The following is a 230,686-nucleotide window of genomic DNA, read 5'->3' on the forward strand; positions in this document are numbered from 1 at the left end:
AATGATGAAAAAGGGATGCCAATCCCAGGAGCAACTATTTTAATTAAGGGGTCGACAACTGCTACTTCCTCGGATTTTGATGGAAAATTTGAAATTAAGGCTCCTTCCAATGGTGTCTTGGTAATCAGTTTTGTGGGCTATTCAACATTAAATGTGCAAATAAGCGGGAGAACGCAAATAACAGCACTATTAAATCCGGAATCGCAAAACTTGAACGAGGTTGTTGTAGTTGGATACGGAACCCAAAAGAAGATGTTAACTACTGGTGCAAGTCTTAGCCTGAAAGGAAAAGATATTGCCGCATTGAAAACAGGTTCAGCTATGGAAGCGCTTCAAGGGATTGCTCCAGGGGTTAGTGTTACACGAAACAGCGGTGCTCCGGGCGCAGGAACAAAGGTTACGATCCGTGGATTAGGAACGGTAGGAAATTCTAATCCATTGTATATTGTTGATGGTGTGTCTGTAGATAATATTGATTATTTAAGCCCATCAGATATTGGTTCTATTTCTGTATTAAAAGATGCGGCTTCTGCGGCTATTTATGGTTCTAGAGCAGCTAATGGTGTTGTTTTGGTTACTACTGTAAAAGGAGTTAAAGACCGTCCAGCGAAGATTAGCTACGATTATTTCTTTGGTATTCAAAACATATACAAAAATTTGGATCCATTGAACGCTCAGGAATATATGTATATTATGGATGAAGGAATGGTTAATGATGGTTTAGCGCCAAAAGACTGGCATGGTATAATTACCAATAATTCTTGGCTAAATACTAATTATCCGGGAACAGGCGGACAGCCAGGAACAGGTACACAATACGGTGAAGAAATTTGGAATAAGCTTCAAAATGGTTGGGAAGGAACCAATTGGATTAATGAAATGACTAAGAAAGATGCTCCTGTGGTAAGCCATGCTTTAAATATTACAGGCGGAAGTCAGGATGTTACCTATTCTATGGGTATTTCTTATTATGATCAAGACGGTGTTTTGGGTGGAAACATTATTGATGCTGGGTATAAAAGGTTAACAGCAAGGATGAATACTGATATCATTTTGAAGAAAAACAGCAGTCATAATATTATTACTGTGGGAGAAAATTTTACTTATACTAATACACAAAATAGAGCTGTAGCAACTGGAAATATTTATTACAATGATTTGCACAATGGACTAGTGCAAAATCCTTTAATGCCAGCTTATTGGCAAACATCGATAGACAAGAATATCAGTGAATTTGGTTTCTCTCCAACTTTGGATGGATTGTCTACAGGTCAAACTAATCCTTTGGCTGTTATGTATTATCGTAATAATTACAACTATGGTAAAGGAAATAGTATTACTGGAAATGTGTATGCAGAAATTGAACCTCTTAAAGATTTGAAATTTAAATCAGTTTTTGGTATTACATCTTGGTTTGGACATAGCAGATCAATGAATCCAACTTATCATCTGGGAGTGTTATACAATGATAATGTTGATGGTGCTTCACAAGGAGAATACATGGGCGCAAGCACGACTTGGACTAATACACTTACCTACAATAAGAGCATAGGTGACCATAATATTACAGGTTTAATCGGGACTGAATTAATTAGAGATGATTTAAATGATCAAGTAGGCGGTTCTAGAAATGGGTTGCTTTTTCCAGGTGATCCAAAATATGCTTACATCAACAATACAAAAAGTGCAGCAACGATAGGGGATATTAGCAACTATGGTGCTGATTATGCCGCGGGAGGCGGTGCTACACAGTCTTTTATGGCAAGAGTACAATATGATTATAAAGAGAAATATTTATTATCAGCTATTTTGCGTGCTGATGGTTCATCTAATTTCGGAGATAATTATAGATGGGGTTATTTTCCATCGGTTTCTGCTGGATGGGTATTAACTAAAGAGGATTTTATGTCTGGTACTTCAGGATTTTTAGATTTTGCCAAACTAAGAGCGAGTTGGGGACAAAATGGAAACCAAAGAATACCTAACTTCATTTACTCCTCTCAAATAGCGTATGCATTTCCAGGTTATTTCTTTGGAGATACCAAACCAGTATCTGGAACTACATCATATCCTCAAAAAGTTGTTAATCCAAATGTTAAATGGGAAGCTTCAGAGCAATTGGATTTTGGATTAGATGCACAGCTTTTTAATTCAAAATTGGGATTAACTTTGGATTGGTATAACAAAACGACCAAGGATTGGTTGGTTGAGGCCCCTATTTTGGGTACTTTTGGTGCAGGACCGCCATATATTAATGGAGGAGAAATTGAAAATAAAGGATTTGAAATTTCGGTTAGCTGGAATGATAAAATAGGTGATTTTAAATACGGTATAACTCTTAGCGGAGCTCAAAATAAAAATACAGTTACCTACATAGCTAATACTGACGGAATAATTCATGGACCAAGTAATGTGTTATCACAAGGAACATCAGAAGTTTCGAGAGTGCAAGTGGGACAGCCTATTGGTTATTTTTATGGTTTTAAAACTGCAGGAATTTTGCAAAATCAAGACGAAGTTGATGCTTATGCAGGTCCTGATGGAAAACCTTACTTTAATGATCAGCGTCCTGGAGATGTTCGATTTGTCGATTTAAATAATGATGGAGTTATTGATGAAAAAGATAAAACGTATCTAGGTAAACCAAATCCTGATTTTGAATTAGGTTTGCAGTTGAATTTTGAATACAAAGGAGTATATTTAAATTCAACATTAGCTGGAAAATTTGGTATGCAGGTAATGCAATCTTATAGATCATTTGCAGATAATCCTGCTCAAAATTACACATCGGATATTTTTGATCGCTGGCATGGTGAAGGAACTTCAAATACAATGCCTAGATTGAGTTCAGTATCTAACAGAAATACTAATTTTGTTTCGGATATTTATATGCATGATGCTGATTATTTGAGAATTAACAACTTGACAATTGGTTATAATTTTAATGAAATATTGTCTAATGTTAAATTTATTTCTAATCTAAAAATGTATATGGCTGTTAATAACCTTTACACTTTTACTAATTATAAAGGAATGGATCCAGAGGTTCGTTTTGGACATGATGCAGGCTGGGCTTCTGGAATTGACCTTGGTTTATACCCACAGGCAAGAACAGTAATGTTTGGAATGAGTGTTGACTTTTAATTAAAAAAACTTTGAAAATGAAAAAATTAAAATATTTTATAGCTGTTTCAATAATTTTTGTTGCAACTAGCTGTACGGATTACTTGGATACAGAAAATATTTATGGAAAAAGCTTAGAAACTTATTATAAGACTCCAACCGATATTACTGAAGCAATGTCTGGTGTTTATAATGCTATCTATACCAATAGTCCTAATAGTGAAGAGTCTATTGCGGCTAATCTAATGGATAATATGATGCTAGGCGGAGGAGGACCTGATGATAAGGCGGCTAAATGGACTGATGCTTTTGAAGATCCTACAGAGGATACTTATCGTGATATGTGGGTTCAATCTTATAATGGTATAGCAAGAGCCAATGCGATTATTGAAAATACTGCCACGGCTGATTTTTCTAAATATTTCGCCAGTAAAGCAGAAGCAGAAGAGTTTAAACAAAATGCAATTGGAGAAGCTACCTTTATGAGAGCCTTTTTCTATTTCCGATTGGCTAAGTTTTTTGGAGGTGTTCCTTTGATTGTAAAGGTAAGTGACCCTAAAGATGTTGCGAGAGCTACTTATACAGAAACATTTGCACAAATTGCGACTGACTTAAAAACAGCTATAACGATGTTACCAGCAAAGCCTTTTCCCAGCATTCCTACAGCTGATTATGGGCATGCCAATAAATGGGTTGCTGAGGCTTATATGGCACGTGTTTATTTAATGTACACTGGTTATATGACCAATATTGAAAAAAAGGCTACAAATGATTTACCAACAGTAGGCGGTGCAAGTTTGACCGCTGCCGATGTTGCTGGTTACTTAAACGATTGTATGAGTAAAAGCGGTTATGCTTTAGCTTCAGATTTCAGAAATATTTGGCCTTATTCTAATGTAAATAAGAGTGCAGGAACAAATGTATTACCATGGGCCGCTGCAAATAACTTAGCTTGGATAGGTCAAGATGGTTCTCACCCAACTTTTGGCACAGGAAATTATGAAACTATGTTTGTACAACGATTTTCATTTGGGGATTGGGGCTGGACAAATGGTCAATCATATACTAATAGATACGCTTTATTTACCTCACTGCGTGGCAATTCTTTAAGACCTTTTGGAGAAGGATGGGGATGGTGTACGGTAAACCCAAAAATATTTAATGATTGGGCTGATACTGATCCAAGAAAATTAGGTTCTATACTACAAGTAGGAAAAGCAGAGCAAGGTACTGATGGATATGCCTCAGATAAAGGAGATCATGAAACAGGTTTATTTAACAAAAAGTATACTTCTTTGCAGCATTTCGTTCCAGGCACAACTACTGTTAAAGGAATGTTTGTCCAAATGTATGCTTGGTCTAATGCAGATATGCAGTTAATGCATGCTCAGGATTTTATTTTCATGCGCTATGCTGATGTATTACTTATGCACTCTGAAATTACGGGTACTGCAACTGGTTTAAATGCAGTAAGAGCAAGAGCAGGATTAGGAGCCGTTGGTTATTCTCTAGCAGCTTTGAAAGAAGAACGTTTACACGAACTTGCTTTTGAAGGTTTGCACTGGTTTGATTTAGTGCGTTGGGGAGATGTTGATACAGCTTTTAGTGGCTCTTTTCCAGTAAGAAATTCTGGCAGTAATGGAACTTATACGTTAAAGTATAGACCTGAGACTAAAGGATTGGCGCCAATTCCAGAAACAGAAGTAAGATTGTCAAGTGGAGTTTATAATCAAAATCCGGGGTGGTAAAATTGATAACGATAAATAATTATAACTATGAAAATTAATAAAATAACATATCTCATTATTGCTTCGTTAATGCTAGTTTTTTCAGCTTGCGAACCAATTGTAGAGGAAGAACATTTAGAAAATTCGACAAATGTTGAGGGAGTTAAATTAGTAGCAACCCAAAGTACAACAGGCGGTAATGAAATTACTATTGAAATGGTAACTCCTGGTATTACAGGGTATTGGGATTATAATTTAGGAAAAGCTCTAACCAATAAAATAAAGTTTATTTATCCTATTCCGGGAAAAGCAACATTTACTTATACGGGTACTTTAGGAGCAGAGTTTTTTACCAAAACAATAAATGTTCAGGTAGATAAACTGGATCACGCACTGGATCAGGATTGGTATGACTTGGTTAGTACAAACACAGCAACTGGTAAAACCTGGGTTTTTGACAATACTGGCAGCGGTTCATTGTGGTGGTTTATGTCGCCTCCAGGCAGTGCAGATGGGGCCATGTCTGTTTGGTGGAATGCAGGTGATTGTTGTGGTCCTAGTGATGCAAATGGAAAAATGCATTTTGATTTAGCTGGCGCAGCAAATTATACTCACTATGAAACTAAAACGGGGACAGGTGTTAAAGGTAGTTTTGTCTTGGACGTAGCGAATAAAAAACTGATTGTTAAAGGTACAACTATGTTAGGATCCGCTGCGGGGAATAAAGATGGTGTATATACTATTGTAACGCTTACTACAGATAAAATGGTTCTCTATTTAAGTAATAGTGAAACCTACGGTACTGGCTGGACATTTGTATTCAGACCAGAATAATCTGAATTAGTTTATTTTCGAAAAAGGAAGATAAAAAAAGCTTCCTTTTTCGATTTTAAAATTTTTAAAATACAGCTATTATTATATGATGATTTAAAAAAATGGATAACTGCTTTTTTGTTCTCAAATTATATTTTTAAATATAAGCCATAAGACTTTAAAGTTTTTTAAATCTTATTGTCATATTAAAATCTAAATCTTGATTCCTTACTTTTTACAATGAAAAAAAATATTACAATAATATTGATGGTGTTAAATTGCTTGGTCTGTCTTTCCTGCAGTAAAAACTCAGATGATTCAACAGATTTAGTAAGCATTACAGGACCAGCAAATTTAAATGTTACTGCAGCTATAGCAGGAATTACAACTGAAAAGCCAAATGGAGATGGAAGCGGAAATGTGAATTTTACCATAAATGCAACTAATGCCACATCTTATAAAATTGATTTTGGGAATGGTGAAATAAAAACAGTGAAAGAGGGCAGCTTCAATTATAGTTATTCAAATCCTGGAACACAAACGTATACTATTCGCGCATTTGCTTATAATCTAAATAAAGAAATTAGTACTATCATTCCAGTGACTCTATTTGTTGCATCAAAAACTATTTGGTCTGATGAATTCAATGTTGACGGTGCACCAAATAGTACTTATTGGGGGTACGATTTAGGAGCAGGTGGCTGGGGCAATAATGAAGAGGAGTATTATACCAATAGGCCAGAAAATATAATAATTAAAGATGGCGTTTTGAAAATTAAGACAATTAAAGAAAATTATCAAGGCAGCAAGTATACGTCTGCTAGGATTTTAACAAAAGATAAATTTTCATTCAAATACGGAAAAATTGAATTTAAAGCTAAACTTCCTATAGGTGGGGGAACTTGGCCGGCACTTTGGACGTTGGGAAATAATATAAGTACAGCTGGCTGGCCTGCATGTGGAGAAATGGATGTAATGGAACATGTTTATAATCAATTGAATAAAATTCATGGGACATTCCATTATCCTGGGCACTCAGGAGGCAGTGGCACTACAGCATCTAAAATCATTGCAAATGCTACCACTGAATTTCATATTTATTCGATGGATTGGAGAGCAGATTCGATTAAAATATATGTAGATAATGAAAAAATTATAGAATTTCCCAATACGAATGCTACACCATTCAATCAGGACTTTTTTATAATTATTAATTGTGCAATTGGCGGCAATTTTGGCGGAGCAATTGCACCTGATTTTACTTCTTCAACTTTTGAAATTGATTATGTAAGGGTTTATAATTAATGTTTAGTTAAGTTAAGTTAGTAGTTTGTGTTTGTTCTTCAGTAAAGGTTTTTATTTGGTTAGTTAATGAAAACCTTTGCGAAGAATGAAACAATCAGTATTAAAACAAAAAAGCAGTTTGTTATTGCAGTTCTAAATTTTTATTTCCTAATTTATTTATAGAGAGCGTTTTGAAGCTCGCATAATAATAGCATTTTAAGTATTTAAAATGGCTAATGGGGAATTATTTCTGTATACAAACGTAATAAGTGAAGAAATTTTATTTGAGCAATAAATGAAAATGTTTGAGATTTTTGAGATTTAAATTTTAAAAAACAGCATAAGAAAAATGAAAAAAAATAGTTTAAAAATTTTCTGTCTCCTGTTAGCGTTTAATTGTTTTTCGCAACAAAATAAAACTAGTATTGGTAAAACAATTCAAGTATTTACAACTGCAGAAAATTCAAATAATCGTTTATCTTCTTCTGCAAATATAGTTTTTGAAGCCAAATCTCAGCCAGTTGAAACAGAAATTTCTGTAGTGGTGGAACCTAATATTAAATTTCAAAAATTTATGGGTATAGGCGGAGCTATTACTGATGCAAGCGCTGAAGTTTTTGCGCAGTTATCCAAAGAGAAACAGCAGGAAATTTTAAACGCTTATTATACCTCGGATAAAGGAATTGGCTATACATTATTGAGAACAAGCATTCACAGTTCTGATTTTGGAAGCGGAAGTTATACCTATATCAAAGAAGGAGACAAAGATTTAAAAACATTTTCCATAGGACCGGATCGAAAGTACCGCATTCCAATGATAAAAAGAGCTATCACAACGGCTGGAGGAAAATTACTTACTTATGTAGCTCCTTGGAGTCCGCCAGCTTTTATGAAAAGCACAAACAATATGCTTAAAGGAGGAGTGTTATTGCCCGAATATGACCAAGTATGGGCAAATTATTATGCCAAGTTTATCAAGGCCTATGAAAAAGAGGGCATTCCTATTTGGGGAACTTCAACCCAAAATGAGCCACTAGCAACGCAGACATGGGAATCCTGTTTGTATACTGCAGAGGCTGAAAGAGACTTTATAAAAAATTATTTAGGCCCAACATTAAAAAAAGAAGGGTTGGGAGATAAAAAAATTATTGCTTGGGATCACAATCGTGATTTAATGTTTCAAAGAGCCAATGTAATTTATTCAGATCCTGAAGCTTCAAAATATGTTTGGGGAATGGGTTTTCATTGGTATGAAACTTGGACTGGTGCTGAACAAAATCTTAATAACGTTGCTAAAGTTCACGAAGCTTATCCAGATAAAAAAATAATGTTTACCGAAGGATGCATTGAAAAATTTGATGCTGCAAAATACCAATTTTGGCCAAATGCAGAACGCTATGGAATTGCCATGATTAACGATTTTAATAATGGCGCAACAGCTTGGACGGATTGGAATATCTTATTAGACCAGCACGGCGGACCCAATCATGTTGGTAACTTTTGTTTTGCCCCAATACATGCAGACACAAGTACAGGAGAATTAATATACACTCCTTCATACTATTACATTGGCCATTTTTCAAAGTTCATAAAACCAAATGCCCAAAGAGTAAGTTCGGCAGTAAGCAGAACAACTTTGTCTAGCACTTCATTCATTAATACAGACGGGAAAGTAGTAACAGTTGTCATGAATGCAACTGATGCTGCTATTGATTATAGTTTATATGTGCATAATTCAAATGCTAAATTGCAGATTCCTGCACATGGAATTCAAACATTGGTATATTAATCGAATAAAAATAGAAGGTTTAGCATCTTCTGAAAAGTAATAAAAATGAAAAAGAAAGTTTTATTTATTTGCGCTTTGTCTTTTTACAGCGTATCGTGGTCGCAGACATCAAATGTTCAATTAGCCGAAATTAATTCTAAGGTTTCTGAATTGATTTCAAAAATGACTTTGGAGGAGAAAGTGGGTCAAATGACACAAATTACCGTTACGATATTTGAAAAAGAAGGCAAGAAAGGAATATTAGATCTGGAAAAATTAAAAGACGGAATTCAAGCCCACCATATTGGTTCGATATTGAATGTGCCGAATCCAGGCGCGCCAACTTTGCAAAAATGGCAGGAAACCATGAACACCATAACAAACGAAGCCAATAAATCTAGACTCAAAATTCCTATTTTATATGGTATTGATGCCATTCATGGAGCAAGTTATACGGCAGGAGCGACTTTGTTTCCACAGCAAATTGGTTTAGCGGCTACTTTTAATACTGATTTGGTAAAGAGAGGAGCACAAATTTCGGCTTATGAAACCAGAGCTTCTTCAATTCCTTGGGTTTTTTCGCCCGATTTAGATTTTCCTAGAAATCCCGCTTGGTCAAGAATGTGGGAATCTTTTGGAGAAGATGCGTATTTGTCATCTCAAATGGCTACGGCATTGGTTGATGGTTTTGAAGGAGATAATAATGTTGGTTCTAAATATAGTGTAGCGGCTTGTATGAAACATTACATTGGCTACGGAAGCACAACAACTGGGAAAGACAGAACGCCAAGTATTATTCCGGAACGTATTTTGAGACAATATGATTTGACCATTTATCAGGCAGCGATCAAAGCTGGCGCAAAAAGCGTGATGGTAAGTTCTGGAGAAATTAATGGAACTCCTGTGCATGCGAGCAAACATATCATTACCGATATTCTTAAAAACGAATTAGGATTTACGGGTGTAGTACTAACAGATTGGCAGGATATCATTTATTTGCACACTCGTCACAAAGTGGCAGAAACCAATAGAGATGCTGTGCGTATGGCTGTTTTGGCGGGAATTGATATGAGCATGGTTCCTGAGGATTATTCATTTTACACTGATTTAATAGATTTGGTTCAAAAAGGAGAAGTGCCAATGTCACGTATTGATGATGCGGTTTCTCGTATTTTAAAAATGAAATTCGAAATGAATCTGTTCCAAAATACAATTGCTAATTTAAAAGACTATCCAAAATTTGGTTCTGCTGAACATATTGAAGAAGCTTATAAAACTGCTGCTGAATCCATTACATTGCTAAAAAATAACAATGCAGTTTTGCCTTTAGATAAAAATGAAAAAATTTTAGTAACAGGAGCAACTGCCAACAGTATGAAATACTTGAACGGAGGCTGGTCTTACACTTGGCAAGGCGAAAATTCAGATACGTATGCAGCGGATAAATTTACCATTTTAGAAGCTTTCCAAAATAAATTAGGCAAAGAAAATGTATTGTACACAAAAGGAACCGAGTTGGGAACTGAAAATGATGCAGAAATTCAGAAAGCAGTAGATTTAGCCAAAAATGCTTCTAAAATTGTGTTGTGTCTGGGTGAAAAAAATTATACAGAAACACCAGGAAATATCAACGATTTATACATGAGTAAATCTCAAGTTAAGTTAGCATTGGCTTTAGCGAAATTGAACAAGCCTATTGTTTTGGTTTTAAACGAAGGAAGACCAAGGCTGATCAGCGATTTTGCAGATCAAATGAGTGCGATTTTACAATGTTACTTGCCAGGTAACGAGGGAGCAAGGGCTTTGGTTGATATTCTTTACGGTGATGTAAACCCAAGCGGAAGATTGCCTTATAATTACCCAAAATATCCAAATTCATTAGAAAAATACAATAGAAAATATACTGAAAGCATTGCTGAGGATGAACAGAATGACGATGCAAAATACGAAAAAAGCTATTCGCCGCAATTTGAATTCGGTTCAGGGTTGTCTTATACGACTTTTAATTATTCGAACTTAAAAATTGATAAAACTGAAATTTCAAGTTCTGATGAGGTAAATGTTTCGGTTACTGTTACAAACGTTGGAGACAAAGCTGGTAAAGAAACTGTTTTATTATACCTGACGGATAATTATGCGAGTATAACACCAGAATTTAAATCATTAAAAAGATTTCAAAAAATCAGCTTAGCTCCAAATGAATCAAAAACAGTGACTTTTACTTTGAATCAAAAAGATCTGCAGTTTGTAGATAATGATTTGAAATGGGTTTCAGAAAAAGGAACATTCACTGTTCGAATTGCCGATTTGAATCAAGATTTTTTATTGAAATAAGGAATAGCAAAAGCTGAAAATCTCAAAACAGAGAAACCATTAATTATCGCTTAATTTAAGGTTAAGCGATAATTTTCAATATAAAAATATGGTATTTTCCTGAGCGTTTAGCAGATGTTATGTTAGGGTTATCTAATTAATAATTTGGTCTGATTTTTTTCAATTTTAGAAGTTCATGTGTATAAATTGCATAAATTTATTTGATGAAATAAATCCCTAATAATTGAGAAAATGTTTGGAAAAAATATTGCTTTGCTAGTTTGTTTTGGTTTGATGAGCCATTTTTTGAATGCACAGACTTTAAAAATAATGACTTATAATATCCGTCTGGATGTTGCTTCGGATGGAGAAAATGACTGGACACATCGGAAAGATTTTTTTACTGGACAGCTTCAGTTTTATGCTCCGGATGTTTTTGGAGTTCAAGAGGCAAAACCAAATCAGGTATTGGATATCGCGGTGGCACTTCCGCAATACGGTTATGTAGGAATAGGAAGAGAAGGAATTGGAAAAGGAGAATCTTCGAATATTTTTTATGCTAAAGAAAAGTTTAAAGTATTAGAATCCAGTACTTTTTGGTTATCCGAAACACCGGATGTAATTTCAATGGGTTGGGATGCAGCCTGCAACAGAGTTTGTACGTATGCACTTTTAAAAAATGTGCAGAATAATAAGCTGATTTGGGTTTTTAATACTCATTTGGATCACATGGGCGAACAAGCCAGAACCAAAGGATTAGAATTGATTTTGTCAAGAATCGAAAAATTAAACAGCAAGAAGTATCCCGTGATTTTAATGGGAGATTTTAATTCGGAACCCGAGGCGGAGCGGATAATTGCTTTGAAAAACAGAATGAATGATTCCAGAACGATTTCGAAAGAAAAGCCTTTTGGGCCCTATGGAACTTTTAATGATTTTAAATACAATGAAGCAACTTCACTTTTGATAGATTACATTTTTTTATCCAAAGGTAAAGCTGTTACAGTTAATAAATATGCTGTTTTATCGGATGCTAAGGACTTGAAATATCCATCGGATCATTTTCCTGTTTTTGTCGAAATTAATTATGAATGAAGGTGTTTTGTTTAAGATAGAAAAAACAAAATAGCGAAGTGTCTTATCTGAGCATTAAAATTTCTGCATTAATTTAAGAGGCTGTTTCATGTGTGAGACAGCCCTTTTTTTTCTATTTTATACTCATAAAATACCCAATTAAATTTTCTTTCTGATTTAATTCCAGTTTTTTTCTTAATCGGTATCTGGCCAAATCTACTCCTCCTGTTGATATATTCATGAATTCAGCAATTTCTTTGGTAGACATATTCATTAATAAATAAGTAGCCAGATCCATTTCTCTCGGAGTAATGGAAGGGTGTTTTTCCTTTAATTTTTTCAGAAAATCGAAATGAACATTTTTTAGGTGTTTTTCAAGATCCTTCCAGCTTTTGTCGGTAGTGACTTCCTTGATGATACTTTTGTTTAGTTTGGTAAATTGAGTCTTTGCCGCTTCGTCAAACGAACTCGTGTTGATATCTCTCAGCCTTTGAATAATTCCGTTTAATATTTTATTTTTCTTTACTACCTGTAGCGTGTTGTTTACCAGCTCCTTGTCTTTGGATAATATCTTTATCTGTAATTTGTCATTTTCGAGTTTTTCAATTTCTTTTTCTAATTCATATTGTTCCAGCCTGATTTTAGTTTCTTTTTCTAAGTATAATCTTCGCTGTTCTAGCGTTTCAACATATTTATTTTTTCTTATTTTCATTCTTATGCGGAATCGGATGTAATAAACTAAACCAGTGGTCAGTAGTAAGTAAAAAAAGTAGGCTAATGAATGTCTGTACCATGGCGGGAATACTCTGAATTCAATTGAGGTTTCGTCCGATTGAATCCTAAAGCTGTTTCGTGCTTTTACTTTCATTTTATAATTACCTTCTTTTAAATTGGTATATTCTTTTATGGTGTTGTTAGACCAATCACTCCAATTTTCATCAAAGCCTTCCAGCTGATAGGAGAATTCAATGTTTTCTAGATTTTCGTATGAAGGGGATGAAAATGTAAACTTCACTTGATTTGAAGAATAAGGGAGTTCATATTTTTCAATTTTATCCTGCTTGTTTCCCAGATAAATGGTGTCACCGGGAAATGTAAAGCTTCTTATATGAGCAATGGGTTTTAATACAGATTTGGTTTCAATAGATGCATCATAATGTGCCAAACCATCTGTTAAGCCTATAAAAGTGTTTTTGGAATCAATAGTATTTATGGACATATAATTAGCTACTAATTTTCCGGTTAAGTTTGAAAACGGAGTTATGACATGTTTGTATTTACCGTTGCCTGCTTTTATAAGCGCTCCCATTGATTCGTTAAAGTTGTACCAAAGATTTCCATTAGTGTCTTCTGTCAGTTTTTTGATTTTTGGAATTGACTTGAAGATATTGGTCATTAGAACATTTTCTGTAAATGTGCCTTGTGTTCTTGAATACGTGTAAAAAATATTATTAGATTGAAAAAAAACTTTATTATTTATTTTTTGAAGACTTCCAGTACCAGAATTTTGTTCAGAAAATTGAGTAAAGGTTTTAACGGTGCTGGCTTTTCTTAAATCCTTATTCAGGACAATCTGATGTATGTATTGGTCTTTTTTTAACCACAAATAATCTTTATCAATTTCAAATGAATTGGATGATTTGTCGATGCCTTCTATTTTATTTCTGAATTTTATTCCTGAACCTGTCTTTTCAAAAACAGAAAACCCATTGTAATTTGCCCCTATAAAAAAGTTAGGATTATTAGGTATTGATTTAAACCCAAAGTATCCTTTGGGATCTAGATTTTTAATCATTTTTCCATTCTGTATAAGTAAAGCTCCTTTGTTGCTGGCACATATCAACTCGCCATTTATTATCTGAACATTCCATGCTTGGGTAGTAGTTCCTTCAATAAGCTTAAAAGAACCTTCTTTAAAATCGGTATCCCAAGGATGGTAAAAAACACCTTGATTGGTTGCAACATATAAATTGCCTTTATGCACAACAGAAGAATAAACGGTGCCTAAATTATAGCTGAATCCAAAATAAGTTAAAAAGGAGTTTTCGTTTACGTATGCAATTCCATTATCTAATCCCAGCCATAGATTATTGCTTTTGTCTATAAATGAAGTAAGAACCGTATTGTTTTGAAGCCCTTTGCTGCGGTCGATATGCTGTATAATATTTCCGTTTAGATCACAAATGATAATACCGTCAAGAACCGAGTTGATTACAACGTATTTGTTTTTATAAAGAATGCATCCTAGAGAACCATTCTTTTTTATAAAGGTATTGGCCTCTGTATTCCATGGAAGTGCCTGATTGTTTTTTATTATAAAAAGCCCTTTGTCTAAAGTTGCTGTTAAGATCCTATTCTTTTCTAATTCGATCATGCCCCAAACTTCAGAATTATTCAAAGCGTTTAGTCCTTTAAGATAATTCAGTCTGCCATTTTTATATTCTAAAATTCCGGATGAGATGTCCTGAATGTACAATCTGGAATTGGTCAGAAAAGAGAATTGAAATCTTTTTGGGGCATTTATGATTTTAACTTTATTGTTCTTGTAGATATAGATGTGGTCGAATGACTGAAAAATTACCTCATCTTTATAAAGGTGTATTTTCCAGATAAAGTCAATTATGCCTAATGTTTTTTTATCTAATGAATTGGAAATAGAAAAGTATTCGAGTTTTCCTTTTGAATTGGCTTTAAAATAACCAAACTCATTATAGCAGCCTACATATATTTTTCCGGATGAATCTACTTTTAAACATTTGATTGCATCAGAGTTTTTGGCTTTGTATGTATTCCACTTCGATCCGTCAAATTGCAAAAGACCGTCATTGTTTCCAAAATAGAGATTGCCATTTTTATCTTGGTCAATATTCCAGTTTTGTGTTCCTCCCTTGTAGTCTGTTCTGCTGTAATTTTTAATAAAGGGAAGGCCAATTTTTTTTACCTGTCCAAAAAACAGTATAGGCATGTTAAGTAAAATAAACAGTAAAAAATGTCTAGTCAATTTCATGTATGGTTCTTTTTTATTATTTGGAATTGTATATAATTTGATGTTATTATCTGAAGTATGATAAAGTGCCTTTTAGATGTCTTTTGTGCTGAATTTCACGGCTATTTTGCAGATTTTGAGCTAAAGTATCTAATTTATAGTAATTGTAATGATTTTTTTTAATTAATATTTTTTTAAGTAATGTTTTTTTGTTTTTAAAATATTCATAATCATGTAATTATATTTTTTTTGATAATATTTTGTAATACTGGTTTAGTGTGACTGATGTGATTTTGTAGTGATTATTAATTCTGAAATTAGGATTTTTAGATATACTATTGCATCAAATAACTAAATAATTAACCAAAATAATTAGAAAAATGAAATTATTAAAAGCATTTATTTTTTGTGTTTTGTCAGTCTTATTCTCAGTTTATGGGTATGCGCAGGAAGCATCCATTAACGGAAAAGTGATTGACGAGACGGGGATGCCAATTCCAGGGGCAACCATAGTTTTAAAAGGAACATCATCATCGGTAGCAACAGATTTTGATGGTAAATTCCAAATTAAAGCTCCTAAGAATGGAGTTTTGACAATCAGTTTTATAGGCTATAAAACTGTTGAGACTGCTATTAACGGTCAAACATCAGTGCAGGTAAAAATGTATGCTGCATCACAAGATTTAAATGAAGTTGTGGTAGTAGGATATGGTACCCAAAAGAAAAGCGTGACAACAGGTGCGATTTCAAGCGTAAGAGCCAGAGATCTGGAAAAAGTTCCAAATGGACGTATTGAACAAGCATTGCAGGGTAGAGTATCTGGAGTTACAATAGCCGCCAGTTCTGGTCAGCCGGGTTCTGCATCAACAATCCGTATTAGAGGTATAACTACTTTTGGCGAAGGAGGAAATGATCCGCTTTGGGTCGTAGATGGTGTGGTTGTAGATGCTGGAGGCATTGGTTACCTTAATCAATCGGATATTGAGTCTATGGAGGTTCTTAAAGATGCGGCTTCTGCTGCAATTTATGGAACTCGTGCTGCAACAGGCGTAATTCTTGTTACTACCAAAAAAGGAAAATCTGGAAAAATCACTGTTAATTACAATGGATTTGCCGGAGTTTCATCGCCTGCAAAAAAATTAGATTTATTAAACTCTACTCAATATGCGACTTTATTAAATGAGAAATCAGTTGCTGGGGGCGGAGCATTAATCTTTTCAGATCCTGCCGCATTAGGTAAGGGAACTGATTGGCAAAAAGCTATTTTCAACACAAGCGCTTTTCGTTATTCACATGAATTGAGTATTAGCGGAGGAAGCGATGTTTCAAACTTCTATGCTTCTTTTGGAGTTCAAGACCAAGAAGGGATTGTTTCTACTGAGATTTCAAATTATAACAAGAAGAGTTTCCGTTTGAATTCGACTCACAAAATATCCAAAGTATTCACTTTCGGACAGACTTTTGGTTTTACAAGACAAAAAAATGTTGGTATCGGTAATACCAATAGCGAATTTGGAGGCCCGCTAAGCTCTGCAATTAATTTAGATCCGACAACTCCAATTATTGAGACAGATCCAGTTTTGGCTAATTCAGCTCCATATAGCACAAATCCTGTAATCAGAGATGCAAACGGTAATCCTTACGGAATTTCCAGCTTAGTTGGTCAGGAGATGACTAATCCATTAGCGTATACTCAAACAAGACTGGGAGGTTACGGCTGGTCTGATGATTTAGTTGGAAATGCTTATTTGGAGGCAGCTGTTTCAAAACACTTCAAATTCAGAACAACATTTGGAGGTAAAATGGCGTATTGGGGGAGTCAGGGATTTACTCCAGTTTTTTATCTGAGTGCTACTTCGAACGTGCTTAAAAATAATTACGGACAAAGCGAAAACAGCAGTTTTGCATGGAATGTCGAAAATATTGCTACTTATTCCAATTCTTTTGGGGATAATAATTTAACTGTTTTATTAGGTCAAGGGGCTTATGTTGAGAATATTGGAGGTGGTTCAAGCGCCACAATGTATGGTTTGCCTATTACCAGCTATCAGGATGCTTCTTTTAACTTTGATATTCCTCAGGCAGATAGAAGCAGCGGTACTTATGATATGACGGAGCATAAATTAACCTCTTTATTTTCCCGTGTTAATTATGATTTTAAAGAAAAGTATTTATTAACCGGTATTATTCGCCGTGATGGATCTTCCCGTTTTGGAGCCAATCATAAATTTGGTGTTTTTCCTTCTTTTAATTTAGGATGGGTAGTTTCAAAAGAAGAGTTTTGGAAAGAGAATGAGGTAATTAATACTTTAAAAATTAGAGGAGGTTATGGTGTTGTTGGAAATGATGCTATTCCAAACTTTAGATACCTTTCTTTAGTAGAAGGCGGTTATAACTATTCTTTCGGTAATACAGGTGCAATCACTACCGGTTATGCAAACCTTACTTTGGATAATCCAGATTTGAGATGGGAAGAAACTTCTCAGGCAAACATTGGGTTTGAATCAAAATTTTTCAATGATCTAAGCCTTACCGTAGATGCTTATAATAAAAAAACTACAGGTATTTTACGTCCAATAAACATTCCGGGTTATGTTGGGGTTGTTTCAAATCCAACTGGAAATGTTGCTGATATGGAAAACAGAGGTATTGAGTTTGAGTTAGGATACAGAAAACAATTGGGCGATTTTAATTTTTCAGCAAGTGCAAATTTAGCTTATTTAGAAAATGAAGTAACCTATGTAGCTTCTGATTCAAATTATATTACTGGAGATGCGTCTTTCCAATCTATGGGAGCAGTAACCAGAACTCAAGTAGGTCAATCGTATAATTCATTCTATGGATTAAAAACAGCTGGAATTTTTCAAAATCAAGCAGAAGTTGATGCTTATAAAAATACTTCAGGCGGTTTAATCCAGCCAAATGCACGTCCGGGAGATTTCCGTTGGATTGATACTGACGGCAATGGATCTATCAATGACGATGACAAACAGTTCTTAGGAAGCAATATCCCGAAATACACATTTGGCTTTACATTAAACTTGGATTATAAAAACTTTGATTTTATGGCATTTGCTCAAGGAGCATCAGGAAATAAAATTTTCCAAGGTTTAAGAAGATTAGATATCGGAAACGCAAATTATCAAACTGAAGCTTTGGGACGCTGGACTGGTGAAGGAACATCTAATGATTATCCAAGACTAACATCTAATGATACTAATGGAAACTTTGGTAAGATGTCAGATTTCTACTTGGAAAATGGAGATTATTTACGTTTAAAAATAGTTCAATTTGGTTATTCATTACCAGCAAATGTAGTTTCTCAAATAGGAGCAAGTAAAGTCCGCTTTTACTTAACAGGTGAGAACTTGTTCACTTTGACTAAATATACTGGATATGATCCGGAAATTGGCGGAGGTGTATTTGGAATAGACAAAGGAGTTTATCCACAGGCAAGAACATTCATGTTTGGAGCTAATCTACAATTTTAATAAAATTAAAGAATTATGAAAACGATAAAATATAAATACTTTTTTATAGCAATAGCAATGATTTCTTTAGGGTCTTGCTCTGAAGATTTTGTGGAGGTAACACCAAAAGGATCTTTTCTTTCGGATAATTATTATTCAAATGAAGGACAGGCTACAGCCGCACTTGTTGGGGTTTATGATCCGATCAGAAAAAATTCGGGCGGTTTTGAAAATATAATCGCAATGATGAATGCAGGATCTGATGATTTCTATGCAGGCGGAGGCGGTGCTACAGACGGAGATGGAATTCAAAATTTTTCGAAGCATTCCCTTTCTTCAACCAGCATTCCAGGCAGTTTTTGGAATGACCATTATCAAGGAATTTTCAGAGCCAATACATTACTTGTAAAATTGCCGGATGTTGATATGTCCGATGCTTTAAAAGCTAGATTTACGGCTGAGTCAAAAGCTTTGCGTGCGATTTATTATTTCAATTTGGTGCGTATGTTTAAGAACATTCCATTATTGTTACAACCGCTGACTGCTACGAATATGTATGATGCAGAACAGGCAGCTCCTGAAGCGGTTTATGCTCAAATTGAAAAAGATCTGACTGAAGCAATTCCTTCTTTGCCTGCATCAGTTCCTGCCAGTACTGAATCTGGCCGTCTTACAAAAGGTGCTGCTCAGGCTATGCTTGGAAAAGTATATTTATTTGAAGGTAAAAAAACGGAAGCGGCAGCGGTTTTGGCTCAGGTAAACGGTACTCCGGGTGCAGCGAATCAATATGGAAATAAATTATTGACCAATTTTAATGATTTATGGGTTGTTTCGAATAAGTTCAACACAGAATCGCTTATTGAAGAGTCTCATACAAGTGCAGGAAATTCTGATTGGGGATTTTGGGGTTCAGGTCGAGATGAAGGAAATTCATTGAATGTAATGGTAGGACCTAGAAGTTATTCAAAACCAGCTGCATCACCAGCTCCAGATTTACCGTCAGGATGGAGTTTTAATATTATAACACAAGATTTATATGATGCGCTTAAACCAGATCCAAGATTCGGAGCTACAATATTAGATGTTAAGGCATTGAAAGCTGCAGGTGAAGCAGATTATATAGGAGGATATCAGGATACAGGCTATTTCTTAAATAAATTCCTTCCTCGTAAAACTGATGTTCGTACTGGCGGCGGTGCAGCCGAATTAAATTACAAGCAAAATACATATATCATAAGACTTGCCGATACTTATTTAATGGAAGCAGAAGCATTAGGTTCTGGAACCAGAGCGCAAGCATTGCTTGATGCTGTGAGAGCAAGAGTTGGTCTGCCTTCCGTTCCGGTTACGCTTCAAGCTATCAAAAAAGAAAGAAGAATGGAATTTGCAGGTGAAGGACTTAGATTCTTTGACTTAGTAAGATGGGGAGATGCTGCTGCTGTTTTAGCCAATAGAGGTTTTAATGCAGGTGTAGATGAAATTTTCCCTATCCCAACCAGAGAACTTCAAGGTACTAAATTGAAACAAAACCCGGGCTATAATTAAAAGCTGAGGTTGGTTCAAAATCCAAATTATTAATATTAAAAACACACATATTATGAATATAAAAGTAATATTGAACAGATACATTTATCTAATGTTGTCTATTATAACATTAAGTTCATTAGGAAGCTGCCAGTCTGAAGATATCGGAGACAATGGATTGTCAGATGTGAATGTAGATCCCTCTTTTACAGTTACAGCTGTAGACGGTTCTGCTAATAAATTTATTTTGACTGCTCAGACAAAAGATGTACTGGGTTCCAAATGGGACATGGGTGATGGAGCAGGAATGGCTGCTGGTAAAATGACAGAAACTGTTTTTCTTCCTGATGCCGGGACTTATACCATTACACATGGTGCTATTGGCCGAGGAGGAATTGTAAAAACTGCAACTAAACAGATTGTTGTAGCTGCTCCGGATCCAGTGGCAGGAAATATCCTTAAAGGAGGAAGATTAACTAATAGCGATGACTGGTCTAAATGGACAGTTACAAATCCAGCTTCTAGCGCCAGTATTGTTTTTGGAAGCGGTTGGGCTACTTTGACAGCAAGCGGTTGGGCAGGTAACGGAATATATCAGGCAATTAGTGTTGTAGCAGGAAAAAAATACGTAATCGATATGGTTACTTCTTCAACAACAGGCTGCAGTAATACTTGGTTAGAAGTGTATTGCGGATATTCTGCGCCAGTAACAGGAACTGATTATTCCGAAGGAGGAAAATTAAGAGCTTTAAGTACTTGGGACGGTTGTGCTACAGCAGCTTTTTCAGGGAAAATTTCAGTTGTGGGCTGTAAGCCAGAAAACAATTTAGGAATCTTCACAGCTACTAAGACAGGTACAGCTTATCTAGTAATAAGAGGTGGTGGCGAAGATATGAAGGCTGGTATTAAAATTCAAAATATTGAAATGAGACCGTCTTTGTAATTGTTTTAATTAAAGAAATTAATTAGTAGTTAGTTAGGTTGAGTTGGTAGAATGGCTCATTCTCTATGATTATGGGCCATTTTTTAAGTGGAATGTTTTAACGAATAGTAAAAAAATGAAAAAATATCTTTCTAGAATTAATTTAGTTATTGTGCTGAACTGCTTTCTGTTTATTTCCTGCAGCGGTTCAAATTCAGACGAGCCGGCAGCTGAAAATAAAGCACCAGAAAACTTAAAAGTTACAGCCACAATTGTTGGGGCTTCAGTGCAAAATCCAAATGGAGATGGAACCGGTGTGGTAAATTTTACTTTATCGGCAGCAAATGCAACATCATATAAAATTACTCTTGGAAATGGAGAAACAAAGGAAGTGACAAACGGCAGTTTTTCGTACACTTATACGGCATCGGGTGCTAATACTTATGTGTTATATGTGTCTGCTTATAATGCTGGAAAATTTGTCAGCACCTCACTCTCTATTACCGTTTTGGTAGAATCCAAGTTAATTTGGTCTGATGAATTTAATACTGATGGCGCACCAGATGCTTCCAAATGGACTTTCCAAATTTGGGATCCTGGGAATGTTAACAGCGAACTTCAGTCGTATACCAATCGTCCTGAAAACACAATTGTTCAAGGCGGTGTTTTGAAAATAAAAGCCATCAGAGAAAAATACGGAAAGGGAGACTTCACTTCTGGAAGATTAGAATCCAATGGAAAATTTGATTTTACTTATGGCAAAATAGTGATTAGAGCAAAACTGCCTACTGGAGTTGGAACTTGGCCTGCAGTTTGGATGCTGGGCAGTAATATTGGCAGTGTTGGATGGCCTGCATGCGGCGAAGTTGATATTTTAGAATCAGTTGGAAAAGAGATGAATGTCAATCATTCATCGTTGCACTCTCCTGGGCGTTCAGGAGCTACTCCAGATACAGGAACTATAAACGTACCAAATGATAATACCGAATTCCATATTTATACCGCAGATTGGAGAGCAGGCTATATAAAGTTTTATGTAGATGACAAGCTGTATTACACTTTTGTAAATTCAGATAAATTCCCTTTCAACAAAAACTTTTATCTAATTGTCAATTTTGCTATGGGGGGAGTTTGGGGAGGTCCTGTAGATCCAAATTTTACATCTTCAACTTTTGAGGTGGATTATATTAGAGTGTATAACTAAGGAACAATTATCTCCAACGGTTGAAACCTTTGTCTATAGTTAAAGCCTAGATTTTTTTTGAATGATGGCAAAAAAGCCCAATCTTTCCTTTTAGCCCCGATTGCAGTGGAAATCCTTATGGCCCGGGGTTCGGGACATAAGATTGTAACGGAAAGCGGGACGATACTTGCTGAAAAAGCCCAATCTTTCTGCTCCAAAAATTAATAATTAGCCTTCAGGTTATCAAGAATAGAAAATTAAATAACAATAATTCAGAGTCCAAAACAGATCATTATCCAGTTTTTGTCGAATTAATTACAAATAAATAATGAAAAAAATACATCAATTAGGCCAGCTGTTTTTCATAATAGCTTTTTCAGCAATACACATCAGCTGTTCCTCTTCGAATGATGGAGGCGGTTCACCAGATCCAATTCCTACGACACCTCCAGTAGCAAAAAATGAAGTTGATTTTTGGCTTACGACAGGAAATCAATCAGCACTTTTGAAAAAACAGACAAGTGTTTTAGCTTTTGGGAACAAGGCAAATATTTATCCAAGTATTGAAATTAATGAGACTCAAAAGTATCAGACTATTGATGGCTTTGGATTTACATTGACTGGCGGAAGTGCACAAGTGATTAATCAATTGACTGCGCAGAAAAAGAAAGACTTATTGCAGGAATTGTTTGGTTCAGGCGATAATTCTATTGGATTGAGCTATTTGAGAATCAGTATCGGAGCTTCCGATTTGAATGCTGCTCCTTTTACTTATGACGATATGCCAACAGGACAGACAGATATTAGTCTGGCTAATTTTAGTCTGGCTCCTGATATGACCGATTTGATTCCGCTGCTGAAAGAAATTCTGGCGATTAATCCTAATATCAAAATAATGGGTTCTCCTTGGTCTGCACCGCTTTGGATGAAAGACAATAATAATTTTGTCGGCGGGAGTTTACAGCCTAAATATTATGAAGTATATGCTCAGTATTTTGTAAAATTCATTCAAAAAATGAAAGCTGAAGGAATTGTAATTGATGCAGTTACTCCACAAAACGAGCCTTTACACGGGGGTAACAATCCGAGTATGGTAATGACTGCTCTGCAGCAGGCCGATTTTATAAAAAATAATTTGGGCCCGGCATTTAAATCTGCCAATATTGTTACAAAGATTATTTCTTATGATCATAATTGCGATAACCCCCAATATCCGATTACGATTTTAAAAGATGCCGCAGCTTACCCTTTTGTAACTGGTTCAGCATTTCATTTGTACGGAGGTGATATCAGCGCACTTTCTACCGTTCATGATGCATTCCCGGATAAAGATGTTTATTTTACGGAGCAGTATACTTCATCTACAGGCGCATTTGACGGAGATTTAAAATGGCAGACTAAAAATGTAATTATCGGATCAATGCGCAATTGGAGTAAAAACGCACTGCAGTGGAATCTTGCCAATGACGGTTCTTTTGGTCCTCATACAGATGGAGGATGTACAACCTGTAAAGGAGCAATAACAATAAACAGCAGTGAATCATTGAGCCGTAATGTCGGGTATTATGCAGCAGCTCATGCGTCCAAGTTTGTGCCTGCGGGTTCTGTTAGAATTGGAAGTGCTGTTGTAGGCAATCTGCATAATGTTGCTTTCAAAACTCCTGAAGGGAAAAAAGTATTACTGGTTGTAAATGATGGAAATGCTACCGAATTATTTAATGTTAAATACAACGGAAAATGGATTACTACTTCACTGGAAGGGGGAGCTGTAGGAACCTATATTTGGCAATAGGGTATCAAAAAAACAAAAAATGATCACCTTACAGATTATAAAAAAATAACGGCCGCCGTATTAGTACAGGCTTACGACTCTGCCTAATGCAATACAGACTTTGGTGTACTAATTTTAAATCGGCTTAACCTCTTTTTCCTAATTTTGATAACATTCAAATTTATAGTTAATAATGATAAAAAAAATAATAGTATTTTCTTTTTTGTGTTTTGTCACTGCTTCATTTGGGCAGGGTTTTTTGCATAGGGACGGACAAAATATTGTGGACGGAAATGGTAAAAATGTAGTTTTGCGCGGTTTAGGTTTAGGCGGCTGGATGGTACAGGAAGGATATATGATTCAAACAGGTGCTTTTGCCGGATCACAATATAAAATCAAGCAAAAAATTACTGATCTGATTGGTAAGGAAGCTACCGAAGAATTCTATAAAGCATACAAAACTAACGGAATCACAAAGAGAGATATTGACTCTTTGGCAGCATGGGGATTTAACTCCATCCGTTTGCCAATGCATTACAATTTATACACTCCAGCAATCGAAAACGAAAAAAATGGCCAAATTATTTGGTTAGAGGAAGGTTTTAAAATGACCGATGATTTAGTAAAATGGTGTGCTGCCAATAAAATATATTTAATCTTAGACTTGCACGCTGCTCCTGGAGGCCAAGGGAAAGATGCTGCAATATCAGACTACGATGATTCAAAACCATCACTCTGGGAGAGTACTGCAAATCAAGATAAAATGGTGGCGCTTTGGGAAAAATTAGCCCAGCGTTATAAAGACAATCCGTGGATAGGAGGTTATGATATTATCAATGAACCCAACTGGAATTTTACTGGAACTAATCAAAACGGCTGTGATGAAACATCAAACGCTCCTTTGAGAGCGCTGCAGCTTAGAATCACAAAAGCTATTAGAACTATTGATGACAATCATTTAATTATCATTGAAGGAAATTGCTGGGGAAATAATTACAGCGGAATATTCCCGCTTTGGGATGAAAATATGGCGCTGAGTTTTCATAAATATTGGAATAACAATGATACAGCTTCTATTCAGACTATGCTAAATTACAGAACACAATATAATGTGCCAATTTGGTTGGGCGAAAGCGGAGAAAATTCTAATGTGTGGTTTGAAGAAGCCATTTCATTAATGGAATCCAATAACATAGGCTGGGCTTTCTGGCCAATAAAAAAAATTGAAAATTTAGCAGGAGTAACTTCGGTTACAAAACCAGCAGGCTACGATAAAATATTAGAGTATTGGAAAAATGGAGGCGAAAAACCAAATTCTGATTTTGCAAAAAAAGTACTAATGCAAACGGCTGCCAATTATAAAATAGACCATCTTACTATAAGACATGATGTGATTGATGCCATGTTTAGACAAGTACAAACCAATGATACCAAAAAATATAAAAACCATCAGCTTCCAGGAAGAGTATATGCGACCGAGTATGATTTAGGTCAAAACGGTTATGCTTATTCGGATAAAGATATTGCCAATTATGACGGAACTAAATTTACGCAATGGAATAAAGGTGGAAAAATGAGAAACGATGGGGTTGATATTGAATCCTGTACAGATAAAGAAACCAACGGTTTTCAAGTCTCTTTCATTGAAGATAAAGAATGGCTGCAGTTTACTGTTGATGTAAAAAAAGAAGCAAACTTTGATGTTGAAGTTCGATATTCAAGCGAAAAAGCAGGTGGAAAAATATATTTGGAACAAGATGGCAATAGAATTTCTGAATCAATAAATCTTCCCATTTCGGGAGGATTAACGACTTGGAAAACAGTTACAATTAAAAATGTTACCCTCAAGCAGGGCGTAAATAAAATTCGTGTTAACTTTGAAGGTGGGAATTTTAATCTTAATTTTCTGGAATTTAAAAAGCACTAAAACTAAAATAGTGCATTTCAATTGAATATAAAATTTGTAAAATGAAAAAAACAGCTACACTACTATTAGTATTCGTTTCTTTTTTTGCTTTTTCACAGCAGCAAACCATAGATCAAAAAGTTGAAGCCTTATTGAAGAAAATGACTTTGGAAGAAAAAATCGGGCAGATGAACCAATACACAGGTGACAATACTGTTACGGGGCCAATTACCATTAATGTTAATAAACAAAGCGAAATCAAAAAAGGCTTAATTGGTTCGATGCTGAATATCATGGGTACAAAATACACAAGACAGTACCAAGATTTAGCAATGCAGTCGCGTTTGAAAATTCCGTTGTTATTTGGTTTGGATGTAATTCATGGCTACAAAACTACATTTCCAATTCCACTAGCCGAAGCGGCAAGCTGGGATTTGTCTGCGATTGAACTTTCAGCCAGAATTGCTGCTACCGAAGCCGCTGCTTCTGGAATTCACTGGACATTTGCTCCAATGGTTGATATTTCTCGTGACCCGCGTTGGGGCAGAGTGATGGAAGGTGCTGGAGAAGATACCTATTTAGGATCCAAAATTGCGTATGCAAGAGTTAAAGGATTTCAAGGAAATTTAGGCGATGTAAATTCGGTTATGGCATGCGTAAAACATTTTGCCGCTTATGGAGCAGCAATTGGCGGACGCGATTACAACTCGGTTGACATGAGTAACAGAATGCTTTGGGAAACGTATTTGCCTCCTTACAAATCGGCACTAGATGCGGGAGCGGCTACTTTTATGAATTCGTTCAACGATCTAAACGGAATACCAGCCACAGGAAACAGTTATTTATTGAGAGACATCCTGAAAGGCAAATGGAATTTTCAGGGTTTTGTAGTTTCCGATTGGGGCTCTATTGGTGAAATGGTGAATCACGGTTACGTAAAAGACAATAAAGAAGCTGCTCTTGCATCCATAACCGCAGGAAGTGACATGGATATGGAAAGCAATGCCTATCGCTATAATTTGGAGCAATTGGTAAAAGAAAACAAAGTTCCTGTAGCTTTAATCGATGACGCTGTAAAAAGAATTTTGCGCAAGAAATTCGAAATGGGATTGTTTGATGATCCCTATAAATTCTGCAGTCCGGAAAGGGAACAAGCAGCATTAAATAATCCGGAACATACCAAAGCGGCAAGAGCGATGGCTGCAAAAAGTATTGTCCTGCTGAAAAACGAAAGAGATGTTCTGCCACTTTCGAAAGGGCTAAAAACAATTGCATTTATTGGACCAATGGTAAAATCGAAAAGAGACAATCACGGATTTTGGGCTGTAGATGTAAAAGATGTTGATTCGACTTATATCGTTTCACAATGGGAAGGCTTGGAGAATAAAGTAGGCAAAAGAACCAAAATTTTATATGCCAAAGGCTGTGGTGTTGAAGACAAAAGCAAAGAAGGTTTTGCAGATGCGCTGCATGTTGCCAGCCAAGCTAAGGTTATTATTTTGAGTATTGGAGAAAATTTCAATAAAAGCGGGGAAGCCAAAAGCAAAAGCAATCTGCAGTTGCCAGGCGTTCAGGAGGAACTGATTAAGGAGCTTCAAAAAACTGGGAAGCCAATCGTTATTTTGATTAATGCGGGAAGACCGCTTGTTTTTAATTGGATTGCCGATAATATGCCAACCATTGTCTACACGTGGTGGCTGGGATCAGAAGCTGGAAATGCCATTGCCGATGTGCTTTTTGGCGATTATAATCCATCAGGAAAACTGCCAATGACTTTCCCTAGAACCGAAGGGCAGATTCCAATTTACTACAACCATTTCAATACAGGAAGGCCTTCTGTCAATGAAGATAAAAATTACAAATCGGCTTACATCGATTTGCCAACGACACCTAAATTTCCATTTGGATACGGATTAAGCTATACCACTTTTGAATATTCAAATTTGAAATTGTCCAAAAAAGCAATAAAAAATAATGAAACAATTACCGTTTCCGTAAACATAACCAATACAGGAAGTGTGAAAGGGGAGGAAGTGGTTCAATTGTATTTGAGAGACAGAGTAGGTTCTGTAGTTCGCCCGATAATCGAGCTGAAAGATTTTCAGAAAATCATATTGAATCGCGGAGAAACAAAAACAATTCAGTTTACAATTGACAATCAAAAATTGTCGTTTTACAACAACGCATTAGAGTTTGTTTCAGAACCTGGCGATTTTGATTTAATGATTGGTTCCTCCTCGGCCGATATCCGTTTGAAAGACAGTTTTGAATTGGTGAAATAAACCTGCTTTATTTTGATATAGAAAAGCGATACCATTATTTAGGATGGTATCGCTTTTTTTGTGAAAGGAATAAGGAGCATAAATTTCCGTTTCTTCATCAGCATCACTCCTGCTGTCCGCTGTATTCCCGTCTCGTCCAAAAAGACGAGACGGGAGATGTCGCTTCCATCAGGGCTAGTTTACGGGTTTAGTTTTTCATAATAAATTTTAAAAAGAGACATACGCACTGCAACCAAGCAACTCTCGCTGGTGCTCGTTTGCAACGAGTACCTACTTAAATTAGAGAACAGATTGTAGCGTTTGCAACGCGGGTTGCTAAAAACTGAAGCTGTTACATTAGCGAGAGATTCTAAAACCTTCATTGTAATCTTTTTATATGAGTTGCGTTGCAAACGCTTTATTTAAGTTCATGGAGTAAGTAGGTACTCGTTGCAAACGAGCACCAGAGGACGCTGTGTGATGATTTGTAATAAAAATATTAATTATATATTTGTTGTAATACGTTACATATTAGCGACTATAATATTCAAAATTGAGTGGATTTTATCTATTTTGTAGCGGAGTATGTATAAATTGGGGTTAATGTTATCACAGAAATAAAACACAGACTATGAATGAACTTGAACAATTTTATGAAAAACTAAATAAAAGTGATTACGATCATCGCTCAAGTCACGATATAAATTCTGAATTACAAAAAATTTCAACTATACTAAACGAAAAAAAAGATTATAAAACTCTAGAAATTTCAGAATTAGAGAGACAAGCTTTTTCAATTACAAAATCTTTCAACAAAGTTGAGGATTCCGACAAAGGAACTATTAATGGATTGAGTTGGAAAATGTCAGGAACTCAAACTTTTGAGGATGGTTCAACTGGATCATTATATTGGCCTGACGTAAGAAACTTAAAGAATGATGATTTTCAATATTTCGAAAATAGATATAAGACCTGTGAAAATTTGTATGCTAAAACAGAATTCGGTCTTTTAATGTATTTTGGAACTCAAACAGCATACTCAAAACATATTGATTTTAAAAAATCTCTTTTTAAAGACCTTTTTGATTTAAGTCAATATTATTTAAACAAAGCTAAAAAGCCAGATGATAAAAACCATTACATATTAGACTATTATACCACTTTTAAAAATGCATTTTTAATCGCTTATAAATCCAAATTAATAGAGGAACTCGAGCAAATAGTAAAATCAGTTTCTGAAACACATAATGGATGGGATATAAGAATGGATGGCACACTTCGTGTACTAATTGATTTGTCTAGTTTAACATCTGAATATTTTAAAGTTTTCAAAGATAAAGTTGATTATAATAAAATTTTACTTAAAAATAAACAAGGAGCGGAAGAAATAGAAAAAAATCATATATGGGGTGCAATTTATGTAACTAATGCTAATATTGAAATCGCTAAAAAAACAAATAAACAGATTGATAGCTTTTTAGAATACAAAGCCGAACTTTATCTTAAACTTTCTGATGATGCCGAGAAAGGTGGAAATATGGCAGCTGTTACTTTTACTGAAAATGCTTTAAGAATTTATCAACAAGTAAAAAATAAAGAAAGAGTAACAGAAGTTGAAAAAAAATACTCAGAACAAAGAGGGAAGTTTAAATTAGCTACAATTCGGCAGGATTTTCCAAAAGAACATACAGATAAAATAACCCAAAATATTAAAGAAACTGTATCTGCAGTAAATGAAAATGATATTATTCACTATCTCATAATAACACCTTGGTATAATAAAATTGAGAGCATTAAATTAATGGCGAATGACACTAAAAAAAGAAGTCTTTTAAAGTCATTATTTAGCTCTTCCATTTTGGATAAATACGGTAATACTATAGATACTTTTAATACTGAAGAAGAAAAAGATGCCTTCAATTTTTGGCAGTCATATGGTTATAATTTTCAAATTGGAACTCAAACGATGTACCAATTTTTTATAGAAGCATTTAAAGCTGGAAAAATAAGTTACAATTCAATTTTAATGTATTTAGAACAGACCTGGTTTAATGAACCCATAATAAGAAATTATAATGGAGAAGCATTTGGGATACTTCCAATCGATTTGATAAAACCCGGTATAAAAAGAATGTTTATAGAACTAGATTCTTTCTATGCTGACAATGATTATGAATTAGACTATGTGACTATTGTTGATAGCTTGGTCTTAAAGATTGAAACCCTAATCAGAAATTTTTGTGAAAAAATCGGAATAGCTACTTTTAAAACGAGGCAAAAAGGCAATGACAAATTGGTAATGGAGAAATTATTAGATGATTTACTTGCCGATGTTAAAAGTTCAGATATTAATCATACTGGTTTTGATGAAGAAGACAGGATTTTTATCAAATATGTTTTATCTGAAAAAGCTGGATTAAATTTAAGAAACCAAGTAGCTCATGGATTAATGGATATAAACGAATATTCTTTGGATAACATTATTGTAATATTGTCTATAATACTTAAAATCAGTAAATATTCATTTACTAAAAAATAAAATATTGAGTACACAAAACACTACCGCCCATCGTTTGACAACATAGCGGGTTTAGGCTTAATTTAAAGTTGGTTCTGTACTTGAAAGATTAGTGTTTAATTGAAATTTGTGCTTTATTTAGTTGGCACATCGCCAAACGACAATCCTTTCAGTTACCTCTAAAAGCGTAACGTAAACCAAAAAATAATAACTGAATTATGACTTTAGAATTTAGAGAAGTAACAGCTCCCAATCTTTAATTTGATGGAACAAGATAAAACGCCACAAAATATAAATGACCTTGTAAGCGAAATTGGAGAACGAATGATTTTGTTCAAATTGTATTCAACCATTTACAAAAAAGAGTATTTGGAAATTTTTAAAAATTATTCGGAATCAGGTTATGACATAGGAATTAGAAATACTAAGAACAACAGTAAAGTAAAGATTGAAGTTAAAACAAGACAACATTTAGTTACGACAACTGCCGAGAGAAGTAAAAACACTTGCCATTTTACTTTGACTGAAAACGAATGGAAATGTGCAGATTTTTTAATCGGTTATTGGATTGACTACAACGACTTTTTTATTGTGCCAACATCGAAATTGACAAAAACAAGCAGCGGAAAGAAAACCCTTTATAAACTTGTCTTTTCAAGGCTTAAGAAAAAAAGTATGGATGCGAATATTTATTCAGAAAGCTGTACTCCTTTTTTAAATGATTGGGCAACAATTTTAAAATTTGTAGACACCGACAGCCTGAAAAATGACAGCCATTAACATATGCCAGACTGGCGTTCGTTTGAAAAAAATACCTACTTAAATCAGAAGTTTAATTATATCGTTTGCAACGCAATTGTGGACAGTTCATCTTTCATAAAAACATTTTAAATCCCCTAATTAATGGTTCTTATACCATCCTTAGCATTAATTCATCCCAAGAAACTTTTTAGTATTAATTGAATTAATGATGAAAGAATCACTATTGATTTTTTGGAAGTCTAATGGTTTTGCTTCATTTGTAACATTACTTTCAATAATTAATTCCAGTTCGGCTATTTCATCAGATATTGTTCTTTCAATGCAAAGCGGATAGATTTTATCAGAAGCCGTATTCTCTGTAATTAAATCAGATTGAGCAATTATTTCACGCATTGATTCTTCATATTCCATAAAATCTAAATCATCAGAAACTGAAGCCTCAATGATTTTATTGCCTTCGGTAATAGTTTCTTCTATTGTTTTTGGATTATAAGCAATTACAGTTTCAGGATTGAATATAGCAGTTTCTTCGGCTAAAAAAGGTTTTTCAAATTTTCCTGTCACATCGTTTTGTATTTCTGCACTATCGTCAGATTGAATAATGCTCTCAAATGAATGGTATGGTAAGTTAACTGTGTTTTTTGCATTAGAAATAGTTGAAAATGATATTAACGCAACTCCTAAGATTAAAACTGAATTTTTCATGATTAATGGTTTTTTGATTGATTGATTGATTGATTGATTGATTGATTTTTTTTTAATGAGACACCATTATAAATGATGTCTCATTTATTTTTTTACTATTTATTGTTTTAAAAGCGCTATAGCTTCATTAGCATTCGATAACTCAGCATATTTTAATGCAGTAAATCCGTTTTCATCTTTTGCATAACGGATAGCTCCTTTTGCTAATAGAAGTTTAATAATTTCGGTTTGGTTGTAACGGGAAGCTACCATCAAAGGAGTCATTCCGTTTGATACTTCATTTACATCGGCACCATATTCTATAAACTTTTTGACAATGTTTACATCTCCTTTGCTGATAGCAATGCTCAGTGGAGAAGCTGTTTCAGAGGAATTAACTTCATGTAAAGTATTCGAAAATGAATACAGATTTGATGCTGATAAAGTACTTGTTGCAGTGATTAAAGCAACTCCTAAATAAATGATTGATTTTTTCATAATAATTAATTTTTTGATTGATGATTGATTAAATAATTTGGATCATATAATAATATCCTATGCAAATATATATCTTTAAAAAGGTATTGTGTATCACATAGTACTTTAAATTAACTTTTAATTAACAAATTTAATTATTTTATTGACTTTGTGGGTTAATATAAAAGAAGGGTATGATTGTAGAAATAGTAAGAACCTGAACAAGATTGTTATTTGCATCAACGTTCTAAACCGTAGACTATATTAAATCTTGGATTAGTTTTTATTGAATGATGGCAAAAAAGCAAAATCTCTCCTTTTAGCCCCGATTGAAGTAAAAATCCTTATAAGCCGGGGTTCGGCTTATAAGATTGTAACGGAAAGCGGGACGATATTTGTTGAAAATGCCCAGTCTTTCTGCTCCAAAAAATAATTATCGCCTTCAGCTGATATAAAAAAAGCGATACCATTATGTAGGATGGTATCGCTTTTTTGTAAATGCATAATAACTTTTATTTCATCAATAATTTTACATTATTGTTTAGATCTTCACCTGTAATATTTAATATGTAAACACCGGGTAAATTCTTTTTTGTCAAATGAATTTTGAAATTTCCTTTACTGTTGCCATTGCTTTCCAGTACTTCTTTAAGGATAATAGTTCCTGTTCCATCCATTAAAGTGGCTGTTATGTTTGGCGAGTTGTAAGAAGGAATGTTAATATTTATCTGTTCTTTTACAGGATTTGGATGTATGACAATTTCATTTGTCGTTATTCTGAAGCCCCATGTATCTCCTGTTGTTGTCCCATAATCATTTGAAGCGTCCACTCTCCAATAGTAATACACTCTAGAATTTAAAGCTGTCGGCAGTTGGTATGATGGATTTTCCGAATAAGAAACATCAGATAGTTTGCTTAGGTTTTCTGGGTCGGTACCAAAGTAAACACTATAATTTGTTGCATCAGTATTACTTTCCCAAGCTAAATTAAAGTTTTGGGTAGGCAGTTCTAAGAAATAAGTTCCATTTGCAGGATTAGGATTAATCGCTTTTATTGGAGCTGGAGCCGCTTCTGTAGTTGCTTCAAATATTTCGCTGTAATTCGAAGAATCGGTTTTGTTAGTTGCTTTTAATCGATAATAGTATTTAGTGCTATGAACTACATCGGTATCTGTATAAGCAGTTGTATTGGCTGCAAGTTCTGCTATTTGATTAAAAGAAGAACCGTCTAATGAGCGTTCTAATATAAAATTAGCTTCGTTATTTGAATTGTCAATCCAATTTAAAATTGCTGTAGTCGAAGCTAATGGTGTAGCTGTTGTGTGGCTTTCGAAAGTTAAATTCGATGGAGCATTGATAACTGTTGTGTTATATATCGCTGTAATTTCTGAAGCAGATAAAGCGTAGTTAAATATTTTTAACTCATCTAATTTTCCTTTGTAAGGAGCAGGAGTAGTGTTTGCATACAGCTCAAGTGTTCCAATATTACCAATTACTAAATCAGTTGGTTCACCAATACCCACAGCTGTTCCAGTTGCATCAGCCTTCTCACCAGTTAAAACACCATTAGTATATATTCTCAATTTTGCTGCAGTAACATCTCTCATAATAACTACATGTACCCAATTTCCATTAAAATAACTAGTTGCTGCTAATGTTGAATTAAGTTCTGTTTTAGTTTTATCATCGTCTATAGCAAATCGGAATTGATTACTTTTAATTTCTATATTAAATCTTCTTCCTGTTGCACCTGTTGTGGCATTTTTTGTCATCGAGCCTTTGCACAATATATAAGAACTCAAAGTTGAACCTGCGGGTATTAAGCTAGCATCTGCCTTCATCCAAAATGAAACAGTAAAAGAACTTTTGTCAAATAAGAGGTTTTCTTGATGCGGAATGCTTACCATAAGCTTGTTTGGTAATAATGTTCCAAAATCTATTGCATTATTTGCTTTTCCAGATACTCTAACAGCAGCATTATCAAAAGCAGCATCTAATCGGCCATTATTAGTATAACTTGAAATATCCGCAATTTGATCTCCATCTCCTGCGGTTTCCTTAAATGGCCAATGACCGACAAGTTCTGGATTTAGCGCGCGAAAATTCCATAAATCGCCAGTCACAACTCCTTTAGCATTAGAAGCATCAATTCTCCAATAATACGTTGTTGCTGGACTTAAACCAGTAAGTGAATAGGTTGGAGCCACAACATAAGCTACATCGCCTAATTTTGTCAAGCTGTCAGGATTTGTTCCAAAATAAACAGAATAAGTTGTTGTATTTGAACTGCCTGTCCATTTTAAAGCTAGAGCACCATTTAGCAGTTCTACGGCATTCAGTCCTGTTGCAGGTGCTGGAGTAGCTGCTTTTGTAGGAGCCGAAGGAATTGCTGGCGTAGTAATAGAATTTACATCACTGTAACTCGAAGATTCAGTGGCAGTTTTAGCTTTTATGCGATAATAATATTTAGTGTTAGTGATTAAATTTGCATCGGTATAAGTAACTGTATTTGCTGCTGTCTGCGAAATTTCGGTAAAAGAAAATCCATCTGTTGAACGCTCAATTACAAAATTAGTTTCGTTATTTGAATTGTTTGTCCAATTTAAAATCACTTTGCTTGAGGGAGTTGGTATTTCAACTGAACTTGCATTGAAAGTAATCGAAGTTGGGGGGATAATAAAATCCGGAGGTGTTTGATTTGTTAAACCATTAATGTACACTTCAATATTCAAATAGGGTACCTGTGTTGTGCTTACTGCCAAAGCATCGGCACTGTTTTTATTCAGCCCGTTTGCATCTTCCCAAGCATCTGGCATACCATCATTATCGGTATCCAAAGGAGCTGGAGCTCCATAAACATGTCCTGCTCCACCGTTTGTAAAACCAAACTTTGATGTTAAATCGGTTTGAACATAAACATAGGTTGCGGTTGTTCCTTTAGACATCAAATCGGAAATCATTAAATTCTCTACCTGATCGCGTCTCGGGTACGATGCTCCTACATTTGACACAACTTTATTATAAGCGTCTTGAGCCGTTAAGGGTGTATTTTTCATTGGATAATCATAAGGAGCTGACAGGATCGTTGCTATATCTCCAGTAGGATATCCCGTTAAATCTTGAGGAACTAAAGTACCGTCTAATACCCCATTTTTATTATTGTCAAAATAGTTGCCCGCACCATATAAAGAAAAATTATCATTTCCTCTGTTAAAAGGCGTAGTAACTGAAGCATTTGTATTTGGTCCTCCAATAAAATAATTATTAATAATATTTACATCTGAGTTTCCTGCAGAATCTCCTCCCATGATGTATGCGTCTCCAGATTCAGCATGCCCATAAGTATTTCCATAGTTCCCCCAATTATAAACCACGTTGTTTACAAACTCGTTAATTCCCTTTATTTTATTGTTACGAGTTTTGTTGCAGATATATAAATTTCCAATTAAACTTATTTTACCACCCACAGGAGGCTGCATCAATCCTCCCGCAGAGTGATTGTGACGGTGTAATCCTTGGCCAATAATAGAATTCTGAATCGTTATGTTATCAGGACTTGTGCCTTTGCTATCCCAGTTAATAGAAAACACTTCATCTGTACCCCAGGTAAAAGACATGTGGTCAAAAATCATGTTTGCGCCATTTGCAATACCTGACGCGTCTTGCCCTTGGGTTGTAGTTCCATACCGAATACGGAGATATCGGGCTATAGTATTATTTGAACCTGTAAATGTAACCTTTGCACCTAGAAGAACAATTCCTTCCCCAGTAGCCGTTTGTCCAGCAATGGTGGTGTTTTTTGCCACTACAATTTGAGATAGTGTGTTGATTATCCCTCCAACCTTAAATATTACAAATCGGCCTTCTTGACTAACTGCATCGCGAAATGAGCCCGCTCCGCTGTCATTTAAATTGGTCACAAAATAAATTTGAGGATTAGCAGCTCCTCTTGCTCCGGTTGTATACCTGCCAAATCCCGTAGCTTCAGGGAAGGCTAATGTTTGGGAATTTAAATTCCCGAAACTTAATGCAAGTCCGCAGATCAGCAGGGCTTTTGGAACTTGTCTAAAAAGTAAAGTTTTTAATTTCATAATGTAATTTGGTTTGATAATTAAGGTTAATTGTCTCAAAGCTATTTATTTAACATTTTATTAGTGTCCTGCTGTATCCTGTTATTTATTAGTAAATTATTTATAAATCCGTCTATCTTTTTGGGCTCACTCTATTTTTGGAGAGTCTCTTGTTGTCTGTATGAACTAGTCTGCAGACCATTTTTTGCAGAATTTAAAGAAGCTTTCAATAAAATAGGGTTGCAAAATCCTTTCTGTTTCAATTCGAAAAAAGTAGTTTTGCACTACTAATCTTTTGTTTTATAGAGAGAAGACAATATCAAGTTAAATAAAATGGAAGTGGAAAAAGTGGAAAATGAAAAAGCAAGCTGGGCTTTTTGTCCCGAATGTCAGGGACGCGGTAAAAAAAGTCAAAGGCTCAGCAAGAAAGTGAGACTCCGCTACCAGATGGAACTCGATCAATTTGAAAAAATGAAAGAAGGGACAGCTCCCGTTCGTCCTAAGGCTCATTTATCTTTATGTTTGAGCTGTTCCGGATCTGGGCTGATTCCTTCTGCCAGCTTTCCTGTAGCGGATAAAGAAAACTACCCACACGTTGCTATTATTGGCGGTGGAATAGGAGGTGTGGCTCTGGCTGTGGCTTGTTTACACCGCGGGATTCCTTTTACACTTTATGAACGGGATAACAACTTCGAAGCTCGATCTCAAGGCTACGGACTTACTTTGCAGCAAGCCAGTAAAGCGATCGAGGGGCTGGGTATTTTTTCGTTAGAAGAAGGAGTGATTTCAACAAGACATCTGGTTCATACTACAGAAGGAAAAGTAATCGGTGAATGGGGCGTCAGAAAGTGGATACCGACAGCTGCGAAAACTTCTCAGAAACGTTCAAATGTTCATATCGCACGGCAGTCTTTACGCTTAGCGCTGCTGGAACAGCTCGGCGGACATGATGTGGTACAATGGGGATACCAGTTAATAGATTTTAAGGATTCTAAGGATGAAGGTGTTGATTTAAGCTTTCAAGTAGATGGAGAGATAAAGAGCGCCAAGGCAGATCTTGTGGTTGGAGCCGATGGTATTCGCAGTTCGGTGCGGAGGTTGCTCATTGGTGATGATATTACCCCTTTGCGTTATCTGGGTTGTATTGTAATATTGGGTATTTGTCCTTTGAGTGCTATCGAAGGGGTTAACAGTTCATTGCTGGACTCCGCTACTGTATTTCAAACCGCCAATGGTAATGAGCGGATTTATATAATGCCTTATACATCCAACTCGGTGATGTGGCAGCTTAGTTTCCCTATGCCCGAAGAAGAGGCTAAGGCGTTAAGTGCTCAAGGACCTCAAGCACTCAAGGAAGAAGCTTGCCGAAGAACTCAATGGCACGATCCTATTCCTCAGATTTTAGAGGCGACCCTGATAGCTCAGATTTCTGGTTATCCTGTGTATGACCGGGAATTACTCAAATCAGAATTATTGGCAAAAGGTAAACAAGTGACTTTGATCGGAGATGCGGCTCACCCAATGAGTCCATTCAAAGGACAGGGGGCAAATCAGGCATTGCTGGATGCGCTCTCGCTCGCTCGGGGGATTACGAGAGGATGCAGACCTTTATCTCAATGGAGAAAAGCTGGACTGAGGGAAAGAGTATTAACTGAGTTTGAGTCAGAAATGTTAGCACGCTCTGCTGTCAAAGTGAAAGATTCTGCAGAGGCAGCGCAGTTCTTGCATTCCGAAATTGTGCTTCATGAGGGCGATGAGCCGAGAGGGCGGTGTTTGAAGAGAAAAGAGGAATAACAAGGTTTAGATATAACTTAATAGTTTGTTACGTTTATTGACTAAATAACCATTTTCAAAAATTATTCTATGTAATTGCTTTCATATCAAAATGTATTGCTTTACTTTTTATTTAAGATCATCTTCTTTTAAATCACTTATTGCGTTAATCTGATCAAGTATATTAGTTTGATTTGGCGAAATGTGGTTTTTGGTCTCTGGAATGTTTTCTTTTTTAAATAATAATGTCAAAGCATTATGAAGTTTTAATAATACGTCTTTGTCTTCTTTATCAATATCTACAGCAGTATTGAAATCAAATATGTAATTATTTGAATTTCGTACTTCAATTTTTATTGTTTTAGGCGTGATTTTAAATTTTACTATATCCATTCTTAGAGGAATATTATTAGTTTTTGTAAAAAAAAGACAAAAAAAAACTTCCCAATTTCTTGAGAAGTTTTGTGGGCGATGAGGGGTTCGAACCCCCGACCCCCTCGGTGTAAACGAGGTGCTCTGAACCAGCTGAGCTAATCGCCCTATTTTACTAGGTTGCTATCATTTTGTGATTGCGAGTGCAAATATAAGCTAGTTTTTCGCTTATGCAAAACATTTTCAAATAAATTTTGCTTTTTATTTTGGAAAAATATTCAGTTTACTGGTATTTAGTGTTTTAAAAAGTAAAAAAATCCAATAAAAATGATTTTAATTCGGAAAGTGGATGCTAAGAGACTAAGTTGCTAAGATTCTAAGCTGGAAAAATTGATAAATAACCAGCAAAAGCCTCGGATTTTCATTGAATTTTTTGAGCAAGAGATAAAAAATCTGTGCAAATCCGACTGATAAGTATAATCTGTGGGTATTATTTCATTGGAGTTAATCCTTTTTGCTGTTTTTGGCTTCAATCCAGCGTGCCATGTATTTTGTGCTGGTTAAAGTGTGGTGCTGCAGCAATGCTCCGAAGAAATTGTTCAAACGATGCTGTGGTAAATTAGAAAGCAAAAATTGTATTTGGTCTGCAAAATCATTCTCAAACAATCCTTTCGAATACCGTTGATTAATAATGACGATTCCGTTTTGCTGTGCTGCTGTCCAAAGTTTTTTATCTCGGTACAATTCTACGGCCGTTGCTGTAAATTTGTTTACATCATCAGTTACAAATCCATTCCATGGCAGATTTCCATGCATCGATTCGGCACCGATGGTGGTTGTAATACTCGGCGTTCCGCATTGCATGGCTTCGATCAGCTTTCCTTTTATGCCTGCTCCAAAGCGCAAAGGAGCTAAAACAATTCTCGCTTTTTGCACTACTTCGTTGGCATCAGCTGTACGTCCTTTGATGTGGAAACCTTCTTTGGGCTGGTGTAGCTGCATTACTTTTTGTGATGGATAAGCGCCATAAATATGAAGTTCAATTTCGGGTAATTGTTTTCTTAGTAACGGCCAAATGGTTTCTTTCAGATACTGAACGGCGTTCCAATTGGGTTCATGAAGAAAGTTTCCAATAAAAATAAAATCATTTCTTTCCTCAAAAGCATGGAGCTTTTCAAAAGCAGTTTCCGTAAGCGGTTCTAATAAAAAAGGCAAATAATACAGTAATTTTTTGTCTATTTTAAAAGTGGCTTTCAATAATTCCATTTCAAACTCAGAAATCATTAAGGAAAGGTCGCATCTCAGAATACTGGCGATTTCCCTCTTGGCAACTTCTTCTTTTAAAGTGTCCGCAATTGTGAAATCGCGATGTGCCTTGAATGCTTTTTGCCTTGCCAGTCGCAAACAATGCAAGTCTTCGGTGTCTAATATTCGTAAAGCATCAGGGCAATTTTCGGTAACGCGCCACCCAAATTGCTCTTCAATCATGAACCGGTCAAATAAAACAACAGCAGGATTCAGTTCTTTGACAAAAACATCAAAACTGGAGCAATTTAATGCAATTGATTTTTTATCGATATTCAGTGAGGCTAAATCAGCCATAAAATCACTATCCATAGCCGGACTGGCAAATGTTATGCTAAATCCTTGTTGTCGGAACTGTTTAATCAATTGCAGCATTCGGCCTCCTGCCGCCGAAGAATTGGGTTCTGGCCAAACAAAACCAATGATTAAAAGCTTTTGAATTGAATTCATGATATTGAGATAATGGTGCAAAATAATGCAATTTAAGCGGTTAAAGCATCATTTTTAAAGGGAAATCAACAGGAAAAACACTAATTTTGCAGGATTAAATCATTTGACATGCTTGGATTGAAATTAGTTACTGACCCGCGTTGGGTAAATATAGTAGAGAGTAATATTGAAGAAATATTGACCGATCACGCTTGGTGCGAACAAAAAGCGGCTTCGAACGCTATTAGTTTGATTACGTACAATTCGGAGTTGGAGGAACTGGTAACCGAATTATTGGTTATTGCGAAAGAGGAATTGGATCATCTGCAGTTGGTTCATAATTTAATAAAAAGCAGAGGATTAACATTGGGAAGAGAACGCAAAGACCATTACGTAAATGAGCTTTATAAATTCATGAAAAAAGACGGCAGCCGTAAAGATGCTTTGGTTGATCGATTACTGTTTTCTGCAATGATAGAAGCCAGAAGCTGTGAACGGTTCAAAGTGTTGTCAGAGAATATAAAAGACCAGGAATTAGCTAAGTTTTATCGTGATTTAATGATTTCTGAAGCAGGACATTATACCACTTTCCTTGGCTTTGCCAGAAAATATGTAGACAATTTTGATGTCGATAAGCGTTGGCAGGAATGGATTGAGTTTGAAACTTCGATTATTGTAAATTACGGTAAAAACGAAACTGTTCATGGTTAATATTCCGTAAACTGCTTATTTTTAAATTTTCATTTTATTAATTCATTTATCAAACACATGCCGGCGACCAATTATAAAACAATTTTTCTTAAAATTTTAAAATATACAGGCATAACGCTTGCGGTTTTACTGGCACTGATGTTTACCACGCCTTTAATTTTTTCGGATAAAATAAAAGAACAAGTAAAGAAAACGGCCAATGAAAAATTAAACGGAGAACTGAATTATACTGATGCGCATGTTTCTTTTTTTGCGCATTTCCCTTCCTTAACTTTGACTTTAACTGATTTTAAACTCAACGGATCAGCTCCTTTTCAAAATGAAAAATTAGTTACTGCGGATGAGATTGCTTTTGGAATTAACTTAAGCAGTTTGGTTTTTGGAGAAAGTATAAAAATTGATCAAATTTTCCTTTCAAATTCATTAATTAATGTAAAAGTCAATAAAAAAGGGGAGGCAAATTATAATGTGTATATCGCCGATAAAACTACTGCTCCAAAAGAAGAAGAAAAATCAAAAACGGGATTAAAATTAGAGGAAATCGAAATTAATAACAGTAAAATTATTTACGACGATCAATCTACCAATGTCCACATAGATGCAATAGGTTTCAATTATTTGGGTAATGGAGATTTGAGCGAAGCAATTTTTGCGTTGCATTCGAAAGCAAAAATCGAAAAGCTGAATGTCATTTATGAAAATGAACCTTACTTGATGAATAAAAAAGTGGATGGGGATTTGATTACCAAAATAAACACCAATTCACTGTCTTTTGTATTTGAACAAAATGATCTTTTTATAAACAAACTATTAGTCGATTTTACTGGGAAATTCGATTTTTTGAAAGATGGATACGATATTGATTTCAAATTAAAATCAAACAAAAGCAATCTAAATGATCTTTTTACTGCTTTTCCGCCCAAGTATATTACGTGGCTCAAAGACACAGAGTTAAAAGGTAATGTAGATTTGTTGCTTACTGTTAAAGGAAAATACATTGCTTCGCAAAACATAGGGCCTGATTTAAGTCTGGATTTTAAATTAAAAGATGGATTTGTGAATTATAAAAAGAGCGCTTTTCCAGTTTCTGATTTTAATATGAATATTGCTGTCAAAGTGCCTTCGCTGAATCCGGAACTTTTACTGCTGGATGCGAAAAGTCTTTCTTTAAACATAGAAAAAAATTACCTCAAGACACAATTGAAAATGAATGGAATGACTACGCCGGATGTTGATTTGGTATTGAATTCCAATATTGATTTAGAAAAATTAAATCACGCACTCGGAATTCCGGATATTGAATTGAAAGGAATGCTTGTGAGCGATTTGAAAGCCAAAGGGAAATATGACCAAAAGCAAAGACTTTTTCCAAAAACAAACGGAAAACTGGATTTGAAAAACGGATTTGTAAAAACCCAATATTACCCAAATCCAATTACTGATATCAATATTGTATCCACGATAACGAATCAAAAAGGGACTTATGATGATCTTTCAGTAGTGCTGAAACCTGCTGGTTTTACTTTTGAAGGACAGCCTTTTTCGGTAAAAGCTAATTTGAAAAATTTTGATGACCTGAATTATGATATTAAAGCCAAAGGAACTTTAAATATCAGCAAAATATATAAAGTTTTCTCCCGAAAAGGATTAGATGTCGATGGTTTCATCAAAGCCGATCTGGAATTGAAAGGAATTCAAAGCTATGCTGAAAAAGGAGATTACAGTAAGTTACAAAATAAAGGAACTCTTGAACTTAGAAACATCAATATTCAAACGGAATATTTGCCTAAATCACTGTTGATAAAAGAAGGAATCTTCAGGTTCAATCAAGACAAAATGTCGTTTAATACCTTTTTTGCTTCTTATGGACAATCTGATTTTAAGCTGAATGGTTATTTGAAGAATGTGTTTAATTTTATGTCTTCCAAAAATGGGATTTTAAGAGGATCGTTTACTTTAAACTCAAAATACATTAATGTTGATGAGTTTATGTCCAGTACTCCAGTCGTTCCCGCAACTGCGGAAACTAAGGTAGCTAGTACTACTGCACAAAAGACAGGTGTGATTCTTATTCCGTCTAACCTTGATCTGCAGTTTTATGCTACAGCGCACAAAATCAATTATCAGGGATTGATACTGCAGGATGGAAAAGGGGCGGTAAAAACCAAAAACGGAAAAATAGTAATGCAGAATACCGGCTTCAATTTAATTGGCTGTAATGTGGCCATGAATGCCGCTTATCAAGGAATGACTCCCGAAAAAGCAGTCTTTGAATATGAAATTAAAGCCAATGATTTTGATATAAAACGAGCTTACAAAGAAGTTAAGATGTTTAAGGAAATGGCAAGCGCCGCCGAAAATGCTGAAGGAATTGTATCGCTCGATTACAAAATAAAAGGAAGGTTAAATCAAGAAATGATGCCAGTTTATCCATCATTAATTGGCGGAGGCGTACTGTCCATAAAAGACGTGAAAGTGAAAGGTATGAAAATGTTTAATGCAGTGAGCAGTTCTACGGATTATGAATCGATAAAAAATCCGGAATTGTCCAAAGTAGCTATCAAGTCAACAGTAAAAAACAATATCGTTACCATTGAAAGGTTTAAATTTAAGTATGCAGGTTTCAGACCTCGAATTGAAGGAACATCAAGCCTTGACGGTAAACTGAATATCAAAATGAGGTTGGGATTACCTCCGTTTGGGATTATTGGAATTCCCCTGACTGTTACAGGAACTAAGGACAAACCAAAAGTAAAAATGGGCAGTAAAGGAGAGGATATTGAGGAAACTCAAGATACTGAATAAGAAATAATTGTTTTGTTCAATCAGAACAAAGTATAAATAAAACAGCACAAACCGCATTAATGACATTGTCAAAGCAGTTTGTGCTGTTTGCTTTTTTATTTGGAAACTCCTGGTAAATTGTGATAAATATAATCTCCATGAACACCTGTGAATGCTAATTTTAACTGATCAAAAAAAGCTTTGCTGTCGGTTTCGTTCGGCCATGCAGTTTTTACTAATTCATCTTGTTTTTGGCCTGATTTTTCTATGTCGGCGAAAGAGTCATAAAAATAGGCTTCCATAAAATCCCTGCTGTCCGATCCCCACGAGTGGCGAAATGGATAATATCCCTTGATGAAAGGGTCTTTCAGGGTAACTTTTTCATTGTATTCCTTCATGCCTTTTCCTTTGCCGGACATTGACATTTGCGATTTTCGGATGTAAACAATCATGGGTTCTTTGGTGATAGCTTTGAATTCTTTCATACCAATCGTTTCGATGGAGGAATAAATTTCGTCTGAGTGTATTGGAACATAATAGCTGTTTTGTTTGTCAAAAAAAGCGGTTCGTGCTTTTTCATCAGGCCAAGCTTTTTTGGCAAGCTCGTCTGAGAGTTCGCCAGCTTTTTCAATGTCTTCCCAAGTTTTGAAAACATTGACCAAAATCACTTCAGAGCTATTTTCGGTGTAATAATGGGTCAGAATTTCCGAGCCGATTATTAAATCATTTTTGCTCGTTACTTTGTCAAAGTACTCTTGTTCCGTTGCCTTCCAATCTTTAGCATCCGTATTTAAATTTCTGTGTAGGGTAGTAAAAGTAATAAATACAGGTTTGGGGGGATCTTGTGCATGAATATTCATACTGAACAGGAATGTTAAAATTAACATTCTCAACGAAAAAAAAGCGTTCTTTCTCATAATAAGACTAAAATTAAATTATTAATTAACACAAAACTCTTATAAATTTAGTAAATTGTTAATCAGGTAGTTATGAAATTTTAATTTTTTTTCAGAGAAAAAGAAAAGTATTTTTAAAACTCTTTATTTAACGGTAATTCAGCCACGACAAAAGTGCTTCCGCCTATATAAATAAAGTCTTCTTTTGTAGAATTATTCTGAGCCTTGCTGTAAGCTTCTGTTACAGAACTATATGTGTTTCCGTTCAGTGCAAACTGCTGTGCTTTTTCTTGTAACATAGCAGCATCAAGTCCCCGCGGAATATTCGGTCTGCAAAAATAATAAGTTGCGTTTTTTGGAAATAAAGGCAAAACTTCACCGAGTTCTTTGTCATTGACAACTCCCAGCACAATATGCAGGTTTTCAAAAGTTTCTTTTTGTATCTGTTTCAAAACAATTTCGAGACCGTTTTTGTTGTGAGCTGTGTCACAGATTACTTTTGGGTTTTCTCCCAATTGTTGCCATCTTCCCAGTAATCCTGTGTTTTTTACTACCTTGAGTAATCCCAATTGAATGTTTTTATCGCTTACTTTAAAATTGGTTTGCTCGTTTAAAATTTTGAAAGTTTGAATAACCGTTTTTTTATTGTGTTCCTGATAATCTCCAATTAAATCTGAAGGGTATGTTTCCGAAATCAAATCAGAAGCAAAATAAATTTCGGCTTTATTTTCTTTGGCTTTCGCTAAAAAAACAGGCTGTGTTTCAGGAATATATTCGCCAATAACAACGGGAATTTTGGGTTTAATGATTCCCGCTTTTTCGGTTGCAATAGATTCCAGAGTGTTGCCCAGAAACTGAACATGATCAATGCCAATATTAGTAATTACAGATACTAATGGTGTGATAATATTGGTGGCATCCAGTCTTCCTCCCAGTCCCACTTCGATAATAGCAATATCTATTTTTTCTTTTGCAAAATAATCAAAGGCTAATCCAACAGACATTTCAAAGAAACTCATGTCATTGGCTTCAAAAAAAGTTTTGTGCGTATTTATGAATTCACATACAAAATCTTCTGAGATTTCGGTACCGTTAATTTTGATTCGCTCCCGAAAATCTTTTAAATGCGGAGAAGTATAAAGCCCTACTTTGTATCCCGCTTCCTGAAGGACAGAGGCCAGCATGTGTGAAGTAGAACCTTTGCCATTAGTTCCTGCAACGTGGACACAGTTTAACTTTTCATGGGGATTATCAAGATGTTCCGCTAGTAAATGGATGTTGGTTAAATCTTTTTTATAAGCCGAAGCCCCTTGCAGTTGATACATTGGAAGCTGGTTAAACATCCAGTTTGTGGTTTCTTGATAATTCATTAATTTTTGATAAAAATAGTTGTGGATTGAAATATTTTTTGCTTTTTTTAGTTTAATATTACAGTGAAAATAGATCAGTTAATGTTTTTTGGTTTCTTAATGCAAAATTGAAATATTTTTTAGAATTAATGATTATAAACCCAGAATAAAATATGTTTAGTCTCATACAATTACAAGCTGATACTCTTGCCACTGCTGCGTCTAATGTTGTTATCGAAAAAGTGGCAACCAATAATGAAATCTCCGTTTTAGGATTCATTCTAAAAGGAGGATTTTTTTTAATCCCAATTGCGATATTGTTATTTTATACCTTTTATTTGATTATAGAACGCTATTTGTTTATCAATAAAAAAGCAAAAGTAGATCCGCTTTTAATGCGTGATGTGAGAGATCATCTTACCGCCGGAAATTTTGATTTGGCGCGTTCCATCACCGAAAGAACCAATACGGCTTCAGGAAACGTGATTAAAGAAGGAATTACATTGATTGGTCGTCCCATTGCCGAAATCGAATCCAATATGGATCGTGCCGCCGATATCGAAATCGCCGAAATGGAACAGCATCTTGGACAATTGGGACTTATTGCCGGTATTGCACCAACACTTGGATTCATCGGAACGATTTCTGGAGTAATTAAGATTTTCTATAGCATCTCGGTAACCGAAAATATTAGTATCGGTAATATCTCTGGAGGTTTGTATGAAAAAATGATCAGCAGCGGATCTGGGTTAATCGTAGGGATTATTGCTTACAGTGCCTACCATTTACTAAATGGGAAGATTGATAATTATGCTTTGAAAGTACAAAAGCAGATATTAGAATTCGTCAATATTATTCAAAAAGCATAAGTCATGTCTATCAAAAGAAAAAGAAGATTTCACGCTGAGGTCGCCACTTCGTCCTTGAGTGATATTATGTTTTTTTTGTTGCTGTTTTTCTTGATAATCTCCACTTTGGCCAACCCGAATGTGATTAAAATGACGCTGCCAAAGTCAAAGACCAACGAGAAAACCAACAAACAATACATCAGTTTATCGGTTACCGAAGACAAGAAATTCTACATCGACAAACAGCCCGTTGCTTTCGAAGAGCTCGAAGCTACTTTGATGTCCAAAATAAACACTCAAAAAGACCAAACGGTTGTTGTTAGGATTCCGTTCAATCTGCAGGTTCAGGATTTGGTCGATGTATTGCAGATAGGAGTGAAGAACAACTTAAAATTTGTCATCGCCACGAGTCCGAAGTAAAATTATAAAAATCAGTTGGGCGTGACCACAATAAAAAATGAGGCTGCTTTAGATTATCTAGAGTCGCCCCATTTTTTATTGCGGTCGGGCTATCCATGCTACTTCGGTAGCTAGCTTCTATCCCTCACGCAAATTGCCGAAACATGACATGTTTAGTTTATCCTAACAGGTTTTTTTAACCTGTTAGGTATCATTTTCGACTATTCTTAAAGAAGATTTTAATACCTAACAGGTCTTGAAGGCTTGTTAGGAAGTAAAACTACACAAACTGAGTCATTGGGAGGAACTACGCAAACTCACTCCGTCTATCCATCACCATAATTAATAATCCAAAAAAAGCAAAAGCGTAACATTTTCAAAAAGAGTATACTAATAAATTTAAGAATTAACTTAAAGGTATATTTTATGAAAAACATTTCAAGGCGGTCTTTTGTTAATAAATTTGGTTTAGGTGTTGGAGCAACTGTTGTTATGACAGCACTTCCTTCATACATAACACAATCAGAAAAGTTCCAGAAGCCATATACAGGGAAGGAGTTAAATATAGCGCTCTGCGGTTTAGGAAATTACGCAGCTATGTTGGCGTCAGGAATTGAAGCTTCCGAATATTGCAATTTAGCGGGTATAGTAACCGGGTCACCTGAGAAAGCTGTAAAATGGAAAAAACAATACAATATCCCAGAAAAGAACATTTATAATTATCAAAATTTCGACGAAATAGTCAATAACAAAGATATAGATTTAGTGTACGTTGTTTTGCCAAATGGCCTGCACAAAGATTTTGTAATTCGTTCAGCAAAAGCAGGAAAACATGTAATTACAGAAAAGCCAATGGCGATTTCTGTTGCCGATTGTGAAGAAATGATAAAAGCCTGTAATGATAATAATGTTCAATTGGCTATTGGTTATCGCCTGCATTACGAGCCAACACATTTGGAAATTAAAAGATTGGGACAAGAAAAAGTTTTTGGTCAAGTACGATTTATAGAAACATCGCTTGGCTATAAAACCTATGATACTCTTGATAAAAAAACAATCGTTGATAAAAACAGCCAAAGTGAATGGAGGCTAAACAAGAAATTATCAGGCGGTGGCCCTTTAATGGATTTAGGAATTTATTGCATTCAGGTGAGCCGTTATGTTTTAGGCGAAGAGCCAATAGCTATTACGGCACAATTCGGTACGGTGAATGATAAAAACAGGTTTTCTGAGACTGAGGAAAGCATATCTTGGCAAATGGAATTTCCGAGTGGTGCAGTTTCAAACTGCAATACTTCATGCGGCTACAACATTGATAGGTTTTACGCAACTGCCGACGAGGGTAGCTTTGAATTAAGTCCAGCATTGAGTTATGGACCCTATAAAGGTAAAACATCTGAGAAGGAATTGAAATTTCCTGAAATAAAACAGCAAAAAACACAAATGGATGAAATTTGTAAAGTATTGTTAGAAAATAAAAAATTACCCAATCATATCACAGGCGAAGAAGGATTAAAGGATATGAAAATTATTAATGCAGTTTATAAATCAGCGAAGACAGGAAAGAAAGTTTTCTTAACCTAGAAGATAAAAAGTTTTTTGCGTAAACTGAGTAATTCCTGCCAGAACACGAATGATTTGTGTTTAGATTTTAGGAAAATAACCTTCTGGAAATTTAAACCCGTAAACTAGCCCCGATGGAAGTGGCATCTCCCGATTTAGAAAAACAAGGCTTTTTTGCCGTAGTTTTTGTTAATCGGGAATATAACGGACAGCGGGACAACTGCTGATGAAAGACGAAAAAGTCCTGCTCCTAATTCAGATTGAAGTTGTAAATAATCTTGCCTATTTGTTTTACGGGAGCGTCAGAGCTGGCATCCCATTTGGTGTTCATGGCTGCAATTCGGGCTTGGTCGAGCAGGCATTTTGCGGTGTTGGTTGTGCCTTTTATACCCGCAACGGCATTCATGGTATTTCCGTTTCTGTCAACAGAAACTTCGACAACCACTTTCCCAGATTCGTTGCAAGTGTATTTGGGAGCTGGCTTGGAGAGCGCTTTTCGGTTTCCGAGAGAATAGCCGGAACCGCCTCCTGCACCACCGCCAGAGCCACCACCGCTACCTGGGCCGTAACCGCTGCCATTGCCAATACCGTTGCCAGTTCCATTTCCGCCACCGGTTCCTCCGCCAGAACCGCCTGTGCCATAATAGCCGGTTGCGGTTAAACTTCCATTGGATTTTCCTTTGTTGCCGGCGGTTTTATCATTGCCGTCACCGCCTTTGTTAGAGCCTTTTAGGATGCTCGCCAAGGCGTCATTGGTAGAATTGGAAACTTTAGGTTTAACGACTTCGGGTTTCGGAGTTTCTTTGACAACAACTTCGGTTTTTTTAGGCTTTTCTTTTTGAGGAATAACTACGCTTTCTTCGGTGGCATTCTCTTGAGATAAAATGGCTTCGTCGGGAGTGCTTTTGGCTGGCGCTTGTTTCACATGGTTTTGAACATTCAAGACTTTGCTTTGCGTGTTTTTCCCAGATCCTAAATCGCTGTCTCCAAAGTTTAAGGTAACTCCACCGCCACCACCGCCACCAGCAAGTGCTACGTTGTTTTCGGGATTATATGGAGGCCAGAATCGGATGAAAAATAACAGCAGCAATAAGGATGCATAAATGAGTATGGATAGGACTAATGATTTCTTTTGATCGTTGGAAAGTGTAGAACTCATTGCGGAAATTGAATTAAAAAAGTATACTTATAAAAACGTTGAAAAGTACTAAAAATTGTCAAGAATAAAAAATGAGCGAAGTGTTAAAGGTGTAAATAGAACAGGGCGAAAGAAAAAAAACTTCTTTTAATGTGTTTTAAATAAACTGTCTGCGTTCAATCAGGATACTCAAAAAAAAAGACTTTCTTAAATTTGTGAGTCTATCATAAATAAGACCTATTAAAAACCAATTTTATTTTAAATAAACCATAACCACTACTGATGAAGCGAATAAAACAATTTTTAATTTTAGCACTTTTTCTTTTTTCGTTTATTAAAATTACTGCTGCAAACCCAAATGCACCTTTTAATCTGCGCAGTTTTGACAAACAAAATCCTATTGGCACAAATGATAAACCTTATTTTGGATGGTATGTAAGTGATGCTGACGCAAACGAAATACAATCGGCTTATCAAATAATTGTTTCCTCCAGTCTAGTCAATCTTAAAGCCAACAAAGGCGATATCTGGGATAGCAATAAGACCAGTTCCAGAAAACAAAATTATGTTTATTTAGAAAAAAAGGCTCTGAAATCAATAACTACTTATTATTGGAAAGTTCGCTGTTGGGACAAAGATGGAAATGTGAGTTCGTATTCGAATCCCGCTAGTTTTACAACGGGTTTATTAACCAATAAAGATTGGGCAACAGCACAATGGATTAAAAGAGATTCCAAGGACAACGACGATTTTACTTATTTCAGGAAAAAAGCAAATCTTCCTAACAAGACCATCAAAAAAGCAATCGTATATCTTTCCGCTTGTCATAGTTATGAATTATATGTGAACGGGCAATTTGTTGGAAAAGGATTCAATAATCACTACCCGCAATACAGCTATTATAACGCTTGGGATGTTACCGCTTTATTAAATAAAAATGCCGAAAATCTGCTAGCGTGCCTTACGCACTGGTATGGAGGCGGTCAAGGACGCGCAACAGGAAGCCGTGGCATGATTCTAAAAACTATTATCGAATATAACGATGGTACGCAAACCGTTATTGGTTCTGACAAATCTTGGAAACAATCGCAAGCAACGCAATGGCTTCTAGGACAGCCACAACGAAATGGGGAAGGTGTCGGGAGAGTAGAATCTGTTGACAGCCGCAAAAATATTGCTAATTGGAATACGGCAAAACTAGACGACTCCAAATGGAACAGTGCCACCGAAATAGGTTCTCAGCCTGTTGCTCCATGGACAGGCACTTTAAGATCCGACTTAACTCGAGTTGTTGAAAAAGAAATCAAGTCTAAAACAATACAAAATTTAGGAAATGGCAAATATGTTATTGATTTAGGCAAAATATATGCTGGCAGTTTTAAAATAATTTTTAAGGAGCGCTTTCCAGGAGATACCATCAAAATGTCAGGTGGATTTGCTCTAAATGATGATGGAACTGTTTCGCTTAAATTCAACCAATCTACCAATTTAAGCTTTAAATATATTCCGAATGGAAATAATTCTGTTTTTAATCCTAATGTTTATTTTGGAATGCGTTATCTGCAAGTTGACAATGCGCCAAACGAGCTGAATCAAAATAACGTTAGTTTTATCAGCCGTCATTTCGAATTAGATCCTTCCCGATCTTCATTTGAAACATCGAATGAAATGCTGAATAAAACTTGGGAGTTAATGGCGCATACGCTAATTCTTGGTGCACAAGAAGATTTTGTTGACACGCCCACAAGAGAAAAAGGAGCTTTTTTATTAGACAGCTGGTCACAGGCAGTTCCTTGCATGAGCGTGATGTATGATCGAACGATGAATATGCGTGCGCTGAACGAATTTTTAGAATCCCAAGACCAATATTGGCCTGACGGACGATTGAATGCAGTATATCCAAATGTTGACGGCGGAAGAGATATCCCCGATTTTACGCAAGCTTACCTAGTATGGGTTTGGGATTATTACACCCAAACAGCTAATATTGAATTCTTAAAATCCAATTATTCCCGTTTGAAAAAAATTGCCGATTATGTTGACACTTATAAAAATGACAGCACTGGATTAATCCATCAGCTAAAAGGAGGAAAAGGACCTTATGAATTTGGAATTATAGATTGGCCGGCAACCATGCGTTATGGATACGACATGACTGCTGATTCAAGAACGGTTATTGACGCTTATGCTTTTGAAGATTTCAATATTCTCTCAAAAATTGCCGAAGCCATAGGTAATTCTGCAGATAAAACACTTTATATAAATAAAGCCGAAGCCATCAAAAAAGCAATTAACTCCCAGCTTATCAATCAAGAAGGCGTATATATTGACGGAATACACAATGATAAAAATGTGAGCACTCATGTTTCGCAACACGCTAACATTCTTCCTTTTGCTTTGAATATTGTGCCGGAAGCAAATAAAAAACAAGTTATTGAAGAAATTAAAAAACAAAAAATGAATATCGGAATGGTATGCCTGCGTTGGTTGCCGGAATCACTTGGTCTAGCTGACGAAGGAAATCATCTTATCGATTTATATACTAATCCTGAATGGGAAGGCTGGGCAAAAACCATTAGCCAGGGAGGAACCGCAACTTGGGAATCCTGGGATGCGAATACAACCAATCAAAGCATGTCGCATCCATGGGGAGCGGTAGGATTGCTAGCCATGCAAAATTACATTTTAGGAATAAAAGCATTAAGCCCGCAACATGAGAAAATCCAAATTAAACCATTATGGTTTGGAGAGAAACTAACTTATGCCAAAGGAACTTATCCAACTGATAAAGGCGATATCAAAGTAGATTGGAACTATATAAACAATAAGTATAGTTTAAAAATCACTGTTCCTGATAATTGTACCGCAAAAGTGTACCTGCCAAAATGTGGAAAAACAGGAATTGCAATTAAATTTGATAAAAAAGAAGTGGTGGCGACCGAGGAAGGAAACTATCTGTATTTGGACAACATTGGGTCTGGAGAACATTATTTTGAGAGATAATTTATATGAATAAGCAAATTACATCAGCTTTATTGCTATTCTTTTTGGGAATTTCTATAACAGGAATTGCACAGAAGAAAGAAAAAATAAATGCTATTTATTCTGGTATTCCTTGGCATGACAATAAAGGGAATGTGGTAAGTGCTCATGGTGCAGGACTTATAAAAGACAACAATAAATACTATCTTTTTGGCGAATACAAAAGCGACTCAACTATTGATTTTACAGGTTTTAGCTGTTATTCTTCCTCTGATTTATACAACTGGAAATTTGAAAAAATTGCCCTTCCTGTTCAAGAATCAGGAAAATTAGGACCCAACCGCATTGGCGAAAGGCCAAAAGTGATGAAATGCCCTAAAACCGGCGAGTATATTATGTACATGCACACAGACGATCTAAAATATAAAGATCAATGTTTAGGCTACGCGACCTCTAAGACTATTAATGGAGTTTATACATTTCAAGGTGCTTTACTGTTTAATGGAGAGCCGATCAAAAAATGGGACATGGGCATTTTTCAAGATACAGATGGGAGCGGTTATGTTATAGCGCACTCTGGAAATTTGTACAAACTTAGCGATGATTATAAAAGTGTAACCGAACAAATTGTTAAAGATATGACCAAGCATTGTGAGGCGCCAGTTATTTTCAAAAAAGACAATATCTATTTTTGGTTAGGCTCTGGTCTGACTTCTTGGGAACGAAATGATAATTATTATTTTACTGCAGCTTCTTTAAAAGGCCCATGGAAATCACATGAGAATTTCGCACCCAAAGATTCATTAACTTGGAATTCACAATCAACATTTGTGCTTCCTATAGTTGGCACAAAAGATACTACTTATTTATTTGGAGGAGATCGTTGGGCTTTTCCACGTCAAAAAGCGGCAGCAACTTATGTATGGCAGCCTTTAGTTGTAAAAGGCGATTCGATTTCTTTACCTGATTATAAGGAAAATTGGCAAATCAATACCACAACTGGAGAATGGTCTAATCTAACTTTGAAGGGTACAATCATCCGAAATTCAGATACTGGAAAAATAAAATATTCTGATAATTGGAAAACGGAATCAGTAATAACAGATTCTTTCTTAGACAGTAGTTCTAATGTCAAGGGAGCTTTTTTTTCGGTGAATTTTAATGGTTCCCAGATTGGACTCTACGGGGTTGCTCGTCCAAATGGAGGATACGCTCAAGTTGAAATTAAGGACCATAACGGTAAAACAATTCAATCGAATCTAATTGAAATGTATTGTAAACACCCCGAATCCTCCCTAAAATATTTAAGTCCAATTTTAAAAAAAGGCGATTATAAACTTATTGTAACTGTTGTGGGAGAACATGGCAATTGGTATAAAAAGGACGGAACAGGATTTGGCAGCACTGGGAATTTTGTTTCTGTAGATAAAATAATAGTTAAATAAAAAAACGAATCAAAATAGATTAAAAACCTAATTTGATTCGTTTTGAACGAAGCATAAACTAGGTTACACTAATTGTTTCAGAGCAATTTCAAAAGCAGTTGCACTGATATTTGTTTTAGATGAATTCAAAGAATGCGTTTTTTCAATAGCATTTTTTATGATTTCAGAAGTGTCATGAAAAATGGCTTCGTCTGTCATTTGCACTTTCTTTTCCATGAAATAGGCAAAAACTCTAGCCATACCACAATTGGAAATAAAATCAGGAATCAAGCTCACTTTATGGTCTACTTCTTCCATAATGGAACCAAAGAAAATTTCCTTATCGGCAAATGGAACGTTGGCGCCACACGAAATCACTTCCAGTCCATTAGCAATTAAACTGTCTATTTGATTTTGTGTAACCAGTCTTGAAGCGGCACAAGGAGTGAATATTTCGGCACCGATAGTCCATATCTTTTGATTGATTTCTTCAAAAGGAATCATGTTTTCGGCTACTAATTTGTTTCCGTCTTTGGCAAGGAATAATGCTTTTATTTCTTCAAAAGTAAAACCTTCTTCATTAATTAATCCGCCGTCTCGGTCAATAATCCCGATGATTTTGGCTCCCATTTCGGCTAGATAGAAAGCAGCGGCCGATCCTACATTTCCAAAACCCTGAACAATGGCTTTCTTCCCTTTTACAGAACGACCATAAATATCATAGAAATGACGTACAGCTTCGGCAACACCATAACCAGTAATCATGTCTGCTATCGTATATTTTCGGGTAACATCTGGTGAGAATCTCGGGTTTTCTATTACTTTAATTACTCCTTGTCGTAATTGCCCGATTCTATTGATTTTGTCGGCTTCGGTAGGTTTAAAGTGTCCATTGAAAACACCTTCCTGCGGATGCCAAACACCGCATTCTTCGGTCATTGGGATTACTTCGTGAATTTCATCTACATTCAAATCACCCCCAGTCCCGTAATAGCTTTTTAATAAAGGAGAAACGGCTTTGTACCAGCGTTGTAAAACCCCTTTTTTGCGGGGATCATTAGGGTCAAAATTTATTCCAGATTTTGCCCCGCCAATTGCTGGGCCAGAAACCGAAAATTTAACTTCCATGGTTTTTGCCAAAGACAAAACCTCATTCATGTCAAGTCCTTTTCTCATACGTGTTCCTCCGCCTGCAGCCCCTCCCCGAAGAGAGTTTATGACTGTCCAGCCTTCGGCTTCGGTTTCGGAATCTTTCCAGTTGAAAATGATTTCAGGAGCTTTATTTTCAAATTTCTTTAACAAATCTTTCATATTGTTGTGATATGTTTATTTTTGACAAATATATAAAAGGTTTTATGAGAAATATGTATCCGGTAGATTTTTTTTGTATTTGAGTATTTTGCATAAAAAAAGTGCTTTTCTATTTTTTGAATAGATTGAAAAGCACTTTTGTATTCAGGATAATTTTGAATTAATAATATAAAATGAATATTCTTTTTTTAATTAAAATGAGCATAACTTCATTGGTATTGGCAACCAACTTCAATCGATGCTCATTTTGTTATTGTGGTATTAATGGTGTTTCAGGAATAATGATACTTAATATTAGATGCCTAATAAACTGTTTTTTAACTCTTCATCGACTGGTTTGTCACCTAACCATATACCGAAAAATACTTTTTTGAAATCAAATCCGGGAACTTTTCCTTTCAGCTCACTATTTTTTACAACCCAAACTGAAGAGTCTGCTGGATTATAAGTTAATTCAAAAACATCTCCTCTCTTGATTTCATCAGCCAAGTAGCTTTTCAATAATTCCATTTTTGGTTTTAAAGCATCCAAATTTTCACCAGCCGATTTTTCGAATCCTGCATGTAATGCTCTGGTTAATTTACCAGATGAAACTAAAGCTGAGGTAATTTCAATCCGAATGGACATTTCCACATTATCATTAATAATTTCTTTTGCATTTTGAGATAATTGGTTCAAATATAAGGCTTGTATATAAACTTCTACCCACATTTTAGATCTTGATCCTGCACCATTTAGCTGTAAAATTTTGTTTTCAAATTTCATTGTTCTAGGAATAGTTACTCCTTCAAACACGATTTGTTTTTGGGCTTGAACTTCAGAGAATAGGGCAGTAATAACTAACATTATTACTAACAGTATTTTTTTCATAGTTAGGCGTATTTTTGCAATTTTGTGCAAAATTAGTGCTAAATAGTTAGAAACTACATGCCAAATCGATGTTATTTTGTTAATTGTTCAAATTACAACGTTGTAGTTGGTTATTTTCTTATAAAAATGCAATCATCTAGTAAATAATCACTTACGTGCAAAGAAGGAAAATGTCTTTAATTGTATTTCGCAATCGGGAAAGAATTAAAATGTTATTGTGATTTTTTGAAGATTGCACAAATTTTTTTCGCTTTTAAGGAGTATAAACAGCTCCAGAACTATGATCATATTTAGCGCCGGTTACGCTTTGAAGCGCATTAACTTCTTCCCGAATTTTTAAAACGCCCAGTAAGGCAAAAATTAATGCTTCTTTGAATTCCAGAATTTTTTTCGAAGGAATAATAACATTCATTTCAGGCAGGTAAAATTGAATTCTTTCGATTAGAAAATCATTATAGGCACCTCCGCCAGTGGTGAGCATACTTCCTTTTTTCTTTGGCAAAGCCAATGCTATTTGGATTGCTATATGTTCAGTGTATGTGTGTAATTTATCTTCGATGGAAATGGGATACTTTTCAATTATTGGTAAAAGAGTTTCTTTCACAAATTCGAATCCCAATGATTTTGGATGCTTTTTTTGGTAAAAATCCAAAGAGTTCAGTTCGTTTAATAAATCAGTATTACAATTGCCGGTTTTAGAAATTTTGCCCTTGTCATCATAATCCAAACCCAATTGATTGGCATAAAAATTAAGAACGGTATTTACGGCCGAAATGTCAAATGCAATTCGGGTATTGTTTTCTTCAAAAGAGACATTCGAAAAACCGCCTAAATTCATGCAGTAATCATATTCTGCAAATAGGATACGGTCGCCGATGGGAACTAATGGCGCACCTTGCCCCCCTAATTGAACATCTTGTACCCTGAAATCGCAAACTATTTTTTGCTGCGTCAATTTGGAAATCTCAGGTAAATTACCAATTTGAAGCGTAAAGCCGTTTTGTGGCTGATGTAAAATAGTATGCCCATGTGAACAAACTGCATCTAGATTTTCAAGAGCACGTCTGTTTATAAAATTTGTAATGATTGAGGCGAGTAACTTTGTATAATTTTTATTTAACTCGATTAGTTGATTTTCGGTATAATCGACAGCAGTTTTTAAGATGCTGATCCAATTAGAATCGTAAGAAATGGTTTCGCATTCTAAAATTTCAAATGACCATTTATTATTTTTTATTACAAATTGAATATGAGCCAAATCGACTCCATCCAGCGAAGTTCCTGACATCACTCCGATAACGTTATAGTAATCTTTTTTCATAGGCCAAATTTACGATTCAAAATTGAAAATTTCATAATTAAAAATTACCTTTGAAAACATTTTTTAAACAAAAACCACACTTTATTTTATATTATTATGGATTTTAATCTAACCGAAGAACAATTAATGATACAACAAGCAGCGCGGGATTTTGCTCAAACTGAATTGTTGGAAGGGGTAATCGAAAGAGATGAACACTCCAAATTTCCTACTGAGCAAGTTAAAAAAATGGCTGAACTTGGGTTTCTGGGGATGATGGTTGATCCAAAATATGGAGGTTCTGGATTGGACAGCGTTTCTTATGTTTTGGCGATTTCAGAAATTGCTAAAATTGATGCTTCGGCAGCAGTTATCATGTCAGTAAATAATTCTTTGGTTTGTGCAGGATTAGAAAAATATTGTAACGAAGAACAGAAGATGAAATATCTTGTTCCGCTTGCCAAAGGAGAGGTAATTGGAGCATTTTGCCTGTCTGAACCAGAAGCAGGATCAGATGCAACTTCACAAAAAACAACAGCGATTGATAAAGGAGATCATTATTTGTTAAATGGAACCAAAAACTGGATTACCAATGGTGGAACAGCGTCAACTTATATTGTAATCGCCCAAACGGATATTGAAAAAGGACACAAAGGAATCAATGCTTTTATTGTCGAAAAAGGATGGGCTGGATTTGACATTGGACCAAAAGAAAAGAAAATGGGTATTCGTGGTTCCGACACGCATTCTTTATTATTTAATGATGTAAAAGTGCCTAAAGAAAATAGAATTGGTGCCGATGGTTTTGGATTTAATTTTGCCATGGCGGTCTTAAACGGGGGACGCATTGGTATTGCTTCGCAGGCTTTGGGAATCGCAACAGGTGCCTATGAATTGGCTTTGAAATATTCGCAAGTGCGTAAATCTTTTGGAAAAGAAATTTTCAAACACCAAGCAATAGCTTTTAAATTGGCTGATATGGCGACTCAGATTTCGGCGGCCAGATTGTTGTGCTATAATGCGGCTTACCAAAAAGATGCCGGAATGGACATTTCGCAATCGGGAGCAATGGCCAAATTATTTGCTTCTCAAACCGCGATGGATACCACTATCGAAGCCGTACAAATTCACGGCGGAAACGGTTATGTAGCCGAGTATCATGTGGAACGCATGATGCGCGACGCCAAAATCACACAGATTTATGAAGGAACTTCCGAAATTCAACGTATTGTAATTTCAAGAACCCTTATTGCATAGTTTTTTTAAACGCAGCATATAAATCCAAACCTGAATTTCGAGTTTGGATTTTTTATTTAAAGGACATGCTTTTTAAATCGACTTTGTTTATTTTTACACTAATTAGAATACATTCATAAATAGTTATGTACGACGAATTGAAATATTGGTACCTTCGGGATCACAAATTATTTTGGACATTGAGTATGTCACAAATCAAGCAGTTGTGTATTATCACGGGTTTTAAAAAAGCCAAAAAAGGAGATGTTATCTATTTCTCTTCTTCAGATGTGCCTCGGGTTTTTCTACTAAAAAAAGGAAATATTAAAATTGTTGCTGTCGATGAAGACGGAAATGAAACCATCAAAGACATTATCCAAAAAGGCGATTTGTTTGGTGAATTGACATTAGAGAATGATGTTAATTCCAATGAATACGCAAAAGCATTGACGGATGAAATCATTATCTGCAGTTTTTTATTATCCGATTTTGAAAATTTATTGCTTCAAAATCCTAGTTTGGCTTTGTCTTATACCAAGTTTGTAGGGTTGAAAATGAAACGCATTAAAAATAGTTATGCTAATTTGATTTCGAAAGATGCTAAAACCCGGCTGTATCAATTCCTAAAAGATTGGGCCGAGAGAGAAGGGAAACTTACCGAAAATAGAGTTGTTCTTGAAAATTATCTAACTCAGAATGATATAGCTCAAATTATTTGTACTTCCAGACAAACTACTACGCAATTGCTAAATGAAATGGAGGCAAATGGATTATTGTATTATAATAGGAAAGAAATTATTATTGAGGACATTACTAAATTATAGTTTTTGAAGAGGGAAAATCGTCCATCACCTTGCGTTTATTGTCCATTTTATAACTTTTAAAGCTGTCGCATCTTTGTAATGTCAATAAAGACAAGCAATTTTAAAATTAAATAAAATGACTACTACAACATTTTCAGTTCCAACAAGATCAGAAGTTTCAGAAAACAACCAAGTAATTTTTGACAACCTGCAAAAAGCTTTAGGATTTGTACCTAATTTATATGCTACAATTGGATATTCAAAAAATGGATTAGAGCGATTTTTAGCTTATCAAAATGCTAAAACTACTTTATCCAATAAAGAAAAAGAAGCAGTAAATTTAATCGTAAGTCAAGTTAACAACTGTACATATTGCCAAAGTGCCCACACCGTTATTGGGAAAATGAATGGTTTTACAGATGAGCAATTATTGGATATCCGAAGAGGAAAAGCTACTGATCCAAAATTGAATGCATTGGTTCAATTGGCCGCAGAAATTACTAAAACTAGAGGAAACGCTAATTCTGATTTAGTTGATGCTTTTTTTGTTCAAGGTTATACTAATGAAAATCTAATTGATTTGATGCTTTTAATAAGTGATAAAACTGCAATGAACTATTTGCATAATTTAACACAAGTGCCAGTTGATTTTCCTTTGGCACCAGCTTTATAATTGTAATTTGTGTTCAAAAAGGTTAGATCAAGATGATAAAGAAACATTAATCAAAAGCCCCAAAAAAATAAATTTTGGGGCTTTTGTGTGTTTTAATTATTGGTAGAGTTTGACTCTACCGACATTAAATTGAGATAGTAGCATTAAAATGGTAATTTTACTGAATTAGAAATTAGTTAACTCTAATCGTGACAATTCTATTTGCAGGGAAAATTGTCCATCATCTTACGGTTTTTATCCATTTTATTTTTGAGTTTCATATCGCAACTTTGTACCGAATTAAAACAATACAACTATGACAACGGAAAATAATCTTAGCTCCATTACAAATTTAGAATACAAAGCCTACTTTCAAAAAGGAATAAATTACAATGAATACAAGGAACACATGGCAGATGATTTGGCTGCTAATTCTGATGTCAAAATAAAAGAATACATTAGCATGAATCAGCATCGTATGCATCGTGTGGAAAAAACATATGTTGTTTCAAATAAATTAATGAAAGAAGTACAACTTTTAAAAAACAAGACCTATTGGTTGGTTTTAACTGAACATTGGTGTGGTGATGCTTCGCAGATATTACCAGCATTGCATAAAATAGAGGCAGAGAGCGAAGGGAAAATTGAAATGAAATTAGTTTATAGAGATCAGAATTTGGAATTAATGGATCAGTATTTAACCAATAACGGTCGGTCAATTCCAAAATTAATTCAATTGGATTCTAATTATAATGTAACTGGTATTTGGGGGCCAAGACCGGAATTTGCGCAAAATTTAGTTAAGGTGTTAAAGTCCGATCCAACAACGGCAGACACCTACGCAAATCAGCTTCATTTGTGGTATGCAAAAGACAGACAGAAATCTTTAGAAATTGAAATATCGGAACTTTTAGCGCAATCTGCTTTATTGCAAATAGGCGCTTTATCTTAATTTAAAATTTTAATTATCATGGAACAAAGACATCCACTTCCTCCATTTAATATGGAAACTGCTTTGCAAAAAGTACAATTGGCCGAAGATGCTTGGAATAGCAAAGACCCGGAGCGAATCGCTTTGGCATACACTGTAGATACCGAATGGCGCAACAGAACCGAATTTATTAACGGGCGTGAAGCTGTTAAAGAATTTTTAAAAGGGAAATGGGGAAAAGAACTCGACTATAAACTCAAAAAAGAATTGTGGGGTTTTCGTGAAAACCGAATGGCGGTTCGTTTTGAATATGAATATCGAAATGCGGCTGGACAATGGTTTCGCGCTTACGGAAATGAAAATTGGGAGTTTGATGAAAATGGTTTGATGCGCAAGCGTTTTGCCAGTATCAATGATTTGCCAATAGACGAAAAAGACAGAAAATTTAAATAATTTCTCATGGCTAAAAATTTTGCAGAAATAGCATTTTCGAATGCTGTCAAAGCACTACAAGAAAAGCATGGTAGTCGAAAAGGGTATGAACGAATGGAAAAATTCAATATCATTGACGGTTTATCCGAAAATGAAATGGGTTTTATAAGCAATCGGGATAATTTCTATTTGGCATCCATTGGCGAAAAAAACTTTCCGTACATTCAGCATCGAGGCGGTCCCAAAGGTTTTGTGAAAGTCTTAGATACAAACACTATTGGTTTTATCGATTTTTCAGGAAACAAACAGTACATATCTGTTGGGAATTTTGCGACCAACAATAATGTAGCGCTAATTATGATGGATTATCCGGGAAGAGCGAGACTGAAAATTTTTGCCAAAGCCGAAATTATTGAACTCAAGGACAATCCAGAATTACTGTCTAAACTCGATTTAGATGAGTATCAGTTTCGTTCAGAACGGATGATGCTTTTTCATATTGAAGCTTTTGACTGGAATTGTCCTCAGCACATCACACAACGTTTTACTGAGGAAGAAATACAAATAGCTTTTGAACCGCAGCTTCAATACATTTCAAAGTTAGAAAAAGAAATAGAAAATCTTAAAAACAGACTAAAAGAATCTGGTTTAAACTAAATTTGTTTATAAAAATAGCATAGTATGATAGATCAATCCACGTTTACTTTAGTCAATCCACAAAACGGAAATTTGGCTTTCAAACTTTTTTCTTTTGAAAGCATTTCTTGTTTTGATCATATTCAACGATTGAATTACTATTCCCTAATTTGGATTCAAAAAGGAAAAGGTAAAGTAAAAGTAGATTTTTCAGAATATGATTTTTCAGAAAATCAATTACTGGCTTTTGCACCCTATCAGCCTTTTATGTTATCCTCTGATGATGCCATAGAAGGGAAAGTAATTCATTTTCATCCTGATTTTTTCTGCATTATGAAACACCATGATGAAGTAGCTTGCAATGGGGTTTTGTTCAATAATATTTATGAACCTCCGTATGTGTTGATTGATGAAGCGGCTAGAGCTACATTCAATATGGTTTTGGAACAAATGAAGATTGAAATGCAAAATCCTGCGTTAGCACAATATGAATTATTAATATCCTATTTGAAAATTTTTCTCATTACCGCCTCTCGATTAAAAAAAGAACAGCAGCCAAAAGAACTTGTACCAATAGAAGAAAATACAGCGCCATTTATTCTTCAAAATTTAAAAAATTTCATTGAACAGAATTTCAAAACCAAACATTCTGCCAGTGATTATGCCGATTTACTGAATATTTCTCCAAAGGCTTTAGCAAAAATTACCAAAAATCACTTCAATAAAACGTTGACCAATTTAATTGCAGAACGCATTATTATCGAAGCCAAAAGGGAATTGTACTTAACGAATAAACCCGTAAAAGAAATTGCCTATGAACTCGGTTATGATGACGAGCATTATTTTAGTCGTTTCTTTAAAACCAATGCTGAAGTTTCTCCACAAACTTATCGTGAAACCGTTGGTTTTGCTAAAGCAGTGATTTGATTTACAGAAATTTTGCTTCCAATGTAAACTATCCGACATTTAGCCTTTTTTTACTGCTTTATATTTGTAATGTCAAAATCAATAAAAAAAGCTACCATGAAAAGAGTAATTGTACTGCTGTTGGCTGTCTTTGCATTCTCAGTAACATTTGCGCAAAGTTCTGTCCAAAAACTATCCGAATATAATTTAGAAAAAAGAGTTGCCATTCAAGGCTATGATCCTGTTGCATATTTTAAACAAGGTAAAGCTATAAAAGGCAAAAAGGAATTAATCGCTGCCTATGAAGGTGTGATTTATCAATTTTCTTCAGTGTCAAACAAAGAACTCTTTACAAAAAATGCTTCAGCCTATGAGCCACAATACGGAGGTTGGTGTGCCTATGCGATGGGAAGTTCCAGTGAGAAAGTCGAAATCAATCCTGAAACTTTCAAAATTATAGACGGTAAATTGTATCTGTTTTATAATGCCTATTTCAACAATACCTTAAAAAGCTGGAATAAGGATGAAGCTGGTTTAAAAGCAAAAGCAGATGCTAATTGGAAAAAATTCATAAAATAAGAAATCATGAATAAATCAATACTAATTTGGATAGTTCGGCTAACGGCAGCAGTTATTTTATTGCAGACACTGTATTTTAAATTCACTGGAGCCGAAGAAAGCGTCTATATTTTCTCGACATTAGGAATGGAGCCTTACGGAAGAATTGGATCTGGAGTGGACGAGTTAATCGCTGCCATTTTAATCCTGATTCCCAGAACAACTTTGTTAGGTGCTTTGATAGGTGCTGGGGTCATGCTTGGCGCTATTTTCTCGCATCTTTTTGTATTGGGAATCGAAGTAAAAAATGACGGCGGAGAGTTATTTGCTTTAGCAATAATTACCTTTCTTTGTTGTGTTGCATTGATTTATTGGGATAAAAGTAAAATTATAAACCTCTTAAAATTGAAACTGTAATATGCTAATTCCATCTGTAAATAGTAGTCTGAACGAATTAATTGAATTGCTTCGTCAATTGTCCGAAGAGGAATATTCAAAAGCTTGTTTTGAATTGAGTGGTTCCAGCATAGGCGAACATACGCGGCATATCGTTGAAATGTTTCAGTGCTTAGTTCGAAATTATGATTCCGCAATCGTGAATTACGATAAACGAGATCGTAATAAATTGATAGAAACAAATACCAGTTTTGCGGTGCAAATGATTTTAGATATTAAAAACAGTATTTTGAAGGAAAATAAAAATCTAGAATTGCACCAAAACATTGACGGTAAATCGGTTAATATTCAAAGCAATTATTACCGAGAATTATTATATAATTTAGAACATTGCATTCATCATCAGGCATTAATTAAAGTCGCGATTTTGAAATGTGAAAGCGTAGCTGTTGATGATAATTTTGGAGTGGCTCGTTCTACAATCGAATACAGAAAACAATGTGTACAGTAAGTTTTGTTTGTTCCAATGATAAAATTATCATTACTTCCAATCGTGATGAAAAAATAATCCGACCAAATGCGATTCCGCCCAAAAACTATACTCTGAACGGGAAAAATATTATTTATCCAAAAGATTCCAAAGCAGGTGGGACTTGGTATGTGGTGGACGAAAACGGAACCGTTTTGGTCTTGCTCAATGGAGCCGATGAAAAACATGAAGTACAATTACACTATCGAAAAAGCCGTGGTTTGATTGTGCTTGAGATGATTAGTAGCGCTTCTCCAAAGCAATTTTGGGATGAAATTGATTTAAAAAATATAGAACCTTTTACCTTAGTTTTGTTTCAGGAAAAACAGCTTTTTCAATTGCGCTGGAATGGAGCCGAAAAATTAGCTTTAGATTTAGAGACTGATAAAAATTATGTTTGGTCTTCGTCAACTTTGTATTCCAAAGAGATTCGGGAACAACGGGCGAGTTGGTTTTACACGTTTTTGGATCTAAATCCCGAAATTACAGAAGAGAAAATGCTTCATTTTCATCGGTATACCGAAGCTGATAACAATCAACATGGTTTGGTAATTAATCGTAATAATGAATTGAAAACATTAAGTATTACCCAATCGTTTATTGAGAAAAATAAGGTAACCATGAATTATTTGGACCTGATTGCCGAAAAAGAATATTCTAAAACGTTTATTTCCATTTAATAAAGCTTAATAAATAATTACAATATTGAAACTATTCATTCATAAATTGACCCACTGGGAATACTGGCCTTTTCAAATCGTTTATATTCCGATTTATTTTCTATGGGCGTATTATTCGATTAAGGCAAAATCTATTTTTTTCTTCAATGCTTCCAATCCAACTATTAAAAATGGTGGTTTTATGATGGAGAGTAAAAAGCAGATTTATAATTTGATTCCTCAAAATTATTATCCCAAAACCGAATTGGTGAAAGCCAGAACTTCTGTTGAAGACATTAATAAAGTATTAGAAGATGCAGGAATTAAATATCCTTTTATTGCCAAGCCCGATATTGGTCTTCGAGGTTCTGCCGTTAAAAAAATAGAAACTCCAGGTGATTTAAAACAGTATTCCGAAAGAGCTCATTTTGATTTCATTGTACAGGATTTGATTCCGTATGAAAATGAAATTGGTGTTTTTTACGTACGTTATCCAAACGAAAAGGAGGGGAGAATTACGGGAATAGTTGCCAAGGAATTTCTAATCATAACCGGAAATGGAGTAGCAACTATTGAAGAATTAATAAAAGAAAATCCCAGATATGAACTGCAGTTAAAAGCACTTAAACAAGAATACGAAACTAAATTGCAAAAGGTTTTACCTTTGGGCGAAAAAATGAATCTCGTGCCTTATGGGAATCATGCTCGTGGAGCCAAATTTATAGACGGAAGTCATTTGATAACACCAAAACTTACTTCAATTTTCAATGAAATGTGTATGCAGATTCCCGGTTTTCATTTTGGAAGATTGGATATTATGTATGATACTTTTGAAGGATTGGAACAAGGAAAAAAATTCTCGGTTGTAGAACTGAATGGTGCTGCGAGTGAACCAACACATATTTATGATCCTAAACATTCTTTATTATTCGCATGGAAAGAATTGGCGAGACACATTACCTACATGTATGAAATTAGTGTAGCGAATCATCAAAAGGGCTTCCCATATTTAGCGCACAAAGCAGGAATGAAAGAATATCGTTTGCATCAAATGCAGAATATGAAAATTGTAAATTTTCAATAAATGAAGGTCTTCAAAAACATAATGGCGGGATTCATCGTGAGCTTTGTAGGTTCCCTGCCTCTGGGTTATTTAAATATTATTGGAGTTGAGGTTTTTTCTCAACTTGGAATGGATTCTCTGGTTTCTTATTTGCTGGGAATAATTGTTGTTGAAGCTGTTGTAATTTATTTTACAGTTATTTTCTCAAACCAATTAGCAGAAAATAAAAAATTAATGAAGAGCATTGATTTTTTTGCGGTATTTTTTCTTTTATTATTGGCCTATTTATTTTATGCTAATTCGGATCAAACTAACGAAAAGCATAATTATTTATCAGGCTATGTTCAATATTCTCCTTTTTTAATCGGAATGGTATTGTGTGGTTTGAATTTTCTTCAAATCCCTTTTTGGATGGCTTGGAATTTGTATTTAATCAATGCTAAATACATAACACTATCCAAAAAATTTAAATTCCATTACATTTTTGGGACTTTAGTAGGGACTTTTTGGGGAATGTTGGCAGTAATCGTTTTGTTGGATTCGTTGTCTCAAAAAATATTAGATTATTCAAAATGGATTATTCCAATTGTTATTCCTCTGTTTTTTGTAGTCTTGGCTTTCTTCCAAACTTTCAAAGTTTATAAAAAGTATTTGAAGAAAACTATTCGATAGAAGGTTGATTCATGTCGTATGCCAAAATAAAATAGTTGTTATTGTTGAATTGAAAATCGCCTATAACAGACCATTTTAGTTTTTTAATATGTGCTTTTTGTGAAGGAATATTGGTTTTATTGATGAAAGTAATGCTTACTGGAAACCTTTTCAAAAGATGGATTCTCATAAAGTCAAAGAAAGGATTGATTAACCCTTTGCCTCTGTATTTTTTGTCAATGCAAATTGGTCCGTATTGAAAAGTATTAGTGTCGGTCATTTTAAAATTTTTGAAAACAAGTCCAGGAAGCATTGGAGTCATGTGATTAAAAATTGCCCACTGGCTAAAATATTGCCAGCTGGCGGCAAAGATATAAGCGATAGTTTTGCCATTGTCTTTGGCAATAAACAAACCTTCTTGAAGAATCACCTCCTGCAGCTGCTCAACAGTAAAAGGAGTCGTTACAAATCCTGAAGCTTTTTCTTCTTCAGTCATGTTGGATACCAAATAAATGTTTTGCAATGCAATTACGCCTTCAATGTCAGTGCTTTTTGCTGTTTCAAATCCAATATTCTCAATCATTACTATAAATTATCGATTGTTTTTTTGCAAAAATAGGTAAAAGGAGGATGTGATTTTTTAAGTATGCAATGAATATGATTTTTGAAATTTAAAAGCATAGTTTTTTAACTGTTTTGACTATTTTTGCTCCATGAAACCAGTTGGGATTTTAAAATAAAATATAAACGAAAAATGGTTATACCATTTTCTGTTAAAAAACAAATATTATTCTCGAATGAAAAACATTATTATTACAGGAACAAGCAGGGGAATAGGTTTTGAACTGGCTTTGAAGTTTGCCAATGCAGGCCATCAGGTATTGGCCTTATCGAGAAAAGCTCATCAAGAATTGCTTTCTCATAAAAATATAACTTTTCTTTCTGTTGATTTGTCCAATGAAACAGAATTACAGCAAGTGACAGAATTTTTGGCAGCTACTTGGCAACAAATTGATGCCATTGTTCATAATGCAGGGAGTTTATTATTAAGACCTTTTTCTGAAACGACGCAGCATGATTTCGAAAACATCTACAAAGTCAATGTTTTTGGAGTGGCCAATTTAACCCGTATTTGTTTGCCTTATTTGCAAAAAGGCAGTCACGTAGTGACTATTAGTTCTATGGGAGGCGTGCAGGGAAGCTTGAAGTTTGCAGGATTGGCGGCATACAGTTCCAGTAAAGGTGCCGTAATTACTTTATCTGAGTTATTGGCAGAAGAATATAAAGAAGAAGGAATTTCTTTTAATGTTTTGGCCTTAGGTTCAGTTCAGACTGAAATGCTGCAGGAAGCATTCCCGGGATATCAAGCGCCACTTTCAGCAAGTGAAATGGCCAATTATATTTATGATTTTACTCTTACCGGAAATAAATATTTTAACGGTAAAGTATTGCCAGTTTCATCAACTAACCCATAAGAGTTATAAATTATGAATTATAAGTTATGAGTGAAAGCATTGTCAAGAATAAGAGTTTTGAGTTAGCCATAAGTGGTGTTAATTTTTATAAATATTTGGTTTCCGAAAAGAAAGAATTTGTAATGGGCAAACAATTTTTGCGCTCTGTAACTTCTGTGGGAGCAAATGTTCGTGAAGCGGTAAATGCTCAAAGCAAAGCCGATTTTATTCATAAATTATCTATCTCACAAAAAGAATGTGATGAAACTATGTATTGGCTTGAACTTCTAAAACAAACAGATTACATTTCTGAAAATGAGTTTAATTCAATTCATCAACAGAGTAATGAGGTTTTGAAAATCATTAGAAGCATAATAATCACTTCAAAGAAAAACTTATAACTCATAATTTATAATTCATAACTTTACCTTGAGCGAAACACTTTCAAAATACCTTCCAGAACACGCTGTCAAACCTGTTTTTGAATTAATTGTAGCGAATCAAGTTCATCTCAAAATTGTCAATGAGAGACAGACACGTCATGGCGATTACCGAAAAGGTTTGAGCGGGAAACATGAAATCACGGTTAATTCAAGTCTTAATAAGTATAAGTTTTTAATTACGCTGATTCATGAAATCTCACATTTGGTGGCGTTTGAAAAATTTGGGCGACATATTAAGCCACATGGAGATGAATGGAAGTATTCTTTTCAAAAGATGATGGTGCCGTTTATTCGGCCAGAGATTTTCCCAAATCATTTGTTGCCTTTGATAGCGAGACATTTTAAGAATCCATCAGCAAGCAGTGATACAGATGCTACGTTAGCACTCGCTTTAAAACAATATGATAAACCAAATGATAAAAATTATATCTTTGAAATCCCTTATGGAAGTGTTTTTAGAATTTCAAATGGGAAGATTTTTAAGAAAATAGCAATACGAACCAAGCGATACGAATGTTTGGAAATAAGCTCTGGACGCTTATATTTATTTAATCCAAATGCAGAAGTAGAGTTACTATCCAGTTAAAATGGTTCTACGGAATGATTATTAAAAAAAATAAAATGAATAAAAATTATTACGCAATATTAATGGCAGGCGGCATCGGTTCGCGATTTTGGCCAGTAAGCACAAAAGAGTTCCCAAAACAGTTTCATGACATGCTGGGTTCTGGAGAGACTTTAATTCAGAAAACATTTAGCCGATTATCACAAATCATTCCGAAAGAGAATATTTTGATTTTGACGCATGAGAGTTATAATGATTTGATTTTGGAACAATTACCGATGGTGAAGCAGGAGCAAATTGTTTTGGAACCAGCAATGAGAAATACAGCACCTTGTATTTTGTATGCCTCGTTAAAAATTAAAAAATTGAACCCAAATGCAGTGATGGTTGTCGCTCCAAGTGATCACTGGATAGAAGATGAAATGCAGTTTGTAGCCAATTTGCAGCGTTCTTTTGATCTGTGCGAAAGAGAAGAATCTCTGATGACTTTAGGGATTTTGCCAACAGCTCCCAATACGGGTTATGGATATATTGAATTTGATAAATTAGATAGCCGCTCGATAAAAAAAGTTGTTCAATTTCGAGAAAAACCAGATTCTAAAACTGCTAGACGATTTATACAAAGCAGAAATTATTTGTGGAATGCAGGTATTTTTATGTGGAGCGTTAAATCTATTTTGAAAGCTTTTGAAGAATTTCAGCCAGAAATGTATGCTCATTTTATGAAAGGCTTTGAAGTATATAATTCAGAGAATGAACATGCTTTTATACAAGAGAACTATCCAAAAGCAGAAAATATTTCTATAGATTATGCTATTATGGAAAATGCTCAAAATGTCTATGTGCTTCCTGCAACTTTTGACTGGAATGATTTAGGAACATGGGGTTCACTGCATGAAAAACTGCCAAAAGACGATAATAATAATGCGGTGGTAAATGCGAATGTATTATTGCAGAATTCTTCTAATAATATTATCAGAACGGCTTTAGGAAAACAAGTGATTGTTGATGGATTGGATGATTATATTATTGTTGATAAGGATTCGGTTTTATTGATTTATCCAAAAAGTAAAGAACAGGAAATAAAAGGAATTGTTTCTCAGCTGAAATAATTTTGGAATATAAAAAAAGGCAACAATTTTGTAAAAATAATTGTTGCCTTTTTTATGTTTTGCGCCCGAATGAACTTAATGTCTTATACTTATGGTGTTTACTCTTTTAAATAAGCTTCTCTTACTTTTTTAAACAATTCTGAAGAATACACAAATTCTACAATGGCTTCATTGTTGGTTCTGAAAATTTCTTCTTTGCTTCCCTGCCATGCTTTAACTCCATTTTTTAGAAATAAAATATTATCGCCGATTTCCATCACAGAGTTCATATCATGCGTATTTACAACTGTTGTGATATTGTATTCAACGGTTATTTCTTTGATAAGATTATCAATTAAAATTGCTGTATTTGGGTCTAATCCTGAATTGGGTTCATCGCAAAATAAATACTTAGGATTGTTTACGATGGCTCTGGCAATGGCAACTCTTTTTTGCATTCCTCCCGAAATTTCCGAAGGTAATTTTTTATGAGCGCCCACAAGATTTACTCTTTCTAAAACAAAATCAACTCGTTTTTTAATTTTTAATTTACTGTCGTTAGTGAACATTCTTAAAGGAAAAGCGACATTTTCGGCAACAGTCATGCTGTCAAAAAGTGCACTTCCTTGAAAAAGCATTCCTATTTCAGTACGAAGGTCTCTTTTTTCATCGGAGCTAAGCTCAGAATAAATACGGCCGTCAAAAGAAATAGTACCTACTTCTGGAGTATGGATTCCTAATAATGATTTTAATAAAACAGTTTTACCGGATCCGCTTTGCCCAATAATCAAATTTGTTTTACCCGCCTCAAAAACACTGGAAACTCCTTTTAGAATCTTGACACCGTCAAACGATTTTTCTAGGTTTTTTATTTCTATCATTTTGTTAAGAGTAATTGGGTAATAACGTAATTCAGTAAAATAATAGTAACCGATGTCCATACAAATGAAACAGTACTGGCTTTACCAACCTCAAGAGCGCCGCCTTTCATATAATAGCCGTGAAAGGAAGGAATCGTTGCTAACAGCATTCCAAAAATAAAAGTTTTGGTAAAGGAGTATATAACGTGAAACGGAATGAAATCTCTTTGAATACCTTCAATAAAATCAACATTAGCACCAAAACCGCCGTAAACGGTAGCAATATAACCGCCTGCGATGCCCAGAAACATTCCAATTCCAATAAGGAAAGGATATAAAAGCAACGCAATTATTTTTGGGAAAACCAAATAATTAAGAGAGTTAACCCCCATAACTTCCAGCGCATCGATTTGTTCGGTAACACGCATAGATCCTATGCTTGACGTTATAAAAGAGCCCATTTTTCCAGCCATAATGATAGACATAAACGTTGGGGCAAATTCTAAAATCACCGATTGACGAGTCGCATATCCAATAAGGTATTTAGGGATAAATGAGTTGGTTAAGTTCAATGCAGTCTGTATAGAAACAACGCCGCCAACGAAGAAAGAAATGAATGCAACAATTCCTAGTGAATCAATAATTAAATCATCGACTTCTTTGAAAATTAAACCTTTCATAACAGACCATTTTGTTGGCTTTTTGAAGATTTCTTTCCACATTAAAAAATATTTCCCAATTTGGGATAAATAGCGAATGAGCATCATTTTTTTAGGATTCAGTTTACAAGTTGCAGTATTCAGAAAGGAATACAGGTATGCAAAAATACTTTATTTAGTTGGAATTTTAGATTTTGTTTTTAATTACAAAAGCATAATTTATTAAAACAATTTCTCTTTCATTTTTTGTAAACGATAACTGCGTATGAATTTTGCCTGTTCATTAGTAACCAACAAAGGAGTTTTTGCTGATTTTGCTTTCCAAAAACCTTTTATGTAATCAAGGAAAAGTAATGGTTTCTTTTTCATCATGGCTAATTTGGCCGATGCAATTGCTGTAATCCAAAATCCGTAACCTAATGTGTAAAAAGCTTCGCCTTGTTTATAACGTGCTGTTTTGTTGTAATTAGCGCCTGTTGGTTTGAGGTGTTTTACGTGCAGACTTTCATTAGTTACTACTTTCCAATTGTAGAATTTGCAGAGCAGTTCATCAACGGTGTCCCAGCCCATTGCTGGTTTTAAACCGCCAATTTGTTTGAAAGTCTCTTTTCTATAGGCTTTCAATGCACCTCGAATATGGTCTTTGTCGGTTAGGTTTTCTAAAACCCAATCGCCGTTTTTCTCAATGTAGCAAAATCCGCCGGCCATTCCAATTCGGTTATCTGATTGAAAATGTTTGATTATGGTTTCGAAATAATTAGAAGGAAAAATCAAATCGGCATCTATTTTTACGATTAAATCGTAATCTTCATCCAAAGTTTCAAATCCTTTCTGAAAAGCTTGAATCACTTTGCTTCCAGGTAAATGTATTGCTTCAGAAGTTTTGTTTACCAAAGTAATATACGGATTTTCTTTGGCGAAAGCCAAAACAATTTCGGCAGTTTTATCAGTAGAATTATCATTGACAACTACTACTTTTTTGGGTAAAACAGTTTGAGAAACTAGTGACTGCAAAGTCAAAGCAATAAATGCTTCTTCGTTATAGGACGGTATGACTATGTAATATTTCATAAGGCTAATCACTATTTACTGATTACTAGTCACTTTCTCTGCATAAACTATATAATATCTCGGCGTGAAAAATCGCAGTAGTGGGCGGAAACCGATTTTTTTAACCGGATGGGTAAATTTTTTCCTGTCGATGATTTTCCAGCCTGTTTTTTCTAATAACCAGTCCAATTGCCAGTCTTCAAACTCATGATAATGTCTGTCCCACATGTCAGTTTTACTTCTATAAGCAGAAGAAAACCAAAGGCGTAACGGAATTGATATCAATAATTTATCTGATTTTATTTCGCTTAAAATGGTATAAGGATTGAGTAAATGTTCAAAAATTTCAAAAGCAGTTACTACATCTTGTTTTTCTTCTGAAAAAATACCTTGATTCACGTCCAGATCTTCACCAGTAGTATTGGTAACAGTGTAGCCTTCGGCTTTCATGATTTTAGAAAAAGGATTGTCAACGCCAAGATCTAATATGGTTTGAGAAGGGGAGATGTGTTTCTTTAAAAATTCTAAAGTATGCTTGAATCTTTTATTGGGAAATGTTTTTTCGTACATGATTTTAATTTTTGACTAACGCTTTTGTTTTAGCGTCTGCAAATATAAAGATTCTGTTTCTTATACCGTTTGCAATTACAAAATTGTCTGATATTATTTGATCTTTAAAGTGTAGATTGCTGCTTATTTGTATTGAAAGCGAAAACCCACAACACTAATAAAAGTGATGTGGGCTTGCATATAAACGTACAGGTAATCTTTAATAGCGGTAGACAAAAGCATTGATATTCATTCCTGCGCCTACTGAGGCAAAAATGACAACATCTCCTTTGTGTATTTCCTGATTTTCAATTTGACCTCTAATGAGCAGGTCAAAAAGAGTAGGAACGGTTGCAACACTGCTGTTTCCTAATTCGTGTATGGACATTGGCATAATGTTTTTTGGAGGAGTTTGTCCGTGTAATTTGTAAAAACGGTGAATAATAGCTTCGTCCATTTTTTCGTTAGCTTGGTGAATCAGGATTTTTTTGACATCCCCAATAGCTATACCGCTTTGATCCAAACAGCTTTTCATAGCTGCAGGAACTTGGCTTAATGCAAATTCATATATTTTACGCCCATACATTTTGATGTACTTGGTGTCTGGATCTAACTCTGGATTGTATGATTTTCCGAAGTAAAGGAAGTTGGCTTCTTCTGCAGCATAAGTTGCACTTTCATAAGATAACATTCCAGTTTCGTCATCTGAGGCTTCTATAACCGAAGCACCAGCGCCATCCGAGTAAATCATTGAATCTCTATCGTGGGCATCTACTACTCTGGATAAAGTTTCGCCACCAATGACAAGACATTTTTTGGCCATGCCCGATTTGATAAAAGCATTGGCCTGCAATACGCCTTCAATCCAGCCTGGACACCCAAAAAGAATATCGTAAGCGACGCATTTTGGATTTTTTATCTGCAATTTATGCTTGACTCTTGTGGCTAAGCTTGGAATAATATCAGATTGGCTTGTGCCGTATTTTACATCGCCAAAGTTGTGCGCAAAAATAATATAATCTAGAGTTTCTGGGTCAATGCCTGCATTTTCTATGGCTTTTTGAGATGCAAAAAAAGCCAAATCCGAAGCGGTGTAATGATCCTCGGCATACCTTCTTTTTTCAATACCGGTAATACCTTTGAATTTGTTAATTACAACTTCGTTTGGATAGGCAAACGGAGAGCCGTCTTCGTTTAGAAAAACATGCTCGCTAAAATCAGTATTGCTAATCTTTTTCTCAGGAATATAGCTTCCTATACCAGTTATTTTTATTTTCATTTTGATAATTTCCAGAATAAATTTCGGCTAAATTAATTATAATAAATGTATAATAGACAATATATTTATTATGCATGCATATAATTATGAAATATTAAATATATAGCAAAAATATTGAATATATTTTATTGAAAATGATTAAATGCGCCATTTAATTCTTAGATTAAGTATAAATAACAAAGCGAGGATTTTTTGTTAGAAAGTTGATTTTGGAAATTAAAAGGATTAATATCATTTTATTTTAAATAAAAAGGATGGTGGTTTAAGGACACTAATTTGTGTAAAATTGAAGTTGCATTTTTAGTGAATTTTAAATGCATAAAAACCCCTGACGGGATGTTAGGAAAGGTGTGAAAATGAGAGGTGTTCTTGCTTTAATAACCCGTGTTGCAAACACTACGATATTTATCTTCTAATTTAAGTAGATGCTCGTTGTAAACGAGCACCAGTTTAGGATACATGCAAGCAGTTAAAATTCAAAAATTTGTGATGCAAATGGATTGTCTACCAGCCATAACCAAATTCCTTCGTCGTTTTTCTTCATCATGCAACTTGTTGCACCATTCATTTCAACAGGGCTTCCGTCGGGCATTGTTGCTTTTAACGACCATTTGTCGACCCAAATAGCAAGATTCCCTACGATTGTTACCCTATGGTTACTTCCTATTATTTCAGGTCTCCACGTGCAAAGATGTTTCATTGATTTTTCAATATTGTCTAATCCTCTAATTTCTTGTCCGTCTCTCTCAATGTATGCAGCATCTTTGTCGAAACAGCTTAAAGCTCCTTGTAAGTCACCATTTACAATACAACTGCGAAAATATTTTACTGCGTCAGCTGGAATTGTCCTCCCGAATTTTTCTGTCATTATTTTTATTTTTGTTGTTTAATAAAGTATCCTTGGTTTTTCAGCAGGATGGACTATTTTTCGTCTGTTAATTTCATTAAAGCGTCAATAAATTTGTCTAATTGTTTTTTGGTTTCATTGTCAATTAAATTTCCTTGTTCGTCAAATTTTCCTTTTATTCCTTGAATAAGCAAACAAGTTTCGTCTGTAAATTTTGCCATTGCAGTTTTCATTATAAGCTGCAATTCTTCGTGTCCTTTTTGTCCGCTTGCAGAAGCGGTTATGAGTCCACTTGGTTTGTCCGAGAAAATTGTTGTCGAGATACACCATTCGATAGCGTTTTTAAGTCCGCTGGGAATACTAAAAACATATTCTGGTGTACAAATAATTAGTCCGTCAGATTTTTCGATTTCGTTTCTTAATTCTACAATTTGTTTGGGTGGATTGTCAGTGGAAAGTTCTGGGTCAAAATGTGGAAGTGATTTTAATTCGTCATAAACTCTCAAGTTTAATTCATTCGCAGTCAAACGAGCAATTTCTTCAACAAGTTTTAAGTTTGCAGAATTTGAACTTGCACTTCCAATAATTACAAAAATATTTTTCTTGTCGTTCATTAAGTTTAGTTGGTTTTTTTGTCTGTAGGCAGTGAGTTGGTGCAGTGACTGCTAACGTTCGTTGCCACAGCGGGTTTGGAAAAAGTACGCCTAAATTTTTGGTTAATCACTAATCTTTAAAACACAAAACAATGCTTAAATTAAGCCAAAAACCCAAATCTATTGTAGCAAATGTTAGCGGTTTGAACTTTTATTTCTTCTATCTAAGTTTCAACATTTAATGTCATAGAAGTATAGTCGTAAGAAATATTGTCAATTCTATACATATCCTTTGTTAAGCTCAATTGCTCAAAATTCATTTTTTCGTAAAGTTTGGTTGCTGGGATATTATTTGTCAAAACTTGCAAATCAATCCAACTAATTTTGTGATTATCTCTACAATAGTTAATAATGAATTCTAATAACTTATGACCAATTTTCAAATTACGAAAATTACTGTCAACTCCCATTCCAAGTAATACTCTATGTTCTGTATTTAACTGATTTTGGGAACGAATGTCAATATGTCCAACAATATTGCTTTCTTCATTTACTGCAACCCAAACTTTCCTCCATCCAATTTCGTCATTTTTTTTATTCATTCCGTCCTCAAATTTTGCCTTCCATTCGTTGGAAAGTGTAGATTGTTGTTTAGAAAGTGGTTGAAAAAGAGCTGTTTCGTTTTGTCCGTTTTCAGAAAGATGAATTGTCAAGTATTGAATAAAACCGTCAAGATTATCTTTATTTAATTCTTTAATTGAGATCATTTACAAATTATTTTGATTAAGTCAACGTCTGTTTTTTGTCGTTCTAGCCTGATCCATAACATTTTCTTGCTACAAGAGGTTTGAGGTTAAATTAAGCCATGTTTTCGGATTTGCTAAATCACCCCAAATACAAAACCATCTTTCCATTAAGCCCAATGCCCAAATCCGTTGTAGTGGCTGTGTGTGCCTTGCATGCACTTCCAATTCCTCAAAAGTAGGAATTTTATCTAGAGGGTGCAAGTCCCTTATCGGCAAGTTGTTGAAATTATATTGAGCCGATTAGCACGAGGCAAGCTGGTTTGGAGTAATCCATGCAGTGAAGGAAGCCCAACGGCAAAAGTCTGTACCGAGGAACACAAAGCGCATAAGAGGCTAGCTAAATTGGGTAAGCATGCACAGCAATGCAAAGCCTAGAGACAACAGGTTTAGTTAGTAGATGCGTCGGGGATAGACGGAAAGAGGAAGTGCTTACCGAGGGAGGTCTTTACAACCACGAGCTGTTTAGGTGGAGAAGTCAGCAGAGGTCATAGTACTTGGGGCAACGAGTTACCACTAGAAAGGTATAGGACTCACAAACAAGGAAGGACTGAACGCAAATGGTTCTTAATTTCTAACGGAATAACGCAAGTTATAGCCCTAGAAAAGCGGAACAGGAAGAATTTAATGTAAAACAGCAAGCATGATTGCACAAGTAACACATCCTTACAATCTCCAAAAGGCGCTACGTCAAGTAGTAGTCAACAAAGGCAGTGCGGGCGTTGATGGACTAAAAACCACTCAACTGGCGGATTATTTCCGTGAACACAAACCAGCATTACTGGAAGATATTAAGAAAGACCGTTATACCAAACAAAAATATAATAAATACCAATTTTGATAATTGTTTTTTTTAAATTACATTTGGACTATATTATAACAGTGATCATGGCACATCCAAAAATTTTGGTAATTAAGGAAACTGAAAAAGAGATTAAAAATCTACTTAAGCAATCTATTCCATTTATTGGACAACGCTTGAGAGTACTTTTAATTTTGAAGCAAAATGAAGAAACAGGGATTTCTAGACGTGAAGTTGCTAAATTAGCAGGGGTTGCCCCAAACAGTGTTCAGAAATGGCGGACATTATACCTCAATTCTGGAATTGATGGTTTGATTAAACATGGAAAAACAGGCTTCAAGCCATCTGTTTTTAATGCTGCTGAACACACGATGTTGGAAACAAAACTCAATAACCCTCAAAATGGGCTTCAAGGTTATGTAGAATTAAAAGATTGGATTGAAAAAGAAACTGGAAAAAGCTTTAATTACAACACCTTGCTTTATTACTGCATCAGAAATTTTAAATCAAGTGTAAAAGTTGCCCGCAAAAGTCATGTCAAAAAAGATGAAGACCTAGGAAGCTCTTTTAAAAAGACTTCGGAAGAATCTGTCAAGAAACAGCACTAAATGCTGTAGGCGATTTTAGCTCTGTAAATTTATATTTTCAAGATGAGTCACGTTTTGGCTTATTTACTCGAAATGGAAAATCAGTTACTGCAATTAGGGTTAAACCAATTTGCACTTTCCAACAAGTTTTTAAATCAACATGGCTTTCTGGGGCTTTTTCGCCCATAACAGGGGATCATTTTCAATTAATACTTCCACATTGCAACACTGATAATTTTCAAATTTTTCTAAATAATTTTTCAAAAGAAAACCCCAAAGAACTCAAAATAATGGTATTGGATAATGGGCGATTCCATAAGGCTAAAAGATTGATCGTTCCAGAAAATATTGTTTTGGTTTTCCTGCCACCATATAGCCCGGAACTTAATCCAGCCGAAAAAATGTGGGCAAAATACAAAAGAGAATTTTCTAATAAATTTTATAATTCAATCGAAGATGTAGAAGATTTCATTATTACTGCAGTTAAAAACACAAGTAAAAAAGAGGTAATGAGTATCTGTGGTTATGCCTACGTCTTTTTAGATCAAATTTGGTCTAAAAATTAAATGCGTTTGGTATTACTTACCGCAACCTATTCTTGGTGTGGAGATTCCAAAAGGAGGCGGAAAGTTCCGACTCTTGGGAATCCCAACAGTAGTGGACAGACTGCTTCAACAAGCCGTGTCGCAAGCGATGATGCCTAGATTTGAAAAGGATTTTAGTGAAAACAGCTTCGGATTCCGTCCCAACAAAAATGCCCGCCAAGCGGTGGGCAAAGCCTTGGGAAACATTCACGAAGGCTGCAATTATATTGTAGACATTGACCTAAAGACCTTCTTTGACGAAGTAGATCACTGCTTGCTGATGAACCTAATTTACCAAAGGGTAAAATGCCCAACGACTTTGCGATTAATCCGCAAATGGTTGCGAGTGCCGATACTCATCAAAGGCAAACTGGTCAAACGCAGAAAAGGTGTTCCTCAGGGAAGTCCGATTAGCCCGCTTTTGTCAAATATTTTGCTCCACGAATTGGACAAAGAACTGACACGAAAAGGCTTGAAGTTTGTCCGTTATGCCGATGATTTCAGTATTTACACCAAATCGAGATATCAAGCCAAAACGGTTGGAAACGCTGTCTTTCTATTTTTGAGAGACAAGCTGAAACTGACCATCAATCTGGAAAAGAGCGGGATTAGAAAACCCATTCAATTCACGATATTGGGATTTTCATTTGCATCAACCTATCAAAAAGGGGTAAAAGGGAGGTATCAATTAACAGTAGGGGACAAAGCTTGGGCAAAACTCAAACAGAGTCTAAAAGAAGTGACTCGCAAAACCGCACCGAGAAGTTTCGAGGAACGCATTCGTAAAATCAATGAGATTCAGCGAGGATGGTTAAACTATTTTCGAGGGACAAGTATTCAAGGAAAGTTACGAGATATTGATGGTTGGCTGCGTAACCGCCTGCGCTACTGCATCTGGACGGACTGGAAGAAACCCGAACGCAAAAGGAAAAACCTGATGCGTCTAGGTGTTGATAAAGACCATGCTTATGCGTGGAGCAGAACCCGAAAAGGAGGCTGGCGTATTGCCCAGAGTCCGATTCTAAACACTACAATTACCCTGCAACGGCTCAAGAAGAAAGGCTATCAATCGATGCTGGAGATTTACATGGAACTCAACCCATCATTTTGCGAACCGCCGTATACGAGACCCGTATGTACGGTGGTGTGAGAGGCGCACTCCGTCATTACTGGCGGAGCCGTCTACTCGATTGTATACTGGCTTTTTTTAAGCTCTTGTGACAATTTTCATAAACAAAAATGAAACGGTTTTCAATATAAAATCGAATTAATTATTCATTCAGCATTTTCCATAATTTGTCTTTCAATTCAGTCAGCCCTTGTTGAGCAACCGATGAAATAAACATATACGGAACATCCTTGAAAACAACATCTAATTCAGCTTTCAATTCAGCTTTCAATTCATCGTCTAACATATCGCATTTTGAAATGACTAACAAACGTTCTTTATCAAGCATTTCCGGATTGTATTTTGTCAATTCATTCACCAAGATATCATATTCTTCTTTGATGTTTGGAGTATCAACAGGAACCAAAAACAATAAAGTCGAATTACGCTCTATATGACGCAGAAAATAATGACCAAGTCCTTTTCCTTCGGCTGCACCTTCGATAATTCCAGGAATATCAGCAATTACAAAAGATTGAAAATCTCTGTAAGCTACAATTCCAAGATTTGGTTTTAAAGTTGTAAAAGGATAATCGGCAATTTTTGGTTTTGCAGATGTCAATACCGACAATAAAGTTGATTTTCCAGCATTTGGAAAACCTACCAAACCAACATCGGCTAAAACTTTAAGTTCCAAAATCACATCCATTTCAACACCTGGCAAACCTGGCTGGGAATAGCGAGGCGTTTGATTCGTTGAACTTCTAAAATGCCAGTTTCCTAAACCTCCTTTTCCTCCTTTACAAAGAACTCTCTTTTCGCCATCATCTGTAATTTCAAATAATGTTTCGCCAGTTTCTTTATCTTTTACAACTGTTCCCAATGGAACTTCGATGTATTTATCTTCACCATCGGCACCAGTACTTCTATCTCCACTTCCATCACCACCAAAACCTGCTTTGATATGACGGGCAAATTTTAAATGAAATAAAGTCCAAAGTCCTTTATTTCCCACTAGATAAACATGTCCTCCTCGTCCACCATCACCACCGTCTGGCCCGCCTTTTTCAATAAATTTTTCTCTATGCAAGTGCGTAGACCCCTTTCCTCCTTTACCGGACGAAACATAAATTTTTACGTAATCTACAAAATTCCCTTCTGTCATATTCTTTTCTTTAAAGTTTAAAACTTAGATTTAACTTTAGCTGAATCCAACTAATTTAAACACTTAAGTTTTTAAACCATTTTTTTAAACCTTTAAGGCTTTCACCATTACTTTATCAATCTTCACGCCATCCATATCGATGACCTCTAGCACAAATTTTTGCCAAATCAGCTTTTCTCCTTCTTTTGGGATTCTAGATAATTCGGTCATTATTAATCCACTTACTGTGGTCACTTCATAATCATTTATCAAATCATCCAACTCAAAATAAGTAAGGAAATCATGCAGTGAATAATGCCCATCTACCATCCAAGTTCCATCTTCTCTTTCGATTAGCTTAAAATCATCTTTATAAAAATCAGATGCATTTCCAACCAGAGCTTCAAGAATGTCATTTAAAGTAATTACCCCTTGAAAAATTCCGTATTCATCTGAAACAAAAGCATAATGAATTCCTGTTCTTTTGAATTGTTCCAATGCTTTATAAGCCGTTGTTTGTTCCATCATAAAAGGAGCTTCGGTCATGATTTCAGACAAGTTGAAACTGTCACTTTCAAAATGAGCGAAGATGTTTTTCAAATTTACAACACCAACAATATCATCATAATTCTCTCCATAAACTGGGTAAATAGAATGCAGTTCTTTTAGCATAAATTCTTTTACCTTATTTTTATCGGAATGCAAAGGTAAAAGCATCACCGATTTTCTATGGGTCATCAGCGAATTGATTTTTCTATCGCCAATATGAAAAACACGTTCTACTATATCTTGCTCTATTTCCTGAACTTCTCCTCCTTCAGTGCCTTCTTTAATGATGGCTTTTATCTCTTCCTCGGTTACTTTTCCGTCAGCGGTAGGCTTTATTCGCAAAACATCCAGTAAGAAATCGGTCGATGTGGTTAACAGCCAAATAAAAGGAGCTGTTATTACAGAAATTATTTTCATTGGCAATGCAACGGCTTTTGCAATGCCTTCGGGATAATTCAATCCAATTCTTTTTGGAAATAATTCTCCTAGTACCAAAGAAAAAAATGTCAGCACCACAACTACAATCCCAACTGCTATTGAATGTGCATAAGGAATCAATATCTGAAATCCTTTTACAAACGCTTCGACATCGGCCGTGATTTTATCACCACTGTAAATCCCTGTAAGTATCCCGATAAGAGTGATTCCTATTTGTACTGTCGACAGAAATTTATTGGGCGAATTGGCCAAATCTAAAGCGGTTTGGGCATTTTTATTTCCTTTTTTTGCTGCGGTTTCCAATCTGTTTTTTCTGGCCGAAATCAATGCAATTTCAGACATAGAGAAAACCCCATTTAAGAGTATTAGAAAAAATATTATTACTATTTCCAATGTTTAGATAATTCGTTTATATATTGGATTTTATGAAAATCCTTTTGTTGTGTAATCTTATTTTAATAGCCCAGATGGAGGTGAAAAGCTCACTGCTATAAAAAACTAATTTTTCCTGTTATAAAAGAACGACTCCTCACCCCAACCCTCTCCAAAAGAGAGGGAGAAAACAGGATGATTCCTCTTTACTTCTCCTTTTATGACATAGAAAAATAGTTATTTTATGGCTGTGACTTGAAACGTACAGCTGGAGATTGCTCCTATAAATTATCGATAACTGCGGTAAGTCTTTCTGTAATTTCCCGAATAGTTCCTATTCCGTTTACAGCGTGAAACTTATTTTGATCCTTATAATATCCTATTAGCGGAGCCGTTTTATCATTGTATTCCTGATAACGATTTCTAATTTTTTCTTCGTCTTGATCGTCTACTCTTCCGCTGGTTTTTCCTCTTTCCAATAATCTAGCCACTAAGATATTGTCATCGGCTTCCAGAGCAACAGTTGCATTTACTCTTGAGCCAATAGTTGGCAAAAAGGCATCCAAAGCTTCGGCTTGAGCGATTGTTCGTGGATATCCGTCGAATAAAATTCCGTTTGAATCCAAGTGTTTGTTCACCTCATCAATAAGCATTTTAGTCGTCAATTCATCTGGAACTAAATCTCCGGCATCCATAAAAACTCTTGCTTCTTTACCTAACGGAGTGTCATTTTTCAAATTGTAACGAAAAACATCTCCAGTAGAAATATGTGTTAATTTATATTTTTCTTTTAAAAATTCTGCCTGAGTTCCTTTTCCAGCCCCCGGCTTTCCAAATAAAATTATATTAATCATTCCTTTGTTATATTGTGGTTTTTACTATTTTAGTTTCTCTTTTGGTTATTCTTTTAACTGATACACTTCGGGTAAATTTCGACCTAAACCATCGTAATCCAATCCAAAACCAACGATGAATTTATTTGGAATTCGAATTCCGACATAGTCAATTTTCAGGTCTTTTTTAAATGCATCCGGCTTGAAGAAAAGCGTGGCAATTTTAAAATGCTTTACATTCTGGCTTTTAAACAATTTTTTTAATTCTTCCAAAGTATTTCCTGTATCAATAATATCTTCTATAACAATTACTGTACGCCCCGTTAAATCTTGATTTAAACCAATTAATTGCTTAACGGATTCTGTAGAAGATGTTCCTTCGTAGGATGCTAATTTAATAAATGAAACTTCACAGGGTTTTTTGTATAATTTTAAAAAATCGGAAACTACCATAAAAGAACCGTTTAGGACTCCAATAAAAATTGGCGTTTCGTCAAAAAAATCGTCTTCTATTTGTGCTGCCATTTTTTCAATAGCGAAGTTTATTTCTTTGGCTGAAATAAACGGAACAAATTGTTTATCGTGTAGTTGTATCACAGTTTTATATTTTAAAATATTTGGCAAAGATAGGGATTTCACTTTTGACAATTGTCAATTGATTTGTACTTTTAAATCAAAAACAGAAATGATGGTCACCGAATTCCAAAAAAATTTAGATTATGTAACTGGACATAGAGCCAATAGGCAAAAATATGCCGATGAAGTCCTTAACAATCCCGAACTTTTCCCTGAGTTAATCCAACTGTGTTTTCAGATTTCGAACAAAAATTCATCCAAAGCCTATTGGATTCTGGAATTTGTATGTTACCAAAAATTGGAATGGCTTACAGCACATTTGGATTTTTTCTGTTCTCAAATCAAAAACCTTAAAGACGAAAGTGCCATACGCCCAGTTGCCAAAATCTGCCAGCTTTTGGTATTTTCCCATTATAAAGAAAAGAAAATAATTCTTTCCGAAAAGCATTTGGAAGAAATAACAGAAAGCTCTTTTGACTGGCTGATTAACGATACCAAAGTAGCTTGCAAAGCGTATTCGATGCGGACTTTATATCTTTTGGGAAAGCATTATGACTGGATTCATCCCGAATTAAAAATCATAATTACCAAAGATTTTCCAAATCACAGCGCTGCTTATAAGGCTGTCGCCAAAGAAGTTTTAAAGAAAATAAAATAGCATTTTCTACAGCCAAAAATAAGCAAAACAAAAAATATCCGTACATTTGTAAAAACTATACGTACATGAAATGAGCATGACCTTAAATTGGTTGCAAATGCCAATAAAAATATGCGAATTACATTTGACCGATAAAAAACAATAAATATCTACAAATGAATACTAAACTCACATTATCGTTAGAAAAAACCGTTATTGAAAACGCTAAATCGTATGCAAAAAAAACGGGAAGGAGTTTGTCTGAATTGGTGGAAAATTATTTCAAAAATCTTACCGAAAAGTCAGAAATACCAGATGATATACATCCAAAAGTAAAAAAACTGATTGGTAGAATTACGCTTCCACCCGATTTTGACGAAGAAAAAGTAAAAGAAGAACATTACAGAGAAAAATATGGGTTTTAAACATATTTTTCTTGATACCAACATATTGGTTGACATTGTTGCTGACCGATTTCCATTTTCAAAAAATGCAATTTTAATTTTCGATTATTGCCAACGGAACAAAATCAAAATGTATTCTTCATCCCATTCTATTGCTACGATGCATTATATAGCAAAAAGAGTAGTTGACGAAAAAGAGTTACGCTCAATTATTGAAGATTTATTAGATACCATTTCAATAATTGCTGTTACGGAATCAATTTTAAAAAAAAGCCTGAAATCCAGTCACAAAGATTTCGAAGACGCTATTCAGATTACCGCTGCACAATCAATAAATACAATGGATTGCATTATAACTAGAGATTTGAAAGATTATAAATTTTCAGAAATCAACGTTTTTACTCCAGATGAATTTTTAAATACAATAAACTAAATGAACTATTTTTCATCCCATTTCAAATTAGGCATACTCGGTGGCGGACAATTAGGCAAAATGCTGTTGTTTGACACCCGAAAATTTGACATTCAAACGTATGTACTCGATCCAAGTGACGAAGCTCCCAGCAGAATAGCCTGTAATCATTTTTTTCAAGGTGATTTGATGGATTTTGAAACGGTTTACAATTTTGGAAAACAAGTAGATGTTTTGACTTTCGAAATTGAATTAGTGAATCTTGATGCATTGGAAAAATTGGAAAACGAAGGCAAAAAAGTATATCCTTCGCCAAAAACGCTGAAATTGATTCAGAACAAAGGCATTCAGAAAGATTTTTATATCAAAAACAATATCCCAACAGCTCCTTTTAAAAGATATGCCACTTTAAAAGACTTGGTGGTTGATTTAGTAGAATCTAATATTCAACTTCCTTTTGTATGGAAATGTACCGAATTTGGATACGATGGCAACGGTGTAAAAGTCATCAGACAAACATCTGATTTGGAAAATTTACCAAATGTAGAGTGCATTGCCGAAACGATGATTCCTTTCAAGAACGAATTGGCCGTAATTGTATGCCGCAATCCGCAGGGAGAAATAAAAACATATCCTGTAGTTGAAATGGAGTTTCACCCCGAAGCCAATCAGGTTGAATATGTTATCTGCCCTGCTCGAATAGACGACAAAGTGGCCGAAAAAGCCAGAGCGATTGCATTAAATGTTTCTCAGCAATTTAATCATGTTGGTCTTTTAGCAGTTGAAATGTTTCAAACCGAAGATGATGAAATCCTAGTAAACGAAGTTGCTCCACGCCCTCATAATTCAGGTCATTTCTCAATTGAAGCCAGCTTTACTTCACAATTTGAAAACCATTTGCGTGCCATTCTAGACTTACCTCTTGGAAACACCGACAGTAAAGTGGCAGGAATTATGGTAAACTTAGTGGGAGCCGAAGGTTTTTCGGGAGATGTCATTTATGAAAACATTGAGAAAATATTAGGCTGGAATGGAGTTACCCCTCACATTTACGGCAAGAAAGAAACCCGCCCTTTTAGAAAAATGGGACATGTCACGATTGTTAATGAAGATATAAACGAAGCGAGAAGGATTGCCGAGGATGTGAAGAATACGATTAGGGTGATTAGTGTTCAGTAGGCAATATTCAGTAAAATAATTAGTAAATTAATTTTGCTAAATTTGTAAAAAACCAATAAATGAAAATCTCCAAATTACATATCGATCAGTTTAGACATTTAGAAAATCTAGATTTTGATTTTACGTATCAAAGTGGCGAACGCAAAGGTCAGCCTTTGGATAAGATATGTTTTATTGGACAAAGTGCCACTGGGAAAACTAGTTTATTGGAGTTGATTAAAGAACAACACATTGCAGTAAACAACACTATAGTAATTGATAATTTTTTTTCATATAAAAGTGGTATAGAAATAATAAACGGAAGTGTTACTTTTAATTTAAACAATAATTCATTTGAAATTAATAATGAAAAATTAAATTATAAAAACAACACATTCAAATATATAGTATCGGGTAGTTTTTCGAATTTATTAACCGAAGAGGAAAAAAAATATCTTTATTATTTTAAAGCTAATTTAATTTCCGACAAAAACATTGATCTTTTTACAAAAAACCCAATTGACTTATTTGAAAAACATCCAGGATTAAACGACAAATTCAATTTCAACAACTTCTATTCCAAAGAAAATTCTGTTATTTTTGACGATACCGTTGAATCTGATTTATGGCTAGTTTTACTGAAGGAAATTTTGCAATATAGAAAAAAATTCAACCAAAAAATGTCAGATTTAATCCACAAAGGGTTATTAGCAAATCAAAAAAAGTTGAGCGCTGAATTTGAAAAATGGCAGAAGGAAAATCCTAACAAGTTGGAACTATTTGCAGAAAAATTAAATCCCATCTTAGAAAAATTAAATTTAGAAGTTGATGTTTTTAACACAGAATATTCCATTCCAATAAAGAACAAAAGAACAGATGAAATAATTCCAATCCAAAATACAAGCACAGGAACAAAAGGGTTATTATTATCGTTTTTACCCTTATTCAAACTAGACACAAAAGACTCCATTATTTTAATTGACGAACCAGAACGTTCCTTGTATCCTGATATGCAAATGGATTTAATGGATCATTACAAGCGATTAGCTACCGAAGCACAATTTATTGTTGCTACTCATTCTCCATTTATTGCTGCATCGTTTGAACCGGACGAAAGATTTATTTTGTATTTTGATGAAGAAGGAAAAGTAGCCGTGCGAAGAGGAAGTTCTCCAATTGGTGATGACCCGAATGATATGCTTTATAACGATTTTGGAATTGATTATATAAATAAATATGGTAAAAAAGTCTATAATGAATATCTTGAAAAGAGAAGACAATTGCTATTTGAAAAAAATGAAGAAGTAAAACAAAAACTTCAAAACGAAATTGAGTCTATTGGAGATAAATATAATTTTTAATGAATGAAAAGAGTTTTAAAATCTTCAACTTCTCAAATTATTTCTGATAATCTAACTTATAAATCCAATCGAGATAATTCTAAATTGGGTACAATTCTTCTAAAAGAACAAAAAGGATTTTGTGCCTATACAGAACACTATATTGGATATGATGATGCGAATGATATTGAACATTTTAACCCAAATTTAAAAGACCAGCTACAAGATGATTATTACAATTGGTATAAAGTCAAACATCTTCCTAATCAAAGAAAAACAAATAACTGGGTAGAGCCAATATTAATGCCTTATGCAGAAGATTTTGAAAGTAGAGTTATCTATTCTGATGGCGAATATTTTGCAAAACCAAATGACGATGAAGCTAATAATCTAATTATCCTATTAGACTTAAATAATCAAAAAAGAGTTGAAGACAGAAAAAACTACATAAAGCGAAGAAGAGAATCAATAAATGACAGAAAACTTCAAACAGATATAGAGATAAAAAAATATTTTCAAGACAAAATTGATAACGAAATTAAATCAATATCCTATTTAAGAGCCATTCAAGAAGAATTCAAAATAAACATTTGGGAGATGATTCCAGAACCACAATAAATATAACAAACAAATGAGCAAAGTAGCCATCATAATGGGAAGCATTTCAGACATGCCAGTCATGCAGGATGCCATAGACATTTTAAAAGGATTTGATATAGCTGTAGAAGTCGATATTGTTTCGGCACACAGAACACCGGAAAAATTATTTGATTTCAGCAAAAACGCCCATACTCGTGGAATCTCGGTAATAATTGCTGGAGCTGGCGGTGCAGCGCATTTGCCAGGAATGGTGGCGTCAATGTCTCCTCTTCCTGTAATTGGAGTTCCTGTAAAATCAAGTAATTCTATTGACGGATGGGACAGCGTTTTATCTATCTTACAAATGCCTGGAGGCGTTCCTGTAGCAACTGTAGCCTTAAATGGAGCTAAAAATGCCGGAATCCTTGCTGCTCAAATTATTGGCAGTGCCGACAAAACAATTTTAGATAAAATCATTTCTTACAAAGATGGTCTTAAAGAAGCTGTTTACAAATCTTCTGAAAATTTGAATAAATAAAAAAAGCTCCTAAAAAATGGAGCTTTTTTTGATATTGTAAAATTCTAAACTTGGGGGAGTTTAATTTTATCAATATCATAGTGGTATTTAATATAAATTTCTTTTGCGATTTGGGGACAAAAAGAGTTTTAATTTCTGGCTGAATTAACTTAGTGTTAACTAATTATTCGGCAAAAGTATACAAATAATCGATTAAATACACGCTTTTTTAAGATTTTAACATATTTTACTTATTTTTAGCCTTTACACAAAACTTTTTACGGTCAATCATTTGAGATAAAACAGAACAAATAATTATGAATATATTACTACAAAAATTTGACACCAAGCTAGATACTGCGCCCTTTTCAAAGATAAATAACGAAGATTATCTTCCTGCTTTTCAAGAAGCAATTGTCCTAGCCAAAGCTGAAATTGACGCCATTGTCAACAATACAGAAAATCCTACTTTTGAGAATACAATTGAAACTTTATCTTTCAGCGGAGATACTTTAGACCGAATCTCAAGCATCTTTTTTAATCTAAACTCGGCTGAAACGAGTGATGAAATGCAAAAAATTGCTCAAGAAGTTTCTCCTTTATTATCTGAATTTGGAAATGATGTTACATTAAACGCAGATTTATTTGCAAGAGTTAAAACTGTTTATGAGCAAAGAAATTCTTTGACCTTAAATCCTGAACAAAAGACACTTTTAGACAAGCAATATAAAAGTTTTTCCAGAAATGGAGCAAATTTAGCTGAGGAAAAAAAGAACCAGCTTAGAGAAATTGACAAAGAATTATCAAAGTTGAATTTGCAATTTGGTGAAAATGTTTTGGCAGAAACCAATGCTTTCGAATTGCATTTAACTGATGAAAAGGATTTAGCAGGATTGCCGGAAGGTACAATCGAAGCCGCTCATTCATTAGCAAAAGCTCAAGAAAAAGAAGGCTGGATTTTTACTTTAGATCACCCAAGTTATATTCCGTTTGTGACTTATGCAGACAACCGTGAATTGCGTAAAAAAATGGCTATTGCTTTTGGAGCCAGATGTTTTCAAAAAAACGAATTTGACAATCAGGAAATTGTTTTAAAAATTGCTAAACTGCGTTTTGAAAGAGCCAATCTTTTGGGTTATAAAACTCACGCTCATTTTGTTCTTGAAGAGCGAATGGCAGAAAGTCCAGAGAAAGTGTTATCCTTTTCCAATGATTTATTAGCTAAAGCCAAACCAGCTGCACAAAAAGAATTTGAACAATTATCGGCTTTCGCCAAAGAACTTGATGGCATCGAACAGCTTGAAAAATGGGACGGTGCTTATTATTCAGAAAAATTGAAACAGCAATTGTTCAATCTGGATGATGAAAAATTGAAACCGTATTTCCAATTGGAGAAAGTATTGAATGGCGCTTTTACTATTGCTGGAAAACTGTACGGACTAACTTTTAACGAAGTTTTCGATATCGACAAATACCATGAAGAAGTTACCACTTATGAAGTAACTGATAAAAACAACGAATTGGTCGCTGTTTTCTACGCCGATTTCTTTCCGAGAAAAGGCAAACGAAACGGTGCCTGGATGACTTCTTTCAAATCGCAATACATAAAAGACGGCAAAAACGAAAGACCGCATATTTCTAATGTCTGCAACTTTACAAAACCAACCGAAACCAAACCCTCACTTTTGACATTTAACGAAGTGACGACTTTGTTTCATGAATTTGGTCACGGATTGCACGGAATGTTAGCCGATACCGTTTACCCAAACCTTTCGGGAACATCGGTTTATTGGGATTTTGTGGAATTACCAAGCCAGATTATGGAAAACTGGTGTTACGAACCAGAAGCTTTGGCTCTATTTGCACATCATTATGAAACCGGTGAAGTGATCCCACAGGAATATGTAGAAAAAATCAAAGAAAGTGCCAGTTTCCAAGAAGGTTTGGCAACAATGCGCCAATTGAGTTTTGGATTATTGGATATGGCTTGGCACGGACAAGATCCAACGAATATTACTGACATAAAATCTTTTGAAACCGAACAATTTGCTTCGACACAATTATATCCTGATGTAAAAGAAAACGCAATGAGTACCGCTTTTTCACATATTTTTCAAGGAGGCTATTCTTCTGGATATTACAGTTACAAATGGGCAGAAGTTCTCGATGCAGACGCATTTGATTATTTCCTGGAAGAAGGAATATTTAATACTGAAGTAGCCGAAAAATTCAAAGAAAATGTACTTTCCAAAGGCGGAACGGAACATCCTATGCTATTGTACAAACGTTTTAGAGGGCAGGAACCAAAACCAGATGCTTTATTGAAGAGAGCGGGATTGTTATAGATTTTTAGAAATTTATAACAATAGAAAACCGAAGCATCTCTACTTCGGTTTTTTATTTCAAACAAACTTTCATTTATTTTTGAAAGTTTAAAAACTTTTACTTATCTTTGTTTCAACAAAGGAAATAAATCCAAAATGGAATTCAAAGAAGCAAAAAATAAATTCGTACAAACCTGGGGAGCATTAGGTTCTCAGTGGGGAATCAATAAAACCATGGCACAGATCCATGCTTTATTGATGGTTTCAAACGAAGCAGTTTCGATGGAAGATATTATGAATGAATTGCAAATCTCTCGTGGCAATGCCAGTATGAATTTAAGAGCTTTAATGGACTGGGGAATTGTTTATAAAGAATATAAAGCAGGCGAACGCAGAGAATTTTTTACTGCCGAAAAAGACTTGGATGAATTAGCTTCCAAAATTTCCAGAGAAAGAAGTAAAAGAGAAATTAAACCAGCTCTTAAAATTTTAAAGGAAGTTTCATCAATCGAATCAAAAGATTCTGCAGAAGAAAAACACTTTGTTGATCAAACCACTAAATTGTATGATTTCGTTTTAAAAGCAGATAATATGCTAGATAAAATGACCGAATTTAATGAAAACTGGTTAGGGCGTTTGGTTCTAAAAATTATGAAGTAAATTTCAAACTAAAAAAATTTAATCAAAACTTTCATTTTTTTCTGAAAGTTTAAAACAAAATAAAATCATGAACCTCAACATCATTGGGTATTTTATTTACCTCAGCATTACGGCTTTTATTATTCTGAAAGTTGGTGAAATCTGCTATAAAAACGGAAATGTTTATGTCGCTGAATTGATTCCAAATCATAGTGATTTGTGCCAAAAAATAAACCAAATATTACTATTGGCTTATTATCTTCTAAACATTGGTTACTGCGCAATGACTTTGATTTCATGGGAAAAAATACTTTCAACAAACCAACTTATTGAAATTATCGCTATAAAAACGGCAGCCATTGTTTTTATTATTTCAGCATTGCATTACACAAACATTATAATCATTACCAAATACATTCACAAATTAATTAAATAACACTTAAACACTTATTATCATGGAAACTACAAAAATTCTAATCGGTTACGCAATCTATTTACCAATTGCAATTTTCTTAACTTATTATGTTTCAAAAACATTATTTCAAAACGGAAAAATATACATGTTGGACATTTTTAGAGGCAGAGAAGAAATCGCAAATGCAACAAATAAACTTTTTGAAACAGGATTCTATCTTCTTAATCTGGGCTTTGCATTAATGATTTTACAATTGAGTATTTATGACAATAGTTATCAATCACTTATTGAAGCATTGAGTTATAAAATTGGAGGTTTTTCTATCTATCTCGGATTAATGTTATTCCTGAATTTATATTTCTTTTTTAGAGGAAAAAGAAAAGCTAAAGAAGCTCAAAATGAAGAAAATTAGTTTTACCATTTAAATTTATAAATTGCCTTGAATCCTGCTTCAATAACAAAAGTAGCTTTCAAGGCTAATTCTAAAACCATGACCAAACTCATCATTGCAGCAGGAACTGGCTTTTTAGGCCAAAGCTTACTAAATCACTTTCAAGATAAATTCGCCCAAATTGTAATTCTTACTAGAGGAAATAACCGAACGACTGGCTCTCTAAAATACGTTAACTGGAATGCCAAATCTTTTTCTGACTGGAAAAGTGAACTAGAAAATGCAACGGTTTTAATAAATCTCACTGGAAAATCTGTTGATTGCCACTATACGAAAAAGAATAAGAAAGAGATTTTGTTGTCCCGAATTGAAAGCACGAAAATTTTAAACAAAGCGGTTTTAAACTGTAAAAATCCACCGAAACACTGGCTAAATTCGTCGACTTCTACAATTTATCATTTTTCATTAGACAAGCAAATGGACGAAATAAACGGCGAAATCGGAAATGATTTTCCATGAATGTTGCTCAATCTTGGGAGAAATCATTCTTTAAAACTGAAACTCCAAATACTTTAAAAACCGCTTTGAGAACTTCAATAGTTTTAGGCAAAAATGGCGGAGCATTTATTCCGTTGAAGACTTTAGCTAAAATGGGTTTTGGCGGAAAACAAGGAAAAGGAAATCAATTTATAAGTTGGATTCATGAAGAAGATTTTGCAAGAGCAATCGAATTTATAATTGAAAATAAAATAACCGGAGCTGTAAATATTGTTTCCCCAGAGCCAATTGTCAATAAAAGCTTTATGTCATTATTGCGAAAAGCGGTTGGGATTCCGTTTGGGATTCCAATTAGTGAGCCGTTATTAAAATTCGGGGCTGCGCTCATTGGAACAGAAACTGAATTAGTCTTAAAAAGCAGAAATGTAATCCCGAAACGCCTTTTAGAAAATGGCTTTCAATTTAAATTCGACACTTTAGAAAAAGCATTAAAAAATCTAGTATAAAATGACAACCATAAACCTTACAACAAAAATTAAAGCTTCAATACAAACTGTTTTTGACGTATCTCGAAATATAGACATTCATCAGCAATCAGCTAGCAAATCAAAAGAGAAAGCAATTGCCGGCATCACTTCAGAATTAATAAACTTCAACGAAACAGTAACCTGGCAGGGGAAACATTTCGGATTTTATCTCACACACAAAAGCAGAATTACAGCTATGTCCTTTTACAATTATTTTGTTGATGAAATGGAAGAAGGAAAATTCAAAACCTTCAAACACGAACATTTTTTTGAAGAAGAAAACAGAATTACTACAATGACGGACAAATTGCAATATGAAACTCCATTTGGTATTATTGGAAAATTATTTGATTACTTTCTTTTAAAAAATCACCTAACTAATTTTCTTTTGAATAGAAATAATATACTTAAACGAATAGCAGAAAATTAAGCAACGTATTTAAAACCGAAGCAGCAATACTTTGATTTTTTATTAATACAAACAAAAAAAAGATTACCCGGTTTAGGCAATCTTTTTAAGCAGTTTAGTAAAAATTTGATTTATACCAATTCTTCTTTTAATTTTTTTGCCGCTGTAACTGGTACATTTTCAATTTGGTGTTGGTAGTAAGAGAAGCCTCCTTTTCCGTTCCAAGCATTATCAATAGCCAAATGAGCATTGAATTCTGCTAAGAAAGAACCAATTGCAGGTGGAGGAACAGAATGTACGTATTGTCCTTGTAAGCTCACTACCTGAGTATAGCTTCCAATTCCTGTAGAATATATTCTTCCTTTTACCTGAACAACGATATGGCTATCAGGACCATTTATTGCTTGTGTAATTACAACTGTACCTGATACCGAGTGCTGTGATGGCACAACTACTAAACTAAATGCCGCGATAGGAGCACCTGGTGTTCCAACATTTCCGATTGTGCCTTTTGCTAAATAAGCACCTGCTAATAAATCTGACATATTTTTCTGTATTTCTATTTTTCTTACTCGTATGGCTTTTCAGAACCGCCTCGTTTTTTAAAGTGGGTTCTGCTCCACTTTCTTATCTTAAAATTATACCAAATAGATAGACTTAAGTAAGAAAATGTTACAAAATGAAGATTGTACGCTACAAGAGAAAGAAAAGAAGCTATAAAACAGTTACTTTTTTTTAATCTGTTTTATCAAAAAACCATAATTAACCATAAATAAGGATACATTTTAAACAAAAAACCAAATCGATAAAATCCACAAACACATGACCGTCATATAATTATATTCGAAAAATAACTCAATAAAGAATATAAACTTTTTTAAATTCACTCATAAAATCCAAACCAAATAATAAATTTCCACAACTATTTTGCAGATAAATGGAAGTGAAAAAATAAAAAAAGGAACATTTTCCTGAAGAAGAAAATGGAATTACTGCTATGAAAGACAAACTGCAGTATGAAACTCCGTTTGAGATTTTTTGGAAAGTTGTTTGAAGTTTTGTTTTTGAAAAGACATCTTACACAATTTTTTAGAAAGAAATAAAACTTTGAAAAATATTTCCAAAAACTAAATCTTCAAAAACTCCCTAAAATTCTCTACAGTCACAACTGTAAAACTCCCTTTATAATTGTCCGAAAAAGTTTTAGACAATTTCACTTTTTTAGCTTTCCATTTGAACTCATAGGCATTGACTTCATCGGCAACGGTTTCGATATAATCAATTTCTTGTTGTTGTGTGGTACGCCAAAAATAAGGTTTCGCTACACTGTTTTGATAACTCAATACTTTCATTCGCTCTGAAATTAGGAAGTTCTCCCAAAGCGCTCCTTTATCCTGACGGAACTCCAAAAAATTAAAATTCCCTATCAGCATATTCCGAACACCATTGTCATAGAAATATATTTTTCTGTTGGATTTAATTTCATTTCTAACATTTCGGCTGAAACTGTTCAGTTTAAAAATCACAAAACTTTTTTCAAGCAAATCAATATAATTACTGACTGTATTTTTATCAACACCCACTAATTGTGCAATTTCGTTGTAACTCACTTCGCTTCCAATTTGCAATGCCAAAGCCTGCAGAATTTTTTCTAATACTTCGGATTTTCGAATACCAGTCAAAGCCAGAATATCTTTGTATAAATAACTCGACACCAAGTTTTTCAGAATCTCATACTCATTCCCAAAATTATTGATTACATCCGGATACATTCCGTATAACAACCGCAATTCCAATTGCTGTTGTGCTTTGATGTAACCCACATTATTTTCAAATTCTGTCCAAGAAATAGGAAACATTTGGAATTCAAATTTTCTTCCAGTGAGCGGTTCCTGCGTCAGATTGTGAATATTCAATACCGAAGAACCGCTCACAATCACCTGAACATCTTTTATTTGATCCACAATGATTTTTAGTTTCAAACCAATGTTTGGAATACGCTGTACCTCATCAATAAACACATATTTGTAATCACCTATAATGCTCTTTAAAGTTTCTGTATTAGCATTCGATAAAGTATCCATTACCACCGAATCATCTCCATCCAAAAACAAATACGAAATATCCTTTAACAAAGCATTTATCAAGGTCGTTTTCCCCACCTGACGAGGCCCGACAAGAACAATAGCCTTTCCTTTATTCAGCCTATCCCTTATTCTATCTATTAAACTCCTTATTATCATCCCATAAATTTTAAACAAATGTAATAAAATATTTTATATTCACCAATTATTATGCTTTTTAGTTATTATGTTCACCAGTTATTATGCTTTATTAATGATTATATTCACCAGTTATTATGTTTTTAAAACAATAAATAGTGAATTTCAATGAAAATAAAAGAATCCCTCAATCGAATCAGTGCATTAAAGAAAGAGAAATCCACCAAAAAATCGGCACTGCTTCAACCCAAAATGAAGTATAATATTTAGATCTGTTTGTAGCAGCAAAAACAATAAACAAACTCAACATTGCAACCATAATCATATTAATAAAAAGATCTTTATAATTGAATGTTGATATCAATAGTTCTAATAAACAAAACGGAACGAGCAATAACAATCCCAAAAGTTTTGTTTTTTTTACGCCTATCGTTTGCGGTACAGTCTGCAGATGCGGATCATCATTGGCTAAATCGAGAATCTCAAAAACTAAAATAAGTACAAAAACCAAAATAAAACGCTGTATGCATTTTATAAAAAAATCTGCAGTAAACGGAATCCCAGCATTTATTAAGGGCAGAACCAAAGTCGCTCCCACCCAGCAGACAGCTACAATATAAATTTTTACTCCCGCCCAGTTTCGGGCATTTTTTCTGTTTGGGAAAAACGGAAGCGTGTACAATGCCGTTATGGCAAGAATTCCAAAAGAAACTATTTGAGTAATTCTTTCTAATTGAAAAAAATAATAGCCTACTAAAACCAAAGAAACCAAACTCAAAAGTGCAATGATTTTTAACTGATTTCTTATTGGCTTTTTTTTCACGCGGACTAAGGCATCATATTTAACAAAATTATACCCCACAATTGTTCCAAAAAAAACAAACAAAGCCATTGGTTCATCATACTGAATATGAAACACATGAAACGTAATCCGCACCAGTGCATAGCAGGACAAAGCCACATGAATACTGCTATTCAAATAAAAATTCAATATATGTTTCAATAGTTTCATTTCTTAAACCTAATCAATTATTAACAAATCAACTCTTTAGTTATAAATTTCACAAAAATTGACGCTAAAAATACCCATTAAATTATTAATAATACTTAATTTTGCGCCACAAAAAAACAACACATTTACTGTAAAATGTAATAATCCTGATATAAACTTAATTTAAATTAAAGAATATACTTTGCTAATTACATTTCTTTTTTAAAAAATAGATAGCTACAAATGAGAACAGATGCTTTTGCTTTAAGACACATTGGTCCAAGAGAAACAGATCTTCAACACATGTTAAAAACCATTGGAGTTGAATCGATCGAACAACTTGTTTACGAAACACTTCCGGACGACATTCGTTTGAAAGCACCTTTAAACTTAGATCCGGCAATGACCGAATATGAATTTTCAAACCATATTCAACAATTAGGAAATAAAAATAAAATCTTCAAAACCTACATCGGATTAGGATATAACGCAGCAATCGTTCCTGCAGTTATCCAAAGAAATGTTTTTGAAAACCCAGGTTGGTACACGGCATATACTCCGTATCAGGCTGAAATCGCTCAAGGCCGTCTTGAAGCAATCTTAAATTTCCAGACTACGGTTATCGAATTAACAGGAATGGAAATCGCAAATGCTTCTTTATTAGACGAAGGTACTGCTGCTGCCGAAGCAATGGCTTTATTGCTGGACGTTCGTTCTCGTGATCAAAAGAAAAACAACGTAAATAAATTTTTCGTTTCCGAAGAAATTTTACCTCAAACCCTTTCTGTATTACAAACTCGTGCTACTCCAATCGGGGTTGAATTAGTTATTGGAAACCACGAAGCATTTGATTTCTCTGCTGAATTCTTCGGAGCTATTTTACAATACCCTGGAAAATACGGACAGGTTTACGATTATACCGCTTTTATTGAAAAAGCTGCTGCAAGCGAAATTAAAGTAGCCGTTGCTGCTGATATTTTAAGTTTGGCAAAATTAACGCCTCCTGGAGAAATGGGAGCTGCAGTTGTAGTTGGAACAACACAGCGTTTCGGAATTCCGTTAGGATACGGCGGACCACACGCTGCTTATTTTGCAACCAAAGAAGAATTCAAACGCTCTATGCCGGGAAGAATCATCGGTGTGACTGTTGATACTAACGGAAATCGTGCATTACGTATGGCACTGCAGACTCGTGAGCAGCATATTAAACGTGATAAAGCAACTTCAAATATTTGTACAGCGCAGGTTTTGCTTTCTGTTATGGCAGGAATGTATGCCGTTTATCACGGACCAAAAGGACTGCAGTATATAGCTAATAAAGTACACGCATTAGCGGCTACTTTGGCAAACGAATTGCAAAAATTAGGTGTACAGCAAATTAACTCAGCTTTCTTTGACACAATTTTAGTTAAAGCTGATGCTAAAAAAGTAAAAGCAGCTGCCGAGGCTAACGAAGTGAATTTTTATTACGCTGACGAAAACACAATCTCCATTTCATTAAATGAAACCACAAGCGTTTCTGATGTAAATGACATTATTTCGATTTTTGCGGAAGCATTATCATTAGAAGCAACAACAATATCTGAATTAACAGAAACTAATCATTTCCCAGAATCATTAAACAGAACATCCGCTTTCTTGGAGCATGATGTTTTCAATAAACACCATTCGGAAACTGCTTTGATGCGTTACATCAAAATGTTAGAGCGCAAAGATTTAGCACTAAATCACTCGATGATTTCGCTGGGTTCCTGCACGATGAAATTGAACGCTGCAGCCGAAATGCTACCGTTAAGCAACCCCAACTGGAACAACATTCACCCTTTTGCACCACTTGATCAAGCACAGGGATATCAGGAAATGCTAAAAAAACTAGAAGAGCAGTTAAACGTTATTACTGGTTTTGCTGGTACAACTTTACAGCCAAATTCTGGTGCGCAGGGAGAATATGCAGGACTTATGGTAATTCGAGCCTACCACTTATCACGCGGAGATGATCACAGAAATATCGCTTTGATTCCATCATCTGCTCACGGAACAAATCCTGCTTCTGCAGCTATGGCCGGTATGAAAGTGGTGGTTACAAAAACGCTGGAAAACGGAAATATCGACGTAGAAGATTTACGCGAAAAAGCAATTCTTCACAAAGACAATTTATCTTGTTTGATGGTAACGTATCCATCTACGCACGGTGTTTTTGAAAGCGCTATTCAGGAAATTACACAATTAATTCACGATAACGGCGGACAAGTTTATATGGACGGTGCCAACATGAATGCACAGGTTGGATTAACAAATCCGGCAACTATTGGTGCAGACGTTTGTCACTTAAACCTACATAAAACATTCGCAATCCCTCACGGTGGCGGAGGTCCTGGAGTTGGCCCTATTTGCGTAGCACCGCAATTAGTTCCTTTCTTGCCTGGAAATCCGGTAATCCCGACAGGAGGAGAAACAGCTATTACGGCTATTTCTGCAGCTCCTTGGGGTTCTGCTTTGGTATGTTTGATTTCTTACGGATATATTTCGATGTTAGGTGCCGAAGGCTTAAAGAGCGCTACAGAACACGCCATCTTAAATGCAAACTACATCAAAGAAAAATTAAACGGTCATTACGACACCTTATATTCTGGCGAAATGGGTCGTGCTGCTCACGAAATGATTTTGGAATGCCGTCCTTTCAAACAAAAGGGAATCGAGGTTACCGATATCGCAAAACGTTTGATGGATTACGGTTTCCACGCACCTACAGTATCTTTCCCAGTTGCTGGAACTTTAATGATCGAGCCAACCGAAAGTGAAAACCTTGAAGAATTAGACCGTTTTTGTGACGCCATGATTTCAATCCGAAAAGAAATCGAAGCCGCAACAATCGAAGACAGTAATAATGTATTGAAAAATTCTCCTCACACCTTAGCAATGCTAACAACCGAGACTTGGAATTTCCCTTACACTAGAGAACAAGCCGCTTTCCCATTAGATTATATCGCCGAAAACAAATTCTGGCCTTCTGTGCGCAGAGCCGATGACGCTTACGGAGACAGAAACCTAGTTTGCAGCTGTGCACCAATCGAAGCTTACATGGAAAGCTAAAATTTTAGACTGCAGGTTTCAGTTTGCAGACTTCAGATTACACAAAACCCTTTCAGTTTTTTTATTGAAAGGGTTTCTTATTTTTATCAGAATCCGAAAAATTAGGAGCAGCAGTTTTCTGTTTTTTCATCGGCTTCACTCCTGCTGTCCGCTGTATTCCCGATTAACAAAAACTACGGCAAAAAAAGCCTTGTTTTCTAAATCGGGAGATGCCGCTTCCATCAGGGCTAGTTTACAGCTTTAGTTTTTCATAAGACATTTTCAAAACATTGTGGTGAAAAACAGAAATGGGGCTAAAAACCCAACTTGCCGAGAATGAAAAGCAAATAGAGTAATTGCAGCATGCAGATAAAAAGTCCCTTTGATGATTTGTAAGGATTAATATGTACATTTGGTTTTGAGAAAAGTGTGTATTTTATCACACTTATACACCCGATTTTGGGTGGATATGTGTGACTGTGTCACACATTATACTAGTTAGTGGCAAGCTTCCCTGAAAACGAAAAATTTAATCTAAAATAAAATGTTTTAAAAAATAAATAATGATTTCAACAGTTTCAGATTTTATAGAGGAATTTAAAAAAAAAGCTTTATTAAAAATTAAACAAAACGAAAATGACATTACGCATCGTCCAACTATTGGGAATATATTTGAAGGGTTAACAGCAAATATATTAAACAAAGCAATTTTTAAGGATTTAAACTTAAAAATAGTAAATAATGCGAATCAAGGGTTGAAAATCAATTGCCAAGGCGACAAAATAAGAAAGAAATAACTTTCAAATAATTTGTTTTAAAGTCTGAAAATCGGTACATTTAAGGTGTATTCAACGCACTTTTAAACATATGATTAACCAGACTAAAGCCCTAAAATTAGTACATATTTATTTAACAATCTGTGATAGATTTGAAAAAGATTTAAAATATACTTGTGAACGATTCAGCAACAACGATAAGCCGGATTTAACAGATGAAGAAATTATGACCATTTATTTATTTGCAATTGAGGAAGAACAACAATTTACCGTAAAACAAATTCACAAATTTGCCGGTGACTATTTGCGTCTATGGTTTCCAAATCTAGGCTCTTATTCTGCATTTTCAAATAGATTAAATAGATTATCAGAGTCTTTCAAACATTTAGCTGCTAACTTGATTTCAGAACATTACCCCCAAGAATGCTATTCTGACCAAAGCTTACTGGACTCAATGCCTATTTTACTTGTTCTGGAAAGCGTTCTGGAAAAGTTGCCAAAGACATACAGATAAAGGATATTGTTCTACAAAAAGCATGTATTACTATGGGGTAAAACTTCATGCGTTAGCTTTTAGACGAGAAAATAGAATTCCTTTTCCCGAGGAGATACAAATTACTCCAGCATCTGTCAATGATTTAACCGTATTCAAAGAAGTATGGTCAACTAAAGAAGATAGAATCTTTTTTGGTGATAAAATCTATCAAAATAAAGAGTTCTTTTCTGATTTTGAGAAAGAAAAAAACTCTGTTTGAATCCTTTTTTAATTGGTTGATTGAAAAAACAAATATTCAAAGAGCAGGCAAAGTTAGATCCACTAAAGGACTATTAGTACATCTATTTGGGAAGATCGCAGCTGCCTTTATAAACTTAACTTTTTAACCCTTGATTCGCATTAATCATTATAAGTATCAAATAAAAACTGCAGGGTTTCATTGATATTATTGGCTTTCATGGTTGGGTACTTTATTGGCGAATCTAGCCAGCTTTCGATGATTAAATCGAAGTCATCGCCAATATCATACAATACTGGAACGCCCAGTTTTTTGAGCGCCGCCACATTGCATTCTTGCTCATAATGTTTTCGGATAGGAATTGAAAGTATTTTTTTGCCCAGATATAAGGCTTCAGCAGGTGTTTCGAAGCCTCCACCTGTGATAATTCCTTCACAGTTTATAAGACTTTTGTTGAAGAATGCTTGATTTACAGGGTAGTAAGTAATGTTTTTTATGGTGTGCTTGGTTTGTACGCTATTTAAAAACCAATGAAATTTTAGATTAGGAAGTTTATTGAAGGCTTTTTCTAAACAATCCTGCTGAAACGATGGCAGATAGACACTGATATGGCCTTTGTTTTTTGGATCGGCATTTACAATTTCGTCTTTGATAACGGGAGGGAAAATAAAATCATCATATTTATCAAAATGCAAGCCAATGTTTTTTGGCGAAGGGGCATAATGTTTTAGAATCATTTCGCCCATAAGGTTTTTTTTGTTGGGTCTGGGAGTTAATGGCGATTGAAAACTGGCTTGATGTCCAAATTGTACGGAATGTACTTTTTGCATTTTGCACGCCAGTGACGTGATGGAATCAAAATCATTGATGACTACATCATAGTTTTTTAAAGGCAGTATATTGGCGTCTTTATATATTTGCCTTGGCTTTACATTCTTGGCAATATCCCAGTAATTCAAACCACCGCATTTGCTGTAATGCAGACTGCATCCCTCGCTTTTGAATTTTATCGGCAAATTAATATCAAGACTGGCATTGTTGCCGCTTAAGAAAAAATCAACCTCCCCAAATTTTTGCAGATAAGGATATAATTGTATGGCCCTGCTAATGTGTCCGTTGCCTGTTGCCTGAATTGCGTAAAATATTTTCATTGCTTGCTGTTTAGGGTTCTCAGGAAAGAATTTTGTTGACAATGTCATTTATCTCTTTTTCCTCAGTAGAATCAGAGCCTGTGTAGTGTTCTTTTTTATAATGGTAAAGGCTCCATTTTTGTTTCTTATATTCTAATGCCGTAAGGTTTTCTATCCAATCACCGCTATTTAAATACAATACTTTTCCGTGTTCATTTTCAATTTCTTTCATTTGAGGTTTGTGAATGTGTCCGCAAACGACATAACTGTATTTCTTTTGGATGGCGATTTCAGCAGCAGTAGTTTCAAAATTAGATATAAAGGAAACAGCCTTCTTCACGCTGTCTTTAATCATTTTAGAATAGCTTCTTTTCTCTTTGCCTAAGAGTCCCAAAAACCAGTTTATCAGACTGTTAATCAGAATTAATAAATCATAGCCTTTTCCGCCTAGTTTGGCCAATATTTTAGCATAACCCTGAGTCGAAGAATCGAATACGTCTCCGTGAAAAATCCATGTTTTTTTTCCGTCTAAATCCAGAATAAGTTTATCTACTAATTCGAAATTACCTAGAATAAAATCGGAATATTTACGTAACGCTTCATCGTGATTTCCAGTAATATAGATTACCCGAGTGCCGAGGTTTGACATTTTTATAATCTGTCTCAATACATTCATGTGTGATGCCGGAAAATAGCTTTTGGTAAAACTCCACATGTCGATGATGTCTCCATTTAAAACCAATGTGTGAGGGTTTATTGATTTTAAATACTGCAGTAATTCTTTGGCTTGGCATCCGTAAGTTCCTAAGTGGACATCACTTAAAACTACCAGCGGAATTTTTCTTCGTCTTTTCATTTTTAGTTTTTACGAAAGTAAAACCGCTATGTTATCCCAATGTGTTCTCAGTATTATTTGTATATAAAAAAACCGTCAGGTTGAGACGAGACGGTTGATGAAAAAGTTTGACGATACTTATTGAGTGGTTTTTAACCGAATCCCCTTAGTATGACTGGTAAATTCCGGTGCATACATACTTTCGATAGTTGAAATTCCGTTAGAGAAATTTCCTGTGTTATTCACTCGGATATCATATTCCAGCACATAAGTCCCTTTGTTTATTTGATCAAAAAAGAAATGTGTTGCAGCGTCTTTGGTGCTTTTATAAAATCCTAAACCACCTTTATATTCGAATCCAGATAATACATCTACAGGCTCAAAACAGGAAGCTCGCATATCTTTTAAGTGAACAAATTCCATATCCTCTTTGGATGTAATGAGTATTCGAACGGTAACTAAATCTCCAATTTTCAAAACATTCGAAGCTGTGATTTTTTGTAATTCAGGGCCTTTGTCTGTGTTTTTCTTGACGTATAATTCTTTTGCAATAGACAAATTAGTTCCCGAATTGGTTTTTATTTTGTCCAAATCCTCAAAATATTGCCAATAAACTCCACCGTATCCAGGTACTTTCGATTTATTGGTAATAGTTATTGTGGCCATATCTTTTTTGATTTCATCTGCTTTCCAGTTGAGTTTGATGTAACCTGTTTCGGCTTCTTTTTCATTTTCGGACAGTTTTTTGCTCACTATTTTCTGCTCTCCAATTTGGAAAGTTGTGTTGTCTTTTACGCTCAGCCAATCAGAACCCTGCATCAGTAAAGCATAAACTGCTTCGGTGGTTGCTTTTGTGGTTGACCAGTTTTTGGTTTGTTTGTTCTTGATTAACCAAACTTTCATTGCATCGACAGATTTTGTATCGTTATTAATTTCTGAAAAAGCTTCAATCAGTAATGCTTGAGTTTCTATAGGCGCCTGATACCAATACCAGCCTGCTTTGTTTGCAATCCAATACATGCCCCAATCTTCGTTATTGGAAGCCGTTTCTTTTAGACTTTCAAGAATTTTTCTGGAAGCAGTTGTCTCTCCAAAACGATTCAATACCAAAGCAGTCATCCCTTTTTCATACAAAGAATAGTTTAGCCAATTTTCCTTGGCAGTTTCTAAATAGCGTTTGGTTACTTTCTTTAAAGTATCGGAAAGCGGATAGTCTTTTAGATAAAAACTGCGCGTATAGAGATAATGCAAATCAGAATTAGGATTTATCCAAATCAATTTATCAGTTGCTTTCAAGTTTTTGGTTCTTGCGTTATGATATTCTAAAAATTTGCTGTCTATAAACGGAATTCCTTTTTTGGAAATCTCATCTATTTTTTCAATAGTTGCATCATCAGAATTTAATTTTTTCAAATGCCCTAATCCAGCTAAAATATGTCGGGTGATGTATTCGTTTTCATCGCTTCCGTCAAACCAGGCAAAACCTCCTGAAGGTTTTTGTTTTTGTTTTAATTTGTCAAAAGCGGCCTGTTGCGAAGTTTTCATTTTTTCTAAATCAAAGAGTAAAGCCAGATTTTTTTTCTTTTCGTCTTCACTTTGTGTATCGTTGAGCCAAGGCGTTTCTGCAAGAATAATTGATTTTAGTTCTTCATTTTCTTCCAGTTTGGAATTTAGTTTTCCATTTTTTCTCCAACTTTCAAAGACGGTAGCTATTTTTGGATTGCTATTAATGATTTTGTTAGCCAATGCATTTGCATAAAAACGAGCGAAAGTCTGTTCGGCACATTCGTGTTCGTATTCCATCAAGTAGGGCAAGGATTGAATCGCAAACCACGATGGATTCGATGTATATTCTAATGTAAATTGATGATTTTTTAAAGTGGTAGAATTGTTGTTTTTTAGATTATCAAACATGTATTCTTTCTTTGAATTCTCACGAACCCAAATTGGGATACTTTCGGTAACCAGCATATTGTTTGTCAAAACTGGCAAGATGTTTTCTTCTCCATCAGAGAAATTTCCAGCTTTTGCCAAAATTTTATATTGAACCCCTTGCAGTCCTTCGGGAATAGTAATTGTCCAACTGGCAGTTGTATTTCCGAAAGAAGCAATCGTAAAGTTTTTGATGTTTTTTGCATTCAACATTTTTGCATCTATTGGCTGCATAGTTGTCGCATCAAAAAGCAGTAAAATAGCAATTCCTGTTTTCGCTCCATTGGTCATATTCGAGATTTTCGCACTGATAACGATGGTGTCTTTTTCTCTAAAAAAACGAGGGAAGTTAGGCGTAATCATTAGTTCTTTTTGAGTAATAACACTTTTTTCCAAATAGCCAGTTACAGCGTCTTTGTTGTGTGCCAATAGACGAAGTTTCCAAGCCGTTAAAGCTTCTGGAGAAGTAAAACCAAAACTCACTTTACCTTTCGCATCTGTTTTTAGATTTGGAAGAAAAAAAGCAGTTTCAGAGAGGTTTTTTCTAGCTTTTACTTGAGTTAATGCTTCTAATGATTTTTTTGTTGTGATGATGATTACGCCGTTTGCGCCTTTGCTTCCGTATAAAGCAGTGGCTTTGGCATCTTTTAAAATATCTATCGAAAGAATATCCGATGGAGTTATTAATTGTACTTGTTCAAAAGGCATAGGTTCTCCATCTACAATGTACAGCGGATTAACATTTTTTCCATTAATTGATGTGCTTTTGATTGTGATCCCAGATGCTTTGTCTTCAAGGTTCATTTCTATGCCGGCTAAACTATGAACAGATGTGTCTTCTTCGATAACTTCAACAGTTGCCGCAGTCAGACTTTTCTTTTTCATTGCCCCATAACCTGTAACAACAACTTCTTGTAATGAAGAATCTTCTTGCTCCAGCTGAATTTCTAACTTATTGGAATAGACGCTAATGGTTTTTGTTTTAAGACCCATATAGGAAATTTTTAATATTTCTCCAATTGCAGCTTCAATTTCATAAAAACCGTCAAAATCGGTTGAAGTGATTCGTTGTGTTCTATCTATTGAGATACTTACCCCAGGTAAGGGAAGTCCGGTGTTATCAGTGATAATGCCCGAAATTAATTTGGCATTGAGCGGTTTTTTTGTTTTTTTAGTGAGCTGTTTTTGGTATTCTCTTTGCTGATGCACAGAATACGTTTCATTAAAGTCAAATCCAAACCAAATTAATTTGGTGGTTTCATTATTAAGTTCCACTCTTTTTAAATAAGGATTGAGATTACGGATTGATGAGCTGGTCTTGTCAAATCCTATAGGGTATCTATTATTCAATCCATTGTAGTTGTATTCATAAAAGGTTAAACTCTGCCAATTTTCTTTCGTAAATTGATCCAAAGAACTGTCATACATTGATGCCAGTATTTCGAATTCTTTTGCAGTATTGGTAGCATTAAGTTTAAAAGACCAATTTTCAGCACTTCCGGGCTGTATTTTGTTTCTGAAACTTTCTATGCTAAAATCTAATTTAGGTTCTTCTTCTTTTAAAGTAACAACTAAATTTTGGGTATAGGTTTGGTTTTCGAAAACACTATCAAAACCGATATTTACGAAATTTTTAAATTCATTCCCTAATGGAATTTTTACAATGGCTTGATTGTTTTTTAAAATTGTATTTTCTTCAAAAAACAGTTTACTATTGTAATTCCCAGTTGTGGTTAAGAAAAGTTCGGGAATGACGGATTTTAATTGTACCAATATAAAACCGTCTTTTTTAGGGTCATTATTGAGTTGTTTTAAAGTAATCAGTTTGCTCGGATTTAGAGTGTCTTTACTTTGGGCAATTTCAAAAATCGTACTGACAGTGATTGGGTTATCAAATTTATCTTTTGCCGTAAAATCAACTTTGTATTTTCCAGATTTGTAATCAGAAATGAAATCAAGAGGAATGGATTTGTCTTTTTCAGTATTTACGGATTTTGTAAAAACCAAATTGCCTTGCTCAAATAGGAAGTCTGTTTTTTCATTGATTTCGTAAGGGAAAAGATGATTAAAATCTTGATCAGAAATACTTTTTATTTCAGGGATACTCCAAACTCTAGGTTTGAATTTCGAACTATTTTCTTTTAGAAGATATAATTTTATTTCACCTTTAACAGCTATAAATTGTTCATTTAGATTAGAGCTATTGAGCAGGATTTCATTTTTGTCTTTAGTTTCTATTCTTTTTGGGATTGTAGCTTTTAGTTTCAAAGCGTGATATCCAATGTTAATTTCAAAAAGGGTTGAATGAGTTTCTCCATTCAAATCAGTAACATCTATCTTTACTCGATATACAAAAATAGGCAGTTTTTCTTTATTCACCTGGTCATCTGGTACTGCATTAAACTTAATATAGAATTTACCTGTGGAATCAGTTTTTGTTTCTCCGGTAGCGATATTAGCCGAAAGCCCTTTCCAAGTATAACTCACACCATTTGTAGTATATGTTTCTCGAATTATGTGATAATTTACTTTGGCATCCGTTATGTTGCTTCCTGCAAACGCTTTTGCACTTCCATTTATAGTAATTATCTGGTTGATTTGATAGCTTTCCTTGCTTTGGTCAAATGTGACTTCAAACTTTGGTTGCTTGTATTCCTCCACTTTGAATACTTGTCTCGAGGACTCAAAATTCACATTGTCCCAAAATGGATTTTCATCTTTAGTTTTGATGAGGATAAAGTAATTTTCTGAATTTTCTGGTTTTGTTGCTTCAATGAAAAAATTCCCTGTTATCCCTGTTTTTGGCAAAACAAATTCTCCCCAAAAGGAACCAAAGTCATTGGTTGTAACTTTGATTGTTTTAATTTCTTTGTAGTTGGCATCTTTTAATGTAACCTTGAAATCGGTCTTTGGGATGATAACTGTTGTATTTTGTCTTTTCTGAATGGCTATTCCTTTGAAAAAAACGGTTTGCCCTGGGCGATAAATGGCTCGGTCTAAGTAGAATTCTACTTTTCCTTTGAAGTTTTCATCTTCGTCTTTTTTAGAATAATCAATGCCGTATGCAACGTAGTTTTTACTAATTAAAATGGTGTCATTAGCAGTGGTTAATAGAATAGGGAAATTATTGGAATAGCTGTTGGTGCCCTCTTTTTGTTTATATGTTGCCAAACCGTCAGTATTGGTTTTCATTTCAAAATAGGCTGATTTTAAAATGACATTTTCCATCGGTTTACCTGTTTTTCTGTCGAGAACAGTGTAGTATTCAGTACCAGCTTTTGCATTTGCCAGGACCGAAATATTAGAAACGGTGATGGTTTCGTAGCCATAACCTTTTTTGTCTTTGGAATTGGTTTCGCTTTCAAAATAAACCAAATAACTGCCAGTTTCTAACTGTGGTAAAACGACTTCGGTGGTATATTCGAAATAATCTTTTTTGTCAATGAGTTCGTAACTTTTTTTGATTAATGGCTTTTTATTAGTTACAATTTGGGTAGCCAAACTGTCACGTTTGTGGGGTATGTTATAGAATTCGGCAATTTTGCTGTAATTTATTTTAAAAATAGAAATCGTTAAATTGTTTGTGTTTTTATATCGAATAAAAGCTCTAGCGTTTTCTTTATTATAAATGTATTTTTGAAGTTCAACTTGAATGTTTTTTGAAAGCAGTTCTTCTTTTTTTTGAATAGCCAATTTGTAGGCGTTCGAATTATTTGTAATTGTCAAAATACTTTCTAATTCAGAAATCGCTTTGGTGTTGTAATCAGGATGAATTTCTTTGGAAGCTAATTTGGCGTAAACAGTTGCTTTTTCTAATTGAATTTTTTGCAGTTGAATTGCTTCTTTTGTTTCTTTTTCCAAAGTAATTAGAGCATTTAACAACTCTTCATTTGATTTTATGAGGAATTGTGAACAAAATAAAATGCGTTCCAATTTGTTTTCGAAAGTTGGAGAATCAGTTTCTAATTTTTGATAAAAGGAAAGTACTTTTTTTAGGTCTTTATCTTTGATGAAATCCAAGTTTAATTTTGTGAATTCATCAGTACTCCCCAAAAGAGTGTTTTTTTGACCTTCATATTCTTTGGGTTGAAACTGCCATTCATTTATTTTGGATTTATAAAAAACAATGTTTTCTTTTAGCAAATAATCATACAGATTTTCTTTTTTGAATTTTTCTAAAGTTAAAAAATCAAAAATTGCTTCGTAATTGGTTAAAGGAGTTGCTTTTAAAACAGCTTCGTTTTCAAGTGTTTTTTCAAAAGTTAAATTAATTTGAGTGTTAAAATCGTTTTGGTTCCATGTCAAAAAATCTTCATCCAGAATGGTTGTGTTAGTCCTGCTCCGAATAGTGTAGCCGTTTCTGTCAAGATACTCACTCAAACATTTCCCATAAACGAAATTCAAAATTGCTTGCGAAGGAATGCTGACTTGCTTGATTTGCGTTTTTAAATTATTTAAAATTTTGGCTTGCGCATTTTCATCAACTACTTGTAAATATTTGGAAGAATAAAAAAAACATTTAATGATTTGTACTTCCTCTTTTTTGGAAACTGCCTTTTTGTAGATTTTGGCAACAATTTCATTGGCAGTTTTTATTTTGCCTTCATTTTCGTTCTTGACAACCTTATTCCAATCCTTTTCATATTGTTGGGCAAATAGTGAAGTTGATATAAAAAGAAAGGCTAAATAAAAATTTTTCATGAGGGATTTTATCTAAATGATTTTCGTACAAATTACTGCTTTTTTGGTTAAAACCAAATGATTATTTTTTCAATATCTTTGAGACTCCCAGTTTTTGTTTTCTAAGAAATGCAGTTGTATTTTCTGTCTGGCAAAAGCAATTTTTAGTAATCGATAAATGAACAATATGAATCCTAAAGTTGATTTTTATTTTAGTAAATCTGAAAAATGGCAGTCGGCATTGGAGCAGTTAAGAAGAATTGCTCTGGAATGTCAGCTGACCGAAGAACTGAAATGGGACACTCCCTGCTATATGTTTCAGGGAAAGAACATCGTTTTAATACACGAGTTTAAAGACTATTGTGCTTTTTTGTTTTTCAAAGGTGCTTTGTTAAGTAATGCCGATGGTATTTTAATCCAGCAATCGAAGAATGTACAGGCGGCGCGCCAGATTCGTTTTACAGATGTTAGGGAAGTAATTGAGCAGGAAGCTATTTTGAAAGCTCATATTTATGAAGCTATTGAAGTAGAAAAAGCCGGTTTGGAAGTGAAATTCAAAAAGACAGAAGAATTTGTCGTAGCCGAAGAATTTCAGAAGAAATTGGACGAATTACCTGTCTTGAAAACGGCGTTTGATGCCTTAACTCCAGGACGCCAAAAAGCCTATTTACTCCATTTTTCGGCGCCAAAACAATCCAAAAAGAGAGAATCACGAGTGGAGAAATGTATGCCTCAAATTCTTGTTGGCAAGGGATTGAATGATCTGTAAAGAGATGAGTAAGAATGAAATTGTTAAAGAAAAAATGTCTGAAATATTTAAAAACCATCTGCAAAAATTTATTGAAATAAACGAAGAAGAGTTTTCGGGTATTTTATCTTTTTTTCAAGTAATACAGGTTAAGAAAAAAGAAAATTTGCTTGTGCAGGGACAAATTTGTAAATCGCATTATTTTGTACTGAACGGCTGTTTGCGGAAGTTTTTTCTCAACGAAAAAGGGATAGAACTCACCATCGAATTTGCCATAGAAAATTGGTGGATGACAGACAATTTTGCTTACGAGCGGGGCTTGTCTACAAATTTCTATATTCAGGCGGTCGAAAATTCAGAAATTTTAGTGATCAATAGCGAGGCACAGGAAAAATTATTGATAGAATTTTCTAAAATGGAACGCTATTTTAGATTTGTCTATCAGCGGGCTTATGCGGCTACACAGGTAAGATTGAAATATCTGTATGATTTTTCTAAAGAAGAATTCTACGATCATTTGCGCAATTCATATCCTGAATTTGTAGAGCGGATTCCGCAATATTTAATTGCTTCTTTTCTTGGTTTTACACCAGAATATTTAAGTGAAATCAGAAATAAAAAGCGTTCTTAAACTGGTTTAAGTTTTTTCCATTATCAGTTCCCGAAATTTGCCCTGTTAATTTAAAACAAACAAAAAAATGGAAAAGAGAATAGACATCAACGAAATTGAACCGCAGGCTTTTAAAGCGATGTATGCTTTGGAAGGTTACTTGGCAACAGCCCAATTGTCAAAAACATATAAAGAATTAATAAAAATCCGAGCTTCACAAATTAATGGCTGTGCATTTTGTATCGATATGCATACCAAAGATGCGCTAAAATATGGTGAAACTGCTCATCGTATTTTTTTACTGAATGCTTGGCGTGAAACTGAATTATTTACTGAGGAGGAAAAAGTGATTTTGGCTATTACTGAAGAAATTACGTTGATTCATAATCACGGCTTATCTGATGGAACGTATAAAAAAGCGGAACAGTTTTTTGATAAAAATACTATCGCCCAGATAATAATGGCTGTCGTTACCATAAATGCCTGGAACAGAATTGCAGTAAGCACACAGCTGGAGCCAGCGAAATAGAGGTTGTTATTAAGTATACAAAAGCGTAAGAGTCAGTAACTTTTGCGCTTTTTTTGGTTAATTTGAGATCGATAATGGCAAAAAGGAAAAATCTATCTCCTTAGCTCCGATTGCTTCGCCAGCTCGCTTAGCTCGTGTGCAGTGGAAATCCTTATGGCCTGGGGTTCGGGCATAAGATTGCAACGGAAAACGGGACAATGCTTGCTGAAAAGGCCTAATTTTTCTGCTCCAAAAAATATTAATTGAGTTCAGATTATTAAAGTCAGTAGTTCGCAAAATTTATTGCTGTGAAAAATTTAATTCCATTCCTATTTTTAAGTTAAAAGACTTCTATTCTTTTAGAAATTCTTTATTTTTGGAGGATGAAACAACTGCTAAACTTCTTTTTGTTATTCCCGCTATTATTGTTTTCTCAATCTTTTGAAAAAGGAGAAAAATTGTTTGTTGACAAGAAATTCGACCAAGCTCAAGTAGTTTTTGAAAATTACTTAAAAAGCAATCCAAATCATCTCAAAACTATAGAATATTTAGGCGATATTGCTGGTCAGGAAAAATCTTGGGACAAATGCATTGGCTATTATAAAAAACTGAAAACTTTGAAACCTAATGAGGCTAATTATTACTATAAATACGGAGGCGCTCTGGGAATGAAATCTTTGGAAGTAAGTAAATTCAAGGCATTAGGAATGATTGGCGAAGTGCGGTCTTCTTTTGAAAAAGCCATCGCTTTAAACCCAAAACATATTGAAGCACGCTGGGCATTAATCGAACTGAATCTGCAGCTGCCTGGAATTGTGGGCGGAAGCGAATCCAAAGCCATCAAATATTCGGGTGAATTAAGGGAATTGTCACCAGTTGATGGGTATTTGTCACGCGGCTATATCGAGGAATATTTTAAACGATACGCCAGTGCCGAACAGCAGTATAAAAGAGCCATTTTGATAGGAGAATCCAAAGTTTGTTATCAAAAATTGGCCGATTTGTATAAAAATAAAATGAAGCAGCCTGAGAAAGCTAATAAGGTTTGGGAAGAGTATAAAAACAAAAAATAACGGTTACTCGACAGCATTTTATCGATTAAACCTACTAACGAATAAACGGATAAATATAAATGAAAACACATTTCATTGCCATAGGCGGAAGCGCAATGCATAACTTAGCATTGGCATTACATAACAAAGGATATCAGGTTACGGGAAGTGACGACGCGATTTTTGAACCATCCAAATCCCGTTTGGAGAAAAAAGGAATCTTGCCAGCAGAGTTAGGCTGGTTTCCAGAGAAAATCACTGCCGATATCGAAGCTGTAATCCTTGGAATGCACGCCAAAGCTGATAATCCTGAACTTTTGAAAGCACAGGAATTAGGATTGAAAATTTATTCGTACCCAGAATTTTTATATGAGCAGTCCAAAAATAAAACGCGCGTAGTAATTGGCGGTTCTCACGGGAAAACGACTATAACTTCAATGATTTTGCATGTGATGCATTACCACAATATCGAAGTGGACTATATGGTTGGAGCGCAGTTAGAAGGTTTTGATACTATGGTTCATCTTACCGAAGAAAATGATTTTATGGTTTTGGAAGGAGACGAATATTTGTCTTCTCCAATTGACAGAAGGCCTAAATTTCATTTGTACCAACCGAATATTGCTTTGATTTCGGGAATTGCTTGGGATCATATCAATGTTTTTCCAACTTATGATTTTTATGTGGAGCAGTTTGAAATTTTTATTGATAAAATTACAAACGGCGGTATTTTGGTTTACAATGAAGATGATTCAGAAGTAAAGCGTGTTGCCGAAAAAGCGGCTAATCCTATTCGAAAAATACCTTATACGACTCCAAAATATGAGGTAAAAGACGGCATTACACTTTTGGAAACTCCCGAAGGATTTATGCCTATTGAAGTATTTGGTGCGCATAATTTAAATAACTTGGCAGGAGCCAAATGGATTTGCCAAAATATGGGAGTTGATGAAGCCGATTTCTACGAAGCGATTGCTAGTTTTAAAGGGGCTTCGAAACGTTTGGAGAAAATTGCCGAAAGCAAAACCAAAGTGGCTTACAAAGATTTTGCCCATTCGCCAAGTAAAGTGGCAGCAACGACCAAAGCGGTAAAAGAGCAATATCCAAACCGTACAGTTGTAGCTTGTTTGGAACTGCATACTTACAGCAGTTTGAATGCCGAGTTCTTGAAAGAATACGAAGGCGCACTAGAATATGCTGATGTTGCCGTTGTTTTTTACTCGCCGGATGCTGTAAAAATAAAGCAATTGGAAGAAGTGACCTATGAGCAAATTGCGAAAGCTTTCAATAGAGAAGATTTGATTATTTATACGAATCCAAATGATTTTAAAGACTACCTGTTTAATTTAAATCTGGAAAATTCGGCTTTGTTATTGATGAGCTCTGGAAATTATGGAGGATTGAATTTTGATGAGGTAAAAGGATTGGTTGAATAATTTTATGGAAAACTTAACTTTTGATAATTATCAGGACATTGCTCTGAAGACCGTTTTTGCAAAAGCAAAAAAAATGCAGGCAAGAGATATAGAGGAAATCTCTCCTAATAAATTCGTAGCTTATGTTGATGATGAAAAGGAAAGCTACGATGTTACAATTGAATTTGATAAAAAAAATATTTTAGATATAAGTTGCGACTGTCCAAAACACACGACCTTTTGTGTACATAAAATTACTTTAATTAATTTTTTTAAAACTAAGAAACCTGCCAAGGGGATTGTTTCTGTAAAAAGAAAAAAAACAGAATCTGAAGTTATACTGGAACAACTAGATGAAAGTACATTAAGATTGTGGGCATCTGAATTATTTAAAAAGAACAAAGATATTGAGTTCTTATTTGTAAATGAGTTTTCTAAATCTGAAATTCAATATACCAAAAAAGAAGTTAGTGCCGTTGTCGATAAAGCCATAAGGTCGGTAATTAAGAATAAAAAGAAAATTGATGCTACTGAACTCAAACGAATAATAGACACATTAGATTTGGCTTTGGCACCAGTTTCAGAATATTGCAAAGAAAATATTGTTTTGCCAGAGACGAATGAGCTTTTTTTATTTTCTAACAGTATTTTGTTTGAATTTCATAACAATATGAATTTGAATTCAATAAAGTTAATTCGCTTTATTGAAAAAAGATATAAAGAAATTAATTTATACATACACAGTATTCAAAATAGAAAACATTGGGAAACGATAGTGGATGAAAATATTAAATTCCTGTTGCTTGAAAATAGTATGTATGGAATGCAGATGGAAACTGTTTTTGATCTTTATGAAAGTATAGATACAAAGGAGAGAAGAGCTTTTTTTTCTGGCGTTCTTTTTGAGATACATACAATTACTGTTAATAAAGGTACACGTTATATAAAAGAGATAACACAATTTTTCCTGAAAGTGTTTTCAGAAAATGATATGTTTAGGAAAGTATATAAGAACTTTAAGCCAATACGTTATGATAATGAATACAATGTTTTTTTAATTGAAAAATTAATCGAAATAGAAATGCTAGATTTGGCAGAGACCATAGCAATCCAGCAAATTGAGGGTAATTACCAAGAGAGATACAATGTTGGCTATTACCAGTTGTTGTCTAAAATTTATACAATTTCTGCTGATGAAAAGAAAATGGCTTTACTTCAAATGAAGTTGATTTTTTATAACTTTTCACTGGATTCATACAAACTTATACAGAAACATGCTGAGGTTGATGTGTTTAAAAAGTTTAGAATTAAATTGTTGACGGCATTTAAAAGGGATTTTTATGGAAGCGACAAAGCGGTTCAAGCTTATTTTGAAATATTATATTTTGAAAAAAAGTTTAAAAACATGATTGATAATATTTCCGAACATACATCGTATGAACTAATTTTTAATTATAAAGAAGATTTATTTTTATTTGATAAACTATCTTTTTTATTATCACTTTTGAAGATTGAATGGAAATCATTCTATTACAAGGAAGATAAATTAATAGCTGAGCACAGAGAGAAATTTGTTGATTGGATAAAAGAAAAATATGACAATATAACAATTCAGACAGTTGTTGATAGTAGAAAAAAGTATGGAATTTCCAAATTAATAAAATCTTTAGAAGTATAAATAGGGTGTTTTAAATATGATAATTTATTAAATGGAACCAGATGATTTCCTAACAATGAATTGGCACATTTTCATTTTACATATTTAAAATGCCCCACAATTTCATAGCTGAACAGGCAATCCTCCAAAACCTGTCCGTAGCCAACATTGTGAACGATAAGATTTCGTTTCCCATCGGTTGATTTTTTGTTCGTAATGATCCCAATGTGTGGTAACTTTCCGTTAATCATCCAAGTTACTATTTCTCCTGTTTTATAGTCGTTTGCATTTTCAGTAACGGCCAATTTTATTCCCTTTCTTTCGAAGAAAGCTTCCAAATTTGGCACTCTTCGATGGTCAATATTCGTGTCCGTTTTTGTCATTCCCCACTTTTTTAAATTTGGATATTGCGAAAAATTGGCTTTCATATCTTCATGAACTTCTTTTTGCAAATCAATGCCAAGTTTTCGGTAAGCCCGTATCACTACATCGGTGCAAACGCCTTTGTTTTTTGGAACATCTCCATTTGGATATTTTATCGAAATATAAGCTGGGTCATAATCTATGGTTGGATCAATTATGGAGATTGCCACTCTGGATAATTTTTCTTCAAAAGTTGTAGCTGCAACTTCAGTATTTACTGCCTGAATTTTATTTTTTTCTTTTTGGTCACAGCCTAAAAATAATATTGCGATTAATAATACGGCTATTGATTTCATGTTTTTGTTTTAAAAATAGTCATTATAAAAATATGAATAAATTTTATTGTGTGATTTTTCTCTTTTTTAATATATTAGCAAAAACTAAGACTATAGATTTATGGACTCAAAATTAAAAGTTGTAAAAACAACCAGTGAAAATCCTGATTTTGTGTCTTTGATAAAGACCTTTGATAATTATTTGTGGGAACGTTATTCAGAATTAAAAACCAATTATTGGGGAAACAATGTCATAGAATTGAATCCAAATGTTGTTGTTATTTATTTGGAAGAAAAACCAGTTGCCTGTGGTTGTTTTAAAAGATTTGACAAAAACACGATTGAGATAAAACGGATGTTTGTTTCTCCCGAAGCCCGCGGTTTGGGTTTGGCTCAAAGAGTATTGCAGGAATTGGAGCTTTGGGCACTGGAATCTGACTATTCAGTTTCTGTTTTAGAAACATTGTATAAACAGGAAGAAGCAATTAGTTTGTATCAAAAAGTTGGATATTCAATTATCGATAATTACGGACCTTACGTGGGTTTAGATAAGAGTGTTTGCATGAAAAAAGAAATTTAAAAAGATAATCTATGTCTGAAACTTCATTTTGTCCCATTACCAATTGGTCTGAAGACGATAAGCCTCGTGAAAAATTGATGCTCAAAGGAAAAAGTGTTTTGAGTGATGCTGAATTAATTGCAATATTAATTGGCTCCGGCAGTCGAAATGAATCGGCAGTAGATTTGAGTAAACGGATTTTGGCCAGTGTTAATCATAATTTGAATGCATTAGGGAAGTTGTCAATCTCTCAATTAATGAATTTTAAAGGAATTGGCGAAGCCAAAGCGATTTCGATAATTGCTGCAATGGAGTTGGGGAGGAGAAGGCGAAGTGAAGATGCAGTAGAGCTGAAAAAAATCACATCTAGTAAAGCGGTTTTCGAAGTGATGCAGCCCATAATTGGAGAATTGCCCCATGAAGAATTTTGGGTTCTGTTTTTAAATAATTCCAATAAAATACTTTTCAAATCACAGTTGAGCAAAGGCAGCATGACGGGAACAATGGTTGATGTCCGAATTGTTTTTAAAATAGCATTTGAGCAAAATGCAACCGCAATTATTTTGGCACACAATCATCCTTCAGGAAAGCTGCAGGCCAGCGATGCCGATATTCAAATAACCAAAAAGATAAAAAATGCAGGACAGCAATTAGATATTCCTGTTTTAGATCATATAATTGTAACTGAAACTGGTTATTACAGTTTTGCTGATGAAGGAATATTTTAAAAAATTTGCTCATACAAGACATTTGACTTATATTTACAGTCAAATGTCTTTTTATGGAAGCAATAAAATTAAAATCAGGAGAAGCTATTGACAAAGCCGTTAGAGTTTTAGTTAATAGGGTAGAACAGGAGAGAGGATATAAGATTTTGAATAAGAACATCACTTATGAAGAGTTTTTGAAGAATAGGATGTTGATTGTTCATGCTATCCGTGAAGGAATTCCCTATGAACTTTTTAACCTGATAAAGGAAATAACGCCTTTTAATGAAGATGATTGGGCCTCTTTTCTAGGGATTTCTACAAAATCACTGCAGCGAAATAAAATCAAAGAAGATTTTATTTTCAAACCTTTACAATCCGAAAAAATATTAGAATTAGCCGAAGTTACTTCACTAGGAAATGCAGTTTTTGATACCGAAGCACAATTTTATATGTGGCTGAAAACACCTTCGTTTGCACTAGGAAACCTCCAGCCTATTGAATTGCTTAGAGATTCTTATGGAAAAGAAATGGTAGTCAATGAGTTGAATAAAATTGATCAGGGAATTTTTGTTTAATGAAAGTTTTCCGATTAGCACGCAAAAAATATCCTGTAGAATTATCAGGAAAAGGTGCGTCAATTTCAGGTGCCCGTTGGAATTCAAAAGGAACTGAGATTATTTATTGTGCCCAGAGCAGGGCATTGGCAATGGCGGAAGTTTTGGTTCATCTTTCATTGGCGACATTGCCAAGCGATTTTGTGATGCTTACAATTGAAATTCCGGATGATATTTCTGTAGAAGTTTTAGATACTAATAAATTATCTATCGATTGGAATGTTTTTCCTTGTACCTTTGAGACACCGCTTTTGGGAGACGATTTCATAAGGAAAAATGAAGCCTGTGTTTTGAAAGTTCCATCAGCGGTAGTAAAAGGAGATTTTAATTTTTTGATTAATCCGTATCACACGGATTTTTATAAAATTAAAATTATAGAACAGGTTGATTTTCCTTTCGATAAACGAATTTTTAAATAATTGCATTACATGTTATCTTCTAAAATAACCGATATTTTCTTTGATTTAGATCATACGCTTTGGGATTTTGATGTCAATTCTGAACTGGCTTTTGAAACTATCTTCAAGAAAGACCACCCTACAATTGAAATTACCGATTTTATAGAAAAATATATTCCTATCAATCAGGCCTGTTGGAAATTGTATCAGTACGATAAAATAACCCATGCTGAATTACGTTATAATCGTCTTAAACATACTTTTGATGCATTAGAGTATTTCGTTTCCGATGATCAAATTGAAAGTATTGCGCATGATTATATTCAGCTTTTGCCTGAAAACAACCATTTGTTTGACGGAACGATTGAAGTGCTGGAATATCTGGAAAAAAAGTATAAATTGCATATTATTACCAACGGCTTTGCCGATGTGCAGTACAAGAAAATAAACAATTCGAATATTGCGGGATTTTTCAAGACAATTACCAACTCGGAAATGGCAGGTGTTAAGAAACCCAATCCCATTATTTTTGAGCATGCCCTTAATTTGGCGAAGGCCAAAAAAGAAAACAGTCTGATGATTGGAGATTGTATGGAAGCTGATGTGCAGGGAGCTTTAGATGCTGGATTAGATGCCATTTTTTTTAATGACAAAAACATTGAAGTAGAACAAAATATTAAGCAAGTAACACATTTATTAGAACTAAAAAAATATTTATAAATCATGAAGTCAAAATTTCTATACCTATTATTGCTTGTCTCAAGCTTTGGATTTTCTCAATCAATTAATGATTATACAGGAGTGATTATTCCTTTGAAATATGATTTTCTTAAGTCTGAAAACCAATACCGTCTTGCTACTCTAACCAAGGTTAATTTAAAAAAAGCTGGTTTTGAAGCTTTTTATTCGAATGAAACTTTCCCTGGAGGGTACAATGACAGATGCAGTTTGTTAAATGTGGATGTAATAAGAGATAATGCATTTTTAGTAACGAAACTTTACGTTGTTTTTAAGGATTGCAGCGGTAAAGAGATTTTCAAATCTCAAGTGGGGAAAAGTAAAGAGAAAGATTATGAGGTAGCGTACTCTGAAGCATTGAATATGGCTTTTGAATCAGTATATGCATTGCATTATAAATATGATGGTACACCAGCGGTAAATAGTGCAAATACAGCAGTAGCAACTCCTGCGGTTGCTTCTGTTGCCGTTCCAGTGACAGTTGCTGCCGTAGCAGTGAATGTACCTAGCAGCAGTACCGAGCCAGATGGTTCAGTATTGTTTGCACAGCCTATCAAAAATGGATTTCAATTAGTGGATAGTACGCCAAAAGTGGTTCTTAAAGCTTTTAAAACTACAAATCCATCTATTTATTTAGCATCTAAAGGTGATCTACAAGGAACGCTAGTTCTAAAAGATAATCAATGGTACTTTGAGTATTACGAAAAAGATACTTTAATGTCGGAGAAAATTAAAGTGAAGTTCTAATCTCTTAGGATTAAAAATTATATAGAAAATTGTTCACAATAAAACCTCGGGTGCTCTGCTCTGAGGTTTTTTTATTAACTGTAATTGGACTTTCTAAAATCTGGAATTCAAAATCTTAATATCCGTATTTGTTCTTCCAACGATTTTTCAAGAATTCGCGAGTCGTATTTTCTCTGGAATTCGCGCCTGGAATATAAATAGGGGTATTGCTTAAGGCTTCTGGCAAAAATTCCTGCTCGGCAAAATTGTTGGCATAATCGTGTGAGTATTTATAATCTTCACCATATCCCAATTCTTTCATTAATTTGGTAGGAGCATTACGCAAATGAATAGGTACTGGTAAATCGCCAGTTTGTTTAACCAATTGTTGAGCGGTACCAATAGCCAAATAGGAAGCATTACTTTTGGGAGAAGTGGCGAGATAAATAGCGCATTGGCTCAGAATAATTCGACTTTCAGGATACCCAATTGTAGAAACGGCTTGAAAAGCATTATTTGCCATTATAAAAGCTGTCGGATTGGCATTACCAATATCTTCGCTGGATAAAATCAACATTCTTCGGGCAATAAATTTTACATCTTCACCACCTTCAATCATTCTGGCTAGCCAATAAACGGCTCCGTTGGGATCACTCCCTCGAATCGATTTTATAAAAGCCGAAACAATATCATAATGCTGTTCGCCAGTTTTATCATATAAAACTGTATTTTGTTGCACTAATTCGAAAACACGATCATTTGTGATTAAAATTTCGTCATCAGCAGAAGCGTTTACGACCAGTTCAAAAATATTTAATAGTTTACGCCCATCACCGCCAGAAAGACGCAAAAGTGCTTCTGTTTCTTGCAGTTCTATTTTTTTGGAAGCCAAATAACTGTCGGCTGTCATTGCTCTTTGCAATAAATGTTCTAAATCTGCCTTGGTGAAAGCATTCAAAATATAGACCTGACAACGGGACAATAAAGCGGGTATCACTTCAAAGCTCGGATTTTCGGTCGTAGCGCCTATGAGTGTAATCCATCCTTTTTCAACAGCTGCCAATAATGAGTCTTGCTGCGATTTACTAAAACGATGAATCTCATCAATAAACAAAATAGGATTTTTGGCAGTAAATAATCCGCCACTTTGTTTTGCTTTTTCAATTACATCCCTAATATCCTTGACTCCTGAATTAATAGCGCTTAATATATAAAATGGACGATTAGACTCTTGAGCAATGATTTGTGCCAAAGTTGTTTTCCCCGTTCCTGGAGGCCCCCAAAATATTAAGGATGGAATAATCCCTTTCGCAATTTGTTGTGTCAACGATCCATTGGAACCAACCAAGTGGGACTGACTGATGTAGTCTTCTAGTTTTTGTGGGCGTATGCGTTCTGCTAAAGGTGCTTCCATTTTGTAAAATTACACATTTTTCAGTTTTTATGAGTATATTTTCAGGAGCTGTTTCCTGCTGTCCACTATATCTTTTGTGCCTCGTAGAAAAACGAGACACAAAAGGATGCCGTTTCCATCAGGGCTAGGGCATTCGTTTTCAAAACAGAATTATTTTATATGACAAAATAGCATTAAATTGCTTTTGGATACATTTTTGATTTGTTTTCAAGAGCCAATTTTCAAGTTCTAACAAATTAAGGGTCTAATAATCCTGTACTCTAAAAAAATGGAAGAAAATCATTTTAAATTTACCAATACTGTTTTAGGAGTGCCGCTTTTTTTTGTGCTGTTCCTGTGGTTTGTTTATTGGCTGGAAATCCGATTTGGATTTGATTTTGATGAGAACGGAATTTTGCCGAGGACTTTTTCAGGATTGCAAGGTGTGATTTTTAGCCCATTTATTCATTCGAATATAGAACACCTCTATAATAACTCTATACCATTACTAGTGCTTTTGGCTGCTTTGTTCTTTTTTTATCGAAAAGAGGCAATGGGAATATTGGTATACGGAATTTTATTTTCAGGTGCTTTGACATGGCTTATAGGAAGAGAAAGTTACCATATTGGAGCCAGTAGTCTAATTTACGTATTGGTTTCTTTTATTTTTTTTAAAGGCTTACAAACCCAATATTATAGATTGGTAGCCTTATCTCTAACAGTAGTTATTCTTTATGGCGGAATGGTTTGGTATGTTTTTCCAAAAATTGATGAAACTATTTCTTGGGAAGGACATCTGTCAGGTTTAATAGCGGGTTTTGTATTGACTTTTTTTTACAAAAAAACAGAATTCAGGAAAGTGATAAAATACGATTGGGAACGCCCTGATTATGATCCATCCGAAGATAAATTTATGCAGCGGTTTGACGAAAACGGTAATTTTGTCAATCTCCCAAAACCTGAAATTATTGAAGAAGTTCAAACAGAAATGAATCCTTTTTTTATATCGAATTCAAATGTTGTGTATGATTATGTTGAAACACAAGAGTCTTTAAACGAAAAAAATGAATCAAAACCGGAGTCTTGATTCATTCTATTTTGATAATTTATTATAATCTAGGGTTGTTTAACTGCAATCTAAAATCTGCAATCTGATTTCTAAAATTATTTAGCTTCTTTGTCTAACTGCTTCATATAAAAAAGCGCCACAAGCTACAGAAACATTTAAAGAGCCAATAGTTCCAAACATAGGAAGTTTTGCTTTCTCATCTACAATTTTGAGTACAGATGGGTTTACTCCACGGTCTTCAGACCCCATAATAATTGCTATTGGTTCGTTTAAAGAAATATCATAAATGTTTTGATCTGTTTTTTCGGTAGCGGCAACGGTTTTGATACCGCTCGCTTGTAAAAGAAAAATAGCATCTTTAATATGTTCTACTTTACAAATAGGAATATTAAATACTGCACCCGCCGAAGTTTTAACCGTGTCTCCATTTACAGGAGCGGAACCTGCTTTTTGAACGATAATACCATTAACGCCTGTGCATTCTGCTGTTCGGATAATAGCACCAAAATTACGTGCATCTGAAATTTGGTCCAAAATTAAAAACAAAGGTTTTTTTCCGTTTTCGACAACGGTATCTATCAGAGTTTCTAAGTCAAAAAACGAAATAGGAGAGATGCTCGCTACAGCACCTTGGTGATTATTGGGAGTCAATCGGTTTAGTTTTTCTACGGGAACATAAGAAAAATTAATATTGCCACGTTTCATCACCTTCATTAGGTCTTTCATTAGTTCGCTGCTTGCTTCCTTCTGAATATATACTTTATCAACTGTTGCGCCCGCCTGTATAGCTTCAATTATTGCTCTAATCCCGAATATTTGGTGTTCTTTTTCCATGGCGCAAAGATAGTTTTTTGTTTCAAATTTTAAGTAGACTTGAGTTAAATTCTAGCTATGTTTTGGTTATGAGTAATAAATAGACATATTTAAGATTGAACTTGTTTAAAAACTCTTAAAATAACGGTTTACAAAAAAGAATGTATACCACATTTTGTTTAATTGTTTTTTAGATATTAATAAAAAAAACCTATTCAAATGAATGAATAGGTTTTCGATACCAATTTAATCTATTTTATTATTGAAAAACAAATAAATTCTTAAATAAAATATTGATTATTATTTAGTAAGGTTGAAGGTATATGGACCTGATCCATTAAATATTAATTTTAAATTAATATCACCAGTACAATTGCTTACATTTCCAGAACCTGTTAAAGTATACACTTGGCCTGGTCCATAATTGAATCCTTCATTTGAAGTCACTGTAACAGCTCCTGTAGCTGGGTTAATAGTTACAATTATATATGATGTTGAATAGTTAACTAGGTATGGATTATTAGTATTTAAAATTTTAAATTTTAATGTTCCAAACGCTGCTTCATATACAACAGGAATAATGTCTCCTTTAGAATAATCTTGCCAATCATCTTGTACTACTTTGTAATTCCCATTAAAGGTTGCAGCATTTGTTATGGGACATGCCATTATATAGGTTTGTGATGCTGTAAACTGTAAAGAGTTGGATATATCTGCACCAAATTTTTTAACCCCCTTATCAGTAAACATGTTAATTACAGTACCATTTTTTAGAGTTATATCAGCACTTATTACTAAGTTATCTGTAATTCCAAAATCATTTGAAGTATTTAAAATAGTAAAAGCTTTGTAAAGGTCAGCTTCTGTATAAGTTACATTAGCTGGAAAGGTTGTTACTCCAGTTGTTAAAACAGCTTTCTCAACAACAGTACCTTTAGTATAATAACCCACAATGTTCATTGACGCAACGTCGCCTCTTGCAACACTCATAGTTACTCCTATTTTAATGCTTCCTCCGCTTTTTAGAGCAGCATAGTTTAAGGATGCATCTGTGCCAGGTGTTTTTACAACATTAGGAACTGCGCCTTCAATAAATTCAGTTACTGAACTACCCCCATCGTCTGTGCATGATGTTATCATCATAAGTGCCAGAATAAGAGTTACGGCTATATATTTGATTTTTTTCATTTTTATGTGTTTTAAATTATTTAGCCCAAAAGATTTTATATGTTCCTGGGTTTTTCTGAGCTGGTGCTTTTGAATTAGAGTTTAGCTCGTCTTGAGGCCAGAAGAAAGATTGTTGGAATGGGTTGTTAAGAACTGTTTGTGCATCATTTATTAGAAAACCATTTCCATTATCTAACTGATATTCTTTAGTTGTGCTTAGTGGATTTGCCAAAATAGGAAATCCAGTTCTTCTATAATCAGTATATTGATCCATAGGATCACCATAAGTTGCAACCCATTTTTGCGTCATAATTATTTCTAATTTCTTATCAGCACTAGCTGCTGTATATTCTGCTATTACTTTATTGGTGAAAGTGGTAACTGATGTAGAACCTATCAATACAGGTATAGTTTGAGCAGAGCCGTTTTTTGAAACTACTTGATCAACTTTTGCAAAACTTGCATTTAAAGCTTCTTGGAATTTTGCAGTAACATCACCACTTAATTTTCCAACTTGCATTAACTCTGCTTGAACATATAAAAATTCAGCGTAAGTAAATATTCTGTGAGGTGCAATACCGGTTGCAAGTTTAGGATCAGCACTCATGATTCCTCCTTTGTTGTCATCATACCTTCCTCCTGCTGGAAAAATACCTGGGTATGTGTAAGAACTTTCAGCACTTCTATCTCTGTCTGGTCCTGTACTACCAAATCGAATACTAAAGAAGCCCGTTGATTTATCCCAATAATCTGCATTAGGGTTTCCTGTAGTTGTATTACCTTGATCAGGTGGGAATTGACCATCTTTTAACTGATTGAAGAAATAGTAAGGAAGACGAGGATCTGGATTTCCACTATGGATATTTGGATTCATACCTTTTAGGATTTCATAAAACCAAGGGCTTTGATAAGTGCCAAATTGTGTACTGTTGTAAGATTCAAGAAAGTATGAATTTCTTTCATCAGTTGGAGAAAGATTTTTAGTTTGATTAAATTGAAAGTCATCAGTAAGTGAAGTGAAAAAATTGTTTTCAGCAATTAAGGCATTAAATCCAGCTTGATCGAAAGCCGAAGTTAGTCTAACTTGATTATATAGTTTTAATTGAAAAGAGTTAGCAAATTTTATCCATTTGGCTGTGTCTCCTTCATAAAACAAATCATTTTTTCCTGGTTTTTGATTGCCTGCACCTGTAGCTATATTTTTTTTAGCTTGTTTTATTAATTCGAAAATAGAAGTATAAATTACCTTTTGGTCATCGAATTTTGGGCTAATTATTCCGCTTTTCAATTGTCCCGCTTCTGAATAAGGAACATCTCCCCATAAGTCGACTGCGATAGACATTAAATAAGCTTTCTGCATTTGCCCAATACCTAAATAAACTAAGTCTCCAGTTTCAGTTGATTGTTTAATTAGGGTTTCTATGTCATTCAGGGTTAAATATATTGCATTCCAATCATTTGACATGTTAATGTTGTCAACTCTAATGCCGTATTGATCCTGTTCTTCTCTCGCAGTTGTTTGATGAGTATAGACAGATAGAAGGCTAGCAGTATAATTGTTATAATTATTTACATTGTTTATACTTACTTCTATGTTTGTTAATAAAAGACTTAAAGGGGCAACTGTTGGGTTGTCAGTGTCAGTATCAACATCTAAATAGTTGGTACAACTCATAAAAAGAGTTGTAACTAATAACAAAACAAGACTGTTTTTATTATTTTTTATTTTTTTTAAAAGTTTCATATTTTTTTTTTTAGAATGTTAAATTAAGTTTAACTCCAAATCTTCTTGCTGTTGGAGCTGCTGAAACTTCAATTCCTTGAATGTTAGTCGAGCCATAGCTGGTAGTATCTGGATCAAAATTAGTATGTTTAGGAACATTTGGCGCAAAATACCATAGGTTACTGCCTAGCAAACTAATTGAAACTTGTCCGAAAGGTGATTTTTTTAACATCTCTTGTGGTAAACTATAAGTTAAATTAACATCTCTCAATCTAAATACTGTCCCATCATATATATCCGCTTCATCAACACTATTGATAGCAAAAGTATTACCTCCGGCAGGAGAGAAGTACAGCTCATTCATACTAAGTTGAACGGTATTTGGAATTTTATTTCCTGAAGCATCAACTATAGCAACTCCATTGCTGTCTCCATAGTAACCAGGGATAATGTATGTTTTTTCTCTGTCTTCTGTGTCTTTAGTAACACCTCTTCCCAATAACGACTCAATTGTAGAAGAAGAAATATCTCCACCTTTTCTATAGTCAAATTGGGCTGTAAGAGTAAAGTTTTTATACTTAAATGTGTTTATAAAGCTCATTTTAAAATCAGGATTTGGATCACCAATAATACCAGGTGTAGGATCTGCTATGATTCCACCACCGCTTTGGTTGATTAAGAAGTTTCCTTCGTCATCTCTTGCAAATTTACTGCCATAGAACACACCATAAGCTTCTCCTTTTTGTACATATGCTACTGTATTGGCTTGCAAATTAAATCTATCTAATCCATCCTTTAATTTAGTAACCTCATTGTCATTTTTAGTGAAAGTACTGAATAGTGTCCATTTAAAATCATTTGTTTGAACAGGAACCAATGTTAATTCAATTTCAAGCCCTTTGTTCACCATAGCACCTAAGTTAGTATTATAGGTAAGATATCCAGTAGACGTAGGAACTGTAATTGGAGTAATTAAATTAGTCGATGTTTTTTTATACACACTTAAACCTAGTGCTATTCTTTTTTTGAAGAATTCTAAATCAGTACCAAACTCAATTTCTTCGGTAAATTCAGGTTTAACATTTTGGTCCCCTAGGTCAGTTGGATTTGCAATTGTTGGATTTCCATTATATGAATTTCCTAAGGCATATGTTGCGCTTGTAAATTCAGAAACAGCATCTTTCCCTACTTTTGCCCAGCCCCCTCTAATCTTAGCGAATGTAAGTATATCGTTGTCCATATGTAAAGCATCTGTCAAAATAAAAGAAGCATTTACACCTGGATAAAAATAGGAGTTATTGCTTTTTGGTAATGATGAACTCCAATCGTTTCTTGCTGTAGCATTTAAAAATAAATAATCTTTAAATGAAAATGTTACATCTGCAAAAAGACCTATATTTCTTTTTTCAAATCTGTAATCAGCAAGATTAGAGACATTTAGTGTGTTTCCAAAGGTAAAAACATTTGGGACACTAAATCCTTTTCCATAAAATGCAAGTCTTGAGTTGTTATTTTGCAAAAAGTTTGCACCTAAGATTGATTTCATGCCGAAATCATCTGATAATTTATAATCAAAGTTAACTAGTAACGTAGATTCAATGTCTTCATTTGTAAATTTATCATTTGTCAAAGAACCTACACCGCCATCTGCTCTTGAATGTAGATCACGAATCTGATTTCTGTCTAATGTATATCTATTCATACCAGCTCTATAGGTAGCTGAAATATTTTCGTTAAATTCATAATTAAGATTAACGCCACCTACAGTTCTATTTGTGTGTGTGATAATTTGATCATGTTTCCAAGACCAAAGGGGGTGGTCAAATTGTGTTCCATTTGGTGTTACGGAAGCTCCATTAGCATCCTCATAAGGTAGATTCATATCCCAGTTTCTTGCTAAAAACATTGTTCTAGCAAATGATGAGGCTGCTCCATCAAATTGATTTTCTCCAAAAAAAGCACCAACTTGTTTTGTGCCAGAATAACTCATGTTTGCGCCTACAGTTAATTTATTGGCTAATTTAAAGTTACCACCTACAGAAAATCCAGTTCTGTCATAAGTATTATAAGGTATATACCCATCCTGCGCCATGTTTGATATTGTAGCATTAAAACTGCCTTCTTCTCCAGAATAATTAAATCCTACCGTGTTATCTGTTACAGTTCCAGTTCTAAATAAATCTTTTACATTGTTTGGTTTTGCAACATATGGTACAGTTGGTCCAAATTGTGATGGAAATGCTGCTAATAATGTTGGCCAAGTCGGGATTGTTGCTAATGAATCAAAACGTGGACCCCAAGAACCATTTGAATTTGAATAGTTAAAATTTGACCCAGCTCCGTAGGTATTTTGAAAATCAGGTAAGTTATTAACGTTTTCCAAATAAGCTGCACTACCAACGTTAACGCTTAGTTTATTTGTCTTTTTTGAACTCGGAGATCCAGATTTAGTTGTAATAACAATTACACCATTTACAGCTCTTGAACCATATAAGGCAGCTGCTGAAGTACTTTTAAGGACGTCAACAGAAGCAATATCATTAGGGTCTAAACTTGATAATGCAGACTCATATCCACCACCACCAGTTACTTGGCTAGAGGTTGTAACTTGCGGATCACTATAGGCTATACCGTCAACAATTATTAATGGCTGATTATTTCCTGAAAAAGAAGTAACACCTCTAATTGTGATTCTGTTTGCAGCACCTGCGACACCAGTGGAAACACCAACATTAACACCAGCAACTTTTCCATTAAGGGATCGCACTAGATCTGGCTCTGCATCATTAGTAATTTCTTCAGCTTTTATAGAACTTACAGAATATCCTAAATCTTTAGGTTTTCTTTTAATACCAAAAGCTGTAACGACTACGCTCTCCAATTGTGTGGCACCGCTTGCCAGTTTAACATTAAGTGTTGTTGTGCTTGCTGATTTCTCTGAAGGTTTCATCCCAATATAGCTAAATACCAATACGTCTGTTGGTTTAGCATTGATGGCATATTTTCCATCAAAATCTGATTGTGTTCCATTCTTTGTTCCCTTTACTAACACACTTACACCCGGTAAAGGCATGCCTGCATTGTCAGAAACAATTCCTGAAACAGATCTTTCTTGCGCAAAGGTTAATTGCGCTACTAGTACTACTAGGAGTACTAAGAGTCCATTGAACTTTAGTTTCATTTTTATATATTTTGAATTAGTTTAGTAAAAATCATAATAAATTGTTAATTATCCTAATATATGAAACCCTTTTTTTTGGCAAGGCCTAAATTTAACATTATAACTTATTATTATTTTTATGTTATAAAATTATTTTATATATCTTAGAATCAGTTTAATGAACTGTTTGAAGTTTATTTGAAATATCGAGGCAATTCAGTTCTTTTATTTGATTTTTGTTTTTTGACAATAGTTTTATTGTTAATATTTTATGGATTCAATAATCTGGAGCATTAAGATTTGTTAAACTTTAATTTTAGTATAGGTTTATAGAGAATGTTCTATTTTAAGAGTTCAACGTAAAGTTTGTTGGGGTTTTATTAAGATTTTTTATCTATAGATCTGAATTTTCGTATAAAAATATATAGACATAAAAAAACCATCAGCCTAGCTGATGGTTTTCATTTGAATTATATGTTGATGTTAATTAGTTAACATCCCAAAATAATTTAGTTTTTAATTTATCTCCTCCAATTGAAGTTGATGCAGCTTGGTAATTAGTAGCATTTAAAGTTTGCTCTCTAATAGGGTAAGTCATTCTTGAAGGCACTTGACCTTCAGCGGCTTGGTCTGCTGTTGCTGGTGCAACAAGTACTGGGAAGTTTAATCTTCTTGTAGATGTCCATCCTTCAAAACCTCTATTGAATTTTGCATACCAAGATTGCTCACCAATTCTTTGTTGCCATGTACCAGTAGCAGTTGCATAAGCAACAGTTGGTTGTGCTAAGTATGTAGCAGTAGCAGTAGCAGAAATTCCCCAATCTTCCATTGAAGCAGTAATTGCCTTAGTGTAGTGTGATTCAGCAGTTCCACCAACAGCAACTCCTCTTTCAACAGCTTCAGCTAATAAAAATTCTACTTCAGAATAATCTAAAAGTGTTCCTGCAAAAGATGCCTCCTGAATATGGTCACTTACGTGTGTGAATTTCCCATAAGAGTTTTTAATTCCAACTACTCCTCCTTTATAAGGCGTTAAATTATCATCAAAATATACCACAGTTCTTGGGTCATTTTTTGCTACAATGGCATCAACAAAAGGTTTTGCTGGAACAAAATCATGTCTTCCTGAAAATACTAAATCCTCATAGATAGGGTTAGTATTTGGTAGGTTGTTCATGTATGTTAATTTAGCATTATCTTTATTTGAAGTAAAACCTCCTGCAGCTCCTGTTAGGATAGCATTATTTGCAATAGCAGATTCTAGCCCTGAAGCTTTAAGATTGATACCCAATTTTAATTTAATACTGTTTGCGAATTTTAACCAAGCATCTAAATCATCACCGTAGATTACATCGGCTGTGCCAAATGCAGTAGCACCGGTATCGATTGTAGCGATGTCCTTATTCAAACGAACAATAAGATCTTTGTAAATATCAATAGCTTTGTCATATTTAGGTAAATAATCTCCTGAACCTTGTAACGATTCTGTATAAGGTACGTCACCAAAAGTATCTACAATTATTTGATACGTGTAAACACTTAAGATATCAATTAAAATTAATTGATTTTTCTTTGCAACTGTTTTTGTAGCGTATTCTGGATCATTAGCTAAAATTTCAGAATTTTCTATGCTTTTTTTAGCGGTCATTAAATTAGCTAATGGTCCTACATACAATTGATTCCAATGATTATCTGAAATTTTTCTAGCTGTCCAATTGTAATTAGACTCGTCTAAATAAGTGGTTTCTGTCCATTGTTGGTTAACTAATCTGAAAATATTTTTATTAACATTTGAGTTTACCAATTGGTCTGTCAGTGATTTTTGAGCACTTGTAAATAAAGTAGATGGTGGAACCGATGATGGGTTTTTTTCATCCACATTTAAGTCTGTAAGAGCATTATCGTCACAAGATACTGTGAGGATAAGAAGTCCTAAGGCATATATTATTTTTTTCATTTCTCTTTTTGTATTAAAATTTCAATGTTAAGTTAAACCCAATGTCTCTTGTTGTAGGAAGTGATCCTACTGAATATCCTCTTGAGCTATTTCCTGATGATAATCCACTTTCAGGGTCTGCATAAGGTAGGTTTTTGCTAATAATCCATAGATTTGAGCCTAACAAACTTAATGAAGCACTGTTGACAAATGTTCCTTCAAACATAGTTTTAGGGAAGTTATAAGTAATAGAAACTTCTCTTAATTTTACATAAGATGCATCATATACAAATGCTTTGTTTGGTTCTACTAAATAACCGTAGTTATTAGAGAAAGTGCCAGGATTTTTTACTACAACTGTATTTGGAGTTCCATTAGGAGCTACACCAGCATTTAAAATACCATTTTCTCTGATGTTATCAACTGCAGTTTCTTTGTATAATCCTGTTGCAAGACCATAATACATATCTAAAGAGAAAATATCTCCACCTTGCTGAGTGTCAATTAAGAATCCTAAAGAGATGTTTTTGTAAGTAAATTTATTTCTAATACCGCCCATCCAATCTGGAGTAACGTTACCAATGTTGTTGGTAGCAGAGGTAGTAATTAAATATTTACCAGTAGCTTGGTCTATTGTTTTTTCACCATTTGTATACACGTAGTCAGTACCTTTTAATGTACCGTATGCTTCACCAGGTGTAGCATTTACTGTAACACCACCTTGGAAAGATCCTAATTGTAAGTTGTCTACACCATCAGGTAATGAAACTACTTTACTTTCATTGTTAGACCAGTTTACAGTGATATCCCAGCTAAAATCTTTAGTTCTGATAGGTGTTCCAGTTATTTGTAGCTCTAAACCTTTGTTTTCGATGTTACCACCATTTACATAAGCGTTTGTTACTGCTGATGCAGATGAAACTGCAGCTGCAACGATTTGATCTACAGAGTTAGTTTTGTAGTAAGTTGCATCAAAACTTAAACGTCTGTCAAAAAAGCTACTCTCTAAACCAATTTCAAATGATTTTGTTCTTTCAGGTTTAAGATTTGGATTGTTATTGATGCTGCGGAATGGATTTGTTAATGCATTCGTGTAAACAGGTTGGTCTTGGAAGTTTGGATTTCTATTGTATGTGTTTACCAAGCTTAATGCAGGAGCATCATTACCAACTTCTGCATAATTTACTCTAACTTTTCCTAAGTTTAACCAATCAGATTTAAGTACATTAGAAAAAACAAATGATCCAGAAACTGCAGGATAAACGTATGAGTTGTTTCCTTTTGGTAATGTAGAAGAAGCATCTCTTCTGATAGATGCGTCAATAAAATAAGTATCTAGATACCCAACAGATCCTTGTGCATAAATACCATTTACACCAGCATTAATTATTTGCTCTTTAGGGAAAGGTAGTTCATATCTAGAGTTTGATAATGCATAAATACCAGGAGTTACTAAACCACCAATTGTTGAAGCAAGCACATTGTCTTTATCTGTTCTTCTAATACTTCCACCTAATACTCCATTTAAGCTAATGTTTTCGCCAATTTTTTTGTTAAAGTTTAACATTAAATCATAGTTAACCTCTTGGAAGTTAATGGTATTTCTTTGATATCCTGAAGCTTCATCTGCGGGTGAAAGTCCAAATGCTGAAGGGATAGAACCCACGGCTCTTCTTTCTTCTTGAAGTTGATTATAAGTGTCTAAGGAAACTCTGCCTAGAGCACTCATCCAATCTGTAATCTTGTAATCAAGAGATGCATAGCTGAATAAACGTGTTCTTTCGTCTGAAGAATAATTTTGATAACGTGTGAAGTAAGGATTATCCCAGTAAGCAGGTGTTAATCCTTCAGGAGATGTTGGGTCAGACCAGTTCCATGTTACATTTTGACCTCCTGAAGCTTTGTAGACTTGCTCCAAAGATTTAATGTCTGTGTTAGTTTGCCACCATTGTCTAAAATTACCCATGATGTTGTCGTTGTAACCTGTTGAGTTTCTACCTATAGTATTTTGTAGTGTTACGGCAGCATAAACATTTGCAGTTAATTTATCTGTAATTTTTTGACTGAATCTAGCACTTAATTGATTTTTTTTCAATTCACTATTTGGCAGGATTCCAGTTTGATTAGTATTTACATATGACATAGATAAACTAGATCTGTCAGTTGATTTCTCAAGGGAAAGACTGTTCGTGTAAGTTTTAGCGTCATTGAAAAATGTAATTGGACCATTTTTGGCAGCTGTCCAAGGAGTAGCTTTTCCAAAATTTGGAGAATATGGAGTAAAAGCATCCCATTGATATACTGGTGTACCATCGAAAGCATCTCCATATGAAGCGTCATTTGATGTATCTACTGTATCGGGTGTTCCAGTTCCTAAAAATGAACTTCCGAAACCATAACCTGATCCGTATTTGTTTTGGTATTCTGGAAAAGTTGATTTGTCTACAGTACCAATAGATGCATTACTAGAAAAAGTGAAACCAACTTTATTATCTTTAGTTGCTTTCCCTTTTTTTGTAGTAACCATTACTACCCCGTTACTTGCTCTTGAACCGTATAGTGCTGTTGCAGCAGCTCCTTTAAGAACGTTGATGCTTTCAATGTCTTCTTGATTAATATCAGAAATAGTGTTACCGTAGTCGTAGCCACCTCCACCAGTTAATTGAGCTAAAGCATTTGAATTTGAATTATCAACAGGAACCCCATCGATTACCCAAAGTGCTTGATTGTTTCCTGTTAAGGATTTGTTACCTCTAATTACAACATTTGTAGAACCGCCAAAATTTGTGTTTCTTGATACTTCAAGACCTGCTACTTTTCCTGAAAGTAAGTTTGCCACATTTGGTGATGCGGTACCTCCATTTAGGTCTTTTCCTTCAACTTGTTGGGAAGAGTATCCAAGAGATTTTTTCTCTCTCTTAATTCCCATAGCAGTAACTACTACGCTTTCTAATTGTGTTGCATCACTTGCTAGTTTAACATTAAGCGTTGTTGAGCTTGCAGATCTCTCTGTTGTTTTCATGCCAACATAACTAAACACCAATACATCGCTTGGTTGTGCTTTGATAGAGTATTTCCCATCAAAATCTGATTGTGTTCCATTTTGTGTCCCTTTTATTAATACACTCACACCAGGTAAAGGTACGCCTGCATTATCAGAAACAACTCCTGAAACAAATCTTTCTTGCGCAAAAGTAATTTGCGCTACTAGCACTACAAAAAGTGCTAAGAGTCCATTGAACTTTAGTTTCATTTTTAAATATTTTGAATTAGTGAGGCAAAAATCATAATAATTTGTTAACCATCCTATAATATTTAAATTTTTTTATGCATGCATATTTAATTTACATTTTTAACTTATATATAGTATAATGTTATGAAAAATATTAAATTTTCATCAATAAAACTTTTTATTAACATAATAGCCAATTAAAGTTACAATATCATTAAATTTTACCAATGTTAATATTTAATTTTCATAACAAATAAACAGTTTAATGTTATAAAAATAAATATATATAATGTTAAAATTTAACATTATAACTTATCGTTATGTTTATGTTATAAAATTTAATATTAATATTGATGTTGAGAAATAGTAATAATAATTTAAAGTTTATTTTCTTTATTTCGACACAAGTAGTTGAAATTCAGTTTATTTAATTTGATTAAATGTATTTTCTTGTTATTAAGTATGTTTTAGTTAAGAATAAAAGAATCTACTTAATTAAAATTGAACATTTAAAAAAAAGTATGATTTTTTTAACCGTTTATTATTGAGTAAATACTTTCTTTTTTATTAATAATAACAGTTTCGAGTATAAAATCCTGTAATTTATTGCAGTACTTTAGTAATGCAATAAAACTTTATCTTTAGATTATGAGTACAGATTTAAGATTAGGTTTGGCACAGTCACAGACTAACAACTCATGTTGTTATAGGTTTAAAGTTTTGAAAGATGATGTTCAAAAGTGTTGCCATGAGATTCTGATACAGATCTGTTAAGCTGAAGGTGTTGAAATTTTAAAAGAAGTTGTTATTTCAAACCATGTTTACATGCATATAAAAGACGCCCCAATGCATAACTTCAGTTCAATTTAAAAAAAAGTTTCAAAGGAAGAACTTCAAGAAATTACAAATGGAATTTCCCGAATTGAAGGAGCGTTTTTGGGGACAATTTTTTAGGCAGGTGGTTATGATGTTTTGAGTACTGGAAATATAATGGTAAATGAATATTTTGAACATTATAGTAGAAAAGAGGGGTATAATAATTTAAATTTCATTCGCGATTGGAATAAATGAGGGACTGCAAAATAATCCTTTGCATTTTCAGTGGAGTGGTTTAGTCACTTGTTCGAAAAACCATTTCGAGCATTGTTTTTAGTGGTTTTCTCTTGCTTATCGAAGTCTAAATGGGTCTCTTTTACTTTGAGTGTTTTTTTTAATACTCGCTTTTGTAGTAGGGCTAAAAAGATATAAAGGTCACCACCTGTTTTGAATTACTTCAAAAATTAGGTGATATTTTTCTATATGTAGTTTAATATTTGTTTGTATTTTGAATTTGTATATTTTCATTGGAGTTAGCAATAATTTTGATTATGCTTGTTTGTTTGTTTTCAGAATATATAGCGGACATATTTATGTATAAAAAAACCACCCCGAAATGGGATGGTTTAAAATTTATATAAATTTAAATTAGATTATTTGTAAAAAGTATTAACGAGTTCCTCCAGCCCACCAAACTTTTTCTGAATAGACATAAGTTCCGTCGCCAAATGCTGCTTTAACATTTGGATTTGTAGATACATCAGAATTTCCATAAGGTAATCTAAGCGGAAATTGAGTTGCATTCTTAGGATTTGCCAATTGTATTGGATGTGCAGCCACAGATCCATACATTGCTAATAAACGTCTGTAGTCATTGTATGCTTCAACAGTTTCGTTTTCATAGAAAGAGAAATATTTTTGTACTGCAATCTCTTTTAATAAATCTGCATTAGTTAATATGTTTAATCCTGCTACATAGGTAGTTGCATTTGCAGTTGAAAAGTTTTTAACTTCATCTTTGTTAAATGCGGCATTTACAGCAGCTGTCAAACTAGTTGTACTTGTTACAGCTGCAGAGTTTCTTGCTTCAGCTTCAGCTTTAATGAACAATAGTTCATGGTAGCTTAACATAAATATTGGATTACTTGCATTTAATAGCGCTGAGTATGAATAAGTTTGACTTTGAGGACTAACACCATTAACATAAAACTCGTAGGTAAAAGGTGCTCCTTTTGATATTTGAATTTTTTCAAAATAACCTGTAGTACGAGGGTCATTAGCTCTAGCGTTTAATTTGTCAAATAAACTCTTACTTGCGAATAAGTAATTTCTGTCAATTTTGAATTGAGAATAAGGATTTGGAATACCAGCGTTTTTCATTTTAAATTCTTCGCTTTTATCCGTAAACGACTTACTTACATAAGTTAATACCTTAGCATAATCAGGATTTTTAAAAGATAGGCGTAGCGTATAACGAGCCAACAAACCATTGGCTGTTTTTATCCATTTAGAAATGTGTACTGGTTCAGTATCTGTTAACTTATAATATATTATATCCTGAGTTCCTAAAACTGGATAAGATGATGTTTTTCCTAAATTTACTATAGCATCTTCTAGAGTTGCGAAAATAGTTTTGTATAGGTCTTGTTGACGATCCAATTTAGGTTGGAAAATTACTCCAGGTTGAAAAGCCTCAGAGAAAGGAACATCTCCATACATATCTGTTAGCATAGCTAAATTGTATGCATATAGAATTTGTGCTATTCCTAATGTGGTATAGTTGCCTTTTTCTGCACCAGTAGAACATTTTTCAATTATCAACTTTAGGTTGTACATTGTTTGATATTGACTGTTCCACGGGTTGTTGAAAGTGGTTTGATTTTGTGGCTCACCATTTCTTACCTCTGCATTGTACATTTGACCAAAACCTCCTGCGTTTAATTCTACATAAACACCGGTATAGAAAGCTTGCTCTGAAGCAGTATTGCTAAATGCAGTACTCGTCATAGCATCAGTAATAGCGTAACGAGTTGGCACATCTGTTGGATTGTTTACATTGGTGTTGATATCGTCCATTACATCTTCTGAACAAGAATTTAATGAAATCGACGCAATCACCAAAAGTAATATGATTTTATATTTTTTCATGATTTTTTGAATTATATTAATTAATTGTTAGATTCATTCCAAGTCCAAAACTTGTTGTTTGTGGAATAGATAATCTTTCAAATCCTCCAGCTATATTATTATTTCCTTGTGATGATTCTGGATCTAAATTGGGTATTTTAGATGAAAGCAAGATGTTTCTTGCAAATGCAGAAAGTCGTACGTCGAATCCTTTTGAAAATTGTGGCATAGTGTATCCCAATGATAATTCTCTTAGTTTCACGAAAGAAGCATCATATATAGCAGTTTCAGCAATATTTGAATACCTAGTATAAGTATCTTGTTTTGTAGCTCCTTTTGTATTTACAGCTCCAGATTCAGTTACACCTTCTTGTATCATTAATTCATCGCGGTTTCCTGTTTTAGTACTTAATCCGTAAGTATCAAGCAATGAGTTTGTTCCGCTATACATTTTTCCTCCATTTTTCCAATCAAAAGTGGCAGCAAGAGTTAATTTTTTGTATCTGAAAGATGTTGTTCCTCCTAGGTTAAATTTTGGAGCTACTTCTCCAAGTGATTTAGTTTCTCCAGATAGAGCCAATCCATTAGCATCAACTATAATGTTTCCTTTGTCATCTCTTTTAAAAGCTGTTCCGTAAATAACAGGGAAACGTTCTCCTATGCTTGCTCTAACTTGCGGTGTTGTAAATCCTCCTAAGAAAATATTTGGAACTCCCTCTTTTAATTCATCTACATAATTGTCTATTTGTGTGTAATTTGCAGAAACATTCCATTCGAAATTGGTAGTTTTAACTGGAGTAATACCTACTATTAATTCATGGCTATTGGTATGAATTTTTCCTCCATTCATCACTAAAGTAGCTGCACCTGTAGAGCCGGCTAATGGCACTTGAAAAATTTGGTCAACTACATCTTGTCTGGAAAATGTATAATCTATACTTATAAGATCCTTAAATAATCGTAATTCACCACCTACTTCATAAGATTTTGTGTTTTGTGGTTTTAAATTCGGATCATACATTACATTGTTTGGTGTATAAGAATTTACACCTCCAAGTGGATAACTTACAGGGCTGTTTTGCCAGAAACCACCGCTATAGCTAGGCACTGAGTAGAAATTTGCATAGTAAGTTCCGGCTTGGCCAACTTCAGCCCAAGATCCTCTTAGTTTTGCAAAAGATAGTATTGAGTTTCCTTTTAAAGCTTCCAATTCAGTTAATACTAAACCTAATGATACGGATGGATAAACAAATGAACGATTATCTCGTGGCATTGACGAAACAATATCTTTTCTTATTGTAGTCCCTAGAAAAATAAAGTTTTTGTATGAAAGATTTAGGTTTCCAAAAAGACCAAAAGTTCGGTTTTTAGCAATGTTATCTGAGGCAATTGTTTGTTTAGTGTTTTTTAAATTAGGCCAACCACCAAAGTTAAGGTCATTTCCTGTCATGCTATATGATTTTTCGTATCTATCGTTGATCTCATTACCAGCCAGAGCTGTTAAATTTAAATCATCTGAAATTTTATATTCATAATTTACTGTAAATAATGAATTTACAGTTCTAGATGTGATTCCGTAAATTTCTAAATGACCTGCCGTTGTTTGTGCGTTTCCGAATTCTTTTATATCTCTATAATCAGTGGTATAAGCATCAGCGCCTAGCTGGTAACGGAATGATATTTTATGTATATCGTCTGTTGATATCTTCGGAGCAAATTCAACATAACTATTTCCATAAAAACGATCTGTTTGTTCGTCAAATTTATTGTGTGCAGCTGCCCAATAAGGGTTGTTGAATCCATTTGGTCTGTAATAAATTTGTTTATATGGATCTGTAGGATTTTCGTATCCGTTTCCTTTTAAATCATAGCTTCTCGGACTTGCAAATGCACCTGCAACAGATGAATCATTTGCACCTGTAGCCTTTTCAATTTTAGTTTGAACATAGTTACCCACGAATCCAGTCTTCCAATCGTTTCCTAACTTTGTGCTAAATGCTCCTTTTGCATTATAACGATCAAAACCAGTTGCAGGTATAAAACCATTTTGATTTGATGAACCAAAAGTAAATGCGTAATTGCTTTTTTCAGTTGATTGTGTTAAGCTAAAAGTATTGTTAACCGTGATTCCTGTTTTAAAAAACTCACCAAAATTGTCATATACTTGAGGAGTTACCCATGGGTCTAAACCTGCTGTAGCTCTTTGCGGTACATAATATTTACCTGCGTGTGTCGTTATGTCCCCGCCATTCAAGGCATTAGAAACGTTGCCGCCATATCCCGTGCTATTTGGTAATTCTGAAATTTTAGGACCCCAAGTCAGTGAACTTGTAGGATTGAATAGATTACCTGATCCTTGTGCATATTCATTTTGATAATCAATCTTTCTAGACACATTGTCTGCAGTAATGGAGCTAGAGAAATTTATTGTAGGTTTGCCATTTTTAGAGGTTCCTTTACCACTTTTTGTGGTAATCACTATTACTCCATTTGAGGCTCTAAGTCCATAAATTGCTGATGCAGCTTGTCCTTTTAGAACGTTTATAGATTCAATATCGTTTGGATCAATATCTACCGCTCTGTTAGCACTGTCTGATCCGGTTACACTGTTTCCAGTACTGTAATCAGCTGTCGATGCTATTGGCATACCGTCAACTACATATAAAGGTGTGTTGTTTCCAGTGAAGGAACGTGCTCCACGGATTACAATTTGAGAAGAGGCTCCAGGAGCACCACTTGATGGTGTGATAGTTACCCCTGCCAATTTTCCTTGAAGAGCTCCAGCTAAGCTATTGTTGGATCCTTTGGTTAATTCTCCAGATTTGATTTCTTGTGTAGCATATCCTAACGCTTTTCTCTCTCTCTTGATACCCATTGCTGTTACAACTACACTTTCTAGTTCTGTTGCGTTACTAGTTAATTTTACATTCAGTGATGTTGAGCTTGCTGATTTCTCTGAAGATTTCATACCAAGATAGCTGAATTGCAATACATCGCTTGGTTGTGCTTTGATAGTATATCTCCCATCGAAATCTGATTGAGTACCATTCTTCGTTCCTTTCACTAATATGCTTACACCTGGTAAAGGCATGCCTGCATTGTCGGAAACAATTCCTGAAACAGATCTTTCTTGCGCAAAAGTTAGTTGCGCTACTAGTACTACAAGAAGTACTAAGAATCCATTGAACTTTAGTTTCATTTTTTTAAATATTTTGAATTAGTGGGGCAAAAATCACAATAATTTGTTAACAATCCTAATATCTGAAACTCTTTTTTTTGTTAGGCCTAAAATTTAACATTATAACTTATAGTTATGTTTGTGTTATAAAATTTTATTTCTTCTTTTTTTGTCTTCCCATTTGTGATGGCAAATTTTAATAGCCCATTTGGAGTTTGTGCGCCCAAACCGAGTCCAATGCCTAGAAGTTTTTCATTGTTTTTTTTTATTGAAGAAATTGTTGGATCTTCGTAATAACAGTAGTCTAGAATGGAATTGAAGAATAAATTTGGTGAAACTAAATATCTGTATTCTGTCATAAGAGCGATCATTAAATTTGCTTGTAGGCTGTTTTCTGAGAATCCTCTTATGGAGTTTATTCCTCCAAAACGATATAATTCATTTGTGATATAATTTTGGCTTTTTAAAAAATAATTTTGGCTTTTTAAGTTTATAATGTTTTTTTCATTAATATAAAAATCATTCATTATGTTAAAATTTGCAAAATTTTGTTTTAGTGATGGATTTTCTGTTGTTGTTCTATTTCCGGTTCCAATAGTTAAGTTTAGAAATGATTTTATTGGGAACAGTTTGTTTTTTGAATTGTTTTTTTTGAATTCTAAAGAAGTGGTATAGAAAGTGTTCTTATAATCAGCTAAACTTTGACTATTTAGATTTTGAATATCACTAGATTCCGTAGATTCGAATCCGAGGTAAATGCGTTTGTTGTAATTTAAGAAATATCCTAATAGCAAAGCAGTCTTTGTGTTTTGAAAAATACTGTCTTGCTTAAAAATATTGATTTGTGCTTTAATAGCTAATGGGCTGTTGAATAAATAAGGGATATTTAAATTAGCATTAAAAAGTTTTTGATTATTTCCGTCATTCTTCCAGTAAATAGATAATTCTTCTCCGTTTCTAAGTGCGTTAATTAAGGTTAGGTCTAAATATCCGTTAAATTGAATTTTTTTATTTTCTGAATTATTGAACCCTAAGTAGCCATCAAAATTATTTGCTTTCTTTTTTTCTAAATAGACAAATACTTTGGTACTGTCCTTGGTGAATAATATTTCTGGAAATTTAATTTGATTTACAAATCCAAATTCTTCAAAATCATGATTGATTTGTTTTACTGTCTCTTGGTTGAAAATTGAGTTCTTGTATTTTTTTATGATTTGTTTTTCTGCTCCTTTTGGGAAAAGCTTTTTATGCTGTTGATTGGAGTATTTTATTTCTATCGTGTTTAAATTTCTTTTTCTGTCTGTTGAAATTGATAAGTCAGCATATAATAGATTTTGGTTTTTCTGTTGTAAATTGATGAGTTTTACTTTTGCAAATGCATAGCCATTTATTTCCAAATTTTGCAGAGTATGTTTTAAAAACGGTTCTATTTGAGAATATGATAATATTATAGAATCTTGTTTTGTTTCATAAAAACTGTCTAAAAATAAATTGTTTTTTATACCTATATATATATGTATATTTTTTATTCTTTTTTTAAGTGAAAGTTTGGTAATATAACTGCTGTCATTTTCTTTTTTTCTTCTAATATTTGATTGTTTATATAGCCTAACTCAGTTAGTTTTTTGGTAACTAAATTTATTTCTTCAATTATTTGTTTGGCATTTTGTTTTTTTATTGAATATCCAATTGAATCAATTATTTTGGTTTCAATTGATGTTTTTCCAATTATTTTTAATTGAAGGGTCTGACTTTCGGAAGTCAAATAATTAAGAAAAAAAAATAGAATAAGAATTTTGAGTTTCACTTTTAATTTCTTTATGATGAAAGTAACGCAAATATCTGTTCTTTGTTTCAATAATCATAATGTTTGTCTTTTGAAGTTGTCTTTGTTGATGTTTCTTTTTGGTTCATTAAGTAACTGTTTTTTGTAAAGATGTATTTTGTTCGAACACAAATGTTTACTTCTTGTGAAAATAAATCAATTATGGTTTGTAGAGTGAAAATTAATTTATACATTTGCAACCCCGTAAAAAGCGGGATTTTAATATAATAAGAAATTTTTAGTATTAATTATGCCAACAATTCAACAATTAGTAAGAACAGGAAGAACTCAGATAACTAAGAAGAGTAAATCGGTTGCTTTAGATTCTTGTCCTCAAAGAAGAGGGGTTTGTACGCGTGTTTACACTACAACACCAAAAAAACCAAACTCTGCAATGCGTAAAGTAGCGCGTGTACGTTTGACAAATGGTAATGAAGTGAATGCTTACATCCCTGGAGAAGGACACAATTTACAAGAGCACTCGATAGTATTAGTTAGGGGTGGAAGGGTAAAAGATTTGCCAGGAGTTAGATATCACATCGTTCGTGGTGCGCTTGATACGTCAGGAGTAGCAGGAAGAACGCAAAGAAGATCTAAATACGGAGCAAAACGACCAAAAGAAGCGAAAAAGTAATTTAAAAAGTTATTCCTGTGATGGTGCGATTTATTGTGCTAGTATGGGTGTGAAATTTTATTAAAAAAAAGACATGAGAAAAAGAGCGGCAAAGAAAAGACCACTTTTACCAGATCCAAGGTTTAACGACCAGTTGGTAACGCGTTTTGTGAACAACTTAATGTGGGATGGTAAGAAATCAACAGCTTTTAAAGTTTTTTATGATGCAATTGATATCATTGAAACTAAAAAGCAAAATGAGGAAAAAACTTCATTAGAAATTTGGAAAGATGCTTTAACAAACGTTATGCCTCACGTAGAAGTACGTAGCCGTAGAGTAGGTGGAGCTACATTTCAAATTCCGATGCAAATCAGACCAGACAGAAAAATTTCTATGGCTATGAAATGGTTAATTCTTTATTCAAGAAGAAGAAACGAAAAATCAATGGCTCAGAGATTAGCTTCAGAATGTTTAGCTGCGGCTAAAGAAGAAGGAGCTGCTGTTAAGAAAAGAATGGATACTCACAAGATGGCAGAAGCTAATAAAGCATTCTCTCACTTTAGATTTTAATTCTTAAGAAATGGCTAGAGAACTTAAATATACAAGAAACATAGGAATTGCTGCTCACATTGATGCTGGTAAAACAACAACAACAGAGCGCATATTATTCTATACTGGAAAATCACATAAAATTGGTGAAGTACACGATGGTGCTGCAACAATGGACTGGATGGCACAAGAGCAAGAAAGAGGTATTACAATTACTTCTGCCGCTACAACTTGTGAATGGAATTTTCCAACTACTCAAGGTAAAATTTTACCTGAAACATTACCTTATCACTTTAATATTATTGATACCCCGGGACACGTTGACTTTACAGTTGAAGTAAACCGTTCTTTGCGTGTACTTGATGGTTTGGTTTTCTTATTTAGTGCTGTTGATGGTGTTGAGCCTCAATCGGAAACTAACTGGAGATTAGCAGATCAATACAGAGTACCGCGTATTGGATTTGTTAATAAAATGGATAGACAAGGATCTAACTTTTTGATGGTTTGTCAACAAGTGAGAGATATGTTGAAATCAAATGCTGTTGCAATCACTTTGCCGATTGGTGAAGAAAATGATTTCAAAGGTGTTGTGGATTTAGTAAGAAACCAAGCTATTGTTTGGGATGATGCTGGTATGGGAGCTACTTATGAAGTTGTGCCTATTCCGGAAGATATGCTTGAAGAAGTGAAAGAATACAGATCGATTCTTATTGAGGCAGTTGCTGATTATGATGAGAATTTGCTTGAGAAATTCATGGAAGACGAAAGCTCTATTACAGAGGAAGAAATCAACATAGCATTAAGAGCTGCTGTAATGGATATGGCTATTATTCCTATGATTGCCGGTTCTTCTTTCAAAAATAAAGGAGTTCAATTCATGTTAGATGCAGTATGTAAATATTTGCCATCTCCAATGGATAAAGAAGGTATCGAAGGGATTCATCCTGATGATGCTGAATTATTAGAAGAAGATCAAACTAAAATATTGCGTAAGCCAGATGTTAAAGAGCCATTCGCTGCTTTAGCTTTTAAAATTGCAACTGACCCATTCGTAGGTCGTTTGGCTTTCTTCCGTGCTTATTCAGGACGTTTAGATGCAGGTTCTTATGTTTTGAACACTCGTTCAGGAAACAAAGAAAGAATTTCTCGTATCTATCAAATGCATGCTAACAAACAAAATCCAATCGAATATATTGAGGCTGGAGATATTGGAGCTGCTGTTGGATTTAAAGATATCAAAACTGGAGATACATTGTGTGATGAAAAACACCCAATCATTCTTGAGTCAATGAAATTTCCTGCACCTGTAATTGGTATTGCTATTGAGCCTAAAACTAAAGCTGACGTTGATAAGATGGGTATGGCTTTGGCTAAATTAGCTGAAGAGGATCCAACTTTTACAGTTAGAACAGATGAGGCTTCGGGACAAACTATTATCTCTGGTATGGGTGAGCTTCACTTAGATATCTTGGTTGATAGAATGAAACGTGAATTCAAAGTTGAAGTGAATCAAGGTGAGCCTCAAGTTGAATACAAAGAGGCATTTACTAAAAAAGCACAACACAGAGAAACTTACAAAAAACAATCAGGTGGTCGTGGTAAATTCGGTGATATCGTATTTATTCTTGAGCCAGCAGATGAAGTTGACGGTAAAGCTCCAGTTGGATTGCAGTTTGTTAACTCTGTAAAAGGGGGTAACGTACCAAAAGAATATATTCCTTCTGTAGAAAAAGGTTTCCGTGAAGCTATGAAAACTGGTCCTTTAGCAGGATATCAAGTAGATAGTTTGAAGGTTACTTTATTGGACGGATCTTTCCACCCTGTGGATTCTGATGCGCTTTCTTTTGAGTTAGCGGCAAGAATGGGTTATAGAGAAGTGGCTAAAGCTGCTGGAGCTATAATTCTTGAGCCAATCATGAAAATGGAGGTTATTACACCAGAAGAAAACATGGGAGATATCGTAGGTGATATTAACCGTCGTAGAGGTCAAGTAAATGACATGGGAGATAGAAATGGTGCTAAAACTATTAAAGCTGATGTGCCATTATCTGAAATGTTTGGATATGTAACAACTTTAAGAACTTTGTCTTCAGGTCGCGCAACATCTACAATGGAATTTTCGCACTATGCAGAAACGCCTTCTAATATTTCGGAAGCAGTAATCAAAAAAGCAAAAGGAAACGCTTAATTTTAAGAAAATGAGTCAAAAAATCAGAATAAAACTAAAATCTTACGATCACATGTTGGTGGATAAGTCTGCTGAAAAGATTGTAAAAACAGTAAAAACTACTGGTGCTGTTGTGACTGGTCCTATTCCATTACCAACACACAAAAAACTTTTTACGGTATTGCGTTCTCCGCACGTAAACAAAAAAGCAAGAGAACAATTTGAAGTAATGTCATATAAGAGATTAATTGATATTTATTCATCTTCTTCTAAAACTATTGATGCTTTAATGAAACTTGAATTGCCAAGTGGAGTTGAAGTTGAAATCAAAGTATAAGTACTTTAAGAGTAAAAAGGAACGCCGTTTTTAGGTAAAAAATATTTTTTTGGTTTGTGTGTAAATAAGTTATACATTTGCACCCACTAAAAAAATAGGATTTGCTTAAAAGCAGCGTTCTATATTTATATTTAATAATTAATAATTAATATTTATGTCTGGGTTAATTGGTAGAAAAATCGGCATGACTAGTATTTTCGACGAAAACGGGAAGAATATTCCTTGTACAGTAATCGAAGCTGGACCATGCGTTGTTACCCAAGTCAGAACCAAAGGTGTTGACGGGTACGAAGCGTTGCAACTTGGTTTCGATGACAAAAACGAGAAACATTCCACAAAAGCGGCTGTAGGTCACTTTAAGAAAGCTGGAACTGTTGCTAAGAAAAAAGTCGTTGAATTTCAAGATTTTGCAACTGAACAAAAATTAGGAGATCTTATTGATGTTTCTATTTTTGCTGAAGGAGAATTTGTAGATGTACAAGGTGTATCTAAAGGTAAAGGTTTTCAAGGGGTTGTTAAACGTCACGGATTTGGTGGTGTTGGACAAGCAACTCACGGTCAACACAACCGTTTAAGAGCGCCAGGTTCTGTAGGAGCTTCTTCTTATCCATCTAGAGTATTCAAAGGAATGCGTATGGCTGGAAGAATGGGAGGAGATAATGTAAAAGTTCAAAACCTTAGAGTTTTAAAAGTAGTTTCTGAAAAGAACTTACTTGTTGTTAAAGGATGTATTCCTGGTTGCAAAAACTCTTATGTAATCATTCAGAAGTAATGGAAGCAAAAGTATTAGATTTCAACGGAAAAGATACTGGAAGAAAAGTTCAACTTTCTGATTCAGTATTCGGTATAGAGCCAAATAATCACGCAGTATATCTTGATGTTAAGCAATATCTTGCTAATCAACGTCAAGGAACGCACAAGGCTAAAGAGAGAGCTGAAGTAGCGGGAAGTACTCGTAAGATAAAAAAACAAAAAGGAACTGGTACTGCTCGTGCGGGTAGTGCAAAGAATCCATTGTTTAAAGGTGGTGGAACGGTTTTTGGACCAAGACCAAGAAGTTATTCATTCAAATTGAATAAAAGCTTGAAACGTTTGGCTAGAAAATCTGCTTTCTCAATTAAAGCAAAAGAATCGAATATTATCGTTCTTGAAGACTTCAGTTTTGAAACACCAAACACTAAAAATTTCATTAATGTTTTGAAAGCTTTAGAGTTAGAAAATAAAAAATCGCTGTTTGTGTTGGGTGATACCAATAAAAATGTATATTTGTCGTCACGAAATTTAAAAGCGTCTAACGTTGTAAGTAGTTATGAATTAAGTACTTACGCTATTTTAAATGCTAATAATTTAGTGCTTTTAGAGAGTTCTTTGGAAGTAATTGAAGAAAATTTAAGTAAATAAATAGGATATGAGCATCATAATTAAACCTATAGTAACGGAAAAAGTAACCAAAGAAAGTGAAGTTTTAAACCGCTTCGGATTTGTTGTTGACAGAAAAGCAAACAAAGTACAAATTAAGAAAGCTGTTGAGGCTGCTTATGGAGTAAATGTTTTGAGTGTTAATACAATGAATGTGAGACCGGACAGAACTACAAAATACACTAAAAGTGGTTTAATCAGTGGAAAGACTAACGCTATTAAAAAAGCGATTGTTCAAGTACAAGAAGGAGAAACAATTGATTTTTACAACAATATCTAAGATAAAATGTCAGTAAGAAAATTAAAACCTATTACCCCAGGTCAGCGATTTAGAGTTGTGAATGGTTATGACGCCATTACAACTGATAAGCCGGAACGCTCTTTGATAGCGCCGATAAAAAACTCTGGAGGTAGAAATAGTCAAGGAAAGATGACCATGCGTTATACGGGTGGTGGTCACAAGCAGAGATATCGTATTATTGATTTCAAACGTACAAAAGAAGCAATTCCAGCTACAGTGAAATCTATTGAATACGATCCAAATCGTACTGCGTTTATCGCTTTATTGGCTTATGCCGATGGTGAGAAAACATACATTATTGCTCAAAACGGATTGAAAGTTGGACAGAAAGTAGTTTCAGGACCAGAAGCTCAACCTGAGATTGGTAATACATTGCCTTTAAGCAGAATTCCTTTAGGAACTGTTATTTCTTGTATCGAATTGAGACCAGGTCAAGGAGCTGTAATTGCTCGTTCTGCTGGAACATTTGCTCAATTAATGGCAAGAGATGGGAAATATGCAACAATTAAAATGCCTTCAGGAGAAACAAGATTAATCTTGTTGACTTGTTCAGCTACAATTGGAGCAGTTTCTAATTCAGACCACCAATTAGTTGTATCTGGTAAAGCAGGTAGAACAAGATGGTTAGGAAGAAGACCTAGAACAAGACCTGTTGCAATGAACCCTGTTGATCACCCAATGGGTGGTGGTGAAGGTCGTTCTTCTGGTGGGCATCCACGCTCTAGAAACGGTATACCTGCTAAAGGTTATAGAACACGTTCTAAGAAAAACCCGAGTAACAAGTACATTGTAGAACGTAGAAAGAAATAATAAGATATGGCACGTTCATTAAAAAAAGGACCTTTCGTTCATTATAAGTTAGAAAAGAAAGTTGAAGAAAACATTGCCGGTGGTAATAAAGGAGTGGTTAAGACTTGGTCTAGAGCTTCTATGATTACTCCAGACTTTGTTGGACAAACTATCGCAGTTCATAACGGTCGTCAATTTGTACCAGTTTACGTTACAGAAAACATGGTAGGTCACAAATTAGGAGAATTTTCACCAACTAGATCTTTTAGAGGTCATGCTGGAGCAAAAAATAAAGGTAAAAAATAAGAAGCAATGGGAGTTCGTAAAAGAGAAACAGCAGATGCGAGAAAAGAGGCTAATAAGTCTATAGCTTTCGCAAAATTGAATAACTGCCCTACTTCACCTAGAAAAATGCGCTTAGTAGCGGACTTGGTAAGAGGTCAGAAGGTAGAGAGAGCACTTAACATATTAAGATTCAGTTCGAAAGAAGCTTCAAGAAAATTAGAAAAACTATTATTATCTGCAATCAATAACTGGGAGCAAAAAAATAGTGAAGGTAATCTTGAAGAAGCTGGATTATTTGTTAAAGAAATCCGTGTTGATGGTGGAATGATGTTGAAAAGACTTCGTCCAGCGCCACAAGGTAGAGCACACAGAATAAGAAAACGTTCAAATCACGTTACAATCGTGTTAGGAGCTATCAATAACACACAAAGCAATTCTTAAGCAGCATGGGACAAAAGACAAATCCAATTGGAAATAGACTTGGTATCATCAGAGGATGGGACTCAAACTGGTATGGTGGAAATGATTACGGTGATAAATTAGCCGAAGATCAAAAAATCAGAAAGTATATCCACGCTCGTTTATCAAAAGCTAGTGTATCAAAAGTAATCATCGAGAGAACTTTAAAACTTGTAACCGTTACTATCACTACTGCAAGACCTGGTATTATTATTGGGAAAGGCGGACAAGAGGTAGACAAGTTGAAAGAAGAACTTAAGAAAATTACTGACAAAGAGGTTCAAATCAACATCTTTGAAATTAAAAGACCTGAACTTGACGCGTATCTAGTTGCTACAAGCATCTGTCGTCAAATCGAAAGCCGTATTTCTTACAGACGTGCAATCAAAATGGCTATTGCTGCTTCTATGCGTATGAACGCTGAAGGTATCAAAGTTTTGATTTCTGGTCGTTTGAATGGTGCTGAGATGGCTCGTTCAGAAGGTTTCAAAGAAGGTAGAATTCCTCTATCAACTTTCAGAGCTGATATTGATTATGCTTTGGCTGAAGCTCATACTACTTATGGTAGAATGGGAATCAAAGTGTGGATCATGAAAGGTGAAGTTTATGGAAAGAGAGATCTTTCTCCGCTTGCAGGTATGGATAAAAAGCAACCTGGTGGTGGTAAAGGCGGAGATGCTCCTCGTGGCAAATCTAACTTTAATAAAGGTGGAAAACCAGACGCTCGTAAAAGAAAGTAAATTTTTAAACTAAAGAAAAATGTTACAGCCTAAAAGAACAAAATACCGTAAGGTACAAAAAGGTAAAATGAAAGGGAATTCTCAAAGAGGACATGAACTTTCTAATGGAATGTTTGGAATTAAATCTGTACATGAAGATGGAATGTTCTTAACCTCTCGTCAAATCGAGGCTGCGCGTATCGCTGCAACTCGTTTTATGAAAAGAGAAGGACAATTATGGATTAAAATATTTCCAGACAAACCTATCACAAAGAAACCTCTTGAGGTACGTATGGGTAAAGGTAAAGGTGCCGTTGAATATTGGGCTGCCGTTGTTAAACCCGGAAGAATTATGTTTGAAGTTGGAGGAGTTCCTTTGTCAGTTGCTAAAGAGGCATTACGTCTTGCAGCTCAAAAGCTTCCAGTAAAAACTAAATTCGTTATTGCTAGAGATTTCGAAGCATAATCTATATTATATTATGAAACAATCAGAAATAAAAGATCTTTCTGCAGCGGAGTTGCAAGAAAAACTTAGCCAGACTAAGAAGGCATATGCCGACCTAAAAATGGCTCACGCTATTTCTCCAATTGAGAATCCACTTCAAATTAGAGGTGTAAGAAGAACAGTTGCAAGATTAGCTACAGAACTTACTAAAAGAGAGTTACAATAATTGTATTCTGCTGAAAGATGGAAGAAAAAAGAAATTTAAGAAAAGAAAGAGTTGGGGTTGTTACTTCAAACAAAATGGATAAATCCATTGTGGTTGCTCAGGTAACTAAAGTAAAACACCCATTATACGGTAAGTTCGTGTTGAAAACAAAGAAATTTGTTGCACATGACGAAACAAACGACTGTAACATTGGAGATACTGTAAGAATTAGCGAAACGCGTCCTTTAAGTAAATCAAAATGTTGGAGATTAGTTGAAATCCTAGAAAGAGCTAAATAATTATGGTACAACAAGAATCAAGACTAAAAGTAGCAGATAACACAGGAGCTAAAGAAGTTTTAACTATCCGTGTTTTAGGAGGTACCAAAAGAAGGTATGCCTCTGTTGGAGACAAGATTGTAGTATCTATTAAAGATGCAACACCTAACGGAAACGTTAAAAAAGGTGCTGTTTCAACTGCAGTTGTTGTACGTACCAAAAAAGAAGTGAGAAGAGCTGATGGTTCTTATATCCGTTTCGATGATAATGCATGTGTTCTTTTGAATGCTGCAGGAGAAATGAGAGGAACTCGTGTTTTTGGTCCGGTAGCAAGAGAACTTCGTGAAAAACAATTCATGAAAATTGTATCATTAGCACCAGAAGTGCTTTAATTCGTTTTTAAGATGATAAAGCTAAAAATAAAATCAGGAGACATCGTAAGAGTAATTGCTGGAGACCATAAAGGTGCTGAAGGTAAAGTTTTGCGTGTATACCGTGAGAAAAACAAAGCAATTGTTGAAGGTGTAAACATGGTTTCTAAACATACGAAACCTAGTGCAAAAAGCCCTCAAGGTGGTATTGTAAAAAAAGAAGCTTCTATTCAAATTTCTAATATTTCACTTATTGATCCTAAAACTAAGGAAACAACAAGGGTAGGTATTAGAGTTGAAGGAGATAAGAAAGTAAGATTTTCAAAAAAATCTAATCAAGTACTATAGTAATGGCATATATACCTAGACTAAAAGAAGAATATAAGAGTAGAGTTATCTCTGCTCTTAAAGAAGAATTCGGTTACACAAACGTAATGCAAGTTCCAAAATTGGAAAAAATCGTTTTGAGTAAAGGAGTTGGTGCAGCAGTATCTGATAAAAAATTAATTGACTATGCAGTTGATGAGTTAACAAAGATTACTGGACAGAAAGCAATATCTACAATTTCAAAGAAAGACGTTGCGTCTTTCAAATTGAGAAAAGGAATGCCTATTGGAGCAAAAGTTACTTTGCGAGGTGAAAGAATGTATGAGTTTTTAGATAGACTTATTACTTCTGCGTTACCACGTGTTAGAGATTTCAGTGGTATTAAAGCAACTGGTTTTGACGGTAGAGGAAATTATAATTTAGGTGTTTTAGAGCAAATCATTTTCCCTGAAATTGATATTGACAAAGTAAATAAAATATCTGGAATGGACATTTCTTTTGTAACTACTGCAAAAACAGATAAAGAAGCAAAGTCATTGTTGGCTGAATTAGGTTTACCTTTTAAAAAGAATTAAGATATGGCTAAAGAATCAATGAAAGCCCGTGAGGTTAAGAGAGAAAAAACGGTGGCTAAGTATGCTGAGAAAAGAAAAGCTTTATTAGAAGCTGGAGATTTCGTAGGTTTGCAAAAATTACCGAAAAATGCTTCTCCAGTTCGTTTGCACAACCGTTGCAAATTAACAGGAAGACCAAGAGGGTATATGCGTCAATTCGGAATTTCACGTGTAACTTTCCGTGAAATGGCTAATAATGGACTAATTCCAGGTGTTAAAAAAGCAAGCTGGTAATAAATATTATTTGCGATTTTGATATTTCAACAGATAGTTGTAAGTTTGCCGGATTTTTGTCGGTAAATTGACAACTATCTGTTGATTAATTAATAAGTTTAATGGTTTCAGGTTCTTCCGGAAAGTCCGGTAAGAAAACCAAGACCACAATTTTATACATATGTATACAGATCCAATTGCAGATTATTTGACGAGAGTTAGAAACGCTGTGGCTGCAAACCACAAAGTTGTCGAAATTCCAGCATCTAATCTAAAAAAAGAAATAACAAAGATCTTATTTGATCAAGGTTATATCTTAAGTTACAAGTTTGAAGACAACTCTGTTCAGGGTTCAATCAAAATTGCTTTGAAGTATGATAAAGATACTAAAGAGCCTGTAATCAAAGATATCCAAAGAATTAGTAAACCAGGTTTACGTAAGTACGCAGGTGCTTCTAAAATCCCAAGAATCCTTAACGGATTAGGAATTGCTATTGTTTCAACTTCAAAAGGGTTGATGACAGGTAAACAAGCCAAGCAATTAAATGTAGGTGGAGAAGTAATTTGTTACGTATACTAATTTTAAAGACTATATAAGATGTCAAGAATAGGTAAAAGCCCAGTAACAATACCAGCTGGTGTAACTATTACAGTTGCAGACGGTATTATTACTGTAAAAGGAAAAAACGGTCAACTAACTCAGGAGTTTTCGGACGTAACTGTAACGGTTGAAGGAGATCAAGTTCAAGTAGAAAGATCTTCTGATCATAAAGACCAAAGAGCAAAACACGGTTTGTACAGATCTTTAATTAATAACATGGTTATTGGTGTAACTGAAGGTTTTACAAAATCTTTAGAATTGGTTGGAGTTGGTTATAGAGCTTCAAATCAAGGGCAAAAATTAGATTTAGCACTAGGGTTTTCTCATAATATTATATTAGAAATAGCTCCTGAGGTAACTCTTGAAACTATTTCTGAAAAAGGTAAAAACCCGATTGTGAAATTAACATCATTGGATAAACAACTTTTAGGTCAGGTTGCGGCAAAAATCAGAGGTTTCCGTAAACCAGAGCCGTACAAAGGAAAAGGTGTTAAATTTGTAGGTGAAGTATTAAGAAGAAAAGCAGGTAAATCAGCTTAAAAAATAAGATTATGTCATTAACAAAACCTGAAAGAAGACAACGTATTAGATTCAGAATTAGAAAAACGATTAGTGGTGTTGCTACTAAACCGAGACTATCTGTTTTTAGAAGTAACAAAGAAATTTATGCTCAATTAATTGATGATGTAAATGGAGTTACTATATTAGCTGCTTCTTCAAGAGAAAAAGAAATTGGAAACGGTACGAATGTTGAAGTTGCTACTGCAGTTGGAAAACTTATTGCGGAGAAAGCTTTAAAAGCGGGTATAAATGATGTTACTTTCGATAGAGGAGGTTATTTATACCACGGTCGTATTAAATCATTAGCGGAAGGCGCGAGAGCGGCTGGACTTAAATTCTAAGATAGTATGTCTAATAAATACAAGAATATAGAGTTAGTAAAACCAAGTGGTCTTGAATTAAAAGATCGTTTGGTGAGTGTAAATCGTGTTACTAAGGTTACAAAAGGAGGTAGAGCTTTTGGTTTTTCTGCTATTGTAGTTGTAGGTGATGAAAATGGAGTTGTTGGTCATGGATTAGGAAAATCTAAAGACGTTTCTGAAGCAATTGCGAAAGCAGTTGAAGATGCTAAGAAAAATCTTGTGAAGATTCCTTTGAATGGACAATCAGTTCCTCACGAACAAAAAGGTAAATTTGGTGGTGCACGTGTATTTTTAATTCCTGCCTCTCATGGTACAGGAGTTATTGCTGGTGGAGCTGTTCGTTCAGTTCTTGAATCAGTGGGAATTCATGATGTATTATCTAAATCACAAGGATCTTCAAATCCTCACAACGTAGTGAAAGCAACTTTTGATGCTTTATTACAAATGAGAAGCGCTTATACTGTTGCAAAACAAAGAGGTGTTTCTTTAGAAAAAGTTTTTAAAGGTTAATTCAAGGAAATTATGGCTAAATTATTAGTAAAACAAGTTCGAAGCAAAATCAACTGTCCTCTTACTCAAAAAAGAGGTTTGGAAGCTTTAGGCCTACGTAAAATGGGACAAGTTGTAGAGCATGATTCAAATCCTGCTATCCTTGGGATGATAAATAAAGTTAAACACTTAGTTTCTGTTGAAGAAGCTAAATAACAAATACTGTTATGAATTTAAGTAACTTACAACCTGCTGAGGGTTCTACACACAATCAAAACAAAAGATTAGGTAGAGGTGAAGGTTCTGGTAAAGGTGGTACCTCTGCAAGAGGACACAAAGGAGCAAAATCTCGTTCTGGTTATTCTAAAAAGATTGGTTTTGAAGGTGGTCAAATGCCACTTCAAAGACGTGTGCCTAAGTTTGGTTTCACTAACATCAATCGTAAAGAATACGAAGGTGTTAATCTTGATACTCTTCAATTATTGGTTGATAATGGAGTAATTACAGATACTGTTGATATGACAGTTTATGTGGCTAATCGTCTTGCTACTAAAAATGAAATCGTTAAGATTTTAGGTAGAGGAGAATTGAAAGCAAAATTAAAAGTAACTGCTCACAAATTTACTGCCACTGCAAAAGCTGCTATTGAAGCTGCTGGAGGAGAGGCTGTAATCATGTAATTCCTAGAATTAAGATGAAGAAATTTATTGAATCAATAAGTAATGTTTGGAAAATAGAGGAACTAAAGAATAGAATTTTAATTACTTTAGGTCTGCTTTTAGTTTATCGTTTTGGTGCCCATGTTACGTTACCAGGAATTGACGCAACTCAATTGACTGGATTAGCTGGACAAACCAAAAACGGATTAGGATCTATTCTGGACATGTTTACCGGAGGTGCATTTTCTAAAGCTTCAGTTTTTGCTTTAGGGATTATGCCTTATATTTCTGCATCTATTGTTGTGCAACTTATGGGAATTGCTATTCCTTATTTGCAGAAACTACAAAGTGATGGAGAGAGTGGTAGAAAAAAAATCAATCAAATTACCCGTTGGTTAACTATTGTTATCACTTTGGTACAAGGACCAACTTATATCTACAATCTTTACAGAACTTTACCTAGTTCAGCTTTCATTTTGGGATTTAATTCTTTTGAATTTTTATTTTCTTCAGTTGTTATCTTAGTTACTGGTACAATTTTTGCCATGTGGTTAGGAGAAAAAATTACTGATAAAGGTATCGGAAACGGTATTTCCCTTTTGATAATGGTTGGTATTTTGGCTAGGTTACCGCAAGCTTTTATTCAAGAATTTACGACAAGAGTTACTAATAATAATGGAGGGCCAATGTTATTGGTTGTCGAAATCATTATTTGGTTACTTGTTATTATTTCTTGTGTGTTACTTGTGATGGCAGTTAGAAAAATTCCAGTACAGTACGCTCGCCGTACAACATCTGGTGATTTCGAACAAGATATGATGGGTGGTAACAGACAATGGATTCCATTAAAGCTTAATGCATCTGGTGTAATGCCAATTATATTTGCACAAGCAATTATGTTTATTCCTGCTGCTGTTGCTGGTTTGTCTAAATCAGATGCTTCTCAATCTATTGTTGGCGCTTTTAGTAATATGTTTGGATTTTGGTATAATTTCTTATTTGCAACATTAATTGTTGTATTTACTTTCTTTTATACTGCAATTACAGTTCCTACTAATAAGATGTCTGATGATTTAAAGAGAAGTGGAGGTTTTATACCAGGTGTTAGACCAGGTGTTGAGACTTCAGATTATCTTGATAAAGTGATGTCTTTAATAACTTTTCCAGGATCTTTATTTCTTGCTTTAATAGCTGTGTTCCCAGCCATTGTTGTAAGTCTTATGGATGTTCAACAATCTTGGGCTATGTTTTTTGGAGGGACTTCATTGATAATTATGGTTGGAGTTGCAATAGATACTATTCAACAAATCAATTCATACTTGTTGAATAAGCATTATGATGGTTTGATGAAAAGTGGTAAAAATAGAAAAGCGGTAGCTTAACTTATGGCAAAACAATCAGCAATAGAACAAGACGGATCGATCATTGAAGCATTATCAAATGCGATGTTCCGTGTAGAGTTAGAAAATGGACATATTGTAATTGCTCATATTTCTGGAAAAATGCGAATGCATTACATCAAATTATTACCTGGTGATAAAGTGAAACTAGAAATGAGTCCTTATGATTTGTCAAAAGCAAGAATTACTTATAGATATTAAAGGATATTCACTATGAAAGTTAGAGCATCAGTAAAAAAGAGAAGTCCCGAGTGCAAAATTGTGCGTAGAAAAGGGAGATTGTACGTAATAAACAAAAAGAATCCTAGATTTAAACAAAGACAAGGATAATTATGGCAAGAATAGCAGGGGTAGATATCCCAAAAAATAAGAGAGGTGTTATAGCACTTACCTATATCTTCGGATTAGGAAGAAGTAGAGCAATTGAGATTTTAGAAAAAGCTCAAGTTAGCCAAGATAAAAAAGTTCAAGATTGGAATGATGACGAAATCGGAGCAATTCGTGAAGCTGTTGGAACATTCAAAATTGAAGGAGAATTACGTTCTGAAGTTTCTTTGAACATCAAACGTTTAATGGATATTGGATGTTATAGAGGAATTCGTCATAGATCTGGTCTTCCATTAAGAGGACAAAGAACTAAAAACAACTCTAGAACAAGAAAAGGTAAAAGAAAAACTGTTGCGAACAAGAAAAAAGCAACTAAATAATAAGTAATATGGCTAAAGCAACTGCAAAAAAACGTAAAGTTATCGTTGAATCAACGGGAGAGGCTCATATTTCTGCTACCTTCAATAACATCATCATTTCTTTGACTAACAAAAAAGGTGAAGTTATTTCTTGGTCTTCAGCTGGTAAAATGGGTTTTAGAGGTTCTAAAAAGAATACTCCATACGCGGCTCAAATGGCAGCAGAAGATTGTAGTAAAGTAGCTCTTGAAGCTGGACTTAAAAAAGTTAAAGTTTATGTAAAAGGACCAGGAAACGGACGTGAGTCTGCAATTCGTTCTTTGCATAATGGTGGAATTGAAGTTACAGAAATTATTGATGTTACTCCAATGCCTCATAACGGATGTCGTCCTCCAAAAAGACGTAGAGTATAATACTCAAACAAATTATAGTATAATAAAGGTAGAATAACGATTATCGAAGGATATGACCTGAATTCATAATCTCTACCTTAAATTTTTTTAAAATGGCAAGATATACTGGTCCAAGTACAAGAATCGCACGTAAATTCGGCGAAGCAATTTTCGGAGATGATAAAGCTTTCGAAAAAAGAAATTACCCTCCTGGACAACACGGGATGGCAAAAAAAAGAGGAAAAAAATCTGAGTATGCTGTCCAGTTAATGGAAAAGCAAAAAGCTAAATATTCTTATGGAATTTTAGAAAAACAATTCAGAAATTTATTCGAAAAAGCATCAGCTACTAAAGGTGTTACTGGTGAAGTTTTATTACAATTATGTGAAGCTAGATTAGATAACGTAGTTTTCAGAATGGGTATTGCTCCTTCTAGAAGAGGTGCTCGTCAAATCGTTTCTCACAGACACGTTACTGTAAACGGTGAAGTGGTTAATATTCCTTCTTACCACCTTAAGCCTGGTGATAAAGTTGCTGTTCGTGAAAAATCTAAATCATTAGAGGCTATCGAACGTTCTTTATCAAATTCAAGTCATGTTTATGAATGGATTACTTGGAATCAAGATCTTAAAGAAGGAACTTTTGTTTCTGTACCTGCAAGACTTCAAATTCCAGAAAACATTAAAGAACAATTAATCGTAGAGTTGTACAACAAATAATAATTGACTTAGTCGAAATTTATGGCAATATTTAATTTTCAGAAGCCCGATAAAGTTATCATGATCGATTCAACCGATTTTGAAGGTAAATTTGAATTTAGACCTTTAGAACCTGGATATGGATTGACTGTTGGTAATGCACTTAGAAGAGTTTTGCTTTCAGCATTAGAAGGTTATGCAATTACATCTGTTCGCATTGAAGGTGTAGATCATGAGTTTTCTACTATTTCAGGAGTTGTTGAAGACGTTACCGAAATTATCCTTAATCTTAAACAAGTACGTTTCAAACGTCAAATCGAAGATATCGATAATGAATCAGTTACTATATCAGTTTCTGGTAAAGATCAATTAACAGCTGGTGATTTTCAAAAATTTATTTCAGGTTTCCAAGTTTTGAATCCAGAGCTTGTTATCTGTAATTTAGATAGTAAAATTAAATTGAATTTTGATTTAACTATTGAAAAGGGCAGAGGATATGTTCCTGCTGAAGAGAACAAAAAACAGAATGCTGCAATAGGAACTATATTTACTGACTCAATTTTTACTCCGGTAAAAAATGTTAAGTATGCAATCGAAAATTTCCGTGTAGAGCAAAAAACAGATTATGAAAAATTGGTTTTTGAAATAAAAACTGATGGTTCAATCAATCCTAAAGATGCTCTTACTGAAGCTGCAAAAGTTTTAATTCACCATTTCATGTTGTTTTCTGATGAAAGAATTACACTTGAGGCTGACGAAATTGCACAAACAGAATCGTATGATGAAGAATCATTACACATGAGACAATTGCTCAAAACTAAGCTTGTTGATATGGATCTTTCTGTTAGAGCATTAAATTGTTTGAAAGCGGCTGAAGTTGATACACTTGGTGATTTAGTATCGTTCAATAAAAATGACCTAATGAAATTCCGTAATTTTGGAAAAAAATCTTTAACTGAGCTAGATGAACTAGTTGCGATTAAAAATTTAACTTTCGGAATGGATTTGGCAAAATACAAACTAGATAAAGAATAATCTAATCCCGATTAATCGGGGTTAAATTTCATAAAGCAATGAGACACGGAAAAAAATTCAATCACTTAAGCAGACAGACTGCACATAGAAGTTCTATGTTGGCTAATATGGCTTGTTCTCTTATTGAGCACAAACGTATTAACACTACTGTTGCTAAAGCTAAAGCGCTTAAACAATTTGTTGAGCCGCTTATAACAAAATCAAAATCTGATACTACTCATAATCGTCGTATCGTTTTTGCTTACTTACGTAGTAAATATGCAGTAACTGACTTGTTCAGAGATGTTGCAGCTAAAGTAGGTGACCGTCCAGGTGGATACACTCGTATCATTAAAGTTGGAAATCGTTTAGGAGATAATGCTGATATGGCAATGATCGAATTAGTTGATTTCAATGAACTTTACAACGGAGGTAAAAAAGAAGTTAAAAAAGCAAAAAGCCGTCGTGGTGGAAAAGCTAAAAAAGCAGATGAAGCTACTGAGGCTCCAGCTGCTGAAGCAGAACCTACAACTGACGCTGCTGAATAATTATGAAAATAATCATTCGATAATAATCAAGGATAAACTATTTATAGTTTATCCTTTTTTTTTGTAAAATAAATAAATATTTTTTGTCAAAGCTAAAGAAAAATGACAATGGGAATTGCACGTTGTTTTTTAGAATATACTTTTTTAAAACATTTTAATGTCTTTTTGTTACTCTGGTATTTACAGTTTTAAATAGATATAATTATTCTTGAAAAACATTGCGTCCACTGTTTTAAAAATTTAAATTTGCACAATATTAAATTACATATGAAATATACAACACGAAAAAGCGCTATTCTTTTGTTAAGTGACGGAACCATATTCCACGGTAAATCAATTGGAATCACTGGAAAAACATTTGGTGAAGTTTGTTTTAATACAGGTATGACTGGGTATCAAGAGATTTTTACAGATCCTTCTTATTTTGGTCAATTAATGGTTGCTACAAATGCTCATATTGGAAATTATGGGGTGAACGATAAAGAAGTTGAATCCAATAGTATAAAAATTGCTGGATTGGTTTGTAAAAATTTTAGTTTTAATTACTCTAGAGTTGATTCATCAGGTAGTTTAGAAGATTATTTTGCTAAACAAAATTTGATTTGCATTTCGGATGTTGATACACGTGCTTTGGTGAGTTACATACGTGAAAATGGAGCCATGAATGCAGTTATTTGTACTGATGATACTTCTGTTGAAGAATTAAAAGCTATGCTGGCTGAAGTTCCAGATATGAAAGGTTTAGAGCTGGCATCTAAAGTGTCTACGATTGAGCCTTATTTTTATGGTGATGAAAATGCTACTTATAAAATTTCAGCTTTAGATTTAGGTATAAAAGAAAATATACTGCGCAATTTAGCCAAAAGAGATTGTTACATCAAGGTTTTTCCATATAATGCGTCCTATTCCGATTTAGCTTCGTTTAATCCAGACGGCTTTTTCTTATCTAACGGTCCTGGTGATCCAGATCCTTTGGATGGTGCGATACAAGTGGCTAAAGAGATACTTCAAAATAATAAACCTTTGTTTGGTATTTGCTTAGGTCATCAAGTTATTGCTTTGGCAAATGGCGTTTCAACTTACAAAATGTTCAATGGTCATAGAGGTATTAATCATCCGGTAAAAAATATAATTACTGGTCGTGGTGAGATTACTTCCCAAAATCATGGTTTTGCTGTGAATAAAGAAGAATTAGATCAACACCCGGATTTAGAGATTACTCATTTGCATTTGAATGACGGAACAGTAGCGGGTATGCGAATGAAAAATAAGAATTGTTTTTCTGTGCAATATCACCCAGAAGCTAGTCCTGGACCGCACGATTCTTCTTATCTTTTTGATCAGTTTATAGAAAATATCAAATCAGTATAAGACTAAAACGTTATCGTTAATAAATAAAATTATATTAGCGCTTTAACAATGAAGACTAATGAATTTTTTTACTTAATTTTGAGTAAAATACAAATTAATAACATAAAAAATAAGAATAATGAGTATTATTGTTAAAATTCACGCAAGACAAATTTTCGATTCAAGAGGAAATCCTACAGTAGAAGTAGATGTAGTAACAGAAAACGGAGTTTTAGGAAGAGCTGCTGTTCCGTCTGGAGCATCAACTGGTAAATTTGAAGCTGTTGAGTTACGTGATGGAGGAAAATCTTTCTTAGGAAGAGGTGTTTTAAAAGCAGTTGAAAATGTAAATACTAAAATTGCTGAAGAATTAATTGGTTTTTCAGTTTTTGAACAAAACTTGATTGATCAAGCGATGATTGATTTGGATGGTACGCCAAACAAAGCGAATTTGGGAGCAAATGCTATTCTTGGAGTTTCTCTTGCTGTTGCAAAAGCTGCAGCTAATGAATTAGGATTGCCTTTATATAGATATGTAGGAGGTGTTTCTGCAAATACATTGCCAGTTCCTATGATGAATATCATCAATGGAGGTTCACATTCTGATGCGCCTATCGCATTTCAAGAATTTATGATTTTCCCAGTAAAAGCAACTTCTTTTACACATGCTATGCAAATGGGAACTGAGATTTTTCACAATCTTAAAAAAGTATTACACGATAGAGGTTTGAGTACTGCTGTTGGTGATGAAGGAGGATTTGCTCCAAACTTAGCTGGCGGAACAGAAGATGCTTTAGATACTATTAAATTAGCAGTTGAAAAAGCGGGTTATTCTTTTGGAGATGAGATCATGGTAGCTTTAGATTGTGCATCATCAGAATTTTATGTTGATGGAAAATACGATTATTCTAAATTTGAAGGATCAACTGGAAAAATTAGAACTTCAGCGGAGCAGGTTGATTATTTAGCTGAATTAGTTGCTAAATATCCAATTATCTCTATCGAGGACGGTATGGACGAAAATGACTGGGATGGATGGAAGTTGTTAACAGAGAAAATAGGTTCTAAAACACAATTAGTTGGGGATGATTTATTTGTAACCAATGTAGAGCGTTTGTCTACTGGAATTGAAAAAGGAATTGCAAATTCTATTTTGATTAAAGTAAACCAAATTGGAACTTTAACAGAGACTATTGCAGCTGTAAATATGGCTAAAAATGCTGGATATACTTCAGTTATGTCTCACCGTTCAGGAGAAACTGAAGATAATACAATTGCTGATTTAGCTGTTGCATTAAACTGCGGTCAAATTAAAACAGGTTCTGCTTCACGTTCTGACCGTATGGCAAAATACAATCAGTTATTAAGAATTGAAGAGGAATTAGGGAATTCTGCATATTTCCCTGGTCTAAACGCCTTTAAAATAAAGTAATTGTAATGAATTTATAAAATTTGAGCCATTCGTCTATGATGAATGGCTTTTTTATTGAATATTTAACAAATTCAATGTTTAATTAGTTTTTAAATTAATGTGGAATTCCTTAGATTTGGTAAATTATAAATTAAAATTTATTTCATAAAAAAGTATGTCAAAAATAGCAATATTAGAAATAGACGGTGAAAGATTTGAACTTCCGGTTATTATTGGAAGTGAAAATGAAGCTGCCGTAGATATTAGTAAATTACGTGATATCTCTGGAGTAATCACTCTTGATCCAGGTTATAAAAATTCAGGTTCTTGTAAAAGTGAGATTACTTTTTTGGATGGCGAACTTGGGATTTTGAGATATAGAGGGTATTCGATTGAGGAATTGGCTGAAAAATCTCATTTTTTGGAAGTTTCGTATTTAATTATTTTTGGAGATTTACCTTCTGCAGAAAGATTAGAACAATTTGAAAACGATATCAGAAAGTTCACTTTAGTTAGTGAAGAAATGAAAATAATATTGGACGGTTTTCCAAGAACAGCCCATCCAATGGGAGTATTGTCTGCTTTGACTAGTGCTTTAACAGCATTTAATCCTAAGTCTGTAGATGCTGATAATGCAAAAGATATGTATGATGCTGTTTGTAAAACTATTGCTAAATTTTTAGTTATTGCTACTTGGACTTACAGAAAAAGTATGGGATATCCTTTGAATTATTATGATAATACAATAGGATATGTTGAGAATTTTATGAATTTGATGTTTAAGCTGCCTAACGGACCTTATACGGCAAATCCTATTGTTATAGATGCATTAGATAAATTATTTATTCTGCATGCAGATCATGAGCAAAATTGTTCCACATCTACAGTTAGAATGGTAGGCTCTTCACACGCTGGTCTTTTTGCTTCAATTTCTGCAGGAGTTTCTGCTCTATGGGGACCTTTACACGGAGGTGCAAACCAAGCGGTTCTTGAAATGTTGGAAGAGATTCATGCAAATGGAGGAGATGCGGATAAATATTTAGCGAAGGCAAAAGATAAAAATGACCCTTTCAGATTGATGGGCTTTGGTCATAGAGTTTATAAAAATTTTGATCCTAGAGCAAAAATTATTAAGAAAGCCGCGGACGAAGTACTTTCTACTTTAGGGGTTAATGATCCTATTCTTGAAATTGCCAAAAAGCTAGAAGTAGCAGCATTGCAGGATGAATATTTTAAATCAAGAAATTTATATCCAAATGTTGATTTTTATTCAGGGATTATTTACAGAGCTTTAGGAATTCCAACGGATATGTTTACAGTATTGTTTGCAATTGGAAGATTGCCAGGCTGGATCGCTCAATGGAAGGAAATGAGAGAAAATAAAGAACCTATTGGCAGACCAAGACAAGTTTATACGGGCTATCCTTTAAGAGAATATAAGAAATAATAATTCTTAACAGATTATCAAAGCTTCACTTTACTAGTGGAGCTTTTTTTTTATCTTTGGCAAAATTTATAACAATGCTTAAATTAAATGTTAAGAATGAAACTTCAAGATTAAGGGCGGTAGTATTAGGTTCGGCAGTGAATAATGGACCAACTCCAAAAATTGATGAAGCTTATGATCCTAAATCGTTAGAACATATTTTAGCCAATACTTATCCAATTGAAGCTGATATGGTTGTTGAAATGGAAGCTTTTAATTCTGTTTTTAAAAAATATGGAGTAACTGTTTTACGCCCGGAAATGATTGAAAATTACAATCAGATATTTGCAAGGGATATTGGTTTTGTGATTGATGATTTATTTATTAAATCAAATATTTTGCCAGACCGAGAAAGAGAACTCGATGCTATTCAATATGTGATAGATCAAATAAATCCTGCAAATGTAATTCGACCACCAGAAGAAGTTCATATAGAGGGAGGAGATGTAATGCTTTGGAACGATTATATTTTTGTTGGAACTTATAAAGGAAGTGATTATGCAAGTTATATTACTGCAAGAACTAATATGCAGGGTGTTAATTTTTTAAAAGAATTATTTCCAAATAAAAGCGTAAAAGAATTTGATTTAGTAAAATCCAGAATTGAAGCACGTGATAATGCATTGCACTTGGACTGCTGTTTTCAGCCAGTTGGGAAAGATAAAGGAATTATTTATAAAAGAGGATTTAGAGAAGAAGCAGATTATATGTTTTTAGTTGATCTTTTCGGTAAAGAGAATTTGTTTCATATTACAAGAGAAGAGATGTATAATATGAATTCTAATGTGTTTTCAATAGACACTAATGTGATTGTTTCTGAGAAAAATTTCACAAGATTAAATAATTGGCTACGTGCCAATGGGTTCATAGTAGAAGAAATTCCGTATGCCGAAATTGCTAAGCAAGAAGGATTATTAAGATGTTCTACTCTGCCATTAATAAGAGATTAATAGTGTGTTTTGAGCTTATATTGTTTAACTTTAAACAATACTTTTGAAACAATAAAACAATAAGAATATGACACAAACAACAAACTCCATTTTGATGATTCGGCCAGTTGCTTTCCGTATGAATGAGCAAACGGCAGTGAATAATTATTATCAAAAAGTTTTAGATGGTCTTTTGCCGGCTACAGTAAATGCAAAAGCACAACAGGAATTTGATGTTTTTGTTGAAAAACTTCGTGCGGTTGGGGTAGATGTAATAGTAGTGGATGATTTAGAAAATGCAGACACTCCAGACAGTATTTTTCCAAATAATTGGATTTCTTTTCATGAGAATGGGGATGTAGCACTTTATCCGATGTTTGCAGAGAACCGTCGCTTAGAACGCCGTGAGGATATTTTGGATATTTTGGAAGAAAAAGGATTTGTAATCAATAATATTATGGATTATACATCTGCAGAAGAAGATGGCTTTTTCTTAGAGGGAACAGGAAGCTTATTATTGGATAGAGAAAATGGCAAAGCTTATTGTGCTCTTTCTCCAAGAGCGGATGAAGAATTATTTATTGAATTTTGTGAAGATTTTGAATTTACGCCTGTAATCTTTGAAGCTTTTCAGACGGTTAATAAAGAGCGTAAATTAATTTATCATACCAATGTCATGATGTGTCTTGGAGATACATTTGCTGTTATTTGTGCAGATTCTATTGATGATAAAAAAGAGCGAAAAATGGTTCTTGATAGCATTAAGGGAGACGAAAAAGAAATTATTTTGATTACTGAAGAACAAGTGAATAATTTTGCTGGTAATATGCTCGAAGTAAAAGGTGCGGACGACAGAAGGTATTTGGTAATGAGTGCTTCGGCACATCAAAGTCTGACCAAAAAACAAATTGCACAATTAGAAGAGCATGTAACAATTTTGAGTTCAAATTTGGATACAATTGAAGCCTGCGGTGGAGGAAGTGCCCGTTGTATGATGGCAGAGATCTTTTTGCCAAGAGAGTAAAGATATAGTCCAAAAATCAAAATCCCAAATTCTAATGTTATTGGAATTTGGGATTTTTTATTGTATATTTATTACATCAAATTGCTTTTAATAATATTGATTAGTGCGCTAACAATATATTGAATGCCAATTGCGACAACTATAAATCCTACAATTCTTGATATCGCAACAATACCTGATGCTCCTAGAATTTGAGCTAAATAATGAGCACTTCTCAAAATAATAAAAATTGCAACAGCGATTGCCAATATAGCCAGACTGGCAATTATAAGTTCGTTAGCAGCATGATGTTCCTGATAAAAAGCAATTAATAGAGAAATAGAACCTGGTCCAGCCAGCATGGGAATCGCCAAGGGGGTTAAAGCAATATCATTTCGTTTTTGAGCATCGGTTTCTATCTTTTTATTGATACCTCGCTTTTTATTGAATTTACCCGAAAGTAAAGAAAATCCCGAGCTTACAATAATTAGACCTCCCGCAATTCTTAGGGAATCAATACTAATCCCAAAAAAGCTTAAAACATATTTTCCTATAAAAAATGAGATTATAAGGATCAGAAACACATTTATAGAAGTCCATAATGAAATTCTTGAACATTCTTGTTTGGAATCACCTTGTGTCAGACCTACAAAGATCGGAACGGTTCCAATAGGATTTAATACAGAAAATAAAGCAACAAATAAGTAAATAAATAAATCCATCCAGTCTTGATTTTTTGATTGTAAAATTACGATTTTCCCTATAACTAAGTTTAAAATAGCGTTAGATTATTGTTTGCTTCAATAAAGGGTAATGAAAATTGAAAAAAACTGTAAAAACGAAGGTGTTTTGATCGCAATCAATAGTACATCAAATTTCTAACGCAGAATGCGGGTTTAAAACAACTATTTAGTTAGCACTTACTGGTTTTTGATTACTTTTGCACTTCATAAAGATTTACAATGACAAAAAATAAAAAAACATTAATTATTGGTGCTACTACAAAGCCAGAAAAGGCAGCTTTTAAAGCAATTGAAATGCTTGTAGCCAAAGGGCATTCAGTTCTTGCATTAGGACAAAATACAGGAGAGGTTGGGGGTATAAAAATAAATACAAAAGCAATTCCAGTCAAAAATATCGATACCATTTCGTTATATATAAACCCTGCGCGTCAAAGAGATTATTATAATTATATCGTAGAAGTCAAACCCAAACGTGTTTTATTTAATCCAGGCACTGAGAACCCAGAGTTTTATCAGTTGTTAGAATTAAACAATATAAAGTTTGAAGCAGCCTGTACATTAGTTTTATTGACATTAAATAAATATTAATTGGTTCTGTTTACTTCGTCAGTTCGTTTTATTCGTGTTCAGTTGTTCGATATATCTGCGCAAAAAGATGTGGAATACAGCTTTCATCTGTGATAGCGCATAACAATCAATAGTTTTAAATTGAAATAATTTGCTTTTTTATTAAAATTGAATTTGTTTATTTAAATAGACATTGTCATCAAAATAGGTTTGATTTTCTAAATGACAGTTTGTCAAATTGCTTACTTTTGTACCCATGGAATTTTCTTCAAAATTAATAGAAAAAGCAGTTAATGAAATGTCTCAATTGCCAGGAATTGGTAAGAGAACCGCTTTACGGCTGGTTTTGCATATTTTAAAACAGCCCAAAGAACAAGCCGCTTTTTTGGCACAAGCATTGGTTACAATGCGGGAAGAAATTAAGTATTGCAAAAGCTGTCATAATATATCGGATAGAGAAGTTTGTGAAATTTGTAGTAATCCAAGCCGTAATCATCAGATTATATGTGTTGTTGAGGATATTCGGGATGTAATGGCTATCGAAAACACAGGGCAGTTTAGAGGGATTTACCATGTCTTGGGAGGGAAAATTTCACCAATTGACGGAGTAGGTCCAAGTCAGCTTACTATTACTACATTGGTAGAAAAAGCCAAGTTGGGACAAATCACAGAGATTATTTTTGCGTTAAGCTCTACTATGGAAGGAGATACAACGAATTTTTACATCTATAAGCAAATCGCTGATTTACCTATAGTAGTTTCAACAATTGCAAGAGGTATTGCTGTTGGGGATGAATTAGAGTACGCTGATGAAGTTACTCTAGGCAGAAGTATCTTGCAAAGAGTTCCTTTTGAGAAATCATTAAAAATCAATTAAACTGTTTATTAAGTATTATGTCTTTTTAAATAGTAATCTAAAAACTATATTTGTTATTAAATAAACACGAATGAACAAGCACTTAGTCTATCTTTTTTTATTTATCAGTGTATTATTTACATCCTGTATACCAGTAAAAGATTTGGTTTACCTTCAGAAAAAGGACAATTCTTCAAATGAAAATGCAATTACAATGGTTGAGTCTAAACCATATCGTCTGCAAACGCATGATGTATTGAGTATTACTATTAAAGCTTCAGATCCAAAACTAGTAACTATTTTCAACCCAACTGCCAGTGGTTCTCCATCAAGCCAATCAGAATCAGGACTGTATTTTGACGGCTTTACAGTAGATGATCATGGGAATATTCGAATTCCTGTTTTGGGAGAGATGAACGTGATGGGGTTTACTTTGGAAGAAGTTCGTATCAGTATTGAAAAACAATTGTTAGCTGAATATTTTAAAGATGATGCCAGTATTTTTGTAGTGGTAAAATTAGCAGGTTTTCGTTATACAATAAATGGAGAGGTGGGTAGTACAGGAACAAAAACACTTTTTCAGGAAAAAGTAAATATAATGGAGGCCGTTGCTAATGCTGGAGATATAAGTATTACAGGGGATAGAAAATCAGTAACTATTATTAGGCAAACTCCCAATGGTACCGAAATGAAAGACCTCGATTTGACCAATATCAATGTCATGAATTCACCCTATTATTTTTTACAGCCAAATGACTATATTTATGTAAAACCACTCAAGCAAAAAACATGGGGTACAGGCAGTACGGGAATTCAATCTTTGACAACGATTATTACACTATTATCTTTAGTTTCTACCACTTATTTATTGCTTAAAAAATAAAAATCAATCCCCAAAATATGTTAGATATTAAAGATTTTGCAGTTTTTGAAAATGTTCCAAGTTTTGATTTTAAGGGATTTTTACTTAAAATATTAAGCTATTGGAAATGGTTTTTAATATCTGTATTTTTTGCCTTAATGGTAGCTTATCAGGTTAATATACGCAAAGAAAAAATTTACAGTATTGAAACTTTAATTTCGGCCAAAGAAGAAACCAATCCTCTTTTTACCTCAAGCACTAATCTGGTTTTTAATTGGGGTGGTGCTTCAGATCAGATCCAGACTATTTTAACAACATTACAATCTCGTTCTCATAATGAGTTAGTTGTTGATAAACTGCAATTTTATATTGATTATCTGGTTCAGGGTAAGTATAATCTTATTGATGCTTACGGTGCAGTTCCATTTCATGTTGATATTGATAAAATGCAAGGGCAATTAGCAGGAACTCTAATCGGAATAAAATTTGTAAGTGAAAATGAATATCAAATAAAAATACTTTTCGAAGGATCTTCAGTTTCTGTAATTCATTATTCAGATAATAGTTATGCCAATACTTCTGTTGTTGAAGGAGAGTTTATTAAAAAGTACAAAGTTGGAGAACAAGTGTCCTTGCCTTTTTTGAATTGGAAACTGCAAATAAATGACAACCCAGGGCTTTATAAAGGGAATGAATACTTTGTTCGATTTAATGACTTCAATGGAACTGTTTCGGCTTATAGAAATCTGAATGTTAGAGCTGATGATAAAGGGAGTTCGATAATCACTTTGGGAATGCAAGGCACGAATAAAGCCAGGATGGTTGAGTATCTTAATTCTACGGTGAAGATGCTGATGAAAAGGCAATTAGATAATAAAAATCTGTTTGCAACTAATACTATTAATTTCATTGACAGTACGCTTGTTGCAATGGAATCTCAATTAAAAAAAACGGGAGATGAGCTAAAGTCTTTTAGAAAAGGTAAAAATATTTTTGAAGTTGAAGGAAATGGAGGAGCTAAGTTTTCGGATAAAATTCTTGATTTCGATGTAGAGAAGGATGCAGTAAACAGAAAAATAACTTATTATAATTCTTTAAAAACGTATTTAAAAAATAGTGTGGATTATTCAAAACTTCCGGCTCCCTCGGTTGCAGGAATTGAAGATCCAAATATTGTTGTCAATGTATCTAAGCTAATAGCACTTTCTACTCAAAGATCGGAAATGGCTTATGCAGTAAAAAGTGAAAAAATATTTCGGGATTTTGACAATCAAATGGAAGCCGTTAAGAATGTTTTATTAGAAAACATTAATACTGCTAAGGCATCTTTGCAATATGATTTAGCAATAGTTGAAAGTAAAATTAATCAGACAGAAAGTAAAATCAAGAACCTTCCGGATGATCAGCAAGAGTTAATTAAGATTAAAAGGAAATACGATTTGAATGATAATATCTATAGTACTTTTTTGCAAAAAAGAAGTGAAGCAGATATTGTAAAAGCGGCCAATCTATCCGATATTCATTTTATTGATCCTGCAAAAGATGTTGGCGGCGGACTTATAGGCCCTAAAACAGGAGTGAATTACATCTTGGCATTATTTCTTGGATTACTGTTGCCGTTGCTGGTAATTACAATTCTTTTTTTTGTAAATAATACTATTTACAATCCTGAGGATGTCAGCAAATTGACATCTATTCCTTTAATTGGTATTGTTGGGGTTGATCCGGATAAAAACAATCTAGCTGTTTTTGATAAACCAAAATCACCATTATCTGAATCCTTTAGAGCGATTCGGTCATCTCTTCAGTTTTTATACAAAAAGAATAATGTTGAAGGAGCCAAAACTCTCATGATAACATCATCAATTAGTGGCGAAGGGAAGACTTTTTGTTCTATAAATATAGCAACTGTATTTGCCTTAAGCGAAAAAAAGACTGTAATTGTTGGGATGGATTTGAGAAAGCCGAAACTATTTGATGAATTTAATTTGGATAATTCTGTGGGAGTTGTCAATTATTTGATTAAAGATAAAAGTTTGAGTGAAATTGTATATCAGACTTCAATTCCATTTCTAGATGTGATATTGTCTGGGCCAGTACCTCCTAATCCGTCTGAGTTAATTTTGAATGATGGGATGAAAGAATTGATGGATGAGCTTAAAAGCAAGTATGATTATATTATTCTTGATACACCTCCAATTGGTTTAGTAGCCGATTCACTTGAACTGACACAATATTGTGATGTTACTTTATATATTGTAAGGCAAAATTTTACAAAAAAAGAGATGATAACTTTGTTGAATAATAGGATTAGCCGAGGCGAACTTCATAATACAAGTATCATTTTGAATGGATTCGAAAATAAAGCTAAGTATGGAGGAGGCTATGGTTATGGCTATGGCTACGGTAATAGTAATTATTCAAATGGTTATCATGAAGTTGAAAAGAAAAAAAGTTTAATAGAGAAAATTGGGATTAAGAAAAAGAAATAGCTTACAATTAAAAATAATAATGTAATGACTGAAAATAATAGAAATACAATTCTAATTACTGGAGGGGCAGGATTTATTGGGTCTAATTTATGCGAGTATTTTTTATCCAAAAATTACAATGTAGTTTGTCTAGATAATTTTGCAACTGGTCATCGATATAATTTGGAAGATTTTCTTAATAATGATAATTTCTATTTGATTGAAGGCGATATACGGAATTTAGAAACCTGCCATCAAGCCGTACAAGGGGTTGATTATGTTTTGCATCAGGCAGCATTAGGCTCGGTTCCAAGATCAATAAATGATCCGATAACGACAAATGACGTTAATGTTTCTGGTTTTTTGAATATGTTAGTAGCCGCAAGAGATGCTAATGTTAAACGATTTGTTTACGCAGCAAGTTCTTCAACGTATGGAGATTCTTTGGGTTTGCCAAAAGTCGAAGAAGTTATAGGAAAACCGCTTTCTCCTTATGCTATTACAAAATATGTAAACGAGCTGTATGCTGAAATTTTCAGCAGAACTTATGGGTTGGAAACTATTGGTTTGCGTTATTTTAATGTTTTCGGGAGGAAACAAGATCCTAATGGGGCTTATGCGGCAGTAATTCCAAAGTTTGTAATGCAATTAATGCAGCATGAAAGTCCAAAAATAAATGGTGATGGGAATTATTCACGGGATTTTACGTATATCGATAATGTGATTCAAATGAATGAGTTGGCAATGACAACAGAAAATCCAGAAGCAATAAATACAGTTTATAATACAGCTTATGGAGATCGCAATACATTGAATGATTTGGTCGGTTACTTGAAAACATTTTTAACCGAATATGATTCTGAGATTGCAAAAATAAAAATTGAATATGGCTCTAATAGAGCTGGAGATATTCCTCATTCATTAGCCAGTATCGATAAAGCCAAATCAATTTTAGGATACAATCCTAAATTTTCCTTGCAAGAAGGTTTGAAGGAAGCCGTGAATTGGTATTGGGAGAATCTTAGCAGAAATAAAGGATAGAAGATAAAGATGATAATATGAAAATTACAAAAATTTGCTGTATTGGGGCTGGATATGTTGGTGGTCCGACTATGGCTGTTATTGCGCAAAAATGCCCTCACATTCAAGTAACAGTTGTAGATTTGAATTCAGATAGAATTGCTGCATGGAATGATGAAAATACGGACAATATTCCAATTTATGAGCCTGGTTTGGATGCTATTGTTGCTGAAGCCAGAGGAAGAAATTTGTTTTTTTCAACGGAAGTTGACAAGGCAATAAATGAAGCTCAAATCATTTTTATATCTGTGAATACGCCTACTAAAACGTATGGTAAAGGAAAAGGAATGGCGGCTGATTTGAAATATATTGAATTGTGTGCAAGGCAAATTGCAAAAGTAGCTAAAGACAATAAGATTGTTGTTGAAAAATCAACTTTGCCCGTTCGCACTGCTGAAGCTATTAAGAGTATTCTCGATACAACAGGAAATGGAGTTCAGTTTCAAATACTTTCAAATCCTGAGTTTTTAGCAGAGGGAACTGCTGTTGAGGATTTGTTGAATCCAGACAGAATATTAATTGGAGGGGATACTTCAGCTGAAGGAGAAGAAGCAATTCGATCTTTGGTTGATGTGTATTCTAATTGGGTTAGTCCAGAGAAAATATTGACGACAAATGTCTGGTCATCAGAGCTGTCAAAATTAACCGCAAATGCTTTTTTGGCACAAAGAATATCGTCTATCAATGCGATGTCGGAGTTATGTGAAAAAACGGGTGCCGATGTTAATGAAGTAGCTAGAGCAATTGGAATGGACAGCAGAATCGGGTCAAAATTTCTTAAAGCTTCGGTAGGATTTGGCGGTTCTTGTTTTCAGAAAGATATTTTGAATTTGGTTTATATTGCAAAATCATACGGATTAAATGAAGTGGCCGATTATTGGGAACAGGTAATCATTATAAATGACCATCAAAAGCGTCGTTTTTCAAATAATATTGTGCAAACACTTTATAACACAGTTGCAGATAAAAGAATTACTTTTTTGGGTTGGGCATTTAAGAAAGACACCAATGATACTAGGGAATCTGCAGCGATATATGTAGCTGATGATTTGATTAATGAGCAAGCAAAAATTGTGGTTTATGATCCTAAGGTTCCGAGAAAGAAAATATTAGCGGATTTAAATTATTTAGGAACTAGAAGTTCGGAAGAAAATAGTAATAGCATTATTACTTTTGATGATCCATATCGGTCTTGTAAAGATGCTCATGCCATTGCAGTACTCACAGAGTGGGATGAATTTATAGGCTACGATTGGCAAAAAATATATGACAGTATGCAAAAGCCTGCTTTTGTTTTTGATGGTAGAAATATATTAGATAAAGGGGCATTAGAAAAAATTGGTTTTATATATCAGGCTATAGGCTCATAACTTTATTGTTTTTGGTAAAAAGAGGCTTTAAATAATATTTTTCTTACCCTAAGGCTATTCACTAAAACTAGTTATTTTTTACTTTTATTAATGATTTTAAAAAAAAAGATTTTTACTGACTATTAGGTTCTTAAGCTTTTAGTAAGTAAAAATCTTTTTTTTTGGCTTTAATGGTGTTTTTTTTGGCAAAATTGGTTGCTTATTTTTAGTATCTTTGTCTCCTCTATTTAGAGGAAAATAGTATTTTAATTGTTAAAATGTTATTCTTTTAATCTATTTTATAATTGGAATTTAAAAGCCAACAATATACAAGAAGTTGAATAAAGACATAAAAATTGCAGTAATAGGTTTGGGTTATGTTGGTTTGCCTTTAGCTAGATTGTTTGCTACCCAATTTCCAGTTGTAGGTTTTGATATTAATCTGTCAAGAGTTAAAGCATTGCAATCGGGAATAGATAGTACTCTAGAGGTTGATAGTGAAACTTTGCAAAGCGTATTAGTTCAAAATGGAAGTCATAAAATCGGACTATTTTGTTCTTCAGAAGTAAAAGATATTGCAGACTGTAATTATTTTATTGTTACAGTTCCAACACCTGTTGATAAAAATAATCGGCCTGATTTGACTCCTTTATACAAGTCTAGTGAAACAGTTGGTTCTGTTTTAAAAAAAGGAGATATTGTTATTTATGAGTCTACAGTTTATCCGGGAGTTACAGAAGAGGAATGTGTACCAGTCTTAGAAAAAGTTTCGGGATTACAATTTAATGTAGATTTTTTTGCAGGATATTCTCCTGAACGGATTAATCCAGGGGATAAAGAGCATACCGTTGATAAAATATTAAAAATTACTTCAGGTTCTACACCAGAAATTGGGCAAAAAGTAGACAATTTGTATCAATCCGTAATTATTGCCGGAACGCATCTTGCTCCTTCGATAAAAGTAGCAGAAGCGGCTAAGGTAATCGAGAATTCACAGCGGGATATTAATATCGCTTTTGTCAATGAATTAGCAAAAATTTTCAACCTTTTGGATATCGACACAACAGCTGTACTTAAAGCAGCGGGTACCAAATGGAATTTTTTACCTTTTAAGCCTGGTTTAGTAGGCGGGCATTGCATAGGGGTAGATCCATACTATTTAGCACAAAAAGCCCAAGAAAAAGGGTATCATCCTGAAATTATATTAGCAGGTCGCCGTTTAAATGACAGTATGGGCGAATATGTTGCTTCTCAGGTAGTGAAGCTTATGATTAAAAGTGGGATTTCGATCAATGGTGCTAGTTTATTGATGTTAGGCATTACCTTTAAAGAAAATTGTCCAGATGTTCGTAATACTAAAATTGTGGATGTAATAAAAGCATTGGAAGATTATGGAATTCAGATTACTATTTTTGATCCATGGGCTAATCCAGCTGAAGTGAATCATGAATATGGGCTAAAAACCATAAATGAAAAGCCTGATGCGGTTTTTGATGCTGTAGTTTTGGGTGTTGCCCATGAAGAGTTTTTAAATTTAAACATCAATTTACTAAGAAAAGAGAATAGTGTGCTTTATGATGTTAAGGGGATTCTGGTTGATAAGGTAGATGGTAGATTGTGATAGATTAGATTTATAAAACTAAATAGAAGAAGCTTTAAATACAAAGTTTAAGTTAAAATTTAAAAAGCATTAAATTATGAAAAAAATACTTATTACAGGAGGAGCTGGTTTTATTGGTTCACATGTTGTAAGACGATTTGTGAATAATTATCCAAATTACCAAATTTTTAATTTGGATGCTTTGACCTATGCTGGAAATTTAGAAAACATCAAGGATATAGAAAACGAACCTAATTATACTTTCGTAAAAGGAGATATTACCGATGAAAATTTTATTGATAATTTGTTTCAAGAACAATTGTTTGATGGAGTGATTCATTTGGCTGCTGAGTCTCATGTTGACCGTTCTATTGAAGATCCTTTGGCTTTTGTGAGAACCAATGTGATTGGTACTATGAATTTGTTAAATGCTGCCAAAAAAATATGGTTAGGAAATTTTGATGGAAAACGTTTTTACCATGTAAGTACCGATGAAGTTTATGGTTCACTTGGAGCTGAAGGTTTGTTTACAGAAACTACTCCATACGATCCTAATTCACCTTATTCGGCGTCCAAAGCAAGTTCAGATCATTTTGTTCGTGCCTACGGTGAAACCTATGGCTTGCCTTACGTAATTACAAATTGTTCTAATAATTATGGTCCTTTCCATTTTCCGGAAAAATTGATTCCACTGTTTATTAATAATATTATCAATAACAAGCCATTACCCGTTTATGGAGATGGGAATTATACAAGAGATTGGCTGTTTGTAAAAGATCATGCTGTTGCCATCGACTTAGTATTCCACGATGGGAAAAATCATGAAACCTACAATATTGGTGGTTTTAACGAATGGAAGAATATTGATTTAGTTAAGGTTTTATGTGAAATCATGGATCAAAAATTAGGAAGAGTAAATGGAGAGTCTGCTCAATTAATTACGTATGTGAAAGACAGGCCAGGACATGATTTACGTTATGCTATCGATGCTTCAAAAATAAACACTCAGTTAGGATGGAAGCCGTCTGTAACGTTTGAACAAGGTTTAGAACATACTATTGATTGGTATTTGGATAATCAAGACTGGCTGAATAATGTAACTTCTGGAGCTTATGCTTCCTATTATGAAAAACAATATTCTTAGTAAAATTTAGATTTTAGATTTACTTGTATTAAAATTAAAAAAGAATGAACTGGTACGTAGTTTATACCAAGCCCAAATGGGAAAAGAAAGTTGCGGAACGGTTGAATGAAATAGGTATTATTGCCTATTGTCCATTGATGACTAAATTGAGTCAATGGTCAGACCGTAAAAAAAAGATACAAGTACCAATGTTTAATTCCTATATTTTTGTACAAATTGAAGAGAAACAGCGCAATGTTATTTTTGAAGTGCCTGGCGCTATCCGATATTTGTTTTGGTTGGGAAAACCTGCTATTGTAAAAGAAAAAGAAATTAAAATTATTCAAGATTGGCTGAATGAACCAAATGTCTTTGAGGTAGTGGTTGATAAATGGCAGCAAGGTGATAAGATTATATTAGAGTCGGGTCCGTTTTTGGCACAATCGGCAATTGTAAAAGAGATAAAACAGAATCATTATATACTTATTTTAGAATCTTTGGGATGTATTCTTAAAGTTAAAAAAAAATAGTTTAATCTTTTTGTTGACTTAAGTTATTTATTTAAAAGGGATTGTAAAATAATAATGATTAATTTATTATTAATAAGATTTGAGCCTCAAAAGAACAATCTAAAAGAGCGTATAAATCTTTTTTTTAATATAAATTTGCGAATTCTTAGAAAAATATAAATGTGAGTGAAAAATGGGACTCATAAGGGCGAAGCCGTGCTGATTTTTCTGTTAGATAAATAAAATAAAAATAAATATTTTAAACATTTGTTAAAATATCAACTAGATGTGTTGTAAAATAACTAAGAGTTCAAGTACTATATATAGGAAATTAAATTTAGTAATTTCATAGCCCAAAAAAATAAATTAATATTAGAAATGAAAAAAATACTTACAGTAATTATACTTATTATAGCTCTTTTTCAGACTAGCTCTATTTTAGCCCAAGATATTTTAAAAGGAAATGATTTAAGCACAGTAAAAGTAGATTATTTATCGGATGGAGATATCGTTAAAATAAAAACGCAGTTGCAAAGCAATAACGTAACAATTGATCAAGCGGAGTCTATGGCTTTATCTAAAGGGATGAGTGCCACAGAATTTGCTAAATTAAAAAAACGTTTGTCTCTTCTAGAAGCTCCCAAAGCTGAGGTGGATAAAAAAACGAATAAAAAGAAATTAAAAGATACAGATTCACAAGATGCGGAAGATGATAGTGAAGATACCCAACGTAAACAAGAAAAAATTGAAAACAAGAAAGTAAAGGACAGTTTAAATTCTCTGGTTTTTGGATCAGAATTATTTGATAATCCTACCTTGAATTTTCAGCCCAATTTAAAATTAGCTACACCTGTTAATTATGTTTTGGGGCCGGGAGATGAATTACAAGTGGGTGTTAATGGAGTGCAGGAGTTTAATGATAATGTATCTGTAACTGTAGAAGGAAAAGTGAATATTCAATATGTTGGGCAAATTTCAGTTTCAGGAATGACTATTGAAGCTGCAACTCAAAAAATAAAAGGAGCCATTTCTAGAATTTATAGTACAGTACGCTCTGGACAATCGCAGGTTACAGTTAGCTTAAGTCGCATACGCACCATAAAGATTACTATTATTGGAAGTAAGCAACCAGGAAATTATTCTGTTTCTTCTTTAGCAACGGTGTATAATGCTTTGTTTTTAGGAGGAGGACCTGGAAAAAATGGAAGCTACAGAAACATTGAGTTAATTAGAAATAATACAGTATATAAGAATATTGATATTTATCGTTTTTTGGTGAATGGAAATCAATCCGATAATGTGGGATTAAAAGATAATGATGTTATCCGTATTCCAGCTTATACCAATAGGGTTACAGTAGAGGGAGAAGTAAAGCGCCCCGGTATTTTTGAAATGAAAACAGGTGAGAATTTCTCAAATTTATTAGCTTTTGCCTCTGGGTTCAATGAATTTGCCTATACAGCATCAGTAAATGTTTTACAAAAAACAGGAAAGGAATTTAAAGTAGCCGACATACAAGCTTCGCAATATGGAAGTTATCAGCCGTTAAATGGAGATGTTTATCGGATTTCTAAAATTTTAAATCGTTTTGAAAATCGAATCATTATAAATGGAGCTGTGTTTAGACCTGATACTTATTCTTTTTATCAGGGAATGCGTATTTCAGATTTGATTCGCCAAGCCGAAGGATTAAAGGAAGATGCTTATCTTAAAAGAGCACGAATAGTTCGTTTGAAAGCAGATTTGACTTATGAAAATGTTAATGTTGATTTATCAAAAGCAATGGCTGGTGATTTAAATGCAGATATTCTATTGAAAAAAGAAGATGTAATAACTGTTTATTCAATTTTAGATTTTAAGGAAGAGTATAAAGTAACAATTGATGGAGAAGTTAAAAATCCAGAGGTATATGATTATCAGGATAATTTAACCCTTAACGATTTGATTGTTGCAGCAGGAGGCTTAACCGGATCTGCTTCAAAACGTGTAGAGATTGCCCGAATGATCCGCACTGAAGAAATTGATGAAACGAATCCAAACAAGGTAGAATTGTTTAATATTGAAATCACTCCCGAATCGAATGAGCAATCCACTAATTTTGAATTAAAGCCTTTTGACGTTGTCAATATTAGAAGAATGGCTGTAACAAACAAACCAGAAATGGTGACAATAACAGGTTCGGTTGCTTATCCGGGAAAATATGTTTTGGTGGGTAAGAAAGAAAAAATCTATGATGTTATACAAAGAGCAGGAGGATTAACATCCACGGCCAGTTTAAATGGAGTGAAAATTAAAAGACCAATAAAGAAGATCCAAATAGAAGAAATTGAAAATGTTAGCCTTAATTTGGGTAAAAAAGACAGTATTCAAAAGAATTTAGAAAAGAAACTAAAAGAAGATCTAAAGTTCGCAACGATTCCAGTAAATTGGAGTAAAGTAACCAAAAATCAGAAAGGGAGTTCCAATGTGACTTTATTGCCTGGAGATGAAATTGTGGTTTCTGCTTACAATGAAACGGTGAAAGTGGCTGGAAATGTGCTTTTAACATCTGAGATAGCCTACAAGAAAGGAAGGGGTTTCAATTATTATTTGGATGCTGTCGGAGGGATAGATGCCAAAGGCTGGAGAAAAAAAGCATATATTATTTATCCAAATGGTCAAGCCGCAGTATCACGTTCAGTTTTGCTTTTCTTTAGAACTAGCCCAAAAGTGCTTCCGGGTTCACAAATTGTAGTGCCAGAAAAACCAGAAGCGAAAAAAATGAGTGCTGGAGAATGGGTGAGTATTGCCAGTGTTTTGGTGAGTATGGGGGTGCTTTTGGTAACGGCTTTGAAGCCTTAATCTTTTTGGGTTTAAAATTGTTTAAGAGTTTAAATCAGTTTAACGTTTAAAAACAAAAATTTTCAGAATTAGGCTATCATTAGACCTATTATTTCTGAAAGCGATAACGAAAATATGGAAAAACCAATACCCAATGATGAAATTTCTTTAAAAGAGTTACTACAAAAAGTCAAAGAATGGTATGTTTATTTACTGTCTAAATGGAAAATTATTGTATTGGCAGGAATTGTGGGTGCAGCTTTGGGATTGACATATTCTTTTATTAAGAAACCGATTTATACTGCTACTTTGACTTTTGCATTAGAAGATGAAAAATCGTCTGGTGGTGGATTAGGAGGTGCTTTAGGTTTAGCTAGTTCATTTGGAATTGACCTTGGCGGAGGAGGAGGCAGTATATTTTCAGGCTCTAATTTGACTGAATTGTTCAAATCACGCACCATGGTAGAGCAGACTTTATTGACTCCAGTTACGGTAAATGGAAAAGTAATTTCTTTGGCCGAAATGTATATTCAGCTAAATAAATGGAGAGAGAGCTGGAACGACAATCCTAAATATAGCAAAATACAATTTTTACCTGATACTAAACGTAAGTATTTCACCAGAGTCCACGACAGTATTTTGGGAGTTATTTATCAAAATTTGTCTCAGACTTCATTGTCAGTGGCTCAAAAGGATAAGAAGATTTCAATTATTTCAATGGATGTAGCTTCGACTAATGAATTGTTTTCTCTTTATTTTTGTGAAGCATTAGCTAGGCAAGTTGGACGTTTTTATGTTGATACCAAAAGCAAAAAAGCCCGCATGAATATGGAAATTTTGGAGCGCCAAACCGATTCTATTCGTGCTGAATTGAACGGAGCTATTACTGGAGTTGCGGTTGCCAATGACAATACCTTTATGCTGAATCCCGCACTCAATGTACGTCGCGCCCCATCCGCCCGCAGACAGGTTGATGTGCAAGCGAATACTGCTATACTTACTGAATTAGTGAAGCAAACCGAACTGGCTAAAGTAACGCTCCGCAAAGAAACGCCTTTGATACAAGTAATTGATCGACCAATTTTGCCCTTACCTAAAGAACGTTTTGGGAAAGCCAAAGGTTTGGTGATGGGAGGGTTTTTGGTAGGTTTTTTGATGGTATTCGGGTTGATTGTTAGGCGATTGTTGAAGCAAATGACATCTTTGTAGTTTTGTCCTATGGAAGTTTTTTTTCAATACTTAATAGTAAAATAAGTAAAAATTTTTCACAAAAATATATATAATATGATTCTTGAAAAGAAAACAATTTTAATAACTGGAGGAACAGGTTCTTTAGGAAAAGCACTAACTTCTCATATTTTTAAAAATTACCCTAAAATTAAAAAACTAATTATTCTGTCAAGGGATGAGCAAAAGCAGTTTCAAATGGCTCAGGAATTTCCTGAAAGTAAATTTCCTCAAATTCGTTTCCTTTTGGGAGATGTTAGAGATGAACAGCGATTGGTGAGAGCTTTTCAAGGTGTGGATGTTGTGATTCATGCTGCCGCAATGAAACATGTACATTTGGCCGAATATAATCCAGACGAGTGTATAAAAACAAATATAGGAGGGGCTCAAAATGTAATTCATGCTGCTTTGCAAACTAGCGTTTGTAATGTAGTTGCACTATCAACAGATAAAGCCTGTGCGCCAATCAATTTGTATGGTGCTACAAAATTAACATCTGATAAATTGTTTGTAGCTGCAAACAATATCAAGGGAGCTAATCCAATTAAATTCTCTGTGGTACGATACGGTAATGTGATGGGATCTAATGGTTCTGTTATTCCATTCTTTATGAAAAAGAGAGCAGAAGGGAAGTTGCCAATTACCGACACTACAATGACTCGTTTTAATATTTCACTGCAAGGTGGTGTTGATATGGTAATGCATGCTATAGAACACGCTTGGGGCGGTGAAATATTCATACCAAAAATACCTTCTTATAAAATCACTGATGTTGCCGAAGCGATTGCTCCTGAATGTGCGTTAGATATTATTGGAATTAGACCAGGTGAAAAAATTCATGAAGAAATGATTACGTCTTCAGATTCCTATAATACATATGATTTAGGAAAGTATTTTACAATATTGCCATCTGTACCTCATTTTAATTTAGAAGATTTTATTTCTAGTTTTGGTGCCGTAAAAGTGCCTGAAGGATTTAATTATAATTCGGGAACTAATACTGAATGGGAATCCGTTATTGGATTGAGAGCATTAATTAAAGAACACGTAGATTCAAATATTTAGTAAATGATTGATAAAGTTATACCTTACGGTCGTCAAAATATTACACAAGAGGATATTAATGTTGTTATAGCAGCAATACAATCCGATTATTTAACGCAAGGTCCAAAAATTTTGGAATTCGAAAAAGCTTTTGCAGAATATGTTGGAAGTACTTTTGCAGTTGCGGTTTCCAACGGTACAGCCGCATTGCATTTATGTGCATTGGCATTAGATGTAAAAGAAGGAGATAAAGTGATTACTACACCCATCACCTTTGCTGCTTCTGCTAATTGTGTTCGTTATTGTGGAGGAGAAGTTGTTTTTGCTGATATTGATCCAGACAGTTATCTTTTGGATATTAATAAAGTGAGAGTTTTATTAGAAGCCTCTCCAAAAGGGACTTATAAAGGAATTATTCCTGTTGATTTTGCTGGAAGAGCGGTGGATTTAGAAGCCTATCGAAAATTAGCAGACCAGTATGGTTTGTGGATTATTGAAGATGCTTGTCATGCTCCAGGTGGTTTTTTTTCGGATTCTACTGAAGAAGCTCAAAATTGCGGTAATTCTAATTTTGCTGATTTAGCCATTTTTTCTTTTCATCCTGTAAAGCACATTGCTTGTGGAGAAGGAGGAATGATAACTACTAATGATGAAATCTTGTACAAAAAACTTTTAGCTTTGCGTACGCACGGAATTACTAAAAATGAAGATGATTACACCAATTCAGTAGATTTTGCAAATGCAATAGCTACAGAAAGCACTATTTATCCTGCTTGGTATATGGAAATGCAAACTCTCGGATTTAATTATAGACTAACAGATTTTCAAGCTGCTTTGGGTTTAAGTCAATTGCAAAGAGCAGCTGAGGGTATTGAAAAAAGAAGAAAGATTGCAACTACTTATGAAAAAACTTTTAAAGGAAAGTCTTTTATAAAAGGGCAATCAGGTATTGTTGAAGGGCATGCCTATCATCTTTATGTTATTGAAGTTGATGATCGTTTAGGTTTGTATAATTATTTAAGAGGAAATAAAATTTTCGCTCAGATACATTATATACCTTGTCATTTGATGCCATATTATAAGCAATTTGGGTGGAAAGAAGGTGATATGCCTAATGCAGAAACCTACTATAGAAATTGTTTGAGCTTGCCGATGTATCCAACTCTGACCGTTGAAGAGCAAAAGTTTGTTATTGATAAAATTGAAGAATATTATAAAAAATAAGTTATGAAAATTCATTATTGTTCTAAATGTTTGTTTCCTGAAACAAAACCTGATTTATTTTTTAATGAAGCGGGTGTTTGTTCCGCTTGTGTTGCAGCTGACCAAAAAGATAATTCAATTGATTGGAAGCAAAGAGAAATTGATTTTAATACGATTATTGATAAATATAAAAAAGGACCTAATGAAATTGGTTATGATTGTTTAATACCAGTAAGTGGAGGTAAAGACAGCACGTATCAAGCCTATTTTATGAAAGAGGTTTGCGGTTTAAATCCTTTGTGCGTTTGTTTCGAAACAACAAATCTGACGGAAGTAGGTCAAGCGAATATTGACAATATTTCTAAGATGGGTATTGATGTAATTTATTTCAAAAAGAATTACAAAGCTTATAAAAGTATGGTTGTTGAAGGATTTAAAAGAGTGGGTGACGAGATGTGGCCAAATCATTTAGGTATTTTTACGATTCCAATACATATAGCTGTTAAATTTAATATTCCGTTAGTTATTTGGGGAGAAAATCCACAACAAGAGTATGGTGGTCCAGTTGAATCTATAGAAAACAAACATCTAAACAGAAAATGGTTGGAAGAGTTTGGAGGTTTGTTAGGGAATAGAATCCAAGATATGGTAGGCGTAGATGGTCTTACAGAAAAAGATTTAACTCCTTATTTCTATCCTTCGGATGAAGATATTGATAGAGTAGGCGTGGTAGGATTGTTTTTAGGACACTATTTCTTTTGGGATGCTCAAAAGCAACTTGAAATTGTGAAAAGACACGGTTTCGCTGTAAAAGAAGATGGACCTGTTGAAGGAACATATACTAATTATGAGAATCTGGACGAAAAAATGCACGGTTTACATGATTATTTAAAATATGTTAAATATGGTTTTGGCCGTGCAACAGATCATGCATGCATTGATGTTAGAAATAACAGATTGACAAGAGAAGAGGGCTTGAAACTAGTTAAACAATATGATGGGAAGTATCCTCATTATGGTGTTAATGAATTTGTGAAATACTCAGGTATGACCAAAGAGGAAATAGATATGATTTTAGACTCTTTCACAAATCCTGTTTTATTTGCTCAAGACGAAAGCGGTAATTTCATTAAGGATAACCAAGGAAATTTGGTAAGAAACTTTGATTTTGAATAAATAATGGTAGCAATAATTGATTATGGAATGGGTAATGTAGCTTCTGTTCAAAAGGCTTTGAATTTTTTGAAAATTGAGAGTGTCATTACTGATGACCATAAGGTAATTAAAGAGGCTAAGACTATTTTATTACCTGGCGTTGGTTCTTTTGCTCAAGGAATGAAAAATCTGAACGATAGAGGCTTAGTTGAATTGCTTACCAATGAGGTTGTTGTGAAAAAGAAAAATTTCATAGGAATCTGTCTAGGAATGCAGCTGATTATGGAAAAAGGTATGGAGCCTTTTGAATGTAAAGGTCTAGGTTGGGTAAAAGGAAGCGTCGTTAAATTTGAATTGCAAGATTTGAATATTCCTCACATGGGTTGGAATAATATTCAGGTTTTGAATGACACTTATTATAAAGATTGCCAAACAGATGATTTTTACTTTATTCATAGTTATCATGTTGTTCCCGAAAACAAGGAAGATATTGCTACAACTGTAAATTATGGTTTTGATGTGGTTGCCAGTATTCAGAAAGATAATATTTTTGCTACACAATTTCATCCTGAGAAAAGTCAAAATGCAGGATTATCACTTTTAAAAACTTTTTTCGAAATAAATGCTTAAAGTACGAATAATACCTATTTTAACCTTTAATGGTTTTGGATTAGTTAAAACTAAAAAATTTTCTAATCCCAGAATGGTTGGTAATCCTGTTCAGTCGGCTAGAGTTTATAATAGCCGTGGTGTCGATGAATTAGTTTTTGTAGATATTTTTGCAAGTTCGCAAAAGCGAAAAATCAATTTAAAACTCGTTGCCGATGTAATAAAAGAATGTTATATGCCTGTGGCTATTGGTGGCGGTATTGAAACAATTGCGGATATAAACAATTTGCTGAAAATTGGTGCAGATAAAGTTATAATAAAAACTAAGGCTTTATTGGATAAAAAATTCATAGAGGAAGCTGTTGCTTTTTTTGGAAGTCAATGCATTTCTATTTCTATTGATGCTTATGCTACTCCTGATGGATACAAGATTTTTAATAAGTTAGATGTTGAGATTTCTCTTGAAGATTTTGTAAGCTTAATGATTTCTTGTAAAGTGGGGGAATTCGTTGTTACGAGCGTTGATAATGATGGTATGATGGATGGTTTTGACATTGATTTAATCAATCGCGTTACAGAATTGACCAATATTCCGATTATTGCTGCTGGTGGTGGTGGGTCGATGGAACATTACAATGCGTTGTTCTCTCAAACAAAAGTGCAAGCGGTAGGTTCTGCAAGTATTTTTCATTTTACTCAGTTTACTCCTCTGGATATAAAAAATGAATTGAAAAGTATTAATGTTCCGGTTCGAATATAAAAGTATAAAAATTGAAGAAAATTGCTATTATTCCTGCCCGTGGTGGAAGCAAACGTATTCCTCACAAGAATATAAAATATTTTTTTGGAAAACCTATTATCGCTTATGCCATTGAAGTTGCCCTAAAAAGTGGTTTGTATGACGAGGTAATGGTTTCGACGGATAGTGAAGAAATTGCGGAGGTCGCTAGAGAATATGGAGCGAAAGTTCCGTTTATTCGTAGTGCTGATAATAGTAATGACTTTGCCACTACAGTCGATGTATTAATTGAAGTTTTAGATTGGTATAAGGATATGGATTTGCAATTTGATTTTGCAACTTGCATTTATGCCTGTGCTCCTTTTGTAAATGCAAAAGTGTTACATGATTCTTTTGAGATGTTAATTAAAGAAAATTGTGATTGTGTATTCCCAATTCTAGCTTATTCACATCCAATTCAAAGAGCTTTAAAGCTTTCGGATATTGGGAAAATAGCCACTTTTGACGATTCTAATTCCAATGCAAGGACGCAGGATTTAGACAAAGCATTTCACGATGCAGGTATGTTTTATACTTTTGATGTCAAGAAATTAAAGGTAAATAAAAGTTTACGAACACAAGACACTTTTGCCATTGAAATTGACGAGCTTCACGCCCACGACATTGACACAGAAAATGACTGGGTTTTAGCAGAATTAAAATATAAATTGTTTTCGAATGAAATCATATAAGTGTTTGTCAAACCAGGTAATTGAATTTGATAATTTTAAAATTGTTCCGCTCCGTTACGAAGATCGTTTGGATATTTTGAAATGGCGTAATGAACAAATTTATCATTTACGACAAAATAAACTGCTTACGGTTGAAGACCAAGAAAATTATTTTAATATTATTGTTGATAAACTCTTTAATCAAGAACAACCCAACCAAATTTTGTTTTCTTACTTAGAAAAAGATGTTTGTATAGGTTATGGCGGTTTGGTACATATTAACTGGATTGATAAAAATGCTGAGATTTCATTTATAATGGATACAGCATTAGAAAAGGATAATTTTCATGCCAATTGGACTAAATATTTATCGCTTATCGAAAAAGTAGCTTTTGAGGATTTAAAATTACATAAAATATTTACTTACGCTTTTGACTTAAGACCACATTTGTATTTTGCGTTGCAAGATGCCAATTTTATTGAAGAAACCCGATTGAAAGAACATTGTCTTTTTGACGGTAAATTTATAGATGTAGTGATTCATTCTAAAATAAATAATAGATGTTAACTTTTCGAAAAGCGACTTTAGCCGATACTAAAGTCTATTTTGATTGGGCAAATGATTCGAGCGTTAGAGAGCAATCCTATAACACCAATACAATTGATTTTGAAAGTCATAAAAAATGGTTCGAAAGTAAAGTAGAAGACGACTCCTGTATGTTGTTACTTTTTCAAAATGAGGAAAAGTTAAATATTGGGCAAATTCGTATTCAAAAAGAAAATGAAAATCAGGCTCTGATTGGAATTTCTATAGAAGCGGAACATAGAGGAAAGGGTTTAGCAAAGGAAATGCTACTTTTGGCCTCCGATTTTTTTTTAGAAAACAACATAGGCTATTTAATAAATGCCTATATAAAGGAGCAAAATATAAGTTCGAAGCAAGCTTTTGAGAAAGCAGGATTTGAGTTTAAAAATATAATAAATTATGAAAACTGTAGTAGTTTTCATTTTACAAAAAAAGGTTAAAAATGCTAATAGGTACTTTTGAAATAAACAAAGAAAGCAAGGTTTTTATCATTGCTGAGCTTTCAGCAAACCATAATGGTAGTATAGACACTGCGATAGAAACTATTCGCGCGGCAAAACGTGCAGGGGCAGATTGCATTAAACTGCAAACATATACAGCCGATACTATAACAATTGATTGTGATAAAGAAGATTTCTTGATAAAAGGAACCATTTGGGAAGGTAAAAATCTTTATAAATTATACCAAGAAGCCTATACGCCTTGGGAATGGCATCAAGAAATATTTAAAGTGGCAGAAGAAGAAGGATTGATTTGTTTCTCTTCTCCATTTGATAAAACAGCGGTTGATTTCTTGGAAACTCTAAATGTCCCGGCTTATAAGATAGCTTCTTTTGAGATTACGGATATTCCTTTAATTGAGTATGTGGCTTCTAAAGGGAAGCCAATCATTTTATCTACAGGCATTGCAGAGGAAGCAGATATTGAATTGGCTTTAGACGCTTGCAGAAGAATGGGTAATACTGATATTGCCTTGTTAAAATGTACTTCTAGTTATCCTGCGCCGATAGAAGAAGCCAATATGTGTATGGTTAAAGATTTGGCCGAACGTTATAATGTTATCAGCGGTCTTTCGGATCACACTATGGGAGCAACTGTTCCTGTAGTTGCGACTTGTTTTGGAGCTAAAATCATCGAGAAGCATTTCATTTTGGATCGCTCCATAGGTGGGCCAGATGCTTCTTTCTCCATGAATGAGAAAGAATTTACGGCGATGGTTAAAGCGGTTCGTGAAGCGGAAAGTGCTATTGGTAAAGTTGATTATACCCTTACCGAGAAACAAGCCAAAGGGAAGGATTTTTCTCGTTCTCTTTATGTAGTTGAAGATATGAAAGCAGGTGATGTGATTACTGAGAAAAATGTACGTTCTATTAGACCGGGGTTTGGGTTGCATCCGAAGTATTTAAACAGTATTTTGGGAAAAAAGATTGAAAAAGATATAGAAAAAGGGGAAAGATTTTTATTAGATATAATTGGGCAGTAGTATGGAAATATATGATGTTTGTTTGCATATAGGTAACGGAGGGCAGTGGTTAGGAGATTTTTATGTGAAGATTAAAAAGCAATTAGAAGATAGAGGTTTGACGGTAGTATTTTATACGGATGTTCCTGATATAAAACAATATTTTGATAAAAATGGAATAAGTTCGTATGTTTTTTTGGATAAATACGAAGGAGAAATAGATCTTGATTTTGTGATGAATTCACTTACTGAATTAGGGCTTAATCCCAAGAGTTTATACAATAGTGAACAAAAGTTTTATGACATAGAAGAGAAAGATTGTATTCAATATTTTGCAAGATATGTACATTCTGTATTGAAATTAAAAAATATTAAAAAAGCTAGGTTTTATGTTACGTATGAAGGAGATGAAATAGATCACAATATTTTTAGAGTTCTTGGAAGATTAAATGGGGGTAAATTTATTTATTGGGGAATTTCTAATCTGGATACAAGGACTCATTTTCATGATGATGAGAAACGTTATTTTGAGACACCATTTGAGAACAATCAACCAATTACTGAAGATGAGAAGGTTTGGTTGGAAAAATATGTAGAATCTTATACTCAAAAAAAGACAAATTTATGGGGTGATCCTAAAAGAGAGGATGTGAAATTTAAGTTTGGGTATATAATTTCTGCATTAAAAAAAATTGGGAATAAGATAACTAATAGCGATTATGATCCTAGGAGAACATTTGGACATGCTTTTACGAGGTATTTTAAACGATTGTTAAGAAGACAATATGCCTACTTAAAATATAATACTAAATTTTCGTTTGATGATGGAATAGATTATTATTATTTTCCTTTACACGTTCCTTTTGATTCGCAGCTAACCCAAAGAGGATTGCCTTTTTATGATCAGGTTTCTTTGGTGCAAACAATTTCTAATTATTTGCCGTACTCATCTCGATTGATAGTAAAAGAACATCCGATGGGGAGGGGGTATTATTCTATAAGTGATTTGAATAAATTAGCAAAACTCTCTAATGTGATTTTATTGCCTGCATATTCTAATTCTCACGACATAGTCCCTAAAGCTAAAGGTATATTTGTTATAAATTCAAGCGTTGGTTATGAAGGGTTAATGTATAAAAAACCTGTAGTTACTTTTGGAAGGTCATTTTTTAGAAAGCAAGGTTTGACAATTGATATAGATTCTTTATATGAATTAGAAGAAGTTTTTGATAAGATTGAAAGACATGAAGTTATAAATGAAAAAGTTTATGATTTTCTTTGGAGAGTTAAAAAGAATACTTATCCTGTGGATTTGTATTTTATTAATGAAGGAAATTATAATGAAAAAATAGTTGAGTTTGTGAACGCTTTAGAAATTGAATTAAAAAAAAGGTTATAGTTTTTTATTGAAATATTATTAGTTATATAAATTATATTATGGCTGAGGTAAATAATAGATTTGGTTATGTTGATACATTGAGGGGGATCGCTATTTTTTTAGTTCTTTCTGTTCACACATCTCAGTTTTACCAATTAGGAAGTGAGTTATATACCTTTGCTAGGTATGGTCAATTAGGTGTACAATTATTTTTTGTTGCATCTGCTTACACTTTGTGTATTTCTATGTCAAATGTTGATTTGAATACTGAGAATTTAAAAAAATTCTATATTAGAAGGTATTTTAGAATTGCGCCCATGTATTATATCGGTATTGGTATGTATTTTGGTATCAACTGTGTTTTATATTTGTTAAAAAAAGCAAATTTTTTGGAATTGTATGATTTTAAAGGAATTTCAAGTAATTTATTGTTAATTCATGCATTTTTGCCTAAGTATAATAACTCAATAGTACCGGGAGGATGGTCAATTGCAACTGAGGTCTTGTTTTATTTTCTTTTCCCTTTTTTATATTCATTTGTTAAAAATTTTTCGTTTAGAAAAATTATTTACCTTATTGTACTATATACATTAATTCATGTTTTCGTTTTAATTTTTGCGGGAAAGTTTTTGCAATTTGAAAAAATTGAAAATAATTCTTTTTACTATTACAGCATAATAAATCAATTTCCTGTTTTTTTATGTGGTATAGCAATGTTTAAAGTGATAAAGTATAGTAATGTTAAAAAAAAGTTTTTCGGTAGTGTTTTTTTTATAAGTTTTATTTTACTTATATTCATTTGGCAATTTAATGAACTATTTTCATTTGTATTAATTCCTGTATTTTCTGGGATAGCTTTTATGTCTTTAGGATGTTTACTATCTATTATTGATTATAGATTTAAGCTAATTGAACTCATTGGCAAATTAAGTTATTCAATATACATTTTTCATTTTGTATTTTCATGGTACATAATTGTATTAATTGATAAAAAAATCTTCTTTTTAGGAATTAACATTTATTTACTTTATTCAATTTATCTACTTATTACTTTAGTTTTTTCAGTTTTAATTGGATTATTTACGGAAAAATATATAGAGCGCTATTTTGTTGGAGTGGGCAAAAAAATAATAAGTAATTCAATATAAAATAACTTGGAAGAAAAATTACACATTAAAATCAAACGTAGTTTTGTACAAATGTTTACAGGAGAAACTGTATCTTTTTTTGCGCTCTTTTTGGCAGGATATTTTTATGCTTTTATTTTGGGACCTAATGATTATGGTGTTTGGCAGACTGCTAAAGTTTTTATATCCTATTCGATAGTATTTACATTTAGTTTGCCTTTTGTTATGCGAAGAGATTTTGTCATGCTAAGAGCTGAAGGGAGACACGAAGAAGCAAAAAAAATTGCAGATTTGGTTTTTACTTATGAACTTTTTTTGACTCCTTTAATTTCTTTAGGATTAATACTTTATTCTATTTTTTTTATTGATAATTATTTGCTTAAATTATCAATGATAACAGTTGGTATGATATATGTGAGTCAATTTATAGGTGGCTACGGGAATTTACTTGCTAAAGGATTAAACAATTATAATTTACTCAAGAAGGCAAGTATTTTAAACGGTATTCTTACAATTCTAACGATTCCTATTGTTTATTTTTGTGGAATTAAATCTTTATTCGTTTCTACAGTTGTAATTGCTATAATAAATTCAGTTTTTTACTACATAAATAGGCCTTTCAATTTTAACTTATTTTGGGATAATAAACTTTTTAAAGCGCTACTTATTATTTCCTTTCCTTTATATCTACAAGATATTTCTTCTACAATATTTGATAGTGTTGATAGATTGATAATTGCCAAATATCTTAATTTTTCTGAAGTAGGGTATTATAGTTTATCGAGTTTGGTTATTATTCCTTTGCGCTTATTGATTTCAAGTTTTAGTGTTGTATTATTTACGCAATTAAACGAAAAATACGGTTTTTCAAATGCGAATCATGTAGTTGAAAAACATGTAATAATACCGCATAAAATACTGTCGGTTCTTTTTCCTCCTTTGTTAGGAGTTGCAGTAATTTTACTGCCTCCAATAGTTTCTTTTTTTTACCTAAATATACTTTAGGAATTGTTTCAGCCCAGATAGCCTTGTTTGGAATGTTTATTTATCTTTTAAATACTTTTTCTGCAAATGCATTATTTGTTGTTAATAAACAAAAAATTACTGCTTTTATCTATTTTTTTGTTGGAGTTTTAAAAACGATTCTCTGCTTTTTAAGTATGTTGTATGGATATGGTATTATAGGAGTTGCAATTTCAACTGTTATTGCTTTTCTCGTGTTAGATTTTCTTATGTTGAAAGTTGTTTTTAATCAGTTGCAAAAGAGTTCTAGAGAATTTTATATTTATTTTATTCAAGAAATATTTCCTATAATTTATATAGCTTCAATATGTTTTCTTTTTTTTACTTTATCTTCTAAATTAGTGACTTTTTTTAGTGATTTTATTATTACAGGTATTGGTGTTGTAATTGTATTAATTTTTAGCGTGCCTTTTTTGTAATTGCAAGGAAAAGGATCAAGGAATTATCCTCCCATATATAATATGTTTTTACTAATTACTTTTATTGGGATTTATTTATTTATTAGGGGAAACAAATATCAGAGTCTTGTTATATTTTTGTTTTTATTAACAGATGGTTTTCAATTTGTGCCAGAGTCTATTTTTTTATTTGGCTTTAATATTTACGGAAAGGATTATGCTCTAATTTATTCATTAGCAATTTTTATTTTGTTATTGTTTACAGGTAAAATATCATTTCCCTATAAATCGATAGTGTTTTTTTTATTGTTTTATTTTTAATTTTTCTGTTTTTTGCCTCTATTATTGATTTAGGATATTACAATCCATCCTTAACGGGATATCTTCTTATTTTTAGAGTTAATTTGTTTGTTTTAACTTATTTTTGGCTGAATAAGATCGATATTGCAATTTACAACAGGTTATTTGTACTACTATTAAAAATTACGATATTTCAATCAATCTTATGTGTTTTGCAGATACCTACTGGTTTGAGGCTTTTAACTGGTGGTGGGATCACCGATTTTGATGTTTTAGGGTTTACATGGACTAGGTATAGTAATTTACCTTACTTTTTATTTCCTTGTTTGTTTATACTATTAATGTACAAAGAATTAGTTGTGCCTTATAAAAAATATATCATATTATTATTTTTTATGGTGATATTCTTTACATTAACAAGAACGCTGATTTTAGGTGTCGTTTTTACGATTGGAGTTTCTGTTATGTTAGGTTTTTTTAAAAATCAAAAAAAGATGGTTTTATCATTTTTGATTATGTGTCTTTTATTTTTACCTGTTATTGGTGCAAGGATTTTGTCTTCATCAGATGATATTAATACGGTTGTTGCAGATGATGCAATAGATAATGGTACTGAAATGACATTTGCGTACAGAATTTTTCATATGGGAGAGCGATATTTATATATAAATAAAGATTTGAAACATCAGATTTTTGGTATTGGATTTATACATGAGCGTGATTTTCCTAGAGATGTATTTATTTTTGGACATAAAGACGAGAATAAAAATAATGCAATTATTCAATTGGATCAGGGAGATATTTCATGGTCGAATTTATTTTTACGCTATGGAATTTTTGGAACAGTATTGTACTTTGGTCTTTATCTGTCTTTTGTTATCTTTTTTTTTAGAAGTAAAGGAGAACCTATTGCTGCAGCAGGCTTTATGTTTATGATTATTTCAATTGTACTGTCTTTTGGGAGTGGTAATTTTTCGCAGTTTGATTTTTTTTGATTCCGATGTTTATTTTTTTCTATTTGCAAACAATCAAAAAAAGTTCTAATATATTAATTTTAAATACTTCGTATAATGAGTGATAGGGAAAAAGTAAAAGTAACAATTATTACGCCATCATATAATCAGGGACAGTTTATAGAAGCTACAATTCTTTCGGTGATAAATCAGACTTATAAAAATATTGAATATATAGTTTTAGATGCTTGTTCAACGGATCAAACTACTGAAATTTTAGATAAATATAAAGATAAAATTTCTAAAATAATTTGTGAAAAGGATCGAGGACAATCTGACGCTATTAATAAAGGGTTTAGATTATCAAATGGCGAATTGGTTGCTTGGATTAATTCTGATGATGTATTGTATCCTGACTGTGTTGAGAGAATCGTAAATTCTTATGAATTAGATTCTAAATATTCCATCTATTATAACAGTCAGTGTAATATAATTGATAAAAAAAATAATATAATAGGTTTAATCGATAGAAAAATAATCGACAGAAGTTTTCTGTTGAAGGAGAAATATGAAGTACTCCAACCGGGGTCTTTTTATTCTACCGAAAAAGTTAGAGAAGTCAATTATTTAGATGAAAATTGTCATTATTGTATGGATTTAGATCTTTGGTTGAAATTACTAAATTTAGGAGGCATAATTGATGTTGAGGGGAATCCTATTGCTGCTTATCGAGAATGGGAATTGACAAAAACAAGTACTGGAGCTGAAAAGTTTTATAAAAATATTTTTCAAATATTAAGGAAGCATGGCGCAAGTCTTTTTGATAAATCTGTTATTAATGTATCCATTTTAATTCTTAAAAATATAATAAAGAGTAAAATTAAAATTTAATAATGAAGTCATCTGTTCTTTTTTTTTGCCCATCATTTAGTTCAGGAGGTGTAGAGAAGGTGTTAGTTAATCTTGCTAATCACTTTAATACAAATGATTATTCAACTTCATTTTTAGTGTGTCAACATATTGGTATACTGGATTTTAATTTAAATAAAGGAGTTAATATTTTTTCATTGAATAATAGACTCTTTAAATCTTTTTTTCCAGCAATTTCTTTTTTTAGAAAAAACAATCCTGATGTTATTATTTGTGGACCCCAGTTTATAAATATTCTGTCTGTTTTAGTTGTTAAACTTATTTTAAGAAAAAAAGTAAAACTAATTCTAACGCATCATAGTTTTTACGATCTTGATATAAAAAGAATGCCTTTTTTGCATTTATTTTATAAATCATTTTTAAGGTTTTTTTATAGACATGGAGATATAATAGTTGCAGTTTCTAATGCTGTTAAAGAACATTTAGTTAATGATGTTGGACTTTCAAATAATAAAATTAAAGTTATATATAATCCTGTCATAGAATCAAATTTTGATGATTTGGCAAATGAGCCTTTTTTACATAAAAGTTTTATTGATGATAGAAATTATAAAATTTTAGTGTGTGTTGGTCGATTATCAAAAATTAAGAATCAAGAAGCTTTAATTAAGCTTATGCCACGTTTACTAAAAGAAATTAGTTGTAAATTGATATTAATTGGAGACGGAGAGGAACGAGATTTTCTAAAAAAATTAGTTTTTGACTTAGATTTAAGTTTAAAAGTAGAATTTATGGGATCAATAAGTAATCCACTGAAATATATTAAACATTCTGATCTTTTAGTATTGCCATCTCTTTCTGAAACTTTTTCGTTAGTTGCAGTTGAGTCAATTGCTGCGGGTACACCTGTTATTTCAACTCCTACTCTTGGAGTTAATGAAATTCTGAGAAACTGTGAGGGCTGTTTTTTTGAATCTATTGATAATGATAATGATTTTGTTTTTAAAATTAAACAAATTCTTAATTCTGAAAATATTTTTGTTGATGAAGGATTTGTTGAAAAATTTAGTACAGATAAAATTGGAGAGATTTATGAAAGCCTACTATGATATAATTGTTTCCACCATTTAGCTAATTGGGTTTTTAATAAGCGGGATATGTAAATGTTTTTTTTATACATATCTAGGGTCACTTTTTTGGATGGGGAAAGTGCTTAAATTAATAAATGTTTTAAAATTTTGTACAAGATAAGAATGAATATAATTCTTGACAATATCGTTTTTTCGCTACAAAAAGCTGGTGGTATTTCTACTTATTGGTTTGAGTTGTCTTCAAGAATTTTGCGTGATTATGGTAACGCCTTTTTTGTTGATAGAGAAAATGAAAATATAGTTTCTAAAAATCTTATAATAAGTAAGGAACGAATTCTAAAGTCAGGGATTTCTAATTTATTATTAGATCGGTTTATGAATATTCGATTAAATGGGGTAAGTGATAATTTTATTTTTCATTCGAGCTATAATCGTATTACAACAAATAGAAATGCAAAACAAGTACTAACAATTCATGATTTTGTCCATGAAAGGTTTTATACTGGAATGAGGAAATTATTACATAGTTATCAAAAAGGGAAAGCTATTAAAAATGCTGATGCAATTATTGTGATTTCTGAAAACACAAAAAAAGATTTGATGTTTTTTTTCCAAAGATTAATCCTTATAAAATTAATGTCATTTACAATGGCGTTTCTGACGATTTCTTTTCAATAAAAGAAAAAACCATCTCTAATAATTTCTTATTTATAGGGTCTCGTGAAAAGTATAAAAATTTTGATTTTGCAGTTAAAGCAATCGCGCAAACAAATAAATTTAAATTAAATATAGTAGGTTCAGTTTTAAGGGTAGAGGAAGTAGCAATGTTGAATCAATTAATTCCAGGGCGTTGGGAACTATTTAATAATATTGAAAATTTAACGTTAAATGAACTTTATAATAATGCTTACGCATTAATTTATCCTTCTTCTTGCGAGGGTTTTGGTATTCCTTTATTAGAAGCGATGAAGGCAGGTTGTCCGTTTATTGCATTTAATAGTTCTTCAATTCCGGAGGTTGCAGGAGATGCTGGCGTTTTGATTGATAGATTAGAAGTTTTACTTTTCAATGAATCTATATCCATAATTGAAAAAAATAGAGAGGAAATAGTAAAAAAAGGTTTCAATCAAGCTAATAAGTTTTCATGGGAAAAATGCTATCAAGAAACATTACAAGTTTATAAAGATTTATATAAATAATGAAAATATCAATAATTACTGTTGTTTATAACAACGAGAAAACGATTAAGGATGCGATGCAATCGGTTCTTTCACAAACTTATAAAAATATAGAATATGTTATCATAGACGGTAACTCAAAAGATAACACTGTCAATTTGATAAAGGATTACAATGAAAAACTGGGGTATTTCATTTCTGAAAAAGATAATGGTTTGTATGATGCCATGAATAAAGGGATCAAAGCTTGTACAGGAGATGTAATAGGGATATTAAATTCAGATGATTTGTATCAGGATTCAAATGTTATTTCAGATGTGATAAAACAATTTAATGATGATTCTGAGTTAGATATATTGTACGGGGATTTGGTATATGTGAAAAGTGATGATACCAATAAAGTAGTTCGAAATTGGAAATCAAAAAGTTATTACAATAATTTTTTTGAGAATGCTAATGTTCCACCGCATCCTGCGTTATTTGTTAGAAGTATAGTGTATAAAGAGGTAGGATTATTTGATTTGCAATATAAGCTAGCCGCAGATTATGAATTAATGCTACGAATGTTTAAAAAACACCATTTTAAATCTAAATATATTAATAGATTGATAATTAAAATGAGGTTGGGCGGAGCAACTAATCAAAGCTTTACTAATATAATTAACCAAAACAAAGAGATACTTAAAGCATGGAAAAATAATGACTTACAAGCTCCTTTATACTTAATGCCAGTACGAATTTTTAAGCGTTTGCTTCAATTTATTTAATATTTTATATGAAAATATTATTAACTGGTGCAACAGGTTTTTTAGGGAAAACCATAGTGAAAGAATTGTCTAAAGAGAATTTTATTTTTAGTTTATCTAGGTCTTCAGGTGTTTATCGGGTGGTTTTAGAAAATGAAGTGCCAATATTTGAAGAAAAATTTGATTTAGTTGTTCATGCAGCTGGTAAAGCACACAGTGTTCCAAAAACAGAGTATGAGAAAAGGCAGTTTTATGATGTGAATGTTGCAGGCACGGTAAACTTATTGAAAGGATTAGAAAAAGCTGGAATTCCGGAGCAATTTGTTTTTATCAGTTCAGTTTCGGTTTATGGTCAAGAAAGCGGTATTAACATTGACGAAGAGTATGCATTACAATCTAAAGATGCTTATGGATTAAGTAAAGTTGAAGCTGAACTTTTGGTGGTAGACTGGTGCAAAAAGAACAATACGGTTTGTACTATTTTGCGTTTACCACTGCTAGTAGGAGAAAACCCTCCAGGAAACTTAGGCGCAATGATAAAAGCAATCGATAAAGGGTATTATTTTAATATCGGAGGGGGAAAAGCTAGAAAAAGTATGGTGTTAGCACAAGATGTTGCTGTATTTATCCCTAAAGTTGCCGCTTTTGGAGGGATTTATAATCTGACAGATGGTTTTCATCCTGATTTTAGGGAGTTGAGCAGTGTCATTTCAAAACAGAAAAATAAAAAAAAGATTTTTAACTTGCCATTGGTTGTGGCCAAAGGAATAGGATTAGTCGGAGATTTATTGGGTAATAATGCCCCTTTAGATTCTATGAAAATTAAAAAAATTACTTCTGATTTGACTTTTGATGACACTAAGGCTAGACAGATTGTTGGCTGGAAACCACAAGGGGTTTTGGGGTGGTTTGAAAGAAATGAAATTTAAATTTTCTTAAATTCTGAGCGTTTGCAAAAGCTAACTGAAAATTATGTGGTTAGTAATTAAAAGATAATATCCGCAATTGGAAAGCCTTTACCAATACAATCTAAAGAAGGATTATTGCAAACCTTTCAATCTTTTAAAAAATTATAATAGAATTACAATATGATTATTGAAAAAACATTTATAGCAGACTTAGTAATTATAAATCCGACTGTTTTTGAGGACAGTAGAGGATATTTTTTCGAAGCGTATAATAAAGCTAGGTTTCTTGAAAACGGAATTGCTTATGAATTTATCCAAGACAATCAATCGTTTTCCAAAAGAGGAGTAATCCGCGGACTGCATTTGCAGATTAATCCTTTTGCGCAAGCAAAATTAGTGAGAGTGTTGGAGGGGGAAATACTGGATGTGGCTGTAGATTTGCGTAAAAATTCACCAACTTACGGACAGCATGTAGGTGTTGTATTAAGTGCGGCCAATAAAAAACAATTAATGGTACCTCATGGTTTTGCCCATGGATTTTCAGTTTTGAGTGAAACGGCTTCTGTAATGTACAAAGTTGATCAGTTGTATAACAAAGAAAGTGAAAGGGGAATTCGTTATGATGATCCTACTTTGGCAATTGATTGGCAATTGGGTACTGACGAGATTATTGTTTCGGATAAGGATATCATTTTACCGAGTTTTAATGAAATAGATTGGAGTTTTGAATAATAAAATATTAATTACAGGTGCCAATGGGCAATTGGGTTCGGAATTGAAAGTTTTATCTAAATATTTCAGCCAATTCGAATGGGTTTTTACCGATAGAGATGAGTTGGATTTGTGTGATTTAGAAAATTTAGAAGTTAAAATTACTCAAATAAATCCTGCAATTATTATTAATTGTGCGGCGCATACAGCGGTAGACAAGGCAGAATCAGAGTTTGAATTATCTGATGTGCTTAATCATAAATCAGTGAGTATTATGTCCAAATGGAGTCATGTTAATAATAGTAAATTTATTCATGTTTCTACTGATTACGTTTTTGACGGTACTGCTTCAGTTCCGTTGAAAGAAGATGCAAATACAGGACCGATAAATGTGTATGGTCAAACAAAATTAGCAGGAGAAATTGCTTGTATGCGTGAAAATCCTAATGCTATTATTCTTCGGACTTCATGGGTGTATTCTAGTTTTGGTGCCAATTTTGTAAAAACGATGTCCCGTTTGATGCAGGAAAGAGACAGTTTGAATGTAGTTAATGATCAAATAGGAAGTCCAACCTATGCAGCCGATTTAGCGAAAGCGATTCTTACTATTTTAATTCATCCAAAATGGCAATCAGGAATCTATCATTTTTCGAATGAGGGAGAAATAAGCTGGCATGAATTTGCCTTGGCTATTCAAGAGATTGGGAAATTTGATTGTCTGGTTTCAGGTATTCCTAGCAGTGCATATCCAACTCCAGCAAAGCGCCCACAATATTCATTATTAGATAAAACTAAAATTAAAAACACATTTGGAGTTGTTGTTCCTGATTATAAAGAGAGTCTAGCTCGATGTATGGAATTATTGAAAGAAGTTTAGTTTTATATTAACTCACTCCTCTTAAAAATATAAAAATATGAAAGGAATAATACTTGCCGGAGGATCTGGTACCCGTTTGCACCCACTAACGCTTGCCATGAGTAAGCAGATGATGCCTGTTTATGATAAACCAATGATTTACTACCCATTATCAACTTTGATGATGGCTGGGATTCATGAAATATTGATTATTTCGACGCCACATGATTTGCCCAATTTCAAAAAACTTTTAGGCGACGGATCGGCTATTGGCTGTCAATTCAGTTATGCAGAGCAAGCGATTCCAAATGGTTTGGCGCAAGCTTTTGTCATTGGCGAAGAATTTATTGGTTCGGATAGTGTTGCACTAGTGTTAGGCGATAATATTTTTTTTGGAGCTAATATGCATGAATTATTACAGTCTAATACAAAACCAGAGGGTGGAGTAGTTTTTGCTTACCATGTTTCGGATCCAGAAAGATACGGGGTAGTGGAGTTTGATGAAAACTTAAAAGCACTTTCTATCGAAGAAAAACCTTTGGAACCTAAATCAAATTACGCAGTGCCTGGATTGTATTTTTATGATAATTCGGTGGTAGAAATAGCCAAAAATATTAAGCCAAGCGCTAGAGGCGAGTATGAAATTACGGATGTAAATAAAGTGTATTTGGAAAAAGGAGCTTTAAAAGTTGGAATTTTGAGCAGGGGTACAGCATGGCTGGACACCGGAACTTTTAATAGTTTAATGCAGGCTGGGCAATTTGTGCAGGTTTTAGAAGAACGTCAAGGATTAAAAGTGGGCTGTATTGAAGAAATTGCATGGAGACAAGGATTTATAACAGAACAACAATTAAGAGATTTGGCAACTCCTTTAAAAAAATCAGGTTATGGTGAATATTTGTTGGGGCTTTTGAAACACAAATTATAATTAATTGTCTGCTGAAATTTTTAGGATTTCTAAAAAATTAAAAGCGGATATCTTAAAGTTAACGACAGATAATAGTATACATGATTTACATTGCGTTATTTTTTCTATTTATTGGAATTGAATTGATTTATTTTAAAGTTGCTGATTATTTCAACATAATAGATAAGCCTAATAGCCGTTCCTCGCACACTTCAATTACTTTGAGAGGCGGAGGGATTATTTTTCCTTTGGCAATTCTGGCAGCCTGCTTACTAGGATATGTTTCTTTAGCAATAACATTAGCGGTAATTTTGGTTGCTATTGTTAGTTTTATTGATGATATAAAGCCTTTGTCTCAATTACCTCGATTTGTTGCTCATGCAGTGGCTATTAGTTTGGTTTTTTATGATTTGGCATTATTTACCCAAGTGATTTGGGTTTTACCTATAATTTTTGTTTTGTTGATAGGTTGGGTGAATGTTTTTAATTTTATGGATGGTATTAATGGAATTACTGTTTTGTATGCACTTGTTGCTATTCTAAGTTTTTCTTTTTTAGAAATTAATAAGGACAGTTTACCATTATTAATCACTATGGGATTGTCTTGTTTTGTATTTGGTTTTTTTAATGTTAGAAAAAAAGCCAAAACATTTGCTGGTGATGTTGGAAGTATTAGTATGGCTTTGTTTTTGGGTTATTTTATGCTGAAAACAATTTTAGACTCTGGTCAGATTGGATATGTTTTGTTCATGTCTGTATATGGCATTGATGCAGTGATTACTATTTTTACCCGTATCAAAAAGAAAGAAAATATTTTTCAGCCCCACAGATCACATTTGTATCAATATTTGGCTAATGAATTAGGTTATTCTCATATTGTTGTATCCTTATTGTATTCAGGAATCCAATTGATAATCAATATTTTGTTAATTTATTTGGAACAAATAGGAGAATTATCGCTTCCAATTATTGTTTCTTTTTTACTATTTCAAATCTTATTTTATGTCTGGATTAGAAATAGAGTTATTCAAAAAATCACTTTTGGAATAATTTAATGATTTCCATAACTATAAAAGGACATCCTTTTTTTAAAATTATTTTCCATTGCAGCCGACAATAAAGCGTTTTTTTGATATTTTATTTGCAGCGTTGGCTCTTATTTTCTTTTTTTGGTTACTGGTTCCGGCTTGGTTTATAGCAATTATTGATACTCGAACTAATGGGATATTTACTCAAGTTCGTATTGGTCAATATGGAAAACGATTTAAAATCTATAAACTAAGAACTATGCAAGTAGATCAAAATTTGGAAGGATTGCAAGTATCTAGACTTGGTCAATTACTTCGGAATTTTAAATTGGATGAGTTACCCCAGCTTATTAATGTATTGAGAGGTGAAATGAGTATTGTAGGACCCAGACCTGATGTTGAGGGCTATTATGATTTGCTGGAAGGAGAAAACCGAAAAATTCTTGAATTAAAACCGGGATTAACTTGCCTAGCCTCTTTAAAATATTATGATGAATATGCATTGTTAAATGAGCAATCTAATCCTTTGGGCTATAATGATAATGTCGTTTTTCCAGATAAAGTAAAAATGAATTTGGAATATTATGAGCATCAAAGTTTTTTTAGTGATTTAAAAATTATTGTTGCGACCAGTAAATTTATCTTTAAAAGGATAAATTTTAGGCACTAAAATACACTGTTTGTTGATTTTCAAAGTCCTAGTTGTTATCCTTTATGTTAATTGCTTGCGAAGAGTTATTTAGTTTGTTTTACTAAGAAAAATAAGTTGTATTTTTGTAGCTATTAATGGATATTTTAAAAATTAAAACCATATAATTATGTCAAAAAATTCCATGGATACTGGATTTTTTTCTAGGGATAATTTAAAATTAAGTATACGTAATTTAAGTTATTTGCCAAGGTGGATCATTGTGATGATTGATATTTCAGTTTTGACAATAACTTTTTTCTTTACTTTGCTTATTTTTAGAGGGACTGGCTTAAAATACATCAATACAGTTCACGATGTGTTTTTTACGGTTTGTTTTTTTGCATGTAATATTTTCTTTTTTTGGCTGTTCAGAACTTATTCAGGGATAATCAGGCATTCATCTTATAACGATGCAGTGAAGCTGTTGTTTTCGCAAATGTCAGTTTTGGTAGTGTTTTTGTTTTTCAATTTTACCTATGAATTATTATATAATGAAAGAGTTTTTTTAACAACTGCTCTTTTTATCAATGTTTTGCTATCATTTTGCGGCTTGTTTTTATATCGTGTAGTTGTTAAACAGACTTTTGAATTGTATTTGTCTGATAAAAATGCAACTAAATTAATAAGAACAGTTATTTATGGAACGGATGCTAATGCAATCTCTGTTGCCAATGCTTTGAAATTTGAAACACCCAGCCGTTTTAAAATAGTAGGTTTTGTTGACAGAAACAATCAAAATGCTTCGAAAAGGATGTTGGATCTGCCAATATTAATCCAAAGAAAAAAATTACCTTCTTTAATGCGTTCTGTGGGAGCTGAGGCGGTTATTATGGCCGATAAAAGTATAGGTAAAGATGAGCAATTGATTATTGTGGATCAATGTTTGGAATTTAATTACAAAGTTTATACTGTGCCTTTGATTTCTGATTGGGAAAATCAGAAAGAAATTTCTCAAAAAGTAAAAAACATTCAAATTGAAGACTTATTAGAGAGAAAAGCAATAGTTTTAGATAAAAAATCTATTTCAAGACAATTAAAGGATAAGACAGTTTTGATTACCGGAGCTGCTGGTTCTATTGGAAGCGAAATTGTTAGGCAAGTATTACTGTTTAATCCTCATAGAGTAATTGTTTTAGATCAAGCCGAAACCCCCTTGCATCATTTGAGCCTTGAATTGGAACAAAAATTTTCGAAATCAAGAATTGAATATATTATTGCTGATGTTAGGAATAAAGATGCTATGGATAAGGTATTTAAAAGATATAAGCCTCAAGTAGTATACCATGCAGCTGCTTATAAACATGTACCTTTGATGGAAGAAAATCCGTCACAAGCAATTTTGACTAACATACTTGGAACTAAAAATTTAGCTGATTTGTCCTGTGCGTATCATGTTAAAAAATTTGTAATGGTTTCTACTGATAAAGCAGTAAATCCGAGCAATGTTATGGGAGCCAGTAAAAGGATTGCAGAAAAATATGTGCAGTCTTTGCAAATAAAGCACCAAAAGAGAACAAGGAAAATGCTACCAAATTCATAACTACTCGTTTTGGAAATGTTTTAGGTTCAAATGGATCGGTAGTTCCATTGTTTACAAAACAAATTGCTAATGGAGGTCCAGTTACAATTACTCATCCCGATATTATTCGTTATTTTATGACTATCCCTGAAGCTTGTCAGTTAGTTCTGGAAGCTGGAGCAATGGGTAATGGAGGTGAAATTTATATTTTCGATATGGGCAAACCTGTCCGTATTTTAGATTTGGCCAAAAAAATGATCAAGTTAGCCGGATTTATCCCCGATAGAGAAATTAAAATAGAGATAGTAGGATTACGGCCAGGAGAAAAATTGTACGAGGAGTTATTGAATGATACAGCAAAGACAGTACCTACTTATCATGAAAAAATAATGATTGCCCAAGAAATCCAAGATGAATTTGAAAACCTGCATGTAGATATTAACGAACTGATAGGGATAGCAAATTTCTTTGACAATGATGATATAGTGACAAAAATGAAAGTCATCGTTCCTGAGTTTAAGAGTATGAATTCAACTTTTGAGATTTTGGATAAATAAGATTTAAACAAAATACTAACAGAAAAGGTTTACAAGGTTGTTCTTGTGAACCTTTTTTAGTTATAATAGTTCTTATGGTTATATTAAAATTAATGATACACTTTTTTAAAATTATTTTTTGCTTTTGAAATCAATATATAATAACTCGTTGGGCGTATTTATAAAATTTTTATTAACCACATAGAAACATAGACTTTATTAAAAAAAAGAATGCTAAAAAGAAATATATTTCTTGCCACAAATTGCACTAATTTTCACAAATTAATTAGCTTTAATTGGTGTATGGTGTAAATTATAGATAATCAATTATGTCGTATACATTTAGTATTTTAAAGGTTCTTCGGGCATTTGACAGGCGATAATAGAAACTGTATTGCTTCTTCTGTGCAGGAGTGTGTATTTGGCGCGTTCTTTTTTTGAAAAGCCAATGAATAGAAATGTTAGCAGACAATGATTTTCTTTTGGAATACCGGAAGTGATCTGTATAGCTTGCTTCTCAGATTCTTTATCACAGATGATTTCTTCGCCATAGCAGGTGTCGAAATTGTCATTTGCAAAGTACCAGTTGGACAATGCTAATGACAGATGGACATGTGTTGCTTCCTCTGGCCAGTCTAAATGGATTTTGGGTATAAAGTCCGCTATTTTTAAGGTTCTTTGTTCCGGGAAATGTTCGAAGCCTGTATGCAGCACTTTTGATAAGGGCTTGTTTTTATTGCCTTCAAATCCAAGCAGAATTTCGTGCAGGAATGGCGATTTCATCCCTTCTTCCAATGTTCGTTTTCCTTTTGGATTTAAGCTGTCCTCTTTCAGGATTTCGAGTATTATTTTATTGGCTCTGCCTGCAAAGCTAACGTCTTTTGATTTTTTATAGAATTGCACTGCCAATAGACGGAATATTCTTGATTTGCGAGCGGCATATCCCATTTCTTTTCCATGTTCCCTGATCCGGTCGTAGATTGGATTTTCCATAAATTCTTTTGAAGTCATGAACTTTTCTCTTTTCATTCTGGCGATATTGCCATCGGGCGTGTTTACAAAATTGATATCGTCGAGAGTTCCTGAAAGTTTAAAAGGTGCGATTACTTTTGCCATATTTAATTATTTGAAATAAAAGTATGAAATTAATTACAATTTTTTATTTGTTGTCAAAAAATAAATCAACGATTCGGAAGATTTAATTCATTTTTAAGCATGGAAGACGGTCTGTCTAGTACGAAACAATTGATCCGTCCTGAAATAACTATACAGATTTTATTCTTTTTCATGGTGGTAAGCTTAAAATTTAACAGCGAAGTTCAATCTTTGAAAAGGATAAACTATTCTATATGTGACTATAATATCTGACAAAAGGATACTTTACGGGATATTTTTTTATCTTTGGAATTCAGACTTTTTAATCCAAATGGCTTTATCTTTGAGCCTTTAGAAAACGTTATTCATTATGGAACAAAAAATACATCAGGGAAGAAACGTAAAACGTTTCAGAGAGATGCTTGGCATCAAGCAAGAGGCATTGGCTTATGATTTGGGTGAAGACTGGAATCAGAAGAAAATTTCTATGTTAGAGCAGAAAGATGTTATTGAGGATAGTCTGCTAAAACAAATATCAAACTCATTAAGAATTCCTGTTGAAGCGTTTCAGAACTTTGATGAGGAACAGGCAGTAAATATCATTTCTAATAAGTTTGACAACGGTGCAATTGGCTATCAAAAGAATGATAATTGTACATTTAATCCAATTGATAAGATTGTCCAACTTTACGATGACAAGATAGCTTTATACGAGCGAATGCTGAAAGAGAAAGATGAAATGATGCAGCGACTTGAAAAACTAATTAATAATCATTTATAAATAATCTATTAATTCAAAAAAGAAAGAGCCCCAAAGGGCTCTTTCTTTTTTGGGTAATGTAGTCAAAAATAGTTGGCAGATTTTCATTTTAGATTGATTATGTTTCAAAATCAAAATGAAGAGGAAATCGGCTCTGCTGAGGAGCAATCCATCAGCTGTAGATTTGATGTATCTAATGGCTAAAAAAACCTATCCTAAGTTTGATTTCTATAATACAGCTGCCATTTGAGTAAGTTCTTGCAGTTTACCAAACTTAATCCTCTGTGAATATTTAGATTGCTCTTTAAATGCCCAAAAAATGATTCCAGAGAATTCGTGGTACCTGAGTATCTTGTCGTCTTTCAAGTACAGGAACATATTAGGCAGTGGCTTCTTTATTACATTTAGTCCTATTTACTTTTATTGTTTGTTTTTTCGTACACAAAAAAACTGTAATTGTCTTTTTTAATAATTAAACTCATAAGTTAATTTAAGTATATTTGCCGATAAAAAGTTCATTTGAATTCAACTGAGAATGTGAGTCTGAATCGCGAAGCTGTGCCGTTTATTTGAAGATTGTGTCTGGAAATTGTTTAAAAAAGGAATTCAAAAAAATCAGTTATTGTTTTTTGGTTTGGAGATCATAAAACGATTTATAGAATTTGTTCCATACAATAATTACACGCTACAGATAACATCACTCTTTTGAAAATTATACTTTTGCTTTATATATTAATGATAAATATTATGCATATTGTTTTTTGCTACAAATACTAATGAATAATAATACCACTCCAAATACCAATTGGCTGTTTGAAATAACTCCAAAGAATAAATTTTTTACTTTAAACCTTAAAGAGGTTTGGCAATACAGAGATTTGCTATTTCTTTTTGTAAAAAGGGATGTAATCACAGTTTACAAACAAACTATTTTAGGACCACTGTGGTATTTAATTCAGCCTTTGTTTACATCGGTTACTTTTACTATAATTTTTAATAATGTAGCTGGAATAGATACTGGAGTTGTACCTCCATTTCTGTTTAATTTGGCTGGAATTACTGTTTGGAATTATTTTACTGCTTGTCTAAATGGAACTTCTAACACATTCTCCAGCAATGCAGGTATTTTTGGAAAAGTTTATTTCCCTAGAATTATAACACCTTTGTCTATTGTAATTTCTAATTTGATAAAATTTGGGATTCAGTTTTTAATTTTTGTAGCTTTCTATATTTATTTTTATGTAAAAGGAGCCGATTTAAGTTTAAATATTTTGGTTCTATTTTTCCCAATTTTGATTGTAATGATGGGGATTTTGGGATTGGGATTAGGAATGTTAATCTCTTCTTTGGTAACCAAATACCGTGATTTTAGTAATTTAATTGGTTTTGGAGTACAATTGTTAATGTATTTGTCGGCAGTAATGTATCCAATGGAACTGATAAAGCAAAAACTGCCGGATTATGGCTGGCTTGTAGACTATAATCCGCTTGCTTATCTGATAGAAACTTCCCGCTACATGTTATTGGGTGTTGGAGAAATTTCAGTTTTTGGATTGGTTTATACTTTTTTTGTAACTGTAGGAGTCTTTTTTGTGGGACTATTGATTTTCAACAAGACAGAGAAAAGTTTTATAGATACAGTGTAAAGAGTAAAGAACAAAGAGTAAAGAACAAAGAGTAAAGAATAGGAATGAGTGAAGAACCGAGTACTCATACTGATAACTGATAACTGTGAAAGACATTATATTAAAAGCCGAAAATATCTCTAAGCAATACCGTTTGGGGCTAGTAGGTACAGGGACATTGAGTCATGATTTGAATCGATTGTGGCATAGCATTCGAGGGAAAGAAGATCCTTATCTAAAAATTGGAGAGGTGAATGATCGTTCTACGAAAGGTACTTCAGAGTATGTTTGGGCTCTTCAGGATATTAATTTTGAAGTGGAACGTGGTGAAGTGTTGGGCATTATTGGTAAGAATGGCGCAGGTAAATCGACTTTACTCAAGATTTTATCGCGAGTGACAGCACCAACAATAGGAAAAATAAAATTTGGCGGGCGTGTAGCTTCATTACTAGAAGTAGGAACGGGATTCCATGGCGAAATGACTGGGCGGGAAAACATTTTCCTGAACGGAGCTATTTTGGGCATGACTAAAAAAGAAATTGCCTCAAAACTCGATGAAATTATAGAATTCTCCGGCTGTGAACGTTACATAGATACACCTGTAAAACGCTACAGTAGCGGTATGTATGTACGATTGGCTTTTGCTGTAGCCGCCTTTTTAGAGCCAGAAATCTTGATTGTTGATGAGGTATTAGCTGTGGGAGATGCTGATTTTCAGAAAAAAGCCATTGGCAAGATGAAGGATATTTCTAAAGGGGGAGGAAGAACTGTGCTGTTTGTGAGTCATAATATGGCGGCGGTTGAAACGCTTTGTACACGAGTAATAAGTATGCAAAACGGTAGTATTATCGGAGATGGAAATCCTACTAAAATTATATCAGATTATTTACAAAGTACTTCTTTTTCTGAGAGAAAAATTATTTTTGATAGTATTGATAATGCTAAAGGAAATGAAAACATAAAAATTCTTTATGCCGCTGTTGAAAATGCTTCAGGCTTAGATAAAGATGAAGTAATTGATGTAACTTCGGCGATTGACTTTAGGATGAAAATTGTCAATCAAACCAATCAGGAGAGGATTTCTATTGGCTATGATTTGCGAACGATAAAAGGTGATGTGGTTTTTGGCAGTGGCGGAAAATTTGATTGTAGTATTGGAAAAGTTATAGAAATAAGCTGTCAAATTCCAGCTAATTTCTTAAACGATGATGTGTACCAAATTCACGCCTATTTTCATACGAATGCAATGAGCAATTTATACAGTGATGAAGAATTATTGACTTTTGAGGTTAAGGATGTCAAAAGAGAATCGGGTTATTTAGGAAAGGTGAACGGGATGATAAGACCTTCTTTGCCTTGGACTATTAATGCTAATGTCTCCTGATGAAAAAAATAGTAATAACCCAATCTAATTATATTCCTTGGAAAGGTTATTTTGATGCTATTGCATTAGCTGATGAGTTTGTGATTTATGATGATATGCAATTTACCCGCAGGGATTGGAGAAACAGAAATATTATTAAAACTCCTAATGGAAATAAATGGTTGACAATTCCTGTTGAAGTTAAAGGAAAATATTTTCAAAAGATTAATGAAACCAAAATTTCGGATAAAAATTGGAATAAAGATCATTGGAATACTCTTAAGCAGAATTATATTAAATCTAAAAATTTTATAGATTATAAGGATTTTTTCGAAGAATTATACTTAAATTCAACATCACTATATTTAACAGAAATTAATTTTCGTTTTATTAATGCTATTTGTGAAATACTTAAAATAAGAACAAATATTCGTTTCTCTTCTGAATTTGAACTAAAAGAAGAACGTTCTGAGCGGTTATTGGATATTTGTTTAACACTGAAAGGGACTGACTATTATTCAGGACCAGCTGCGAAAGCATATATGGATGAACAAATTTTTGATGAAGCAGGAGTAAAGATTAATTATTTCGATTATTCAGGATATACAGAATATCAACAATTATATCCACCATTTGATCATGGAGTTTCAATTTTGGATTTGATTTTTTGTGAAGGAGAAAATGCGGCTAATTTTTTAAAATCTTCTTATAATGAATAAAATAGAAGACCAGATAAAAGGGTATTATTCATCAAAAATTAAACAGTTTGGAGCTACTCCTCAAGGAGTTGATTGGAATTCCACTGCATCTCAGGAATTAAGGTTTGAGGTACTTTCAAATTTAATAAACGAAGAAGAACATTTTTCAATTCTTGATTTTGGTTGTGGTTTTGGTTCGATGTTAGCTTATTTTGAAACTAAATATCAGTCTTTTGAATATATTGGATTTGATGTGTCAGAAGATATGATTGCTACAGCATTAAATAAATTTTCTACGCAAGAAAATGTTAAATGGGCAACCAGTCTTCCAATAGAAAAAACAGACTATGTTATTGCAAGCGGTATATTTAATGTAAAACTTGAAAATACCAATGAAGATTGGCTGACTTATATTTTAGAAACATTAAAAAAAATTGATGAAAACTGCGTCAAAGGATTTTCTTTTAATGTTTTGACAAAATATTCGGATAAAGAGTATATGAAAGATTATTTATATTATGCAGATCCTTTGTTCATGTTTGATTACTGTAAAAAACATTTTTCAAAGAATGTAGCTTTATTACACGATTATAATCTTTATGAATTTTCAATAATTGTTAGAAAATGAAAACAAAAAAAGTAGTCATATTTGGAACAGGAGATATTGCTCAATTGGCAAAATATTATTTTGACATTGATTCTTCCTATGAAGTGGTTGGCTTTACAGTTGATAAAGACTATTGTTTAGCCCCAACTTTTGAGAATCTACCGTTAGTATCTTTTGAAGATGTTGAAAAACATTTTTCTCCTAATGAGGTTGAAATGTTTATTGCTTTAAGTTATGCAAAAATGAATAAGCTTAGAGAAATAAAGTATTTGAAAGCTAAGGAAATGAATTATACAATAGCTTCTTATATAAGTTCCCATTGCAGTTATTTGTCTCAATTCCCTCCTGGTGATAATGCTTTTATTTTGGAAGATAACACTATTCAGCCTTATGTAAAGATAGGCGATAATGTTACTTTATGGAGTGGCAATCATATAGGGCATCATTCTGTTATTGAAAGTCATAATTTTATTAGTTCACATGTAGTTATATCAGGACATTGTGTGGTTGAGCCAAACTGTTTTATAGGTGTTAATGCAACGATTGGGCATCAGGTAACCATCGCCAAAGAAACTCTTGTAGGTGCTGGAGCAATTATAACAAAGAATACAGAAGAAGCTTCTATATATGTACCTGCAAAATCGACAAAACTTGATAAAAAAAGCAATTTAATAAAACTTTAATATGAATGTTGAAAAATCATATGGGGTCAATAATCAAACGGAACTTAACAATTTAGTTGATTCGCATTTAGAAGAGTTGCAAATAAATGGTTTTTCGTTATTAGAAAATGTATTAGATTTTCAGGAGCTGTCAGAGTGCAGAATTCGACTTGATGCTGTTTATGAAAAACAAAAAGAAGAATTTGGTGAAGAGAAATTGAAAATGATTAATGAACAGAATTTAGTAAGATGTCCTTTAGTTTATGACGAATATTTTTTAAATCTTGCTATTAATAAAAAGATTCTTGAGGTAGTAGAAAAAGTTATTGGAAATTATTTTATTCTACATCTACAGAATGGTATAATAAACACAGAGAATGAAGAGCATCATCAAAGTTCTTGGCATCGTGATTTGCCTTATCAAAATTTTGTGATCTCTAAACCACTTGCGATAGGAGCATTATATTGTATTGATGATTTTACAAATGAATCTGGTGGCACATTTGTTTTGCCACATTCTCATAGAGTAGAATCAATCCCTTCATCTCAATATGTAGAAAAATATAGTAAACAAATAATTGCAAAAGCGGGCTCGGTAATTTTATTTGACTCAATGCTTTTTCATAGGGCTGGATTCAATTCTTCCAGTTTTACAAGAAGAGCAATTAATAATGTATATGTTGTTCCAATTTTAAAACAACAAATTAATTTATATACAGCTTTAAATGGAAAATATTCTGAGGATGAGTTTCTATCAAAATTCTTGGGTTACCAGTCTAACACTCCATCGAGTGATAAAGAATGGAGAAACAATAAATTTAACAGATGATTTTTAAATAAAATTTGAAGGAGTATTAATCTAAAAGATCATTCTCCTTTGCCAATAGTGTTACTAGATTAATAATATGAAATGGAATAAACTAGGTCAAATATATAAGGTTTCAAGTAGTTGTGAAGAAATTATTTCTCATGCCTCTAATCCACTTGCAATTCATCTTAATGAAAATGTATTTAGAATATTTTATAGTGCAAGAAATAGTTTAAATAAATCCTCAGTATCTTTTGTTGATATAGATATAGTTACTTTAGAAAACATTAATAATCCAGATGAAGTTGTTTTTTCTTATGGTAAAAAAGAAAGTTTTTATTCTCATGGAGTTAGTATAGGGAATTGTTATACTCAAAATAATAAAGATTATATTCTTTTTATGGGTTGGCAATTTAAGGATGGAGAACATTGGAGAGGAGATGTGGGAAGATTAGAAGTGATTGATAAAAAAACATTATTGTTAGATCCTGTTCATGCGTTTATGGAAATAGATGAAGAGGATAAAATAAGTCTGTCTTATCCTTGGGTCATGTTTCATGAAGGCATTTATAAAATGTGGTATGGTTCAACAATAGATTGGACTTCTGAGAATGAGGAAATGATACATGTGATTAAATACGCTACATCGATTGATGGTGAAAATTGGGAAAAACATGGAATAGCAATACCGTATGAAATTGGAGTCGCTCAAGCATTTTCTAAGCCTTCTGTATTAATTGTTGATTCAGGCTATCATATGTGGTATTCATATCGAAGTGGTGATGGAACTAAATATAGGATAGGATATTCTCATAGTGGCGATGGAATTCGTTGGGAGTGCAAGCATAATAAAGTTGGGATTGATGTATCGAAAACAGGATGGGATTCGGAAATGATTTGTTACCCCTTTGTATTTGAGCATAAGAACGATAAGTATATGCTTTATAATGGAAATGACTATGGGAAAACAGGCTTTGGTTTAGCAATTTTAGAAAAATGAAAGAAACAATTTATTTCCCAGGATTAAATGGTTTAAGATTTTTAGCAGCATTAACTGTAATTATACATCATATTGAGCAATTTAAATTAATAGCCAAAATGGATAATTATTTTCATTTGCCAGTAATTGAAAATATGGGCGGAATGGGGGTGACATTTTTTTTTACTCTGAGTGGTTTCCTGCTAACTTATTTGTTGATGTTAGAGAAAAAACAAAAGAGCAAGGTCAACGTTAAAAAATTTTATTTTAGAAGAATACTTAGAATATGGCCACTTTATTTTTTAATAGTCTTTATATCATTTTTAATAACACCCAACTTTTCATTTACAGCTGTTGGATTGAATTTTGATGGGGTTAATTTGAGTAATTTTTTTTATTTTATATCAATGTTAGCAAATGTTGCCCTTATAGTAAATCCAGCTGTTTTTGGCGCAGCACCATTATGGTCAGTTAGTTCCGAAGAACATTTTTATTTAATCTATCCTCATGTTTTAAATAAGTTCTCTGTATTATCGTCGAAAATATTAGTAATTGGGATTATTCTGTTTAATACAATCAAACTGATTGTTTTCTTTTTAGGGACAAAATGCCAATTGTCTTTTTTAATTTTTCTTTATAATTATTTTAATCTATTTCGAATTGATTGTATGTTAGTGGGAGGAATTGGTGCTTGTTTGTATTATCATAAGTCAGTTTATTTAAAAAATATTCATGCAAGTATAACATATCGAATTACTCTTTTATCTGTTTTTTTATTTTGTTTTTTTGATATCAAATTTGGAGAATTCACTCAGTTGGTTTACTCTGTTTTTTTTATTATCATAATAATGAATGTTGCAACAAGTAAAAGGAAATCATATATATTGGAAAACAAGGTAATGAATTTTTTAGGTAGAATATCTTATGGACTTTACGTCTATCATGGTTTAATCATAGGATCTGTGTTATTATATTTTAAAGTTAATAATTTATATTTCAATAATGTTATTTTATATTTTAGTGTCATTTTTATAACAATATTGTGTAGTGCTCTTTCATATTTTATTTTAGAGAAACCTTTTCTTAAATTGAAAAACAAGAAATATACAATTATAGCAACATGATTTACAAACACATTGGATTCAATAAACCCTATCTCACTGGAAAAGAAACCCAATATATTACCGATGCAGTTGCATCTGGTAAAATATCGGGCAATGGAAAATATACACAACGGTGTCAGCAGTTTTTTGAGCAAAAGTATGGTTTTGGCAAATGTTTGCTTACTACCTCATGTACAGATGCCTTAGAAATGGCAGCAATTTTAATTGATATTCAGTCTGGCGATGAGGTGATTATGCCTTCTTATACTTTTGTTTCTACTGCCAATGCCTTTGTATTGCGAGGAGCAAAAATTATTTTCGCTGATTCGAATGCCCAAAATCCGAATATAGATGTGAGTACACTAGAATCATTAATTACATCCAAAACAAAAGCCATTGTTCCTGTGCATTATGCAGGCGTGGCTTGTGATATGGATAAGATTATGGATCTGGCAAATAAATATAATTTATATGTTATAGAAGATGCCGCTCAAGCTATAGATAGTTTTTATATTGGGAGAGATGGAGTGCGAAAAGCTTTGGGTTCGATAGGACATTTAGCTGCTTTTTCTTTCCATGAAACCAAGAATATTATTTCGGGTGAAGGAGGAATGTTAGTTATAAACGATGCTCAATTTGCTCAACGGGGTGAAATTATATGGGAGAAAGGAACTAATCGAGCTGCTTTTTTTAGAGGTGAAATTGATAAATACGGCTGGGTAGATATTGGTTCCTCCTTTTTACCTTCAGAGGTTATTGCTGCTTTTCTTTGGGCTCAAATAGAACATTTAGACAATATCCAAGAAAAGCGAAAAACTATATGGAATCAGTATTATGAGGGCTTAAAAAAGGTTACAGTTAAGGGTAGTTTTAAGTTGCCTCAAATACCCAATTATGCGACAAATAATGCCCATATGTTTTATTTGGTTTTTGAATCTTTAGAAAAAAGGAACGGATGTATTAGTCGTTTAAAAAATAAAGGCATTAATGCGGTTTTTCATTATTTGAGTTTACATAAAAGTTCCTTTTACAATGAGAAATATTTAGGAAATGATTTGATTTTCAGTAATCAATATTCAGACAGGTTGTTGCGATTGCCATTTTATTACGAGTTGTCTGATGCGGATTTGGAATTGATTATAAATGTGATAAAAGAATAATTCTATGAACTACCACATAATGATTCAAGATAAGTTTTTGGATTCTTTTATTGCAGATGTGTATGCTATTGGGGAGGAAAATAATAATGTTTTTTGGTTTAGAGGAGATAAAGGAGAAACAAATTATTTAACAACGGATAAACTCATAGAATATCTTGGTCATGACAAATTAAGATTGAAGAATAAACTCCAATCGTTAAATCCAACAGATACAATTTTTATACATTGGTACGATAAGTGGATTGCTGATTTGGTTTATGATTTGCCTAATAAATTAATTGTTTTTTTTTGGGGAGGAGAGATGTACGAAGAACCTTTTTGGCATCATGCTAAATGGATTTATGATAAAAAAACGTATTCGATTATTAAAAAACAATCATATCCTAAAATTATTTGGCAAAAAAATATTTTTAAAACGATTCGTACTATAAAAAATGTTTTGAGATACCCTGTTATTGTGAGACAGCAATATGAACATAAAAAGAAACAAGTTGAGCGAATTGATTATATAATTTGTGGACAATTTAATACTGGTGAAATAGAAAAAGTAAATGAATTATATCCAACATTTAAAGCTAAACACTTGGCAGGTTATTATGATTTGAATTTTGACTTGGCTAATGAAATAAATATTAAAGCAAAAACTTCGGTTGTAATTAAAATTTTAGTAGGTAATTCTGCTACTGAAGCGAATAACCATTTGGAAGCTTTTGAGAAATTGAAAAGATTAAAGGATGTTGAAATTTATTGTGTCTTATCTTATGGGTCTGATTATTATAAACGAATAGTTATGCTGGAAGGGAAGAGAGTTTTTGGAAATTTTTTTCATCCAATAACCGATTTTATGCCAAGAAAAGAATATGTTGAATTTGTGAATGAAATGGATGTTGTTTATATGTATCATAATCGTTCACAAGCTTGGGGTAATATTGTTACTGCTTTAACTTTTGGGAAACCAGTGTTTATTAAAAATGAGAATGTTTTAAAAAAATATATTACAGCTATTGGTATTAAAACGTATGATGCTGATTTAATTGGGCAATGTAATTTGGAATCAATTATCACAGAGGAAAAGAAAAACTTTACTGATAACATAGAAAAGCTTAAGAAAACAATATCTAATGAAGTACGATTGAATAATCTTAAAGAAATAATGACTGTTTATGCTAGGTAACAACCCACTTGTTTCCATAATTATTCCCACATACAATAGAGCAGATTTAATTGGTGAGACGCTTGATAGTATCTTAGCACAAACTTATCAAAACTGGGAATGTATTGTTGTAGATGATGGCAGTACTGATGGGACTAATAGTTTAATGGATGAATATGTGAAACAGGACATTAGATTCAAGTACTTAATAAATGAAAGAACAAAAGGTGCACAAGGAGCTAGAAATACAGGTTTGTTAAATGCAAAGGGAGGTTTTATACAGTTTTTTGATTCAGATAATATTATGTATGCACATCATTTAAAGGTGAAAATGAGTGCTTTTCAACAAAATAAAGATTTTGACATTATAACCTCTTTTTCGCATGTAAAAAATGTAAATGATGAAATAATTGATATATTTACATGGAGGACAATAGGTGTTATTTTTGAAAAATTGATTCGCCAGCATACTTATGTAGATACTAATTCAGCACTTATTAAAAGAGAAATTTTTAATGATTATTTATTAGATGAAAACGTTCCTTCCTTTCAAGAATTAGATTTGCATTTGGAACTTTCAAAAAAAGCGAATTATGGTATGGTATGGGAATTCCTAACAGCCTATTATAGAAGGGATATCGATACTATATCATCAGATAAAATTAAAGAAAAAAAAGGGGAAATATATAATTTATTAAAATTTAAAACCGATTATATAAATTGTAGTGGTAAAAGTCAATTTAATAAACGAGTTGATAGATGTATTTCTTATAATCAAGAGATATTAAATTACGCATTGAAAGTTTTTTCAAACGATGAGAAAATGATTTTGGAGATACTAAAATCGGAACGAAGATTAAAAATAATTAATAAAATTAAAAACAAAATATACCGTGCTTTTTGAAAAAATTACAACAGAAAATCTTTTACTAGCCATAATAATTAGATCGGACTACAAAAAAGAAGGAATCGAGTTTTTTACAAACGATAATGACTCGCAACAATTGGGTTATATGAATAGACCCGAAGGCTATGTCATTGAGCCTCATCGTCATAATTTAGTCGCTCGTGAAGTGCATTTGACTCAAGAAGTTCTTTTTATAAAAAGCGGTAAAGTTCGAGTAGATTTTTATGATAATGAACAAAATTACTTTAAGAGCGCTATTTTAGAAAAAGGAGATGTAATCTTGCTTTCTGATGGTGGACACGGATTCAAAATGTTAGAGAAATCGGAGATGATTGAAGTCAAACAAGGTCCTTATTGCGGCGATATTGATAAAGTTCGATTTACAGCAGTAGAGGAAAAAGATTTAATTTTGTAAGTAAAATGGTTAATTTTCAGCAGTATAGCAAATATTATGATCTTCTATATAAAGATAAAAATTATAAAGAGGAATGTGATTATGTTATAAGTAAGATAAAACAATTTGATCCCAAAGCGATTCAAGTTCTGGAATTAGGTTCGGGAAGTGGTTCGCACGCTCACTATTTTTGTAAAGCTGGTTTTGAAGTGACAGGTGTTGAAAGAAGTCCAGAAATGGTGGCTTTGGCAAAATCAAAAAATATTGAAGGATTCAATCCAACAATTGGAGATATTTCCTCTTTTGAGATTTCTCAGCAATTTGATATTGCTTTGTCCTTATTTCATGTTATGTCTTATTTAACTGAAAATGAATCCTTGATTAATTGTTTTAAAAGGGTACATCAACAATTGAAATCTGATGGTGTTTTTATGTTTGATATTTGGTATTCTCCTGCAGTTTACCATCAGAAACCAGAAACCAGAATCAAGCGTTTAGAGAACGATACTATAGAAATTATTAGATTAGCAGAATCAAAAACGGAATCTGCTAAAAACCTAGTAGCCGTTAATTTTGATGTAATTATCAAAGATAAAAAAACTCAAATCTCAGAAACTATTACAGAGGAACATTTAATGCGTCATTTTTCGATTCCTGAAATCAAAATGCTGGCTGCATTCACAGGATTTGAAGTAGTTTTAACCGAAGAATTTTTAACAGAAAATACAGCTTCCGAAGAAACTTGGGGTGTGTTTTTTATCTTAAAAAAATATAGAAAATGATTCCCGTAAACACGCCACTCTTATCTGGAAATGAATTAAAATATGTTACCGAATGTATTGAAACAGGCTGGATTTCGTCTGAAGGTCCTTTTGTAACTCGATTTGAAACTGAGTTTGCTCAATATGTAAATAGAAGTCATGGAATAGCTGTTGCTAATGGTTCGGCTGCTTTGGATATTGCTGTCAAATCATTGGGCTTAGGTGAAGGAGATGAGGTTATTATGCCAACATTTACTATTATTTCTCCAGCCCAATCAGTAGTGACCGCAGGAGCTGTACCTGTTTTAGTTGATAGTGATCCCATTACTTGGAATATGGATGTAACTCAAATTGAGGCAAAAATTACTCCTAAAACCAAAGCCATACTTGTTGTTCATATTTATGGATTGCCTGTGGATATGGATCCAGTTTTGGCATTATGCAAAAAATATAATTTAAAACTTATTGAAGACGCAGCCGAAATGCATGGGCAAACCTATAAAGGGAAAATGTGCGGTAGTTTTGGAGATATTAGTATTTTTAGTTTTTATCCCAACAAACACATCACAACAGGAGAAGGAGGAATGCTTGTTTGTAATGATGAAAATATCGCAGAACAGTGCAAAAAACTTCGAAATTTAGCTTTTGAACCAAAGGGAAGACGATTTATCCATAATGAACTCGGTTGGAATTACAGAATGACGAATCTCCAGGCGGCTTTGGGTGTTGCCCAGTTGGAAAAAATGGATTATCATATTCAAAGAAAAAGAGAAATAGGTAAGCAGTATCACCAATATTTAAAGGATATAGTTGGTTTTCAGCTCCCTTTGGAAGAAACAGTATATGCAGAAAATATTTATTGGGTGTTTGGGTTAGTAGCAGATACTGAAGTGCAACAAGAATTAATGGTAAAAAAACTGGCTGATGCAAAAATAGTTACACGACCATTTTTTTGGTGCATGCATGAACAACCAGTTTTTAAAAAAATGGGCTTTTTTAAAAATGAAAGTTATCCTGTCGCTGAGAGGTTAGCCCGCAACGGATTTTACATACCTAGTGGGTTGGGATTGAGTGATAAAGAGTTAAGAATTGTTTGTGAAGTACTTTTGAGATGAGAAAATTAAGAGTAGGAGTTTGGTTATTGGATAATTATAAACCGGAACAGGGAGGAGGTTTTAGTTATTATTCTCAAATGATTCAATCATTAAAAGACTATGATTTTAAAGAGGCAGAAATATTGTTTGTTTCAAATAAAGTAAATGTTGCTTTTTTTTCGAAACAAAAAGTTTATGAAATACAAGCAAAAAGACATATTCCTAAAATTGAATTTTGGAAAAAAGTTTTAAGAAGAGTGGGACGAGTTTTAAACTTTGATTTTTTTGAGCCAGATTTTGTAAAAATTGAAGAACGTTATTTTGTGGATGTCAAGAGTGAACTAAATCATGTTATTGATGTCATGTATTATTTAACGCCTGTAGTAGTATTTCCTAATTTTCCTTTCATTTATACCTTGTGGGACATTGGTCATTTATCAATGTATGCTTTTCCTGAAGTTAGTATGAATGGAATCTATGAAAGTAGGCAGTCCGATTACAACAGTTACCCTCAAAAAGCATTAATGGTGTTTTGCGAATCTAAAGTAGGAAAAGCAGATGCAGAAAACTATTTGGGTATTAATCGGAATAGAACAAAAGTAATCCCTATGTTTCCATCAGAAATAATAAACAGTAAAATTGTTTCTCAACGACCAAAAAACACACAATCAGACGTAGAGTTTATTCATTATCCAGCACAATATTGGGCTCATAAAAATCATTATAATTTGTTGTTGGCATTTAAAGAAGTTCAAAAAAAGCATCCTAATTTAAAACTATTTTTAACTGGTTCAGACAAAGGAAATAAATCTTATATATTAAGTGTAATAAAAGAGTTGAATCTAGATAAAGAAGTGGTCGATTACGGTTTCGTTTCTAACGAAGAACTAAAATGGTTATATCTAAATTCTATGGGATTGGTTATGCCTACGTTTTTAGGGCCTACTAATATGCCGTTATTAGAGGCTGCTGCCTTGGGCTGTCCAGTTGCTTGTTCAGATTTAGCTGGACATAAAGAGCAATTAGGAGATTATGCTTATTATTTCAATCCTTTATTACCCGATGATATTACTAATGCTATTATTACGATGCTATTAGATAAAAATAATAATGTAAAAAGGCACTATAATAATACCTTTACTTTAGAGATTGCTATAGAGTCTATCGATGCTGTTTTTACTGAAATGAAGCAAATTAGATTTTGTTGGGGAATTTCAGATATATCATATTAAAAAAGATTAATATGTTTGAGTAGAACAAAAATCAATTCACAATGAATCATCCCAGAATATCCATAATTACCCCAAATTTCAACGGAGAAACATATCTTGAGGAAACCATACAATCTGTTTTGTCTCAAGACTATCCTAATTTAGAATATATTATCATTGATGGTGGTAGTACGGATAATTCGGTTTCGATTATTAAAAAATATGAAAGCCAATTAGCTTATTGGATAAGTGAACCAGATAAAGGTTTGTACGATGCTGTCCAAAAAGGATTTGACCAATCAACGGGCGAAATAATGGCTTGGATAAATTCAGATGATTTATATCACCCCAAAGCTTTTTTCTCTATAGCTGAAATATTTAAATTTAATGAAGTAAACTGGTTGCAAGGAATTCCGTCCACTTTTGACGAGATGGGTAGAACGGTGGATGTGAGTGGAATTAAAAGATGGTCTAAATTAGATTATTATTTAGGGAATTTTGAATGGATTCAGCAAGAATCAGTGTTTTGGAGACGCTCTTTGTGGGAAAAATCGGGGAGTAAAATTGATGTTGAAATGAAATATGCTGGTGATTTAGAATTGTGGCTTCGCTTTTTTAGATATGAAAAATTGTTTGTAACAAGTGCTCTTTTGGGAGGTTTCAGACAACGGGCCAAAGGGCAATTGTCTTTAGAATTTTTAGATCAGTATATGGAAGAGGCGAGAACTAAAATTAAAGAAGAATTGGAATGTAATCTGCCAAAAGAAGAACAAGATTTAGTAAGGAAAATAAAAAAATATAATGCTACAATAAGTAAGTTTCATTTTGTTTTTATAAAAAAAATCGCCAATAAAGTTTATTTTAAGGGAATTATTAAACAAAAAAAACATTATTTTGGTTATCCATCCGTAATCACTTTTGATAGATTAAGCCAAAATTTTAAAATTAATAAATAATGACTAAATTATCAATAATCACTATTAATTATAACAACATCGAAGGGTTGAAACGTACCATAGAAAGTGTGGTCAATCAAACTTGGCAAGAGTTCGAGTACATTGTTATTGATGGAGGTTCTATTGATGGAAGTGCTAGTTATATAGAAATTCAAAGTGATAAAATAGATTATTGCATTAGCGAGCCTGATAGAGGGATTTACCATGCTATGAATAAAGCCATTAAAGTGGCAAATGGGGAATATTTGCTGTTTTTGAATAGTGGGGATCATTTATACAACAATCAAGTACTGGAAAAATATCATTCCTTTGCAGGTGAATTTGATATGATATGTTTCGATGAATACAGGGTAGGTGATCAATTTTCTGAAATAGTTAAATACCCTCGTAAATTGACTTTTTCGGATCTTTATTTAAGTTCCTTATCTCATCCCAATACTATTATAAAGAAAAACTTGTTTGATAAAGTTGGACTTTATGATGAGAATATGAGAATTGTCTCCGATTGGAAGTTTTCTATATTGGCATTATTTAAATACGATTGTAGCTATTTGAAAGTGGATGGTGTACTTTCTGTTTTTTATTTAGATGGTATAAGTTTTCTGGAAGATAATTCTAACGAGAGAAATGAAGTCTTAAATGAGTATTTTGAGCCATTTATTACTGATTATGAAGAGTTGGTCCGGAATAGGAATGAGTTAAGTCACAACAGGGCAATATTGCAATCAAATAGATTCAAAATGTTGATGGAAATTGAGAAAACAAAATTGGGGATGAAGATAGTATCACTTTTTTTCAGAATCTTTATTGTTTTATTTTCAAAGAAAAAAATAAAAGATGTTTTGGATTAACATGAAAGTCTACTGTCAAATTTATTCTTGATCTATTAGAGGATTTTCTGGATTAAAAAGAATCCACTTTTTGGAAGTATTGAGATGTATTCAATACCATACAAAACACTGTGCTTTTCTGTTAGAAAAGGAATCGCTAAAATGATAAACATTACTTATATAAAGTAGTAAATTAAAAAGAATTAAATAAGATTTATGAAAGTGTTTATACCGCATCAAAAAGACCGAAACATATATCTTGACGAGATTATATCTTTTTCAAATTGTAATTTTATTTATGGAGATTTTACCGATTACAAAAGGTCTTATGAGATCGTAAATATTCAATTTCCCGAAGCTATTTTTAATGGAATTGTTCCAACAGATGATCAATTAATAAATTTTGAAAAAAGAATTTTGTTATGGAAAAAACATTCAAAAGTAGTTTTTACTTTGAATGATATTGAATCCCATTATGATCAGGAAAATAAGTTTATCGATTTGTTCCAATTAATACAAAAACATGTTGATGGAGTAATTCATTTGGGGAACTATTCTTTGCAAAATTACAGACATCTTTTTTCTACTGATTGTCAACATACCGTAATATATCATCCATTGTATGAAAGTTTGATTTCTGATTTTGAAACAGCGAGTTTTCAAGATAAATTTCAATTGAATCTAAAGGATAAATATGTTGTTTCTGTTATTGGATGTATAAGATCGCTTGAAGAGGCAAAACTGATTTTAAAAATTTTCAGAAAAATTCCTCTTAAGAATAAATTTTTAATTGTACCCAATATGTTTCAATTTGTAAACATGCCAATTTATTTTCCATATCGGTTTAGAAAAATTTATAAAAAAATTGCTGAAAAAATATTTTGCTTTCCGCTTCGCAAGAATCAATATTTTTTTGGGTTTAAATTCATAGATTATAGCTATATGGTTGATTTAGTAAAAAGTTCATCGTTGATTTTAATACCACGAATTAGGAATTTAAATTCGGGTAATCTGTATTTAGGGTTAACCTTTGATAAGCCAATGATAATACCGAAAGTAGGAAATTTAACGGAAGTTGCTGATTTTTTTGGTTTTCCTTTATTAGATTTACAAAAAGGGAATTATAATGAGTTAATAAAGAGTCAGTTAAATTTAAAAGAGATTTTTTTTTTCAGCTCTAATGCATATTTAGAAAAAAAAGAAATGTTTAAAGCCAGTGTTATTGCACAGCAGTATGAAGCTTTTTTTTATAAACTGATAAATAATTAAATGAATCCAATTGTTTCTGTCATAGTTCCATGTTATAATCAGGGTCAGTATTTAACTGATGCACTTCAATCAGTCAACGATCAAAGTTTTTCTAATTGGGAATGTTTAATAATTGACGATGGAAGTATTGATAATACCGCAGAAATAGCAAAATCATTTGTTACCAAAGATTCGCGTTTTATATATTTATTTAAGGAAAATGGAGGAGTAAGCAGTACAAGAAATGTAGGTATTGAAAAAGCTAAAGGTCAGTTTATTCAGTTTTTAGATTCTGACGATATATTGGACAATAGAAAGTTAGAGTTCTCATTGTATCAAATGGAATTGCATAAAAACAATAATGTAAAAATAGTTATTTCTAACTTTAGGATGATTACTGAAAATTCCGATGTTTCATTGCCTCCATTTTGTAATTTAAATGCAGCTCTTTTTAACGTTGAAGGATTCTTATTTCAGTGGAATGTTACATTTTCCATACAGATTCAATGTGGATTTTTTGATGCTAAATTATTTGAAGGTATTAGATTTTCTGAAAATTTATCAGCACAAGAAGATTGGGTCGTTTGGGTCAGTCTTTTCAAAACTGGATATCATGCTGTATTCATTGATGAACCATTGGCCTATTACAGAATTAACCCCGGCAGTAGAATGTCAACCATTGGTATTGATAATAATGAACTGAAAGTTTTGGGGATTTTTAAAGAAATACTTACTTATGATGAATATTATAGGTTGTCTATGCATTTGTTGATTCGATATTCTGACTCTTTTAAATTGTTTAAAAATAATTTAAAAGCAGTAAAAAAATCAAATGCGTATCAAACGGGTTTGATGATTCGAAAGATATTAAATGCATTGGGTTTGATAAAACCGTCTAGGAGAATTTTTAAATTCATTTTAAGATTTAAACCTTCATAAATTTAATTTTAAGCAAAGTAATGTCCAAAGTTTCTATAATAATACCGAGTTATAATCATGCTATATTTTTGAAGGATAGGTTTGATACTATATTAAATCAGACGTACCATGATTGGGAAGCAATTATTATAGACGATAAATCATCAGATAATAGTGTCGAATTTATTAATTCTTTTTTAAAAAACAACCCTAACTTTAAAGTAAAACACTTTGTTGTTAATGAATCTAATTCAGGAAGTGGTTATAATTCTTGGAAAAAGGGAATAGAATTAGTAGAAACTGAATATATTTGGATTGCAGAAACTGATGATTATTCTGAGCCAACTTTTCTAGAAGAATTGATAAGAATTCTAGATCAAAATGACAATATAGCTCTTGCGTTTTGTGGGAGTAATTATGTTGAAGACGATAAGATAATTTATGACTCAACCAATAGAGTAAAAGATTTGAATGTTGAGACAGGAGAATATAAGGTAATAAATAGCAGTGTTTTTTTTGACAGAATGCCTTTTGATACCTATATAACTAACGGAAGCTCAGTAGTGTTTAGGAAGTCCAAATTAGAAATTCCACCTGTATTGTTCACCTATAGATTATGTTCTGATATTTTTCTTTGGTCTTATTTGTTAAAAGGCAATTCCTTTGCATTTCTAAATAAAAATTTGAATTTTTTTAGAAGACATGAGGGTTCAACGTCTTCTTATTTACAAAAAAATAAATTAGAGAGCATCTATCACGAAAAAGCGAAATATTTAAATTATTTCGCTCAAACAGAAAAAAAAGATGAATTTATTGAGCATTATATAAAACACTATATTTGGAATAATAAAAAGAATTTTTAAATACTTCAAGTATTCAAAAGATTCAAACTGACAAGAATTTAAAAGTGCAATATTTTTATAAATTGGTTCAGTTTTTTATTTATAAACTTTTAAGAAAATGACTTTTCCTTTAGTTACTGCTATTATTCCGACATATAATCGTAAGGAGTACCTTGAAAATGCGATTCAATCTGTCGCAAATCAATCTTATTCTAATATTGAAATATTAGTAATTGATGATGGATCCTACAGTAATTATGCACAATCTATTTGTGATAAATTTTCAAATTGTTACTATTTGTATAAGGAAAATGGCGGATTATCCTCGGCAAGAAATTATGGAATTAATTTATCTAAAGGAGAATATATAGCTTTTTTGGATGATGATGATTTTTGGGAAAGTTCAAAAATTGAGAAACAGGTAAAAGTATTACTTGAAAATTCTTCGATAGACTGTGTGCATTCTTCTGCAGCTGTAGTAGATGAAAGTGGAATTCCGACGGGTGATTTGATAGGTGCTGCTCAGAATAAAATACACAAACGTTCAGGTTATGTCTTTTGGAATGCGCTGGGAACTTGGGTTGTTAAATCGCCAACTCCTTTAATTCGGAAGAAAGTTTTTCAGCCCGATTTATTGTTTGATGAGAGTATAAAAGTAGGAGAGGATGTCGATTTTTATCAAAGAATGTTTTATAGACATAAAGTTCTTTATATAAATGAACCTTTAGCTTTTTATAGAGAATATAATAGTAGTAAAAGACTTTCTGTTCATCTGGAAAAATATATAGGCATTGAAAAAAAAATGTATTTGAATTTTAAAATGATGGGGATTAAAAATCCGATCGTATTGTATAGAGTAGGAAGAAGATTATTGTGTAGTGCAATGAGAACCTGGAATAGAGTTCATAATCAAAATCCGATGCAATTAAGTTTTATTGATTTCTATTTTAGACCAGTTTTTTGTTTGAATAGTTTTTTTTGAATTAAAACTTAATAAACAGCATTTACTTATTAAATAAAAATAAATTACTAAAGATGAATACTACAATACTAATTACGGGAGGAGCGGGAAATGTAGGAAGTGCAATAGCAAATAGATTAGCAGAAGATGCAAATAATTTTATTGTCATAGTCGATAATTTGTCAACTGGTAATCTTGCTAAAATACCAAAAAAGGAGAATGTTGTTTTTATCAAAGCAGATGCTAATAATTATAATGACATTGTTCCCATTTTTGGCAGATATAACTTTGACTTTGTTTTTCATTATGCTGCGGTTGTCGGGGTTAAAAGAACTCTTGAAAACCCTATTATGGTTTTGAATGATATTGAAGGGATAAAAAACATACTTTCGCTTTCGAAAAATTTAGGTGTAAAAAGGGTTTTTTATTCTAGTTCGTCCGAAGTTTATGGAGAACCGTTTGAAATTCCTCAGAACGAAAAAACAACGCCTTTAAATTCTAGATTGCCTTATGCGATAGTAAAAAATGTTGGAGAAGCTTTTTTTAAATCGTATTATCAGGAATATGGATTGGAATATACCATTTTTAGATTTTTTAATACTTATGGACCCAATCAAAGCGAGGATTTTGTAGTCCCACGATTTATTAAAGCAGCACTTAAAAATGAGCCTATTTATTTATACGGAGATGGTTTACAAACTCGTTCTTTTTGTTATGTGGAGGACAACATAGACACATGCATAAAAGCATTGCATGAAGATAAGTGCGTAAATGATGTGCTTAATGTAGGTAGTGATATTGAAATGACCATTTTAGATTTAGCAAAAAAAGTAATTTCTATAGCCAATTCTGATTCAGAAATTATACATCTTCCCGCTTTGGAGGAAGGCGATATGCTAAGACGATGCCCAGATACTTCTAAAATGAAAACTATTTTAGGGAGAGAATTAGTTTCTTTAGAAAATGGAATCGCAAAATTAATACAGCATTATGAGAATAGGAATTAACCCTGAAAAAAATAATATAGACTTGATTATTGAAAATTACCACAGAGTAATAGTTCCTGTTTATATTCCTCATTTTGAAGGCTATTTTAAAGAATCATTCGAAGTGTTTAAACTATGTATAGAATCATTGTTAAAGACTGTTCATAAAAAAACAAGAATTACAATTTATAATAATAATTGCCATCAAATAGTCAAAGATTTTATTGACGAGCAATATGAAGAATCTGTATATATTGATCAAGTTTTTCATTCAAAAGAGAATTTAGGTAAAATCAATGCCATTTTGGCCTCTTCTAAAGGCAATTTAGAGCCGTTAATAACGATAACAGATGCCGATGTTTTGTTTAAACAAGGTTGGCAAGCCGCAGTGGAAGATGTATTTGTTAAATTTCCAGAAGCAGGTATGGTTAGTCCAGTGCCGAGCAGTAAAGCATTGATGAATCATACTTCGAGTACTTGGTTTTATGGTTTTTTTAAAGGGAAGTTAGCATTTCAAGATGTGCTCGATCCTGAGGCAATGCATAAATTTGACTTGAGTTTAGGGAATAAAGAGTTAATGTATAGGCCTATACATTTGGAAAAATATTTGGTACTAAAAAACAAAAGTAATTCAGGAGAAGTTGTAATGGGCTGTGGTCATTTTGTGGCTACACTTAAAAGAGATGTTTTTGACAAAGGAACTAGCGAACCTGCATTTATAAAAATA

The 230,686-nt window shown here is 33.5% G+C and carries 217 protein-coding genes, 1 tRNA gene and 2 pseudogenes (2 of these 220 only partly in view); 174 read left to right on the forward strand and 46 right to left on the reverse strand.

Annotated features, from left to right (window positions below):
- From CLU83_RS19910 to CLU83_RS19940, 7 genes are all read left to right on the forward strand, one after another.
- Positions 1-3,144, forward strand: the 3' portion of a protein-coding gene (locus tag CLU83_RS19910; RefSeq protein WP_100433215.1) for a TonB-dependent receptor. It extends 93 nt beyond the left edge of the window; the window shows 3,144 of its 3,237 coding nt (coding positions 94-3,237); its start codon lies beyond the left edge, outside the window; it ends in the stop codon at positions 3,142-3,144.
- A gap of 17 nt (positions 3,145-3,161) precedes the next feature.
- Positions 3,162-4,871, forward strand: a complete 1,710-nt coding sequence (locus CLU83_RS19915) for a RagB/SusD family nutrient uptake outer membrane protein (protein ID WP_100433216.1) — start codon at positions 3,162-3,164, stop codon at positions 4,869-4,871.
- A gap of 27 nt (positions 4,872-4,898) precedes the next feature.
- The gene (locus CLU83_RS19920; RefSeq protein ID WP_100433217.1) at positions 4,899-5,684 is read left to right on the forward strand and encodes a hypothetical protein; all 786 of its coding nucleotides are present in this window, start codon (positions 4,899-4,901) and stop codon (positions 5,682-5,684) included.
- 219 nt (positions 5,685-5,903) lie between these two features.
- The gene (locus CLU83_RS19925) at positions 5,904-6,968 is read left to right on the forward strand and encodes a family 16 glycosylhydrolase (protein ID WP_100433218.1); all 1,065 of its coding nucleotides are present in this window, start codon (positions 5,904-5,906) and stop codon (positions 6,966-6,968) included.
- A 328-nt stretch (positions 6,969-7,296) separates the two neighbouring features.
- On the forward strand, positions 7,297-8,736 hold the full coding sequence (locus CLU83_RS19930; protein WP_100433219.1) for a glycoside hydrolase family 30 beta sandwich domain-containing protein: 1,440 nt from the start codon (positions 7,297-7,299) through the stop codon (positions 8,734-8,736).
- A 45-nt stretch (positions 8,737-8,781) separates the two neighbouring features.
- The gene (locus CLU83_RS19935) at positions 8,782-11,049 is read left to right on the forward strand and encodes a glycoside hydrolase family 3 N-terminal domain-containing protein (RefSeq protein WP_100433220.1); all 2,268 of its coding nucleotides are present in this window, start codon (positions 8,782-8,784) and stop codon (positions 11,047-11,049) included.
- A gap of 231 nt (positions 11,050-11,280) precedes the next feature.
- Complete coding sequence (locus tag CLU83_RS19940) at positions 11,281-12,123, forward strand: endonuclease/exonuclease/phosphatase family protein (protein ID WP_100433221.1); 843 nt, start codon at positions 11,281-11,283, stop codon at positions 12,121-12,123.
- Between the two features lie 112 nt (positions 12,124-12,235).
- Here the strand turns inward: CLU83_RS19940 and CLU83_RS19945 are convergent, their stop codons facing one another.
- Positions 12,236-15,109 (reverse strand): triple tyrosine motif-containing protein, encoded by a 2,874-nt coding sequence (locus CLU83_RS19945; protein WP_100433222.1) that lies wholly within the window; start codon positions 15,107-15,109, stop codon positions 12,236-12,238.
- A 359-nt stretch (positions 15,110-15,468) separates the two neighbouring features.
- Between CLU83_RS19945 and CLU83_RS19950 the strand changes: the two genes are divergently transcribed.
- The 9 genes from CLU83_RS19950 to CLU83_RS19990 all read left to right on the forward strand — a co-directional run bounded on the left by CLU83_RS19950 (position 15,469) and on the right by CLU83_RS19990 (position 31,423).
- Positions 15,469-18,579, forward strand: coding sequence for a TonB-dependent receptor (locus CLU83_RS19950; RefSeq protein ID WP_100433223.1), 3,111 nt, complete (start codon positions 15,469-15,471; stop codon positions 18,577-18,579).
- 15 nt (positions 18,580-18,594) lie between these two features.
- Positions 18,595-20,103 (forward strand): RagB/SusD family nutrient uptake outer membrane protein, encoded by a 1,509-nt coding sequence (locus CLU83_RS19955; RefSeq protein WP_100433224.1) that lies wholly within the window; start codon positions 18,595-18,597, stop codon positions 20,101-20,103.
- Positions 20,104-20,155: 52 nt separating this feature from the next.
- Positions 20,156-21,025, forward strand: a complete 870-nt coding sequence (locus CLU83_RS19960) for a hypothetical protein (protein WP_157802151.1) — start codon at positions 20,156-20,158, stop codon at positions 21,023-21,025.
- Between the two features lie 115 nt (positions 21,026-21,140).
- A complete protein-coding gene (locus CLU83_RS19965; protein WP_100433226.1) occupies positions 21,141-22,208 on the forward strand; it encodes a glycoside hydrolase family 16 protein in 1,068 nt (355 codons plus the stop codon).
- A 307-nt stretch (positions 22,209-22,515) separates the two neighbouring features.
- The gene (locus CLU83_RS19970) at positions 22,516-23,979 is read left to right on the forward strand and encodes a glycoside hydrolase family 30 beta sandwich domain-containing protein (protein ID WP_100433227.1); all 1,464 of its coding nucleotides are present in this window, start codon (positions 22,516-22,518) and stop codon (positions 23,977-23,979) included.
- A 172-nt stretch (positions 23,980-24,151) separates the two neighbouring features.
- Entirely contained in the window at positions 24,152-25,885 is a 1,734-nt protein-coding gene (locus CLU83_RS19975) for a cellulase family glycosylhydrolase (protein WP_198512315.1), read from the forward strand.
- 41 nt (positions 25,886-25,926) lie between these two features.
- Positions 25,927-28,146 carry a glycoside hydrolase family 3 N-terminal domain-containing protein gene (locus CLU83_RS19980; RefSeq protein WP_100433228.1) on the forward strand — a complete coding sequence of 740 codons (2,220 nt, stop codon included), beginning with the start codon at positions 25,927-25,929 and terminating at the stop codon, positions 28,144-28,146.
- Between the two features lie 610 nt (positions 28,147-28,756).
- Positions 28,757-30,664, forward strand: a complete 1,908-nt coding sequence (locus CLU83_RS19985; RefSeq protein ID WP_100433229.1) for a DUF4209 domain-containing protein — start codon at positions 28,757-28,759, stop codon at positions 30,662-30,664.
- A gap of 243 nt (positions 30,665-30,907) precedes the next feature.
- Positions 30,908-31,423: a protein NO VEIN domain-containing protein gene (locus CLU83_RS19990; RefSeq protein WP_100433230.1), complete on the forward strand. Its 516-nt coding sequence runs from the start codon at positions 30,908-30,910 to the stop codon at positions 31,421-31,423.
- Between the two features lie 147 nt (positions 31,424-31,570).
- Here CLU83_RS19990 and CLU83_RS19995 read toward each other — a convergent pair whose 3' ends face one another.
- From CLU83_RS19995 to CLU83_RS20005, 3 genes are all read right to left on the reverse strand, one after another.
- Positions 31,571-32,110, reverse strand: a complete 540-nt coding sequence (locus CLU83_RS19995) for a hypothetical protein (protein ID WP_100433231.1) — start codon at positions 32,108-32,110, stop codon at positions 31,571-31,573.
- Between the two features lie 99 nt (positions 32,111-32,209).
- Positions 32,210-32,587, reverse strand: a complete 378-nt coding sequence (locus tag CLU83_RS20000) for an ankyrin repeat domain-containing protein (RefSeq protein ID WP_100433232.1) — start codon at positions 32,585-32,587, stop codon at positions 32,210-32,212.
- Between the two features lie 491 nt (positions 32,588-33,078).
- Positions 33,079-36,657 carry a LamG-like jellyroll fold domain-containing protein gene (locus tag CLU83_RS20005; protein ID WP_100433233.1) on the reverse strand — a complete coding sequence of 1,193 codons (3,579 nt, stop codon included), beginning with the start codon at positions 36,655-36,657 and terminating at the stop codon, positions 33,079-33,081.
- A gap of 312 nt (positions 36,658-36,969) precedes the next feature.
- Here CLU83_RS20005 and CLU83_RS20010 point away from each other — a divergent pair, with 312 nt between their 5' ends.
- Complete coding sequence (locus CLU83_RS20010; RefSeq protein WP_100433234.1) at positions 36,970-38,430, forward strand: NAD(P)/FAD-dependent oxidoreductase; 1,461 nt, start codon at positions 36,970-36,972, stop codon at positions 38,428-38,430.
- 108 nt (positions 38,431-38,538) lie between these two features.
- Here the strand turns inward: CLU83_RS20010 and CLU83_RS20015 are convergent, their stop codons facing one another.
- From CLU83_RS20015 to CLU83_RS20025, 3 genes are all read right to left on the reverse strand, one after another.
- Positions 38,539-38,802, reverse strand: coding sequence for a hypothetical protein (locus tag CLU83_RS20015; RefSeq protein WP_100433235.1), 264 nt, complete (start codon positions 38,800-38,802; stop codon positions 38,539-38,541).
- Between the two features lie 72 nt (positions 38,803-38,874).
- Positions 38,875-38,949: transfer RNA gene (locus CLU83_RS20020), tRNA-Val, on the reverse strand.
- 336 nt (positions 38,950-39,285) lie between these two features.
- Positions 39,286-40,536, reverse strand: coding sequence for a glycosyltransferase (locus tag CLU83_RS20025; RefSeq protein ID WP_100433236.1), 1,251 nt, complete (start codon positions 40,534-40,536; stop codon positions 39,286-39,288).
- Between the two features lie 108 nt (positions 40,537-40,644).
- On the opposite strand from CLU83_RS20025, the gene CLU83_RS20030 reads away from it, so the two are divergent.
- Both CLU83_RS20030 and CLU83_RS20035 read left to right on the forward strand, forming a co-directional pair.
- Entirely contained in the window at positions 40,645-41,226 is a 582-nt protein-coding gene (locus tag CLU83_RS20030; protein ID WP_100433237.1) for a tRNA-(ms[2]io[6]A)-hydroxylase, read from the forward strand.
- A 57-nt stretch (positions 41,227-41,283) separates the two neighbouring features.
- The gene (locus CLU83_RS20035; RefSeq protein WP_100433238.1) at positions 41,284-44,031 is read left to right on the forward strand and encodes an AsmA-like C-terminal region-containing protein; all 2,748 of its coding nucleotides are present in this window, start codon (positions 41,284-41,286) and stop codon (positions 44,029-44,031) included.
- A 95-nt stretch (positions 44,032-44,126) separates the two neighbouring features.
- Here CLU83_RS20035 and CLU83_RS20040 read toward each other — a convergent pair whose 3' ends face one another.
- Together CLU83_RS20040 and CLU83_RS20045 are read right to left on the reverse strand one after the other, a co-directional pair.
- Positions 44,127-44,870, reverse strand: a complete 744-nt coding sequence (locus CLU83_RS20040; RefSeq protein ID WP_100433239.1) for a hypothetical protein — start codon at positions 44,868-44,870, stop codon at positions 44,127-44,129.
- Between the two features lie 170 nt (positions 44,871-45,040).
- On the reverse strand, positions 45,041-46,276 hold the full coding sequence (locus CLU83_RS20045; RefSeq protein ID WP_100433240.1) for a folylpolyglutamate synthase/dihydrofolate synthase family protein: 1,236 nt from the start codon (positions 46,274-46,276) through the stop codon (positions 45,041-45,043).
- A gap of 152 nt (positions 46,277-46,428) precedes the next feature.
- Here CLU83_RS20045 and CLU83_RS20050 point away from each other — a divergent pair, with 152 nt between their 5' ends.
- The 3 genes from CLU83_RS20050 to CLU83_RS20060 all read left to right on the forward strand — a co-directional run bounded on the left by CLU83_RS20050 (position 46,429) and on the right by CLU83_RS20060 (position 49,086).
- Positions 46,429-47,124, forward strand: a complete 696-nt coding sequence (locus CLU83_RS20050; protein WP_100433241.1) for a MotA/TolQ/ExbB proton channel family protein — start codon at positions 46,429-46,431, stop codon at positions 47,122-47,124.
- 3 nt (positions 47,125-47,127) lie between these two features.
- Entirely contained in the window at positions 47,128-47,523 is a 396-nt protein-coding gene (locus tag CLU83_RS20055) for a biopolymer transporter ExbD (RefSeq protein WP_100433242.1), read from the forward strand.
- Positions 47,524-47,928: 405 nt separating this feature from the next.
- Positions 47,929-49,086: a Gfo/Idh/MocA family protein gene (locus CLU83_RS20060; protein WP_100433243.1), complete on the forward strand. Its 1,158-nt coding sequence runs from the start codon at positions 47,929-47,931 to the stop codon at positions 49,084-49,086.
- Between the two features lie 229 nt (positions 49,087-49,315).
- Here CLU83_RS20060 and CLU83_RS20065 read toward each other — a convergent pair whose 3' ends face one another.
- Complete coding sequence (locus tag CLU83_RS20065) at positions 49,316-50,224, reverse strand: hypothetical protein (protein ID WP_100433244.1); 909 nt, start codon at positions 50,222-50,224, stop codon at positions 49,316-49,318.
- Positions 50,225-50,485: 261 nt separating this feature from the next.
- Between CLU83_RS20065 and CLU83_RS20070 the strand changes: the two genes are divergently transcribed.
- Entirely contained in the window at positions 50,486-53,206 is a 2,721-nt protein-coding gene (locus CLU83_RS20070) for a family 78 glycoside hydrolase catalytic domain (RefSeq protein WP_100433245.1), read from the forward strand.
- Positions 53,207-53,211: 5 nt separating this feature from the next.
- Positions 53,212-54,630: a family 43 glycosylhydrolase gene (locus CLU83_RS20075; protein ID WP_100433246.1), complete on the forward strand. Its 1,419-nt coding sequence runs from the start codon at positions 53,212-53,214 to the stop codon at positions 54,628-54,630.
- Between the two features lie 63 nt (positions 54,631-54,693).
- Here the strand turns inward: CLU83_RS20075 and CLU83_RS20080 are convergent, their stop codons facing one another.
- The 3 genes from CLU83_RS20080 to CLU83_RS20090 form a co-directional block, all read right to left on the reverse strand.
- Positions 54,694-55,920: a Glu/Leu/Phe/Val dehydrogenase dimerization domain-containing protein gene (locus CLU83_RS20080; protein ID WP_100433247.1), complete on the reverse strand. Its 1,227-nt coding sequence runs from the start codon at positions 55,918-55,920 to the stop codon at positions 54,694-54,696.
- 294 nt (positions 55,921-56,214) lie between these two features.
- Positions 56,215-56,790 carry a chalcone isomerase family protein gene (locus CLU83_RS20085; protein ID WP_100433248.1) on the reverse strand — a complete coding sequence of 192 codons (576 nt, stop codon included), beginning with the start codon at positions 56,788-56,790 and terminating at the stop codon, positions 56,215-56,217.
- A gap of 253 nt (positions 56,791-57,043) precedes the next feature.
- Complete coding sequence (locus CLU83_RS20090; protein WP_100433249.1) at positions 57,044-58,111, reverse strand: anhydro-N-acetylmuramic acid kinase; 1,068 nt, start codon at positions 58,109-58,111, stop codon at positions 57,044-57,046.
- Positions 58,112-58,207: 96 nt separating this feature from the next.
- Here CLU83_RS20090 and CLU83_RS20095 point away from each other — a divergent pair, with 96 nt between their 5' ends.
- The 13 genes from CLU83_RS20095 (at position 58,208) to CLU83_RS20155 (ending at position 67,563) form a co-directional block, all read left to right on the forward strand.
- Positions 58,208-59,347, forward strand: coding sequence for an acyl-CoA dehydrogenase family protein (locus CLU83_RS20095; protein ID WP_100433250.1), 1,140 nt, complete (start codon positions 58,208-58,210; stop codon positions 59,345-59,347).
- Between the two features lie 125 nt (positions 59,348-59,472).
- Positions 59,473-60,150, forward strand: a complete 678-nt coding sequence (locus CLU83_RS20100; RefSeq protein ID WP_100433251.1) for a Crp/Fnr family transcriptional regulator — start codon at positions 59,473-59,475, stop codon at positions 60,148-60,150.
- A 115-nt stretch (positions 60,151-60,265) separates the two neighbouring features.
- Positions 60,266-60,802: a carboxymuconolactone decarboxylase family protein gene (locus CLU83_RS20105; protein WP_100433252.1), complete on the forward strand. Its 537-nt coding sequence runs from the start codon at positions 60,266-60,268 to the stop codon at positions 60,800-60,802.
- Between the two features lie 295 nt (positions 60,803-61,097).
- Positions 61,098-61,733, forward strand: a complete 636-nt coding sequence (locus CLU83_RS20110; RefSeq protein WP_100433253.1) for a thioredoxin family protein — start codon at positions 61,098-61,100, stop codon at positions 61,731-61,733.
- Between the two features lie 18 nt (positions 61,734-61,751).
- Positions 61,752-62,165, forward strand: a complete 414-nt coding sequence (locus tag CLU83_RS20115; RefSeq protein WP_100433254.1) for a nuclear transport factor 2 family protein — start codon at positions 61,752-61,754, stop codon at positions 62,163-62,165.
- Between the two features lie 6 nt (positions 62,166-62,171).
- The gene (locus tag CLU83_RS20120; protein WP_100433255.1) at positions 62,172-62,801 is read left to right on the forward strand and encodes a pyridoxamine 5'-phosphate oxidase family protein; all 630 of its coding nucleotides are present in this window, start codon (positions 62,172-62,174) and stop codon (positions 62,799-62,801) included.
- Between the two features lie 24 nt (positions 62,802-62,825).
- Positions 62,826-63,707: a helix-turn-helix domain-containing protein gene (locus CLU83_RS20125; RefSeq protein WP_100433256.1), complete on the forward strand. Its 882-nt coding sequence runs from the start codon at positions 62,826-62,828 to the stop codon at positions 63,705-63,707.
- A 96-nt stretch (positions 63,708-63,803) separates the two neighbouring features.
- Positions 63,804-64,265: a YHS domain-containing (seleno)protein gene (locus tag CLU83_RS20130; protein ID WP_100433813.1), complete on the forward strand. Its 462-nt coding sequence runs from the start codon at positions 63,804-63,806 to the stop codon at positions 64,263-64,265.
- A gap of 6 nt (positions 64,266-64,271) precedes the next feature.
- Positions 64,272-64,661 carry a DoxX family protein gene (locus CLU83_RS20135; RefSeq protein WP_100433257.1) on the forward strand — a complete coding sequence of 130 codons (390 nt, stop codon included), beginning with the start codon at positions 64,272-64,274 and terminating at the stop codon, positions 64,659-64,661.
- 1 nt (position 64,662) lies between these two features.
- The gene (locus CLU83_RS20140) at positions 64,663-65,151 is read left to right on the forward strand and encodes a hypothetical protein (protein ID WP_100433258.1); all 489 of its coding nucleotides are present in this window, start codon (positions 64,663-64,665) and stop codon (positions 65,149-65,151) included.
- Positions 65,139-65,849 (forward strand): NRDE family protein, encoded by a 711-nt coding sequence (locus tag CLU83_RS20145; protein ID WP_100433259.1) that lies wholly within the window; start codon positions 65,139-65,141, stop codon positions 65,847-65,849. Before CLU83_RS20140 ends, CLU83_RS20145 begins: the two co-directional genes overlap by 13 nt.
- A 25-nt stretch (positions 65,850-65,874) precedes the next feature.
- Complete coding sequence (locus CLU83_RS20150) at positions 65,875-66,912, forward strand: D-alanine--D-alanine ligase (RefSeq protein WP_100433260.1); 1,038 nt, start codon at positions 65,875-65,877, stop codon at positions 66,910-66,912.
- Positions 66,913-67,563 (forward strand): hypothetical protein, encoded by a 651-nt coding sequence (locus CLU83_RS20155; RefSeq protein ID WP_100433261.1) that lies wholly within the window; start codon positions 66,913-66,915, stop codon positions 67,561-67,563. It begins immediately after the preceding gene.
- On the opposite strand, the gene CLU83_RS20160 is transcribed toward CLU83_RS20155, so the two are convergent.
- Positions 67,553-68,125 carry a GNAT family acetyltransferase gene (locus CLU83_RS20160; RefSeq protein ID WP_100433262.1) on the reverse strand — a complete coding sequence of 191 codons (573 nt, stop codon included), beginning with the start codon at positions 68,123-68,125 and terminating at the stop codon, positions 67,553-67,555. The two genes, CLU83_RS20155 and CLU83_RS20160, sit on opposite strands and share 11 nt — an antisense overlap.
- 214 nt (positions 68,126-68,339) lie before the next feature.
- On the opposite strand from CLU83_RS20160, the gene CLU83_RS20165 reads away from it, so the two are divergent.
- From CLU83_RS20165 to CLU83_RS20180, 4 genes are read left to right on the forward strand one after another with little or no spacing between them, the layout of a single operon-like run.
- Positions 68,340-69,017, forward strand: coding sequence for an SDR family oxidoreductase (locus CLU83_RS20165; protein WP_100433263.1), 678 nt, complete (start codon positions 68,340-68,342; stop codon positions 69,015-69,017).
- A gap of 26 nt (positions 69,018-69,043) precedes the next feature.
- On the forward strand, positions 69,044-69,397 hold the full coding sequence (locus CLU83_RS20170) for a four helix bundle protein (RefSeq protein WP_100433264.1): 354 nt from the start codon (positions 69,044-69,046) through the stop codon (positions 69,395-69,397).
- 28 nt (positions 69,398-69,425) lie between these two features.
- Positions 69,426-70,025 (forward strand): SprT-like domain-containing protein, encoded by a 600-nt coding sequence (locus tag CLU83_RS20175; RefSeq protein ID WP_100433265.1) that lies wholly within the window; start codon positions 69,426-69,428, stop codon positions 70,023-70,025.
- 35 nt (positions 70,026-70,060) lie between these two features.
- Positions 70,061-71,116: a mannose-1-phosphate guanylyltransferase gene (locus CLU83_RS20180; RefSeq protein WP_100433814.1), complete on the forward strand. Its 1,056-nt coding sequence runs from the start codon at positions 70,061-70,063 to the stop codon at positions 71,114-71,116.
- A 98-nt stretch (positions 71,117-71,214) separates the two neighbouring features.
- Here CLU83_RS20180 and CLU83_RS20185 read toward each other — a convergent pair whose 3' ends face one another.
- From CLU83_RS20185 to CLU83_RS20220, 8 genes are all read right to left on the reverse strand, one after another.
- The gene (locus tag CLU83_RS20185; protein WP_100433266.1) at positions 71,215-71,976 is read right to left on the reverse strand and encodes an ABC transporter ATP-binding protein; all 762 of its coding nucleotides are present in this window, start codon (positions 71,974-71,976) and stop codon (positions 71,215-71,217) included.
- Complete coding sequence (locus tag CLU83_RS20190) at positions 71,973-72,722, reverse strand: ABC transporter permease (RefSeq protein ID WP_100433267.1); 750 nt, start codon at positions 72,720-72,722, stop codon at positions 71,973-71,975. The genes CLU83_RS20185 and CLU83_RS20190 overlap by 4 nt, the downstream gene beginning before the upstream one ends.
- 114 nt (positions 72,723-72,836) lie before the next feature.
- Positions 72,837-73,685, reverse strand: a complete 849-nt coding sequence (locus CLU83_RS20195; protein ID WP_100433268.1) for a glycosyltransferase family 2 protein — start codon at positions 73,683-73,685, stop codon at positions 72,837-72,839.
- A gap of 15 nt (positions 73,686-73,700) precedes the next feature.
- Positions 73,701-74,234: a methyltransferase gene (locus CLU83_RS20200; protein WP_100433269.1), complete on the reverse strand. Its 534-nt coding sequence runs from the start codon at positions 74,232-74,234 to the stop codon at positions 73,701-73,703.
- A gap of 199 nt (positions 74,235-74,433) precedes the next feature.
- The gene (locus CLU83_RS20205; protein ID WP_100433270.1) at positions 74,434-75,492 is read right to left on the reverse strand and encodes a 3-oxoacyl-ACP synthase III family protein; all 1,059 of its coding nucleotides are present in this window, start codon (positions 75,490-75,492) and stop codon (positions 74,434-74,436) included.
- 469 nt (positions 75,493-75,961) lie between these two features.
- The gene (locus CLU83_RS20210; RefSeq protein WP_100433271.1) at positions 75,962-76,360 is read right to left on the reverse strand and encodes a DUF4440 domain-containing protein; all 399 of its coding nucleotides are present in this window, start codon (positions 76,358-76,360) and stop codon (positions 75,962-75,964) included.
- Between the two features lie 53 nt (positions 76,361-76,413).
- Positions 76,414-76,953: an NADPH-dependent FMN reductase gene (locus CLU83_RS20215; RefSeq protein ID WP_100433272.1), complete on the reverse strand. Its 540-nt coding sequence runs from the start codon at positions 76,951-76,953 to the stop codon at positions 76,414-76,416.
- Positions 76,954-77,156: 203 nt separating this feature from the next.
- Positions 77,157-77,699, reverse strand: coding sequence for an N-acetyltransferase (locus CLU83_RS20220; protein ID WP_100433273.1), 543 nt, complete (start codon positions 77,697-77,699; stop codon positions 77,157-77,159).
- A 679-nt stretch (positions 77,700-78,378) separates the two neighbouring features.
- Between CLU83_RS20220 and CLU83_RS20225 the strand changes: the two genes are divergently transcribed.
- The 4 genes and pseudogenes from CLU83_RS20225 to ltrA all read left to right on the forward strand — a co-directional run.
- Positions 78,379-78,576 (forward strand): hypothetical protein, encoded by a 198-nt coding sequence (locus CLU83_RS20225; protein ID WP_100433274.1) that lies wholly within the window; start codon positions 78,379-78,381, stop codon positions 78,574-78,576.
- 47 nt (positions 78,577-78,623) lie between these two features.
- A complete protein-coding gene (locus CLU83_RS20230) occupies positions 78,624-79,145 on the forward strand; it encodes a helix-turn-helix domain-containing protein (protein WP_100429927.1) in 522 nt (173 codons plus the stop codon).
- Complete coding sequence (locus CLU83_RS20235; protein ID WP_100429851.1) at positions 79,124-79,690, forward strand: IS630 family transposase; 567 nt, start codon at positions 79,124-79,126, stop codon at positions 79,688-79,690. Before CLU83_RS20230 ends, CLU83_RS20235 begins: the two co-directional genes overlap by 22 nt.
- Positions 79,691-79,703: 13 nt before the next feature.
- A pseudogene (gene ltrA, locus CLU83_RS20240) lies at positions 79,704-80,858 on the forward strand (group II intron reverse transcriptase/maturase); the annotation flags it as partial.
- 121 nt (positions 80,859-80,979) lie between these two features.
- Here ltrA and obgE read toward each other — a convergent pair.
- The 4 genes from obgE to hpt form a co-directional block, all read right to left on the reverse strand.
- Complete coding sequence (gene obgE / locus CLU83_RS20245) at positions 80,980-81,981, reverse strand: GTPase ObgE (RefSeq protein WP_100433276.1); 1,002 nt, start codon at positions 81,979-81,981, stop codon at positions 80,980-80,982.
- An 84-nt stretch (positions 81,982-82,065) separates the two neighbouring features.
- Complete coding sequence (locus tag CLU83_RS20250) at positions 82,066-83,340, reverse strand: hemolysin family protein (protein ID WP_100433277.1); 1,275 nt, start codon at positions 83,338-83,340, stop codon at positions 82,066-82,068.
- A 260-nt stretch (positions 83,341-83,600) separates the two neighbouring features.
- Complete coding sequence (locus CLU83_RS22600) at positions 83,601-84,173, reverse strand: adenylate kinase (protein ID WP_100433278.1); 573 nt, start codon at positions 84,171-84,173, stop codon at positions 83,601-83,603.
- A 45-nt stretch (positions 84,174-84,218) separates the two neighbouring features.
- Complete coding sequence (hpt, locus tag CLU83_RS22605) at positions 84,219-84,749, reverse strand: hypoxanthine phosphoribosyltransferase (protein WP_100433815.1); 531 nt, start codon at positions 84,747-84,749, stop codon at positions 84,219-84,221.
- An 88-nt stretch (positions 84,750-84,837) separates the two neighbouring features.
- On the opposite strand from hpt, the gene CLU83_RS20265 reads away from it, so the two are divergent.
- The 13 genes and pseudogenes from CLU83_RS20265 to CLU83_RS20325 all read left to right on the forward strand — a co-directional run bounded on the left by CLU83_RS20265 (position 84,838) and on the right by CLU83_RS20325 (position 94,999).
- On the forward strand, positions 84,838-85,386 hold the full coding sequence (locus tag CLU83_RS20265) for a hypothetical protein (protein WP_232727205.1): 549 nt from the start codon (positions 84,838-84,840) through the stop codon (positions 85,384-85,386).
- A gap of 155 nt (positions 85,387-85,541) precedes the next feature.
- Entirely contained in the window at positions 85,542-85,790 is a 249-nt protein-coding gene (locus tag CLU83_RS20270; protein ID WP_100433280.1) for a DUF6364 family protein, read from the forward strand.
- On the forward strand, positions 85,780-86,202 hold the full coding sequence (locus CLU83_RS20275) for a PIN domain-containing protein (protein WP_100433281.1): 423 nt from the start codon (positions 85,780-85,782) through the stop codon (positions 86,200-86,202). The genes CLU83_RS20270 and CLU83_RS20275 overlap by 11 nt, the downstream gene beginning before the upstream one ends.
- Positions 86,203-87,360, forward strand: a complete 1,158-nt coding sequence (locus CLU83_RS20280; protein WP_100433282.1) for a 5-(carboxyamino)imidazole ribonucleotide synthase — start codon at positions 86,203-86,205, stop codon at positions 87,358-87,360.
- A 59-nt stretch (positions 87,361-87,419) separates the two neighbouring features.
- Positions 87,420-88,700 carry an ATP-binding protein gene (locus tag CLU83_RS20285; RefSeq protein ID WP_100433283.1) on the forward strand — a complete coding sequence of 427 codons (1,281 nt, stop codon included), beginning with the start codon at positions 87,420-87,422 and terminating at the stop codon, positions 88,698-88,700.
- A 3-nt stretch (positions 88,701-88,703) separates the two neighbouring features.
- Entirely contained in the window at positions 88,704-89,297 is a 594-nt protein-coding gene (locus CLU83_RS20290; protein ID WP_100433284.1) for a hypothetical protein, read from the forward strand.
- 13 nt (positions 89,298-89,310) lie between these two features.
- The gene (gene purE / locus CLU83_RS20295) at positions 89,311-89,796 is read left to right on the forward strand and encodes a 5-(carboxyamino)imidazole ribonucleotide mutase (RefSeq protein WP_100433285.1); all 486 of its coding nucleotides are present in this window, start codon (positions 89,311-89,313) and stop codon (positions 89,794-89,796) included.
- Between the two features lie 296 nt (positions 89,797-90,092).
- Positions 90,093-92,120, forward strand: a complete 2,028-nt coding sequence (locus CLU83_RS20300; protein WP_100433286.1) for a M3 family metallopeptidase — start codon at positions 90,093-90,095, stop codon at positions 92,118-92,120.
- Between the two features lie 135 nt (positions 92,121-92,255).
- Positions 92,256-92,759 carry a GbsR/MarR family transcriptional regulator gene (locus CLU83_RS20305; RefSeq protein WP_100433287.1) on the forward strand — a complete coding sequence of 168 codons (504 nt, stop codon included), beginning with the start codon at positions 92,256-92,258 and terminating at the stop codon, positions 92,757-92,759.
- Between the two features lie 67 nt (positions 92,760-92,826).
- Positions 92,827-93,174 carry a hypothetical protein gene (locus tag CLU83_RS20310; RefSeq protein ID WP_100433288.1) on the forward strand — a complete coding sequence of 116 codons (348 nt, stop codon included), beginning with the start codon at positions 92,827-92,829 and terminating at the stop codon, positions 93,172-93,174.
- Positions 93,175-93,193: 19 nt separating this feature from the next.
- Positions 93,194-93,565, forward strand: a complete 372-nt coding sequence (locus CLU83_RS20315; RefSeq protein ID WP_100433289.1) for a hypothetical protein — start codon at positions 93,194-93,196, stop codon at positions 93,563-93,565.
- Between the two features lie 78 nt (positions 93,566-93,643).
- Positions 93,644-94,548, forward strand: a pseudogene (locus CLU83_RS20320) (TIGR01777 family oxidoreductase).
- 1 nt (position 94,549) lies between these two features.
- Complete coding sequence (locus tag CLU83_RS20325; protein ID WP_100433290.1) at positions 94,550-94,999, forward strand: SRPBCC family protein; 450 nt, start codon at positions 94,550-94,552, stop codon at positions 94,997-94,999.
- Between the two features lie 110 nt (positions 95,000-95,109).
- Here the strand turns inward: CLU83_RS20325 and CLU83_RS20330 are convergent, their stop codons facing one another.
- The 3 genes from CLU83_RS20330 to CLU83_RS20340 form a co-directional block, all read right to left on the reverse strand.
- Positions 95,110-95,523 (reverse strand): DUF1842 domain-containing protein, encoded by a 414-nt coding sequence (locus CLU83_RS20330; RefSeq protein ID WP_100433291.1) that lies wholly within the window; start codon positions 95,521-95,523, stop codon positions 95,110-95,112.
- 582 nt (positions 95,524-96,105) lie between these two features.
- Complete coding sequence (locus CLU83_RS20335; RefSeq protein WP_100433292.1) at positions 96,106-97,221, reverse strand: ATP-binding protein; 1,116 nt, start codon at positions 97,219-97,221, stop codon at positions 96,106-96,108.
- A gap of 175 nt (positions 97,222-97,396) precedes the next feature.
- Entirely contained in the window at positions 97,397-98,212 is an 816-nt protein-coding gene (locus CLU83_RS20340; RefSeq protein WP_100433293.1) for a hypothetical protein, read from the reverse strand.
- A gap of 222 nt (positions 98,213-98,434) precedes the next feature.
- On the opposite strand from CLU83_RS20340, the gene gcvP reads away from it, so the two are divergent.
- From gcvP to CLU83_RS22325, 4 genes are all read left to right on the forward strand, one after another.
- Positions 98,435-101,284, forward strand: coding sequence for an aminomethyl-transferring glycine dehydrogenase (gcvP, locus tag CLU83_RS20345; protein ID WP_100433294.1), 2,850 nt, complete (start codon positions 98,435-98,437; stop codon positions 101,282-101,284).
- 542 nt (positions 101,285-101,826) lie between these two features.
- Positions 101,827-102,060 (forward strand): hypothetical protein, encoded by a 234-nt coding sequence (locus CLU83_RS20350; RefSeq protein ID WP_100433295.1) that lies wholly within the window; start codon positions 101,827-101,829, stop codon positions 102,058-102,060.
- Positions 102,061-102,130: 70 nt separating this feature from the next.
- The gene (locus CLU83_RS22320) at positions 102,131-102,553 is read left to right on the forward strand and encodes a hypothetical protein (RefSeq protein WP_198512317.1); all 423 of its coding nucleotides are present in this window, start codon (positions 102,131-102,133) and stop codon (positions 102,551-102,553) included.
- Positions 102,554-102,575: 22 nt separating this feature from the next.
- Positions 102,576-102,794 carry a transposase gene (locus CLU83_RS22325; RefSeq protein WP_232727207.1) on the forward strand — a complete coding sequence of 73 codons (219 nt, stop codon included), beginning with the start codon at positions 102,576-102,578 and terminating at the stop codon, positions 102,792-102,794.
- Between the two features lie 140 nt (positions 102,795-102,934).
- Here CLU83_RS22325 and CLU83_RS20360 read toward each other — a convergent pair whose 3' ends face one another.
- The 3 genes from CLU83_RS20360 to CLU83_RS20370 form a co-directional block, all read right to left on the reverse strand.
- Positions 102,935-103,924: a glycosyltransferase family protein gene (locus CLU83_RS20360; RefSeq protein ID WP_100433816.1), complete on the reverse strand. Its 990-nt coding sequence runs from the start codon at positions 103,922-103,924 to the stop codon at positions 102,935-102,937.
- A 19-nt stretch (positions 103,925-103,943) separates the two neighbouring features.
- Positions 103,944-104,759 (reverse strand): UDP-2,3-diacylglucosamine diphosphatase, encoded by an 816-nt coding sequence (locus tag CLU83_RS20365; protein ID WP_100433296.1) that lies wholly within the window; start codon positions 104,757-104,759, stop codon positions 103,944-103,946.
- Positions 104,760-104,876: 117 nt separating this feature from the next.
- Positions 104,877-111,371 (reverse strand): alpha-2-macroglobulin family protein, encoded by a 6,495-nt coding sequence (locus tag CLU83_RS20370; protein ID WP_100433297.1) that lies wholly within the window; start codon positions 111,369-111,371, stop codon positions 104,877-104,879.
- Positions 111,372-111,537: 166 nt separating this feature from the next.
- On the opposite strand from CLU83_RS20370, the gene CLU83_RS20375 reads away from it, so the two are divergent.
- From CLU83_RS20375 to CLU83_RS20400, 6 genes are all read left to right on the forward strand, one after another.
- Positions 111,538-112,119, forward strand: a complete 582-nt coding sequence (locus CLU83_RS20375) for a YdeI family protein (RefSeq protein ID WP_198512319.1) — start codon at positions 111,538-111,540, stop codon at positions 112,117-112,119.
- A gap of 34 nt (positions 112,120-112,153) precedes the next feature.
- Positions 112,154-112,729 carry a Crp/Fnr family transcriptional regulator gene (locus CLU83_RS20380; RefSeq protein ID WP_100433817.1) on the forward strand — a complete coding sequence of 192 codons (576 nt, stop codon included), beginning with the start codon at positions 112,154-112,156 and terminating at the stop codon, positions 112,727-112,729.
- Between the two features lie 67 nt (positions 112,730-112,796).
- Positions 112,797-113,237, forward strand: a complete 441-nt coding sequence (locus CLU83_RS20385; RefSeq protein WP_100433299.1) for a carboxymuconolactone decarboxylase family protein — start codon at positions 112,797-112,799, stop codon at positions 113,235-113,237.
- 362 nt (positions 113,238-113,599) lie between these two features.
- The gene (locus tag CLU83_RS20390; protein WP_100433300.1) at positions 113,600-114,289 is read left to right on the forward strand and encodes a lipopolysaccharide assembly protein LapB; all 690 of its coding nucleotides are present in this window, start codon (positions 113,600-113,602) and stop codon (positions 114,287-114,289) included.
- 59 nt (positions 114,290-114,348) lie between these two features.
- Positions 114,349-115,704 (forward strand): UDP-N-acetylmuramate--L-alanine ligase, encoded by a 1,356-nt coding sequence (gene murC, locus CLU83_RS20395; RefSeq protein ID WP_100433301.1) that lies wholly within the window; start codon positions 114,349-114,351, stop codon positions 115,702-115,704.
- Between the two features lie 73 nt (positions 115,705-115,777).
- Positions 115,778-117,361: a hypothetical protein gene (locus tag CLU83_RS20400; RefSeq protein ID WP_157802153.1), complete on the forward strand. Its 1,584-nt coding sequence runs from the start codon at positions 115,778-115,780 to the stop codon at positions 117,359-117,361.
- A 71-nt stretch (positions 117,362-117,432) separates the two neighbouring features.
- Here CLU83_RS20400 and CLU83_RS20405 read toward each other — a convergent pair whose 3' ends face one another.
- Positions 117,433-118,059: a DUF1287 domain-containing protein gene (locus tag CLU83_RS20405; protein ID WP_100433303.1), complete on the reverse strand. Its 627-nt coding sequence runs from the start codon at positions 118,057-118,059 to the stop codon at positions 117,433-117,435.
- Between the two features lie 100 nt (positions 118,060-118,159).
- On the opposite strand from CLU83_RS20405, the gene CLU83_RS20410 reads away from it, so the two are divergent.
- From CLU83_RS20410 to CLU83_RS20435, 6 genes are read left to right on the forward strand one after another with little or no spacing between them, the layout of a single operon-like run.
- On the forward strand, positions 118,160-118,618 hold the full coding sequence (locus CLU83_RS20410) for a GNAT family N-acetyltransferase (RefSeq protein WP_100433304.1): 459 nt from the start codon (positions 118,160-118,162) through the stop codon (positions 118,616-118,618).
- Between the two features lie 11 nt (positions 118,619-118,629).
- Entirely contained in the window at positions 118,630-119,325 is a 696-nt protein-coding gene (gene radC / locus CLU83_RS20415; protein ID WP_100433305.1) for a DNA repair protein RadC, read from the forward strand.
- Between the two features lie 53 nt (positions 119,326-119,378).
- Positions 119,379-119,882, forward strand: a complete 504-nt coding sequence (locus tag CLU83_RS20420; RefSeq protein ID WP_100433306.1) for an antitoxin Xre-like helix-turn-helix domain-containing protein — start codon at positions 119,379-119,381, stop codon at positions 119,880-119,882.
- Complete coding sequence (locus CLU83_RS20425) at positions 119,882-120,340, forward strand: RES family NAD+ phosphorylase (protein ID WP_100433307.1); 459 nt, start codon at positions 119,882-119,884, stop codon at positions 120,338-120,340. The genes CLU83_RS20420 and CLU83_RS20425 overlap by 1 nt, the downstream gene beginning before the upstream one ends.
- 9 nt (positions 120,341-120,349) lie before the next feature.
- Complete coding sequence (locus tag CLU83_RS20430; protein ID WP_100433308.1) at positions 120,350-121,039, forward strand: YjjG family noncanonical pyrimidine nucleotidase; 690 nt, start codon at positions 120,350-120,352, stop codon at positions 121,037-121,039.
- 3 nt (positions 121,040-121,042) lie between these two features.
- Entirely contained in the window at positions 121,043-121,804 is a 762-nt protein-coding gene (locus tag CLU83_RS20435; RefSeq protein ID WP_100433309.1) for a hypothetical protein, read from the forward strand.
- Between the two features lie 115 nt (positions 121,805-121,919).
- Here CLU83_RS20435 and CLU83_RS20440 read toward each other — a convergent pair whose 3' ends face one another.
- Positions 121,920-123,197, reverse strand: a complete 1,278-nt coding sequence (locus CLU83_RS20440; protein WP_100433310.1) for a replication-associated recombination protein A — start codon at positions 123,195-123,197, stop codon at positions 121,920-121,922.
- 268 nt (positions 123,198-123,465) lie between these two features.
- Between CLU83_RS20440 and CLU83_RS20445 the strand changes: the two genes are divergently transcribed.
- Positions 123,466-124,263 (forward strand): rhomboid family intramembrane serine protease, encoded by a 798-nt coding sequence (locus CLU83_RS20445; protein ID WP_100433311.1) that lies wholly within the window; start codon positions 123,466-123,468, stop codon positions 124,261-124,263.
- 81 nt (positions 124,264-124,344) lie between these two features.
- On the opposite strand, the gene rlmB is transcribed toward CLU83_RS20445, so the two are convergent.
- From rlmB to CLU83_RS22610, 10 genes are all read right to left on the reverse strand, one after another.
- Positions 124,345-125,079, reverse strand: coding sequence for a 23S rRNA (guanosine(2251)-2'-O)-methyltransferase RlmB (rlmB, locus tag CLU83_RS20450; protein WP_100433312.1), 735 nt, complete (start codon positions 125,077-125,079; stop codon positions 124,345-124,347).
- Positions 125,080-125,358: 279 nt separating this feature from the next.
- The gene (locus tag CLU83_RS20455; RefSeq protein WP_100433313.1) at positions 125,359-126,246 is read right to left on the reverse strand and encodes a hypothetical protein; all 888 of its coding nucleotides are present in this window, start codon (positions 126,244-126,246) and stop codon (positions 125,359-125,361) included.
- A 16-nt stretch (positions 126,247-126,262) separates the two neighbouring features.
- Complete coding sequence (locus CLU83_RS20460) at positions 126,263-127,969, reverse strand: SusD/RagB family nutrient-binding outer membrane lipoprotein (RefSeq protein WP_100433314.1); 1,707 nt, start codon at positions 127,967-127,969, stop codon at positions 126,263-126,265.
- A gap of 10 nt (positions 127,970-127,979) precedes the next feature.
- Positions 127,980-131,129, reverse strand: coding sequence for a SusC/RagA family TonB-linked outer membrane protein (locus CLU83_RS20465; protein WP_100433315.1), 3,150 nt, complete (start codon positions 131,127-131,129; stop codon positions 127,980-127,982).
- Between the two features lie 466 nt (positions 131,130-131,595).
- On the reverse strand, positions 131,596-133,065 hold the full coding sequence (locus CLU83_RS20470; protein ID WP_100433316.1) for a SusD/RagB family nutrient-binding outer membrane lipoprotein: 1,470 nt from the start codon (positions 133,063-133,065) through the stop codon (positions 131,596-131,598).
- A 13-nt stretch (positions 133,066-133,078) separates the two neighbouring features.
- Entirely contained in the window at positions 133,079-136,297 is a 3,219-nt protein-coding gene (locus CLU83_RS20475; RefSeq protein ID WP_100433317.1) for a SusC/RagA family TonB-linked outer membrane protein, read from the reverse strand.
- Between the two features lie 1,464 nt (positions 136,298-137,761).
- A complete protein-coding gene (locus CLU83_RS20480; protein WP_100433318.1) occupies positions 137,762-139,240 on the reverse strand; it encodes a SusD/RagB family nutrient-binding outer membrane lipoprotein in 1,479 nt (492 codons plus the stop codon).
- Between the two features lie 16 nt (positions 139,241-139,256).
- Positions 139,257-142,418 (reverse strand): SusC/RagA family TonB-linked outer membrane protein, encoded by a 3,162-nt coding sequence (locus tag CLU83_RS20485; RefSeq protein WP_100433319.1) that lies wholly within the window; start codon positions 142,416-142,418, stop codon positions 139,257-139,259.
- A gap of 86 nt (positions 142,419-142,504) precedes the next feature.
- On the reverse strand, positions 142,505-143,794 hold the full coding sequence (locus CLU83_RS20490) for a hypothetical protein (RefSeq protein ID WP_232727208.1): 1,290 nt from the start codon (positions 143,792-143,794) through the stop codon (positions 142,505-142,507).
- A 128-nt stretch (positions 143,795-143,922) separates the two neighbouring features.
- Entirely contained in the window at positions 143,923-144,255 is a 333-nt protein-coding gene (locus CLU83_RS22610; protein ID WP_232727209.1) for a hypothetical protein, read from the reverse strand.
- 217 nt (positions 144,256-144,472) lie between these two features.
- On the opposite strand from CLU83_RS22610, the gene rpsL reads away from it, so the two are divergent.
- From rpsL to ctlX, 37 genes are all read left to right on the forward strand, one after another.
- Positions 144,473-144,856: a 30S ribosomal protein S12 gene (rpsL, locus tag CLU83_RS20495; protein WP_007136570.1), complete on the forward strand. Its 384-nt coding sequence runs from the start codon at positions 144,473-144,475 to the stop codon at positions 144,854-144,856.
- A 73-nt stretch (positions 144,857-144,929) separates the two neighbouring features.
- Complete coding sequence (gene rpsG / locus CLU83_RS20500) at positions 144,930-145,406, forward strand: 30S ribosomal protein S7 (protein ID WP_100433320.1); 477 nt, start codon at positions 144,930-144,932, stop codon at positions 145,404-145,406.
- A gap of 10 nt (positions 145,407-145,416) precedes the next feature.
- On the forward strand, positions 145,417-147,573 hold the full coding sequence (fusA, locus tag CLU83_RS20505) for an elongation factor G (RefSeq protein ID WP_100433321.1): 2,157 nt from the start codon (positions 145,417-145,419) through the stop codon (positions 147,571-147,573).
- A gap of 10 nt (positions 147,574-147,583) precedes the next feature.
- Positions 147,584-147,889 carry a 30S ribosomal protein S10 gene (rpsJ, locus tag CLU83_RS20510; protein WP_007803605.1) on the forward strand — a complete coding sequence of 102 codons (306 nt, stop codon included), beginning with the start codon at positions 147,584-147,586 and terminating at the stop codon, positions 147,887-147,889.
- A 154-nt stretch (positions 147,890-148,043) separates the two neighbouring features.
- Complete coding sequence (gene rplC, locus CLU83_RS20515) at positions 148,044-148,661, forward strand: 50S ribosomal protein L3 (protein WP_100433322.1); 618 nt, start codon at positions 148,044-148,046, stop codon at positions 148,659-148,661.
- Complete coding sequence (rplD, locus tag CLU83_RS20520) at positions 148,661-149,290, forward strand: 50S ribosomal protein L4 (RefSeq protein ID WP_100433323.1); 630 nt, start codon at positions 148,661-148,663, stop codon at positions 149,288-149,290. Before rplC ends, rplD begins: the two co-directional genes overlap by 1 nt.
- Positions 149,291-149,297: 7 nt before the next feature.
- A complete protein-coding gene (gene rplW / locus CLU83_RS20525; protein WP_077377770.1) occupies positions 149,298-149,588 on the forward strand; it encodes a 50S ribosomal protein L23 in 291 nt (96 codons plus the stop codon).
- 6 nt (positions 149,589-149,594) lie between these two features.
- Positions 149,595-150,419 (forward strand): 50S ribosomal protein L2, encoded by an 825-nt coding sequence (gene rplB, locus CLU83_RS20530; protein ID WP_100433324.1) that lies wholly within the window; start codon positions 149,595-149,597, stop codon positions 150,417-150,419.
- 6 nt (positions 150,420-150,425) lie between these two features.
- Positions 150,426-150,704, forward strand: coding sequence for a 30S ribosomal protein S19 (gene rpsS, locus CLU83_RS20535; RefSeq protein WP_024981511.1), 279 nt, complete (start codon positions 150,426-150,428; stop codon positions 150,702-150,704).
- A 6-nt stretch (positions 150,705-150,710) separates the two neighbouring features.
- Positions 150,711-151,124, forward strand: a complete 414-nt coding sequence (gene rplV / locus CLU83_RS20540; protein ID WP_007803631.1) for a 50S ribosomal protein L22 — start codon at positions 150,711-150,713, stop codon at positions 151,122-151,124.
- Positions 151,125-151,129: 5 nt separating this feature from the next.
- Positions 151,130-151,882 (forward strand): 30S ribosomal protein S3, encoded by a 753-nt coding sequence (gene rpsC / locus CLU83_RS20545; protein ID WP_100433325.1) that lies wholly within the window; start codon positions 151,130-151,132, stop codon positions 151,880-151,882.
- Between the two features lie 19 nt (positions 151,883-151,901).
- Positions 151,902-152,327 carry a 50S ribosomal protein L16 gene (gene rplP, locus CLU83_RS20550; RefSeq protein WP_100433326.1) on the forward strand — a complete coding sequence of 142 codons (426 nt, stop codon included), beginning with the start codon at positions 151,902-151,904 and terminating at the stop codon, positions 152,325-152,327.
- Positions 152,328-152,340: 13 nt separating this feature from the next.
- The gene (rpmC, locus tag CLU83_RS20555) at positions 152,341-152,532 is read left to right on the forward strand and encodes a 50S ribosomal protein L29 (protein WP_026707011.1); all 192 of its coding nucleotides are present in this window, start codon (positions 152,341-152,343) and stop codon (positions 152,530-152,532) included.
- A 17-nt stretch (positions 152,533-152,549) separates the two neighbouring features.
- Positions 152,550-152,810: a 30S ribosomal protein S17 gene (rpsQ, locus tag CLU83_RS20560; RefSeq protein ID WP_026707010.1), complete on the forward strand. Its 261-nt coding sequence runs from the start codon at positions 152,550-152,552 to the stop codon at positions 152,808-152,810.
- Positions 152,811-152,812: 2 nt separating this feature from the next.
- A complete protein-coding gene (gene rplN / locus CLU83_RS20565; RefSeq protein WP_007803649.1) occupies positions 152,813-153,181 on the forward strand; it encodes a 50S ribosomal protein L14 in 369 nt (122 codons plus the stop codon).
- Between the two features lie 12 nt (positions 153,182-153,193).
- Positions 153,194-153,508: a 50S ribosomal protein L24 gene (gene rplX / locus CLU83_RS20570; RefSeq protein WP_035668111.1), complete on the forward strand. Its 315-nt coding sequence runs from the start codon at positions 153,194-153,196 to the stop codon at positions 153,506-153,508.
- 2 nt (positions 153,509-153,510) lie between these two features.
- Positions 153,511-154,062, forward strand: coding sequence for a 50S ribosomal protein L5 (gene rplE / locus CLU83_RS20575; protein WP_100433327.1), 552 nt, complete (start codon positions 153,511-153,513; stop codon positions 154,060-154,062).
- A 3-nt stretch (positions 154,063-154,065) separates the two neighbouring features.
- Positions 154,066-154,335, forward strand: a complete 270-nt coding sequence (gene rpsN, locus CLU83_RS20580; RefSeq protein ID WP_026707007.1) for a 30S ribosomal protein S14 — start codon at positions 154,066-154,068, stop codon at positions 154,333-154,335.
- A gap of 160 nt (positions 154,336-154,495) precedes the next feature.
- Positions 154,496-154,894 (forward strand): 30S ribosomal protein S8, encoded by a 399-nt coding sequence (gene rpsH / locus CLU83_RS20585; RefSeq protein WP_100433328.1) that lies wholly within the window; start codon positions 154,496-154,498, stop codon positions 154,892-154,894.
- 18 nt (positions 154,895-154,912) lie between these two features.
- Positions 154,913-155,455, forward strand: coding sequence for a 50S ribosomal protein L6 (rplF, locus tag CLU83_RS20590; protein ID WP_100433329.1), 543 nt, complete (start codon positions 154,913-154,915; stop codon positions 155,453-155,455).
- Between the two features lie 11 nt (positions 155,456-155,466).
- Entirely contained in the window at positions 155,467-155,817 is a 351-nt protein-coding gene (gene rplR, locus CLU83_RS20595; RefSeq protein WP_100433330.1) for a 50S ribosomal protein L18, read from the forward strand.
- Between the two features lie 6 nt (positions 155,818-155,823).
- Positions 155,824-156,348 (forward strand): 30S ribosomal protein S5, encoded by a 525-nt coding sequence (gene rpsE / locus CLU83_RS20600; RefSeq protein ID WP_100433331.1) that lies wholly within the window; start codon positions 155,824-155,826, stop codon positions 156,346-156,348.
- A 12-nt stretch (positions 156,349-156,360) separates the two neighbouring features.
- Positions 156,361-156,543, forward strand: a complete 183-nt coding sequence (gene rpmD, locus CLU83_RS20605) for a 50S ribosomal protein L30 (protein WP_026706255.1) — start codon at positions 156,361-156,363, stop codon at positions 156,541-156,543.
- Between the two features lie 11 nt (positions 156,544-156,554).
- On the forward strand, positions 156,555-157,007 hold the full coding sequence (gene rplO, locus CLU83_RS20610) for a 50S ribosomal protein L15 (protein ID WP_100433332.1): 453 nt from the start codon (positions 156,555-156,557) through the stop codon (positions 157,005-157,007).
- 14 nt (positions 157,008-157,021) lie between these two features.
- On the forward strand, positions 157,022-158,368 hold the full coding sequence (secY, locus tag CLU83_RS20615; RefSeq protein ID WP_100433333.1) for a preprotein translocase subunit SecY: 1,347 nt from the start codon (positions 157,022-157,024) through the stop codon (positions 158,366-158,368).
- Positions 158,369-158,371: 3 nt separating this feature from the next.
- Entirely contained in the window at positions 158,372-158,587 is a 216-nt protein-coding gene (gene infA, locus CLU83_RS20620; RefSeq protein ID WP_007136545.1) for a translation initiation factor IF-1, read from the forward strand.
- A 12-nt stretch (positions 158,588-158,599) separates the two neighbouring features.
- On the forward strand, positions 158,600-158,716 hold the full coding sequence (gene ykgO, locus CLU83_RS20625; protein ID WP_008992256.1) for a type B 50S ribosomal protein L36: 117 nt from the start codon (positions 158,600-158,602) through the stop codon (positions 158,714-158,716).
- 2 nt (positions 158,717-158,718) lie between these two features.
- Positions 158,719-159,093, forward strand: coding sequence for a 30S ribosomal protein S13 (rpsM, locus tag CLU83_RS20630; RefSeq protein WP_100433334.1), 375 nt, complete (start codon positions 158,719-158,721; stop codon positions 159,091-159,093).
- Between the two features lie 8 nt (positions 159,094-159,101).
- Positions 159,102-159,485: a 30S ribosomal protein S11 gene (gene rpsK / locus CLU83_RS20635; RefSeq protein WP_024981527.1), complete on the forward strand. Its 384-nt coding sequence runs from the start codon at positions 159,102-159,104 to the stop codon at positions 159,483-159,485.
- Between the two features lie 92 nt (positions 159,486-159,577).
- Positions 159,578-160,183, forward strand: a complete 606-nt coding sequence (gene rpsD / locus CLU83_RS20640; protein WP_100433335.1) for a 30S ribosomal protein S4 — start codon at positions 159,578-159,580, stop codon at positions 160,181-160,183.
- A 21-nt stretch (positions 160,184-160,204) separates the two neighbouring features.
- Positions 160,205-161,197 carry a DNA-directed RNA polymerase subunit alpha gene (locus CLU83_RS20645; protein ID WP_035637337.1) on the forward strand — a complete coding sequence of 331 codons (993 nt, stop codon included), beginning with the start codon at positions 160,205-160,207 and terminating at the stop codon, positions 161,195-161,197.
- A 38-nt stretch (positions 161,198-161,235) separates the two neighbouring features.
- Positions 161,236-161,724 carry a 50S ribosomal protein L17 gene (gene rplQ, locus CLU83_RS20650; RefSeq protein WP_100433336.1) on the forward strand — a complete coding sequence of 163 codons (489 nt, stop codon included), beginning with the start codon at positions 161,236-161,238 and terminating at the stop codon, positions 161,722-161,724.
- A gap of 267 nt (positions 161,725-161,991) precedes the next feature.
- Positions 161,992-163,095: a glutamine-hydrolyzing carbamoyl-phosphate synthase small subunit gene (carA, locus tag CLU83_RS20655; RefSeq protein ID WP_100433337.1), complete on the forward strand. Its 1,104-nt coding sequence runs from the start codon at positions 161,992-161,994 to the stop codon at positions 163,093-163,095.
- Between the two features lie 118 nt (positions 163,096-163,213).
- Positions 163,214-164,506: a phosphopyruvate hydratase gene (eno, locus tag CLU83_RS20660; protein WP_100433338.1), complete on the forward strand. Its 1,293-nt coding sequence runs from the start codon at positions 163,214-163,216 to the stop codon at positions 164,504-164,506.
- Between the two features lie 154 nt (positions 164,507-164,660).
- The gene (locus tag CLU83_RS20665) at positions 164,661-165,932 is read left to right on the forward strand and encodes a citrate synthase (protein ID WP_100433339.1); all 1,272 of its coding nucleotides are present in this window, start codon (positions 164,661-164,663) and stop codon (positions 165,930-165,932) included.
- Positions 165,933-166,006: 74 nt separating this feature from the next.
- Positions 166,007-166,921 (forward strand): dimethylarginine dimethylaminohydrolase family protein, encoded by a 915-nt coding sequence (locus CLU83_RS20670; RefSeq protein ID WP_100433340.1) that lies wholly within the window; start codon positions 166,007-166,009, stop codon positions 166,919-166,921.
- Positions 166,922-166,988: 67 nt separating this feature from the next.
- Positions 166,989-167,924: a citrulline utilization hydrolase CtlX gene (gene ctlX, locus CLU83_RS20675; protein WP_100433341.1), complete on the forward strand. Its 936-nt coding sequence runs from the start codon at positions 166,989-166,991 to the stop codon at positions 167,922-167,924.
- A 71-nt stretch (positions 167,925-167,995) separates the two neighbouring features.
- On the opposite strand, the gene CLU83_RS20680 is transcribed toward ctlX, so the two are convergent.
- A complete protein-coding gene (locus CLU83_RS20680; RefSeq protein ID WP_100433342.1) occupies positions 167,996-168,625 on the reverse strand; it encodes a MarC family NAAT transporter in 630 nt (209 codons plus the stop codon).
- Positions 168,626-168,865: 240 nt separating this feature from the next.
- Here CLU83_RS20680 and CLU83_RS20685 point away from each other — a divergent pair, with 240 nt between their 5' ends.
- From CLU83_RS20685 to CLU83_RS22915, 38 genes are all read left to right on the forward strand, one after another.
- Positions 168,866-169,234, forward strand: coding sequence for a CoA-binding protein (locus CLU83_RS20685; RefSeq protein WP_100433343.1), 369 nt, complete (start codon positions 168,866-168,868; stop codon positions 169,232-169,234).
- 235 nt (positions 169,235-169,469) lie between these two features.
- Entirely contained in the window at positions 169,470-170,090 is a 621-nt protein-coding gene (gene recR, locus CLU83_RS20690; protein ID WP_100433344.1) for a recombination mediator RecR, read from the forward strand.
- Between the two features lie 70 nt (positions 170,091-170,160).
- Positions 170,161-170,952 (forward strand): polysaccharide biosynthesis/export family protein, encoded by a 792-nt coding sequence (locus tag CLU83_RS20695; RefSeq protein WP_100433345.1) that lies wholly within the window; start codon positions 170,161-170,163, stop codon positions 170,950-170,952.
- A 17-nt stretch (positions 170,953-170,969) separates the two neighbouring features.
- Positions 170,970-173,423 carry a polysaccharide biosynthesis tyrosine autokinase gene (locus CLU83_RS20700; protein ID WP_100433346.1) on the forward strand — a complete coding sequence of 818 codons (2,454 nt, stop codon included), beginning with the start codon at positions 170,970-170,972 and terminating at the stop codon, positions 173,421-173,423.
- Positions 173,424-173,447: 24 nt separating this feature from the next.
- Positions 173,448-174,443 carry an SDR family oxidoreductase gene (locus tag CLU83_RS20705; protein WP_100433347.1) on the forward strand — a complete coding sequence of 332 codons (996 nt, stop codon included), beginning with the start codon at positions 173,448-173,450 and terminating at the stop codon, positions 174,441-174,443.
- A 17-nt stretch (positions 174,444-174,460) separates the two neighbouring features.
- Positions 174,461-175,852 carry a UDP-glucose 6-dehydrogenase gene (locus tag CLU83_RS20710; protein WP_100433348.1) on the forward strand — a complete coding sequence of 464 codons (1,392 nt, stop codon included), beginning with the start codon at positions 174,461-174,463 and terminating at the stop codon, positions 175,850-175,852.
- Positions 175,853-176,168: 316 nt separating this feature from the next.
- On the forward strand, positions 176,169-177,452 hold the full coding sequence (locus CLU83_RS20715; protein WP_198512320.1) for a nucleotide sugar dehydrogenase: 1,284 nt from the start codon (positions 176,169-176,171) through the stop codon (positions 177,450-177,452).
- 76 nt (positions 177,453-177,528) lie between these two features.
- On the forward strand, positions 177,529-178,575 hold the full coding sequence (gene rfbB, locus CLU83_RS20720) for a dTDP-glucose 4,6-dehydratase (protein WP_100433349.1): 1,047 nt from the start codon (positions 177,529-177,531) through the stop codon (positions 178,573-178,575).
- 44 nt (positions 178,576-178,619) lie between these two features.
- Positions 178,620-179,084: a UpxY family transcription antiterminator gene (locus CLU83_RS20725; protein ID WP_100433350.1), complete on the forward strand. Its 465-nt coding sequence runs from the start codon at positions 178,620-178,622 to the stop codon at positions 179,082-179,084.
- Between the two features lie 357 nt (positions 179,085-179,441).
- Complete coding sequence (locus CLU83_RS20730) at positions 179,442-181,904, forward strand: SLBB domain-containing protein (protein ID WP_100433351.1); 2,463 nt, start codon at positions 179,442-179,444, stop codon at positions 181,902-181,904.
- Between the two features lie 114 nt (positions 181,905-182,018).
- Entirely contained in the window at positions 182,019-183,092 is a 1,074-nt protein-coding gene (locus CLU83_RS20735; RefSeq protein ID WP_100433352.1) for a Wzz/FepE/Etk N-terminal domain-containing protein, read from the forward strand.
- 75 nt (positions 183,093-183,167) lie between these two features.
- Complete coding sequence (pseB, locus tag CLU83_RS20740; protein ID WP_369828786.1) at positions 183,168-184,175, forward strand: UDP-N-acetylglucosamine 4,6-dehydratase (inverting); 1,008 nt, start codon at positions 183,168-183,170, stop codon at positions 184,173-184,175.
- Positions 184,176-184,178: 3 nt separating this feature from the next.
- Positions 184,179-185,378, forward strand: coding sequence for a UDP-4-amino-4,6-dideoxy-N-acetyl-beta-L-altrosamine transaminase (gene pseC, locus CLU83_RS20745; protein ID WP_100433353.1), 1,200 nt, complete (start codon positions 184,179-184,181; stop codon positions 185,376-185,378).
- 3 nt (positions 185,379-185,381) lie between these two features.
- Entirely contained in the window at positions 185,382-186,533 is a 1,152-nt protein-coding gene (locus CLU83_RS20750; protein ID WP_232727210.1) for an N-acetyl sugar amidotransferase, read from the forward strand.
- 3 nt (positions 186,534-186,536) lie between these two features.
- A complete protein-coding gene (hisH, locus tag CLU83_RS20755) occupies positions 186,537-187,142 on the forward strand; it encodes an imidazole glycerol phosphate synthase subunit HisH (RefSeq protein ID WP_100433354.1) in 606 nt (201 codons plus the stop codon).
- Positions 187,135-187,881, forward strand: a complete 747-nt coding sequence (gene hisF / locus CLU83_RS20760) for an imidazole glycerol phosphate synthase subunit HisF (RefSeq protein ID WP_100433355.1) — start codon at positions 187,135-187,137, stop codon at positions 187,879-187,881. Before hisH ends, hisF begins: the two co-directional genes overlap by 8 nt.
- Positions 187,882-187,892: 11 nt before the next feature.
- Positions 187,893-188,591, forward strand: coding sequence for a pseudaminic acid cytidylyltransferase (gene pseF / locus CLU83_RS20765; protein ID WP_100433356.1), 699 nt, complete (start codon positions 187,893-187,895; stop codon positions 188,589-188,591).
- The gene (locus CLU83_RS20770) at positions 188,578-189,138 is read left to right on the forward strand and encodes a GNAT family N-acetyltransferase (protein ID WP_100433357.1); all 561 of its coding nucleotides are present in this window, start codon (positions 188,578-188,580) and stop codon (positions 189,136-189,138) included. Before pseF ends, CLU83_RS20770 begins: the two co-directional genes overlap by 14 nt.
- Positions 189,132-189,596: a GNAT family N-acetyltransferase gene (locus tag CLU83_RS20775; RefSeq protein ID WP_100433358.1), complete on the forward strand. Its 465-nt coding sequence runs from the start codon at positions 189,132-189,134 to the stop codon at positions 189,594-189,596. Before CLU83_RS20770 ends, CLU83_RS20775 begins: the two co-directional genes overlap by 7 nt.
- A 2-nt stretch (positions 189,597-189,598) precedes the next feature.
- Positions 189,599-190,639, forward strand: a complete 1,041-nt coding sequence (pseI, locus tag CLU83_RS20780) for a pseudaminic acid synthase (RefSeq protein WP_100433359.1) — start codon at positions 189,599-189,601, stop codon at positions 190,637-190,639.
- Position 190,640: 1 nt separating this feature from the next.
- Complete coding sequence (locus CLU83_RS20785; protein ID WP_100433360.1) at positions 190,641-192,017, forward strand: hypothetical protein; 1,377 nt, start codon at positions 190,641-190,643, stop codon at positions 192,015-192,017.
- A 38-nt stretch (positions 192,018-192,055) separates the two neighbouring features.
- Entirely contained in the window at positions 192,056-193,144 is a 1,089-nt protein-coding gene (locus CLU83_RS20790; RefSeq protein WP_100433361.1) for an acyltransferase, read from the forward strand.
- A gap of 6 nt (positions 193,145-193,150) precedes the next feature.
- Positions 193,151-194,128: an oligosaccharide flippase family protein gene (locus CLU83_RS20795; RefSeq protein ID WP_157802154.1), complete on the forward strand. Its 978-nt coding sequence runs from the start codon at positions 193,151-193,153 to the stop codon at positions 194,126-194,128.
- Between the two features lie 23 nt (positions 194,129-194,151).
- On the forward strand, positions 194,152-194,565 hold the full coding sequence (locus tag CLU83_RS20800; RefSeq protein WP_255411032.1) for a polysaccharide biosynthesis C-terminal domain-containing protein: 414 nt from the start codon (positions 194,152-194,154) through the stop codon (positions 194,563-194,565).
- A gap of 620 nt (positions 194,566-195,185) precedes the next feature.
- On the forward strand, positions 195,186-195,839 hold the full coding sequence (locus tag CLU83_RS20810; protein WP_100433365.1) for an O-antigen ligase family protein: 654 nt from the start codon (positions 195,186-195,188) through the stop codon (positions 195,837-195,839).
- Between the two features lie 75 nt (positions 195,840-195,914).
- Positions 195,915-196,688 carry a glycosyltransferase family 2 protein gene (locus tag CLU83_RS20815; RefSeq protein ID WP_100433366.1) on the forward strand — a complete coding sequence of 258 codons (774 nt, stop codon included), beginning with the start codon at positions 195,915-195,917 and terminating at the stop codon, positions 196,686-196,688.
- Between the two features lie 2 nt (positions 196,689-196,690).
- Positions 196,691-197,776: a glycosyltransferase gene (locus tag CLU83_RS20820; RefSeq protein WP_100433367.1), complete on the forward strand. Its 1,086-nt coding sequence runs from the start codon at positions 196,691-196,693 to the stop codon at positions 197,774-197,776.
- 144 nt (positions 197,777-197,920) lie between these two features.
- Positions 197,921-198,436: a hypothetical protein gene (locus CLU83_RS20825; protein WP_100433368.1), complete on the forward strand. Its 516-nt coding sequence runs from the start codon at positions 197,921-197,923 to the stop codon at positions 198,434-198,436.
- A gap of 32 nt (positions 198,437-198,468) precedes the next feature.
- The gene (locus CLU83_RS20830) at positions 198,469-198,957 is read left to right on the forward strand and encodes a glycosyltransferase (RefSeq protein WP_232727240.1); all 489 of its coding nucleotides are present in this window, start codon (positions 198,469-198,471) and stop codon (positions 198,955-198,957) included.
- Positions 198,957-199,703 carry a glycosyltransferase family 2 protein gene (locus CLU83_RS20835; protein WP_100433370.1) on the forward strand — a complete coding sequence of 249 codons (747 nt, stop codon included), beginning with the start codon at positions 198,957-198,959 and terminating at the stop codon, positions 199,701-199,703. Before CLU83_RS20830 ends, CLU83_RS20835 begins: the two co-directional genes overlap by 1 nt.
- An 8-nt stretch (positions 199,704-199,711) precedes the next feature.
- A complete protein-coding gene (locus CLU83_RS20840) occupies positions 199,712-200,611 on the forward strand; it encodes an NAD(P)-dependent oxidoreductase (RefSeq protein WP_198512322.1) in 900 nt (299 codons plus the stop codon).
- A gap of 159 nt (positions 200,612-200,770) precedes the next feature.
- Positions 200,771-201,322, forward strand: coding sequence for a dTDP-4-dehydrorhamnose 3,5-epimerase (gene rfbC / locus CLU83_RS20845; protein WP_100433371.1), 552 nt, complete (start codon positions 200,771-200,773; stop codon positions 201,320-201,322).
- Positions 201,315-202,178 (forward strand): dTDP-4-dehydrorhamnose reductase, encoded by an 864-nt coding sequence (rfbD, locus tag CLU83_RS20850; protein WP_100433372.1) that lies wholly within the window; start codon positions 201,315-201,317, stop codon positions 202,176-202,178. Before rfbC ends, rfbD begins: the two co-directional genes overlap by 8 nt.
- Before the next feature lie 37 nt (positions 202,179-202,215).
- On the forward strand, positions 202,216-203,085 hold the full coding sequence (rfbA, locus tag CLU83_RS20855) for a glucose-1-phosphate thymidylyltransferase RfbA (protein ID WP_100433373.1): 870 nt from the start codon (positions 202,216-202,218) through the stop codon (positions 203,083-203,085).
- 80 nt (positions 203,086-203,165) lie between these two features.
- Positions 203,166-204,119 carry a UDP-GlcNAc--UDP-phosphate GlcNAc-1-phosphate transferase gene (locus CLU83_RS20860; RefSeq protein WP_100433374.1) on the forward strand — a complete coding sequence of 318 codons (954 nt, stop codon included), beginning with the start codon at positions 203,166-203,168 and terminating at the stop codon, positions 204,117-204,119.
- Positions 204,120-204,168: 49 nt separating this feature from the next.
- Positions 204,169-204,762, forward strand: a complete 594-nt coding sequence (locus CLU83_RS20865) for a sugar transferase (RefSeq protein WP_100433375.1) — start codon at positions 204,169-204,171, stop codon at positions 204,760-204,762.
- A gap of 148 nt (positions 204,763-204,910) precedes the next feature.
- Complete coding sequence (locus CLU83_RS22710; RefSeq protein WP_369828787.1) at positions 204,911-206,323, forward strand: SDR family NAD(P)-dependent oxidoreductase; 1,413 nt, start codon at positions 204,911-204,913, stop codon at positions 206,321-206,323.
- Positions 206,320-206,859, forward strand: coding sequence for a polysaccharide biosynthesis protein (locus CLU83_RS22915; protein ID WP_369828813.1), 540 nt, complete (start codon positions 206,320-206,322; stop codon positions 206,857-206,859). Before CLU83_RS22710 ends, CLU83_RS22915 begins: the two co-directional genes overlap by 4 nt.
- A 321-nt stretch (positions 206,860-207,180) precedes the next feature.
- Here the strand turns inward: CLU83_RS22915 and CLU83_RS20875 are convergent, their stop codons facing one another.
- Positions 207,181-207,954 carry a hypothetical protein gene (locus CLU83_RS20875; RefSeq protein WP_100433376.1) on the reverse strand — a complete coding sequence of 258 codons (774 nt, stop codon included), beginning with the start codon at positions 207,952-207,954 and terminating at the stop codon, positions 207,181-207,183.
- Positions 207,955-208,303: 349 nt separating this feature from the next.
- Here CLU83_RS20875 and CLU83_RS20880 point away from each other — a divergent pair, with 349 nt between their 5' ends.
- From CLU83_RS20880 to CLU83_RS20995, 24 genes are all read left to right on the forward strand, one after another.
- Positions 208,304-208,714 (forward strand): helix-turn-helix transcriptional regulator, encoded by a 411-nt coding sequence (locus CLU83_RS20880; RefSeq protein WP_100433377.1) that lies wholly within the window; start codon positions 208,304-208,306, stop codon positions 208,712-208,714.
- A 755-nt stretch (positions 208,715-209,469) separates the two neighbouring features.
- Complete coding sequence (locus tag CLU83_RS20885; protein ID WP_100433378.1) at positions 209,470-210,339, forward strand: ABC transporter permease; 870 nt, start codon at positions 209,470-209,472, stop codon at positions 210,337-210,339.
- Between the two features lie 85 nt (positions 210,340-210,424).
- Entirely contained in the window at positions 210,425-211,702 is a 1,278-nt protein-coding gene (locus tag CLU83_RS20890) for an ABC transporter ATP-binding protein (RefSeq protein WP_100433379.1), read from the forward strand.
- On the forward strand, positions 211,702-212,400 hold the full coding sequence (locus CLU83_RS20895; protein WP_100433380.1) for a WbqC family protein: 699 nt from the start codon (positions 211,702-211,704) through the stop codon (positions 212,398-212,400). Before CLU83_RS20890 ends, CLU83_RS20895 begins: the two co-directional genes overlap by 1 nt.
- Positions 212,393-213,007, forward strand: a complete 615-nt coding sequence (locus CLU83_RS20900; RefSeq protein ID WP_100433381.1) for a class I SAM-dependent methyltransferase — start codon at positions 212,393-212,395, stop codon at positions 213,005-213,007. Before CLU83_RS20895 ends, CLU83_RS20900 begins: the two co-directional genes overlap by 8 nt.
- A complete protein-coding gene (locus tag CLU83_RS20905) occupies positions 213,004-213,669 on the forward strand; it encodes an acetyltransferase (protein WP_100433382.1) in 666 nt (221 codons plus the stop codon). Before CLU83_RS20900 ends, CLU83_RS20905 begins: the two co-directional genes overlap by 4 nt.
- A 1-nt stretch (position 213,670) precedes the next feature.
- Positions 213,671-214,477 carry a phytanoyl-CoA dioxygenase family protein gene (locus tag CLU83_RS20910; RefSeq protein WP_100433383.1) on the forward strand — a complete coding sequence of 269 codons (807 nt, stop codon included), beginning with the start codon at positions 213,671-213,673 and terminating at the stop codon, positions 214,475-214,477.
- 76 nt (positions 214,478-214,553) lie between these two features.
- The gene (locus CLU83_RS20915; RefSeq protein WP_100433384.1) at positions 214,554-215,456 is read left to right on the forward strand and encodes a hypothetical protein; all 903 of its coding nucleotides are present in this window, start codon (positions 214,554-214,556) and stop codon (positions 215,454-215,456) included.
- On the forward strand, positions 215,453-216,559 hold the full coding sequence (locus CLU83_RS20920) for an acyltransferase (RefSeq protein ID WP_100433385.1): 1,107 nt from the start codon (positions 215,453-215,455) through the stop codon (positions 216,557-216,559). Before CLU83_RS20915 ends, CLU83_RS20920 begins: the two co-directional genes overlap by 4 nt.
- Positions 216,556-217,698, forward strand: a complete 1,143-nt coding sequence (rffA, locus tag CLU83_RS20925) for a dTDP-4-amino-4,6-dideoxygalactose transaminase (RefSeq protein ID WP_100433386.1) — start codon at positions 216,556-216,558, stop codon at positions 217,696-217,698. Before CLU83_RS20920 ends, rffA begins: the two co-directional genes overlap by 4 nt.
- A 4-nt stretch (positions 217,699-217,702) precedes the next feature.
- A complete protein-coding gene (locus tag CLU83_RS20930) occupies positions 217,703-218,872 on the forward strand; it encodes a TDP-N-acetylfucosamine:lipid II N-acetylfucosaminyltransferase (RefSeq protein WP_100433387.1) in 1,170 nt (389 codons plus the stop codon).
- Positions 218,862-219,755 carry a glycosyltransferase family 2 protein gene (locus CLU83_RS20935; RefSeq protein ID WP_100433388.1) on the forward strand — a complete coding sequence of 298 codons (894 nt, stop codon included), beginning with the start codon at positions 218,862-218,864 and terminating at the stop codon, positions 219,753-219,755. The genes CLU83_RS20930 and CLU83_RS20935 overlap by 11 nt, the downstream gene beginning before the upstream one ends.
- On the forward strand, positions 219,745-220,173 hold the full coding sequence (locus CLU83_RS20940) for a hypothetical protein (protein WP_100433389.1): 429 nt from the start codon (positions 219,745-219,747) through the stop codon (positions 220,171-220,173). The genes CLU83_RS20935 and CLU83_RS20940 overlap by 11 nt, the downstream gene beginning before the upstream one ends.
- Before the next feature lie 5 nt (positions 220,174-220,178).
- Positions 220,179-220,934, forward strand: coding sequence for a class I SAM-dependent methyltransferase (locus CLU83_RS20945; RefSeq protein WP_100433390.1), 756 nt, complete (start codon positions 220,179-220,181; stop codon positions 220,932-220,934).
- Positions 220,931-222,028 (forward strand): DegT/DnrJ/EryC1/StrS aminotransferase family protein, encoded by a 1,098-nt coding sequence (locus tag CLU83_RS20950; RefSeq protein WP_100433391.1) that lies wholly within the window; start codon positions 220,931-220,933, stop codon positions 222,026-222,028. The genes CLU83_RS20945 and CLU83_RS20950 overlap by 4 nt, the downstream gene beginning before the upstream one ends.
- The gene (locus CLU83_RS20955) at positions 222,025-223,239 is read left to right on the forward strand and encodes a glycosyltransferase (protein WP_100433392.1); all 1,215 of its coding nucleotides are present in this window, start codon (positions 222,025-222,027) and stop codon (positions 223,237-223,239) included. Before CLU83_RS20950 ends, CLU83_RS20955 begins: the two co-directional genes overlap by 4 nt.
- A 41-nt stretch (positions 223,240-223,280) precedes the next feature.
- Positions 223,281-224,174 (forward strand): glycosyltransferase family 2 protein, encoded by an 894-nt coding sequence (locus CLU83_RS20960; RefSeq protein WP_100433393.1) that lies wholly within the window; start codon positions 223,281-223,283, stop codon positions 224,172-224,174.
- Positions 224,174-225,025: a glycosyltransferase family 2 protein gene (locus CLU83_RS20965; protein WP_100433394.1), complete on the forward strand. Its 852-nt coding sequence runs from the start codon at positions 224,174-224,176 to the stop codon at positions 225,023-225,025. Before CLU83_RS20960 ends, CLU83_RS20965 begins: the two co-directional genes overlap by 1 nt.
- Positions 225,026-225,457: 432 nt before the next feature.
- Positions 225,458-226,273: a hypothetical protein gene (locus tag CLU83_RS20970; protein WP_157802155.1), complete on the forward strand. Its 816-nt coding sequence runs from the start codon at positions 225,458-225,460 to the stop codon at positions 226,271-226,273.
- Positions 226,274-227,191, forward strand: coding sequence for a glycosyltransferase (locus CLU83_RS20975; protein WP_100433396.1), 918 nt, complete (start codon positions 226,274-226,276; stop codon positions 227,189-227,191). It abuts the gene before it with no gap.
- Positions 227,192-227,211: 20 nt separating this feature from the next.
- Positions 227,212-228,033, forward strand: coding sequence for a glycosyltransferase family 2 protein (locus tag CLU83_RS20980; RefSeq protein WP_100433397.1), 822 nt, complete (start codon positions 227,212-227,214; stop codon positions 228,031-228,033).
- 97 nt (positions 228,034-228,130) lie between these two features.
- A complete protein-coding gene (locus CLU83_RS20985) occupies positions 228,131-228,994 on the forward strand; it encodes a glycosyltransferase family 2 protein (RefSeq protein WP_100433398.1) in 864 nt (287 codons plus the stop codon).
- Positions 228,995-229,047: 53 nt separating this feature from the next.
- Positions 229,048-229,980, forward strand: coding sequence for an NAD-dependent epimerase/dehydratase family protein (locus tag CLU83_RS20990; RefSeq protein ID WP_100433399.1), 933 nt, complete (start codon positions 229,048-229,050; stop codon positions 229,978-229,980).
- Positions 229,964-230,686, forward strand: partial view of a glycosyltransferase family 2 protein gene (locus CLU83_RS20995; protein ID WP_100433400.1) — the 5' portion only. It continues 303 nt past the right edge of the window; the window shows 723 of its 1,026 coding nt (coding positions 1-723); it begins with the start codon at positions 229,964-229,966; its stop codon lies beyond the right edge, outside the window. The genes CLU83_RS20990 and CLU83_RS20995 overlap by 17 nt, the downstream gene beginning before the upstream one ends.

The sequence above is a fragment of the Flavobacterium sp. 1 genome (assembly GCF_002797935.1).
GTDB lineage: Bacteria > Bacteroidota > Bacteroidia > Flavobacteriales > Flavobacteriaceae > Flavobacterium.

Bases quoted from the DNA above. Each gene is read 5' to 3' on its own strand.
- CLU83_RS19915 (WP_100433216.1), top strand. From the start codon at position 3,162: ATGAAAAAATTAAAATATTTTATAGCTGTTTCAATAATTTTTGTTGCA.
- CLU83_RS19920 (WP_100433217.1), top strand. From the start codon at position 4,899: ATGAAAATTAATAAAATAACATATCTCATTATTGCTTCGTTAATGCTA.
- CLU83_RS19925 (WP_100433218.1), top strand. From the start codon at position 5,904: ATGAAAAAAAATATTACAATAATATTGATGGTGTTAAATTGCTTGGTC.
- CLU83_RS19930 (WP_100433219.1), top strand. From the start codon at position 7,297: ATGAAAAAAAATAGTTTAAAAATTTTCTGTCTCCTGTTAGCGTTTAAT.
- CLU83_RS19935 (WP_100433220.1), top strand. From the start codon at position 8,782: ATGAAAAAGAAAGTTTTATTTATTTGCGCTTTGTCTTTTTACAGCGTA.
- CLU83_RS19940 (WP_100433221.1), top strand. From the start codon at position 11,281: ATGTTTGGAAAAAATATTGCTTTGCTAGTTTGTTTTGGTTTGATGAGC.
- CLU83_RS19945 (WP_100433222.1), bottom strand. From the start codon at position 15,109: ATGAAATTGACTAGACATTTTTTACTGTTTATTTTACTTAACATGCCT.
- CLU83_RS19950 (WP_100433223.1), top strand. From the start codon at position 15,469: ATGAAATTATTAAAAGCATTTATTTTTTGTGTTTTGTCAGTCTTATTC.
- CLU83_RS19955 (WP_100433224.1), top strand. From the start codon at position 18,595: ATGAAAACGATAAAATATAAATACTTTTTTATAGCAATAGCAATGATT.
- CLU83_RS19960 (WP_157802151.1), top strand. From the start codon at position 20,156: ATGAATATAAAAGTAATATTGAACAGATACATTTATCTAATGTTGTCT.
- CLU83_RS19965 (WP_100433226.1), top strand. From the start codon at position 21,141: ATGAAAAAATATCTTTCTAGAATTAATTTAGTTATTGTGCTGAACTGC.
- CLU83_RS19970 (WP_100433227.1), top strand. From the start codon at position 22,516: ATGAAAAAAATACATCAATTAGGCCAGCTGTTTTTCATAATAGCTTTT.
- CLU83_RS19975 (WP_198512315.1), top strand. From the start codon at position 24,152: ATGATAAAAAAAATAATAGTATTTTCTTTTTTGTGTTTTGTCACTGCT.
- CLU83_RS19980 (WP_100433228.1), top strand. From the start codon at position 25,927: ATGAAAAAAACAGCTACACTACTATTAGTATTCGTTTCTTTTTTTGCT.
- CLU83_RS19985 (WP_100433229.1), top strand. From the start codon at position 28,757: ATGAATGAACTTGAACAATTTTATGAAAAACTAAATAAAAGTGATTAC.
- CLU83_RS19990 (WP_100433230.1), top strand. From the start codon at position 30,908: ATGGAACAAGATAAAACGCCACAAAATATAAATGACCTTGTAAGCGAA.
- CLU83_RS19995 (WP_100433231.1), bottom strand. From the start codon at position 32,110: ATGAAAAATTCAGTTTTAATCTTAGGAGTTGCGTTAATATCATTTTCA.
- CLU83_RS20000 (WP_100433232.1), bottom strand. From the start codon at position 32,587: ATGAAAAAATCAATCATTTATTTAGGAGTTGCTTTAATCACTGCAACA.
- CLU83_RS20005 (WP_100433233.1), bottom strand. From the start codon at position 36,657: ATGAAATTAAAAACTTTACTTTTTAGACAAGTTCCAAAAGCCCTGCTG.
- CLU83_RS20010 (WP_100433234.1), top strand. From the start codon at position 36,970: ATGGAAGTGGAAAAAGTGGAAAATGAAAAAGCAAGCTGGGCTTTTTGT.
- CLU83_RS20015 (WP_100433235.1), bottom strand. From the start codon at position 38,802: ATGGATATAGTAAAATTTAAAATCACGCCTAAAACAATAAAAATTGAA.
- CLU83_RS20025 (WP_100433236.1), bottom strand. From the start codon at position 40,536: ATGAATTCAATTCAAAAGCTTTTAATCATTGGTTTTGTTTGGCCAGAA.
- CLU83_RS20030 (WP_100433237.1), top strand. From the start codon at position 40,645: ATGCTTGGATTGAAATTAGTTACTGACCCGCGTTGGGTAAATATAGTA.
- CLU83_RS20035 (WP_100433238.1), top strand. From the start codon at position 41,284: ATGCCGGCGACCAATTATAAAACAATTTTTCTTAAAATTTTAAAATAT.
- CLU83_RS20040 (WP_100433239.1), bottom strand. From the start codon at position 44,870: ATGAATATTCATGCACAAGATCCCCCCAAACCTGTATTTATTACTTTT.
- CLU83_RS20045 (WP_100433240.1), bottom strand. From the start codon at position 46,276: ATGAATTATCAAGAAACCACAAACTGGATGTTTAACCAGCTTCCAATG.
- CLU83_RS20050 (WP_100433241.1), top strand. From the start codon at position 46,429: ATGTTTAGTCTCATACAATTACAAGCTGATACTCTTGCCACTGCTGCG.
- CLU83_RS20055 (WP_100433242.1), top strand. From the start codon at position 47,128: ATGTCTATCAAAAGAAAAAGAAGATTTCACGCTGAGGTCGCCACTTCG.
- CLU83_RS20060 (WP_100433243.1), top strand. From the start codon at position 47,929: ATGAAAAACATTTCAAGGCGGTCTTTTGTTAATAAATTTGGTTTAGGT.
- CLU83_RS20065 (WP_100433244.1), bottom strand. From the start codon at position 50,224: ATGAGTTCTACACTTTCCAACGATCAAAAGAAATCATTAGTCCTATCC.
- CLU83_RS20070 (WP_100433245.1), top strand. From the start codon at position 50,486: ATGAAGCGAATAAAACAATTTTTAATTTTAGCACTTTTTCTTTTTTCG.
- CLU83_RS20075 (WP_100433246.1), top strand. From the start codon at position 53,212: ATGAATAAGCAAATTACATCAGCTTTATTGCTATTCTTTTTGGGAATT.
- CLU83_RS20080 (WP_100433247.1), bottom strand. From the start codon at position 55,920: ATGAAAGATTTGTTAAAGAAATTTGAAAATAAAGCTCCTGAAATCATT.
- CLU83_RS20085 (WP_100433248.1), bottom strand. From the start codon at position 56,790: ATGAAAAAAATACTGTTAGTAATAATGTTAGTTATTACTGCCCTATTC.
- CLU83_RS20090 (WP_100433249.1), bottom strand. From the start codon at position 58,111: ATGAAAAAAGATTACTATAACGTTATCGGAGTGATGTCAGGAACTTCG.
- CLU83_RS20095 (WP_100433250.1), top strand. From the start codon at position 58,208: ATGGATTTTAATCTAACCGAAGAACAATTAATGATACAACAAGCAGCG.
- CLU83_RS20100 (WP_100433251.1), top strand. From the start codon at position 59,473: ATGTACGACGAATTGAAATATTGGTACCTTCGGGATCACAAATTATTT.
- CLU83_RS20105 (WP_100433252.1), top strand. From the start codon at position 60,266: ATGACTACTACAACATTTTCAGTTCCAACAAGATCAGAAGTTTCAGAA.
- CLU83_RS20110 (WP_100433253.1), top strand. From the start codon at position 61,098: ATGACAACGGAAAATAATCTTAGCTCCATTACAAATTTAGAATACAAA.
- CLU83_RS20115 (WP_100433254.1), top strand. From the start codon at position 61,752: ATGGAACAAAGACATCCACTTCCTCCATTTAATATGGAAACTGCTTTG.
- CLU83_RS20120 (WP_100433255.1), top strand. From the start codon at position 62,172: ATGGCTAAAAATTTTGCAGAAATAGCATTTTCGAATGCTGTCAAAGCA.
- CLU83_RS20125 (WP_100433256.1), top strand. From the start codon at position 62,826: ATGATAGATCAATCCACGTTTACTTTAGTCAATCCACAAAACGGAAAT.
- CLU83_RS20130 (WP_100433813.1), top strand. From the start codon at position 63,804: ATGAAAAGAGTAATTGTACTGCTGTTGGCTGTCTTTGCATTCTCAGTA.
- CLU83_RS20135 (WP_100433257.1), top strand. From the start codon at position 64,272: ATGAATAAATCAATACTAATTTGGATAGTTCGGCTAACGGCAGCAGTT.
- CLU83_RS20140 (WP_100433258.1), top strand. From the start codon at position 64,663: ATGCTAATTCCATCTGTAAATAGTAGTCTGAACGAATTAATTGAATTG.
- CLU83_RS20145 (WP_100433259.1), top strand. From the start codon at position 65,139: ATGTGTACAGTAAGTTTTGTTTGTTCCAATGATAAAATTATCATTACT.
- CLU83_RS20155 (WP_100433261.1), top strand. From the start codon at position 66,913: ATGAAGGTCTTCAAAAACATAATGGCGGGATTCATCGTGAGCTTTGTA.
- CLU83_RS20160 (WP_100433262.1), bottom strand. From the start codon at position 68,125: ATGATTGAGAATATTGGATTTGAAACAGCAAAAAGCACTGACATTGAA.
- CLU83_RS20165 (WP_100433263.1), top strand. From the start codon at position 68,340: ATGAAAAACATTATTATTACAGGAACAAGCAGGGGAATAGGTTTTGAA.
- CLU83_RS20170 (WP_100433264.1), top strand. From the start codon at position 69,044: ATGAGTGAAAGCATTGTCAAGAATAAGAGTTTTGAGTTAGCCATAAGT.
- CLU83_RS20180 (WP_100433814.1), top strand. From the start codon at position 70,061: ATGAATAAAAATTATTACGCAATATTAATGGCAGGCGGCATCGGTTCG.
- CLU83_RS20185 (WP_100433266.1), bottom strand. From the start codon at position 71,976: ATGATAGAAATAAAAAACCTAGAAAAATCGTTTGACGGTGTCAAGATT.
- CLU83_RS20190 (WP_100433267.1), bottom strand. From the start codon at position 72,722: ATGATGCTCATTCGCTATTTATCCCAAATTGGGAAATATTTTTTAATG.
- CLU83_RS20195 (WP_100433268.1), bottom strand. From the start codon at position 73,685: ATGAAATATTACATAGTCATACCGTCCTATAACGAAGAAGCATTTATT.
- CLU83_RS20200 (WP_100433269.1), bottom strand. From the start codon at position 74,234: ATGTACGAAAAAACATTTCCCAATAAAAGATTCAAGCATACTTTAGAA.
- CLU83_RS20205 (WP_100433270.1), bottom strand. From the start codon at position 75,492: ATGAAAATAAAAATAACTGGTATAGGAAGCTATATTCCTGAGAAAAAG.
- CLU83_RS20210 (WP_100433271.1), bottom strand. From the start codon at position 76,360: ATGACAGAAAAATTCGGGAGGACAATTCCAGCTGACGCAGTAAAATAT.
- CLU83_RS20215 (WP_100433272.1), bottom strand. From the start codon at position 76,953: ATGAACGACAAGAAAAATATTTTTGTAATTATTGGAAGTGCAAGTTCA.
- CLU83_RS20220 (WP_100433273.1), bottom strand. From the start codon at position 77,699: ATGATCTCAATTAAAGAATTAAATAAAGATAATCTTGACGGTTTTATT.
- CLU83_RS20225 (WP_100433274.1), top strand. From the start codon at position 78,379: ATGATTGCACAAGTAACACATCCTTACAATCTCCAAAAGGCGCTACGT.
- CLU83_RS20230 (WP_100429927.1), top strand. From the start codon at position 78,624: ATGGCACATCCAAAAATTTTGGTAATTAAGGAAACTGAAAAAGAGATT.
- obgE (WP_100433276.1), bottom strand. From the start codon at position 81,981: ATGACAGAAGGGAATTTTGTAGATTACGTAAAAATTTATGTTTCGTCC.
- CLU83_RS22600 (WP_100433278.1), bottom strand. From the start codon at position 84,173: ATGATTAATATAATTTTATTTGGAAAGCCGGGGGCTGGAAAAGGAACT.
- CLU83_RS20265 (WP_232727205.1), top strand. From the start codon at position 84,838: ATGATGGTCACCGAATTCCAAAAAAATTTAGATTATGTAACTGGACAT.
- CLU83_RS20270 (WP_100433280.1), top strand. From the start codon at position 85,542: ATGAATACTAAACTCACATTATCGTTAGAAAAAACCGTTATTGAAAAC.
- CLU83_RS20275 (WP_100433281.1), top strand. From the start codon at position 85,780: ATGGGTTTTAAACATATTTTTCTTGATACCAACATATTGGTTGACATT.
- CLU83_RS20280 (WP_100433282.1), top strand. From the start codon at position 86,203: ATGAACTATTTTTCATCCCATTTCAAATTAGGCATACTCGGTGGCGGA.
- CLU83_RS20285 (WP_100433283.1), top strand. From the start codon at position 87,420: ATGAAAATCTCCAAATTACATATCGATCAGTTTAGACATTTAGAAAAT.
- CLU83_RS20290 (WP_100433284.1), top strand. From the start codon at position 88,704: ATGAAAAGAGTTTTAAAATCTTCAACTTCTCAAATTATTTCTGATAAT.
- purE (WP_100433285.1), top strand. From the start codon at position 89,311: ATGAGCAAAGTAGCCATCATAATGGGAAGCATTTCAGACATGCCAGTC.
- CLU83_RS20300 (WP_100433286.1), top strand. From the start codon at position 90,093: ATGAATATATTACTACAAAAATTTGACACCAAGCTAGATACTGCGCCC.
- CLU83_RS20305 (WP_100433287.1), top strand. From the start codon at position 92,256: ATGGAATTCAAAGAAGCAAAAAATAAATTCGTACAAACCTGGGGAGCA.
- CLU83_RS20310 (WP_100433288.1), top strand. From the start codon at position 92,827: ATGAACCTCAACATCATTGGGTATTTTATTTACCTCAGCATTACGGCT.
- CLU83_RS20315 (WP_100433289.1), top strand. From the start codon at position 93,194: ATGGAAACTACAAAAATTCTAATCGGTTACGCAATCTATTTACCAATT.
- CLU83_RS20325 (WP_100433290.1), top strand. From the start codon at position 94,550: ATGACAACCATAAACCTTACAACAAAAATTAAAGCTTCAATACAAACT.
- CLU83_RS20330 (WP_100433291.1), bottom strand. From the start codon at position 95,523: ATGTCAGATTTATTAGCAGGTGCTTATTTAGCAAAAGGCACAATCGGA.
- CLU83_RS20335 (WP_100433292.1), bottom strand. From the start codon at position 97,221: ATGATAATAAGGAGTTTAATAGATAGAATAAGGGATAGGCTGAATAAA.
- CLU83_RS20340 (WP_100433293.1), bottom strand. From the start codon at position 98,212: ATGAAACTATTGAAACATATATTGAATTTTTATTTGAATAGCAGTATT.
- gcvP (WP_100433294.1), top strand. From the start codon at position 98,435: ATGAGAACAGATGCTTTTGCTTTAAGACACATTGGTCCAAGAGAAACA.
- CLU83_RS20350 (WP_100433295.1), top strand. From the start codon at position 101,827: ATGATTTCAACAGTTTCAGATTTTATAGAGGAATTTAAAAAAAAAGCT.
- CLU83_RS22320 (WP_198512317.1), top strand. From the start codon at position 102,131: ATGATTAACCAGACTAAAGCCCTAAAATTAGTACATATTTATTTAACA.
- CLU83_RS22325 (WP_232727207.1), top strand. From the start codon at position 102,576: ATGTATTACTATGGGGTAAAACTTCATGCGTTAGCTTTTAGACGAGAA.
- CLU83_RS20360 (WP_100433816.1), bottom strand. From the start codon at position 103,924: ATGAAAATATTTTACGCAATTCAGGCAACAGGCAACGGACACATTAGC.
- CLU83_RS20365 (WP_100433296.1), bottom strand. From the start codon at position 104,759: ATGAAAAGACGAAGAAAAATTCCGCTGGTAGTTTTAAGTGATGTCCAC.
- CLU83_RS20370 (WP_100433297.1), bottom strand. From the start codon at position 111,371: ATGAAAAATTTTTATTTAGCCTTTCTTTTTATATCAACTTCACTATTT.
- CLU83_RS20375 (WP_198512319.1), top strand. From the start codon at position 111,538: ATGAATCCTAAAGTTGATTTTTATTTTAGTAAATCTGAAAAATGGCAG.
- CLU83_RS20380 (WP_100433817.1), top strand. From the start codon at position 112,154: ATGTCTGAAATATTTAAAAACCATCTGCAAAAATTTATTGAAATAAAC.
- CLU83_RS20385 (WP_100433299.1), top strand. From the start codon at position 112,797: ATGGAAAAGAGAATAGACATCAACGAAATTGAACCGCAGGCTTTTAAA.
- CLU83_RS20390 (WP_100433300.1), top strand. From the start codon at position 113,600: ATGAAACAACTGCTAAACTTCTTTTTGTTATTCCCGCTATTATTGTTT.
- murC (WP_100433301.1), top strand. From the start codon at position 114,349: ATGAAAACACATTTCATTGCCATAGGCGGAAGCGCAATGCATAACTTA.
- CLU83_RS20400 (WP_157802153.1), top strand. From the start codon at position 115,778: ATGCAGGCAAGAGATATAGAGGAAATCTCTCCTAATAAATTCGTAGCT.
- CLU83_RS20405 (WP_100433303.1), bottom strand. From the start codon at position 118,059: ATGAAATCAATAGCCGTATTATTAATCGCAATATTATTTTTAGGCTGT.
- CLU83_RS20410 (WP_100433304.1), top strand. From the start codon at position 118,160: ATGGACTCAAAATTAAAAGTTGTAAAAACAACCAGTGAAAATCCTGAT.
- radC (WP_100433305.1), top strand. From the start codon at position 118,630: ATGTCTGAAACTTCATTTTGTCCCATTACCAATTGGTCTGAAGACGAT.
- CLU83_RS20420 (WP_100433306.1), top strand. From the start codon at position 119,379: ATGGAAGCAATAAAATTAAAATCAGGAGAAGCTATTGACAAAGCCGTT.
- CLU83_RS20425 (WP_100433307.1), top strand. From the start codon at position 119,882: ATGAAAGTTTTCCGATTAGCACGCAAAAAATATCCTGTAGAATTATCA.
- CLU83_RS20430 (WP_100433308.1), top strand. From the start codon at position 120,350: ATGTTATCTTCTAAAATAACCGATATTTTCTTTGATTTAGATCATACG.
- CLU83_RS20435 (WP_100433309.1), top strand. From the start codon at position 121,043: ATGAAGTCAAAATTTCTATACCTATTATTGCTTGTCTCAAGCTTTGGA.
- CLU83_RS20440 (WP_100433310.1), bottom strand. From the start codon at position 123,197: ATGGAAGCACCTTTAGCAGAACGCATACGCCCACAAAAACTAGAAGAC.
- CLU83_RS20445 (WP_100433311.1), top strand. From the start codon at position 123,466: ATGGAAGAAAATCATTTTAAATTTACCAATACTGTTTTAGGAGTGCCG.
- rlmB (WP_100433312.1), bottom strand. From the start codon at position 125,079: ATGGAAAAAGAACACCAAATATTCGGGATTAGAGCAATAATTGAAGCT.
- CLU83_RS20455 (WP_100433313.1), bottom strand. From the start codon at position 126,246: ATGAAAAAAATCAAATATATAGCCGTAACTCTTATTCTGGCACTTATG.
- CLU83_RS20460 (WP_100433314.1), bottom strand. From the start codon at position 127,969: ATGAAACTTTTAAAAAAAATAAAAAATAATAAAAACAGTCTTGTTTTG.
- CLU83_RS20465 (WP_100433315.1), bottom strand. From the start codon at position 131,129: ATGAAACTAAAGTTCAATGGACTCTTAGTACTCCTAGTAGTACTAGTA.
- CLU83_RS20470 (WP_100433316.1), bottom strand. From the start codon at position 133,065: ATGAAAAAAATAATATATGCCTTAGGACTTCTTATCCTCACAGTATCT.
- CLU83_RS20475 (WP_100433317.1), bottom strand. From the start codon at position 136,297: ATGAAACTAAAGTTCAATGGACTCTTAGCACTTTTTGTAGTGCTAGTA.
- CLU83_RS20480 (WP_100433318.1), bottom strand. From the start codon at position 139,240: ATGAAAAAATATAAAATCATATTACTTTTGGTGATTGCGTCGATTTCA.
- CLU83_RS20485 (WP_100433319.1), bottom strand. From the start codon at position 142,418: ATGAAACTAAAGTTCAATGGATTCTTAGTACTTCTTGTAGTACTAGTA.
- rpsL (WP_007136570.1), top strand. From the start codon at position 144,473: ATGCCAACAATTCAACAATTAGTAAGAACAGGAAGAACTCAGATAACT.
- rpsG (WP_100433320.1), top strand. From the start codon at position 144,930: ATGAGAAAAAGAGCGGCAAAGAAAAGACCACTTTTACCAGATCCAAGG.
- fusA (WP_100433321.1), top strand. From the start codon at position 145,417: ATGGCTAGAGAACTTAAATATACAAGAAACATAGGAATTGCTGCTCAC.
- rpsJ (WP_007803605.1), top strand. From the start codon at position 147,584: ATGAGTCAAAAAATCAGAATAAAACTAAAATCTTACGATCACATGTTG.
- rplC (WP_100433322.1), top strand. From the start codon at position 148,044: ATGTCTGGGTTAATTGGTAGAAAAATCGGCATGACTAGTATTTTCGAC.
- rplD (WP_100433323.1), top strand. From the start codon at position 148,661: ATGGAAGCAAAAGTATTAGATTTCAACGGAAAAGATACTGGAAGAAAA.
- rplW (WP_077377770.1), top strand. From the start codon at position 149,298: ATGAGCATCATAATTAAACCTATAGTAACGGAAAAAGTAACCAAAGAA.
- rplB (WP_100433324.1), top strand. From the start codon at position 149,595: ATGTCAGTAAGAAAATTAAAACCTATTACCCCAGGTCAGCGATTTAGA.
- rpsS (WP_024981511.1), top strand. From the start codon at position 150,426: ATGGCACGTTCATTAAAAAAAGGACCTTTCGTTCATTATAAGTTAGAA.
- rplV (WP_007803631.1), top strand. From the start codon at position 150,711: ATGGGAGTTCGTAAAAGAGAAACAGCAGATGCGAGAAAAGAGGCTAAT.
- rpsC (WP_100433325.1), top strand. From the start codon at position 151,130: ATGGGACAAAAGACAAATCCAATTGGAAATAGACTTGGTATCATCAGA.
- rplP (WP_100433326.1), top strand. From the start codon at position 151,902: ATGTTACAGCCTAAAAGAACAAAATACCGTAAGGTACAAAAAGGTAAA.
- rpmC (WP_026707011.1), top strand. From the start codon at position 152,341: ATGAAACAATCAGAAATAAAAGATCTTTCTGCAGCGGAGTTGCAAGAA.
- rpsQ (WP_026707010.1), top strand. From the start codon at position 152,550: ATGGAAGAAAAAAGAAATTTAAGAAAAGAAAGAGTTGGGGTTGTTACT.
- rplN (WP_007803649.1), top strand. From the start codon at position 152,813: ATGGTACAACAAGAATCAAGACTAAAAGTAGCAGATAACACAGGAGCT.
- rplX (WP_035668111.1), top strand. From the start codon at position 153,194: ATGATAAAGCTAAAAATAAAATCAGGAGACATCGTAAGAGTAATTGCT.
- rplE (WP_100433327.1), top strand. From the start codon at position 153,511: ATGGCATATATACCTAGACTAAAAGAAGAATATAAGAGTAGAGTTATC.
- rpsN (WP_026707007.1), top strand. From the start codon at position 154,066: ATGGCTAAAGAATCAATGAAAGCCCGTGAGGTTAAGAGAGAAAAAACG.
- rpsH (WP_100433328.1), top strand. From the start codon at position 154,496: ATGTATACAGATCCAATTGCAGATTATTTGACGAGAGTTAGAAACGCT.
- rplF (WP_100433329.1), top strand. From the start codon at position 154,913: ATGTCAAGAATAGGTAAAAGCCCAGTAACAATACCAGCTGGTGTAACT.
- rplR (WP_100433330.1), top strand. From the start codon at position 155,467: ATGTCATTAACAAAACCTGAAAGAAGACAACGTATTAGATTCAGAATT.
- rpsE (WP_100433331.1), top strand. From the start codon at position 155,824: ATGTCTAATAAATACAAGAATATAGAGTTAGTAAAACCAAGTGGTCTT.
- rpmD (WP_026706255.1), top strand. From the start codon at position 156,361: ATGGCTAAATTATTAGTAAAACAAGTTCGAAGCAAAATCAACTGTCCT.
- rplO (WP_100433332.1), top strand. From the start codon at position 156,555: ATGAATTTAAGTAACTTACAACCTGCTGAGGGTTCTACACACAATCAA.
- secY (WP_100433333.1), top strand. From the start codon at position 157,022: ATGAAGAAATTTATTGAATCAATAAGTAATGTTTGGAAAATAGAGGAA.
- infA (WP_007136545.1), top strand. From the start codon at position 158,372: ATGGCAAAACAATCAGCAATAGAACAAGACGGATCGATCATTGAAGCA.
- ykgO (WP_008992256.1), top strand. From the start codon at position 158,600: ATGAAAGTTAGAGCATCAGTAAAAAAGAGAAGTCCCGAGTGCAAAATT.
- rpsM (WP_100433334.1), top strand. From the start codon at position 158,719: ATGGCAAGAATAGCAGGGGTAGATATCCCAAAAAATAAGAGAGGTGTT.
- rpsK (WP_024981527.1), top strand. From the start codon at position 159,102: ATGGCTAAAGCAACTGCAAAAAAACGTAAAGTTATCGTTGAATCAACG.
- rpsD (WP_100433335.1), top strand. From the start codon at position 159,578: ATGGCAAGATATACTGGTCCAAGTACAAGAATCGCACGTAAATTCGGC.
- CLU83_RS20645 (WP_035637337.1), top strand. From the start codon at position 160,205: ATGGCAATATTTAATTTTCAGAAGCCCGATAAAGTTATCATGATCGAT.
- rplQ (WP_100433336.1), top strand. From the start codon at position 161,236: ATGAGACACGGAAAAAAATTCAATCACTTAAGCAGACAGACTGCACAT.
- carA (WP_100433337.1), top strand. From the start codon at position 161,992: ATGAAATATACAACACGAAAAAGCGCTATTCTTTTGTTAAGTGACGGA.
- eno (WP_100433338.1), top strand. From the start codon at position 163,214: ATGAGTATTATTGTTAAAATTCACGCAAGACAAATTTTCGATTCAAGA.
- CLU83_RS20665 (WP_100433339.1), top strand. From the start codon at position 164,661: ATGTCAAAAATAGCAATATTAGAAATAGACGGTGAAAGATTTGAACTT.
- CLU83_RS20670 (WP_100433340.1), top strand. From the start codon at position 166,007: ATGCTTAAATTAAATGTTAAGAATGAAACTTCAAGATTAAGGGCGGTA.
- ctlX (WP_100433341.1), top strand. From the start codon at position 166,989: ATGACACAAACAACAAACTCCATTTTGATGATTCGGCCAGTTGCTTTC.
- CLU83_RS20680 (WP_100433342.1), bottom strand. From the start codon at position 168,625: ATGGATTTATTTATTTACTTATTTGTTGCTTTATTTTCTGTATTAAAT.
- CLU83_RS20685 (WP_100433343.1), top strand. From the start codon at position 168,866: ATGACAAAAAATAAAAAAACATTAATTATTGGTGCTACTACAAAGCCA.
- recR (WP_100433344.1), top strand. From the start codon at position 169,470: ATGGAATTTTCTTCAAAATTAATAGAAAAAGCAGTTAATGAAATGTCT.
- CLU83_RS20695 (WP_100433345.1), top strand. From the start codon at position 170,161: ATGAACAAGCACTTAGTCTATCTTTTTTTATTTATCAGTGTATTATTT.
- CLU83_RS20700 (WP_100433346.1), top strand. From the start codon at position 170,970: ATGTTAGATATTAAAGATTTTGCAGTTTTTGAAAATGTTCCAAGTTTT.
- CLU83_RS20705 (WP_100433347.1), top strand. From the start codon at position 173,448: ATGACTGAAAATAATAGAAATACAATTCTAATTACTGGAGGGGCAGGA.
- CLU83_RS20710 (WP_100433348.1), top strand. From the start codon at position 174,461: ATGAAAATTACAAAAATTTGCTGTATTGGGGCTGGATATGTTGGTGGT.
- rfbB (WP_100433349.1), top strand. From the start codon at position 177,529: ATGAAAAAAATACTTATTACAGGAGGAGCTGGTTTTATTGGTTCACAT.
- CLU83_RS20725 (WP_100433350.1), top strand. From the start codon at position 178,620: ATGAACTGGTACGTAGTTTATACCAAGCCCAAATGGGAAAAGAAAGTT.
- CLU83_RS20730 (WP_100433351.1), top strand. From the start codon at position 179,442: ATGAAAAAAATACTTACAGTAATTATACTTATTATAGCTCTTTTTCAG.
- CLU83_RS20735 (WP_100433352.1), top strand. From the start codon at position 182,019: ATGGAAAAACCAATACCCAATGATGAAATTTCTTTAAAAGAGTTACTA.
- pseB (WP_369828786.1), top strand. From the start codon at position 183,168: ATGATTCTTGAAAAGAAAACAATTTTAATAACTGGAGGAACAGGTTCT.
- pseC (WP_100433353.1), top strand. From the start codon at position 184,179: ATGATTGATAAAGTTATACCTTACGGTCGTCAAAATATTACACAAGAG.
- CLU83_RS20750 (WP_232727210.1), top strand. From the start codon at position 185,382: ATGAAAATTCATTATTGTTCTAAATGTTTGTTTCCTGAAACAAAACCT.
- hisH (WP_100433354.1), top strand. From the start codon at position 186,537: ATGGTAGCAATAATTGATTATGGAATGGGTAATGTAGCTTCTGTTCAA.
- hisF (WP_100433355.1), top strand. From the start codon at position 187,135: ATGCTTAAAGTACGAATAATACCTATTTTAACCTTTAATGGTTTTGGA.
- CLU83_RS20770 (WP_100433357.1), top strand. From the start codon at position 188,578: ATGAAATCATATAAGTGTTTGTCAAACCAGGTAATTGAATTTGATAAT.
- CLU83_RS20775 (WP_100433358.1), top strand. From the start codon at position 189,132: ATGTTAACTTTTCGAAAAGCGACTTTAGCCGATACTAAAGTCTATTTT.
- pseI (WP_100433359.1), top strand. From the start codon at position 189,599: ATGCTAATAGGTACTTTTGAAATAAACAAAGAAAGCAAGGTTTTTATC.
- CLU83_RS20785 (WP_100433360.1), top strand. From the start codon at position 190,641: ATGGAAATATATGATGTTTGTTTGCATATAGGTAACGGAGGGCAGTGG.
- CLU83_RS20790 (WP_100433361.1), top strand. From the start codon at position 192,056: ATGGCTGAGGTAAATAATAGATTTGGTTATGTTGATACATTGAGGGGG.
- CLU83_RS20810 (WP_100433365.1), top strand. From the start codon at position 195,186: ATGTACAAAGAATTAGTTGTGCCTTATAAAAAATATATCATATTATTA.
- CLU83_RS20815 (WP_100433366.1), top strand. From the start codon at position 195,915: ATGAGTGATAGGGAAAAAGTAAAAGTAACAATTATTACGCCATCATAT.
- CLU83_RS20820 (WP_100433367.1), top strand. From the start codon at position 196,691: ATGAAGTCATCTGTTCTTTTTTTTTGCCCATCATTTAGTTCAGGAGGT.
- CLU83_RS20825 (WP_100433368.1), top strand. From the start codon at position 197,921: ATGAATATAATTCTTGACAATATCGTTTTTTCGCTACAAAAAGCTGGT.
- CLU83_RS20835 (WP_100433370.1), top strand. From the start codon at position 198,957: ATGAAAATATCAATAATTACTGTTGTTTATAACAACGAGAAAACGATT.
- CLU83_RS20840 (WP_198512322.1), top strand. From the start codon at position 199,712: ATGAAAATATTATTAACTGGTGCAACAGGTTTTTTAGGGAAAACCATA.
- rfbC (WP_100433371.1), top strand. From the start codon at position 200,771: ATGATTATTGAAAAAACATTTATAGCAGACTTAGTAATTATAAATCCG.
- rfbA (WP_100433373.1), top strand. From the start codon at position 202,216: ATGAAAGGAATAATACTTGCCGGAGGATCTGGTACCCGTTTGCACCCA.
- CLU83_RS20860 (WP_100433374.1), top strand. From the start codon at position 203,166: ATGATTTACATTGCGTTATTTTTTCTATTTATTGGAATTGAATTGATT.
- CLU83_RS22710 (WP_369828787.1), top strand. From the start codon at position 204,911: ATGTCAAAAAATTCCATGGATACTGGATTTTTTTCTAGGGATAATTTA.
- CLU83_RS20875 (WP_100433376.1), bottom strand. From the start codon at position 207,954: ATGGCAAAAGTAATCGCACCTTTTAAACTTTCAGGAACTCTCGACGAT.
- CLU83_RS20880 (WP_100433377.1), top strand. From the start codon at position 208,304: ATGGAACAAAAAATACATCAGGGAAGAAACGTAAAACGTTTCAGAGAG.
- CLU83_RS20885 (WP_100433378.1), top strand. From the start codon at position 209,470: ATGAATAATAATACCACTCCAAATACCAATTGGCTGTTTGAAATAACT.
- CLU83_RS20895 (WP_100433380.1), top strand. From the start codon at position 211,702: ATGAAAAAAATAGTAATAACCCAATCTAATTATATTCCTTGGAAAGGT.
- CLU83_RS20900 (WP_100433381.1), top strand. From the start codon at position 212,393: ATGAATAAAATAGAAGACCAGATAAAAGGGTATTATTCATCAAAAATT.
- CLU83_RS20905 (WP_100433382.1), top strand. From the start codon at position 213,004: ATGAAAACAAAAAAAGTAGTCATATTTGGAACAGGAGATATTGCTCAA.
- CLU83_RS20910 (WP_100433383.1), top strand. From the start codon at position 213,671: ATGAATGTTGAAAAATCATATGGGGTCAATAATCAAACGGAACTTAAC.
- CLU83_RS20915 (WP_100433384.1), top strand. From the start codon at position 214,554: ATGAAATGGAATAAACTAGGTCAAATATATAAGGTTTCAAGTAGTTGT.
- CLU83_RS20920 (WP_100433385.1), top strand. From the start codon at position 215,453: ATGAAAGAAACAATTTATTTCCCAGGATTAAATGGTTTAAGATTTTTA.
- rffA (WP_100433386.1), top strand. From the start codon at position 216,556: ATGATTTACAAACACATTGGATTCAATAAACCCTATCTCACTGGAAAA.
- CLU83_RS20930 (WP_100433387.1), top strand. From the start codon at position 217,703: ATGAACTACCACATAATGATTCAAGATAAGTTTTTGGATTCTTTTATT.
- CLU83_RS20935 (WP_100433388.1), top strand. From the start codon at position 218,862: ATGCTAGGTAACAACCCACTTGTTTCCATAATTATTCCCACATACAAT.
- CLU83_RS20945 (WP_100433390.1), top strand. From the start codon at position 220,179: ATGGTTAATTTTCAGCAGTATAGCAAATATTATGATCTTCTATATAAA.
- CLU83_RS20950 (WP_100433391.1), top strand. From the start codon at position 220,931: ATGATTCCCGTAAACACGCCACTCTTATCTGGAAATGAATTAAAATAT.
- CLU83_RS20955 (WP_100433392.1), top strand. From the start codon at position 222,025: ATGAGAAAATTAAGAGTAGGAGTTTGGTTATTGGATAATTATAAACCG.
- CLU83_RS20960 (WP_100433393.1), top strand. From the start codon at position 223,281: ATGAATCATCCCAGAATATCCATAATTACCCCAAATTTCAACGGAGAA.
- CLU83_RS20965 (WP_100433394.1), top strand. From the start codon at position 224,174: ATGACTAAATTATCAATAATCACTATTAATTATAACAACATCGAAGGG.
- CLU83_RS20975 (WP_100433396.1), top strand. From the start codon at position 226,274: ATGAATCCAATTGTTTCTGTCATAGTTCCATGTTATAATCAGGGTCAG.
- CLU83_RS20980 (WP_100433397.1), top strand. From the start codon at position 227,212: ATGTCCAAAGTTTCTATAATAATACCGAGTTATAATCATGCTATATTT.
- CLU83_RS20985 (WP_100433398.1), top strand. From the start codon at position 228,131: ATGACTTTTCCTTTAGTTACTGCTATTATTCCGACATATAATCGTAAG.
- CLU83_RS20990 (WP_100433399.1), top strand. From the start codon at position 229,048: ATGAATACTACAATACTAATTACGGGAGGAGCGGGAAATGTAGGAAGT.